The sequence below is a fragment of the Neobacillus terrae genome, from assembly GCF_011393025.1.
Taxonomy (GTDB): Bacteria; Bacillota; Bacilli; order Bacillales; family Cytobacillaceae; genus Neobacillus_A; species Neobacillus_A terrae.
The window spans coordinates 56,890-287,575 of record NZ_JAAOEO010000001.1 but is presented as its reverse complement, the minus strand read 5'-3'; the positions used below and the strand labels follow the sequence as shown (position 1 = coordinate 287,575).

Genomic DNA, 230,686 nt, shown 5'->3' with positions numbered 1-230,686 from the left:
GAAATTAAATGAAATTTTGAAAATATTATTGTGTTTTTAAAGTGTAAAAAGAGTGCCGGTTTCCCGGCACTCAAAAGTCATTAAGCGTTATTTTTTAGTTCGCCAGATTTAAAAAGCTGCTCATAATCAGGCCATCTCATTGCTCTCTTTAAATAGTCTCTAAAGGAATAGCACTTGTGAGGCATTTTCTCTCCGTAGACGGAGGCAATGAACGTTTGCAAACGGACTTGGATCATAAAATAATAAGCGTTATCTTCCTCCAATACAGGAATATCCATGACTTTAACCTTCTGTCCAACTTCATTTTTGAACTCTAGGCTTTTCAATAACAAAATATCAATCCTCTTTTTCACCCGTTTGAATATATTATACATCACCTTTACCCCGAAATGTGTCTGATTATGCGCATATTCATAAATATTTTTAAATATATTTATTGATTGCCTGGCTGTGGTTTTGATTCTGAGTATACTTGTTTGCCAGCAATTCTAATTTCTTTTGCCGCTCATTTCGATCCTCCGCTGGCTGGTGAAATACATGAGTAATATCATGGGAGCATACCGGGCAAATCCACTGGCCTCTCTCCGAACTGCTAAAGGATGGCTGGTGGCAATTTGTGCAGATTTTTTTAAACATAGGGGTCGCTCCTTTTTTAAACGTTTATTTATGTATTAAGCCGGTTAATATGCTATTTATTATTTTTCCTGTTTGGGTTAATCTCAAACCAATGGAAAAAACACTATCTTTATAACAGCTATTTAAATTGAGCGAGCTGCGAAAGAAGGTCCTCCATATCCGTTTTTTGTTTAGATACTGATTTCTCTACCATGTTTAATCTTTTTCTTAGCTCGTCCAATATATCTTCTAAATTATTTATTTCCTCTATTAATTCAGAGCACTGTCTTCCTGTTTGGCCAATGCCAGCTTGGAGGCTTTCGTTAGATTTAAGCTTCATTTTGACCCCTTTTAATAAATTTCTTTTATAATTACAATTTGTTCATTATAATGAACTATACAACTTAATTTTATCGAACGTGCCGTTCTTTTAAAAGAACTTTTTATCGACAACTTTTTTATTTTCAAATTTAATTTTTATATCAAATTAGTTTATGTTATTCTTAATAAAGAACACATTTGAATAATAATAAGAGGATTGCTTATGAAAAGAGAACTCGCACAAAATGAAAAAACTAAACTATCCCGAAGATCCTTCTTAAAAGGACTTTCATCTATATTCCTAGGTGCTGCAGTTTCTGGATCGTCCTATTCCTTTCTAATCGAAAGGTTCTGGATTGAAACAAAGACCATTAACCTTTCCTTCGATAGACTGCCTAGTGTATTTTCCGGCACTAAGATAGTGCAAATCAGTGACCTTCATCTTGGGCATTTTTACAGCAAGAAAAATTTAAGTGACTTGGTGAAGAGAGTAAACCGATTAAAACCGGATATTTTGTGTTTTACAGGGGATTTAGTAGAAGATGGAATAGAAATGCTTGAGGAATGTACTCCCCTTTTACAGAAGTTCCGTGCCCCTCTTGGCAAATTCGCAATAGTAGGCAACCATGACTTTAGGAGCGGGCAAACTAGTAATGTCATTGATACCCTATCTAAAAGTGGATTTAATGTGCTTATTAATAAAAATGCTTATGTAAAAAAGAATGGACATAAAATATACTTTGCTGGTCTCGATGATATGATGTTTGGTGTTCCAGATATAAAAAAGTCCTTATTAGGAATTCCTAAAGAAAATTTCACGATTATGCTGGCTCATGAACCTGACTTTGCTGATGCAGTCGCTAAGTATCCCGTAGATCTGCAATTATCAGGCCATAGCCACGGCGGGCAAATTAAAATCCCATTTTTCGGTCCAATTTTCACACCGGATGGAGCGGTTAACTATTTTGAAGGATTAAAAACAATTCAGGGTTCCAATCTTCGTTTGTATACGAATAGAGGAATTGGAACCACCTTTTTACCATTTCGTTTTAACTGCCGACCGGAAATAACAGTTTTTCAAATTGATTGCGAACAAAAATAAGCGGCATGTCGCCGCTTATTTTTGTTCAGCTTTTCTCATTTTGTTTGAAACCTTTTCCATAAATTTACTTAACGGCAATACCATCTTCTCCATATTTCGGCTGAATCCACGCAGCCCTCGTCATTCCCCCAGCTTCCTTCATGATAATCGCAGTTATCCCTATCGTCGTGGTTTTCGCGATCATCTCGCCCATTCCAAAAACAATCCCACCAATCTTTAATGTGGTTCTCATCGTAGCTATCTCTATTGCTAGTGTCTTTTTGCTGTGTGTATTAGTCTGGTTTGAGAATAATAAGAGGGTTGATATATAGTTGAAAAAATTTTTCAAATTAGCTTGATTGGTTAATGAAAGTTGCTGCAAAGGCTGATGGCGGAACTGTGAATGCATCGATTAATAATAAAATAAAAAGTAACCCTATTTTCTGTTTAAAAATTGTTTATACCCCCTTTCCTGATAAAAGGTACTTTCGTTTTCAAAAAACGTTTCGTTCTTTATTAAGAATAAAAAAAGAAATAAAGTTTGTAAATATTGGATAGACAGATAATTATAAAATAAAATTTAGGAGGAACTTCCTATCGGGGTTGAATGCTCCCTTTTTATAACATTAATCATTTAGTTTTCTCTCTTGCTTCTGTCTTAAACCTGTTAGAAAAAGTGACAGCCAGTTTTTAAACTCAATAATACTGTGGTTTGCTGAGTCAAAGCTAAGAAACTGGTAACCAATAAAATCACTATATTTCATAATAGGATTAGTGGAAATTCTTTTCCTGTATGATATCCCTCTTTTTAGGGGAAGCTGCTTCAGTTCTACAACATTCGGAAATTCCTTGTGAACAATCGATAAAGTCCTAATTATTCTCTTGTACGTTTGATGTAATTTCAATTCCTTTTTTAATCTTTGAAAATCAAGCAATTGACCGCTGCAAGTTAAAATTTGAAGGATATCTAAATAGTACTTTAAGGAACCAAGATTATGCCTCCAGCCATGTAGACAAATCATATAAAATGAATGATAATGAGAAAGTTCTTTGATATGTAAAAAGGTACCTATAGGATGGGCTTCTTCCCAGAAAGAGTTTATGTTAAGACAGGCTGTATCCTCTCTTAATAAATCCCAATGGATCTCAATGGTTAAAGGGATGACAGAACCAGGAATTACTTTACTGAAGCTTTTATGAAAATGACCCTTAATATATCCCTCTTCATTGTCAAATCCTAAAAGTTTAACCGCATTTACTGCCATTTCAAGGTCTTTTTTCCGTATTAATAAATCGATATCAGAAGTAGCCCTTGCTCCTAGATCCCCAAAATACTTTTCCGAAAAATGAGTGCCTTTCAGCGGAATAACATCAATTCCAATCTTTTCAAATGTTCTAAGCACTTTTTCTAATTGGTTTTTAATAAAGAGGTTTTGAAATAAACATTCATTATAACTCTCTCTTAATCTCTCTTGAAAAAACAAAGGTGTTTGCTCCAGCTTTCCTTGTTCTTTTAATAAATAATAAATTTGTGAAGATATCCCATGCTTTTGAATATCTTTAAGCGCTTGTTTGTAAAAGTTCAGCTCTGTCGGCAATGTGGTTTTATCATATATTGTATTGACAAGAGAAAAGCTCATAGAGCAAACCTCCTTTCATAAAGTTAATGAGTAGATACAGCCATACTTAATTCTTGCTTTTTATTCTCTTTATAGGAAGACTCATAAAGATTGCGATAAAGTCCAATAGAATTAATCAATTCATTATGAGTTCCTTTTTGAACTATTTTTCCTTCATCCAGTACCAATATTTGATCGGCACTTTGGATGGTTGAAAGGCGGTGGGCAATAATTATTGTTGTTCTGCCTTTCATTAATTTATCTAATGCTTCCTTAACAAGATGTTCCGTTTCCGTATCCAGGGCAGAGGTAGCTTCGTCAAGCAGTAATATGGGGGCATTTTTTAAGATTGCCCTGGCAATTGCAAGCCGCTGTTTTTGACCGCCTGATAGTTTAATGCCTCTTTCACCAATTTCCGTTTCATAACCGTCAGGAAGCGAGCGAATAAATTCATGTAATTGGGCAGTTTGGGCAGCGAGAATCATTTCTTTATCTGTAATATCAGGGCGGGCTATTGTTAAATTATCTTTAACGGAACCCGCAAATAAAAAGGTTTCTTGAGGTACATGGGCAATTGAACTTCTTAAAGTGGAAGTATCAAAGGTGTCTAATGGCTCTCCATCTAACAAAATTTCTCCTGCCTGAGGCTTGTAAAACCCCTGCAGCAAATGAAATAAAGTACTTTTTCCTGCGCCGCTCGGACCTACAATAGCCGTCACTTTTCCTGCAGGTATTTCTATATTAAAATGTTCAAACACATTTTTATTTTCAGAATAGGAAAAAGATAGATCTTCGAATTTTATATATTTTTCAACTGCCCTTCCAGGTAAAAAAGATGGTAATTCCATTACATCTGCCTGTTTGTTTAACACCTTCATTACTCTTTCTATTGCCGCAACAGATCGCTGAAATCCAGCCCACTGGCTGGCAAGCCCAGTTAATGGGTATACTAAATGGTTCACCAGATTTAAAAATGTAAATAATGCACCTACCGATAGAACACTTTTGGAAACATAAAGGGCTCCCACGGAAAGACTAACAAGAAAGGTCATAGAACTAATTATTTGTCCTCCTGAATAATACCAGCCACGAAGCTTAGAATTTTCCAATTCCAGTTGGAACAATTCTTGGTTTTTATTTTTATATTTTTGATAAAACATTTTTTCTAATGTAAAAGAGCGGATCACGTTAATGCCCTGAAAGCTTTCATTTAAGTGATTTTGTATATTTCCGACTAAATGATGAATTTCCCTTCCGTTTTTCCTTAGAAGCAAGCCAAACAATATACCGGATAAACCTGCAATTGGCGCAATTATAAGGCTAACTAAGCATAAGGTTAGATTGATATTGGCCAAATATATAAAAACCACTATGTAAATAATAGGGAGACGGATGAGACTAATTAAACTGCTTCCAATCATACTATCAATGCCATGAATATCATTTGAAAAGTGGGACATAAGTTCCCCTGTCCGCAAATTAGATGCCTCATCAGCTGGGATCCGTAAAATATGGTGTAATAAATGATTTTTTAAATCCACTTTTACAGCATTAATGGCAATAGTATCAAAATAAATATAGGAAAAATTAGAAACTATGCTAATAAAAAGCAAGGCAACGCCATAATGCAATAATGACAGAATTTCTTTAACACCACCATGCATGGCAGAATCGGTTATTCTCCCATAGAAACTAGCAAAGGCAATTGTTAAATAGATATCAAGAGCTAGAAGCACAAGCAAAATGATATACGCCTTCCATTGTTTCAAAATAAAAGGTCTTATTAAATAAAAAATACTTTTAATATCTTTAAGAGAAAAATATTGCCTCATTAAAATAGAGATTCGCTCTTTTATCATTTCAACATTCTCCATCAATCTAATAAAATTGTAATTTTATTCGGTGGTTTAAATATCTTCTTAGAATTCCGGAAACTTGAGGAAAAGCCATTATTATTCCACCCCACAATACAGGAATAAAGTTATCTGAATGAATTTCAAAAGTTCTTTTATAAATGACCTCTAATTTTCCTAAAACCCTCGACTCTTCAATTGGTCTGTCCCATCCCAGATTGGTGTCACCTTTAAAGTTATATTCTCTAGTTTTGTTCTTTATTTTAGAGCTATAATAACGATGAGCAATTAATTGGCCATTGAGACTGTAAAACAAAAGAATGTCACCTTTTTTTACATTATTTGGACTATGAGGTGTGAACCGGCAGATGGTTCCCTGCTTTATTAAAGGAAACATACTATTTCCAAATGAAGGTAATTCTAGCCAACCATCCTTCATTATTGCTCTCTTTAAGAGTAGAAAAGTTTGTTCATCAATCAACATTTTTAATCAGCCCGCATTCTGAAAGCTGTGAAAGAAAGGTTTCAATATCCTTTTTCATCTGGCTAATAGGAATGGCCGAAGAGAATTTTTCCCCAATTTCCTGAGTTAGCGAATCAACTGTTTGAACTTCCTTAAGCAAAGCCCAGCACTCACCGCCCACCTCGTTGATTTTTGTGACCGTATAGTTATCAGTATTCAAAATAATCCATTCTCCGTCCAATTCAGTTGCATCATATTCACCGCTTTGAATATATTGGGCCATTAAGAAATCAGCTCCCAAAAGGTATTATTTTTTTGAAAAGAAAGATCATATACTGGTACCTGTTTTACAAGCGTGCTAAGCAGCTTCATAATTGTTTTCGTTTCTTCAGGGCTATGTGGCCAGAAAAAAACCTTATCCATTAATTGTATCAATGCATCAGACTTATCTAACTTTACACGGTTGTTTTCTGGGGATTGATGTAATAACTGGATACTATTCAGTTCAACGCTTCCCTGATAATCGCCCGCTTCAAGCTCACTCCGAAAAGGAGAATTGAAAACTGTTATACTATCATTTTCAATTTTTACAAGTGATGCTTCATCTGAAAGAAGGTCTCTTGGAAATGATAATTTTGCAGCAGTAGACTTACCAGCTCCTGATTGACCTGAGAAAAGATGGCCCTTACCATTTTCTATTGCACACGAAGAATGTATTAAAAGCCCCCATTTATTGTGAACAAGAAAAGCACTATATAAATTCATCATTGCGTGCTTAAGTGCTAGTTCGTTATGTACATGTATGGTTGCATGTTTGAAGTCTTTGTCGACTTGAATTAAGTAATCTGCTCTCCGGTATTTGATTTGATTTGAACTAGAAGTAATTTCAACATCATAATTTTTGAAAGGTAACCCATAGTCATCATATATTGTTATTTCCAAATTAGACTGTTTGTTCAAAATCTTTTTAAAGTTTTTTATAAAACTTTTATAAGGAAATTGAACTTTTAATAAAATATGTAAGACATGGTCGCCAATGTTCACATATATACTTTCCATTGGTTACTCTCCTAACCAAAAATCTTTTAAAAAGAAAGCCAATGGTATTAAAGCCATTGACCCTTCTTTTTGGATAGACTAAGGCTTACACTTATCATTACCATTCCCATTTCCTTGGCCTGGGGTACCTGCCCCACATGGCTGAGGATTTGGATTAGTCGGAGGAAAATGGATTCCACCGTTCCCATGGCCTGGATGAGTATGTTTTCCCTTACCAGGATTCCAGCTTTGAGCTGTTTCGAATCTGATAGGTTGGTGAATTAATACTTTTGGAGCGGTGTAAAAATTTGTTTGAATATTTTTTTTGGCTTGCATAAGACCACCTCTAGAGTTCAGTTCATTATAATGAACAATATGGCTGTTCTCACCTCCTTTTTTAAAGAAGGAAACAATTATTTTTATTGTTAATTGTTTCTTCTTTTAAATATTATAATCTACCTTAATTTCTTTATAAAGAACAATATTCCGACAAAAAAAGATGAAGTTAGATATAATAATACCTTAAAGTTTATGTTCCGCCATCTTAGCTACTATATATTTATTTAGAACTATACCAAACGGTAAGGCAATCAGAGTTAAAAGCTTTTGGGGGGAATCCCTTAAAAAACTCTTACTTTCAGCAAATATACTAGAAGATACATAATGGATCGCCTGCTTAAACCTGAAAAACAACGTGGTGTTAGGTAATTTCATCATTTCCATTCTATAAAATCTAAATCCCATTGGACTAACTTTATATTGTTTTAATATGTTTTTTGAAGATCCGTCTGGCAAATATTCGACACAACAAAGCCGTTCATTCATTAGCAGCATTTCACATTCCTGATCTAACATATAGTATTTATATGAAAGAGGAACTAATTTTTCACTTTGATAAACCGGGTAAGGATACTTCTTAGTTAAGCTAGTCCGATAAACTAACTTTTTATCTCCTTTAACTCCATACTTATTATATAAGTTAAATAATGTTGAGGTTTTAATATTCTTAGGTAAATCTGTTCCTAAAATTTCTCCAGTATCCTTGCAATCTAAACCGATAATACCACCAATATCATCACTACCATTTTCTTTCCAAAAGGTAACTATTTTTTCAACAGCATCATCTGGCATATAATCATCGCTGTCAATACAAACATTTAATTCTGTATCTATAAGTCTATAAGCAGTGTTATGAGCTCCATGCATCCCAAGATTATTTTGAAAATGATATCTTATCGAAATCTTATCTTCTTTAATCCAATTATCAACTAGCTCTTTTGTATTATCAGTAGATCCATCGTCAATAATTAGCCAAATAAATTCTTTATTTGATTGTCTTTTAAGGCATTCGTAACATTTGTGAAGTGTATATGCCCTATTATAGGTTGGAGTAAAAATAGTTAATAACGGCAATATTTATCACCTCGAATTTAAAATATAAAAATCTTGAAGCCATTTTGCTGTATTTTTTATATCATATCCTCTATCTCTTAGTATTTTGAGTTTTGAGGTCTGACGTTCTATTTTATTTACCTTAAATTTCTCTAGTTTAGTAACCCATAAATCTTTACTTTTTAGTTGCAAAAACTCCATTAAACCTAAACCTAAGTCAACCTCATTAGTGATCTCATCAGATATTAAACATGGTATCCCTGCTGCTTGTGCCTCAATAAGAGTTACCGGTAAGCCTTCATGTAGAGAAGGAAATAAAAATATATCAAAGGCTTGAAGTAATTGATTAATGTCACTTCTAACTCCTAGGAACTTCACTTTATCTTGTATATTTAATTCAATTACTCTATTTTCGATATCTTTCCGTAAAACACCGTCACCACATAACAATAAAATAGAATCGGGTCTTCTTTTAACAAATTCAGCAAATACTTCAATTAAGAATTTGTGATTTTTTTGTTTTGTAAACCTTCCCACATGCCCAATAACTAGCTGGTCACTAATCCCCAATTCCCTTCTTTTCAACAATCTAATATCTGGAGAGTAAGAGAACTTTTCTAGCTCGATTCCATTATTAAGTAATTTCGCTTCGTTTGATTTGCCGAAAAGCCATTTTGCAGCAGTATGTGAACAAGCAAAGGTATAATCAGTATTGGACGAAATAAACATTCCTGAATACCATTTATAACTCTTAGCTAAAATTCCCCCTTCTCCACTTGTATTATGACTGTGGGAAATACAATAAGGAATCCCATGTTTCTTGGCAGCTCTAACTACGAATCCACTCATCTTATTTAAATGCGAATGTACTATTGTATAGTCATTATTATTAGAGAAAAACATATTAAGGGACCTTATATAACCAAAATGGCCTGCCTCAATATATGGAATCCGATGTATTGTCCCACCGAGTTCTTTAATTTCACTATCAAAGACTCCTTCTCTGCACGTTAGGAAGTCAAATTGAACTTTAGAACGGTCCATATTCCTGTATAAATTCATTATTAGCGTTTCAGCACCACCGCGATTCATGTTTACAACTACATGCAGAATCCTTATAGGCTTACTCAATTGCATCCCTCCTAGTGTCTTGACAGAATAAAATTAACGGAGGTTATAAATATTGAAGTCTTATAAAATAATAGCTGCCTGATTCAAATCTTTTTGATACCATTCTATAGCAGCTTCAATACCTCTCTCAAAACTCCATTCCGGTTCATAACCTAGCAATTCTTTCGCCTTAGATATATCAGCATTACTGTGCTTAATATCACCTTTTCGTTCAGCACCAAAAATAGGTTCAATATCCTTTCCTAAGGCGCTACACAGGTGAGTATAAATATCTATCAAAAACTCTCTTTCGCCATAAGCTATATTATATGACTGCCCAGCTGCAATACTATTTGCTTTACATGCCTTCAAATTAGCTTCAATTACATTTTCAATATACGTAAAATCCCTGCTTTGCTTCCCATCACCATTAATAGTTGGACTTTTATTATCTAGTAATTGTTTAATGAATTTAGGAATAACTGCTGCATATGCTCCATTTGGGTCTTGTCTTTTGCCAAAGACATTGAAATACCGTAACCCATAAGTATCTAGACCATATAACTTGGTATATAGTTTGCCGTATTCCTCATTAACCATTTTGGTAAGTGCATATGGTGATAATACATTTCCCTCTCTACCTTCTTTTTTAGGAAGGTTTGGCTCGTCACCATACACTGAAGAACTTGAAGCATATACAAACTTCTTTACACCATTCTGTCTAGCTGCCTCCATCATGTTTAAAGTGCCTTTTATATTAATTTCTTCGTATAAAAGAGGCATCTCAATACTCCGTGGGACACTTCCCCATGCAGCTTGATGTAGAACAAAATCTACTCCTTCGCATGCCTTGATGCATGTTTCAAGTTCACAAATATCGCCTTTTATAAATTCATAGTTGGGATGATTCATGAACAGTTCAACATTTTCCTCTTTTCCAGTTGAAAAATTATCGAGACCTCTGACCTGATAACCTAAATTTAGTATAGCTTCTACTAGATTTGAACCAATGAACCCAGCTGACCCAGTTACTAAAAACTTAGCCCCTTTTGGAAAACTCAAATTTTTATATCCCACTTTATAACCTCCAATATAAAAAGCCCATATCCTCAGCTTCTTTTCGATTAAATATCCCCTTAATGTCGATTAGCACTTTACCGTTAATATCTGTAATACATTCGGATGTTGCAGCAACTTCATTCATTGCTTCAGAATCGATATGCATTTGCCCCGATGATCTAAACATCTTTCCTAAGTCTTCTAAATGAATCGTAGATTTGAATTCATCATGCGGAACTGCAAAAATGACTGCATCCATCCCTTTTATTTCATCGATTTCACATGAATTAATTCTGTATTCACGCCAAAGATCGTCTATATCAGCTAGAGGGTCTACTACTTTTACTTCAATTCCAAACTCTTCTAGTTCTTTAATGATATCTATTACCTTAGTATTTCGAACATCCGGACAATTTTCTTTAAAGGTGACACCGAAAATAGCCACTCTCGATCCATTTATTTGTTTATTTGCTTTTATCATTTTCTTTACAGTACACTCCGCTACATACTTCCCCATGTCATCATTAATTTTTCTTCCCGAAAGGATAATTTGAGAATGGTAGCCCATTTGTTCCGCTTTGTATGTAAGATAGTACGGGTCAACCCCTATACAATGTCCTCCAACGAGACCAGGAGAAAACTTAAGAAAGTTCCATTTCGTTCCTGCCGTTTCCAGAACTGCTTTTGTATCAATGCCCATCTTATTAAAGATAATAGAAAGTTCATTCATAAAAGCGATATTTATATCTCGTTGAGAATTTTCGATAACCTTTGCAGCTTCAGCCACTTTAATGCTTTTAGCCTTATAAACCCCCACATCAACAACCAATTCATACACTTTTGCAATAATTTCTAATGATTCTTTATCCATTCCAGAAACCACTTTAATGATTGATTCTAGTCTATGCTCTTGATCACCAGGATTAATTCTTTCAGGAGAATATCCAACTTTAAAGTCTGCTCCACACTTTAAACCAGATTCTTTTTCTAAAATAGGAACACAGAAATCCTCTGTTACACCGGGGTAGACAGTGGATTCAAAAACAACAATGGATCCTTTGGTTAAGTTTCTACCAAGAGTACAGGTGGCTGATTCTATAGGAGTTAAGTCTGGAGTTCTGTCTTCTTTAACAGGAGTAGGTACGGCAACAATATGGAATTTGGCTTCTCTTAGTCTTTTTTCATCAGATGTGAAATCGACAGTTGTGTTTTTTATTGTTTCATTCCCAACTTCTTTGGTAGGGTCTATTCCATTTTTATAAAGCTCAATCTTTTCCTTATTTACATCAAAACCAATGACATCCGTTTTCTTTGCAAAGGAAACAGCGATAGGCATGCCAACATAGCCAAGACCGATTAAAGATACTTTTTCTTCTCTGTTAACAATCTTTTCATATAAGTTCATTTCATTTCTCCTTATAAATTGTTAATTTCATCCACGTATGCATTAATCACAATTTTCCGATCATACTCGTTTTCCATCTTTTTGCGTCCAGCCAATCCCATTGCTTTCTTTTGTACGTACGGCAGCCTTATAAATTTAATGATTGCTTCTACTAAACTTTCAACACTCTTAACCTCAAAACCAAAACCGCTTAAATCTTCATCAAACGTTTCTTTACACCCAGGTACTCTAGATGCCAAAACAACACGTCCTGAAGAGGCAGATTCAAGCAGTACATTAGCCGTTCCTTCATGATAGGATGGAAGGATGGTTGCGTGAGATTTCTTTATAAATGAATGGACATCATTCTGCTGGCCATGATAATTTATAATTCCTGATTTATTTAATTCTGCTAAGTGTTGAAAATAATCTTCTTCACAGCCGCCAATTAAATCAAATTGTGTATTTGGGTATTTTTCTTTCACAATTCTTGCTGCCTGCAGCAGTTCTTCTATCCCCTTTGCTTTCATCATGCGTCCTATAAAGAGGAATCTGTTCTTTTCATCGTCATCGGGATATTCTTCAAGCGGATGCTGAACTAAATTAACTCCTGAGCCTGGAATCACTCTAGCCTTGCTTTTCACCAACTTTTTTTCATTAAAGAACTTTAGATTCGTTTCATTTTGGAAAAATAAACAAGATGTTTTTTTTAATCCCGCCTTATAAAGCATCAACGTTATTTTCTGAATGAAACCTCTATTTTCAATTGATGTACCCAACCCTGTAATGTTTGTGATATAGGGGGTTTTCGTGATTCTACATGCAACGCCACCATAAACATTCGGTTTGATCGTATATGTTAAAACAACGTCTGGCTTCATTCGTTTGATTATCTTTAAGTAGTGGAGCAAAAGCTTTATATCCTTAATCGGATTCGTTCCACGCCGTTCAAGAGGTGTTTCTACAAATTGACACCCCAAACTCACTAACTTTGGTACATACTCATCATTTGGCAGCGAAATATAAACTACATTTTTTTGATTTAGTAGTTCTTCTAATAATTCTTTTCTAAAGTTATACAAGCCCATACCGAAGTTAGCTAATACAAGTATTTTCATCTTTAAACTCTCCTTAACCGTAACAAAGCCCATGATCCAATTTCCTATATCAAAATGTCCATTGGACCAACTCTTACATCTTACACCCCATATTTCGTTCATTAAAAAGAACGTTAAATTCAAAAAAAATTAAGAGGACAATTGATTAAACAGTATCTCCTCTACATACAATATTAAGAATTATCCGAGTGCTATTTCGTTCTTCATAAAGAACGAGGTGATAAGCTTATATTATTATCTTCAGAAAATGAAGTCAACACTTTTTTATGTATTTACCAAATTGAATAAAAGTATTACCCTTAAAAAACGTTGCTGTTGAAATATTTTGAGTGTTATAGAAATCACAAAGTCTTATTTTTAGCAAATACTTTTTGAACATAGTTTTACTGTTAATATACTTTTTTAGTTTTTTCCTCAATGGCTCCTCATAATAATGATATATCGATTAATAGATTACTTAGATCTAAATCTTTTTCGCTCTATTCTTCTTCCATCAATAACCTCGTACTCATCATTAAAATTATAAGTATGGGTTCCTTTATTATTTTTATACCAGTCAGGTTCCATTTCAGATAGAAGTTTCTCACTATAAGCTTCCTCAGATAAATCTACAATTTCATTAAATTTAACAGAATAACCATAACTAAATGAACAGTTTTGTGAAGGTCTAATTAATTTTCCACCTTTAACGAATATATTTCCTGCTGGCCGAGCAGAGGAAGCATTAGAAACTACAGGATTCATTTTATGTGGCTTCCATCCGCCAAATAAACTATCAGAGTAGAAAATATAAAGCTCATCTAATGATGAAGAACCATCAATAAAGACATTCGCAAACATCCAAAATTTTTTATTATAATGGATAACTGTTGCATCAACAGCATTAATATCCTCAATTAAAACCTTCTCTAGTTCCCACTCATATGGAAAATTTATAGCCTTATACAATTCAATTGTCCTATTTCCAGATGTTTCAGGAATCATATATATATCATCTTCCCACTCATAAAGGAATGGATATGACAAATGATATGGTTTTTCTAATACAGTAACAGGTGTAGAATAACTATTGGTTTCTGGATCAATTTCTAACACAGAAATATCCCCTTTACCTTTTCTATATATTAATTCCTCAAAGAAAATATATGTTTTATTATCCTTTTTCATAATAAATGGGTCTGCATAAAACCGATCAAGTGGGGGCTTTATTATTGTGTAATCTTCCGTCTTACCATTTATTTTTTTTAATGCAAGAAACCATTGTTCGTTAGAAATTCTTGATTTTATTTTCTCCAACCCTAAATTAAATAAAAGTTTAATAGTTTCAAGATTGTTAGGAAATTTGCTTTCATTTTTCTCTTTAGGTACAACTGAATAATCTTTAACATTTTCCATTTTACCTTCATTCAAATCACGAAGCTTCCTTAAAATAAACTCGGTTGACTTCCAATAAGCTGCATTGCTGTTAAAATACAGTGAATCTCTAGTTACTGAAGATTGTGTTTTATAAATAGCATTACTTTTTTCAGAACCAATTAAAATTGAATTCAAAGAAATTTCTAAAGGGTTATTTTTATTAAACATTGCTCTAAAAAAATTTGGTTCTGCTGTATACCCGTTTCCAAAATTATCATGAGGATAGTACCAAATTCCATTTTTTGATAAACTTATCAATTGTGTTGTGATTTCACTAAAACCAAATTGTATAATTACATCTAATTTTTCTTTCCCTAATGCATCAATATCCTGTAGAGAAATTCCTGCAGAATTTAATCTATAAATATTTAATTTGTTATTCGATTGAGTAACGGACGTTTCAACATTAATTTTTTCAAACGCATTTCCTTTAACTTTTGTACTATAATATTTATAATCTACTTGACAATATCGTTTATATAGACAGTGTTTATAATTTTTACTTTGTTTTTTATTTTGAGTATGTTTTAAATTAACTATAATAACTTTTAATTCTACAAATTCAGCTTGAATAATATCGATAATTATTTTTTCAATCCATTTTGGAACTACAAATGAATCTAAAACAATTCCTACACTCATTAGTTTTTTATCTTTAATAATTACCATAACTATAACCTACTTTTAACCAATTTATTTTAATTGAAGGATTTTCAAATCAATTTGGTATACTTAAAGTTTATATTTGTAGTCATCAAAATTTACTTTAACTGCGAAAGTCGGGTTTGAATTTTCTTATTGACAGTTTTATTAATAACTTTATCATTGATATCCAACCATATTTATTTGCATGGCTATTTAATAAAAAAATAAATTCACCATTAGTTTTACCAAAAAAATTTTTGTAAAAGATTTTTTTTCTGTGCTTCTTCCTTTCTTCTTCAGTGTGCCATGAGGCATTAAAATGATGAATACAATAAGTATTATCAGTTATTTTAATTTTTCCATCAAGGTAATTTTTGGGACAAAAATAATCTTTAGGGTATATTGCAATACCATGCTCTAAAACTTGATAGGTATTATTCAGATTTATTTTATATCTTTTTTTAGTCATGTTTGTAATAATGGTTACATTTGTTGTTAAATCAAAACTTCCATCATTATTTATAAAGTGTTTATTATTATAATAAGATAATAAATATTTTATCCATCTATGATTTTTTATCGAACCCATTATAGCAGTAGGTAGTTTATTATCAATCTCATAACCTGAAAAGACCTCATGACCCAGTAGATTATCTATCTTCTTTAACAGTTCAACATCTGTGTCCATATATATTCCACCATATTCATAAAGAGCATGTAATCGTACATAATCACTTACTAATGCCCATTTTTTTGATTCGTAAGCCTCTTTTACATATTGATTACAATTTATGTCAAAATTACTTTCATCCCACCTTTGGAAAACATATCCTGGACAATATTGCATCCAACTTTCAATACATTTTTCTGCAAGCTTTGATAAAGAATTTCCTCGAAACCAACAGTAATGTATTATTTTAGGTATTTTATCCATTATTAACCTCTCCAAGTGATTTTTTTAACTATCTAAGAACTTTACTAACTTTTAATGTTTTACTACTTTTTTCAAAGGACTATTAGTGTACGGTAAAGTTAGGACTTAGTTCTTCTAGTGTACTAATAACCACTCTAGCTCCATTTCCACATAAGTAATCATGTTCTTCTGAATGAACTGTGTATTTTGACATTTTTTTTATTTTGATCTCATTATTAAAAATCACTTTTTATTATTAAACCATTTAACATAATTAAAATTGTCATAATACTTTTTTCCTAGTATATTTTCATATTTATATAAATGGCCAACACATTCTTGATTTTCGAACCCCTTAATATAAAATGTTGATGGATATTGCTTAAATTCTCTGTTTGTAAAAAGAACTTTGTTTTTATACGGCAGTTTTTCAAACCTTTTAATAGTTTCTTCATTACAGCCATCTCTATAAGTCATCATTATAAAAATATTATCAAAATTAATTCTTTTAGTTCGGTTCTCCCATTGTTCTTTTGCTTCTTCAAAACTTTTATAATGCATAAAGTGAATTTCTATATCCTTTATCCTTCCAACAGGATATTTATATTTATCAGTACTTACAACCTCAAGATTTTCATTTAAGTAAAAATTAAGATTTTCAGCAAATTTAACAAAATCATTTGCAAAGAAAAATAGATTTATTGTTGGTGTTAAAAACTTCAGATTTAAATCGTTCTGTATAAAAGCACCAGTACAATTACTTGAAATTAGTGTAAATTCATTATTTTTTAATATTTTTCTATTTTTTCTGTTAATGAATTTTTTTCTGTTAAAGCTGGCAATTTTAATATAAATTTCCGAAATTTTTTTTCTTAACATTGTATCCCCCTACCCAAAATTTAAAGGCCTTTTTGATATTTAGAGCATGAACCGCTATTGATTAACCTAGGAGGTTACCATGTATTTTTAATTTTTAATTATCTGGCAAATTAATAAGTAAAACAGCAGAAACCTTAAACAAACAATTCATCTAATTCACTCTGTTCAAATACATCCAAATATGTAACCCTCGTAGCATTAAATATTTTCCTGCCTGTATTTTCATATACTTCTTTAGCTTTTTCCATTCCAATATACATTTCTTCTGGAGCCTGACCTGCCTTCTTTTCATCGTCTCTAATATAATCATTACTAAAATAAATCTGTGAATTATCTAGCTCTTTTATATTTGATAAATCTTTTGTTTTTGAAATTGCACCTTTGAAATTGTAATCATGACCAAGTAAATGTACCTCTGAAAATCCCATATAATGAGCTATTTGAAGTAGATGATATGAAACAGATCCTGACGAATATAAAGATTCCATAATATTTTTTGAAAATGTTCCACGCTTGTTTTCATTAAGGTTATTATTAAAGTAAATATCCGCATTAAATAAATGCTTATAACAATTTAAAGTGAATTTTGTTCCTGTTTCAACTAAATTTATATCTTTAACATTTTCTTCTAAAACTATTGAATCTACTACCATATAAAAGGTTGGTCTCCATGTAGTTTTATTAAAAATTTTATAAATCTTATTAGAAGCAAAGGTAATTTCACCTTTCAATCTTTCTAAATCCTCTGGTTTCAAACTTGGACCATTGCCAATTATAAAGCACCGCTTGCCCTTATATTTATCTTTAAATTGTAATATTCTGTAGTTATTTCTGGTAAGTGGAATACTGATCTTTGATGAAATATTTGCGAAATAAATAGATATTAAAAATGTACTATAATAGATTTTTTTTATTGGTTTTTTAAAGAATTTAAAAATCCTAGACTTTTTTTCCCTAAGCACATTAACTGATTTGCTTTTCACTCATTTTACTCCTCCCTAAAAAAGTATTTTAAATTGAAAACTTTTTTGTAATTCTTGAAACTTTTTTTATTTGATATTTTAAAATCCCCATGATCTCTAAGTATTTCAGATACAAATTGTAATGTGAAAATAAATAATCAAAAAGGGCAATATCATATTTAGAAAATCTAATTAAATTTTTATATTCACTCAAACGATAGTTTGATAAGTACCTAGTGTATTCTTTAATAATTCTATTCTTCAACATTTTTCTAAATTTTCTATCGGGGTCAATTTGTTTGCTATCTTGTTGCATCATTTTATAATGGAATAAAATTTGGCGGAATAAATTATATTCAGCTAAGATAAGAATAGTTTGATTTTTAATTCTACTTTTTAGAAATTGGTATCTTTCTTCTTGTACTTCCAATCCATCCAAATTTTTCAATGAATATTTTTTCTGTTTTCCCATAATACTATCTTCTCTTTGGACATAGTTGTATTTATCCAATTCGATAAATACATATTTCTTTAATTTGTAAAATATTTTATATGTAAGAAATCCATCTTCGTATAACTTGTCTGGATATCTTAAATCGGCAAACAGTTCTTTTTTATATAATTTATTACATGCCACATTCCTTATAGGTTTTTCTAATAACCTTTTTAAAGCAAATAAATTATCGCCGCTCTCTACGGTTCCATCTTTTATTTTGTCAGTTTCTAGTGGTTGTAAATTACTGCTCTTAATAATTTTTAAACTACACTCCGCCACGTCTGCATTATATTCAACTAAAAGATTGTATAATATCTCGTACATGTCCGTATCAACAAAATCATCTCCATCAATAAAACCAATAAAATCTCCTGCTGCAATATCAAGACCAGCATTCCTTGCTGAAGAGAGTCCTCCATTTTTTTTGTGAATTACTTTTATTCTATTATCCTTTTTTGCATATTCATCGCAAATTTCCCCACATTTATCAGGTGAACCATCATCTACAAGTATTAGTTCAAAGTTGGTGTATGATTGTGCTAGTATTGATCCCACACATTGCCGAAGGTATGGTTCAACTTTATATATCGGGACAATAATACTAATTTTAGCGCTCATATGAATCCCCTTAACTTCCTAGTTTGCCTATAAAATTAATCTTATTTAAAATATCAGATCTAAAGTTAAAAATTTACTCAAGAATATTAATGGTAAAACCAAATCCTTTAAGTTGTTAAGTTTCTCTAAAATCCTAAAGTCTGAAATATGATTATCCTTTAAATTTAGTTTTTCTAGATTTATAAAATATTGCATGCCGTCCAAATTGTAAATATTTTTTCTACTTAAATCTAATTCCCTTATCATGCTCAATTCTGAAATAGAAATCCATGGATCGTCAGGATTTGAGATGTATTCTCTAACACATATTTCCAAGTTTTTGTCAATAAAAGTTGCGATACCAGCTATTTCCGCAGTTGTATAAAATTCCAAATCTAACTTTTTAGCTTCATCAATGATTTCTTGAATAACTTTGGGTGATATTCTCCATTCTCCTGCTGCAAGCGAATCTTCTCCCCATCCAAAATCCTTCCAGTTAATTTCTTCTGGAATTAATGAATGGCACATAAAAACTAAATTATCGCCTGATTTCTTTGCCAGTTTCATTATTCTTTTAATATACTTTACATCAGTTAGATTCTTACTATCTATAATGATAGATGGAAAAAATCCAGTATAATTAAATGGGATTAAGTTATTTTCGGATAAGTGTCCTCTAACGGCTTTAAAATATTTAGGCACTAACTCCTTAATATTCTCTTCATTAAATTGAGCATAGGGAAATGCGTATGTTACTGGTTTTTTAAACTTTTCTTTCGTTTTTGAATGCGATTGATTTTCGATCCAAGTGAACAGAGGTTTAATGTCATCTTCAATCCAACTAGATATCCCTTTTTCATTTGAATAAGTATTTGCGTTTTGATGCTTATATCCATGATGTGCTATTTCATGACCATTTGCTTGCAAATCTAGAAGCAAGTCTATTTCATCCTGTGAATGCTCCCTTTGGCCTTCAAAATGATGGAATGCATTTATATTAAAAGTTGCTTTGACATCATAAAATCCAAATAAATCTTTTCCATATTTGTACCATTGCTTAACTCTAAAACTATCATCAAAGGAAAAAGAAATACCTGGTTTATTTAAATATGTTGTTTTTTTGTTTGATTTTAGATTGGATGTGTAAATTCTTTTTTCCATTTGATGAATGATATTCTTAAAGTACTTGTACTGGTGGTAATACCGGGACTTTACTTTCCTTAGTGTAATGACTAACTGGCTTTTCACTCTTTAAAACACTCCTTTTTACTATTTAATAATGGATTTATTGTATGCTCCACATCCTTTAATTTGTTAAGTTTCTCTAAAATCCTAAAATCTGAAATATTATTATCCTTTAAATCAAGTCTTTCAAGATTTATGAAATATTGTATACCGTCCAAATTAGAAATATTTTTACCACTTAAGTCTAATTCTCTTATCCTGCTTAATTCTGAAATAGAGATCCACGGATCATCAGGATTTGAGATGTATTCCCTAACACAACTTTCCAAATTTTTGTCTATAAAGGTTGCGACACCAGCTATTTCAGCAGTTGTATAAAATTCCAAATCCAACTTTTTGGCTTCATCAATAATTACCAGAATAACTTCGGGTGATATTCTCCATTCTCCTGCTGCACTCGAGTTTTCACCCCAACCAAAATCCTTCCAGTTAATTTCTTCTGGGATTAATGAATGACACATAAAAATTAAATTTCTTCCAGTTGTTTTTGCTAGTCCCATTATTCTTTTAATATACTTAACATCAGTTAGAAAGTTGCTATCTATTCGTATTGAAGGCGCAAGTCCAGTAAAATTAAACGGAATTGCATTATTTTCGGTTAAATGTCCTCTAACAACTTTAAAATATTTTGGCACTATTTCTTTGATATTTTCTTCATTAAAATGAGAATATGGAAATGAATAAGTAACAGGTTTTTTAAATTTTTCTTTCGTCTTTGAATGTGACTGGCTTTCCATCCAGGTAAACAAAGGTTTAATTTCATCTTCTAACCAACTAGATAAACCATTTTCAGCGGAATAACCCTTTGCATTTTGATGTTTATATCCATGATGTGCAATTTCATGACCGTTTGCTTGTAAATCTAGAAGCATATCTATTTCTTCTTGAGTGTGCTCTCTTTGACCCTCAAAATGATGGAATGCATTAATATTAAAGGTTGCTTTGACATCATAATACCCGAATAATTCTTTTCCATATTTGTACCAATGGTTAACTCTAAAACTATCATCAAAGGAAAACGAAATACCTGGTTTATTTAAATAAGGTGTGTTTTTTTTTGAATTCAATTTGAATATCTCAAGATTTTTTTCCATTTTATAAATAATGCTTCCATAGTACCAGTCATGCCTATACGGGGAATACCGGAACTTTACCTTCATAAATGTATTTATTAACTTACTGCTCACTCTTTCTGTTCCTCCCTTATTACCTTGTTATAAGCCCTACTGCGAATTAAAGGATTTGAGCCAAAATTTCATTTTCATACTCTGGATTATGCAATTTTTCAACTTTTGTTCCATTAGCAACTTCTCCAGTATATTTGTGCTTAACAGGAGTTTTAACTTGAGTCCTTTTTAAAAACCACTCATACTCGATATCTACATTTCCAATATCAACTGCTTGGTAACCTATTCTAGAAAGGTCATATGCTAATACCGTTGCTGTTGGGCCAAGTGCAAGCAGGATTAATTTTGACGTATCGTATTTTTTAACTGCAGTTAAAATTTCCTCATATTTTGCAAAAGCATTTTCAGCTGGGCATAAAATCCTTTTTAAGGATTTAGCATTGCTAAATAAATTATTACCTGCTCCTAATCTACTTTGTTCACCTTCAACGAGAATAATTTCTCTATCATCCCAGATCATTTTAAATTTAGAAAAGCGCTCATCTGACTTACTTTTATCTTTATAGTCCATATATAGACGCGTCACCATTGCATCATAATAAACTTTCTTATTTTTTAGCTTCCGATATATTTTAGTTCTGTTTAAAATTAAATACTTATTCCAGAAATTTTGTGCTCTATCTGTAAACTTATCGATATTCCTAAAAACATCAGGAATACATACAATATGATTTTTACTTTGAGAGCTAATAATTTCAATTAATCGTATACTCAAATCATTATCGTATTCTTGAAAGAATTGCTCTCCCTTAAACATAATATTAAATTCGCCATTTCCATAGCGGCTTACAGAACACCTTTCATTTATTATTTTGCTCAAGGTTTCATCTGTTGTTTTAACAACTGGGGGCTTAATAATAACCGAAATTAATTTATCCCTTAATACCTTAAAATGATTTTTTAAATCAAGAAATATATAATACATTTTTAACAATAGATTCTTCATACCTCTTACTCCTTATCTACTTACGTAATAAACTCATTTAATTCTTTTTAAAATAACTGAGGCGGAAAAAATTTTTATTATCAACTAAACATTTTTTTACTTTTATCGCTTGTTCTAAAAACCAAACTAAATAATAATTATTCGTTTTTAATAACTTCATATATCGAATATCTTCTTTTGACGTATCTGCCAACTTTATACACTCAATAAATTCTCTGGAATTCAAAATTTGGTTATTATAGATTAATTTTTTTATTAATTTATCTTTATTTCGTTCATCAAAAGTATTCTTAAGTACATTCAAAAAATTCAGATAAAAATACGTAGCAAATTCCTCAACTTTTTCCCTATCACCATTATTTTGTTTCAAATAATCTTTCCAGGCGTAATACACCATTACAGAAATATCAAATAAATCTTTACGATAGCCATTCATTAAACTGTATTCATTCGAGTGAACGTAATTATATGTAATTGTTGGGATTGTAACAAAAGTATCCATATGACTCATATAAGTTAGGTTGAATAGTAAATCTTCTCCCCTATTTACATTAGTATCAAAAAATATAGAGTTTTCAGCGATTATTTTTCTGTCATATATTTTGCAACATAAACTTCCGGAAAGACCTTTTTTATATGTTTCAAAATAATTACCTTTATCAAATGAATCTTTTTTTGGAAATGCTTTTATGATTTCTTCTTTTTGTTTTCTGATTTGATATACAAATCTAATTCCACTAACAGGTAAGGTCTTCTCACCTTGCTTAATAGACTCATAAAGTTCACTACACCAATTTATTTCAACGTAGTCATCACTATCACAAAACATCAGGTAATCCCCTTGGGCAAGAGCAATTCCTGTATTTCTTGCGTTAGAAACCCCTCCATTATTTATGTGAATGACTTTAATTCTACTATCCTCTTTTGCATAGTACTCACATATAGTGCCACTTTTATCTGTTGATCCATCATTAACTAATATCAATTCAAAATCAGAAAAAGTTTGTGCCAATATACTACCTATGCAGCGGTTAATATATTTTTCTACATTATAAACAGGTATTATAATTGAAATTATAGGTTTAATTTCCCCCACCTCAATACACAGACTTTAATCTGTAATAATATTTAGATTGTGATAATTTAATAAATCCAACACTAAACAAAACCGTACATCCCAATACAGAAAGAAACAATATTGCTGGGTTTTCTTTGCCAATATAATGTGACAAAATCAGACCATTAATATTAATAAACATGGGATGTACAAAGTAAATTATTGAACTCATCTTTCTTAATAATGGATAAAATGTATTGTATTTTAGTTTAATTTTACTTACCGTATTAAAAATAAAGAAAACATTGACTCCTGTTAATAAAACATAAGAGAATTTAGAAGTATTCCCAGAGGTCTTTAACATCCAAACCTCCACGCCTAGTAATAATAAACAGATACCACTTATAATTACGCTTAGCGGAGTGTTTACTTTTACTCTAAACTTTGAGAAAAAGAGCCCCATCATTATGTATGGGAATGCCCTAAATAGTCCAACACTTATTGAACTAAAGAGGCCGTATAATTTTATAAAAAGATCAATTAAAATGTTCTCACTGATAATCCAAGAATATGAATATACAATTGTCCCTATTAAATAAAAAATAACTGCAATTCCGATTACTAGCTTAACTCGGACGTATTTTAATATTAGAAATGAAAATATCATTCCATATATTAGTGAAACAATATACCACATATGATAATAACTTCCAGTAATAAAAATACTTAATACATAACCTTTAAAATTGGCTAAAGTTAAAAAACCACCGTAATACCAAAAGGGTATCCACCATATTAGATAAAATAATGTCCAAAAAATATATAGATTAATTAAATGCAAGATATATTTCTTTAAACTGCTAATATTCATTTTAACCTTTCCGTTTTTCAGATTAAACTTATTAAAAAAGAAGTAACCTGCACATACAAAAAAGAAAGGTACTGCTATTCTTGCAATAATTTCAACTAATATAAAATTTGCGGTTTCGTTATAGGATAGAAGGGGTGGTGCATGAATAATCACCACCAATATTGCGCATATAAATTTCATTACATCGACAGCATTGTTATTTTTAACACTTGTCATATTTATACCTCACATAACAATCAAATCAATTAATTCTCTAACAGCACCATTACCACCGTTAGATTTACAGACATAATCCACGATATCTAGTACTTCACTAATTGCATCTGCTGGACAAGCTTTTAAATAACATACTTTCATACAATCAATATCGTTTATATCATCACCGATATAGGCAATATTTTCGTATTTTAAATCATACCTATATATAATCTCATCCAAAACTTTTAGTTTATCCTCAATTCCTTGATGAACTTCTTCAATCTTTAGTTCAGCAGCACGTTTCACTAAAATCTCTGATCTCTTTCCTGTAATGATAACTGGTATGATATTATACTTTTCAAGATTAATTAATCGGTAGCCATCTCTTACATTGAATGCTTTAAATACCTCACCATTATCACCGACATAAATTTTCCCATCGGTTAAAGTACCGTCAACATCCATAACTATCATTTTAATTTTTGATAAATCCTTCTCTTTAATCATATAAAAATACCAACTCCAAGAATATCGTTAACCCTTACGGTTCCAATCAATTTATTATCCCTAATGACTGGCAATGCTGATATATTGTGATCATTCATCATCTTTAAAGCATCTACAGCGAGCATATTAGGGTCTATGAAGAGGGGTGTTTTTATCATTACATCCTCTATTGATAAGCTATAAACATTCACTTCTCTTGTAAACGTTCTTCTTAAATCACCATCAGTAAAGACTCCGATTAATTCATTCTTTTCATTTAAAATATTAATAATTCCAATTGCTTTCGTACTCATCTCAATAATGGCGTCATTTAACTTCGTGCCAGCCTTTACAACCGCGTTTTTATTCCCTGTATGCATAATGTCACTTACTTTTACTAGCAATTTCTTTCCTAGGGAACCAGCTGGATGATACAATGCGTAGTTTCTATCTTGAAAACCATAAATTTTTGATAAACAGACTGCTAATGCATCCCCCAAAACCATCTCAACTGTTGTACTTGATGTAGGTGCCAAGTTCATGGAACAGGCTTCCTTAAATTTAGGAAATACAAAAGAGTAATCACTGTATTTCACAAGCGATGAGTTTTGGTTACCTGAGATACCAATTAATGTGGCACCAATCAATTTAATATTAGGCAAAATTCTTGTAATCTCTTCACTTTCGCCACTATAGCTAATAGCTATAACAATATCATTTGCTGAAATCATTCCCAGGTCTCCGTGTAACGCTTCAGCTGGATGCAGGAAAAACGATGATGTCCCAAGACTTGACATGGTAGCGGCAATTTTCCTCGAAACATGCCCAGGTTTACCCATTCCTGTAACAATAACTTTCCCGGTACAATTGGAGATTAGTTCTACAATTCTAACAAAGCTTTCATCCAGAGCATCTTTTACTAGGTTTATGGCATTTACCTCAGTTTCAAAAACAAATTTTGATTCAGAGAGAATATCAATTTGATGTTCCTTTTTAAATTCATTTAGAAAATCTAATTGATTCAACATCGCGCACCGCCTTATATATCTTAATAAGCTTTTTAAGCATCACTTCGATCTCATCAAGTTTCACCATATTAGGACCATCAGACTTAGCATTATCAGGATTTTCATGAACTTCCATAAATAAAGCATCAGCACCAACTGCTAAAGCCGCTTTTGCTAAATGTTCTACATACTCTCGATTTCCACCAGTCGATGTGCCGTTGCCGCCTGGTTTTTGAACACTGTGTGTTGCATCAAAAACTACTGGATAGCCGAACTTTTTCATTTCAATAATGTTGGTCATATCAACAACTAAATTGTTATAACCGAATGTGTTACCTCTTTCGCATAAAAGAATGTTTTCGTTGCCAGATTCTTCAACCTTTGTAATAACATTTTTCATATCCTTTGCTGATAAAAACTGTGCCTTTTTAATGTTAACTGGCAACCCGGTTTCTGCTGCTGCTACCAATAAATCTGTTTGTCTACAAAGAAAAGCAGGAATTTGAAGCATATCGACAACCTCAGCAGCAGTCCTTGCTTGGTAGGGTTCATGAATATCTGTTACTACTGGTATACCTAACTCATCTTTCACTCTCTTAAGAATACGAAGACCCTCATTAATTCCAGGACCTCTGTACGCTGAAACGGACGTTCTATTCGCTTTATCGAACGATGACTTAAAAATAAAAGGAATACCAAGTAATCCTGTAATGTCTTTCATTCTTGATGCCACTTCTATCACTTGTGCTTCTGTTTCAATTACACAAGGACCTGCAATTAATGTAAATATAGTGTTATCTACAGGAATATTACCAACTTTCATCGTTTTCATAACTTATTATCTCCCTTAGACATTTTATTTTTTAATTTATTACTTACCATCAGATTTTAGGAATATTTTTAACTGGATCTCTTTATAACTTCTTCTTTTTCTAGTTCTTCCATTAAGGTCGCAATATACTTTAATGCTGGTCCACAATAGCTTTGGTGACAATCTTGGATATCCTCTTTATTAAAAGTAACAAGCCAGGTAGCAATTAATGTGTAAATAAAAAATAGTTTCTCTACTGGGTCATAATCACACCTATTATGATCAAGAAAATTGTGTAGAATATCATAAAAGGGCTGCTTAGTTACTGCTAAAAAAACGGCGATATCTACCCACCTTGGCCCAAACCTAATACCTCCCCAATCAATTAACTTCAAGTCTTCTGATTGATTGTTAAATAACATGTTGTCTTGAAAAAAATCTCCATGTTGTAAAGAAAAATGCTTTGCTGTGTTTATTCGTTCGTAGTATTTGTGACCAACAGCAATATTGTTTAAATAATCTATAATCTGTAATGATTTTAAGTGATTATTATTCTTCAGGATAAATTGTTTAATTAAAGAGAAAACCTCTATATTCTTTTGATTAACTAAATAAAATGTCTTAAATAACTCATGTATATTCACTGGTTCAATGTTTTGGGTTATCGTCTGTTCATTTAAGGGGTAAAAAAAATCACAATTCCTCACAGAAGTTATAGAACTATTAATTTCATATACTTTCTCAATTAGATCAATATCAATTATTCCAGGCTCTATCCCATCTATTCTTTCCATTGTAACGAAACATAGGTCATCAACTTTTAAAATATTCAATATATTGGGAGTAATACTCTTGAAAGTTTTTAGTTTTTTTTGAAGTTCTTTTACAATAAATTCTCCATTTGCTTGTTTAACAGTTAGTATCTTAGTTAACAAAATTTTGTCTTCTAAAATATGCTCTATTAGTCCGTAATTTTCATGTCCACCTTTAAAAATAAAATTATTCGAGAGAAATATACTTTTATTAGAGATATTCCTTTCTATTTCACTTATTATTTCTTCAAGATCCTTATTATAGTTTACTTTTATTCCTCTTCTTAATGTTTTAATAGCTCTATCATCATTTCTGTTTTTCCAGTAAGCTCTTGCAAGTTTCTGATAATTATATAAATCTAGAGGAGCCATTTTAACTATTTTCTCACCTATTTTGACAGCTTTAAATAAAGTGTCTTTATTATAATAGAATTTTAAAAATTTCTCTTGTCGCCTAACATAAATTATCTTTTTTATCGTTATTATTACTCCATTTTCTAAAAAACTTTCTATTACCTTTCTATACTTGTTCATCTAATTAACCTCTTACTGGGATTTTTTTAGCATAGCCCAGAATGTACTCTTCAACCTTTTCAATATCTTTAGGTGTATCTACTGAAATTGTTTTACAATGTGCGTTTATATAATAAATGTCCTTCCTGTTCTCAATAAATCTAAAAGAATCGTTTTCTTCAATTTTTTCAATAGGCCCTCGAGGTGTTTCATGGTAATATTGAAGAGCTTTTTTCGTAAATGCTCCTACCCCCACAAATTTCTGGTAAGCATAGTTCATCCCACCCTTAGGGAATGGAATTGGGCTGCGAGAAATAAATAGACAAATCCCATCTTTATTGGTTACTATTTTTAAGTTAGATGTATCAACAACTTCAACGGGATCAGTAAAATCTGTCATTAAATTAGATGCATAAAATTCTTCTTTATTAAAATCAACTGGAATGCACTTTACGATATCTTTGGCTTCTATCGCTGGCTCATCTCCATTTATCATTACATAAAGGTCTGCTTCTAATTTCTGCGAAACCTCATACAGCCTTTCAGTTGCGGTATCATGCTCCTTTGAGGTCATGATAACTTTTGCACCAAAATTTTCGCATACGGTTTTAATTTCTTCGCTATCTGTAGCAATGTACACCTCTTCAAAGCATTTAACTTCCATAGAATGTTGATAAACCCACCAAACCATTGGTTTTCCCAGAATACTTGCTAAGGGTTTATTATAAAATCTTGTGGACCCACCTCTTGCAGGTATTACTCCTACTATCTTCATACTTATTACCACGCTTTCTAAAAAATGATGTTGTCAAAATCCACTCTTTCAAAGACTTCTAATTTCCCACCACGAGTTGCGTTGTATATTTTTATATAATGGTCATCTGCATATCTTCTTGCAGCAGTAAATGCTCGTGTTGATATTTCGACATTAGGAATATATAAATCATCTTTGTCAGTATTATACTTTTCACTAAAATAGTCTTTAGCAGTTTCATCAATTACAATTTCACCTTTATCGTTTTCCATTTTACTAAAATGATGGTCAACTCCCAAAAGATAAATTTCTTTAATTCCCATATAAACTGCCATTTGTATTGCGGTATAAGCAACAGTATTTCCCCAGAATATGCCTCTAACAATGTCTTCTGAAAACCTCGGTTCGACTTTACTGTCACCTAATTTAAAGATGTAATAGTTTCCATTTTGAAAGTTAATTGTGTAATCCCATGGAAAGTTAACAGGAAAAAACTTTTTTTCTATTTTTAAATTATTTATTTCCTCTTTACTTTTAAAAATTGTTTTTTCATCTTCTGAGCAGTAATATGTAGGTCGCCAATCAGTTCTTTCGAATAAATAGTAAATTCGATTGAAGGCAAATGTAATTTCATTTTGCAGTTTATCTAGGTCTTCTGTTTTCAAACTGGGTCCATTGCCAATAATAAAACATCTCATGTTTAGATGTTTATTTTTAAGTTTTTTTAAAGTTGCAGCATTTTGTGACAGTGGGAATAGATTAATTTTTATTTGTCGAGTTAATCTAAATAGGTTCGAATTTAATTTATTTTTATATTTCTTTATCATGCTAGACTCCTCGAATTGTATATACTATTCTATCCCCTTCAATTTCATTGCAGCTATTTTCGATTTCCTAATTACTTTGAAAGGAAATCTATAAAAGAAGGTTAAAAGTTTTTTAATATCAAAGACTAAGTATCTTACATCAATTACCTCAAAATCATCACATTTACTATAAGTATGGGTCCCAGTCAACTTTTTATGAAATTTAATGGGGATATCATCAGGTAAAATTGTAGAGATATTTTTTTCATTATAGATGGTATCTGATAATTCGATAACTTCATTGAATTTTATAGCTTTGCCATATCCACCATTTGAACAATCCTGAGATACCCTTATCAATTTACTGTTATACTCTAATAACCTTCCGGCTGGTCTTGAAAATTCGTTATCAGTGATAATCGGATTGTTCTTATGTGGTAGTAAATTGAATTCATTATCAAGAGTATAAAGGAATAACTCGTCACTATATGGACTAGGACACAATAATTTTGATACAAATAAATATAGTTTATCTTGATGGTTTAAAATTGTTGCATCAGACAATTGAATATTATCCATTAATACTTTGCTTAACTTCCACTCGTATGGGAAATTAACGGACTCATATAGTAGTAATTTTTTGACTGATGAGGTCTCAGGTATCATGTATATTTTGTTATTAACATTAAATACAAAAGGGTATGACATGTGAAAGGGTTCATTTAAAATAATCTGTTGATCCACTAATTTATTATCAATAACTATTGCAACACCAATTTCCCCAAGATTTTTTTTCTTGTTGAATGCTTCATAAAACATATAAATTTTATTGTTCAATTTATAAAGGATAGGATCAGCGTACCAATATTTTTTATTATTTTTAAACGCTATAAATTTTTCTTTATCATTCTTTGAAATCCCAATATCCTGTTTAACCAATCTATATGCAATCATATAATCAGTGCGGTAAAATCTTTGAAAAAACTTCAACATAACTATCTCCCTCTTAAGAACAATTATGCGTTTCAACCATTCTTCACTAGAACTTTTTAAATACTAGCTAACCTCTGTTAAATCATATATTTTTTTCATGATCACTTCTGGACTGTAATTTTTTAGAACATCACTTTTATCCTTTTTCAAAAGGTTATAAAGTTTTTCATCCTCTATTAAAGATAAAATCCCTTTATATAAGCCTTTTGGAGTTGGATCTACAAGTAAACCATTTTCTCCGTGACGTATAAACTCCATTGGTCCCATAGACTTTGCAACAATAACGGGTATATTTAAAGCTAGAGCTTCTAATACCGAAATCGATAATGACTCAACAAGTGATGGATGAACATATATATAGGCATTTTTAATATATGGATAAGGATTAGATGTAGCACCTAATAGAAAGAGATGATTTTCTAAGTGATATTCTTCTATACATCTTTCAATTTCTGTACGCTGTGTACCTTCTCCTATGAGATACCATTTCACGTAATATCCATTGTCAACCAACTTCTTACAAGCATGAACACAATTAATCATACCTTTCTCTGGTGATAATCTACCTACACTCAATAAAGTTATATTTTCATTATCATTTATATCATAAATAGTTGTATCATTTGCTTTTAGTTGAATGTCATTAACATTAATAATATTAGGTATCGTTATAGTTTTATTATTGATTCCATGTATATTACTGAGTAACATTTTTTTGCTACTATCCGATACAGCTATAATCTTGTCAAATTTTTTAAATACTTTAATCCAGCGTTTTATTAACTTATAAGGAAAGTCAAACGTACCATCATGCCACCAAGTTATCTTTTTTTTGCTATTAATTATATATCCTACAAAATCGGTGCAGATTCCTACTCGGTATGCAATGGCGCAGTCATAATTTTTAGGTAAATTAAAAAGTGGTTTTGCTAGAAACAAAGCCTTTTCCCCAATAATTTTTTCTAGTAAGAAAATTATCCTGAGACATAAAGCGAACCAATTCCTCTTTTTTATATTATCTAAAATACATTGCTTAATTGGTCCGTAAGATTTAGATAAATCAAAGTAAATAATATTAACCTCTTGAGGAACTTCATTAGCATAATCACCAAGGTATTCAAACAATATCAGGTCCACTTCATAATCATTATAATCTATGCTTTTTAGCACATTTAATAGAGAGTTCTCAACTCCCCCCACATTCAAGTGACCATTTACAAGCAAAATTTTCTTTTTCAAAATCTAACCTCACAGTGACTAATGATTTTTCTTCCTTATTATTGTTGGTTTTCTAGAAATTCATCAGTAAAGTGTAATGTTCTAGTCCTTTGGTTATTATGTATTAGCAAACTGTATATTCTAACCATTTTAAATTTTATAAGTAAAATAATCACTTTCATCTTCCATGAAACTTGAGGTAATTTAAATTCCTCAAATATTCCCTCAACTTTCGGGTTATCCATGATTTTTTCAATCATTACTCTTCTATCTTTACCATCATTCTCTGAATATTTTATTTGTCCTAATGCAGATAATGTAAGATACAACATATTAATTTTAATTTGTCTTGAAAAATCGAATTCACTAGTTTCTCCAAAATAGATTTTTAACCTTTCATTAATTTCAAGAAAAGAATTCCATCTTTTTTCACTATACGTATTGGTAGTAGATTTTGGGTTATTAAAATAATTATAATAGTGGTGATTTTTTAAATAGTAGAAATTAGTTGCATGATACATAATCTTCGACCCGAATATCGAATCTTCATCGTAATATATATCTTCTTCATAGAATAAATTGTTCTTTAAAAGGAACTTTAAATTAATTAAACAAACACAATTTGAAATAGTAGGAGGATATTCGATATTTTCAAACATAATTAAACATGGGAATAGCTCATTCTTTATGTCATCTTTTGAGTAATAACCGGCACGAATAGGTTGTGTTCGTTTATCTTCATAATAGATTGATTTTTTTTTGTAATCACACATAATAAAATCAAGATTTAATTGTTCGGCTTTGTTAATCATCTCCTGATACATCTCAGGTTCAATCCAATCATCTGAGTCAATAAAACTTAAGTACTTTCCTTTTGCAGTTTTAATGCCATCGTTTCTTGCTGCTGAAACTCTAGCATTTTTTTTGTGGATAACTTTTATTCGTTTATCTTTTTGTGCATATTCATCACATATTTGACCAGAGTTATCTTTGGAATCATCGTTAATTAATATAATTTCAAAATCTTGAAATGTTTGATTTAGTATACTATCAACACATCGGTGTAAATAACTTTCAACATTATAGACCGGTATAACCACACTGATTTTTGGAAGCATCTTTTGCCTCCTTTCTAAATTATTTTGTTACTTAAATTGATTGTCTAAGTTTATTATCAGCAGATATTAATTTTCCTTTATCCACTTTAAAAACAATGTCGCAATTTTCAATTGTACTTAATCTATGAGCAATAATAATTAAAGTCTTTTCTCCTTTAAGGCCATCTATTGCTTTCATAATCTCTTTTTCCGTCTCGTTATCTAAAGCAGATGTTGCTTCATCTAAAAAGATAATTTCCGGGTTATGATACAACGCTCTGGCAATTCCAATTCGTTGACGTTGTCCCCCTGAAAGCCTAACTCCTCTTTCTCCTACGACAGTATTTATTCCTTCAGGAAGAGTATCAATAAAATCCTTTAACTGTGCATCATCAATTGCCTTTTGAACAGCAAAATCATCAATGTCCTGATCGTTTATTCCAAAAGCCACATTGTTCCGAATGGTTTCATCTGATAAATATATGGATTGTGGGATATAGCCAATCTTATTTTTCCATATTGGCATTAGTTCATTTAAATCCTTCCCATCAACTACTATGCGGCCCATCTCGGGTTCGAATAGTCCTAATATGATATCAACAATAGTTGTTTTGCCAGCACCTGAAGTTCCAACGAAAGCAACAGAATGCCCATTCGGAATGGTTAAGGATAAATTCCTAATGGAATACTCCTTTTGATTTGGATAACGAAAATAAACGTTTTCTAATTTAATAGAATTACGGAATATTTTCTCTCCAGTATTTAGCTTTTCACTTTTTAGCTCATTGGTTACATCTTCTTGAATTGGATTTTTCCCGTAATTATCTTTAATTAAATCATCATAAACTACCGTCAATGCCGGCTGACTAAATCGAATGGAAGTTATTGTGGCGACTATTCTATTAATTGAGGGCATTAATCGAAATGCTGCCATAGCAAATAGTGACATGGTAGCCACTAATGTAGAGGTCTCTGTTCCTTGAAACACAATAATGACCATCGTAATAAGGACAACAGATACTAATAATGTCTCGATAAAAAGCCTAGGAATTTGATCTAGCGTATTTTTATAAATGGTATTATTCGCCATAACCTGACTTTGGTTCGCGTATGAATTCACAAAGTAACTTTCTTTTCCCGAAACCTTGATTTCTTTACTTGCCCCTAATCCTTGATTTACCCATTTAATCATCTCACGACTTACTTTTTGATTTTCTATTCCTAAATGAGTAATCTTGTCCCGAAAGATCTTAAAGAATAAAAGAACACTCCCACCCAATAAAACACCAGACGTTAGCGTGGCTAATGGCGCAGTAACAATTAGTAACGTAAGTATAAAAGTCATGATTAATATCTCTGTTAGCAATTGAAAACCTGCTAATAAAATACCATCAAATACCTTCCCTACTTCTCCGTTTACATTCCTTAATAATTCAGCGGAATTTCGCTGCAAGTGAAAAATATATGGTTTTGTTAAGTAGAGCTTGAACATCGTTCTGGATAGTTTTACTTTTTGATTCAAAATGACTTTATACTGTACAGAATAGAAAAATAATAAATAGGCATTCTTAACAATATATACTGTGAGTAAGCAGACAACAGCGAACAAAATAAACGTGTTGGTTGATTGAAAATTTAACATTTGGTATACAGTTGATAAAAAAGGTTGCTTTTGAATAATAGTAGCATTTGTTACAATTCCAACAAAAGGAACGATTAATCCAATTCCTGCCGTTTCAAATATTGCTGCAAGGATCATCATGAAAAATAGCAACAATAATTTTTTCTTATCTCTTTTATTTAAAAGAACCCCTAGCTTTTGAATTGTATCCCTCAATTTGTTCACACCTTAAAATATTATTTAAATGCATAAAACTACTTGTAGTTACTTCTTTTTCTCTTTACCGATAGTTTTGTTCGCTATAATGAACAATATAATTAAAAAAATTTTTTTAGTTATTGTTCTTTTATGTTTAAGCTTTATTTACATTATAAATTACAATTAATTCTTTTTAAAGAACATCTCTTCGACATAAATCTACAGTATTCAACGTAATACTTTACTTGTTTTATTAATCTTTTTTACTAACTGATGATTTTGTAAAGCTTATCTAGTTCATAACTATTACTATAGTCTTTATTACTAATGTTTTTCACTAATATATTCTTCATTTCTTGATTTCGATAAAACTCCTCTATCCCTTTTGCTAAGCCTGGAATACTTAGATCACAAATCAAACCTTCAACTCCATTCTCAATTTGACTAGAAGCTGTTGGATATTTTGTAATGAGGATAGGTTTACCAAGTATCTTTGCTTCTGAAACCGTTACGGCTTTACCTTCATATCTAGACGGCTGAACATATAAATCACATTTTTTTATATATGGATAGGGATTCGTTTTTTTTCCTAAAAGGATAAAACTATCTTTTAAATCATGCTTAGTGATTAAATCTTTCATTTCCTTTTCATATCCACCGTAACCGATAATGTACCACTTAATGTTGGTTAACCCTTTGTCATGCAACAATTTAAGAGCTTCTATTGCCAAGTCAAACCCTTTTACATAAGATAACCTTCCTACAGAAACAAGATTAAAGGTATTAGATCTTACTTGATTAAGTGGCACTTCTTCTTCAGCCATTTTCTTTATAAAATTAGGGGAGGTTATATTTTCTACCACCACCACTTTCTCCATCAGTGCTGGATAAGTAGATAAAAAGGCATCCCTGCATGCATCCGATACTGCAGCAATATCATCAAATTGCTTCCAAACTATAAGATCCAGCTCATTATCGATTTCCAACTTACTATAGTCGGTATGGATCCATGCAACTTTTTTCTTTGCTTTTACTTTATTTGCAATAATATCATGCGGCCAAGCATAGCTAATCGCAACATCGTATTCTTTATCAAGCATTGGTACTAAGAAGGAAGAATACTTTTGTGTTAGCTGCATTTGTATATATCCAGCTCCCTCTTCCATATTTCGGGATTTTGATTTTAATTTTGCTATATACTTTGAAACAACCCTAATAAAAGCTAATGAATACTGCTTTTCTTTAAGACACTGCTTTACAGGTTTCCGAAAACCAGAATACCTCTCTACCTGTGGTAAAATATTAACTGACTTAGGTATTAAACTCATAAACTCGCCCACATGATGAAAGATTAACAGATCTACATTGTACTTTTGATAGTCAAAGCTTTCCAACATATTAATTAAACTTCTTTCTATCCCACCAATTTCCATATTATAAACCGAAATTAAAATGTCCTTTTTCATCCTCTATCCACACCTTTAAACACTAAACTGCACTACCTTTTCTTTACTTTTAATTGGTTTAAGTTCTGTTTCTCGCTTATTTAAAAATAATGTATTTGATGGTATGTTACCTTTCACGACACTTCCCGCAGCTATAACGACATTATCACCAATATAGGTATCCCTTAGTATGACGACGTTTGACCCTATCCAGACGTTCTCACCGATAGTTACTTCTCCTCTAACTAAATGATCAGAGGTATTTTTTTTATAATTATGGTCATGATCGTTAATGCATACATTGGGAGCAATTTTAGTGTTTTTTCCTATCGTGATTCGGTTAACACAATTAATAATACAATTATCATTAATAAAGACATTATTTCCTATATCGAGTACCCCATTAAAATCAATGCGAATGCTCGCATTTTTCCGTATGAAAGTAAATTTACCAATAAATATTTTTGCCTGTTTATTAAAAACTTCTATCTTACTATTAGTTTGAAGAGAAAAAATGGAAGATTTAATGTTTCTAAAATATAAGACCTTATAAATCAGCCCCCTTAAAATTCCAACCATGTGGGTAAAATTCATTAGCATAGTAATAAAAACACCACGTTTTCTACTCTCAATAATTAAAGTCATGACTATTTTCTTACCTATAAGGACCATGCTCATTCTCCTTAAAACCTTACTCAACGATATATTCTTCTTAACCTGGCAATATTGTGACCACCTATGAGTTTGGACAGAATAAATTTAACTTTTCCTTTTATTCTTTTTCTTATTGGCAGCCAACTCTTATAAAAATGATGGATAGTATATGTTTTATCAGTAATGAATGTTTGGCAATTAATATAATCATATGGAGAAAAGTAAGTCTGTGGATAAAAGACTCCAAACTCATTAATCTCTTGCAGATGACCATTCTGTCTTAATCCCTTTTCCTCAAGTAATCTTGTAATAGTCACTACATTGGTTAATTGATTAAAGGTTCCATCTTCTTTAATAAATTTTTTTTCCTTATAAGAATCTAAAAATTCCTTTATTAATGCATTTCCCTTTTCCGCTCCAATCGTGCTTGTAGCAATATAGTTTTCTTGTTCAAAACCCCAAAAGGAATTGTGATGTAATAGATCATCGAATGGTTTAAACACTTCAACATCCGTATCTAAATATATCCCACCGTAATTATATAGCGCGTAAACTCGGACGTAATCACTAACAAAGGCATATTTCCCTGCGTTGTAAGCTTCTTTCATGTATGGATTTATATTTATATTAAAATTATTTTCATTCCATTCTAAGATTTCATAATGAGGTAAATGCTGCTGCCAGCTTTCTATACATTTTTTCACAAGCCAAGGTTTTTCCTTTCCGCCAAACCAACAATAATGAATTGTTCTAGGAATCTTATTAATATAGTCCATTTTTTTTACCTCTGTACTTATCAACAGCTGGATTCTGATTCTTCCATTTAATAAATTCAATTAAAGTTTTATAATCCTTAATTTGTTCTTTTTCAATTCCGGTTTGCTTTAATTCTGCTGCAAAATCAATCAAATCTTGATCTATTTTTTGTTGAACATCATTCGTCTTCTCTGAAGTTGAGAATATATCTAATTCCACTTCTAACACTGCAGCAATTCTTTTTACCACTTCAATAGAAGGATTCCGATTTAAATTTCGTTCGATATTACTTAAGTAAGACTTTGATACTCTAGCGCGTTGGGCCAATTCGGACAAAGTTAGTCCCTTTTTCTTCCTAAATTCATATATGTTATTCCCGATCATGACTCATACCCCGTTTATTTAAGATAATTACTTTACACTGAACATATCTACTCTTTCCTTCCTATAAATAACTGCTTTTTTGATATAGTGAATGACAGTATCTATATCTTTTTCTGTCATATTCGACCCTGAGGGTAAGCACAACCCGTTATTAAAGAGAGTTTCCGAAACGCTTTCTTGTGTATTATGAGGGTAGTATTTCTTTTTTTCGAATACAGGCTGAAGGTGAAGAGGTTTCCAAACCGGCCTAGCTTCAATGTTTTCCTCACTTAAAGACCTAAGTATCTCTTTCACAGAAATTCCGGCCTCTTTCTCATTAATTGTTAATGCTGTTAGCCATCGATTTGAAAACGTATCGGTTAACTCAGGCATAAATGTGAAACCCGGTAAACTAGAAAGGTCTTCAAAATATCGTTGAAAAATGGCTCTCCTGGCCGTGATTCTATCCTCCAACACTCCTAACTGAGCTCTTCCAATGCCAGCTAGGATATTGCTCAAGCGGTAATTAAAACCGATTTGACTGTGCTGGTAGTGAGGTGCCGCATCCCTTGCTTGTGTAGCTAAGAATCTAGCCTTTTGTAAAGCTTCACGATCATCGGAAACCAACATTCCTCCTCCGGAAGTAGTAATAATTTTGTTCCCATTAAAGGAGAAAACACCAAATTTCCCAAATGTTCCACTTGCTTTTCCCTTATATACAGAACCGAGTGACTCTGCTGCGTCTTCAATAATGGGAACTCCGTAATGATTGCAGATTGATGTAATTTCATCCATTTTTGCACTTTGACCATACAAATTGACTACAATGACTGCTTTTGGAAGATCTCCATCTGTTATCGCGTCTTCGAAAGCATTTTCTAAAGCCTCTGGGGACATATTCCAAGTCTCAGGTTCCGAATCGATGAAAATGGGCTCCGCTCCTTGATAAATGATAGGATTTGCACTGGCGATAAAGGTTAGAGTGGAGCAAAAAACCTTGTCTCCTTTTACCACTTCTAATAAAGAAAGAGCCAGGTGAATCGCTGCTGTCCCTGAACTAACGGCTACCGCTTCACTGGCTCCTATGTATAGAGCTATTTCTCTTTCAAAGGCATCAACATTGGGTCCAAGAGGGGCAATCCAATTGGTCTCAAAAGCTTCATTAATATATTTTTGTTCATTTCCACTCATATGTGGAGAGGATAGAAAAATCCTTTTTTTATAGTTTGTTTGACCCAATTAATTCACCCCATGTTCACTTTCTTGTTCAATTTCACCCTCGCCGGTGTTCCTATTGCTATACAATTACCTGGGATATTATTGACCACGGTTGCTCCTGCCCCAATCGTTGTCCACTCCCCAATTCTATTATTTGGAATTATGGTGGCACCGCTCCCAACACAAGTACCCTCTCCAATTTCTACAGTGCCTGTTATTGTACTATTTGGACAAAGATGCACAAAATCTTCTAGCACACTATCATGCTCAACCACTGCACATGAATTAATAATACAATGATTTCCAATGACTGCATCTGCGTTGATAACCGAATTCGGCATAACAACTGTACCATGACCAATTTTTGCACTTAAGCTAATACTAGCTAAAGGATGAACAAGAGTTGCATATTGTTCGATAGGAAAGGCAAGTTCCTCTACAATTGTTTTTCTTACCTTGTTATCTCCAATGGCAATCAAAAACTTTACATCTGTATAGTCTTCAATAAATAGCTTTGCTGCACTAACAGGACCACAAAGAAAGTTATTAATTTTTTCGGTTCTTTGATACTTATAATCCAGATAACCATAAATTTGAAATCCCTTATTTGCAAGAATGATGTCAGAAATGACTTTACTGTGTCCTCCATGTCCTATAACTACTATATTCACGAACTCCCTCCTCCCATTGAAGAGTTTGATCCCTTAAAGGTCTCCACTGTAGCGCTTCCTGGTTGATTGATTCCATCTGCAATGAACACTTTATATGCCGTAAGAAGCAATATCTTCAAATCAAGAATGAACGATTGGTTTTTTACATACCAAACATCTAACTTGAATTTCTCGTCCCATGAAATTGCATTTCTGCCATTAACCTGTGCCCATCCAGTAATCCCTGGCCTTACACGGTGTCTTAGAGATTGCTCCTCAGAATATAGCGGAAGGTATTCAATCAGTAACGGTCTCGGTCCAACTAGGCTTAAATCTCCTATTAGGACATTCCATAACTGAGGGTATTCATCCAAACTGTATTTACGGAGGAAGTTTCCAAAGGGAGCTAACCTCATATAATCTGGAAGATATTTTCCATTCTCGTCTTTTCCATCTGTCATAGTTCTTAACTTATACAAGTAAAACGGCTTTCCATTTAATCCAGGTCGCTCCTGTTTAAAGATGATAGGAGAACCCAGCTTCATTTTCACTAACAAAGCAATTATGATATAGATGGGAGATAGACTAACAAAAAGAATTAAAGAAACCATAAAATCAAATAGCCGTTTCATGTTTCAACCTCCCAAGCTATTTGGAATCTGCTAACACTTGTTTTTTTATTTCTTCAATAATGTCTTTGACATTGATGGTATCTGTTTCTATCCCTTTAAAATAGATATTCAATAATATTTCCTGCAATTTCTTTTGCGTTAAATGTTCAGTTGTATTCATCCTACTGTCCTCTCTTAATATTCATTTATTTCCAATTAAAAAGTCCTCACTCGGAATACAGTAAGGACTTTCTCTTTCTTGATTTTTTTCATAACCATTAGGATTTAAACTCTGCCAGCGCCAAGCATCTTTACACATTTCGTCTATCCCTTTTGTAGCAGTCCATCCGAGACTTTTCTCTGCTTTTTCTGGGTCTGCATAACAAACAGCAACATCACCAGGTCTCGATTCAACTATTTTATACGGAATCTTCTTACCTGAAGCTTTTTCGAAGGCAGTAATCATTTCTAAGACACTATAACCCTTTCCTGTACCAAGATTGTATACTTCAACACCTGTCGAAAATGTAATCCTTTCTAATGCTTTCAAATGTCCTACTGCCAAATCAACAACATGGATATAATCCCTAACACCAGTCCCATCATTCGTCGGATATTGGTTACCAAATACATTAAGCTTCTTTAGTTTTCCAATAGCCACTTGTGTAATATAAGGCATAAGATTATTTGGAATCCCATTAGGGTCTTCCCCAAGAAGTCCACTTTGATGAGCACCAATAGGATTGAAATACCTTAAAATACAAATACTCCATTCTTTATCAGATGCATATAGATCTTGTAATATTTCCTCAATCATAAGCTTTGTACGCCCATAAGGGTTTTTTGCTTTCAAAGGGCTATCCTCAGAAATTGGGCATCTTTCAGGAACACCATAAACGGTTGCTGAGGAACTGAAAACTAAATTTTTAACATTATATTTTCTCATCTTCTCACAAAGAATAAGTGTACTTGTAATATTATTATGATAATATTCAAGAGGATTATATGAAGATTCTCCAACAGCTTTCAAAGCTGCAAAATGAATAACTGCTTCAATATCATTTTCTAAAAAGACTTTATCTAGACTATTTTTATCCAATAAATCAATTGTATAAAATTTAAAAGCACTTTGTGTAATTTCTTTTATTGTATTAATTACTTCAGGTTTACTATTTAAAAAGTAATCCAATACCACAATCTCATAACCGGCATTGAGTAATTCAATACATGTGTGACTACCAATATATCCTGCTCCCCCAGTAACTAAGATAGCCATTTATTTCCCCCTATTCATTTGAAATAACCAATTATCTTTATCCCAAGTAATAACTTCCATATTTAATATTTAAACTAATTACACTTTCGTAAAAGTAATAAGCCAAATAACATAAAAGTATTGAATAATATACAAGCTTTTGGTCTTTTTTTCTAAAAACCTTTACAATCCAAGATATTAGGATAATTTGGTAAAGTTCAAAATAAATATTAAATCTGGCAAAAATCCAGTTTCCCATCGAAATAATCATAAATGATAAACCGATAATAGACATATTTACAATATAATCAATCTCTGGGTTTATTTCTCTCAGTTTTTCTCTGCCAAAAAAAGCTATTATCAGTGGAACAGCAAACACAACTACCCTTATAACGTTTGCTCCACCTTCATTAACTTTACTATAAACACCATATTGGCTATCTTGGATTGCAGAAAACAATATATTTGCAAACTGATTAAAACATAAAACGATTAATATCGAAGAAAGTAAAAGGACAAGAGTCGCTTTTGACCATGCTTTATACCTAACTGTAAAATAAATAGGAATTAAAATAAGTGCACTTTGATGAAACAGAGATGCAAATAATACGACTAATATATATTTCAACCAATTACCATTAATTAAAAATTTCGTAGCTGTAAAAAAAATAGCTGTTGCTAGACATTGTCTAATTCCATTCATCGTTATTAAAAATAACCCACCCGTTATATAGACAAAAACACTTAATTCAAATAATCTTGAATATTTATATAAGCCAATAATGATAAGAACATTCGTTATTACTGCAGTTGTAAATATTAATATTTGTGGGTCGGTTGAATAGCTCTTAAGAATCATCTGAAGAATTCCGAATCCAATATCGTCTTGTGATTTAACTAATTCCCAAGTGAAGTTAGTAATATTGAACGTATGGATATAAAAGGGGGTATCTCCGATATTATTACGTAGCCCAGAAACTAAAATAAAGGAGAGTAACGTAATAAAAGCAAATAATTTGTTGGGTTTAATAGAAATCATCGACCCATTTAATAAAAGAGTACTTGAAAAATAACGTGAAAAAAGTGAAAAGAAAAATACCACTATTAGATTGATCCAAAGAACAGTCATTGAATAGGTCCTTTCAGTTTATTAAAGAATAAATTAAGGTCTATTTATCAGTTCTTTTTCTAAAACAGTTGAAAAATAATCCAATAATTGACTTCTTAAATCTTTATGTTTTAAAGCAAATTCAAGAGTCGTTTTAATGAAGCCCATCTTTTCTCCTACATCATATCGGGTCCCTTCAAAATCGTATGCATATACAGCTTCATATTCATTTAGAGTCGCAATTGCATCTGTTAGTTGAATTTCTCCACCAGCCCCTGGCTCTTGTAGACCTAATATTCCAAATATTTTAGGACTTAAAATGTAACGCCCTAATATAGCTAGGTTAGACGGTGCCTCTTCCCGGTTAGGTTTTTCTATTAAACTATTAACAGTATAAAATCGCTCTCCAATTCGTTTTCCCTCAACAATACCATATCTGTAAACATCCTTATCTGGCACAGCTTGAACCCCTAATATAGTCGCATTATATCTTTCGTATTGATTAATTAACTGTTTTAAACATGGAGTATCAGCACTTACAATGTCATCTCCTAAAAGGACCGCAAAAGGTTCATCCCCAATAAATTTGCGGGCACACCATATAGCGTGCCCAAGTCCTCTTGGTTCCTTTTGTCGGATATAATGGATATCGACCAATTTAGAAGATTTCTGCACTTCATTTAGCAATTCATATTTTCCTTTTTCCATTAGATTTTGTTCTAGTTCGAATGAATTATCAAAATGATCTTCGATTGCTCTTTTCCCTTTACCTGTTACAATAATAATATCTTCAATTCCTGATTCAACTGCTTCCTCAACTATGTACTGAATAGTTGGTTTATCCACTATTGGTAGCATTTCCTTAGGCATGGCTTTAGTTGCAGGAAGGAAACGGGTTCCTAACCCTGGGGCTGGTATAATAGCTTTTTTAACCTTCATTTAACATACTCCTTAAACTGAAATAGATATTTTGGGTGTTTTCATTATTTTATAGTTGGCTAGAAAGAGGAGCCGTTCCCTTATTTCTTCCTTGCTTAGTACAGCATAAGTGGAAATAATCTCTTCAATCTCTTTAATTAAAAGCTCCGAAGTTTTGCCTATATAAATTTTTGGATAGATCTGTTCATTATTAACTTCATCTTCTTGTAGTAATTCTTCAAACAACTTTTCACCTGGTCTAATCCCTGTGTACTTAATTCCAATTTCTTCAATTGAATTTCCTGAAAGTCTAATTAGGTTTTTGGCTAAATCAACTATTTTAACAGGCTCCCCCATATCTAAAACAAAAATCTCTCCACCTTTTGCAAGCGATCCCGCTTGAAGGACAAGCCTTGATGCTTCTGGTATAGTCATAAAATAACGAATCATATCAGGGTGAGTAACTGTAACCGGTCCCCCCTTTTCAATCTGCTTTTTAAAAAGTGGGATTACACTCCCCCTGCTTCCTAATACATTCCCAAACCGAACAGCTACAAACTTTGTCTCGCTTTTCTGGTCCATATTTTGCACAATCATCTCTGCTAAACGCTTTGATGCTCCCATAACACTTGTAGGGTTGACCGCTTTGTCCGTTGAAATCATGACAAATGTTTTGACTCCATTCCAGCTTGCTGCATTTGCAAGGTTCATAGTACCTAGAATATTGTTTTTAATTGCTTCTTCAGGGTTTAATTCCATAAGTGGTACATGCTTGTGAGCTGCAGCGTGGTAAACCATATCGGGCTGACAGATCCTCATTACTGACATTAACTTCTTAGCATCCTGGATATCTGCTATGACTGGAGTAAACTGAATATCTGTATTCCTAAAAACTTCTTTAAGTTCCAATTCAATAGAGTAAATACTATTTTCACCATGTCCTAATAAAACAAGCTGCCTTGGATGAAATTGTGCAACCTGCCTGCATATTTCTGAACCAATTGATCCACCTGCCCCTGTAACCATCACCACTTTGCCTGTAATATTTTCCGAAATGCTTTCTATATTCAAATCGACAGGTTCTCTCCCAAGGAGGTCCTCTACCTGAACATCCCGAAATTGATTTACTGAAATTTTTCCTGTCATTAAATCTTCGAGCATAGGGAGAATTTGGGTTTTCGCTGATGTTTTTGCACACTCGTGAAAAATTGTATTTAATTCTTTTTTACCTAGAGAAGGAATGGCAATTACAATGTGATCTATATCAAACTTCCAAACCGTTTCTTCTATTTTAGAAATCCCACCTACTACCGGAATCTCTAAGATCTCTAGTTTATGCTTTTTATTATCATCATCAATAAATGCAACCGGGAGTAGATCGGATTGAGTATTATTTAACAATTGTCTAGCTACCATTGTTCCTGCTGAACCTGCACCAATAATTAATAATCTTTTTTTATTAGCTAATAGATTAAGTTTATTGTCTCTTACTATTCTCCAATAAAAACGGGATCCGCCGATTAATGACATGTTTAAAAGCCAAGTAATAGCTAGTAAGCGAAAACTTATTTCATGGAAAAAGATTATCTGTGCACTTCCTACAACGGATATAGATAAGGTAACGGTCTTTAAGATACTGAGGAGTTCTCCAACACTGGCATATATCCAGGCCCGCTGATATAAATGAAATTTAAAAGATAAAAAATGATGGCTAATTAAAATAACAATAGAGGTGAAAATCATATGTAATGTAATTATATGAAGAGTTCCATACACAAAAAATCTACTGACGTATATTGCGGTAAGTACTATACAAGAGTCAATAAAAATAAAAAATGATAATCTCTGACGATATGTCATACTTCATCCCCTTTCCTTGTTATTTTTTTCAATTTAAAATATCTTTTAGTGGATCTCTAATTAAGATGTTACAAAATCTTTTTGAATTTTAGTTTTTAATAAAATATTATGAATCATTTCTCCAACTCCTTAAAGATGTTAAATATAAGTTCTAAATAAAAAGAACTTATATTTAACATTTTTAATAAAAGAGGGCATCAAACCCCTCCTCACATCATACTCTCGACGACAGGCGTCTAAGGTATCATACCCACAGCATGATCGAGTGCCTCCATTGATAAGGGAAAGGAGACATTTCCAGAATATTTATTTATATTTAAAACCAGTCGTTCTGAATTAAGAACGATTAATTAAAAAAATAAAACCTTATCTAAGTTATTGATTTAAAATTACACCTACTAAATTAGCTTTCGAAAATTTAATTACTTTTTTAGCTTCAAAAGCATTCTGAAGTTTTGTTCCACCATTTTTAACCACTAAAAGTACACCATCGCATTGATTTGCTAGCAATTTTGTTTCCGGAAAATTAAGGATAGCAGCGGAATCTAGCATAATAATATCATAGGAATCTTTTACTTTTTCTAATAAATCCCCTATCATTTTCGGATCAAAAAATTCTAATGGATTACTAGGAATTGGACCGGTATTTAGCAAATCTAATCTCCAGATTGTTGTATGGTGAATTGCTTCTGTATAAGACATCCTCCCTGTTAAAACATCTATTAATCCACATGAGTTAGAAATTTGAAATAACTCGCTCAAGTTTGGTTTTCTAAAGTTTGTATCAATTAAAAGGACTTTTTTCTTCTGCTGTGCCATACATACGGCTAAATTGGCCGCCACTATTGATTTTCCTTCACTCTCTCCGGAAGAAGTTACAAGAATGATTTTACCTCTTTCCTCATTTATAAGAAAATTTAAGTTTGTTAGTATCATTCTAACTTGGTCTGATACGACAGATTCTGGATAAGAGTGTGTAACTAATATTTGATTGGCTTTTGCTGTTTTACCTTTGCTTCTAACCAATAGTCTCACCCCTTACATCAGCATCTAATTTAATTTTATTTACTTTACGTTTTATATTTCTTTTATTTATTTTTGGGATTCTTCCTAAAACAGGAACATCCAACAATTCTTCAAGCTCTTTTTTAGATCTAACTCTATCGTCAATTGTTTCTAAAAAGAAAGCCGCTCCAATTCCACCCACGATACCACCGATAATTCCATATATAGTCTTTTTATTTGTTTTAGGATTAATGGAAATCGGATTTATTTTTGCCTTTGATAATATTCTAATGTAATCTTGACCAACAATCTTCGGAACTTCTTCTTTAAAAACCGCTGCTATCATATCAGCGATTTGAGATGCCCTAACTGCATTAGTGTCAATAACACTAATGCTTACAACCTGTGATCCATCTACACTATCTACCGATACCTTATTTGCTAATTGCTCTGATGTTTCACTTAAGTCCAATTTCTTTATCACTATATCTAGGATTGATGAATCTCGAACAATTACTTGAAGAGTCTTTATAGATGCAGCATCAGCGCCAATAATTACCCTAGTAGAAGACTGATACAACGGGGCCTCTGGAAGCTGATTTAATAAATATCCCGCTAAGCTTAGTATGGCAGTTACCATTGCTATAACTAAAAACCGTCTTTTCAAAACTAGGAAAAGTTCTTTAAGATTAATATCTCTCGATTTATTTTTTTGTTTAGAGTTATCCATGGAACCACCTTTTTTGTGATGTTTTATAGAACACACTTTTAATAATATAGATCAATAGTTGAATTACATTATTATTTATCCAGTTATTCTTTATATTATATATGATAGTTCTATATAAAGAACAAGTCAATATAAAATTAGTCTATACACTAACTTCAAACTGTTTTTTTAGCAATTGACTAAACATTCCCCGTTTTTCATTAGCAAGCTGGTTAAACTGCCCTTGTTGGATAATCTCTCCCTGATCTAATACCACTACCTGATCTGCATTACGTATGGTTGAAAGGCGGTGTGCAATAACAATAATTGTCATCGTTCCTTTGAGTCTTTCAATTGCTTCTTGAATCTTAGACTCGTTTTCTGTATCTAATGCACTTGTTGCTTCATCTAAAACAAGAATAGATGGTTTGCGTAAAATAGCTCTAGCTAGAACAAGTCTTTGCCTTTCCCCTCCAGAAAGCTTTATTCCCCTCTCGCCAATGATGGTATCCAGCCCGTTAGGTAACTTTCTAACGAAACCAGCTGCTTCTGCAAATTCAAGTGCTTCCCATATTTGTACTTCACTGGCATTTTGATCAATAATCAATAAATTTTCTCGTATAGTTGCATTAAACAGAAATGGATCCTGCGGTACATAACTGATTGAACGTCTCAAGGATAAAAGATTTTCACTTGATAGGGCTTTTCCGTCGATTAAAACCTCACCTCTTTCGGGCTTGTTAAGACCCATTAAGAGATCAATTAATGTACTCTTTCCAGCGCCAGAACGGCCAACGATAGCCGTCAATCGGTTTGCAGGAAATTGCAAATTAATTTTATGTAATGCATATGTTTGCTGTTCTCTATTGTATCTAAAATATACATCTTTGCATTCCATACCTTGTTTGATTAACCTGGGCTTAACATTATGAATATCTCTTTCGAGCAGCTCTTGATTCTCTAAACATTTCTTTTGAAGCGAAAGCAGATGCTTAAATGAAGGTAATACCGAACCCAACTGTTCTAGAGATGATTGTATTCCAGTTATTCTTGGCCATAATCTTGAGAATATAATAAGAATTAAGAACAAAGGTGCCGCCTGTCCTTTGAACATTTTTATAGACATAAAAACAAAAATAACTATTAAAATTGCTGAAACTACTTTATAAATGAAATTTGATTTTGTTTTCAATTCCACTGTTTTTATCACATTTTTTTCCATTCTCGTGTTTAGTTGGTTAAACCAATTAATGTGGTATTCTTCTAAATTATTACTTTTAATCTCTTTTATACCACTAAAATGATCATTTATTCCTGCCATATATGTTTGTGATATTTCTATATTATCTTGACCTAAGAGTTTAGACTTTTTTATGAATTTCCGCGAGCAAAAGACGAGTAAAATTCCAAATGCAATAACAAATAAAGTCATTTTTGCAGAAAGTAAACTTGCAATTCCGATTTGAATTAATGTAAATATAATAGAAGAGATAAAATTTAGTAGGAGACTTACACCTCCGCTAACACTACCAGTTTCCTTTATCATTGAATTTATAAGATCAGACTTCCGATTTTTAATAAAGAATTCCCAATCAGCTAGTAGTATTAATTTATATGTTTCTTCCCTTAAATAGCGAGCAAAACTTTGTTGAATTTTTGTATTAAGGATTGTTTGATTCCGTTGAAAATAACTTTGCCCAATCATAAGTATAACAAATAGACTTAAGAGTGCTGTCAAACTAAATGTTTGAGGAAGTTCTTTAATAAAACCAAAAAACTCATTAGCATAATTAATATTATTCATTTTTAAATCAACAATACCTGTTAGGTTAATTAAAGGAAGCAGCAAAAAAATGCCTACACCTTCAAATAGGCTAATTAATATCATTGCAGTTAGATTAATATACAATATTTTACCTGAATAAGAATGGATAAGTTTTATAAAATGCATTACTTCTTTCATTTTTGTTCCTCCAAGGAGAGATCTTGCTTCCTGACCTTCCTCCAAAAGCATAAAAAAGGTCTTAATATAAAATATAGGAAATGAAGTTTTTTGGGCAATGGTAATGTTACTGTATCGATATGGTATGGATACAAATGACTCAGTAAAAATAATATCTTTTGGCGATAAGACATTAACGAATATAAATGGCGACCATGATATAAAGAAACATCTTTAGGTACTGGGTAAGTATGCAGATTAACCATGTTTTCCAAATAAAATATTGCTTTCTGAGCTAGTGATTTTGATCGATTATCCGTAATAAACCGCTGCATTTCTTTCGTTACTTTGGCATTTAACAGTTGTGAAGATAAGATTATGCTTTGCCCAACAATATGAAAATTGTAGTATTTTTTCACAAGTGAATCTATTTCTTTCCAGTCTATTTCCTGTCCGATCATTCTGTGAATATCCATTAACCAACGGAGACGTGACCAACCGTGTCTTGCACCATGGGAGACAAGAAATAGAAATAAATCCTCTCTACCTAAGAAATAGATTGGACTCTTTGACGATAAGCTTTCTCTTTTACGTTCCCATAATTCGTTGAAGTTTGGTTCTTTTCCGGGTCCTGGATTTAGCCTCCAATGTATTTCAACCTTAATATTTTTTAATGAATTATAATAGGTAAAATGATGATGTCTCCATTTCCAATCTTCTAATACACTTTGTATATATGGATCTTTTTCATATCCATTTTCCTCCAATAGTTTATCCATAATATCAAGATCTTCAATTGGTATAAGTAAATCTAAATCTCCACATGTCCTTAGTGAAACATCGCCATAAATTTCAATACCAAGTATAGGGCCTTTTAGAAAGATAGTTTTTATACAATTAGTCTTAAACAATTGGGCTAATTGCTCCATTTCACCACTCAGTTGGAGCATTTTAAAAACATTCTTCCTATATAATCCACTAACTGTTTGGACAACAAATTGAGGAATAAATCTATTATCAAAACTTTGGAGTTTAGAAGCTAATAATGGATAAAACCGATGGTGTATGGTTAATTCCAAGAATAGTTTCCAATCTATATTATTGTATTCTTCTTTTAAATATTTTTGGGCATATCCCTCATCATCATTTTTTAACAAGTTAAGTATTAAAATTAATTCTTTAGGAACTTCCCGCATGTCGAGAATGAAATTATTCAATATGATTACTCCTTATTTAATAAATACCTCGACTTTTCTTGCAAATGTATTAACAGTTACAAATTTCTTCATCTCTTCAGCACCCGTCAAATAAAGTGGACCACTTCTTAACCAGGCATGAGCAATCATTTCTCCATTCTCATCTTTAGCAGTCCCTAGATAAAGGGTACTATCTAGTTGGCGCCGTTCCAGCATTTTCATTGCAGCAATAGCCTTTACCAAACATTTACTTTCCCAAAAAGTGTATTTGCTCATAATATGGATTGCATGTGATATTTGTTTTACTATCCTTATATTTTCTGCTTCTATTACAAATGATGTTTCATTCATTTGAGCGCCAAGAAAATGTGAAACTCTACTGAAAGGTAAGGCTTTTAACACACGTGCCCATGCTAAAAGAAAATACGCTTCTATCAGCAACTTTTTCATATGCCAATTTGAAGTGAAGAATAACCATATCTTTCTCACTATTCACGAATCCTTCCATACTTTTTAAACAATGATAATTCTATAGAACTTTTTCAATCATTAAAATATTTTCATTTAATAACTGCTCTAGAAAAGGAATGACTTCTTGCTGGCATTCACTATTTTCCACATCAAACTCGCTAGTTAATTTTGAGATTAATTTATTAATAGTAATAGGTGTCTTTATACTTTTCCAAATATGTCCACCGATTGTGCCTAAATTGTAGTATTTTCCGTTATCAATACTCATCATTACAGTTTCTCCATCCATATCACTAGTAATATTACCTGGAACTTGAACAATAATCGTTTCCATAGAGAGTTTATCTTCACTTAACATTTTCATTTTTCATTCTCCTTGTTTATACAGCTTAGTATGATTGATACCAATTCATTTGCGGTAAAAGTATTTTTAGGTCTACGTAAATGGTACATATTTATCTGGTTAACTATCTTTGTTGAATTTGTAAAATGCCAATTGGTAAGGCCTAAATTTTTTATAAGAAAATTCCTGTAGGTATGAATTAACAGTGTATGTAAACGAGTTAGGCCTTTAATTTGTTTAAGCTCTACTTCATCCTTTTCGGTTAATACTAATTCAAATAAACCAGCTAGTTGCAGTGGTTTAGATGAGAATTGGTTTTTAATCGGAATTGCAAACTTAGTTTCTCTTTGATAAATAGCTCTAAAGTCACTACTTTTGATGCCGAATTCATCTAGGCTTTCTTGCCAGAGCTTCTGTTGGGGATAGGATGGAATCACCATAGAAACATTTTCATTAGTAAAATAAACACCAATTACATCATCTGTCAGCAATTGATAACCCTTATGTAGAAATGCGGATGCTAGAGTAGATTTTCCGGCACCGGAATCACCAATTATTGCGTATGCCTTCCCATTAATCGCAACTGCGCTCCCATGTAAAGGAAAGATTCCTCTTTGCATCAAGATAGCCCCCATGCAACTTCCCAATATATAGAGTCGTATCTCATCTTCTTTAAATTCATTTAGAGGTGAAACAGTGATTTTTCTTCCCTCTTCGATTAGAAATATAGCAGTATCATAAACTTTAAACATAACTAAACTTTCATTCATTATTAAAGTTCTTTGCGAACCAGACAATTCAAAATATAAATTTGATAAATCCTTAAAATCGATTTCTATATCTATCGAGTCCCTATCGTTATCGATTACTAATAATTCAGGGAAAGGGATTTTACTTCTCACCGTAAATCCAAAGGCCTTATAGATAACCTCATTTGCAACTTTCTCCATCGTATTCACACTCCAATTTATCCCTGATTATCTAAAATGCCCTTATATCCTCTACTATATAAGGGCATTTTTTAGTCAAACAATACTGTTGGATGGACTCTAAATGATAGAATTTCAAATAGACCTATAACGCTACTTGCATACAAAAAGACTTGTATTAATCTTCTTATTAACTTTTAGCGTCCATATGTTGACCAGTAACAGGGTCTACAGGAATTGTCTCTCCATCGGCATAATGCGAATCATAAAAATTCCCAGCCGTATTATGCATTGTCATCTTCACATCAAGCATTTCTAATACTGGTTTTTGCCATTCTCTTTTCATCTAATCACCCCCTTTCAAAGTATTTTTTTAGTAAGCGATACACTATTACAGCTCTCATTAGAATTCTATAGTCTGGGTCAGACATACTTTCTGTCCTTAGACCCTTTTCACTTTTAATCAGTGCCGTCATTATTACCTCTTTATCAAAAAATTCTATCACCCTAGATTCTTTGATAAGTTCCTTAACTTCTTCAATAAGCATATTCCAATGTGAAACCATACGATGGAGCCAATCTGCAGCTTGAATACCTCTAACATGTTGATTTAACCTAATTTGATCGGGAAGCACATTTTCTGTTGATCTTCGAATGAGGGCTCGGTCTAACCCATTTTGAACAAATTGATTATCTGGTAATGAAAAACAAAAACGGGTCACCCTTAAATCATTTGTAGGATCACGTTTCCACAACTTATATCGCAACGATAGTTTAGCATCAAGGGTACTACCCGAATTCCAAGTAGATATTTTTTCAAATATACTTTTTCTTTGCTCGTAAATATTTGGGGAGGCTAACCAGCCAGAGTCATCAATTCCATATTCTTTTAACTTTGAGAATATACCAGTTCTTTCGGCAAGTGCTGGGTTAATAATAGGCGGAAGGTCAAACCTATTCCCCTTAACTACCCTTTGATTAATTAAAGGATATCCTTTTCTAATAATGTAAGGGAGTAATCGAAATCTGGCTCCCCCAGTTTTCACGCTATAATTCTGTAATTCTTGAATAAGACTTAGCCACTTAAACTTCTTTAATAGAATCGCATAATAATCTATTGCAGACCCCCATGATATCGTCGAATTACCTTTATCGCCATTTAGTAGAATCCCTACACCTTGTTCGTTTGCTTTCTCAAATATACCTCTTAACCAGAAGGAATTTTCTGTGAATTTGTAAGGCATTTCCATCACCTCAAGATAGTCATCGATTTCGGTATAGGAACTTCTCCCATCAAAATCATAATAATGATCAGTAATTCCTCCTACATATTCAACCGTTTTCTTTATAAATGGCCGCTCGTCCGGCATTAATCGCTTGTGTGTGAAATCGACAAAATCTTTTGGTGGAAAATAACTGAATGTGTGTAAAGTCTTATTTCCTTTTTGTAGTTCTTTTGCTGCAAACCCTACGATTGCACCTGAATCTAACCCCCCACTTAATTGAGAACCTACTTCTCGAAACGTTCGTAACCTACAGTTTACTGCCTTTTGAAAAACATCTTGAAATGCTTCTACATATTCTTCGTTTGACTTTAATTTTAATTTTTCCTTTGGAGTAAATGTACCGTATCGTTTTAGGTCAATTCTTTCTCCTACAATTGAAATGGAATGGAATGGAGGCACTTGTTCTATATTTTTAAATGGAGTCATACGAGCATCTACCGTATCAATCATTCCAGTAATGGCTAAAAATTCAGCAATATAATTTACGTTTAATTGCTTCTCAACATATGGCAAAGACAATAACGGCTCAATAGTTGTACAGAAGGTGAAGCGTGAATTATTCCTAAAGTAATACAGCGTCCTATATCCAGATGGGTCTCTTGCACCAAAAAGTATTTGTTTCTTCTCATCCCAAATCATGTAGGCGAAATCCCCAACAAGGTGTTTGGGCGAATCTTCTCCCCATTTATAGTAAGCTAGCAAGATTACTTGACTGTCCGGCATTTCTTTTCTTTTTGATCTATCTACTTGCAGCTTTTCAAACAGTTCTTCACGGTTATCAATAATCGCATCTGCTGTTATAACACATTGCCTTTCAAAGTCATAAAAAGGCAGAGGCTCACTAATTGATTCAGGTGTGATCCATTGGGCGTGGCAGCCAAAGAAAACATTTTCTTTATGAAAAATTTTTATGTCGTCTGCCGGAAACTTTTCCAGACACTTCATCATTCCTGCTGCATGCTCGATAGGAACAGGTTCTCTATTTAAATTTATTATCCCGGCAATCGCGCTCATAATTTCCCCCTGGAAAGCTAGTTTCACGAGTATTGACTTTAAAACTATGTATTCTATATAATGGAAATGAGTATTCTTAATAATGAACAACCGTTCCAAAAAAATTTGTTAATTATACGGATTACCACTTGTTCTCTATAGAGAACATTTTCTATATAAATAAAATTATCATCTCCTCGTCTTAGAGTCAATATATTTTTCAAAATAATTTTTCAAAATAAAAAGGCTAATCAACATATTTGTTGGTTAGCCCTCTTCCTTAACATATCCTCGGAAACATAGTCCCTGATAATCTTGTTAATAGCCGCTTAGACCCAAGCGGGATTTCCAACAACATCTGCCCTTTTTCCTTAGCAAGAATAGAACCAACCACAACTGCATCTTTGCCCTCTGTAAAACTTCGCAATATATCCATTACTTTTTCTTTCTCTTTATCAGCAACTATGACAATCGCTTTTCCTTCATTTGCAAGGTAGAGGGGATCGAACCCAAGCAGGTCACTTACACCTTGAACCTGTTCCTTAACAGGCAAATCTAGTTCATTAAGTTTTATAGTTAAAGAGAAATCTTCGGCAATTTCCACAAGTGTTGTGGCAAGTCCACCGCGTGTAGGATCCCTCATTATCCGAACAGCAACTGTATTTTCAAGTACTTCCCACTACATCTTATTTAATGAAGCACAGTCGCTGTTGAGAGGAACGGATATGCCAAGGTCTCCACGTGCAGCCAGGACAGCAATGCCATGGTCTCCAATACTTCCGGAAACAATGATGGCATCCCCTTCTTCAAATTCCAAGCTGCAGCCAATGCCCTCCTTATAGACGCCAATACCAGTTGTATTAATGTAAACCCCGTCTGCACTGCCACGTTCTACTACTTTTGTATCACCGGCCACAATCGTGACACCTGTTTTCCGAGCTTCAGCTGCCATATCTTCTACGATCCTCTTTAAGTCGGAGATTGGAAATCCTTCTTCAATCACAAACCCGCAGGTTAGATATAGAGTCTTTGCTCCGCTGACTGCCAGGTCGTTTATTGTTCCGGCAACGGCCAGCTTGCCGATGGTGCCGCCTGGAAAGAAGATTGGTTTAATAACAAATGAATCTGTTGTAACAGCGATCCTGCTTCCCTCAATTCCCAAAGAGGCTGCATCAAATAAAGCAGAGCCACCGGAACCAAAAGCTTCTATAAATATATCTCGGATAAGGCGGTGGCTTAGTTCACCACCGTCTCCGTGTGCGAGGCTGATATACTTTTCCATTAGAAGGTCTCCCTCATGTATTGATAATAAGCTGAACAGCTGCCTTCTGCTGAAACCATGCATGGACCGACCTGGTTCATTGGATGACAGGCTTTACCGAACAAAGGGCATTCATTAGGTGTAATCAATTCCCCTGATCACCTCACCACAGCGGCATTTCGTTTTTCTTGGTTCAGCTACATTAACTGTGAACCTCTTTTTGGCATTGTATTAGTCATACTCTGGTTTTAAATCAAGGCCGCTTTCAGGGTTGACACCAATACCGCGCCAGACCTCATCACATTCAATCAAATATTACCCCTCCAGCCATGGATAACCTGATTTCCAGTCTTGGTAACCGCCATTGGGTGATTAAAATGGCCTTTTCTTTTTTTAATACAAGGTCTATTAATTTATAAATTCCGGAAAGGAGTTCGGCTGTTTCAAAGCCTGTAATCACACCCGATATATTGTATTCATCCACTAAATATTGATAGGAATCCTCCCCAAGAACGATTGAAACGTGACCGGGCAGTAAGAATCCATCCAACTTTACTTCTCCAGCATCTAATAACTATCGAAGAACAGACTCTACTAGTTTCGTGGTCATCCAGATTGAGAAGTTTTGGATGCGTTTGGTCCATTTGTGAAGGTGTTTTTTTGCTGTCCTCCAAGTGCAATAATTCCCGAAACATCACCATCTGTTACAAGTGGGTTCGGAACATAGCCGCGTGATCTGCGAAAGAAGTCGGTTTTCCATTATTTATTTGAACAACTGAATCGTCAACCGGATGCAGAATTTCTCGATTATGTGTGAGAAAATAATCGGCAAATCCCTTCAAGTAATATAAAGCCTCGTAATCTATATACAAAATTGGCTGACCGGATGGCGTTAAGAATTTATGCATATAAATCCTTATTAGCAAAAAAAACCTCCAGTTCACTCTGAAGGTTTTTGAGAAAAGTCTTCTATTGTACTACTCCGGTTTCCTCTTCATTGTCCTCTGTCTCTGCCCATTCTGCTTCTTTTTTCAGTTTCTTTCTATACACAATTTTTGATAAATTAATGCTTACTTCATAAAGGAACAACAATGGCAGGGTTACAACGAAATCAGACATAAAGTCCGGAGGCGTAATGACAACTGCAATAATAATTAAAACGAAATAAGCGTATTTGCGGATTTTGGATAAAACAAAAGGATTAATAATCCCTAATGAAGTCAGGAACATGACGACGATAGGCAATTCAAACAGAACCCCAAATGGCAGGGTCATATTTAAGATAAATTGGAAATACCTTTCGGCGGTAAAATTGGTAACAAACATATCTCCGCCCATGTGGACGAGAAATTTTAAAACCATCGGAAAAATAACAAAATATCCAAATACTAGCCCGAGTAAAAACAGGAAAAACAACGCCGGGATATAGGTAAGAGTAATTTTCCTTTCTTTCGGCATCAGGGCAGGCTTAACGAAAGCCCATATTTGGATTGCCAGCACAGGAATGGTACAAGCTATTGCAACCACAGTCGCAAGAGTAAAATAAATCCACATTATATCACTGGGGCCAAGTACCATTAATTTTACATTCAGGTCCCGAACGAACCACTTGTAAATATCCTCTACATATATAAAGGCGACAATGAAGAAAACCATAAAGGCAACAACGGTTATAATCAGCCTTTTTCTAAGCTCTTCCAAGTGATCGGTTAAATGAAGTTCTTTATCTTCCATACTTTTCCCCTGCCAATTCAATTGTTGCTTTTTTAGAAAAACTTAAATTGGGATAGTGCCACTTTTTCTAAGTCATACCATTTGCTAAAGAAAAAGGTGCAAGACGAGTCTTACACCTTATTTGCTCAATTTTTTCTTATCTTCATCGATATCGCTCATTACATCATCAGTAAGTTCACGAGTGGACTTTTTAAATTCCTTTAGTGTCTGCCCAAAAGCACGGCCGATTTCAGGAAGTTTTTTAGGTCCGAAAATGATAAGGGCTAAGACCAGAATTAATATTAAGCCTGGTACTCCGATATTTGAAAACATGGATGAACATCCCCTTTAGGTTATCAATAATAAATCTACTATGATTATAGTATTTTATAGGCTGGTTAGGCCAATTAAAATAAAAAATTCATAGGAAGTTCACAAAAATGAATCTAAATGATGAAAAAGTGACTTTTAGCATTTAAAAGAAAAGCTACCCTATGCTTTAACTCTATTCACAATTTAACAATAACTATAAACGAAGTCAATGCACAATACTGGAATTAGCCATTTTCTAATTTTTCTTTCATTTTAAAAATATTACTCCCAAAACTGCATATACTATGTCAAAAGAAATGAAATTCTAAAAAGGAAGTGATTAAAGTGGAATTTTCCCTGGATAGCTTTGATGGTGCCCTGCCGGTAGAAATAACGATTGATGATGACAATGGGCGATATATGATTAGGAAAAGCGACACAAGCGGAGAGTTTTTTAACAGCCCAAAAGAACTGATTCAATGGGTGAAAGCACACTTCCGTGAAGAAGAGTTCTGCCAGCCGAACGAATTTAGGGGAATGCTTTCAAGGTTCGCAGAATATGAAATCAGCGAACAAGGCTACTTATAAATCCTAGAAAAAATCAACCCTATCACAACTGTGATAGGGTCTTTGTTTTTATTGTCTTACATAAATGCAAAACTCATAATCATATGGATTTTTTTCATCTTTAATGCCTTTTTCGTTCGAAACTAGTTTCCATTCTGACAAATTAAATTCAGGGAAGAAGGTATGGCCGCCAAATCGATAGTCAATCATTGTTAAATAAAGCTTATCCGCATATTCAAATGTCTCTTTAAATATTTCAGCTCCGCCAATTACGAAAATTTCATCCTCTATTTGGCGGCTGTATGCCACAAAGTCTTCAACTGAATAAAATACCGTACAGCCTTCGCTCTTATAACCCTTATTTCTGGTAATAATAATATTTTCTCTCCCCGGAAGCGCGCGGCCTATCGATTCATGAGTTTTTCGGCCCATTGCAATCGGGTGTCCCATAGTAACTCTTTTAAAAAACTTTAAATCCTCCGGCAAATACCACGGCAGCTGATTATTTTTACCAATCGCCCTCTCCTCGTCCATAGCCCATATAAAAGAAATCAAACACTGACAACTCCTTTATATCAAGTGTAACCTCTGTTCTTTTTGTCATAATTATGAATTGATCTTTATATATTCGCCAAAAAGAAGTCACTAATCTTCTAATTATCTCCTCAAACTTCAGTAGACGAGTACTTAAATAATATTAACACACTTTTCCTAGAACGGAGAAATGCTGTAGCGGCATTACTTTGCACAAGAAAAATCCGAATCCATAAAGGGACCCGGATTATTCTTGCGTTTTTTTTCGTATATGAATCGTTTTTTCGATGGCTGCATGTATTTCCCCCTTCTCGTCTAAAAGTTCAACTTGATAAATCCGGTCAAGCTTGGGCTTTACCTTCAATTCTTCTTTTATAAACTGTACCTCTTGTTTCGAAAGCTTAAAAATAGCATACAGGGTCGTACGACCTGGTTTAATAAATTGGATGTTCGCCGCTTTATCCCAAACAATATATTCAGGGCCGAGCACTTTAAGCAGCATAAACATGTACGCAGGATCAACTGCTCCATACAAACTGCCGCCAAACAGCGTTCCAACATAATTACGTGTTCTATAATTTAAGGGAAGCTTAATATGGATTTCCATGAAATCATGGGAGATATATGTCACCCTTCCACCAGTTCCTCTATACGCAGGAAACAAGTTAAAACCTATACGGAACAAAGCGGTTTTTATTGATTCTGCCATTTCTGCGTCCTCACTCCTGAAGTAATAGGCCAAGTTCATTTACCTTTGAACTCGGCCTTTCGTTTCGTAAAAAAGGCAGTCACTCCTTCAATGGCATCCTGGCTTGCAGATACAGTTGCCATATTTTCGATTTCAATGCCTATACCCTGATTAATAGGCAAATCAATCCCCCTATTTACTGAATCCAGGATTCCGGATAGTGCAAGAGGAGGACCATCTGCAATTTGCCTGGCCCATTCCAAGGTTTCTTCTATTAATTTTTCCTGTGGTGCTACTTTATTGATAAGACCATATTCCAATGCCTTTTGCGCAGAAATTCTCTCTCCGCTAATCATCAACTCCAGAGCCCTGCGCTTCCCGATCAGCATTGGAAGACGCTGTGTACCGCCATAACCAGGCATGATGCCAAGACGAACTTCGGGGAGAGCAAATTCTGCTGAATCGGCAGCAATTGCTAAATGACAAGCCATTTGCAGCTCATTCCCCCCGCCAAAAGCTTTGCCATTGACGCAAGCAATAACCGGTTTTGGGAATAGTTCAATACGGTTAAAAAATTCGTGAATACGCTGGATATTAATTTTGGCCCGTTCTCGGTCAGCCATTTCCCCAAATTCAGAAATATCCGCTCCTGCAGAAAACATTTTTTCTCCGGTGCCAGTCAGGACAAGGACACGGATGTTTTCATTTTTTTCAGCATCCTTTAATATTGACTCCAATTCAAGTAGAGTTTCTCTGTTTAAAGCATTCATTGGAGGACGATTAATTGAAATAGTGGCCACTTTATCCTGAATTTTAAATATACAATTGTTTGCCATTATCCTTCCTCCCGTTCAATTACAACAGCAATTGCCATACCAAAACCAATGCACATTGTTGCTAAACCATATCGGCCACCCTGTCGTTCCAATTCATTCACAAGGGTGGAAATAATGCGCGCTCCACTGGCTCCAAGCGGATGTCCAAGTGCGATTGCCCCTCCATTAGGGTTAACCTTATTCATATCAGGATTAAGTTCTTTTTGCCAGGCAAGAACCACGGATGCAAAGGCCTCGTTCACTTCAAATACACTGATATCTTCAATTGTTAGATAGGCTTTTGCAAGAACCTTCCTAGTTGCAGGGATAATGGCAGTAAGCATGATTTCAGGATCGACCCCTGCCAGTGCCGTTGAAACTACTTTAGCACGTGGCTTTAACCCCAACTCTTCAGCCTTTTTTCGGGAGGCCAGCAGGACGGCTGCTGCTCCATCACTAATCTGGCTGGAGTTGCCAGCGGTTATTTTACCATCGGGACGGAAAGAAGGATTCAGGTTTGCCAGAGAATCAAGGCTGGTATTTTCCCTGTGGGTTTCATCTTCTGATAGCAAGAACTCCTCCCCATTCTGATTTTTCGCGAGAATAGGAAGGATCTCGCGTTTAAACCTTCCTTCTTTTTGGGCAGACAGTGCCTTCTTATGGCTGTGATAAGAATAAAAATCAAGCTCTTCCCGTGAAAGATTCCATCTATCAGCTATTAATTCAGCCGAAAAACCTTGAGGGATAATCGTATGCTGTTCAAGCAATAGAGAACTAAAATCTCCTCCGTCACTCCCCATAGGAATACGATTCATACTTTCAACACCGGCCGCAATCACACAATCTGACATACCGGCCATAATGGCATGGGCCCCCTGTGCAAGGGTCTCAAGACTTGACCCGCACATTCGGTTTACACTGACCCCGCATACTTCAACAGGCAGGCCTGCAATCAACCCGGCCATCCTTCCGATATTGAATCCCTGCTCGCCAATTTGGGTCACACAGCCCATTTTAATATCTTCGACCTCTATCGGATCGAGATGATTGCGTCCTATTATCTCTTTTAAAACGTGAGCTGCCATCTCATCAGGGCGATTTCCGGCGAGTGATCCTTTCTTGCGGCCAGTTGGGGTACGGATTGCATCTAAAATGACAGCGTCCTGGTTTCTCAATTCATTCACCTCTCTTTTCATCAAAATGTAAACAAGTCAATCCCGCCTGCTACCGGTAGTCCGACTCCTGTGATATAACCTGCCTGTTCAGATGCTAAAAAGGCAATGGCATTTGCAATATCAGACGGTTCGCCCGGCCGCTTAAATGCGGTTCTGGCAATCATCCTTTCGCGCATCCCAGGATTGGTAATTTCGAATGCTTCCGTTTTGATAATCCCAGGAATAATCGCATTCACCGTAATATTGTATTTAGCCCCCTCCAGGGCAAGAGATTTCGTTAAACCTAAGATTCCTGCCTTGGTTGTCGAGTAGCTTGCCTGCCCATAGCCCCCCAGCGTCCCAGCAACAGAAGCCATATTCACGATCCGTCCCCACTGCTGCTCTTTCATATACGGCCAGGCGACTTTTGAGCAGTTATATGCCCCGGTTAGGTTAACTCTCAGGTCACGCTCCCAGTATTCATCGTTCTGATCTTCGAGTCTCGCAGTATGGTCCAGCGTTCCAGCATTATTGATTAATATATCTATTCTGCCGAATTGTTCCTTTACTTCCCTAAACACACTCTCCACTTCTGTTCGATTTGTGACATCCATGCGGAAGGCAGCCGAATTCCGGCCCAGGGATCGTATTTGATCGGTGGTTGATTTTGTAAAAATTTGCTTCGTTTGTGTCATGATTTGTGCAACTGGCCCGAGGCGTTCGGATGTAGTTTCCAGATTTTCGTCGTCTTCAATCAAAATATCCGTAACGATAACATCGGCACCTGCTTCAGCGAGCTTTAAAGCATCCGCTCTTCCCAATCCCCGTGAAGCACCAGTAACCAATGCTACTTTCCCTGATAATGGCAAATTCATTTTTTCCTTCTCCCTTCGGAATTACTTAAAGTCAGCCCGGCGGCAATCTCGTTGGCTGCAGGCATTAATGCTGAGCCATTTCCTTCTGAATAAGCCCGTTCAATGACATCCCTATACCTTTTTTCAATTTCTGGAATACGAACCTTTAAGGATGGAGTCAATTCTCCGCCTTCAACCGTCCATTCCCTGTCGGCAATTAAAATTTTTTTAGGCTGCTCGTGCTTTGCAAAATGTTGTGTAAACCTCTCTACTTCTTTTGATAGAAAACGATGGACTTCCTTGCTTTTGATGATTTCACTTGGTTCACCAGTGAGCCCCTTTCTTTTTGCCCATGGAATAAGGGTTTCAATGCTTGGCGTTATTAAAGCGATTACATATTTTTTGTTCTGTCCTACCAATAAAGAATTTCCAATATATATACTTTGGTTAATGGCATTTTCGACAGGCTGGGGAGCCACATTCTTGCCGGTTGTGAGTACAATGATCCGTTTTTTTCGGTCAATGATCTTAAGGAAACCATCCTCGTCAAGAGCTCCAATGTCGCCTGTTAAAAACCAGCCATCTTTAAATTGGGCCGCAGTTGCCTCTTCATCCTGGTAATATCCTTTCATTACACTAGGACCTTTTATTAGGACTTCACCATCCTTGGCAATATGGATATCAAGATTGGGCAGAGGTTTTCCTACCGTGCCGACTTTTGACCGGGACATCGGATTCACACATATCACCGGTGAAGTTTCAGTTAAGCCATATCCCTCCAGAACGGGAATATCAACTGCCCAAAAGAACTTTGCAATTTCAGGATTGAGTGCTCCTCCTCCTGATATTAATCCCCTAATTCTTCCACCAAGGTTTTTCCTTACTTTGCTGTATACCAGTTTATTGGCCAATTTCCAGCTGGTTTTAATTTCTTTGGGAATTACTCCTTTCCGCAGCATTTCATCAAAGGTGTGATTAAGATAATATTCGTATCGCTTTAAACCGATTTGAACCGCCCAGTTGAAGATCTTTCTTCTTAACGGTGTGCCTGATTCGATAATTTTTAGAGCCTGGGTGTATACTTTTTCAAACAATAAAGGGACACTGATTAAAACCGTTGGGCGAATTTCGAGGAGATTTTGCTGAACCTTATCAATCCCTTCCGCGTACGCGATTGTGGATCCCACGGAAAGTGGCATAAACTGGCCCGCCATTCGTTCAAAAACATGAGAAAGCGGCAGATGCGAAAGCAAAATATCTGTCGGCCTGGCTTCAAGAACCCAGAATTGCACACCTTCAACATTGGATAATAAGTTCCCGTGAGTTAACATTGCGCCTTTAGGAGCACCAGTTGTTCCGGAGGTATGAATGATAGTGGCCAAATCATCCCTTGTTATATCATTAAACGTACCTTCCCAATTAGGAAAGGGATTTTTAGAGCCTTGAAGCATTAAGTAATCGAGTGATAAAACAATGTCTGTTTCGGAAAGTGTTTGCAGCGAATCATATACAGCCATAGAAATTCGCATTGATCTGTTTTCTTTAAGTTTGCTTAGATGTTCTTCGTCTTGTACAAATATAAATTTACAATCCGCATTATTTAGGATGTATGATATTTGATCTGGAGGCAGGGTTGAGTGGATAGGTACAGAAACAGCTCCCAGACTCATAATCGCCAGGTCGCTGATGGGCCAGTTGGGGTTGTTTTCTGATAGAATGGCAACTTTATCATTTTTTGTAATACCAAAATGAGCGAGACCTGCTGCCACTAACCTTACTTTCTCCCAAAATGCCGCATAAGTAATTCCCTGATAGGAACCTTGATTTTTCCACAAGAATGCATCCTTATCAGGGAAACGTTCAACGGTACGTGAAACCATTTCAACAAGATTTTTTGCTTTCATTCGACACCTCCTATTATTCTATCAACAGTATTTTCCAATGAGTTTTACGAAAAGTAAGCTGGATACATATAACGAAAAGCAACCAGTCGGGCCGCACCCTTCCCACCTTAACCTAATCAAGGATTCCAGGTGGGAAAGTCTGTCCCGCATATGTTTGGTAAACCAGAACTGGATTAAACTTGTGGATTTTTATAAATACTCTTTCACGTTATACTGGCGGAGAATTCCTTCCATTTTGATCGCTTTTCCAATATCACCCTTTATTTTTAATTTTCCGGACATAAAAGCAACCGTTCCATTCAATTTTCCTAAAAGCAGTTTCCGGAAGTCCTCGAGGGAAAGTCTAAGCGTGCAATCTGCCTGTTCGTTCGCTCCTTTTGAAACAGAAGCTTTTCCTTCGTTAAATTTCATTTGGTAAACAGTTTCATCTTCATCTGTGATGTCATATTGATAAATTGCGTTTAAACCTTCTATTGGACCTGGATTCTGGTTTAATGCTACTTCAATCTTTTGCATTACTTCTTCCAATGCATACTCTTCAATTGCAGCCATTATTTTATTCCTCCCTATTATTTAAAAATTCCGAATTATACAGACAAACTTTCACTTCTGTAATGAATTGTCTCACCTCCTTAATATTTAAAAGGTGAAAATAGTATTAAACCCTTATGCCAAATGGTTCAAATAAATGGCGGGCAACGATCAGCTGCTGAATTTGGTTTGTTCCCTCAAAAATATCAAAGATTTTTGCATCCCTGTACATTTTCTCGACAATATGATTTTCCAATCCCACAGGACCAAGAAGCTCCAGGCATTTTGAGGAAACTTCGAGCGATATTTTACCTGCGTATGCCTTACACATCGCCGCTTCTTTTGCATTCGGAAGACCAATATCTGCCTTCCATGCTGATCCCCAGGTAAGCAGGCGGGCTGCATCGATGGATTGTTGCATTTCTGCAAGTGAACAGGCAGCATGCTGAAATTCTCTGCCGTGCCGTGGATATTCCTTTTTAACGAAATCAAGTGTATATTCGTATGCTGCCCGGGCAATGCCTGTAGCCATCGCAGCAATTATTGGACGGGTATTATCAAAAGTTTGCATCGCGACCCGAAATCCGGAAGGGCCTGAACCTTTGTTTTCGTAATAATCTTCACCGCCTAGAAGATTTTCATCGGGCACAAAGCAGTCCTCGAAGACTAACTCTGCAGTTTCAGATGCTCGCAGGCCCATTTTTTCTGCTAACCGGGAACAGGTAAAGCCTGGAGTTCCTTTTTCAACAACAAAGGCCCGATGCCCAGCTCTGCCGAGTTCCCGATTAACAGTGGCAAAGACAACCACCCATGAGGCCCTATTGCCATTGGTAATGAAGATTTTTTGCCCGTTAAGAATGTAGCCTCCATTTGTCTTCAAAGCGGTTGTCTGCAAACCTGAAACATCGGATCCTGCTTCAGGCTCAGTCAATGCGTACGCTCCCCAACGAGGCTCTTCATCTCGTGAAAAAATGGATAGAAACCGTTGTTTTTGCTCTGGTGTGCCGCTATGCTGAACCGGCGGACCGCCTAAGCCAGGACCGGGCAGAGTTAATGCTATAGCTGGATCACCCCAGCCCAGCTCTTCGGAAGCGATCACTCCCAACCGGTTACCCTGCCGCTCCCCTTTTCGCTTCGTCGCTTCTTGTTTTTGGCCGGAGGATTCACCAAAAGAGGAAGTGCTTAACGAGATTCCTATTTTATTAATTTTTTCCAGCCAATCGTCTGGCACCTTCTCCATTTGATCGGACTCAATGGAGATAGGACGCATTTCATTTTCTGCAAACCAGTGTACAATCTCTCTAACTTGACTTTGATGTGGTGACAGCTCGTAAGATATCATCATGGTCCCTCCTTTCATTGCCTAAGAGAATATGCTCGCCGCTTAAGTACAATAAATCACCCTCTGTTTCATACAAATTGACTTGTGCCTGGGCATCTCTCATCCATTTCTCCACAGGGTGGTCCTGGACATAGCCATGGCCGCCAAGCAGCTGTACGGCTGAATCAGTAACAAAGCGAATCGCTTGGTGGGAAAAGTTCAGGGCATTTAATGATGAAGGAATTGCATCCGATTCAAGGTTATCGATTTTGATTGCTGCCCGCCAAACCAAATTTCGTGCTGCCTGCGTTTTTATTGCCATTTGAGCCACCGTAAAAGAAACTCCCTGAAACTTGGCAATTTCAACTCCGAATGCTTTCCGCTGGGAGGTATATTCCGCTGCATAAGCCACTGCAGCAGCCATGACTCCTACCTCTTTTGCCGCTTCAAGCACTCGAATTCTTGACAGCGACCCATTAATTAGCATTTTAGCCTGACCGCCCTTTGCAATTATGTTCTCATCGGAAACTATCATATTATCAAAACGGAAGCGGGCACAGCCAGACGCTAATAAACCAAGCCGGTAATCCCCTGTTTCGATCGACCATACCTGTTTTGGACACCAAAGAACGATATCATCCCCTTTTTCATCCTCACCGGCAATGATTATGCACTCCGCCCTTTCAGCCATCTTTACAGGAACTGACAGCCCGTTTACAAGGTATCCATTTTCTTCAGCTTTGATCGTAAGATTTTTTTTGGACCTGCTGTTACGGTTTAATAACAATGATACTGTTGGCCAGGTCTCCGTTGCCTGAGAATTCTTAAATTCTTTTAAAATTGGATTATCAGGAATTGATCGAATAAAGGAAGCTCCCTCGTTTAAACCAGGCAGCCCTTGTATGGTCGCCAAGTCACCGTTGCTAAGATCCTCTAGGATTTGCACTTGAGAAATTAACGGAAGTTCTAATCCTCTATAGCTGGTTGGCAATTCCATATTCATAAAGCCCAGATCTTGGAGTTTATTTATCATTACAGGACTCACATATCGATCTTTCTCCGTTTGCCTAGATGCTGTGCGAATATGCTCAAAGGCAAAATCACGGGCAAGCTCACTAAAAGCCAATTCATCATCCGTGGGCTTAAAGGAAATCATATAATTCCTCCTTTTATTTTTTGTACCAATACGTACTCGTATTCAATGCTGTCAACTAAATGAAACATTACGTTTTTTAAAAATTATAATGATAGATTGATAAATGCTCCCAGAACAATTCGATTTAATAGGCGGGCAACTCGATCAAAGTTTAACTGATTCCCTGATTCATTGTAGTTCTGCACAATCACCTCGTTAATAGCTCCAACCATGGCTTGCGACACAATTAACATTTCCTCCTGGGGAACGTTTGTAGGAAGAAGACCCTGAACCGTTTGAAATATAAGGTCAGCAAATTGGCGATGTGCTTTCGTTCGTACCTTTTCAACATCCTGAGATATGCCCACTGACTCGACTAATAACAGGTTCGCAACCTTAAGATCTGTAAAGCAAATTTCTGTATAACGGCGAATTCCCGCATAAGCTTTATATGCAATGCTTTGTTCCTCGGCTATTGAGGTTTTTACTTCTTTAAAAATTTCAGTTGCTAATGTATCAACAAGATTTGCCATTAAATCCTCTTTACTTGAGAATTGCTGATAAAATGTAGTTTTGGAAACTCTCGCTAATTCAACCACATCCAGTACGGATGAATTTTTAAAACCCTTAGATGTATAAAGTGTTAAGCCTGCAAATAGAATCTTTTCCTTCGACTCATTTGGCATCTCGGTGATAAATAACATATTTCATCATTCCATTCCTTCAGTACGAATACGTATTCAAAAACATCATAAACGATTTTTTTTGTTTTGCCAAGATTTAAGTTAGAATTTTCTAAAATCTTTTTATAAAAAACAAAGAAAGGAAGAGGAATATATTATTTCCACTCCTTTCTTTAACAGAAAGCAACTTTTCTCCATTAGAAAAAGTACTATTGGACATTTCTTTAACTCTTATATAAAATTTGTTCATTAAAAAGAAGCTTTTGACCATTTCTTTAACTCTTATATAAAGCTTTGTCCAATAGACAGGAGCTATTGGACATTTCATATAAGAAGAAGTTTGTTATTTAATAAATGAATCTAGTTAAACCGCAACTGGTGCCTTTATTGAAGAGTGAGGTTCGTAACCAATCAACTCAATATCTTCTAACTCAAATTCAAAAATACTTTTTATTTCAGAATTTAATTTTAAAACAGGTAATTTCCTAGGCTCACGAGTCAATTGTAATTTGATTTGCTCAATATGGTTGGAATAGATATGTACATCTGCACCGGTGTATATCAGTTCCCCTACTTGGAGACCACATTCATGAGCAATTAAATGGGTTAATAGTGCGTACGAAGCAATATTAAAAGGTAATCCTAAAAACACGTCATTGGAACGCATATTAAACATGCAGCTTAATTTTCCGTTTATTACATAAAATTGAAAAGAATAATGACAAGGCGGCAGCTGTTGATTTTTCAATTCTGAAGCGCTCCATGCATTACATAACAAGCGTCTGGAATCTGGGTTACGTTTGATTTCATCAATTATATATTTAATTTGGTCGTATGTTTGGCCATCTGCACCTTCCCAGCTCCGCCACTGTTTTCCGTAAACATTTCCCAGGTCACCATATTTTATAGCAAAATCATCATCATTTAAAACTTTTTCTTGATAGATTTTCATTTGTTTTTGATAGTAAACATTGAATTCTTCATCAATTTGGCTTCGGATACCGAAGTTGGTCATATCAGGTCCAAAATAATCTTCGGAGCTAACCCATTTTTGAAAGCCCCACTCATCCCAAATATGGTTATTATTTTTTAATAAATAACGTAAATTAGTATCGCCCTTTAAAAACCATAATAATTCACTGATAATTAAACGAAAAGGAATTCGTTTTGTTGTTAATAAAGGGAAACCCTCCTGGAGGTTAAACCGCATTTGATAGCCGAAAACACTTAAAGTTCCTGTTCCAGTTCTATCTTCTTTTTTCGTACCATTTTCCAATATGTATTGGCATAAATCAAAATAAGCCGTATCTGCCTGATTCATGTAAACTCTCCTTTTCTACCTAACTTAATATTATCTTATCAAAAAAGTACTTATTTTATAGCCAAAATGACTGCATGTGACATTCGATTTGATATCTTCCTCCACATTGCTTTTTCCTAAAATTATGCTTATAAAACTGAAAAAATCTATCAAAATGTTCTTCTCATATTTTAACATAGCAAGTCATGTGATGATATTTTTAGAAAAAAAGATAACTTGCAGCAAAAGTTATCTTAATGACTTAATATATTTAAAAGTTTGAGGTGCTTTATCTTTTAATATGGTTTTTGTATGAGGTCCAAGATAGTACATAGCAAAGCATTCAGCGAAGTATTCCTCCGGGTAATCAAGGAAATACGCGTTTCCAGGAAATAGTGCAGTTTTTTCTTTATTCCATATCGCTAGAAAATCTGGATTGCTGCGAATTCCATTATAGACATAACGGTCGATTGAGTGAGCCAGTTCATGAAGCTCCAGGTTAACCGAGTTGTGGCCCTTTCCTTTTTCACTGCTGCCGATTTTTACTAAAACCAGCTTTGATCCTCCCATTCCAGGGACATTGTTCCAGGTGGTTTTATTGTTAGGATAGCCCCGGGGAACTACACCATTTAAATATTTAGCAGTAGGATTATCGGTCAGATGACCATTAAATAATTTAACATATATACCATCTCTATTAATTTTTTGAAGCATAGATACCGGCAAAGATCCAATCCGGCCGATCATTCCTTCAGCCTGGATATGATTAAAAGCAGCTTCCGGCAGGATAATGATATTATTTAAGTATTGGCGTGCACTTTTCTCGTTTACATTTTGATATAATACTGAGTTTCTTGGGAACTCTGATAGCAGCCTTCCATCATAAGAAGCATGGGAAGTAGTAATCATGGAGAGAAGAAACACAGCCAGCACTAATGAAGTCATCCATTTTTTCATTTTCATTTCCCCAATTTTCTCTTTTTACTAGAATTATAGCACGGGGAAACAGATTAGCAGGCTGTAAAATTCAATCCTTATCTGTTATATTATGGTACGACCTCTGTCTCACAAAAAAAGAAGATGCCCCTCGGCATCTCCAATTATCTTCTTATACAGTTAATCCAAAATTCCGGCACAATGCCGCAAGTCCACCGGAGAATCCGCTGCCGACAGCGTTGAACTTCCACTCGCCGTTATGGCGATAAAGCTCGCAAATAACTACTGCAGTTTCGACGGAGAAATCCTCACCAAGGTCGAAACGAAGAATTTCCCGGCCGCTTTCTTCATCTACCACGCGGGCAAAGGCATTTGATACCTGGCCGAAGTTCTGGTTTCTTTGAGTGGCATCATGGATAGTAACAGTAATTGCAATTTTATGGACATGGGATGGAACCTTGCTAAAGTCAATTTTAACTTGCTCGTCATCGCCATCGCCCTCACCTGTGCGGTTATCGCCAGTGTGCTCCACTGAGCCGCTTGGATGTACCAGGTTATTGTAGAAAATGAAGTCTTCATCATTAACTACCTTTCCATTTAGATCAGCTAGAAACGCTGAAGCATCGAGGTCAAAGTCCTGTCCGCCATCATAGTGGTTTGTATCCCAGCCGAGTCCGATGATAACTTTTGTCAGGCCCGGATTTGTTTTTGTTAAATCGATTCTTTGTCCTTTTGATAAATTAATGCTCATCTTATCACCCCACAAAAGAATGAATTTTAGCTATAAGATTTTACTACTTCGCCAAGGCTGGCTGCGTTTGTTCCTGTACCTACAGCAGCAAATTTCCAGTCAGTGCCGTGGCGGTAGATTTCACCTACAACCAATGATGTTTTTCCACTGTAATCATCAGTTAAATTATAGTGAAGCAATGTTTGCCCGTTTGATGGATTAACTACACGGATAAAGGCATTTTGAATCATGCCGAAATGCTGCTTTCTTTTTACAGCATCATAAATATTAACAATGAATACAAGCTTCTGGATGTTTGATGGGACTCTTGATAGATCTACTTGTACCTGCTCGTCGTCTCCATCTCCGTCACCAGTAAGGTTATCGCCAGAGTGCTGAATGCTTCCATCAGCGCTTCTTAAGTTGCCAAAATAAATGACATCTTTATTGCTGGTAAGTTTGTCATTATCACCAAGCATAATAACTGATGCGTCACAGTCCACGTTTGGTGCACTGCTACCACCGCCGAACAGTGAGCCGAATAAACCTCCGCCTCCACCGCTGCTCTTAACTGGGTCCCAGCCCAAGCCTACCAATATTTTTGATAATCCTGGATTTGTTTTCGTTAAATCTACTCTTTGCCCTTTTTGTAAATTGATTGCCATAGATTTCACCCCATAATAGATTTTAAAAGCCTATATGAATTAACCTTGCTGTCTCATATTTTTAAAATTTTCCTGAAGCTGTTCAAGTCTTCTGGTCCCTTCTGTGCGAAGACGCTTGTTTTCTTCTTCAATTGCTTTTGTTTCCTGCATTCCTTTAATAATAATGTTCCAGCTTTCTTCAATTGTTTCAATTTTAATGCTCGGACTGCCTGCAAGCCGTGCAATATCAACACTTTGCCGAGATATGTTCTGAGCATTTCGCAAAAGCATTTCATTTGTTCTGCGGTCAAGCTCACTCATCGAATCAGCTACAAGCTTTTGACGCTTTGCTGCAACCGCCTGGATCAATCCATTTTTAAAAATAGGAATGGTTGTAACAAAGGCCGAATTAATTTTTCCAATCAGCTTGGTATTACCACGCTGCAGCAGCCTTATCTGCGGTGCCGTTTGCAGTGCTACCATTTTAGCCATTTCAAGGTCATAAACACGCTGTTCAAGCGCTTCAATACCATTGCGGAGAGTATCAAGCTGCATCGATGCAAGCTGATCTCCGGAGGCTGCCCGGGACTCAAGCTGCGGAAGCTGATGGTTCTTCATTTCCTCTACCTTCATTTCACCGGCGACAACGTATTTCTCCAAAGTTAAATAATATTGATAGTTTTGTTCATACATTTGCTCAAGCATATGGGTGGCGTCTGTCATTTCATGCTGATACTTGGAAATCTCAACGTATACCTTATCAATTTCGCTTCCCATAGTCTGATATTTACCAAAGAGCTTTTCAACCACTTTTTCGCCTTTTTTGAAAAGCTTTGAAAATACGCCGCCTGATGTTTTCTCAAAATCCTTCTTATCAAACTTGTCCATGATTCGGCCCAGCTGTTTAAGCAATTCTCCGGAATCTTCAACCTTTGTTGATCTCATGTTATGAAGAATCTGGTCAGAGAAGCGGGAGATTTGAACTGCAGGCTCTTTCCCGAATTCAAGAATCTGAATTTGGTCACGCTCATCAATTGAGTTGGCCAGGTTCTGGACCTCAGGTTCTTTTCTGAGGGCAAGCTTGATATCTGAAACTTTGGTTTCTGTCAGCAGCTCATCCGGTTTTGATTCCATCAGGTTTGCGGATGTGTTTGGTAATTGATTCATTTCCTCAATCTCCCCTTAAATTTTTTAAAAAGCTTTGGAAAATACCTTTTTTTATAATAGAAGGTTCTTTGAATTCTTGATCAAAAACAACCTCCTCGAGCCAATGGGTATCAAATAGAGACTCTGAAAGAAAATTTTCAATGTCATTATGACCAGCTGGATTATAAATGGCAATATCGATCCCAAACTGATTAAGTAACAAGAGGAGGGCAGCATCTTCTCTTGTCATAATTCCATATTGTTCATTGTTGTATAAAATAAGCTTCGGAACCTGCTGAGAATAATCAAATCGTTCTAACAGCTGTATCATATTTTTAGGAATCTGCATCGAATGGCTGAAAAGGTATATCTTCAATTCCTCTTCACTTTCCTGTGTCATCCGCTTTAATCCCGGCTTTTCACATATCCTTCTAATCGCGCTCGCTATTCCTTTTTGAAGGCCGGAAGGAAGCTGCGAGTATTTCCAATAATGGGCCTCCATCATTTTTTCCGGACTAAGTGACCCATCTTTGCCAAGGGCATTCCGGTAATGGAAGCGGAAATCATTCGAAGTGGAGCCAGTAAACGGAAAATATCTGATTAGCAGACTATTTTCCATCTGAGTAAGTGAATGGAGCCTGTCCCAGTATTCCTTCCTGTTCTTACTAATACCCTGAAATTTAGCAAATAAAGAAGGTATTTGGACCAATCCATTTGCAACCTCAAAATCTGGCCGAATCATCGCTGTTTCCTTTGCCAAAATAAAAAACTCATCATAGGTCGTTTTAAGAGTTATAGAGGATGGCGTGTAATCCCTCAGCTGCCATGGTTTATATAAGCCTGAACCTTCCTGATTGAGTATGGATTCAATCTCCCTTGAAGCCCGGTATGCAACCGTAGTTTTACGTGCTCTTTTCTCTTTTGGAAAAGGCTCAGCAGGCTTGGTCTGCTGAAACTCATGCACAAAAACCTGCTCAGAGATAAAACCCTCCAATATATTGCTTCCTTCAGGCTGAAAAATAACTACATCACAGCCCATATGTATCAGCAGATAAATGAAGTATTGATGGCTCCTTTTAAAGTTTCCGTACCACAGGAACCGGGGCATTTCTTTTTCTGGATCTGCCTTTTCAAGCAAAGGAGCAAGATGGTTTTTAGACCATTTAAATAGGTCCACCACTATACGCCGCAAATTTGTGTTTTTTAAACCTTCATTTTCAAGACGTGAAAACAGTTCCAGTGTTAAAATCCATGCCTCCCTGACCTTTCTGTGAAGCGCCGGGACCTCAGACTTTAAAATAAGCTGTTCTCCATCCAAAAAAGCAACCAGGCGGTTTATGGAAAGCTTTTGCTCATGATGGATATTCAGCACCTTTTGAATGGACTGAAAATGCTGATTGTCAATCGTCTTATCGAGTGAATCTTCACTTAACAAATGAAGTTTAAGCTCGTTGCTATGTACATAATCAAATAACTGATTATAATACTCATCTTCATCAAGCGGTATGCCGAGAAAATTCCCCACTACCTGCCCAATATGGATCATTCCATTTTCCATTGAAAATGCCGGCCGCTCTGATATTGTTTTTTTCAATACCCCTGTCCAGTTTTCAAACGATAGGGATATCGGCTGAACTAGTAATTGATTATATGATGGATACATTTATAATCCCTTCCCCTAAAGAGCAAAAGATTTTATCTAATCATGTTAGAAAAACTTGACATTCACCAAGTCCTTTTTGGCGGATGCCCTAGTTTTTCTTATACGTTCAGAATTTATGGATATAAATTCTGATTAGCCTAGAAAATAATGTAAGGTTTCTTTACCATCATATCACAGTTAATTATAAGGTTCATTTCTTTATACGAATGTCGAAAAAAAATGTTTCATTTTCTCTTTACGGGAGGCGTTTTCACCTTTTCCTCCTATTTTGCATATAGTTGAGTACTCATGTAAAAGAAGGTGGATCAGATGCGGCTATTTTTTAAGCGGCCCAAAATCAAGGACATTTCTTCTGAACTGGATTCCATATTTGAAGTCATGCAGTCTGACTTTTTTGTCTATATTGACTTGATTGTTTTTAGCCTTTTATTTTCACTCATGCTTTCGCCTGTTCTTCATTCCTTAAAGATGGACTTAATCTTTTTTGCCAGCACCTATCTTGTTTTTGCAGGAAGTTACTTCTTTTTCTTTTCCAACAGGGGAAAACCTTTTAAACTATTTGATGAGTAAGAGCCAAAAAACTTCTAAGGATTTCTTCTCCTGCCAAAACTCCATGTTCTTTAGTAGCAGAGTATTGTGTGATAGAGCGATTCGCTGCCAGTTCTCCGTGTGAAGGAACAAAGCGGCATTTGCAATGCTGGAGGAAATCCCAGTCCAAAATAGAATCCCCGGCTCCTCCAGCTGCTTTCATATCTTCTCTCTGACAGATAAAGTCGATTGCAGCACCCTTACTGATGGCCTTAGGAATAAAATAAAGCTTTCTGCCCTGCAGGGAAACTCTCCATCCAAAATGGTCTAAAAATCCTGATATCTCTTTCTTTTCTTCCAGATCAAGTGGCTTATCGAGAATATAATAGAAAAATAGATCCTCTGCCTGCTTTATTTTCCCGTTGAAAATAAAGCTTTCTTTTTTTAAAAAAGACAATAGTTCAGCCTGAAGGCAGGATTCTGTTTTCATTTGATTTCTGACGATTTCAGCCCAGTCCGCGAGAAGGCTGCCATTATACAAAATGTTGGCTCCGTTAGCAGTAACCGCGTATCGTATTTCGAGGTCATTTTGAAAAATAAAAATTCTATTAAATTGATCAGTGGTTCTTGTTGTAACAGGAACAAACGTAGCTGTGCGGCAAAGTATCTGTAAAAGCGAAAAGGCTTCTTTTGTCATAAAAGCGGTGGAAACTCCGTTTCTCATTTCCACTGGCATAAGGGATGCTGGGTCAGGACATCCGAGATCCGAAAGGGCTCTTTCCGAATATATTAGCGTACGGTCAAGGTCTGAAGCAAAAATCATTCCTCTTTCCCCTTTACCTTTTTAATCAGGCCGCAGCAGGAATAATGCATGTTAGGATAATGGATGACTTCCACTCCTCTTTCTTTGGCGAGCATTAAAATATGCTTAACATAGGGGCTTGAAGGATCCCTCATTAGAATTTTCCACGGCACTCTCCTGAGAAGCACACGTGTGGTTTCGCCCACCCCTGGCTTAACTAGATGGGAATTCTCAATTTCAAATTCCTGTTGAATCTTAAGAACCTCTTCCATCCCCTGAAAGCTTGCTTCTTTTTCTTCAGCCATTATTTCCTCGGCCAACTTTGAGGCTTCTTCAAAGATTAAGCAAAACTCATCAGAAATTTGATTGATGTAGTCATTGGATACATCCTGACTTTCCAATTCCTTATAGTATTTCGCGCCATGAAAGTCTTCATTTCCGATATACATATGGTTTAAAACGGTCCTGCTGACCAGGCCGGATACTGTTGAATTAAGGCAGGCACTAGGGATAAGGAAATCCTCTCTTGTCCCATACATGGTTGTGCAATATCCAGGGTCGGCAATTACCGCAAGGCTATCATCCAGCTCTATATCATATTTTTCCTTAAATAATCGGCAGGCTTGGGTGAGTTCTTTTGAAATAGCTCCCTTGCCTGTCCACCCATCAACAAACTGAATTTTAAACCCCGGGTGCTTAGCCAATATATACTGCAATGCATTCTCATCAATTCCTCTGTCACGGATGATACTTATGCTGTAGTGTGGCAGTGAAACATTGTATTTCTCCTGCAAATACCGTTTCAGCAGAATTCCCACTGGTGTCCCCGCCCTTGCAAGAGAAACCAGGACTGTGTCTTTCCCTTTTAATAAATATATTTGCTCGGATACAGCGCCAGTGCATAGAGCCATTTTTCGTTTGTACTCGTTTAAAGTATGCCAAAACAAATCAACATAGTGTTCAGGAGGCTGGTATTCAATTGGGAGCGTCTCACTGTAATGCTGTCCGGCCTGGACATTCTTTTCCCTGTTTTCTGTTGTATCCTCAAGCTTGATCCCGCTTAAATCCTTTAGTAAAAACACAACATCATTTTCACTATAGGATCCAATACTATCTGGTTTAGCAAAAACCTTATTCATGCATTTCACCCCGCTGTGCTGAAAAGAACACTATTTTAACAGAAGGAATAAGCGTTTTTTCAAGTTCCTTTAGAAAAGCAGCCAGCTGTTCATGCAGAACCTCTCTTTCCAAAAACACAAATACTTCATCGTATAAACCTGGAGGAATGTTGTATACAAATTGATTAACCGTTTTATCTTCAGGATTCGGAAACGCCAGACCATACCTTGCTCCGTAGCCAGGTACATCTTTTACATATATAGGACTTCTACTGGTAGATTGATAGCTGACACCTATCCCCATAAAAGAAGCTATTTTCATTGGAAGGTACATAAACTCCCCAGTTCCAAGGCAAAGGGTCCTGCTGCCATTTCTTTTAGACAAAAGGAATTCAGCCGCATTCCGGGCCTCTGACCATAAATCTCTGTTTTCTTCAGCTTTTAGACTGAAACGGCCGGTTTCTTTTAAATAATAAGAGTGGTTAACCTTTCCATCTCCAGAGACAGAAGGATTATGAATGCCTGAAAAATAGTTTGGAAGATGAATATATTCCACTTCCGCATGTATTCTTTCTTCAGGACCCGATACTATAGCTTCTTCTTCAATTTCTTTTTCGTTGTTAACCTTAGCAAATCCGGAAACAAGACTAACCATATGTATAGTAATTCCTATTTCATCTTCAGCCTTTTTAAAGTCAGCTCTTGCTTCCTCAGAGCGCCAATCTAAAATAGAAACAACCGTATATTCCTTCCTTGGAAACTGAGACTGAATGGAGCGAATAATATTTAAAGCTGTTTTTCCAGTAGTCAGTTCATCGTCAACTAGGATAATCTCTCTGCCATCCTGAAGAAGTTCAAGAGGAATATAACAGCGGTGCGAGGTCGCATGAGAATGCTCCTCTTCAAATCTGATTACAGGATCAGTGTTCAACAGCCGTTCCCTTGTGGTATGGAAAAAATCTGCCGTCTCGAAGCAATCAATAAAAGCATGTCCAAGAGCCGTAGCAGTTTCAGCAAAACCAATGATTAGCGGACGATTGGTACTATCAATAAATGGTTCAAGTATATAAGAAAAATCATTCGTTTTAAAAGCTGCCAGGAGAGCGTCTTTGCTCTTAGCCTTCTTGCCTTTAACTTTTTCAAGATAACCTGCGGCTAACAGCGCAGAGGTTAGAAGCGCTTTTTGCGGCTGTACAGGGATATGCTTGCCTAGTACCTTGCTGACAAAAAGAAAAGATCTTTTCTTATTGATTCTTGCAGCCATATCAAATAGTTCTTCTACCTTCAAGTCAAATGGATTTTCGGTGAGTTCTATTTCAGCCTTAATCGAATTTAAAATATTATACGTATACTTTTTTTCTGAGCAGATCAAGGTTTGTGTATTCTTCATGAAGCACCCCATATAGTTGAGATTTCAAAAGTATTTTGGCAGCCCAATAGGTATGGGGCTTAATTTCATTCATTTTATTGGCAAATTGGCTCTTTACAGCACCAAATTCTCCCGATTCGGATTCAAGTATGTTTTTGGCATCCATAAATTCCTCATAGGAAACCACATTCATAGCCTGGACTGCTTTAATATGGGATGGATGAATAACTGTTTTTCCCGTTATTCCATTTGCAATATCCATCATGACCTCTTTTAAAAGGCCATCCATATTTCTGTCGATGAGTTCAGCCCTCCATTTAATTCCTTCTTCGCCATAACGTTCACGAAAAGGCGTTTGTCTTAACTGAGGCTTTAGCATTCTTTCCTTGGGAGAGAAATACTCCCAAACAGGACCAGATACAACATAAGGTGAGTCAGCTCTTAAAAAAACGTTAATAATATCAGCAATACAATCTCTTAAAACGGCAATATCATAAACCGTCATATCAGTGCTTCTCCTGATACCATATAATCCGCTGAAATCCGTAGCACCGATCCTGACATTTAAAACAAACTCCCGGTATTCGTCAAGAAGGTTTTTAATCCCGATCAATTCTTCCATTCTGCTTTCTTTTTGCATTACCTTAGGCGTTTCAAGAATCGGCATTGCAAAAAAAGGGCCGAAGTCGGTATTTATGCTGCGCACCTCTTCAAGGAGCAGCCGCCCGCTTACCGATTCGAATTTTGGGAGCACTACACCGGCCAAAACTTGAATGCCTTCTCCCAATTGTTCTCTTATTCTCTTGAACTGACCCAGGTCCCGGACTCTTATAAAGATCAGAGGCAGATCCTCAAATGGCAAATATCCATTTTTCACAGCAGTTATTAAATGGGCCATTTCTTCCACAAGATTATTTTCGGCAAACAAAACTTCATTGTCGCCGACAGCATCCTCAAGATCTAAGACAAGCGAAGTAAGGCCGTCATGTTTCTTTGAAATAATACTTTGATGAATATCTCCTCTGGTTGCAGGCATATAAAGAGTAGCTCCAAGGGCATATGAAAGGATCTCTCTATCGGTGAATTTATTAAATGACCCGGGTTCCTTAAAAAACAAGTCTGACATTTCTTTATCATAAAAATCAGAGAAAAATCTCATTGAAAGATTACACACCCTATCATTGATAATTCCAGAATTCTATTAAGCACCCTGTATTTTCCACATTCTAACAGTGCTTTTGATTAAAAAGAAAGGGAGCGGACATATGTCTGATCCCTTTTGGCTTTATTCATTTATTGTTCCTGATTTCCGGTTTCCTTCTTCTTATTCACATAGTGGATGATAAATGTTAATCCAAAAGTGATAACTAAAAGAATGAAGAAGTAAGTTGATGCAATTTCAATATGGAATACTCCAAGGAACATTTTAACGGCAATAATCGCGATTAATACATAAGCAGTTGTTTCCAGCTCCGGTACACGGTCAATTAGTTTAAGGAAAACTCCTGCAACTCCCCGCATCATAAGAACGCCAAGAATACCACCTACAAACAGTACCCATACCTTCTGGCTTACACCAAAGGCAGCGAGCACACTGTCCACAGAGAAAGCAATATCCATTATTTCAACAGCCACAACCGTTCCCCAGAAAACACCTAAAGTACGGATGAGCAGTCCACCCTGTTTCATGCCTTCAGCTTCATCTTCACCCTCGGATTCGCCTTTGCTTTTGTCAATAAAATATTTAATGGACAGCCATGCAAGGTAGGCGGCACCAATAACCTTAATCCACCACAGTTTAATTAAGAATACTCCTAAGCCAATAGCTACAAAACGGAAGGCATAGGCACCAAGCAGACCATAAAAAAGTGCTTTTCTCCGTTTCTCCACTGGCAGGTGGCGAACCATAACAGCAAGTACAAGTGCGTTATCCGCAGAAAGCAGACCCTCAAGAATAATTAATGTACCAATCAAACCCCAGCTGACAGGGTCAGTTAAAACTTGTCCCCACATGCCCCAATCAAAGAATTCTGAATAGGTGTGTAAAATTCCTTCTAACATTTAAAAAGTTCCTCCCAAATTTGCTTGTGACCAAGCTAAAGCTGTTTTTGAAAAACTGTCCAGTTTCAGCGCCAAGCCACTAGTTGTTAAATGGTCTTACGGTGCTAAACAGGCGCTTCCGCTTTCCTTATAAAAAGACTCGGCAGAACGCCGAGTCCGTTCAATTTTAATTAACCTACCTGAAGGCCAAAGTCAGTTGCCAAAGCCGCAAGGCCGCCCTGGTATCCGCTTCCGATGGCGCTGAATTTCCACTCACCATTATGGCGATAAAGCTCTCCTACAACTAGTGCAGTTTCAATAGAGAAGTCTTCGCCAAGATCGTAGCGAATTAGCTCTTCGCCGGTTTCCTCATTAAAAATACGGGCATAGGCATTAGAAACTTGTCCAAAGTTCTGGTTTCTTGTTTCTGCATCATGAATGGTGATAGTGAAGGCAATACGCTGAATGTTCGCGGGAACAGTTCCAAGGGAGACTTTAACCTGTTCGTCATCTCCATCACCAGCGCCTGTCCGATTATCTCCTGTATGTTCTACTGAAGCGTTGCCGCCTTTTGGGTTGTTATAAAAAACAAAATCGCTCTCAGTTGTTACCTTTCCATTCTCGCCAAGCAAAAAGACAGATGAGTCAAGGTCGAAATCATTGCCTCCGTCATATTTATTCGTATCCCAGCCCAAACCAACAACTACATTTTTCAAACCAGGATTATTTTTTGTTAAATCTACTTTTTGTCCTTTTGATAAACTTACTGCCATTTTTTCATACCTCCGTTTTAGGTTATAGTCTATTTACGAGCTTGTCCTAAAAAAGTTTCACAATTTCATAATAATTTTTTTGGGTACCTATATGCAAATATTAGGCGATTTTTAACTCATCCATTTGGGCGGGGTATTTTTATTCCAGTAAATGGATCCCAGAGGATGGTGCTGAACGAACTCATCGGAGGCTGTATGGTAATGAAAGTTAAACCAGTAGCCAGCCTGAGGAGGATTGTCCCGCCTAACATGAAACCTGATAACATCTTTGCCAGTAAGGGAGTTTTTTATGTGGAAGATTTTTTCGGAATATCCGCCGCCTGGTTCTTCTGAAATAGTTAAAAAAGCTAAATCCTCTTCCGGTATATTTGCAGCTGTCTCTTCAATTGCCTTATGAATATTAGGCAAAATAATCTCCTTAAACTCATTTTCTATTACAGGCTTTATCCGTGAACCGAATTTTTGGTAGGACTGTGACTCTGCCTGTTTGACCATTTCAACGACTAATCCTTCCCTGTCCGGCAGGTTATCACTGAAATACGAAGAATTATTTGTTGCTGCTTCAATCGTATCCCTATCTGAATGATTCTTCGTATAGAAGGTATCCATTAGCTGTGAAGGCGTTATAAGGCCAAAGGTTAGTACAGATATCAACACAACGAAAGACTTGCGTATCCATTTACTCATATGTAAGTTCCCCACAATCCGGAAGATATCCCGTTTTTTCTAAACTTATAAAATATTATACTTCTTTTTTTAAAAAAATGGAAAAATAGGTTTTAAAATTATAAGTGAGGTTAATAACCTAATAATAAAGTATGGAACGGGGAGTGGGGATATCCATGAATATTGTAGTTTTATTAGGCTGTTTGTTAATGTTGGTGTATTTTATTTATTTATCTGCAGTTGATTAATTATAAAAGCCAGGCAGCAGCCTGGCTTTATGTTATTTTTCTATATACCCAAAGTGGAATTTGGCTGATTTCCTTACTAGGACCTTAAATCCAAATCTTTTAAAACGTTTGCTTTTAAAATGGTCCTTAAGAATAACCCTGTTTTTGGCTATCCTTAATGCTTCTTCAATTGCTGCGCTTGTAATTTCCTCTCTTAAAGCAAAATGTCCCAGAGACTTAATACCGTCAGATTCAAGAATACTTTCCTCAAACATAGGATCAAGGTATACACAGTTATAGGATTCGTCTTGTAATTCCTTAAGATAGGTAAAAGCTTCTGCATTCCTGACCGAAATTCTTCGCATGGCAGCATCCATCTTATCAATGCCGGACCCCCAAGTTTTTAGACCGTTTTCGATAATGTAGGATAGATACCTTTGTCCCTCTATTCCAGTAACTTTTCCTTTTTCACCTACAACGTAACTTGCCGTAATTGCATCAGATGCTAACCCGAGTGTGCAATCAAGTAGGCTCATACCTTCCTTCAATGATGCAGCATCAATGAAAGGATCCCGTTCCCCCCTTTGCAGCCTTTTTACACGGAACATCGCTGAGTTAGGATGAAAAAAGAACGGTTGGGGTTCATTTTTTTTATATAACTCAATCCTGTCTTTTCCAATCACAAAACAATCACTGTCTTGTTCACTTGTTATGGCAGCTACGGACCGCTTTTCCCTCGGAACATAAGGCACCTGCAGGTCTAATGCCGTCTTTTTAGCTATCTCTATCATCGTCTGAGTTGTTCGGCCGGCGGTGGTTATAAACATAAAGATCACATACCAGTACGATTTTATTTTTAAAAATTAAGCTCTGTAGTTATTTTAGGTAGTGCCAAAAATGAAAAAGAAAGGACGCCTATACGGCATCCCTTAGTTTTAACAGTTGGATTCAAATGCAGCCTTTAAGTTTTCCATTACGTTTTCCATGGAATTTCCTTCAATTTCATGGCGTGGAATGAAGTGGACAACTTCCTTACCCTTCATTAATGCCATGGATGGTGAAGATGGTTCATAGCCTTCAAAATACTCGCGCATTTTAGCGGTTGCTTCTTTATCCTGTCCAGCGAATACTGTTACAAGATTTTCAGGCTTTTTATCGCTCTGAAGTACAGCCTGTGTTACAGCAGGACGAGCAAGCCCTGCAGCACATCCGCATACTGAATTAACAACAATTAGTGTAGTACCGGAAGTATTTTCCATATAGCTTTCTACATCTTCTGGTGTTCCAAGCTCCTGAAATCCTGCTCTTGTAAGCTCTTCTCTCATTGGCTTAACCATTTGTCTCATATATTCTTCATATGCCATTGACATAAATAATCCCTCCAAAAGGTTGTATTTACTGTTAGCATACTATATTTGATGGCCGCACTGCAATGAATCGGTTTATTCCTTGCCTTTACGGGACTCCGTCATTTGCTTCCACACAGAACCCATTGCTTCTTCCCCGCCTTCAATGCGTTCTATTGCCATTTTAACCTGAAGGCTGACCTCAAATTCTGGATCACTTTCGGCTTCTTTTAAAGTTGAAAGGGCTTTTCCGCTGCCAACTTCATATAAAAACATTGCCGCTCTCCAGCGAACGAGCTTGCTGTCATCCTTTAAGGCAAGGATCATTTCATCCTCTGCCTCTTCAAAACCTAAATCAGACAGGCAGTCTCCCGCGGTTCGTCTTACGGTTACTGTTTTATCCTTTAAAGCCTTATAAAGAAGCGGAAGAACAGTCTTGTCTTTGATCATCCCTATATAAACAGTAGCAAGTCTTCTTACTGAGGCTTTTTCATCGGTAAGAGCTTTTTCAAGCAGTGGGAGATCTTCAATTGTAGGATCATCCATTTGTTCCAGCAGCTGATAGCGGATGTGCCAGTCAGGGTTGTCCAAATCGCCAACTTTTACTTTTTTACGCTGACGTTTTACAGGAACTGCACTTTCCCCTTCCTTCGACACACCCAGGGATACTAGCTCATCAAGGCGTGCTGGTGGATAGGCGGCGATAAGTTCCTCAACAACTTCATTTCCTACTTGATCAAAATCTCCGTATCGGATGCCATAATCCTTCCAGCCACGAAGCAAAATATAATTCTCATCTTCCAGCTGGGCCTTCTCTCTAGCTTGTAAAAAGTATTCAGGCATACCAAAGCGTCTCTCAGTTGTTCCGTCTGAAAGCTTTACCTGCAGAGGAATTTCTTTAAACATTTGAACCTGAACCTTTATTTCACCGAAATGTTCATTTACTTGTGCGGATTGCTGTGTACTTTCTGCCGTTTCTTCTCCAAACGATTCTCTCACTTTTGGAAGCAATTCCTTCCAATCGTATTTGGCGTTCCTTTCTACAGCCAAAAAGTCTGCAACATGGTAAACTCCCTTTATTCCCTCAATTGAAAGAATCGTTTTTACTACCTCCGGAGCCCCTTCAGAAGCATCTTTTTTATAATTATGGCTTTTGCCCATGGGTAATTCAGTGTCCAATATAATTTTCATTGTATTGGGGCTTGGAGTTGGTTCTATTGATAAAATCTTCAATCCAATCACCTTTTTCTAGTTCTGTATTTTATATCTCTTAACCGGCGCCTCCGCTGTTCTTATTGACTAGCTTCAGGGCTTGCGCTTTTCTTATTGTTCTGCCAGTTCTGACAAATAGCTCCATCTTTCAATCAGGTATTCAAGCTTTTCGTTCAATTCGGCTTCCTTTTTCATTAACTCTTGCCCTTTTGAAAAATCACTTCCGATTCTCTCCATCTCGGAAGCAACCTCTTTCAGGAGGTTTTCTGTTTTTTCAATTTCCCCGTCAATTGAGTCCCATTCACGCGTTTCATTATAATTCATTCTTTTCTTTTTTTCCCGTTCAGGAGACTTGGCTTGTACGGGTGCTGCCGACTGCGCTTTAACCGATGCAGCTTCGGTTACTTTTTCCAGGTACTCAGAATAATTACCATAGAAGGTATTGATCAATCCATGTCCTTCTAAAATGAGAAGCTGTTCAGCTACTTTATCAAGAAAATAGCGGTCATGGGAAACAGTGATAACTACACCCGGAAAATCCTCCAGATAGTCTTCAAGGACCGTAAGGGTTTGTGTATCAAGATCATTTGTCGGCTCGTCCAGTAAAAGAACATTTGGAGCCGTCATCAATATTTTCAGCAGGTACAAACGGCGTTTTTCTCCGCCGGAAAGCTTACGAATAGGTGTCCCATGAGAAAATGAAGGAAATAGAAAACGTTCAAGCATCTGAGCGGCTGATATTGTTTTACCATCAGAGGTTTCAACCACCTCTGCAGTTTCCTTGATATATTCAATCATCCGCTTATTTCCATCCATATCTTCGCTCTCTTGGGTATAGTAAGCGATTTTTACTGTCTGCCCCATTTGATATTCCCCTTTATCCAGGGAAATCTTTTTAGCCAGAATATTTAGCAGCGTGGATTTCCCCGTACCATTACGGCCAATGATGCCAAATCTGTCGCCAGGTTTTACGAGGAAATTAAAATGGCTGAGAATGGTTTTTTCACCGTAGGTTTTAGAGGCATCTTTTAGTTCGAATACCTGTTTCCCTAGTCTGCTTCCATTTAGGGAAATATCCAGCTTTTCAGAGGACCTGCCACCTGCCACCTGTTCTTCAAGACTTTCAAAACGCTGTATACGGGCCTTTTGTTTCGTGGACCGTGCTTTTGCGCCTCTGCGGATCCATTCCAATTCTCTTCTGAATAAATTTTTTCTTTTATCCAGGGTAGCTGCCTCATTTTCTTCACGGACAGCCTTTGCTTCCAAAAACGCTGCGTAATTCCCTTTATAGGTGTACAAATTTCCTCCATCAAGTTCAAATATCCTGTTCGTAACCCTATCGAGGAAATAACGGTCGTGGGTAACCAAAAGGAGCGCACCATTATAGCGACCCAAATACTCCTCAAGCCATTTTACAGTGTCAAAATCAAGATGGTTTGTTGGTTCATCCAAAATGAGTAAATCCGGAGACTCAATCAGAACCTGGGCCAGGGCGACACGCTTTTTCTGCCCCCCTGAAAGCTCTCCCACTCTTTGGCCAAAGTTTTCAATACCAAGTTTCATTAAAACGGTTTTGGCATTTGTACTTGCATCCCATGCATTAAGAGCATCCATTTGCTTTTGATATTCAAATAAGGATTCCTGCAGTCTATTATCTTCTGGTGACTGGTTTAAATTGATTAAGGCCTTTTCGTATTCCCTCATCAATTTTAGAATCGGAGAATTTCCTCTGAAAACCTGTTCAAGAACCGTCTCGTCTGTCTCAAAATCAGGATTTTGTTCCAAATACGCAATCGTATAATCCTTAGCTGTAATAATCTCGCCATCATCTGGCACATCGATACCGGCGACAATTTTAAGCAAGGAAGATTTCCCTGTACCATTGACGCCAATCAGGCCCACCCGTTCTTTTTCTCCAATAGTGAAGGAAATGTTCCTAAACAGCTCCTTTTCACCATAGGTTTTTAATAAATTTTCTGCAGTGAGCATTTTCATTGTTGACCATTCCATTCCTTATAAAATTGACTCAAAAAGGTTTCCATCACATTTTGGCGTTCATCGGCCATGTTCCTGGCTGTTTCTGTATTCATTAAATCTTTCAATTTTAACAGCTTTTCATAGAAATGGTTGATGGAGGTTGATTTGCCTTTTCGATATTCCTGCTCCGTCATTTTATCTCTTGTTAAAATTTCTGGGTTGTATATTTGCTGCCCTTTTTTCCCGCCATAGGCAAAAGCTCTGGCAATTCCAATAGCTCCAATGGCATCAAGACGATCCGCATCCTGGACAATCTTGGCTTCCATGGATGGAAGCTCCATCTTCCGGCCCCCTTTAAAAGAGATTGAATCTATAATTTCTTTTATCCGATCTCGTGAATCAGCCGGCAATTCTAACTTATTCAAAAAAGCGTTTAATTTTTGTGTGCCCTTTTCAGCACTTTCATTTAGTTTTTCATCCGGTATATCATGTAGCAGGGCTGCCAATTCAATAATAAATGGATCCCCCGTTCCTTCTTTTTCACATATATAAAGCGCATTACAGCGCACACGTTCAATATGAAACCAATCATGTCCGGTCGGGTCTTCCCCGAGCTCACTACGGACAAAGTCTTCTGTATGTTTGATCATTTCTTTATTCATTCTAATTCCCCGCTTTCCATCCATGCTATTTTACCAAAAAAGGAAGTATTATTCTAAGGAAACCTCAGCCATTGCCAAGCCATTTAAGTTATCGTTGTAACAGCTTTGGCCCGGTACTGCTCTATTCCATGAAAAAGCCAAAAGAAAAAAGTGCTCAAAGGCACTTTATTTCAGTTGGTTATACCAGCTAATTCCTAGCGTATTCTCTCCGGCATGGACTCCTATTGTTGCACCAAGTGGGCAGCAGTAAAAATGGAGATCCGGAAATTCCTCCTGAAGCTCGTTTTTCCATTCTTCAGCAGATTCTAAATGAAGGCCATATAATATATAAGCCTCTTTGAAATGATTCTTTTCGTAAGAGGAGCGAAGATATTCTATCATTTTTTCCTTTGCCTTCTTGTCTCCTCTTGCCTTTTCCTTTACCTCGAGGACTCCGTCTGCAATCGATATTATTGGTTTCACTTTTAACATGCTTCCTAGATAAAACTGGACACCAGACATCCTACCGCTGCGGTGCAGCTGTTCCAGACTTCCTACCACAACATACGTTTCATTGGAGTCTCTTATATTTTCCACGTCTGCCCTTACTTCTTCAATGGTTTTACCAGAAGACGCTGTCTCGATGGCTCTTTTAAGAAGAACAGATAAGGGATATGCGAGAATTTTGGAATCAATTGAAGTTATTGGGATATCCACAAGCTGTGCAGCCTGTTCACTTGATGAAAATGTTCCGCTCAGTTTGGAAGAAAGAAGAACGGATACAATCTCTTCATATTCTTTCGAGAGTTTCTCATACAATTCCTGAAAGGCTCCAATAGACGGCTGTGATGTTTTGGGAGGGGAATTTAATTGTTTAAGCCTTTCAAAAAGCTGTTCCGAGGTGAGGTCAATACCATCTAAGAATTCTTCTCCATCTAATAAAACAGTTAAAGGAATGCTATATAAATCACGATTGTTTTTTAACTCATCATCTAAAAAAGCAGTGCTGTCGGTTACCCATGCAATCTTTTTCATCTGATCTCCCCTTTTATAAGTTATAGATCTGTTAAATATTTGCTTTTTCATTTCTGCGCTAGGCGCTCGCTTTCGGCGGGGGATTCGTGAGCTTCACGCCGCCATTGCGCCTGCGGGGTCTCCTTTACACCATTTTTCCCGCTGCACGTTGAACTTGCATTTACGAACACTGCACGAAGGAGAAGATAAAGCACAAGGAAAACATCCTGGAATTTAAATCGCAAGAAATTATCCGAACGCAATATTAAGGATAATAGAGGATTTTCGAGGAGTCTCGCACCTTCCGTTCCAATTACATAGTGTCAAATTCATCTTCACCTTAAACATGCTAAGTTTTATTAACTTTCCTGAAGATTCAGTCTTTAATTCCAACTCTAACGGGTTTTTAACAAAAAGTAAATTATAAAATATTCGATTTAGTCTGCACATAAATAATACACTTGGAATATCACCCAAGTGTATTATTATGGTTTAGACATACTGGAGCACTACAAAGAATTTTAGTTAGTTACCCCTTTAATTTACTTTTACAAAATTAAGTTATTTCAACAAAGCCTCAATATCCGGAATAATATCTTTCGGTTTTGTAGCGGGGGCAAACCGTTTTATGACATTTCCATTTGAATCGACTAAGAATTTAGTAAAATTCCATTTAACTGCCTTAATTCCAAGAAGGCCCGGAGCATTCTCAGTCAAATAAACAAATAAAGGGTGAGCATCCTTGCCGTTTACATCCACTTTTTCAAACATTGGAAATGTAACACCATAGTTAACTTGGCAGAAAGATTCTATTTCTTCCTCGGTACCCGGCTCCTGATTCATAAATTGGTTGCACGGGAAACCTAAAACAGAAAAACCCCGGTCTTTATATTTTTCATACAGTTCCTGCAGTTCCTGATACTGTGGTGTAAATCCGCATTTGCTTGCAGTGTTTACAATCAAAAGCACTCTGCCATTGTACTCCTCCATGGAAACTTCTTTCCCTGAGATGGTTTTGGCCCTAAAAGAATAAACCGACATATCAACCCTCCATTTCTGCTACCTTATGATTAGCTCCCTTGCTTCTCTGAGCGTAACCATCATGTAATCAATCATATCCACTAGATCATCCATTTGATCCTCTGTAATGATTCTATCAAATTGGACTGTTATTGTATTGGATATAGTATCGTTTTTTTCAAAAGGGCTGCTGGTAACGGTTTGACTGATTTTCCTATCTTTTCCCCATATTCGCTTGAACAACTCAGCCATAGTTGAATAATAATCAGGATCGTTCTTATGAATAAAGGTAAATTCCAGCTTCACTGTGCAGCCTTCTTCACCACTTGAAAAGTGGCCAGGAAGAAGCTCAGATGCCAAATTTCGAAGCCTGGCATCCAGCACAATCCGAGCATGGGATTCTTCTGCATCAGTGAGCCGAAACATTACATCAAAAGATCTGGATAGCTTTGCAAGATTTACAATATCATTTCGATCAGTGATTACTATTTGTTTATCCAAATCCTTATCATATAAAGCACCTTCCAAAACCACTTTCATATTATCGAAAGCCGTTGGGTCGAACATTCACTTCACCTCTTAGAAAAGCTTCAGCGCCCATTAGTGGCGCTGAAGCTGAACATTTTAAAATAGGCCTATGGCATTTCCTTCTTCATCTACATCCATATTTAATGCGGCTGGTTTCTTTGGCAGGCCTGGCATTGTCATCACTTCTCCTGTCAAGGCTACCAAAAACCCTGCACCAATTGAAGGCTTGAATTCCCTTATTGTTACAGTAAAATCAACTGGACGCCCAAGCTTAGAAGGATCATCAGACAAGGAGTACTGTGATTTTGCCATACAAATCGGAAGATCTGACCAGCCAAACTTTTCAAAATCAATAAGCTGTTTCTTGGCTTTTGGAGAAAACTCTACTCCTTCTCCTCCGTAAACCTTTTGAACAATTGTTTTTACTTTTTCTTCAATTGAGTCAGACAATTCATATAGTGGATGGAAGTTGTTTTCACTTTCATCAATAACCTTTAAAAGAAGTTCGGCAAGCGCTACTCCACCAGCGCCGCCTTTTTCCCAAACTTCTGTGAGAGCGACAGGGATATTTTCCTTTGAACATAATTCTAGAAGATTCTGAACCTCAAGGTCAGTGTCTGCTGTAAAACGGTTGATTGCAACTACCGTTGGAAGTCCGAAACTCTGAATCGTTTCAATATGTTTTTTCAGATTGGCAAAGCCTTTAATCAGAGCTTCTACATTCTCATTTCCTAGCTCAGTTTTTGCTACTCCGCCATGCATTTTCAATGCACGGATTGTAGCTACAATAACCACAGCCTCCGGTTTGATTCCGGCACTTCTAGATTTAATATGAAGAAATTTTTCGGCCCCAAGGTCTGCGCCAAAGCCGCCTTCTGTAATAACATAATCCGCGAGTTTTGAAGCGGCTTGTGTAGCTATCACACTATTACAGCCATGGGCAATGTTTGCAAACGGACCGCCATGAATTAAAGCAGGTGTATGCTCAATAGTTTGAACAAGGTTTGGTTTAACAGCGTCCTTTAACAGAAGTGCAAGAGCGCCCTCAACTCCGAGGTCACTCACTGTAACAGGCTCTTTTTGATAATTATAAGCAACAACCATTCTTGAAAGCCTCAGTTTCAAATCCCTAAGATCATTTGCAAGGCATAGTACGGCCATGATTTCAGAGGCTACTGTAATATCAAAGCCATCTTCCCGGGGCACGCCTTGAAGCGGGCCGCCCAAACCGATAATCACTTTTCTTAATGCCCTGTCATTTAAATCAACAGCCCTTTTCCAAACGATTCGGCGCTGGTCGATTTGCAGCTCATTTCCCTGCTGCATATGGTTATCAAGGAGTGCAGCAAGAGCATTATTTGCTGTGGTAATGGCATGGAGATCGCCTGTAAAATGAAGATTGATATCCTCCATTGGCAGGACCTGTGAGAAGCCTCCTCCAGTAGCTCCGCCTTTAATGCCCATTGTTGGCCCTAGGGAAGGTTCACGCATGGCAATCATGGCATTTTTACCGATACGGTTAAAAGCATCTGCAAGGCCAACTGTGACGGTTGATTTGCCTTCACCTGCAGGAGTGGGATTGATGGATGTTACTAGAATAATTTTTCCGCTCACTTTTGTTTTTAGTTTAGCTAATGCTTCATTTGATATTTTTGCTTTATATTTACCATATAATTCAAGGTCATCTTCAGTTAATCCTATTTTTGCCGCTATTTCCTTAATTGGCTTCATTGTTGCCTGCTGTGCAATTTCAATATCAGATTTAAATTCTGTTTTCATTGTCATAACAATCCCCCAATTCCCCTCTGAAAAGAATATTATTCATTTTCATTGTACCAAATCACTGGTCCATAGAGAGGAAGATAAATATGAAATTTTTGTTCAAATTTTATTGTTCCAAAAGAAAAAACCGTTATAATTGTGTTGAACGTTTTTTAAGAAAATTTAGTACAATGCAGGATTAAAGCTGCCAAATAGAAGTTGCCAGCTGAATGTTATGGTCCCTACCTGCTAAAGAAAACTAGGAGACTGCCGAGCTTTTAGGTGAAAGCAGAACCATAGTTTCACTTTGGCGTTCGGAATGATTGGATATAAATTCTTATTAAATAAAAAGGGGGAACGAAAATGCCTATTAACATACCAAAACTTCTCCCTGCCAGGGAGACATTGGAGAAGGAAAATATCTTTGTGATGGATGATGAAAGAGCCTTTACACAGGATATCAGGCCTCTTAACATCCTTATTTTAAATCTAATGCCCATTAAGGAAACAACTGAGACACAGCTATTGCGTGTTCTTGGTAACACTCCTCTACAGGTGAATGTTACCTTTTTAAAAACAGATACATATCAATCAAGGAATACGAGCAGGGATCATCTCGATTTATTTTACAAAAGCTTTTCGGACATAAAAGGCCAAAAATTTGATGGTCTTATTATTACAGGCGCTCCTGTCGAGCTGATGGAGTTCGAAGATGTTGGCTATTGGCCAGAATTGACTGAAATAATGGAATGGTCAAAAACCAATGTTACATCTACACTGCACATTTGCTGGGGTGCCCAGGCAGCACTCCATTATCATTATGGAATTGGAAAAATGACTCTTCCAAGTAAATGCTCAGGAGTATATTCCCACAATGTCCATGAACCAAATGAAAGGTTGATGATGGGGTTTGATGATTTCTTTTTTGCTCCCCATTCACGCAACACAGATGTTTCTTCTGAGGAGATAGTAAGCCATCCGGCTCTCAAACTGCTTGCCTCCTCTACTGAGGCTGGTGCTCTTATTATTGCCTCAAAAGATGGAAGACATATCATGATAACCGGCCATCTTGAGTATGAGGCAGGAACGCTGGCCTGGGAATATGAGCGGGATTTACAAAAGGGACTGGATATAAAAATTCCGGAGCATTATTTTCCACAGGATGACCCCGCCCAGTCACCGGTTAACAGTTGGCGTTCTCACGGATTTCTCCTTTTCTCTAACTGGTTAAATTATTATGTATACCAACAAACACCATATACTTGGAAATAAAAGAAGCTGTGCCCCTCGATGAGTGGTACAGCTTTTTGCTTTATTCGTTTTTCTGAAGCATAAAAACCCACATGAAAGACAAGGATTGCTTTAAATTGAGCGGTAAAGAATCAACTGGAAAATGATCTGTTCCTTTTTTATAGACCCCTATTTCATCAATCTTTGTAAATCCATTTTCGCTTGCCAGCCTGTCTAACTCCCATGGCATCATAGTATTGCAAATAACTTTTTCTCCGTAAAGGCGTGAATAGCTGTTGTTTCTTGGCATAGCTGTTGGACCCAATAGACCGATGCATGCATATCCGCGTTTTTTCAGAATTCTATGAATCTCTTTTAAAACCAGCAGTGGATTTTCGGTCCACTCCAGAGAATTTATTGCCAGCAGCCCGTCAAATGAATTGTTATCAAAAGGAAGATTGGAAATATCACTTTGAACCCATTCGACAAGTTTGCCGGAGCGTGTTTTTGCTTTTTGAAGCATTTCCTCTGAAACATCTGCACCTGTCACGTTATAGCCCAAACTTGCAAGCTTTACAGACGCAAAACCATCACCACAGCCAAGGTCCGCAACTTTTGAACCCACAGATATCTGGCTTTGAAAAAATGGCAGGATATCCTTTCGGCTCCCTGTTTCCCACATTTCTCTGCTTTTAGAGTGCCAGCTCTGAGCCATTTCATTCCATTGTTTTTCCGCTTCTTCTTTCCAATTAAAGTTTCCCAAAAACAACCACCCTTTTCAATTTATTGAATATGATAAGCTATAGATTTATTAACTACTTCTTCAGAACTTATGAAAAAACCTTTGTTTACAAATATAAAGAACGTGCAAAACTAAAAAACAGGAGGTGTTGCTATATGGAAAAAATTATTGCCCTTCACCGAAATTACTTCGGTGATATTATAAGCTTTGCAACCTCGGAAGGCCGAATTATTTCATACCGGAAAGCAATGGAGGACGCAAAAAATGGTGTTTTCGAAGGAGTAGAAAGTACTGTTGATTCAATGGGAAATCTTTCTCTTGTACCATCGGCAGATAATTCTTTTGATCAGCTGCCGGAAATATATTAAAAGGGTGCCTCTTTTATTGAGACACCCTTTTCTATGCTATAATTACTGTTCTTCGTTTTGTTTTGAAATTATTTTTAATGCCTCAGCCCTTGCTGGATCTTCCTCAAAAAACTGAACCAAATCACCGATTCTGTCAATAGAATCCCAGCTTAGATGGTGCTCGATACCTTCAACATCTTTATAAATATTTTCATCTTTTACACCGATAATTTTAAGAAGCTGTTCGAGCAGTTCATGACGGTAAACAAGACGCTTTCCTATCTTTTTTCCTTTTGGAGTAAGTACCAGACCCCTGTACTTTTCATATACAAGATATTCATCTTTATCAAGCTTTTGAACCATCTTAGTTACTGAGGACGGATGCACCGACAGTGCTTCAGCTATATCCGAGACTCGGGCATAGCCCTTATCTTCGATTAATATATATATTTGTTCAATGTAATCTTCCATGCTAGGCGTCGGCATCCCGTACCCTCCCGTTTCTTTTAGAAAAACTTGGTATTCGCAAGTCCTATTTGCGAATGCCCTAGTTTTTCTTATGCGTTCAGAATTTATGGATAGAAATTCTGATTAGCTAAAAATAAACCATTAAAAGTTTACTATATAAACCTCACAGAGACAAGGTGCTATTCTATCCTATGATGCCATTGCTTACTAATAGCCATATTGTACCTAACTTTTAGCTCCTGCCTTTAAATTGCTTTTTCCCTCGAATACAAAATTCACCTTACCGGCCTGTTCATCCCACGCAAGTTTAGCATTAAAAGTTTTATCTTTATTTTTAAAGCCTTCAATCAAGTCTGTCTGACCCTCAGATAGCAATTTTTTTATATTACTCTGGGTGATGGCTTTTCCAAGAATTCTTTTTGATAGAGTAAAATTACAGTTATTTTTCTTATAATTGCTGCAGCCATAAAAACTCCCTTTATCCACAACCTGTCCATCACATTTTTTGCACGGCCCAAGCTTTGTGAAGGACTTTCTTCCCTTCTGTTTTCCAGGTGTAAAGGTGCTGCGATCTTCCTCGGAAAACTCCCACTCTGTAGAATGAGTGCTGCTTGAGGTTATCAAATGGATGACCATTTTATTAGTCTGCTCCATGAAGTTCTTTGGAGATGCAGCTCCTTCGGAAATTTCCTTAAGCTTTTTCTCCCACTTCGCGGTCATCTCAGGCGAAGCGAGAATTTGCCCGCCAATGGCATCAATTAGGATTTTCGCTTTTGCTGTAGCGTACACGAGATTTTTATTGACTTCAATATAAAGGCGGTCTTTGAGCATTGTGATGATGCCTGCTCTTGTTGCCTCGGTACCAAGGCCCTCAGTGTGACTGAGTACCTTTTCCAATTCCTTGTCCTCAATATGCTTTCCAGCTGTTTTCATTAGAGTTATTAGCTGGCCCTCAGTATACCGTTTAGGCGGCTGTGTATGACTTTCTTTAACTTCCGCTTTTTCTGTTATCCCTTCCTCACCCTCTAAAAGAGAAGGCAGCGCAGGATCTTCATCCTTTTCCTTTAGTGAAAGGACCTTTCTCCAGCCCTCTTCGATTTGGACTTTGCCTTTTGAGATAAAGGAGGCACGGCCATCCACCATTGTGATAACTGTTGTATATTGAGCTATCGCCTTGTTGTAATGTGCCGCAATTAGGCTTGTTGCGATTAAATCATATAATTTCCGTTCATCTGGCGGCAGCTTTTCTACATTAGGAATCTGCTCTGTAGGGATGATGGCATAATGGTCAGTTACCTTTTTATCATTAACATACCTTTTGTTCCCGGCAATTGACGGAACGGGTAAAGGGAAGAATCCTTCATAATCCTTAATAGCCCCCAGCTTTCTAAGAATATCAGGAAATGTTTCAGCCTCACCTTTTGTCACAAACCTCGAATCCGAACGTGGATAAGAAACATTCCCCTTCTGGTAAAGCTTCTGAAGAACATCAAGCGTCTTTTTAGGCGGAAATTTGAATCGTTTATTCGCTTCTGCCTGCAGTGCGGACAAGTTATAAAGAAGTGGCGGCAAAAATTCCTTCGTTTCTGCCTGAACCTTCGCTACAGCAGCAGGCTTGTCCACGCAAAAGGCTGCAATCTTTTCAGCCATTTCCTTTGACTTGATCCGGGTTTCTCCATCCTTTTCCCATTTCCCTATATACTTTTTCCCGTTTATTTTAAATTTGGCCTGGACCTCCCAAAATGGCTCAGACTTGAAATTCTCTATTTCTCTCTCCCTTTTTACAATTAATGCAAGGGTAGGAGTTTGCACCCTTCCGACAGAAAAAACATCGGCAAATCCTTGTTTCTGCAATAGAAGGCTGTACAATCTGGAGGCATTCATACCAACAATCCAATCTGAACAGGCACGTGTATATGCCTCATAATATAAATTTCGGGTATCCTGGTCAGTTAAAAGATTTTTAAAACCGTCACGAATGGAATTAGGAGTAAGTGAGGAAATCCAAAGCCTCTTCATTGGCTTATTACACTTGGCTAGACGTAAGACATTCCGGATAATAAGTTCGCCTTCCCGCCCTGCATCGCCGGCATGGATAATTTCAGTTACTCTCGGGTCGCCAGCAAGTTTCTTGATCGTCGAAAATTGCTTTGCTTTGTCTCTGGTTACCTCGTATTCAAATTGTTCGGGGATCATTGGCAGATTGTCGAGTGTCCACTTTTTCCACTCAGGCTTGTATTTCTCTGGAGAAACAAGCTGGCATAAGTGTCCGATTGCCCAAGTTACAAAGGCTCCATCGTTGAAAATATCATTAGGCAATATCTCAATAAAATCTGGATGTTTTTTCGTTTTGAAAACAGAAGCAAGAGTCTTGCCCTGATCAGGCTTCTCAGCAATAATCAGCTTCATGTATTTGCTCCAATCTATGGTAACCTGGCAGAAATGCACCAAATAACCTTTTATTATTTAAATGCTTTTAAAGAGTCCATGTTCATTGTAGACCTGTATTCTAAAAATAGTAAAGGCAAAAATTAAATGTAAGTAACACCGTCTGAAAGTACCTAAGAAAATAAAAAAAAACGGGGCAGCTGCTGACTGCTCCCGGTCACATCCATTCATTATTTGTACCAGTTTTCTTTAGGAATAATGTTTGAAACGGTAAGGATTAAGGAAGGTATTCTTTCTACCCCGAAAATAATCGCTCCAGTTTTTTCGTTAAACATAATAAAAGCCTTACCATGGGAAAAAGAAGCAAGCTGATCTCCTATATGAAGCAGCGACATAATAATTGCCTGTTTTTCCTCTGATTCTATTATAATATTTGGTGAAAATCTTAAGATCCAATCCTCTCCCTCAACAGAAAAACGGTACATTTCCTCACCCTTCACTCTTTCAAATGATTATTAAAAGATATGAGCAGAGTGGATTTTTATGTTTGTTCTTGCATAGATAAACATATTTTTTATATTCGCAATCTTTTAATAATATAGATGAATTTTCGCAAAAAAACGCTTACATTTCTTGACTGCCCAAATTATTTTGGTGTATATTATAACCATCATAAAATGCACAAAAAACGTTTTATGATAATATTCACCTAGGGCACAAATAGTGTCTTGAAAGGCATAGGAGGAAAAAGTTAAATGCAAAACGGTAAAGTAAAATGGTTCAACAATGAAAAAGGTTTCGGTTTTATCGAAGTTGAAGGCGGCGACGATGTATTCGTACACTTCTCTGCTATCCAAGGAGATGGCTTCAAGTCTTTAGAAGAAGGCCAAGAAGTTTCTTTTGAAATCGTTGAAGGAAACCGTGGACCTCAGGCTGCTAACGTTGTGAAACTTTAATTCAGACAGCGAATATAGGAAGGCTGGCAAAATGCCAGCCTTTTATTGTTTTTGCTGGCCTTTTATTAATTCTTGTTTCCGACCAGCTTTTTGATTATCTTTGACGGGATGTCCGTCTGCTTTCATTCCACTACGATAGTTTTCCACCATATTCTTTCAATTTCTCCCCAACTGTACATTGACTGATGCAAAAACGATGCGCCTGCCTGCGCCCCTTTTCCTGCTTAATCTGCCTATGCAAAAAGCAGCCGTCACAATAAATCCCAATGATCGATTCAACGTTTTCCAAAACTACTTTTCTTTCCGCTTCCTTCACAGTCTTCCCTCCAACTTTCTATAGCAGCTGTGTTCTGCCGAAGATTTCTTTACCCTCTAATGCCTGGCTTGCCAGCTTATCAGCTTCCTTGTTTTCATTCCTATTGATGGGGCTGTATTTCGGTTCCAAACCAAGCTGCCTTAACTTTGCTTCAATCCTGTCCAGCCAGCGATTTAATACCTCCTCATAGCAAGGCCATTCCCCTTCAAGCTGTTTCAGTACAACCGCTGAGTCCCCTCTAAATTCACATGGGAGATTACGTACATCCATTTCCTCAAGAATGCTAAGCGCAAAATACAATGCTGCATATTCAGCTTCATTATTTGTATCCATTTCACCAATAAGCTGGTTTGCCCGGACACGGTATTTTTTCTTTCCTTGGCGAAAGAAGATCACAGCACCAAGACCTGCCTTATTGGTTTCTTTTTGAAAACCTCCGTCGAAATAAACAAGAAGGTCGTGGGGATCATCCTCAATTTCTGTCAGGAGTTTTTTCATTTCTTTAAGGTTCCAGGATGTTCCAATTTCATCGTAAAAAGTTATATCAATCGCTTTACCCGATTTTTCTAGTTCCTCGCCAGCCTGAATCGCTGTTTCACCCTCAAGAAAATCAGATGAGAATAAAATTTTTTGATTACCTTTTAATTTATAATTCCATTCCATTTTATATTTCAATGAACTTCAGCCTTTCGAAATTTTTTTGCCAAAAGGGCTTACCCTTTATAGTACCCAACTTCTGGTGGAAATGCGATTAATACTGCCTGCAGAATCAATGGGAATATGGTAAAATTTTAAAAGACATTGGAGGAATGACAAATTGATCGAAGTATATATTGACGGAGCAAGTGCAGGCAATCCCGGTCCAAGTGGAGCTGGGATTTTTATAAAAGGCCACGGTTCAGCAGAAAATTATTCTATTCCGCTCGGAACTATGTCAAATCATGAAGCGGAGTACCATGCCTTTATTAAAGCGCTGGAAATTTGCCTTGAAAAGGGCTATGCCACTGTTTCATTTAGAACCGATTCGGAGCTTGTTAACAGGGCGGTTGAAAAGGAATTTGCCAAAAATAAAAGCTTTGCTCCTTTACTAGAAAAAGCACTTGGCTTAACACGCCAGTTTGATTTATTTTTTATGAAATGGATTCCCAGCCGGGAAAATAAAACAGCCGATGAATTGGCAAGGCTAGCTATAAGAAAAAATCATCCGGAGGAAAAAACACAAAAATGAAAAAGTCTTTGTTTGCTGATTCCAGCCTGCTGCTTGTTACTTTAATTTGGGGAATGACCTTTGTCCTGGTCCAAAATGCAATAGATAAACTGGAGCCCTTCTCCTTTAATGGTGTTCGCTTCTTAATCGCGGCACTTTTACTTGGACTTTGGCTGATCCTTTTTGAAAGGAAACAGCTGGCTTTTTTTAATAAAAAAATGCTTTTCTCAGGAATACTGATGGGATTTTGGCTTTTTCTCGGTTATGCAACACAAACAATTGGCCTGCTTTATACCACTTCTTCAAAAGCAGGCTTTATTACTGGGTTATCGGTATTACTTGTACCTCTTTTCTCGTTTTTATTAATGAAGCAATCCCCGAGCCGTAATGCTGTCTTGGGAGTTATAATCGCAACGGTAGGACTTTTCCTTCTTACTATGACAGATATAACCGGGCTTAACTTTGGCGATTCCATGGTGTTTATATGTGCAATCGCATTTGCTATGCATATTATCATAACTGGAAAGTTCAGCGAGAAATATCCTTCACTTCTTTTAACTATCATCCAAATTTCTACTGTTGCCCTTTTCTCTATCATTTCTTCTTTTTTATTTGAGGATTGGAAAAGAGCATTTGAACCAGCCATTATGGAATCGGGTGATGTTTTGACTGCTCTTGTTGTAACCTCTGTGTTCGCAACAGCTATCGCTTTTTTTGCACAAACTAATTTTCAGAGATATACGACTCCAACACGAGTTGCGTTGATTTTTGCAATGGAGCCGGTGTTTGCAGCAATCACCGGATATGTATGGGCGCATGAGCATCTTTCCAATAGCGCCCTTATCGGATGTATCCTGATTTTTGCCGGGATGGTTTTTGCTGAGCTGCCTGCTGGCAAAATTCCTTTCCTTACCAAAAAAGGAGCAATCGAAGGAAAAATTTAAAAAAACAAGGGCATGCGTTGTGCATGCCCCTTTTAAATAGCCAGCAATTCTTTCTCTTTTACATACTTTATTGCTGCTGTTCTTGTCCTAATTTTATTTTGTATAAACGTCTCTAGCAATGACATATAAAAACTTCCGTCAAAGCTCTTTTGAGCTTTCAGTGTCAGCTCAATCGCCGCGTTGATCAGTTCATCAGGTGCGTTGGTATAATGCTTGCCAAAATATATAAAACCAATCGCATCCTCTTGCAGCTGAAAACCTTTCCCTTGAAGCGCATTCAGATATTGATCTACCGTCCGCAATCTTTTACCCTTCCTCTCGTCCACCTTAAATGTCTCTCTCTATTTCAATTTTAAACCATTTTTCGACAATTTTCTATCTTTTTTTGTCAATAAATGTCCAGCTACCCCGATAAGTATTCCAAGAAGGGCGCCCCCAATTACTTCTTCTGGCTGGTGTCCAAGCATTTCCTTGAGCTTTTTTGGAGAGTTTTCCTTAAAGGCAACAGGATCATCCTTGTGGATTTTTTCCATGAGGTCATCAAGTGAGTTAACTTTTAATGTTAATTCTCCTGTTTGGCGGCGAATTCCTTGGGCATCATACATTACGATCAATCCATATACAAGAGAAAGAGCAAAATCAAAGGTCGGCAGCCCGCGCTTAAGCGCAATAAAAGTGGTTAGGGATGCAACACCAGCTGAATGGGAGCTGGGCATGCCCCCTGTCTGGAAAAACAAATCAGGCCGAAGTTCTTTCTTTTTAAAATAATGAATGGGAATTTTTAAGCCCTGTGCTAGTCCAATACTGAATAATGCTAAATAGACTCCTTTGTTAACCAAAACCTTCACCTCTTTTAACGATTTTAAAAATATCTGTTTTTTATTATTCCCGAAGGAGACACTAAGAAAACGGAGGTGAGGGAATTGAGTAAAAAGAATAATGGAAATCGTGGAGTAAAGGCTCCGGGTGTAAATCCGCAAGGGTACGGTCAGGATGCAGCAATGACCGAAGATCCAAAAAGTGAATTGGAAAATCGGGCTAAAAAAAGCAATACAAAGCACTAGAAAACGGCGTGCAAAAACGGCTGTTCCAATAGGAACAAGCCGTTATCTTTTATTACGCAATTACTTCCTCTTCTTCTTCAAGTGGAAGCATTCTGTGAAGCCCTCTCAATTCCATTTGAGTGAACATATCAAGTACTTTTTCTCTTACAAAACGCCATTCTGCTTCTTCGAGCGTTACTGAAACAGGAACATCACACTTAATCTCTGCTAATTTTCTAGAAAGATAAAGCATTTCGAGATCCTGTTCTATTTTTGTTTTGTGGGATTTTGAAAGGTTTTCAAGGTTGGCAATGATGCCTTCAACATGTTCGAATTCCTTTAACAGTTTCAGGGCTGTTTTTTCCCCTATCCCCTTCACTCCGGGATAATTATCAGACGGGTCGCCCATTAACGCTTTTAAATCAATCATTTGCCTTGGGGTGATCCCCTTTTCCTCAAAAAAGCTTTCAGGTGTGTGAACCAGGTAGTTTCCGTATCCCTTTTTCAGCAGAATAACCGATACATCCTCATCTAATAACTGAAGTATATCCTGATCACCGGTTAGAATAGATACTTTCGCGAAGCCCTTTGCCTGCTGTGCAATTGTTCCGATGCAGTCATCAGCCTCAAAACCAGTCAGTCCGATATTAGGTATATCAAAAGATGAAACAACCTCTTTTACCAAATCAAATTGCGGCAGAAGCTCAATTGGGGCTTCTGAACGATTGGATTTGTAATCCTGGAACATCTCAGTTCGGAAAGTCTTACTTCCCATATCCCAGCAAACAGCCAGGTGTGTTGGCCGAAAGGAGGACACAGCAGTTAATAAATGCTTTGTAAAACCGTGAATCGCATTAGTGGGAATACCCTTTGAATTTATCATAAACTGGCCTGTCATTGCTGTTGCATAAAATGCCCTAAACAATAAAGCCATGCCATCTACAAGCAAAAGAGAAGGTTTTTGTATTTGCAATTTTACAGCCTCCAAAAATAAAAGTATTTATCTATTATACCATATTTCTGGGCTCTTTCAGCAGTATATTGATACCACATCCTACTCTTCTCCAGCAGCAACTGGATTATCATCATAGGAAATCCAATCGCTATAGGAACCAGGATAAAGCTTTACCTTTTCAAATCCAGCTTCCTTTAATAAAAGATAATTTGGGGCGGCCGTTACTCCTGATCCGCAGTAAACAATTATTTCTTTTTTCAGATCCAAATCAGAAAACCTTTCCCGCTGTTTTACTGCAGTTTTCACATTACCGTTCTCATAACCTTCAAACCATGGTTTGTTCAAAGCACCTGGAATTCGACCTGCCTTTTTATCAATAGGTTCTTCAATACCCAGATAACGATTCTTCTCTCTTGAATCAATTAAAATTTTGGAGCCTTTGTTTTCTTCATTTACAAGCTTCTTAACTTCCTCATATTCAGCCTTTATATCGTTTTTAAAATTAGGGATGAAAGATGCCTTTTCAAAGTGAGGTAACGATTCAGCTACGGGGAATCCTGCTTTTAACCAGCTTTGAAATCCTCCATCTAAAACATAAACCTTTTCATGGCCGAGATATCTCAGCATCCACCAGAACCGTGCAGCAAAGGCCCCATCACCATTGTCATATGCAATCAGGATTGTATCTTTCCCGATTCCCGCCTGCTCTAATTTTCCGATGAATTGATCCCAATTCGGAAGCGGATGGCGGCCCCCATGGACTCCAGGAGGGGCAGACAAATCCTTTTCAAGATCAAAATATATAGCATCCGGCAGGTGATTCATACTATAGTCACGTGCTCCTTGTTCCGGGTCTTTCAATGAAAAACGGCAATCTGCAATTCTCAATTGAGGATTCTGTAAATTTTCAAAAAGCCATTCTTTATCAATTATATATTTCATTTTCTCCCTCCTTAAATTGGTTTTGTAAGGTGCAAGATTTTTGACAGCCATTTATCTAGTATATGTATACTAGGCTGCTCCTTTTTAAGCAGATCAGCTTTAACTTCTATACTGCCGCTCTTGCTCTCCATCAGAGAAATGATATCCTGTACTTCAGAATCAGCAATAAGGCTCCCTTTCCTTTTGGCATCCGTCACCTTTATATAGGCTTCATTCATGGCAGGAAGAAATTCAGCACTCTCTTCTATTAAAAGAAAAGGCGATAAAACTTTTTTGTTTCTAATAATCCCCTGGCTGACCAGCTCTGCTCTTATAGCATGAATAAGCTGTTTTTGAGCCGAAGTAGTAAATGTTTTTATTCTTGATATTTCTTTAAGGTTGCGTGTTTTCAAAGACTGATAGTGCTTTAAGAGGGAGAAAGGAGAATACTCCTCCTCTATGATAGCGGTCAAATCCTTTAAAAAGCTGCCCCCATTCTTATAGATTTCTGGAGAATACACCCATTCATAAATCCCGGGGTTGGACTTCCGTATCAATTCAATTGCTTTATAAATATCATAGCCAACTGAATCATAGGGGGATGATAGGTCCAATACAGCCGGCTTTTTCCGGATAGATAAATAAGACCTGATATCTTTGCAGCGGTAAATAAATCGGATATCATGATCAGACTTTTCTGTTGCCGTCCCCCATGCTCTGCTGCCAGCTTCACAGGCGAATAAGATTTCAATTTTATATTCATTTTCCAATTCCGAAAGCCAGCTGTCTATCATCTAATCACCTATTCTTCAAGCTGTTTGAGAATTCCCTCCAGCTTATCAAGCGGCACATCGCCTCCATGTGCGGAAAGGATACTTAAGAAATATTCTTCTGCCTGTTCCTTCATTTGATTCTGAAGTTTTATAAATTCCTTATTCAAAGAGTTTTCAAAAGAAACCTTCAATCGCCCGTTTTCCATTGAAAGATATTCATCTGCAGGTATTTGCAGGACATTGTATATTTCCTCACCCGTTAACTTTTTGTCATTCTTCTCAAAAAATGATTTTGGGTTCTTAAAATAGGAAAGTGCTTTTGAGAAAACTTGTCTGTCCCTATTTTCAAAGGCGTTTGAAAAGTCCAATTCAATCCCAAGTGATAAGTCCGGTTCAGCCAAAGATAGGCCTGGATCAATATCACCCAATTTCTCCTGCATAGATGAATTAAATTCTTTTAAAAGCTTTGTTGAATAATTTTCAAGTCGCAGAAGTGTAGCCCTCATTTCCTGGGCAAAATCAAAGCCTATACTCTTAAGCAGATCTTCCAGACAGTTTTGAATTTCCTTTTTCAAATTCCGCCCATCATCCTTTAAAACAGCAGGATTAAATGACTCCTTAAAAAAGTCCGAAAAGCGCAGAAATACTCTCTGCTTAATATAATAGGTAAGTTCATCCGATTCCTGAGTCATTCGCTGGAACAAATATTGAGGCGTCTGTTTCTCTATCCATGTAAGAGCCTGATCCTGTTTTGCTTCAATTTCTGAACGTTTCTTTTCCCTGTCGGATTTATCCTCTAAAGCAGCCTGGATAAGATTCTGTATTCTCTCCTTCAGTCGATCTAATTCATTGCGAGCAGATGAAATTGCTATATCAGTAAGATCATGGTTGATAAAATGATAAAAATTATTTTCAAAAACTGGCATCCCAGAATTTGACTCAGTGGATCCGGTTTTCTTCTCTTCTAAAGCCTGCAAACTCGATAAAGGATAAAGATGAGGCCTTTTAATCCCATATTTAACAAGCTGTTCACCTACATATTCGACCACAGAGTTTTTTTCTTCCTCACCCTCAGCCAAATCGGCAGCATTAATAATAAAAAACATTTTATCAAGCTGGAAGGATTCTTTTACCCTTCCCAGCTGAATGAGAAATTCCCTGTCCGCTCTTGAAAAAGCATGATTATAATACGTAACAAATAAAATGGCATCTGAATTTCTAATATATTCAAAGGCAACCCCAGTATGGCGGGCATTAATTGAATCTGCCCCAGGAGTATCCACCAGGGTAATTCCTTTTCTGGTCAGTTCGCAATCATAATATAATTCTATCCATTCGACAAAACAGGATTTTTCTTCTTTAGCTACATAATCAGAAAAATCTTCAAGGTTTTTTTCGATAATATTGCCAAAAAGGCTCTCGAAGGAGGAAAAGCCATCTCTAAATGCCTTTAAAAAGGAAAAGTGTGTCTTCTCCAGTGCATTTTCTTGTTTTTCGTTTTTTAAGACCTCCATTATCCTTGATTGAGCTTCAGGAAAACTAACTGCACTAAGTCCAAACACCTCAAGAGACTTGTTTACATCCTCTAGTAAAGTATTTGAATCCTTGACTTTAACTAATACAGTTCCATGAGGAATACTTGCAGTTACCGGTTTAATCTTATTAATAGCGGCTGTTGTCGGATTTGGTGAAACAGGCAGAATTTTTTCACCGATTAATGCATTGGCAAATGAGGATTTCCCAGCGCTAAATGCTCCAAACAAAGCAACAGTAAAGCTGCGGTTCTCCAGTCTTCCCGCTTTCTCTCTAAGCCCATTTGCGAGCCTGCTGAAACCTGAAATTCCTTCTACAAGAGCTGAAGCATTTCTAAGGCGGCTTGCATATTTCGGAACCCGGCTTTCTTCTGGCTCAGCATCACTCTCATTAACAGGAAGAGTATTGTTTTGAGAAGTTCCGTTTGGAACTATTTTTTGTTTTTCTTCCTTAAGTAAACTGTTTCGAATGATTTCCACTTCTTCTTCATCACTGAAAAAGTGAGCCTGAGCCATATCTTTATAGCTGATGTCCTCGGTTAAGATAGTATAAATAGATGATTCAGAATTCCTTATTTCATCCTCTTTACCTTTAATTTCATTCATGGCATGTGCGAGTCGTGAAATTTCGCTTAATTCACTTTCCAGCTTCTTTTTCCCGCTATCATTCTTCAGTTTAATGGACTCCGAGAATGCTTCCTTAAATCCGGTTAACTGAACTCTGGCTAGTTTGTTTATTTCTTTTACCACATCATCCGTATAATTCAGAACATAATCTCCTGAAAGCCGTGCACCTGTCTTGACAGTATTTTCAAGAAGTTCTTTTGTAAATTGAATTGAAAAAGACTGTGCCATCGCAAGCAGATTCTGCTCTTCCAGTCTATATTCTTTTGTAGCGCTAATTAAATATTCCCTAAGATGCCACTCAAGCTGGGATTTTGTTTTTTCAAACAGGTCATTATAAAAGTGATCAAGCCGTGCTTCTCGTTCATCTTGAGTTTTCTGCCTAGAGAATAAAAAACCCACTTTAAATTCAGGCTGGCAGGATTCCAAATAGCGTTCAGCCAGCTCCCTCGTTTGGAAAGGCATTAAATAAGCGTTTTTTATAATCTTTTCTGACTCATTCTCAAACGCGTCAATAACCTTATCTTTTTTGCCATCTAAAGCCTTCAATTCCTCTCCAAATTTGAAAAGGTTTTCTGGAATTTCTCTCTGTTCCTCTGCTGATAATTCTGTTAAAAGTTCACGAAATGGCGCAAGATAATCTTCCTTTTCCACCTGTTTCTCTCTTAAGTGGTCCATGGCCAATTTTTTCATGGAGGAGAATAGAGAAGGAACTAAAAGCTCGTCTTTTAAGTCAAGCCGAGAAAGAATAAAATGCTTTAAAGAGGTAAACTGATTTAAAGGATGGTCGTTATCCTTTAATGAAGTATAAAAAATCCCAGCGGGCATTACACCCCATGAGGCAAATGACTCCTCGACACTGTTGCGAAACTCCTCAAAGCTTAGCTCTTCTTCCCTATGCTTATCTATTTGGTTAATAACAAGGTAAGTTTCTTTACCGGCCTGAGCAAGTTCTTTCGTAAACATAAAATTAAGCTCTGACTGCACATGGTTGTAATCCATAACATAAAAAACCAAATCAGCGAGATGAATAGCAGATTCTGTTGCCACCCGGTGGGCATCATCTGCAGAATCAATCCCAGGAGTATCCAGAATTACTGCGTTTTCAGGAAGGCTTGAGGTTTTATGGCTGATCTCTAATTCCTCTATCGCATCGCCGTCCTTGCAAAAATTCTTAACCATTTCGTAATCATAAGGAGCCAAATATAGTCTTGGTTTTTCTTTTTTAAAGATTACTTTGGCATATTCATCGCCTGATTTTACTTTCACCAGGTTGGCACTGGTTGGAATAGGACTTGATGGAAGGAGTTTTTCACCAATTACAGTATTTATCATGGTGGATTTCCCTGCAGAAAAGTGTCCGCAAAAGGCTATGGCAAATTCCCTGTTCTCAAGCTTTTTTCCAAGTTGCCAAACCTTTTCGGCATTAACTCTGTCTTTATTTTCAATAAAATATTCATATAGTGAAACCAATTTGGTTTGTAGTGTTTTGTATTCTTGCTGCTGATTAATGGACTGAATCATGAGTCTTCCCCTTAAATAACGTATTTTCCCTCTTATTTTATACGATAATTCTTACTTTTCCCACTTTATCATCTTGTAAAATAAAATAAAAACCAGAGGAATTTTTCCCCTGGTTTGGAATTGGTTATTTTTCAAGTAGCACTTGAGATATTTTTTAGTACATGTTTCATTACAAATGCATAAACAACAATTGTTCCGCCAACAAAAGCCATGGCCATTCGTAACACCTTCCCCGCTGAAAATTAATTGAGAATGATTTTCAATGTTAGTTAGAGTTTAACATGAATGATAATGATTTTCAAGTGACGCTGGCTAACTGTCATATTTCTTTAACAATTCCGGTACAAATCGGTTACAGTTTTTAAAGGTTGTATCATATTCTGTTAATTGCTTAAGAGCTTTTTCTTCAGCCGGAATTCGAATGTAAAGCATGGCAGCATTTAATAATGTAAATATGCCAGCTGTAATATAGGCCTGAAATAAAAGAGGAATCACTATTAGTTCAATCGTAACAATTACATAGTTGGGATGCTTAATAAAACGATAGGGTCCTTTTCGAACAATATTTGCATTGGGAAGAACAATAATTTTAGTATTCCAGAACCTTCCGAGCGAACTGAGCGCCCAGACTCTAACCCCCTGGGTAATAAGAAACAGGACCAAAAGGACAGGCCAATAGGGCGATAATTCTCTTTTCAGAAAAATAACTTCGGCTAAAAGCGAAACAAAAAATAGTGAATGCATCATGACCATCAGCTTGTAATGCTTCTGGCCAAATTCAAAAGCACCCCTACTTTTCATCCATAATTCATTACTTCTTGCGATTCTAAGCTCCGCAAGTCTTTGGATAATTATAATGACAAGGACCAGATAAAAAATCAGCACCCTTCCCACCTCATTAATAGAAGTTCCGAACTGAATCCCGGCCCAAGTGCAGCCCCAAGGCCAATTTCCCCATTACTGATTTCTTTCTCCATATACCTTTTTAAAACATAAAGAATGGTAGCCGAAGACATATTTCCATATTCCTTTAGTACATCAAGTGATATTGCATTCATGGCAGCTGGAATTCCTAGCGACGTTTCATAAGCCTCCAAAACCTTTTTGCCTCCCGGATGAGCTATGAAATGGCTTAATTCATGTATTTCCAGATTATTTTTTCCCAAAAAGCTGGTTACGTTAGGCTTCAGCCAGCTTTCTACAATAGTTGGGATATCTCTTGAAAAAATAACATAAAGGCCCTGGTTTTTAATATCCCAGCCCATCACATCAAGAGAATCAGGCATTAAGGTTGATTGGACATCGTATATTTTAGGCAATGTTCTCTTTAAACTAATCGATTTATCAATTGCCTCGTCTCCACATACAAGTGCACAGGCAGCACCATCAGCAAATAGAGAGGTTCCGATGAGATTACTTTTAGAACGGTCATTCCGCTGAAATGTAAGACTGCATAGCTCTACAGATAAGACAAGAACCTTCGCTGACGGGTAGGCGAGACAGTATTCAAATGCTCTTGATAAACCAGAAGCGCCGCCCGCACAGCCAAGACCCCATATAGGTATCCTTTTAGTATGTGGTGAAAACGGAAGATGATTCATAATCCTTGCATCGATGCTTGGTGTGGCAAGACCTGTCGTTGAGATAAAAAAAAGCGCATCAATTTCCTGATAAGGAACCTCATGCTGTAGAAACGTATCGCTGGCCAGGCATTTTTCAATCGCTTCTTTACCAAGGGAAATAGCTGATTCAATATAAGCCTGGTTCTTTTCTTCAAAAGTCCATTCATGTTTGAACCAATCAAGATCCCTGGCAAAATGACGCTTTTCTATTAATCCATTTTGAAAAACCTTTAAAAGCCTTTCTATATCCTTATATGATTCTGAAAAAAGGTCATGGGCAAAATCCATTACCTGTTCTTGTTTAATTTGATATTCAGGAATAGCTTCTGCAATTGAGAGGATTGTAGGCATGTTTTTTTCTCCTTTAAAGGGGTGTTGATATTTTTTCCCACATTTAGATGATTATTCATTTAACATCTCTCTGCCTATTCCCCAATTAAATAATATGTATTCCCTTAATGTTTTTTAAGGCATAAAAAAAGCTTCCCACACCTGGGGGAAGCAATACGTTTTGAAGGTGTTGTTGTGCTATTTCAGTATATCCTGCTTTTCAGCTATTTACATTAATAAAACATTTCCAGATTATTTATCAACTTTTTCAAATTCAATTGATTCTTTATGATAAAATTTACCTACTAATCCCCGGAGGAAGCAGGAATGACCTTAACTAAAAGTGTTACCAACATATTAAATGCCATAATTCTGTCGGTAAAAGCTATTTTACCTTTTGATATAAAGATTGATTCTCCTTCTCTATTTAATCAGCCATTTACCCAGCATTCCATGGGCGTACTGATAGTTCTTACAGGTGAAGTCCCGGACGACTTATTATTGATGGGAATGTCGAAAGCTTTGGGAGAATTGCTGAGAAAATGTTCGGAATGTATCTCGAGGCTTAAATGCTCGATTCTTTTGCAGGGGAGCTTGGTAATATGATTGCCGGCAGCTTATCTTCACATGCATTTAACCAGGGATATAATATGGATATTACCCCTCCCACTGTTCTCGTTGGAGAGGCAAAAGTGTATGGATTCTCCAAGGCTTTCAGACTGCCAGTTCATTTAGGAAATGCAGGCACACTAAACCTGATCCTTGCGGTTGATCTTCAATAAATTTTTAATAAAAGCGGAAAAGGCATGTCTCAGTGGGACATGCCTTTTGGCTATTTCTTATCAAAATCCGTGGATGGTCATACCGCCATCGACAAAGAGTGTCTGACCATGAACATAGTTTCCTGCATCGGAGGCAAGAAAAACAACAGGACCAACCAATTCTTCCAGTTCTCCCACTCTTTTTAGAGGGGTAACAGCAAGGATTTCGCTGACATATTCTTTATCTGCAAGAAGCTTTTCAGTGAGAGGAGTTTTAAAATACCATGGCCCGATAGCATTTACATTAATATTGTACTGTCCCCACTCCAGCGCCAGAACCTTTGTCATTTGGATTAACGCTGCTTTTGTCGCTGCATAGACTACTCCCGTTCTTAATGCAACATGGCCTCCTACTGAGGTAATAGAGATAATTCTTCCGCCTTTTCCATTTTCCTTCATAACGCGCCCAACTTCCTGGGACATCATAAAAGCAGATTTAAGGTTTGTATCCATGATGGTTTTCCATTCATCATCTGTAACATCCAATGCCTTTGAGCGAATGTTCATTCCTGCATTATTAACGAGAATGTCTGGAGTTCCCCACTCATCGGATATTTTATTTACCGACTGCTGAACCTCTTCTCTCTTTGTCACATCTGTAGGAAGAATTAGTGCTTTCCTTCCTGTTTTATGTATTAAAGATGCTGTTTCATCCAAATCAGCCGCAGTTCTGGACAATAATGCTACATCAGCACCCGCTTCCGCCATGCCAACTGCAAGAGCTCGTCCAATCCCCCTGCCCGCACCTGTAACAATCGCTTTTTTTCCATCCAATTTAAAAGAAGGCAAGTACAAAATTCATCATCCTTTGCTAATTGATTTCATTATTTTATCATATTTTTTTATTATTCTAAATAAGATGGGAATTGGCCATTTTAGGGATGTTGTATCGGTCTCCACTTTGGTTTTATTTACCATCCCCCGTTCAATAAAAGGGGGCTTTATACGGTTTCCCCTCCGTTACAGATTCGGATATTAAACTGGTTCTTTCATTGCCGTTTTCCCCACTACAATGCCAAATTACCGGATATTTACCAATGCCTCTAATCAACTTCGGAAAGGTAAAGGAGGCACTAAAGGAACTGCTTATTAAACGAAAACAATAATGGATTATCCCTCTATAAATGAAATGAAGGGAAGCTCCTCAGCCTCCCCTAATTTTTGGAATCCTTTTGATTTTGAACTTCTATCCAAATCTTATTTTTGGCAGTTTCCCCGCAAACCTTACATGCCTGCTCTTTCTCATAAAGAAGCCGGCATGAATCACAATAATACTTTTCCACAAAATTCCTCTCGCTTCCAAAAAACCATTATATTCTTTATTTTATTTTCAGATAACAAAATGGTTACTCTTGTAAACTTACTTGGTTAAATTAATCAATCTAGTACTCAACAACTTTCATCACACCCCCAATTTTATTTTTCACATAAAGTTCACAAGTGGATCTAGCTAAAAGTGACGTATATCACAGTTTCGAGGGGTTTTTAACTTTATCATAGTAATTACCTAGTATTGAACAATATGTGAATTTTAGGAAACTCATCTTTTACTTTCACAATAGTTTTGTATTATGAAAGAGAACTTATCTTAGCTATATTTCTATTAATAGAGGGGAGTGCGAAGAGAAATGGCAAAGGCTCAACTTAAGAACGGACCAAAATCCAATCCAAAAGTACAACATAAAGAGGAAAGTGAATCACTTAAAGGAACAATGGCTTCCGTTATGTTTTTAGGCTTTTTCATTATTGTCACCTGGCTGGGTGTTTACTTTTTATTCGTAGATCGTTTCTAATCTGGAAAGGGGAAAAAAACATGCATATGCATAAATTAGAAAAAATTTGGCTTATCTTTGGTTTGGCAGCACTAATTGTGTTTCTGTCCACAATTGGAGTAAGCGCATTCTATCTTGGAAATAAACCTCCTAGCTGTTTAACTACTGTTGATCCGGAAAAGGTGGACCAAACTGCTCCATTTAATAAACCTGGTCTTCATAAGGTAGAGGGCAAGGATTGGGATTATGAACTCGTTTTTGTGGCTCAGGCCTTTGCTTATACTCCAACACAGGTAACAGTTCCTCTTGGTGCCAAGGTGAAAGTTATTGCAACAACAAAAGATGTAGTACATGGCTTAGAAGTAGCTGGCACAAATATCAACATGATGCTTGAGCCTGGTTATGTAAGTGAATATACAACAACATTTGATAAAGAAGGCGAGTACCTGATTGTATGTAACGAATATTGCGGTACAGGTCATCATTTAATGAGTTCTAAGATTGAGGTGAAAAAATAATGCCTAGCATAAATTCAACTATTAAAGTAGATTCGCGTGATGCAAAGCTATCAATGGCACATTTTTACGTAGCATTTGCCGCCCTTGCAATTGGCGGACTGATGGGGCTTTTGCAAACTCTTGTACGCTCCGGCAAGTTTGAACTCCCCGGTGGGATTGGCTATTATCAAGTTCTTACGGTTCATGGGGTTTTATTAGGTCTTGTATTAACAACATTTTTCATCATGGGCTTCCAGCATGCTGCAGTTAGCCGTACTGCAGGAACTCACTCCGATAAAGCAAGACTGACAGGCTGGATTGGATTCTGGGTGATGACGCTCGGAACTGTAATGGCCGCAGCAATGGTATTAATGAATAAAGCAACTGTTTTATATACCTTCTATGCACCGCTTCAAGCTCACTGGATTTTCTATCTTGGCTTAACATTTGTAGTAGTGGGCAGCTGGATTGACGGAATTGCACAGATTATGACTTATGCAAAATGGAAAAAAAATAATCCTGGCAAGCCAGGTCCGCTTTTAAGTTTTATGGCTGTAATTAACACTGTTCTTTGGATTATTTGTACGATTGGCGTAGCAGCTGAAGTATTATTCCAACTTCTTCCTTGGTCACTTGGTTTAATTGATCGTGTCGATGTTCTTGTTAGCCGTACTCTATTCTGGTATTTCGGACATCCACTTGTTTACTTCTGGCTGCTGCCTGCATATATGGCTTGGTACGTTGTTATTCCAAAGGTAATCGGGGGAAAAATCTTCTCTGATTCTCTTGCCAGATTGTCATTTATTTTGTTCCTATTATTCTCTATCCCTGTAGGATTCCACCATCAGTTAACTGAGCCGGGAATTGATCCTGCATGGAAATTTATCCAGGTTATTTTAACCTTCCTGGTTATTATTCCTTCCCTAATGACAGCTTTTGCAATGTTTGCAACCTTCGAATCAGCGGGAAGAGCTAAAGGTGCAAAAGGAATGTTCGGCTGGGTTAAAAAGCTTCCTTGGAATGATGCCCGTTTTACTGTTCCGTTTATTGGAATGGCAGCCTTCATTCCTGCAGGTGCTGGAGGTATTATTAATGCTTCTAACCAAATGGACCAGGTTGTTCATAATACCATCTGGATTACAGGTCACTTCCATTTAACACTGGCAACCTCTGTTGTTCTTACTTTCTTTGGTATTTCTTACTGGCTGATTCCGCATTTAACCGGTCGCAAATTAACTAAGAAAATGAATAAACTTGCACTAATCCAAGCATGGGTTTGGTTTATAGGTATGGCTTTCATGTCAGGTTCCATGCATGCTGAAGGATTGCTTGGGGCACCAAGGCGTTCTGCTTTCTCTACGTATATGGGTGCTAAACAGGCTGCTGAGTGGATTCCTTATCAAATTGCACAGGCTGTTGGCGGAACAATCTTATTTATCGGTATTATCCTGATTCTCATTATCTTTATTAACCTGGCTTTCTTCGCTCCTAAAGGAGAAGAGGAATTCCCGGTCGGAGAACAAGCTGAAAATGCTGAAGCAACTCCAATGGTATTGGAAAACTGGAAATTATGGATTGGTATTTCTATTGTTTTAATCCTATTTGCTTACACTATTCCATTTATTGATATGATTCAAAACGCTCCTATAGGTTCTAAAGGCTTTAAAACGTGGTAAAAAGAAAAGCAAAAGCACTCCTAAAGCGACGGAAATTCCATATTATGGTGTTGCAGCTAGAATGAAAAGCAAACATTAAAAAGGTGTTCAATCGCTTAGATCGAACACCTTTTTTGGTTGATATTATTTAGTTCAATTGATAGACCTTGCCGTACTTTTCATACAGATAGTCAATCAGATACTGGGCGTTTAAGCCTTCTCCTGTAACATCCTTAAGAATTTTCAGTGGTTTTTTCAGCTTGCCATATTGGTGAATATTTTTTGTAAGCCACTCGCGGACAGGCTTAAGGTCTCCCTCTTCCAAAAGCTGATCGAAGTTCGGGATATCCTCGAGCATCTTGTGCTTAAACTGGGCAGCATACATGTATCCCAGCGCATAGGATGGAAAATATCCAAAGCTTCCACCTGACCAATGAACATCCTGAAGAACACCCTCAGCATCCCTTTGAGGACGGATTCCAAGATATTTTTCGTACATATCATTCCAGGTTTTCGGCAGATCTTTAACCTCTATCTCGTCATTAAATAAGCCCTTCTCTATTTCATATCTGATAATCACGTGAAGCGGATAGGTGAGTTCATCTGCTTCAATCCTTATTAATGAAGGCTTGGATTCATTAATGGCTCTGCAGAAATCCTCCAGACTTACTCCATTAAACTGATCCCCGGTATAATCTTTTAACAGACCATAATTTCCTTTCCAGAAGGAAAAGCTGCGACCTACAAAGTTTTCATAAAATAAAGATTGTGATTCATGAATTCCCATCGAAGTGCCGCTGCAAAGCGGTGTACCGATTAGGTCAGTGGAAATATTCTGTTCATACAGGGCATGGCCCCCTTCATGAATCGTTCCGAAAACAGCTGTACGGAAGTCATTTTCATCGTATCTTGTAGTTACACGTACATCTCCCGGATTCAATCCTGTAGCAAATGGATGGACAGTTTCATCGAGCCTGCCAGCCTGAAAGTCGTAGCCCATTTGGTTTAAGATTTCTTCGCTAAACTCCCTTTGCTTGTCTTTAGGAAAGTTCTCAAAAAGAAAATCTGTCTGTGGCTTGTTTGCGGATTCAGAAATTTGCTTAACTAAAGGAACAATTTTCTCCCTAAGCTGCCCAAATACCTGATCCAGAACTTCTACAGTTACCCCAGGTTCATACATATCCAAAAGGGTATTATATTTATTTCCTTCATATCCCCAATATCGGATGAATCGCTTGTTTATCTCCACTAATTTTTCCAGGTAAGGACGGAACATTTCAAAATCTGATTTAGCTCTAGCTTCCTCCCAGACGCTCTCAGCTTTAGACTGAAGAACAACATATTGGCGGAACTCATCAGCAGGTATTTTCCTGTTTCTATCATATTCTTTCTTACATTCTTCTAAAATCTTTTTTGTATTCCCTGTTAGTTCTCCGCTCGATAAATTCGCTATGTAAGCTGCCATTTCTTCCGAAGTAGACATTTTAAATACTTCAGAGGAAAGCATGCCAATTACTTCAGATCTTTGATCTACGCCTTTTTTGGGTGCACCTGTTCGCAAATCCCAATATATCAGCCCTAGTGCTTCTTTATAGGCGCTCATCTTTTTTACAAAATCAAGAAACTCTTTTTCCAGTTCCTTCAGCTTCTCATTCATTCCTTTCCCCCCTCTATTTATTTACCAACCCATTTTATCATACTTTTCTGAAAAGGATATTAAAAAGGTTCAGACCTTTAAGTAATTAATTCGCATAAGCTAAAAAAACAACAGATGCTTTCATCTGTTGTTAAGAATAAGGGGGATTTGAGGTTAAAACAGAAAACTGGAAAAAGTAATTCGTCAAAGTCTACTTTTTGTCAATGGCTACCATCCAGACCTCAGGTCCTTCTTCTAGGTACTCCCAAGTGAACTTGTCAGGCCGCTCCATCATAAACTGGTATAAAAGAGGTCTTGGATTATGGTCATTAATGATTTTCATGCTTTCTCCGCTTTTTAAATCATCGATTATACTAAAAATAGTTGGGGGTTTTTCACGTGGTGGATAATCTGGTACATTGACAACAGTGGTAAAAGTTTTCATCGTTTTAACTCCCTAAATGGTTTTTTTAACTTTTTCTTTATTATAAAATGGATTTAGAAATGGTTTAGTGAGACCCATCACACTGTTAAAATGATATTTTTATAGTTTATTTGCAGGAGGGATCACATGCGGGAATTAGTAGGATCATGCAGTAAATGCGGGAAGGATCTTTTTTGCCTGGATGGTTTTTTTGCTGGAGTTCAGACAGAGGATAAAAAGATTATTTGTTTTGATTGTAATGAAAACAAGGAAAATACCACAGCAGATGAATAACTATTTCAAAGAGGCTGCCCGGTTGGGCAGCCTCTTACTTTTATTCTTCATTCAATGCGATATCTTTTTTGGGCAGTGTTCATTTTCTTTATGAGTTACACTTAAGTGTTTTTTAGCAGAACAGCAGCAAGAGCTTGCACCCCGATAAGGAAGATTGTATCAGGACCAGCACGCCAGGTTAAAAGAGTCTGAACAATATCCTTTTGCAGGAATGCTGATGAACGGGATGCACCATTACCAAGATATAAGGATACATCTTGTTTGGAAGTTAGATATCCTGAAAAATTGACCCCTGATGCTTTGAAACTATTATGGAGGATAAAAAAAGGAAAAAGCGTTCTATCCGCCGATTTAGTGTCTTTTTCCGCGGATTCTCTGGTTTTATCCGCCGGTTTAGAGTCTTTTTCCGCGGATTATCTGGTTTTATCCGCCGACCCACGGATATTCGAACCTCCGGGACCGCTTTTGTGTTGTGTTTTTGATATGTTTTTATATTTAAATCAACGGTTCTACTGGAAGAACTGACTTTACTTTTTCCAATACATCCTTATCCAATCCCTCGTTCAGCAAAATGTGGACATAGCCTCTGTCTTCATGGCTTCTGATCAACCGTCCAACTCCCTGGCGCAAACGAAGCAGCATGTAAGGAAGATCAACTTGAAGATAGGGGTTTTCCGCGCCTTCCCTTTTCGCCCTAAAAACAGGATCATTTGGAGGGAACGGAAGCGAGAATACAATCACATTTTCCAATGATCTGCCCGGGATATCAAGTCCCTCCCATAAATGCAGGGCACAAAGAACTGACTGTTCCTCATTTTGAAATTTAGAGACCAATGTGCTGATTTCTGCATCTCCCTCAAAATATACAGGAAAATCAATGTTCGAAAGACTACTTTTCAAAAATTTTATTTCCTCTATGTCATTGGCGAGTATCAAAGCCCTGCCTGCAGTCTGTTTGATTTGTTTGATAACATACTCTGCTTTACTGATTAATTCATCTTTTTTAAAGGAAGGAAGATGCATTTCCATCTTCTCCTCATATTCAAATGGCGATGCTACCGTAAAGGACAGGTAGTCTTCTATACCCAGGCTTTTCGCCATATATTCAAATGACTGCTGTTCTGAGAGCGTCGCAGATGAAAAAATAAAAGGCATATTCCTAGAAAAGACCTCTTCTTTCATAATTTCCTGTACCATCTTAGGCATTATGACAAGTGTTCTTTCACCTGAATGATCTTCAAACCAGGTAATCCCATTCATAGGCTGTAAGAAAAGTGAGAGAGAATAAGTTATTTGTTCTAAATATTCCTCAACTATTTTCAATTCATAGTCATTGATTACATACATTTCACTGTCAAAAACCAATTCCTCTTCCACTTTTTGAAGGGCATTATAAAGCCTTTTTCCCTGGCTAAGCAGATCTCCGTCTTTTTCGATGATCTTCTTTTCGGACCCGGAAGCAGTCTTTGCTGATGCAGACAAATGCATAAAAAAGCTCTCGTTTTCATGGATTGCATCTTCAATTGCATACAAGGTTTTTTCACGTACATCATTTTCCATTAGTCTTGTTAAAAGAGCTTCAAGAGTTTGTTCCGTAAACCGATAGCTTAATGCTTTCTGGGCAGCAAACTCAAGAAGATGTCCTTCATCAAATACCACACAGGAGTGTTCAGGCAGGAGCGGCAGCTGTCCTTCCCTCTTTCTTGATTCCTTTGTCCAGACATGTTCCATATAAAAGTCGTGGGAACAAATGATCAAATCTGATGCTCCGCGGTAGTATTCACGATGGAGAGTTTGTCCGCAGCGATGTCTTTTTTCACAGGCAAAACAATCCTGTACAGCATCCCATCCTACTTGTTTCCATTGCTCATCTGTAAGATGGGCATAATCCCGTCTGTCTCCATAACGGGTAAAAGTTTTTAAGGTACCGTTTTTTAATACAAAATCGGGTAGTTCATCATAAATATCACCGTATCCATCAAAATCACTTGATTCAACGGCAGTATCAAGCTTTTTTAGGCAAAGATACTGATCCCGGGACTTTGCAAGTCTTACATCGATATTAAGATTGAGGGCTTTCTCAAGCTTTGCGATATCTCCTTCTTTTTTTACCAGCTGCTCAATAAGCGTTTCGTCTGCACATGTGATGATGGCAGGCTTATTGGTATATCGTGCATAGCAAATGGCATAAAGAAGGTAAACAAGCGTCTTTCCTGTTCCTACGCCCGCTTCTGCAAAGATCGTCTTTTTTTCTTTAAACGCCTTTTCAAGTTGAAAGGCCATATATATTTGTTCGTCCCTAATTTCGAAACCTTCCTCGGGCAAAAGATCATAAAATACATCGCCAATCCATTCGCCTAGACGGTCGTAGAATGATTCTGTTTTATCTATAGTAAAAGGCATTCTATTCTGCATGTAAATCCTCCAAATAAATAGTGGCTCAGCAAGTTCTGAGCCTTTATAAAAAGTGAAAAAAAGCGACCAGCAAGGCGCTTTTTTTCTAAAGATAAGAAATATAAAATTTTCTTACCGTCAATTATCTAATTTTAACTCAAGCAAGAAAACTGTCAAGAAATTAAGTCCCTTTATACTGTTTATTTATAAAGGGATGAAGAAAATGACAATGCCTGCTGCCATTCCTTTTTTGCATTTAACACTTTTTCCATTGCTGACTCTTTAGCAGATTTCTCGCTATTTAATGTATGGAGAGTAACATGGAGTGCTTTTGAAATTTTATAAAAATCAATTTTGGATTGATACATTGCCACCCCTCCTGTTTTTAATAAAGCTATTATATTCAAGAGGAATGGAATTTATGCCATCTAATTACTCCAATTTCGAATGCATTTCCAAGGACGCCTTCAAAACTCCACATAGCAATCCTTAGCTTTATTTACTCGTTATTCTCTCTGCGGGGAGGGCGCTTGCCCCAGTATTGGTAATAATCTGTCTTAATGAAACCATTAAATAGTTTTCTTTTCTTTGTGGCAGGTTTTCCATATAATTTCTCAAAGTCTTCATTTGATGTAAGAATGTAAATGGACCAGGTGTCGAGCTTGGCAAATGCCTGTCCCATTTCCCTATACATTTGCTCTACGGCACTTTTTTCACCAAGGCGTTCACCGTATGGCGGATTTCCCACAATGACACCGTACTCCTTCGGTGTTGTTATATCTCTAACCTGCATCTGCTTGAACTTAATAAGATCCGCAAAGCCTGCTTCGAATGCATTTTCAGTCGCCATTTTTACCATACGATGATCAATATCTGTACCTGTAATATCAAGCAGCTGGTCATATTTTGCTAAATCCTCTACTTCATTTCGCGCTTCGTCCCATACCGTTGTTGGTATCCAGTCCCAGTTTTCAGAAACAAAATCGCGGTTGAAGCCTGGAGCAATATTTTGCCCAATTAAAGCAGCTTCAATCGGAATGGTGCCTGAGCCACAGAAGGGATCAATAAATGGCTTGTCTGGATTCCAGTTGGTAAGCATGACAAGAGCTGCGGCAAGTGTCTCCTTTAGTGGAGCTTCGCCCTGGTCAACCCTGTAGCCCCGTTTATGAAGTGCCTGCTGTCCTGTAGCATCGATTGTAATGGTAGCAACATCCTTTAAAAGCGAAACCTCAATCCGGTAAAGTGCCCCAGATTCTTCAAGCCATCCGCTCCGTTTATAATGGTGCTGTAAACGGTCAACAACCGCTTTTTTTACAATTGCCTGACAATCAGATACGCTAAAGAGCTTTGATTTTACTGACTTTCCGGAAACCGGGAACTCAGCGTTCTCCGGAAGGTATTTTTCCCATGGCAATGCTTTTGTTTTCTCAAAAAGCTCGTCAAATGAGTATGCCTTAAACTCACCAACTTTTATGCGAATACGGTCCGCAGTACGGAGCCAGAGGTTTGAACGTGCAATTGCACTTTCATCACCTTCATAGACTACTTTCCCATTTTCAACCTGACATTCATATCCTAGATCCCGGACTTCTTTTGCAACCAATGCTTCAAGACCCATGGCAGCTGTTGCTATTAATTGATATTTACCCATTATTTCACCCTTACTTTTGTTGTTCTTATGTACATAGGATAACACATAACTATATAAAAAATAAAAAAGCCCTCCGATTCAGGAGAGCCTTAAATCATTTCATTTTAAATGCATTAATCACGTTCTGTAAGCCATGTTCTGTACCTTGTACTGCAAACGGCTTAAAGCCTCGTACAAAGGCGGTAATCATCTATCTACAGGTATTAAGACCTGTCCTTTCCCTTGTTTGATTCCTCAGGAAAGATTCCCCTACCAAAATTTGGGTTTCTCGCTCGTGGGGTTTACCTCGTTCCACCTTTTCCATTTCTGGAAAAGCTCCGTCACTGTGGCACTTTATAGGTATTCATACCATATCCATAAAGGACTTAGGTATTTTCCCTGCCGTCAGCCGTATTCCGGCTGCCCTGGCTTATGACTTCGCCAGGCACGAACACTACAGGCATCTCAGCCCGTGCGAGCATGGACTTTCCTCAACAAGGCCGCATCAAGCTCCTTGCAGCGATTACCCGAACGCAATTAATGAACACATGACTTATTATATGTATTTTCCACTGCATATGCAATGGCATAAAAAAGGAAATGTGGGAACAGACTGTCAATCGTACAACTTATTTCCAAATACATGCTTTTCAAGGTTTGATAATCTCTTTAGAATATCAAAATTAGTTGTCCCTGCGGCCTGGGCTGCAGGCTGTCTTCTTGAAGCATCCTCAGCAAGCTTGCGCAGGCGCATATTCTCCTGCTGCAGTTCTTCAATTTCCTGATGGAAGGTTTCGTAGTCTTTAATAATCAAATCAAGAAACTTATCTACATCTTCCTGCTTGTATCCGCGCACGCCAGTTTTAAATTCTTTTTCTAAAATATCCTTTGCAGTCAATTTCACTTTATCCGACAGCATTCCAATCACCTCAGTATTTCGCCAATCATTACCTATTATTTTTTCAAAAATATTGCTGTTTGTCAATTTTCTTTAGGAGATACTATTTTTTTCGAAATATTCAAACAAGATAAGTTCACTAATAATCAAACCTGCTCGCGTTTTCTTCTTCGACTATGTTCTGCAAATCATAGAATGTTATAAGATGGACAGGATAGGGATGGCTGCTTTGATAGCTCACAGCCATTTCATAAATATATTTTGGGCTTCCTTCCTTCTCCTGGTCGTAAAAAAGAAGAAGGGCATCACTTTTTTCAATGAAAAATTGATTTTTAACCCTAAATTGGAGTGGCTTTTCATAAGCTTTCTTTGAAACAGCATCTACAAAATCAGCCTGCATTAAAACCGATTCATACCACTCCTTATTTTCTTCCTTCCAGTTTGACTCCTGATCCAGAAAAGGCGTTATTACAGCAAGCTTAAGATCCGGATATTCCAATTGAAGGTCAAAAACGGTTTCTGCGGCCCACAGCTCAATCCCTAATTGGCCGCTAATCAAAACCCATTCCAGCCCCTCTTCAATCAAAGGTAGCAGTTCTTTTTTTAATGCCTTTTTTATGTAGTCGACAGAGGGATGGTCCTTTTTAAAAATACCCAGTTCAAATGGTTTATAACCAGAGATTGCAAGAACTTTATACAAGGACAAACACCTCTTTTTCAAAGTGGTATAAAAAAGACAAACTTTTTTCATTTATAAATCATAACATATTGTAAAAAGAAAAATAGCCAGAGAGCTGGAAATTGACTTAAAGGCTCCATAAAAATACTTTCCATTTATTTATGGATAAAACAGAAAAAACAAGGGCGGTTTGCCCTTGTCAGTAATTACCTTCCCCTAAAAGGTCCAGGCCCCATCATTGGTCCAGGCCCCATCATTGGTCCAGGTCCCATCATTGGTCCAGGTCCAAATCCTGGTCCCATCATTGGTCCAGGTCCAAATCCCGGTCCTACTGGAGGTACAGGAGCTACAGGAGGAACTGGGGCAGGATTCATAGGTCCTACGCAATTAAATTGCTGGTTGGAAACCTCATTTACAGCTGAAAAGGTTTGAGGAAAGTAATGCTTATGCTCAAACAAATGGTGATTTACAGTTGTTGTATGTGTTGGATGGATATGAGGAACCACCGTTGTTGAAAATGTGTGGTTCACACAGCATTTTGTAGGATGGATAACCGCAGGCATAATATTTGTTCCACAGTACATATACATTTCTCCTTTCGATATTTGGTTGTTAGATATTACATTAACAGCCTATGTTGAAAGGGAGAATCTTGTACTAATGAAAACACCTATTTTACAGCATTGTATAGAAACTGTCCTTTAGACTTGTAAAAAGAACTGCAGTTAAACAAACCACAATGAAGAAAAGAAATAAAATTGCTTTGTACATAATACCAGCTCCACTGTGTTGTTATTAATAGTTTTTAACACTACAATTTAACATTTTACTCTCTGTTTACCCCATTCACAACACAAATTTATAGGAATTTCGGCATAAAAAATTAAAAATTTGTTACAAATTTATGAATTTTATGGTTTTATAAAATCGACAGGTCATTTCCTGTCCTTTTGTCAGCTTCCTCAGGGAATTTTCTGCATTTATTTTCGAGTCTCTTTATTCTTTTTAGAGCATCCGCTAAAAACAATGGAGGAATTTCAGCGGGCTTTTCGTCCATTTTAAGAGCCTTGTGAACAAACTCTAATGCTATTTGTGGATTTTTCAGTTTGTGCTCAAGAATCTTTGACCCTTCGATGCAAGCCTCTCTTCCAATATCAGAAATACCAGAATCGGCCACAGCCTGAAAAAGAATTAGTGCTTTTTCCCAATCCCTTACTTTTTTCCTCTCGTATGCAAGAGCAAGCTGGGCATGGGCAGAAACATGATCATCTCCCTCGGCGATTGAATCAAACCTTTTTACTGCTTCCCCTTTTTCTCCTAATGAGGAAAACCATCTTCCTACTTCATATGTCTCCTGGCTTGTTTGCCCTTCATCAAGCCCGCAGATTTGGAATGTCAAATGAGTATATAACGTGACAAGTGAAAGAATGTCTATCTCATTATGTTTTAACACCCCCAGCATTCCTTCTGGCTGTTTCCTCTCAATAAAATCAAAATAAATCATGGGTGCTAAATGGCCTGGAATATCATCTTCACGCAGAACTCCTAATATTTCCTTTTCTACCATAGAAAGCTTTAGCCGATCAAGCTTATGTTTCCAAAGGCGTCTTGAAGCATGGTACAAATCAAAATGCCCGAAAGACGGGAGTTTGGGAACATGCTCGCGTACAAGGGTGTGCCTTGTTTTAACTTGGGGCCAATCAAATGATTTCCCATTGTAAGTGACAAGCGTTTTGTAATTTACGCTTTCCAAAAAGCTTTGATAGAGCGGGACTTCAGCCCCTGGATTAGGAAGTACATGCTGCCTCAATACCAGCTCTTCCCCTTTTATGCTTGCATACCCAAGCAGAAAGATTGTATTGCCTGTACCTCCTCCTAGTCCTGTAGTTTCTGTATCAAAGAAAAATAGTTCTTCAGGATGATGCCCTAAGGCTGAGAGAGGATGAGAAATCCCTATTTCGTTCCAGACTTTAACTGCCTGCAGAAAATCACGAAACCGAAAATGTCCATGTTTCTGGTCCAGTGGGAAACGTACTTCCCTTACTAAGCAATAATTATTATCGAAAAAATATGGTAATGCCCCTTCCGCTTTCCATTGGTCCAAATAAGGTATGACTATTTCCGGCTCTTTTTCTGAAGGTATCACGCTGCCTCCAGAGTGTTCCTCTTTTATCAGGTGAGAGGACTTGCTTAGATCCTCTTGCTTACCGCTTCCTAAATGCGGTTTTAAACGGTTTAATTTATTTTTTAAAGACAAAGCTCTCACCTCTCCTTTGAAGCCGATGCATCTAAAAAGAAATCAATAATTTTAAGAGTATCTCTTTTGGCTGTCTCACTAACAGCCTCCGTTCCGACACAGGAAGGACAGCCGCTTTCACATTGGCATCCGGTTACCATCTTTCTTGTTTCACGAAATACCGGAACCATACCAGTATAAATTTTTTCGCTTAGCCCAACTCCACCTGGATAGCGGTCATAAAAGAAAATAGTTGGCTTTTCATTATGATCCGCCTTAACCTGCGGAACCACATGGATATCCTGAGGGTCCGCCATAACAAATAGAGGAGCTATGTGGTTTAGTGCATGCGCTGTCCCCACAAGGCCCTGTTCAAGCCTTTCATGTCCCATATCTGCAAGAGGTTTGTCTAAGGAAATCCAGGCAGAACTCGTATGCAGTTCTTCTTCGGGAAGGAATATGGGTCCTGAACCTATGTTTTCATGTGTCTCAAATTTAATTTTTTTAAAAATAGTTGCCATCGCCCTTACACTAACATCGCCATATCCAATTTCCATGTCGGGATGTTCCAGAAGTTTATCCACTTCTAATACCTTTAATTGGACTGCTAGATTGGCATCTGTAAAGTAATCTACGTCTACCTCCCGGACAAACGCTTTTTTCTCTTCCCAATCAAGCTTTTCAACTTGAAACTGGGTACCTTGATGTAAATAAATAGCTTCTTCGTGGAGAAGTGTCATGGCCGAGAACCGGTCCATTTCACCTATAACCTTCACATTGGCTACATTTGTTTGATCAACAATAATAATATTCTCCTGCGATGCAGATCGAAGGCTTATATTGTGGGCAGGGAAGGAATCATTCATCCAGTACCATTTGTCTCCATTCTGATAAAGAACACGTTCCTCCGTCAGGTATTCGAGAAGCTCTTCTGTCTCAACATTGCCAAACTTTTCTCCAGCCTTAAATGGAAGCTCATAGGCCGCACATTTCATATGGTCAATAAGGATAATCAAATTATCCGGATTGATTCTGGCCGTCTCGGGACTCTGGGTAAAAAAATACTCGGGATTCTGGATGACATATTGATCAAGCGGGCTGGAGCTAGCAACCATTATGACAAGTGATTCGCCGTGCCTTCTGCCAGCTCTGCCAGCCTGCTGCCACGCACTAGAAATGGTACCAGGATATCCAGTCATAATGCAGACCTGAAGCTGGCCGATATCGACGCCTAGTTCCAATGCATTTGTACTGACAACACCGTATATTTCCCCTGATCGAAGCCCTTTTTCAATCTTTCTTCTTTCTGTGGGCAGGTAACCTCCCCGATAACCCATAATTGATTTGGGGCCAAGCTGATTTTTAACCAGCTCCTGCAAATAAGTCAAAATAATTTCAACACGAACTCTGCTTCTGGCAAAAACAATGGTTTGAATTTTATTTTTCAAGAGCTCTCCTGCAAGCTTTCTAACTTCCAGTGTTGCACTTCTTCTGATATTTAGCGGCTTGTTTACAATAGGTGGATTGTAAAATAGAAAATGTTTTCTTCCAGTTGGTGCACCGTTATTGTCAATGAGTGTCATTTCGCTTTCAGTCAAATTTTCTGCTAGTTCAAGTGGATTGGCAATAGTTGCTGATGTACATATAAACACTGGGTCGCTGCCATAGTACCTGCAAATACGTTTTAGTCTCCTTATCACATTGGCTACATGGCTTCCAAACACACCTCTGTATGTATGAAGTTCATCAATCACTACAAACTTTAAGTTTTCAAACAGCGAAACCCATTTCGTATGATGAGGTAAAATTGCTGAGTGAAGCATATCAGGATTTGTAATTACCACATGCCCAGCCTGTCTTACCTTTTGGCGGATATTAGCGGGTGTATCTCCGTCATAAGTATAACTATTAATATTCATCCCTGTTTCCTGAATAATTTCATTAATTTCACTTTTCTGATCCTGGGCTAGTGCCTTAGTGGGAAACATATAAAGAGCTCTGGCATTTGGATTTGATAAAACGGTTTGCAGAACAGGAAGATTGTAGCAAAGCGTTTTCCCCGATGCCGTAGGTGTTACAGCAACAATACTTTTGCCTGACATAACTGTTTCATAGGAGGTTTTTTGATGGGTATAAAGCTGCCCAATCCCTCTATTTTCTAATGCTTCCTTAAGCTGAACGTGAAGGTCCCCGGGCAGCGGAACGTTTTTAGCCGGACGTTCCTCAATGGTCCTCCAGGTGACAATATTTTCTTTAAATTGTTCATGTATTTTTAAATCTTCAAGAATTTCCTGAAGGTTTTTTCGAAGTTTCATAATCATTCACCCCATTACTATTATTGTAGCGAATGAACGTTCGTGAAAAAAGATATTTATCATGAAATTCGCATAATATTTTAAGGGAATTTTTAACAGGCAGTGAACCGGTCGAATACCAGGCCATCCGCAGATGAAGGACAAGGACTATTATTTTTTGGTCTTCATCCTCTATATGAAAGAACTTTTTCTAAGAGTCCCATCAAGATTTATCTTCATAACCTTTATGTTTTAAGAGCACGGCCATGTTTGGTCTTTCATTGTCTTTATGAAAGACCTTTTTCTAAGAGTAAGGCCAATGTTTTGTTCTTCAAAACATTTACTGGCTTGTCAGTTAAAATAAAAAACCCGTCACAGACGGGGTCTAAATTGTATGCAACCTAATAAATTCTTGCAATGATTCAGCAAGTTTCTTTGGTTCTTCGTACATGCTCATATGTCCGGAATGCTCTAAAAGTATTTGGGTTATATGTCCGCCAGACACAGAAAAGGTTTTATCTGGGGTAATAACTTTATCCCCCTTTCCCGCTGATAATAACACCGGAGTAGTTTCCATTTTAAGAATATAATTACGGTCGGTACGGTTTCTCATTGCCTTTAAAGTTTCTATTGCTCCCTGAGGGCTTGTTCCTGCTCCAATTTCTTTAGCCACTCTGACAGAATCCTCTATGCCTGTCTGGGAGGGATCAGCAAAAAGCTTTGGCACCAGCTGGTCCACAAATGGCTCAATCCCTTCCTCCTCGATTTTCTTTATACTGTTGAGTCTTCCTTCCTTTGCTTCATGGCTGTCAGGGAATGCAGTTGAATGTATCAAACCGTATCCAGCAAGATTTTCTCTATATTTTTCCGCAAATGCCAGTGTTACATAACCGCCTAATGAGTGTCCGAACAAGAATATCTTTCCGGTTCCCCGTTTTTCAATTATCCTATGCACGTCTTCAGCCATATCTTCGATAGAGAAGCCTCCTTCAGGAGAAGGTGATTCTCCGTGGCCTCTTAAATCCGGAACAATAACATGCATATCCTTGCTTAATAGGGGGATAACATTTTCCCAATACTTTGAACTTCCGCAAAAACCATGAAGCAGCAGAACAGTTTGCCCCTCCGTATTTCCATGTTCTTTTAAATAGAGTTCTTTAGTCATTTCTCCCACCCTACCATTATAATTTTAAATTTAAAATTCCCTCACCACACCTTTTTAAACTATAATTGAAAAGGGATGAAAAGGTATATTGCTCGAACCTATACTTAGAGGTGAGAATATTGAAACATGAAGATATAAAAAGAGTCCTAAACGCATTTTCAATTTTTAGGGAGTTAAATAGCCAGGAAATGGACAAAATCGTTGATATATCTATTACTCGTGATTGGAAAAAAGGGAGCCATGTATTTTTGCAGGGTGACCCGTTGGAAAATGTGTATTTTATCTATTCAGGCCGGATTAAAGTCTATAAGAGTGATTTGAGTGGTAAAGAGCAAATTGTAGCTATTATGAAACAGGGAGAAATGTTCCCGCATGTTGGCTTTTTTCGCCAGGGTGAATATCCCGCATTTGCGGAGGTAATGGAGCAAACAACTCTCATAGCTGTTCCTATTAAGCAATTTGAAAAAATTCTTATTGAAAATCCCGAACTTTGCATTAAGGTTTTCCGAGTTCTTGGAGAAAAAATTGTGGATCTGCAGAACAGGCTGGAAGAACAGATTCTTAATAATACCTATGAACAAATTATTAAATTGCTTGTAAGACTCGCAAAGAAATATGGCAAGGAACTCGCAAATGATAAGTTTTGGCTAAAGGGTGAATTTACTAACCGCGATCTTGCCAACATGATTGGTACAACACGGGAGACCATTAGCCGGACACTAACAAAAATGAAAAGGGACGAATTAATCGAAGTCGATGATGAAGGAAATATGATTATCGATCCTGAAAGACTATTAGAAGAGATTTTGCAATAATTATAATATCAAAGGCTGCCCCTGTATTGAGGGCAGCCTTTTTAGTTCTTATTTTTGAGAAGAAAGGTTAAGCATTTCATTCATATCTTCCTGGGCTGTTCCTATTAATTTCAGGTTAAAGGTATCCTGAAGAACATTTAAAACCCCTTCCGAAATAAATTCTGGCGCTTTAGGCCCAATCCGAATATCTTTAATCCCAAGGCTGAAAAGACCTAAAAGAATAGCAACCGCTTTTTGTTCAAACCAGGAAAGAACAATACTTACTGGGAGCTCGTTAATCTCACATTCAAAAGCGTCAGCAAGCGCTTTTGCAATTTTCACTGTTGAGCCTGAATTATTACATTGGCCAAGGTCAATATAGCGAGGAATTTCTGTCCCCGGTACTACCCCATAATCAACATCATTGAAGCGGAATTTTCCACATGATGTAGTCAGAATAACTGTTTCAGGAGGAAGCGAGGTTGCTAACTCGCGGTAGTATTCTCCGCCTTTTCCTGGTGCATCACATCCAGCGATGACGAAAAATCTTTTAATCTTTCCTGATTTCACAGCTTCAATCACTTCAGGTGCAAGGCCAAGAACTGTTTCATGGTGGAACCCGGTTAATAATGTTTCATCGGATTCAATGTTTGCTTCCGGCAGCTCAAGTGCTCTTTCAATAAGTGGACTGAAGTCTTCATTTACAATCTTTTGAACATTTTCAAGGCCAGCAACTTCATAGGAGAACATTCTATCCGCATAGGTTCCCTTAATAGGCATTACACAGTTAGTTGTTGCCAGGATAGCACCAGGAAATTTTTCAAATAAGCGGCGCTGGTCGTACCAGGCTTTACCGATATTACCCTTTAAATGGGAATACTTCTTTAATGCCGGGTAACCGTGAGCAGGCAGCATTTCGGAATGGGTGTAAATATTAATGCCTTTTCCTTCTGTCTGTTTTAAAAGTTCTTCTAAGGCAAAAAGATTATGTCCTGAAACAACAATACTTTTTCCTTCAATTTTGTTCTGGCTTACCCGAATAGGCTGTGGAATGCCAAGCCGTTTAGTATGGGCCTCATCCAGTACTTCCATCATCCTAACAGCTGACTGGCCCACTTTCATTGCCATATCAATATGCTCCTGAACATTAAAATTGGAGTTAGTGAGTGTCATATATAATGCTTCATGCGTAGTAGCGTCAACAAAAGGATCTGTATATCCAAGCTGATTGGCATGAGTTCGGTACGCTGCGATTCCCTTTAATCCAAATATGATTGTATCCTGCAGACTTGCAATCGTTTCATCTTTCCCGCATACCCCTACTACTTTACAGCCGCCTGAAGGCGTTTGTTCACATTGATAACAAAACATTTAAATTCCCCGCTTTCACATCTTTATCTTCTGTAACAGAATACAGGGGAAGAAGCACGATGCCTGTGATTTAAATCACAGGAAAGGGATTGTTCAAAAATCGTTCAAAATTATTTATCGATATAGTGTCACTCACCTGATGAAGGCCAACATCATATACTAGAAAGAAAATTTTCGGAAAGTGAGGAGAGACACTATGTCTTCACAGCAGCAAGGAGATTCTCAAAAGGGGAAAAAAAATAAATCCGAACCCTTTGGAGAGCTAATGAAAACAATGAATGATTTTTTACAGGAAAAGCCTGTTAAGGGATTTTTGCAAACTATTGACGACTTTTTTAAAAATCCTTTCCCTGTTGCGCCATTCCATGTTGAAACGCGGGAAACTGATAAGGAAATGATTATTACAGCCGAGCTTCCTGGAATAAAAAAGGATCAAATCCATATTGATTTAAAGGGGAATTATTTAAATATTTCCGTTCAGCAAAACGAGCTATTAAAAGAAGAAGACGACCATAACCAGATCTACAGGAAGAGACAGTTTCTCCAGCATGCTTCCAGGACCATAGCCCTTCCCCGCCCAGTTAATGAAAAATTTGTTAAAGCTGCCTATCGCGATGGACTTCTTGAAATAAAGATACCCCATGAAAAAGGAAAAATAATTGAAATTGAATAGAAAAGCTGAAATGCCCAAGTAAACCAGTTAGGATTTCTCCTGGGACCGCACCTGAGATTCGTCTCTGAAAGCCCTGCTCGAGGACAAATCTTTGGCACCACACTTGAGATTAGTCCCAGAAAGCCCGGTTGGGCAAATTACTTGAACTAGTGGCAGCTAGCATAAGATGAGCCAGTGAGAAAGGCTGTTCTTTAACCTTCCGATGGATTGGGTTAGACCGCCTGCCCCTAGACATGGATGCATGACAAGAATAGAACTACGGAGGTGCCCCCTAAGTAACTTCAACTTACTCAATGCATAATAAAAAGCTGCCTAATTGGTCCATTGATTTAGACCCTACATGGCAGCTTTTTTGTTTTTATTAAATTTTTTCTACATTCAGCCAGTCGCTGAAATACCCAGTTGGAATATAAAAATAATTTGTAGTGAATTTTAAAAATTGAGCTGTGTCAACCTGCTTGTATTTAAAATGGTTGTAGTAGTCAGATAGGTATTGCATACTGACAGTTTCCGGATCCTTTCCTTTTATGATGAAGTGATCCTGAACCATTTCATAAAGTTTAAGAGCAGGCTGTCCATATACAAATGCAGTGCTTTTAATTTCATTCACTGGCAGATTGGAATACTGTCTTTCTAAATTCAGTTCTTCTGCCCTTTTCATTCTGCCCTGAGAGAAAAGCTGAGCCTGGAATATAGATTCCTTAGCACCTATATGAAAATACATATTAGTGGCGAACTCGGTAATTCCCTCGTCCAGCCAAGCATCGTTGTATTGATCGTTAATAACGACTCCATAAAAATACTGGTGGGCAATTTCATGTACAATGGCGATCTTAAAAAATCTATCATTTTCCGTATAAGGGTCAACTGTTACAACACCAGGATATTCCATATTTTGTCCTTTATCCATAACAATATCCAACTGCTTATGAGGATACTCTCCTATCTTTTCCTGATAAAAAGAAAGGGCATTTTTAGCCAGTTTTAAAGCCTCTTTTGGATCTTTATTGTGATCGCCCTCAGAAAATAGGCGGATCTTCACCCCATTTGAATCAGTATCATAATGTTTCATATCCTTAAAGGCGGCAATAAATACTTCCCTAACATTTTCAGCTTTAATCTCTCCTTTATTTTTCTTAAGAGCTGGATCTTCATCTGCGGAAGAAGCTATAGAATATCCTTTCGGAAAATCATATTTTATTTTAAAATCCGAAAAACCGGTTAAAAACGTCTCCAAGCCATCCTGATAATCCTTTTTATTCCATTTTCCCTTTTCAAAGGTTGCCAGCATTGGATACCATTGGGCAAGGTAATAACGATCCTCTACTTTAGAGAACCTGTTTCCTTCCTCAGGAACTGTAAAAGTATAATCCACAGCAACTGTTCTGGATTCATTTTTTTTCATTTTTCCAGCAAGCTTAACTTTTAAGGTATCCTTATTCAGAATGAATGCTGCTTTTTCACCCTCTACCTTTATGCTGTTGATTTTCACATTAGAAAAACCTTTAACACTTTTATACTGATGGCCCTTTTGGAAAGCATTTGGAATAAAATAAAAAACCAATTCGTTCCAATTCTTTCCCGAAAGATTCTTAGCTTTGATGTTTGCCTTGGCATGAAAAACACCGTTATGATGCATTTTTAATTGAATGTCATAGCCTGCCTGGCTATAATTCTTCACCCCAACATTGGCATCCTTCTCGGCGTATACATAGCTGCCGGCTGCAACGAAGGCAACTGCTATTATTCCGAGAGAAACTCGTTCTGGTGTAAGTCGCCATACTCTTTTACCCTGACCAAATTCTTTCCGTTTTGGCATTAATTTTGGTTCAAAGCCTGTTTTAATCCAAGGAGTCCGCTGATAATTTGATTGGAACCTGTTTTTTAATCCGTTAGCAAGCAGGCTTAATGAAATGGTAATAAAAAGTAAGACTGCAAGAGGAATTAACAATACATGAAAGGTTCCATATACATTTCCTCTTGCCTGACCAACAAGACCAGCAAGCTCTTTAGTAATTGAGTTATAAATAATAGGATCAAAAGTTTGACGGGTCCCGCCCACAAAAAGATTCATCAGTGCAAGCTGACCCATAATTGTAATAACATAAACAATTTCCAGGATAAACATCACTAGAAGAGATTCCTTCATCTGTGGGAAAATATGAAACCAGACCATCCTGTTTCTGCCGGCACCAAGTGTCTTGGAAGCTTCAATATAGACTGATTTATTAATCTCCGCAGATTTTAACCGTACAGATGAAATGATACTCGGAATGCTAATGGCTGAAGTTACAATAATAAAATAAAGAATCAGCTGCATAGGTGTAAGGAAACTGTTTATATTAATTGGGCGTAAGAAAAAATAAAGAATAATAAACAGCGGAACGTAGCTCCAGGCGTTTTCAAAAGCTTCGATCCAGCCCGGAACCTTTTTCCATGTTCCAACATAAAGACCTATCAGGGTTCCCATAGCCATTTTAATAATAGTAACTGCCAGGGAGATAAACACCGTATAGCGAATCCCATTTAAAATCATCGATAGAATATCATATCCCCATCGATCCGTTCCCAGAGGATATTCCTTGAACTTGAACGGTTCAACTGGAGGAGCTAATATCTTGCCGTTTTTATAATGAGTTTCCATTGTCTCAATAAGAGTATGAGGGGCCATATATGGGCCAAATATCGCAAAAAACAGCAGAATGGAAACCAATAAAGCGCCTATATACAATGAGTAATTAAGCCGCAATAATCTATTCATAAATAAAACCTCGTTTAAACAAATAGAGTAATAGCCTTGCAGAAATATAAACAAGCAGAGAAATGACAAGTAGTGAGAACAATCCAACAGCAAGCGGCTGGGCTGCGTTGCTTAGAAAAATAAACTTCGTTATTCCAGATACATTCATGAGATATTCAACTATGAATAGATTTCCGATTGCAAGGGAGATTACTTTAACCAGTTCAGCAACAATAAAAGGCTCAATATTTTTAAAAACGTGCTGAAAGTTAATATAATTAAGCTTCATTCCTTTTGCGACTGCGGTTTTTATATAATCATCACCGCTTATCTGGTAATATTTCACCGCAATATTTTTAAATAAATATAAGGTCGGTGCTATCCCAACCAGTATCATAGGAAACCATAGATTGATAGGGCCAGCATCCGGACGAAGGGAAACTACCCTAAAACCGGTTTCTTTATAGATTTTTACCGCCAGAATCAAAGATAGGATTATGAGGATAAAATCTGGGATGGCAGCAAGCAGATTAAGCATAATGTTAAAAACTCTTGTGAATCTGAAGCGGCTTACAAATACCCCGAAAAAAAGACTGAAAATAATCCCAATATTAACTCCTACTGCTATTAATAGAAAACTAATAACAAAGTTATCACCTATCTCGTCTGAAATCTGTCTTGATTCAGCTCCAATTTGGTATGTACCCAGACTTCCCTGGCTAAGGTTTGAAATGAAATCTGTATAAATCTGCGGCAATCTTTCAAAATGCCATTCAGGCTTCTGTGTTTCCATGTTGACTCCAAGGATATTAGGCAGTGCAGCAAGGAGTAGAATCAGTGTAAAAATGATCACTGATTGCTGGATGATGCGAACCATCTTAAATTCCCCCTTTTTTCTTTCTATTTCTCTGTTTAGTATGAGTGGCTTACCGCTGGTTTTTCAGTAAAATTACCGGTAATTACCAAAATAACATATAGATTACAAAATTTAAAGAATTTTTACTATATTATATCGTGCGATGTAAATTCAAGGAACCTTTCCTTGTGCTTACGCAAAAATCTGTGCGTTGTAAATTCCTGGATGCTTCCCTTGTGACACCGCATTTTTCCTTCGTGCGCTGTTGATTAAAAGAGCTTATTCAATGTCCTGCGGGATTAGCTGTCAGACGAGACCCCACAGGCGTGTCCACCGAGGAGAAAGAACGGAAGAGACCTGTTCAGCGCCGCCAAGCGCTGGAGTGCCTGAGGATGAAGCTGAACTTTTACTTCAACATCCGGACCGAAACGACCTCGTGAGGCTAGTCCTGAAACTTGACAGGCTCACCACACGCCTAGCAGAAAGCGAGTGCCTATGAAGGGAAATCAACAGGCCCCCTCTAGTAAATAAAAAGACTGTAGGCAAACTCGTTCCATGGAGTTTGACTACAGTCTGAGGCGGCCAGTGGCGGCCTTTTTTCATTATTAATTTTATATAAATTAAAATTACCCACTAAAGGTTCAACAATGATAAAGGCAAAGGAATTCCTATACCTTAAACATTCCGCCGAACCCTTTCACTAATGAAGATACCTGGTTAACAGCATTCATCATTTGACCTGCTGTATTCATCATTTTATTAAAATCCACTGATCCATCCTGTGACTTAAAGGAATTCATAAAGCTTTGAAATCCTCCTGGCTGCTTAGGCATCATACCCGGTTTAGGATACGGGTTAGCATTCATATAAGGATTATATTGCTGATATTCGTTTTGCTGGGCATATGGGTTTCCGTAATAATCCTCCTGCGGCTGCAGTGGATTGTGAAACAAAAACTGTTGATCTTTCTGTGAATTAAAATAGTGATTGTTTTGGTAACCCTGCATATTTTGCTGCGGCTGATATGGCTGAATGGCTCCATTATAATAGTTAGGGGACTGATAATACTGATAATTTTCCTGTGGCTGATAAGGATACGGGGTGTTTCGAAAGAAACCGTTTGTATGGTACGGATTCCCTTGCTGCATTTGCCCCGGGTAATATTGATTGAAGTCATATGGTTTATTCGGAATTCCAAACATGGGCAAACATCTCCTCCGCTTTTTCATCAATACAATTTATGAAAGATAGAACCCATGTGTGACTATTTTTTAGATGAAGTTGATCGTTAGCAGCGATCGACAGTCAGCGATAATGCATTTGCATTTTGGTTATGATACGATCTGTTAACATCTACAGCAATTTTTTTAAAAGGGTTTTGCCCTGAAAGGCGCGAGACTCCAGCGAAAAGCGAGCGGCGTGAGCGAAAATACCAGGCAAGATTAACAAAATTGGTGAAAATTGTCGGAAGTTTAAATTTTTTAAAAACTAGAAAAAAAGCTATTTTATGATACAGTAAAAAAAAGATGAAGGAGGAGACAAAGATGGATATTCATGAACTTCAAGCTAAATTTACAGAAAATCGGGATTACCAGACTAAAGATCCGAATGACTTAATGGCTTTTGCCAAGAAGGCTTACATTCATAATGAAATAACATTCAAGGAATACCGTCAGCTTGTCCGCGAACTAGAAAACCAGGGAGCAGTGCAGCTGGACCACGCAGAAGATAACTCCCTCATCGAAAGTAAAAATTAAAAAGAATTGGTTTAAGCTGCTTAAACACTGATTCTTATCAAGTGAAGATTTTTCAATAAGTAAAAAACTAGGGTGCCCTCATTTAAGGGCACCCTTTTACTGTTGTTTTACGGATTCCAACAAAACACTTAGATTATAATCAATTGATTTGGATGCATGTAAAAATTTAGCTTTGCTTGTTTGTGGGTAAAAGGCCTGAATAGAAATATTTCCAATATGGTCATGAACCGATTCTATTTGGCTGGAGTGAAAATTCTTGGGCCGATGTGTCAAGTACCATTTTAAAGCCTGCTCTTTCCAATCGTCACTTGCTGCCTTAACTCTATCTGCAAAGGGTTTTACTTCATTGTAGAAATCTCCCTCCTGGCCACTTTTTTTCGTTTCCTCAAATGTTTTAAGAATTTGATCGTTTAACTTTAATAAAGTATCAGTCAATACACCCAGACGATCTTCCATATATATTTCCCCTTTTAAAGCCAAAATAAAAGCAGCATTCAAATCGAAAGCTACTTTTCCTTCTTTATATTTTATCTTTTTAAAAACTAAGTTCAAGCCCTAAGCTGTTTACAGTGTGAACTAGAGTTTCACTATGTCGGTCTTGAGCTTCTTTATCAAATGAATCTATTTGCTCCTTAACCACTTCTATTTTCTTAGCTTCAGTTAAATATAACTGATTACGCAATCCAGAAAATGAGGAGTCCAGGAGGTTCTCCAATTCTTCAAGCTGACTGGAGATTTGAGAAATCATAAGTAACACCTGTTCCTTTTGCGATACAGTTTCGTTCATTAATAAAACCTCCTTCATATTCTACCACGAATATTCGCCTTTTATTTTTCCTATCCTTCTACCCTGACAAAACTAGAAGCTATTCGGCAAAGAAAATGGAATTCGATGGCTTTTTCTTTGCCATTCGACACAGACAGATTAAGAATGAAAGGCACGAACCTGGGCAAAATAACTCCGGGAGGTGTTTAAACCATGAAACAGAAGGGTAAGGAAAACAAAACCCAGGCAAGCCGCCAAGATAGCAAAAAAACGGGATATGGTGATAAAAAATTAATTGGGGAAAATCGTCCAGCAGAGTAATTAATGGGCTTAGGACAAAAAGTTTTACATTCAAAAAGCAAGGGATCCCTTGCTTTTTTTTAGCTAATATTTATTTTTTGTCTAATATCTTCTATTGACTCTTCCTTTTTTAATCCCCTTTTTTGTAATCCCATACTTTTTGCAGTGACTTAAGGAGCTGAAGCTGATCTCTTTTATGAATATACCAATCAGTCAAATGAATAGGGTGTCTGTGCTGGACAGGATGTATCCAACTGAAATGAATGCGCCTGTCCAAACTCCAATCTCTATATTCATGTCTATGATGTTCTATAATAGGAAAAGTTGCTCGAAGAAAAGGTGTCTCTCTTCTTACTTTTGTCTTAAAATATTGCTCGAAGTCATGCCGTGATCCTGTATGGGGTGTTTTTTCAGCAAATTCAAGAAAATATGGAAAAAGTCTTTGATGGAATAGGATTCTTACCAGCCTCTTCCCTAAATTAATGCGCTCGGAAAGATTTCTAAAACCATTTACACTGGCTCCATATAACTCTCCGCTGCAGGTTGGAAATAATACACTGCTGAAATGGAGCCAGTCCTGAAAGGAAAAAATTAGGGACCGAAACACTTTATTTTTATACACAGGATGTTCGATAACTGGTTTTTGGATGACATTTTGTTCATTAATAATAAGTGATGTTGTTAACCGGTAAATATCATTCTTATCCCAAAACAGCTTCCACTCCCGCTGGATAAATGCCGAAACGTCAAAATAGTTCAAAAGATGAAACAACGGGCGATTAAATTTCGTCGAATATTCATAGATAAGCAATTGGGGGTATACATCATGAAAAATAAGCCAATTTGCCCTTTCATAGGTAAGGAAAAGCTGTTTTCTTACAGGGGATTCCAGCATCTGAGGAAAAATAGCGCCTTCAAGATCACACATATTCCATCCGCCATTCCTTGATACCATACTTGCAAGGAATGACCAGATTATTTCTCTATTTTTATAAAAAAACTTAAAGTAAGCATCCGTTCTGGTAATGTTATCAACATTGGATCGGGCGGTTTCATCTTCTATTTGACGAATTAGCAATTGTTCCTGTATTGTAAGATGATTCATATTGATAATCCCTTTTCCGGCATAATATTTCAAAGCCTTTAGAGTTACTTCCATTATTCTTGTGCCTGCATAGGATGACCACTTATTCTTTTTTTATTCAACCTATCAAAGTGTTAATTTGATATGATAAGTAATAGTTTGAAAGGAGCTTATCAATGAAATTTCACTACCCTAATGGAAGAAAATACACTCCAAAGGACTCGGAAAAAAAGCCAAGTATAAAAATTGAAAAGAAGTTTAGCTATAGTAATAGAGGAATGACACTGGAAGAAGATTTAAATGAAACAAATGAGTATTACCTTCAACGGGAAATTGCAGTTATTCATAAAAAGCCTACCCCTGTTCAAATTGTACAGGTGGATTATCCAAAAAGAAGTGCAGCTGTTATTAAAGAAGCGTATTTCAAACAAGCCTCTACTACTGATTACAATGGAATATATAAAGGGAAATATATCGATTTCGAAGCAAAGGAAACACAAAATTCTTCCTCATTTCCCTTAAAAAACTTTCACGAACACCAAATCCGCCATATGAGGGCAGTGTTGTCACAAGGCGGGATTTGCTTTGTTATCCTGCGGTTCACATCAGAAAATGAACTGTATTGGCTGGAAGCGAAACATTTAATGGTGTTCTGGGAAAGAATGAATAGCGGCGGAAGAAAATCAATTACCAAGGAAGAAATCCAAACGGCTGGTCACAGCATTCCGCTTGGTTTTCATCCTCGGATTGACTATATTAAAGTAATAGATAAGCTTTATGACCTTTAAAAAAGGATTCAGGTAAAGGTTAGAAAGGAAGGAAAGAGCAAATGGCTGAAAAGTATCAATCAAGAGAAGAACGCCGAAAGAGGCTTAATTCTCAGGGAAGCCAAAAAAGCAAAAAGAAAAAAGGCAGCCTTGTGAAAAAGATTTTTCTTTTCCTGGTAGCGCTTGGAATCTTAGGCATGCTTGCCGGAGCAGCAACCTTTGCTTATTTAGTAAAAGATACTCCAAAACTGGATAAGAAATTGTTAAAAGATCCAATCGCATCCAAAATATATGATAAAGATGGCAACTTTGTAACTGAAGTTGGAGCAATGGACAGCAGGGATTATGTCACTTATGATCAGATTCCAAAAGTCGTTGAGAATGCCTTTATCGCTACAGAGGATGCTCGCTTTTATAAGCATCACGGAATAGATGTTGTGCGTCTTGGCGGGGCTGTTATGGCAAATATTACCCACGGCTTTGGCAGTGAGGGCGGAAGTACAATTACCCAGCAGGTTGTAAAAAACTCCATCCTTACACCGGAAAAAACAATAAAAAGGAAGGTTCAGGAAGCCTACCTGGCCTATCAGCTGGAGCAGCATTATACAAAACATCAAATTCTTGAAATGTATGTAAATAAAATATTCATGTCTGAAAATGCACACGGAGCAGGAACGGCAGCTAAGATTTATTTTGGCAAGGAGCTTAAGGATGTAACCCTTCCGCAAGCTGCAATGCTGGCAGGAATGCCGCAAAGCCCTAATAATTATAATCCGTTTTTGCATCCAGAGGCAGCTGAAAAAAGACGTAATATTGTACTCTCATTAATGCATAAACATGGGTATATTACAAAAACAGAAATGGAAAATGCGATTAAAACGCCAATAACTACAGGACTCGTTCCTCAGGAACAGCGTAAAAAAGACACTCATCCATACGATGCTTTTGTCGATGCAGTCATAGAAGAAGTTGAAGGCAATGGAAATTTTGATATTTATTCAGATGGATTGAGCATTTATACCACACTTGATCAAAAAGCACAGAAGCATGTGGAGGATGTATTAAACACTAATGACTATGTCCAATATCCGGACGATAAATTCCAGGCAGGAGTAACCCTCTTAGATACTAAAACGGGTGAAGTCAGAGCTATCGGCGGAGGGCGGAATCAGCAAAATGTTAAACGTGCCTTTAACTATGCTACGGATATAAAACGTCAGCCTGGTTCTACAGTTAAGCCAATTCTTGATTATGGCCCTGCTATTGAGTACCTTCAATGGGGAACATATCATATGATTGAAGATAAGAAAATAACGTATACAGGCGGCAAGGAATTTGGAAACTGGGATAATAAATATATGGGCCCAATGACCATCAGAAAGGCACTTGCGTTATCACGTAATACTCCTGCGGTACAGACGCTGCAGCAGGTTGGATTGGACAGGGCTAAGAATTTCGCCATTAATCTTGGCATTCCTCTTAAAGAAATTTATGAGTCATACGCTATTGGTGGATTTGGCGGCAAAACAGGTGGTATTGCTCCAATTCAAGTTGCGGGTGCTTATGCAGCCTTTGGAAATAACGGATATTATACAAAGCCTTATTTTGTTAAAAAAATAGCGCTTCGCGATGGCACCGAAATAAATTTAAAACATGAAACAAAACCAGTTATGAAAGACTATACGGCTTTCATGATCAGCGATATGCTAAAAAGTGTTCTTGAGTACGGTACAGGTACAAAGGCGAGAATCCCAGGCCTTCCAGTAGCCGGAAAATCTGGAACAACAAATTATACCGATGATCAAATGAGACAATTTGGCATTACAAATAGCAAAGACGTCCCTGATGCATGGTTTACGGGATATACCACCAACTACACGGCTTCTGTGTGGACTGGATACGCAGACCTTAAGAACCCTATCCATGAAGGCAGCGACCAAAAGATTGCCCAGGGCATATTTAAAAGTGTAATGGCCTATGCATCAGAAGATGTAAAAACAGCGGACTTTACTATGCCGAAGAGCGTAACAAGAGTCCGGGTCGAAAAGGATACCATGCCTGCAAAGCTTGCTGGCCCTTATACACCGGAAGATAGAGTAAGCTATGAATATGCTGTCAGAGGCCACGCACCAAAACAGGTTTCTGAAAAGTATACCAAAATGGATGCCCCTACTAATGTTAATGCAAAATACGATCAGGGTGCCATCACTTTAAGCTGGGATTATCCTCAAAATGGAAAAGATGTTAAATTCCAAGTTGATGCCTCTAGTGATAATGGCTGGCAGCAAAGCTTTACCGTTTCTGGAAAGAGCCTGCAAATTCCTAATGCTGTTCCGGGAAGCTCTTATAAATTCTCTGTGACAGCCCTTTCCGGCTCTGAAAAGAGCGACACTGTGTCTGCATCAGTAAGTGTTCCTGCCGCGCCTGATACTGGTGGCAATAATGGAAACAATGGTGACGGTAACAACGGTAACGGCACTGATAATGGTAACAATGGAAATGGTAACAATGGCAACGGAAATGGTAACAACGGTGGAACCAACCCACCAGCTACCCCTCCGACAGGCGGAACCGGCGGCACTGGTGGAACTACCGGTGGCACTGGAGGAACTACAGGCGGCACTGGCGGAACTACAGGCGGCACTGGCGGAACTACAGGCGGCACTGGTGGTACTACAGGCGGCACTGGCGGAACTACCGGCACTGGCGGAACTACCGGCACTGGCGGAACTACCGGCACTGGCGGAACTACCGGCACTGGCGGAACTACCGGCGGCACTGGCGGAACTACAGGCGGAACTGGTGGTACTACAGGCGGCACCGGCGGAACTACAGGCGGCACTGGTGGTACTACAGGCGGCACTGGCCATTAAAATAAAGATCTTAATAAAGTAAAAGCGTCCAGCTCTTAAAGCTTGGACGCTTTTTTCTTTATAGCTCTTATTGCATTTTGCTTTTTCTGCTCTTCCATTAATTCTCCCAGCTGAATAAAGGAGTGGAATAACCCGGGTCTTGAAATGATAAATCCCAACCTTTCCTCAACATTCACGGGTTTATAAACAAGAGAGTCAAAAGGAATTGGAGACTTTAGAATAACAGGTTTCTCATTACTCCAGAAAAGAAATTGTAAAAAGACTCCTATTCCCTTTTTCATTGCGGGCAGGGTATTCGATTTGTCTCTCCTGGTATGCAACTCCTCAAGGGTAATTTTAATTTTCTCCCACTCTTTCCGAAGAATTGGGAGTGCTTCATTCAGATGCTCCCACGGCCTATGTCTTTCCTCCCCCAGAAAAAATAAGATATCATAAATAAAATTCTCATTAAGATCAAACCCACTTGGTGATACCTTAATCACTATTTCCTTTTCTGGAAAGAAAAATGGATTGGTTAATTTATCAGGAATTTTTATTTTTATACATTCTCTATCCATGGCTCTTTTCCTTTCATTCTCTTTTTCCCTTCACGGCAAAGCTCCAAAAGAGGACATGTCTGGCATTGAGGGTTTTGAGCTTTACAATGATAACGTCCAAAGAAAATAAGCCGATGATGAGTCAGAGACCATTCATCCCGCGGCACTTTTTTCATAAGTGTTTCTTCTACCTGAAGTACACTATCTTTCCAGCGGCAAATGCCAAGCCTTTTACTAACTCTCTCAACATGTGTATCTACTGCGATAGCTGGTATGTCAAAAGCTACGGAAACAACCACATTGGCAGTTTTTCTTCCCACGCCAGGAAATTTGGTTAGCTCGTCCCTATCACGGGGAAGCTTGCCATTATAATCATTTAGCAGCATCTGGCAGAGTTTCTGTATGTTTTTTGCTTTATTTCTATATAGTCCGATCGAACGGATGTCCTGCTGAAGCTCTTCCAGAGGAACCGCCAAGTAATCCTCAGGTTTTTTATACTTTTGAAAAAGTGTGCGTGTTACTTTATTTACTAGGGCATCTGTACATTGTGCTGACAGAGCTACGGCAATAACTAATTCAAAAGGATTTGAATGGACAAGCTCACAATGGGCCTCGGGAAACATTTCCCTCATTTTATCGAGGCAATATCTTACTTGTTTTTGATTTAACAATCGATTCACCTGCTTTTTGATTCATTAGAATAATAGTGCTTGAATATGAGATGTATATAAACTAAAATCCTGAAGGGTATTAAAGGAAAATAACTTTCTATATACAAAAACGAGAGATTGTCTCTCTCGTTTTTGCGGCTACTGCTCGAGCCAATTATATAGGGGAATTGGAGAAGATTTTTGATATTCGTCCTGGTTATTCCTGCCCTGCAGCTGTTTTTGCCTGAATTTACGGCCCTGGTTTCGTGCCTGTTCTATTGTTTTAATTCCATTCTTCTTCCATTCAAATAAAATACGGTCAATATATCTGAAATTTAGTTTTCCAGACATTACAGCTTCGCGTAATGCTGCTTTGATGATAACTGGTTCATGGAGGTCATCATCCATCCACATTGCTAGTGATTCACATTCAAATGGTGAAAGAGGCCGGCCAAATTCCTTTTCGAAACATGTATATAGGTCCATCTCATCTGTGCGTTTATCTGTAGCCTGCTCACTCTTTTGATTAGCTAAAAAATGATCAGCCAATCTTTCCCAGAGAGGTTTTAGTGAGTATTTCTCATATCTGATTCCTTCTGGTGTAAATTCATCACGGATAATTATGTATCCCTTTTGAATAAGCCTTCTAAGCATATCAGTACAATCAGTCTCGGTAATGGTCATACGGGAGGAAAGCTCTTCCGGAGTAGGGAATTCGTTACCCTTTTCGATAAAAGCAATCATATTTAATAATAGAACCAGTTCTATTTCATTAAGTTTCATATTTTTATATTGCGATAATAAAACAGAAGGAATCGTAATATTCCCTTCCTCAATCCACGAAAATAAGCTTGTTTTCATCATTATGGCACCTCCTTTTCAGTATACCATGGAACTTGGTAACTAAATAGATGTGAAGTTTAGCCATCTGTGGTACTTGAAAGCAGGAAGCCCGCAATAGCGGACTTCCCGGTATCATAAAACTAAAAAGGAAATTATTTCTGAACGGAGCTTTTAGATTTTTCTTCTACAAATAGGTGAATCCTTTTAATTGCTTCTTCCAACTGCTCAAGCGATGTTGCATATGACAATCGAATATTATCAGGGGAACCGAAACCAGATCCAGGTATAACTGCTACTTTCGATTCAACGAGCAATGCTTCCGCAAATGCATCTCCATCACTATATCCAGTTAAGCGGGCAGCTTCTTTTACATTCGGAAACAAATAGAAAGCTCCCTGCGGTTTAACACAGGTGAATCCCGGGATAGATATAAGCTTTTTAAAGATAGTCTCCAATCTGCTCTCAAAAGCCTGCCGCATTTCCTCCACTGCTTCCTGAGAGCCATTATAGGCAGCAATAGTTGCATATTGAGAGGTTGTGGTTGGATTAGATGTACTATGACTTGCAAGATTGGTCATTGCCTCAATAATATTCTTATTTCCAGCTGCATATCCAATCCGCCAGCCAGTCATGGAGTGGGATTTTGAAACTCCGTTAATAACAATAGTTTGTTCTTTTAATTCAGGAGAAAGCTGTGCAATAGAAAAATGTTTAGAATCTCCATAGGTTAATTTCTCATAGATTTCATCAGAGACAATTAAAATGCCTTTATTTAAGCATACCTTTCCAAGTGCAAGAAGTTCTTCTTCTGTATAAAGGATACCTGTCGGGTTGCTAGGGGAATTAATAATAACTGCCTTTGTACGGTCAGTAACCACTTTTTCCAGCTGTTCTGGAGTAATTTTAAAATCATTTTCTTCAAAGCCTTCCAAATAAACTGGAACACCACCTGCCAGCTTAACTTGTTCAGGATAACTTACCCAATATGGAATAGGGATAATTACTTCATCCCCTTCGTCAAGAATAACCTGGAATAATGTATAAAGGACATGTTTTGCCCCATTACCGACAATGATTTCTTTTGGCTGATACTGAAGTCCCTGGTCACGTTGAAATTTCCCCGCAATTGCCTTTTTCAGCGCGGGCAGTCCTGCGGAAGGGGTATATTTGGTATGTCCTTCATGCATCGATTTAACAGCAGCCTCTATAATATGCTGAGGTGTATTAAAATCAGGCTCCCCTGCTCCAAGACCAATTACATTTTCACCCTGTTCTTTTAATTCTTTTGCTTTAGCTGTAATAGCAAGTGTAGAGGATGGAGTTAGTGACTTCACCCTTTGTGCAAGCTTTAATTCCATACTTTAGTTCCCCCTCTTATTAAAGGTTTTCAATGCGTTTTACCATTTCACCTGTTTTAAAATCTACACAATAATAGTTTATTAAGTCGCCATCAGAAAGGTAATAGATTTCCCAAAAAGGAATTCCGTTTTCCATTCCCAGCTTGGCAGAAACAATTTTTTCTGGTGTTCTCTTTTCTAGGAGCTTCTTTATAGCTTCTTGTCTAGTCAGGCCGTTTTTAGCCTTCCTTACAACTACATCATGGCTTTTCTCTGGGACCCAGACAATAACCTTCTGGCCCTTTTTATCTGTGCCCTCAAGTACATAAACCGTTTCGACACCATGATATAAATGGAAATGATCCACTTTATCAAGCTTTATTTTTTTCTCTGCAATTGAAATGGCTTTTTCTTCAGCCGATTTCACAGGCTTCATTGCAGTTGAATAAATTGTCCCCATAATTCCGACCAATACAACAAAAACTATGATAAATATTGTAATCCACTTTTTCAATTCAATCACTCACTATGTACGATAAATGGTAAAGATGGCTTTTGTTTTGTCTTCCTGATCAAGCGCAAGGCCGAACATGAGATCTTTTTCTTTAAGCGTCCGGTTGAGCGAGTCAACAATCTTATATAAGTCAGCACTGTATTGTATTTTAACAGTAGACAGTACCTCTATCTTACTTTCCATTTCCAATTTCCTCCTCTGACTTGTGAAAAGGGAGGGCTTTTTATAAAGCCCAAATAAAATATTATCTTCCCATTATAACAGGATCATAACCAGGAATGAATCCTTTCAATCAATTCATCAATATTTCCTTTTTTTACTTTTATAGGCGGAATGGACTTTAAAAAGTCTCTTCCATACCGGGCCGTAACGATTCTTTTATCAAAAACAACTATAACTCCACGATCCTGTTCAGTTCTGATTAACCTTCCAAAGCCTTGTTTGAAACGCAATATAGCTTCAGGAAGTGAATACTCGGAAAACGGATTGCCGCCTTTCTGCTTAATTACATCACATTTTGCCTCCGTAAGAGGATCATCTGGAGAACTAAAAGGAAGTCTTACAATTACAAGGCAGGTTAAATCCTCGCCAGGTATATCAACCCCTTCCCAAAAGCTGCTAGTCCCAAGCAGTATAGCTTTATCGAATTTCTTGAAATTCCGTGTAAGCCTCGATCGGCTTCCGCTAGTAATTCCCTGTGCAATAATGGCGAATTCGTCCAAAAAGCCGCTTTCCTTAATCAATTCGTACGTTTTTTTCAGCATATCCTGTGATGTAAACAGAATTAACATACGCCCCCGTGTGGCTTCTGCAATTGAAATTATGTGTTCAGTAATTGCTGCAACATATTCATCTGCGGGTACAGAATTAATTTCCGGCAGGTCATCGGTAATTAAAAGCTGAACTTGGCTTTCATATTTAAATGGAGATGGAATTTGGACTGAACTGCTTGGAATTCCTTTAAGTCCTAATAGGTCGATTATGTAATCGAAAGCCTGGTTAACCGTTAAGGTAGCAGATGTTACCACTACAGCCTTCTTCACAGCAAAAAAGCTTCTTTCCAGTGAGTCTGCAACAGATACAGGCTGTGCGGAAATCGCTGTGGTATTTTGCGGTGAACGGATATCTGTTTCGATCCATTTTACAAGGCCCGAATTATTAAGTATAAGCTCTTGTATATTGGCCTTTAATTTTTCAAGATCCAGCATTAGAGAATGCAGCTGTTCCATATAACCCTGCTGTTCAATTGTTAGGTCGGGCCGGTTCTCTAAAATCCAGTCAACTCTTGCCTGTATTGAAGAAATTAAATCCTTTACGAGAAAGACAAAGCGTTCTCCGGAACTCACTAACGCTAACCATTCTTTCCCTTTATTACTGAATTCGAAACGAACCTTAATTCGATTTGAACTTCCTCTTTTTCCTTTTTTGGCTGCAAGTGCCGCAATTTTAAAAAACTCATCCATCTCATAAATACTGTCTGCTATAAGCTGATTAACTTCAAAAGTATGGAGTATTTCTCCACTTAGGAAAGTTTCTCCATTTAATAGTTTCTCCATTCGATAAAAGAGCTGACGCTGTTCATACAGCCCTAAATGGCTGAGTAAAAGACGGGTGTTTAAATAATCAAGAGTACAGCCCATAAATTTGGCTGCTGCCTTCTCAAATTGATGGCCTTCATCAATAACGACATATTCATATTCTGGCAATACCGAGTTCCGAGCAGACAGATCTGCTAGCAGCATAGCATGATTGGTAATGATAATATCTGCACCAATAGCAGCTTCCTTTGCCCGCAAATAAAAATCCATTTCCATCCATTTGCGGCTGTTTAAAAATACGGTTTCGTCTCCCTTAATCCTGCTCCAGTAAATCATACCGCCGCTCGATAGATTAAGTTCATCTTTGTCACCTGTTCCTGTTTCAGTAAGCCAAACAAGAATCTGCATTTTAGAAAGCGTTGTATCATAATTATCGTTTTCTTCTCTTAGAGACTGTGCAAATTTTTCCAGACTGATATAATGGCTTCGTCCCTTAAGCAATACAGCCTTAATCCTAAATGGAAGAATTTTTTGCAGCTGAGGTATCTCTTTTGCTAATAATTGCTCCTGAAGCTGAATGGTATGAGTGCTTACAACCACACGGTTATTTGTCAGCCTGCTAAAATATGCAGCTGGCAATAGATATCCGAGTGATTTCCCAACACCCGTACCGGCCTCGATTAGTGTATGTGTATTTCCATTGAACGCCTCGTAAACCTTGTCCATCATGCTGTATTGGCCCAATTTCAACTCAAAATCCGGAATGCTTTTTTCCAAAATAACGGTTTTTTCCTCATTAGTTTCAGGAAAGAAGAAAAGTCCTTCTAATGGTTTTTCTGTTATAACTTGTTTCCTTATTGCAATCCCATTAAATATTTCAATATTACCAGGGAGAATATTACTCTGTCTGTTTTTTTCATCAAGCATCTCCTCCATAAGCTGCTCAAGGTCACTTTTAAGCCCGCCTGCGAGCATAGAAAGCTGATAAAGTGTATGTACGGGAAGCTGATTAAGCTTTTCCATTAAAATAAGGAAGAGCTCTGCAGTAACTAGAGCATCACTATCAGCCTGATGGGGTCTGTCGTGCATTAGGTCATGCTGATCAGCGAGATCAGTAAGTTTGTAACCATCAGCCGTAGGATATAATATCCTTGCCAATTCTACTGTATCAAGAATAGGGCCGTAAAAGCCTTCGTGACCTGCGCTGACCAATTCCTCCTGGAGAAAAGAAAGATCAAACAGTACGTTGTGGGCCACAAAATATGCATCCTCAAGTAGCTCCATAACCTTGGGAGCTATTTCGGAAAAAGAAGGTGCGTCTTTGACCATGTCACTATTTATTCCAGTTAATTCCTCTATAAATGCAGGTATATCAACATTCGGATTTACAAAAGAAGAAAACTGATTTGTAATGGTACCATTTTCAATGACAACTGCTGCAAATTGAATGATCCTGTCGCCTTTTTTTGGGGCATTTCCTGTTGTCTCCAGATCAATTACAACAAATTTGTTCAACATCTTTCTAACACCTCAATCATTCATCATTCAAACGGTACCATAAAAAGAATAAAAAAGAAAAGATTATTGGTTAAATGTTATTTTCTACAACAGTATAAATTATAATTATACTAAAAGAAAAAACCCCCTAAAATAGGGGATTACATAATCGTGTGAGCCGGCTCAGCATGAAGAAGCTGTATAATTTCATTATTTTCGCCCATTATTGCAACCTTTGGTTTATGACTTCCCACTTTTTCCTCGGCAACCATAATATAAGAAATGATAATAACGGTATCTCCAGGCTGTACAAGCCGAGCGGCAGCCCCATTTAAGCAGACTACGCCGCTCCCTCTCTCACCGGGTATAATATAGGTTTCAAGGCGAGCACCATTATTGTTATTAACAATTTGTACCTTCTCATTGGGAATCATCCCAACTGCATCAAGAATGTTTTCATCTATTGTAATGCTGCCAACGTAATTTAAATTAGCTTCCGTTACAGTAGCACGATGTATTTTTCCGTTCATCATGGTGCGGAACATACCTATTAATTCCTCCTTCTGCATTCCTATTTTACGGACATAATTATATTATCAATGAGCCGTACCTTTGAGAATTTTACAGCAATGGCCATTATAATAGAACCTGAAGCTTTATCAATCGGCTTTAATTCAGGATAGCTGTAGATTTCAATGTAATCTATATTTCCTTGTGATTCATTTAAAATAGTGGTTTCTATGATTTTCTTCAGCTCGGGAATATCCCTTTCGCCTTCCTCGATTGCTGATCGGGCTTTCTGCAGACTCCTATAAAGGGCAGCGGCCTGTTCTCTTTCATAGGGTTCAAGATTAACATTACGGGAGCTTTTAGCCAGTCCATTCTCTTCCCGGACAATATCCACTGGAATTAATTTAATAGGAAAATTAAAATCCTTTATTAAGGAATCAATTACTGCAACCTGCTGGGCGTCTTTTTTCCCAAAATAGGCTCTTGTTGGCATCATAATGTTAAAAAGCTTAGTCAGAACAGTAGCTACACCATCGAAATGCCCAGGCCTCGATTTTCCGCATAGGACATCAGTACGGTCCTTTACAATTACAGATATTGATGCTTCACTAGGATACATTTCCGCAACAGAAGGATAAAATAGGAAATCAATATTTTCCTTTTCAGCAAGGCTCCGATCCCGTTCAAAGTCCCGTGGATACGTTGCAAAATCTTCATTAGGCCCAAATTGAAGCGGGTTAACAAAGATACTCATTGCCACAATATCATTTTCCTTACGGGCATTCCTGAGAAGTGTTAAATGTCCTTCATGCAAAAAACCCATAGTTGGAACAAAACCAACTGATTTTTTTTCTGCCTTAACCTGTTGAATGATTTCCTGCATCTCTTGAACTGTAGTAATTACCCTCATTTTACTCCTCCGTATAAACCTTTTAGCTCTTCTTCCTTCATTGTAAAGGAATGCTGGTCTTCAGGGAATCTGATATTTTTAACATCCGAAACATAGGATTGGATTGCTTCAAGTATTTGAGGTTCCAGCGCAGCGTATTGTTTTACAAACTTTGGCACCCTGGTAACTCCATACGTGAGAATATCATGGTAAACAAGCACCTGGCCATCGACTTCCATTCCTGCCCCTATTCCGATTATCGGAATGGAAAGGATGGAAGAAATTTCGGCGGCAAGCTGCTTAGGAACACATTCAAGAACGAGTGCAAAGGCTCCTGCCTCCTCGCATTTTCTTGCATCATCTATCAGCTTTCTTGCAGCAGCTGCTTCCTTCCCCTGGACCTTATAGCCTCCAAGTACACCGACCGATTGTGGTGTCAGCCCCAAATGGGCACAAACAGGAATTCCGGCTTTTGTAAGTGAAGAGATTTTTTCAATAACCTCGTCTGCTCCTTCAAGTTTAACCGCATTTGCGCCAGTCTGCTGGATAATGCGGCCTGCGTTTGCTAAAGTGTCTGAAATGGAGAGGTGGTAGCTTAAAAATGGCATATCAACAACGATAAAGGTATCCTTAGCACCGCGTTTAACAGCTTTTCCATGATGAATCATATCTTCAACTGTTACAGGTATAGTTGAGTCATATCCAAGGACTACCATTCCCAGGGAATCACCAACAAGTATGCAATCGACCCCGCCATGCTCTGCTTGCTTAGCTGAAGGATAATCATAAGCAGTTAACATGACAATTTTTTCGTTTTTTTCTTTCATTTTTATAAAATCGGTTGTTTGCTTCATAATCTACTCCTCCTTTTTTAGAAGAGGCAATAAAACAATCATTGAGTAATTTGTTTTAGTCTCTGTTAAGGGAACATGCTCCCTTTCTTTTAGAGTAGGCTTTGTTCTTGCCTGTTGATTTCGGCTCCCAGCGCTTGCTTTCCGCGGGCGAGCCGGAAGCCTGTCAAACTTCAGCACCTAGCCCCTCGAGGTCGCTTCAGGCCTGACGTTGAAGTAAAGAACGACTTCATCGTCAGGCCCTCCAGCGCTTGTCGGGGCTGACCAAGGCGCTGACGTTCTTCTTTCTCCTCGGCGCTGTGGGCCTGCGGGGTCTCCCTAGGCACGCTTTTCCCGCTGGAGTCTTGCGCCTTTTGCTCCGAATCAACTTAGCTAAGAATCTACAAAGACTTTAACATAGCCTTACAAAAAAACAGTAATACTTAACAGAGTTAGCTCTAAAAACAAATAAAGGGATCCTTCTGAAGGCAGAGGATCCCTAATACTCATGTAAATGTTTCATCCCTCTGTCCTGGTCCGGCAACGGATCTAGGCAGAAACTATATTTAATTATGTTTAAAGTAATTTAGGTGCAGCTCCCCAGGATACCGCCCAATCGAATTATAGCAAAAATAGGTGAAAGTTGGCTAGCAGGAATAATAGAAAAATTAAAGTTCTATATCTGCAGAATAGACTTGATGAATAACGCCATCCTTATCCTCAATCTTTAAGACTCCGTCATCTGTAATCCCTAAAGCACGTCCTTCTATAACGGAAGTGAGCGTCCGGGCTTTTAATGTTTTCCCAATACTCACTGCATAGCTTTCCCATAAAAGTTTGATGGGTAAAAATCCATTTTCCAGGTATATGGAATAAAGCTTTTCAAGATGAGCAAATACACTTTTGATTAATTCTGTCCTCGAGACTGCTTCCCCCTTTTCAATTAGTAGCGAGGTAGCCGTTTGCTCAATCTCCTCGGGGAAAGACTCTTGATTTACGTTAATTCCAATCCCAATAATTACGGAATTAATCCTGTCTGCTTCAGCCTGCAGTTCAGTAAGAATACCCGTAACCTTCCTGCCATTGATGAGGATATCATTTGGCCATTTAATTTCCGGAACGAGCCCTGTGACTTCTTCCATCGCCTGAACCACAGCTACAGCAGCAAGCAGTGTCAATTGAGGCGCACGGGCTGGCAGGATATTAGGCCGCAGAATAATGCTCATCCATATTCCCGTATATTTTGGTGAATGCCACTTCCGGTCCATTCTCCCCCTTCCGCTTACCTGCTCTTCAGCCACAACTACTGTGCCTTCCGGAGCATCATCATTGGAAAGCTGATGGGCTATTTTTTGAGTTGAACCGGTACTTTCCTGGTAATCGATATTTCTGCCGATGAAACTAGTTTTCAAACCAAGCCTGATTTCGTCTTCTGTCATCCTGTCAGGTGTATGTAAAATCCTATATCCTTTTCTTCTTACTGCTTCCAATTGAAAGCCCTCTTTCCTTAATTCCTCTATGTGCTTCCATACAGCAGTCCGGGAGCAGCCTAGAAGTTCTGCAACAGCCTGCCCCGATAAATAGGAGTCTCCTGCATTTGTAAAAGCATCGAGAAGTTTTTTTCTTAGCTCTGATTGCACTTTTTCAGCCAACCCCTTATCTCTTCCGTATTGTTCTTCAAATGTCCTTTTAAAACAGCCCACTCGGCCATCTCAATCATTTCCTTAACCCATGGACCCCCAGGTTTTTGAAACCATTCCATTAGAAGGTTTCCGCTAATCCTAAGTTCAGAGCGGTTTTTGATTGGCAATGCTTCATATGCTTCTTGAAGCATATTCACTGCATCCTGGTCCCTGATGCCGGAGACCGTTTCAAAAAGCCGATAAGCAGAAATAATTTGCTCCTTGCCTGCCGTATAGAGGTCCATCAAATCAAATTCCCTATCCAGTCTTTTGGTAAAAAAGAATAGCAGGGATTGAATCTCTTTTATTTGCCTGGTCGGCAGCTTCCATTCTTTCAAAAAGGAGCTGGCTTCTTCTTTAATACAAAATAAAAGCAGAGCCCACATCTCATTAAGTGTTAAATCTCCGCAGGCAAACTCTGAGAGTTTGTTAAGGTCATCCTCTTTACCTGCCAAACCTGGCAGGAAGGAATAAATCTCTGAATCCACAAGGAGTGCAAGGGCATTTTGCCGATTCCTGCCTTTAAGCAGCTTTTCAAATTCTGCAGACTTTCGCTCCACAGCTATTTTTAGCAGCAGCTTTCCATTTTTCTTTAAGGCATCAAAAGTTCCCTTATCAATTACAAAAGAAAGCTGACTCACAAAACGGACTGCTCTCATCATACGGAGGGCATCCTCACCGAAACGTTCTTCTGCTATTCCGACTGTCCGGATCATTTTCCCTTTAATAGATTTCTGGCCTTCGAAGGGATCGATTAACTTTCCTTCTGCCGTCATAGCAATTGCATTCATGGTAAAATCTCGGCGCTGCAAGTCTTCCTTTAAGGAACGTATAAAGGAAACCTCTTTTGGCCTGCGAAAGTCTTCATACTCAGCCTCAGATCTAAAGGTAGTGATTTCGTAGGTTTTTTTGTTATGAAAAACCAGAACCGTTCCATGTTCAATCCCAACATCTGCTGTTTTATGAAAAACTCTCTTTACTTCTGCCGGGGTGGCTGAGGTAGCAATATCCACATCACTAATAGGTCGCTGCAAAAGATAATCCCTGACAGACCCGCCAACAAAATAGGCCTCGTATCCTGCCTCAATCAGCTTTTTCAAAACAGGAGCAGCTTCTTGAAAAGGTTTAATCATAAACTTCCCCTCTGCCTAACAGCTTAAAATATAAATCTTCATATTGGCCTACAATAACATCCGCTCTGAACTTTGTCCGGACCGTTTCTAATGCATTGGAAGAAAGGCGCTGATGAAGCTCAGGATTTTTTAACAGCATAATCGCTTTATTGGCTACATCATCAATATCACCAAGATTACAAAGATAGCCCGTATCTTCATGGTCAATTACTTCTGGTATGCCCCCAATTTTAGTACCTATACACGGGACACCACATGCCATAGCTTCAAGTGCGACAAGTCCAAAGCTTTCCTTTTCCGATAACAGGAGCATTAAATCACTGATTGAATATAATTCTTCTAGATTTTCCTGCTTGCCAAGCAATAAAACCCTATCCTTTAAACCAAAATCACCAACAAGTTTACAGACACTCTTCATTTCCGGGCCATCACCCACCAGCAAGAGCTTTGAAGGAACTTTTTCTGCTATTTTTGCAAAAGACCTTACTACGTCCTTAACACGTTTTACAGGACGGAAGTTTGAAACATGTATAACAACCTTTTCCTCTTCCTTTATTCCAAACTCTTCCTTTAAATGCAGAAAATCGCCTTTTTGATAAACTCTTTCATCAATAAAATTATAGACAGTCTCAATTTGTTTGTCTGGATTAATCAAATCATAGGTTTGACTTACTAGTGAATTGGAGACTGCGGTTACGGCATCAGATTTCTCGATTCCAAATTTAATGGCATCTGATAGTGATGGATCGTATCCCAATACTGTAATATCAGTTCCATGTAAAGTGGTTACTATTTTCATATCCCGGCCGCTCATCTGCTTTCCTAATATAGCACAAACGGCATGGGGTATAGCGTAATGCGCGTGGAGTATATCCAGCTTTTCTCTGTTTATAACTTCAGCCATTTTACTGGCAAGAGCGATATCATAAGGCGGATATTGAAAAACAGAGTATTGGTTGACTTCCACCTGGTGGTAGTGAATATTATGGTAAACTCGTTTTAGGCGAAAAGGGAGGCTCGAAGAAATAAAGTGTATTTCATGTCCCTTTTCGGCTAGCAATTTTCCCAGTTCAGTAGCAACTACCCCAGAACCTCCCACAGTAGGGTAACAGGTAATGCCTATCTTTAACTTCCTCATTTTTATTCTCCTAATAAATCACGATTTAACAGGGGAGGATTTTTGGTTTTAAATCCTTCCGCATATTGAACTCCAGCCTGTTTGCCAAATAGCCGCTCTCTCGATTCTACCGTCTCAACATACCCGTTCGTCAGCGGGGTATCCACACCCTCATCATTTTTTACAAACTGGCTTTCATATGCATTTAACGAAGCTATCTTTTTATCCATATATTCCGATATATCAATGAGAAAATCGGGGTGATGGAACCCATTAATCATATAAAAGTGAACGTTTTTCGCACGGTGAGGTTCATTGTTACCAGTGGTTTGAAATTTTTTTATTCCCGCGGAGAACACAGCCTCTTCAACAATCCGTGCACAATTCCCATGATCTGGATGCCGATCCTGGAAATAAGGCGCAAAAACCAACTTTGGTTTATACTTCCTTATAACCTCCGCAACCTTCATTATGTATTCTTCTAATAAAAACAGCCCCCTGTCGGGAAGCCCTAGTGAAGTTCGCTCGCTAACACCAAGAATCTCTGCTGCCTTTGCAGCCTCTTCTTTTCTTAATTCTACTGTTCCGTTTGATGATAGATTTGCGTATGTTAAATCGCAAATAGCAATCTTTTTTCCTTCTGCAGAAAATTTGGCTATGGTACCTGCCATGCCGATTTCAACATCGTCGGCATGGGCACCAAAGCATAATATGTCATAATCGTAGCTTATCATTGATTCTCACCTTTATTTTCATTTCGAAGCTCGCGCCATTCCAGCATACCTTCCTCAACGCCTTTAATTAGAATTTCAGCTGTCCCCATATTGGTAGCAAGCGGAATGGAGTAAACATCACATAACCTCATTAATGCCGAAACATCAGGTTCATGGGGCTGGGCAGTAAGCGGATCTCTAAAAAAGAAAACGGCATCCATTTTATTTTTCGCAATCATTGCCCCAATTTCCTGGTCTCCCCCTAGAGGGCCGGATTGAAATCGATGAATCGATAATCCAGTAGCTTCCTGAATTCTTGTACCGGTTGTTCCCGTAGCGTATAGGGTATGCTCAGAAAATATCGCCTTGTAGGCAGTGGTGAATTGAACCAGGTTATCTTTTTTCTTGTCATGAGCGATTAGCGCAATATTCATTTACATAACCCCTATTCTAGAATATTTTCAAGTCCATATACGAAGGTATCCAGTTTCATTGCTGTTTCAACAGCAATTTTCACACCCGACATAAAGGAACCTCTGTGATAGGAATCATGACGGATAGTGATCGTTTGACCTTCAGATCCAAATATTACCTGCTGATGCGCAATTAAACCAGGCAGTCTAACAGAATGTATTCGCATTCCATCATAATCTGCTCCCCTTGCGCCTTGAATAGTTTCTTTTTCCTTTGGATGGCCCTGCTTTTTTGCTTCACGAACCTGAGAGATCATTTCAGCTGTTTTAACTGCGGTGCCGGATGGGGCATCCAATTTTTGATCATGATGCATTTCAATAATTTCTACATCACCAAAATATTTAGCAGCCATGCGGGAAAATTTCATCATAAGAACAGCACCGATTGCAAAGTTCGGAGCAATGATGCATCCGAGGCTTTTTTCATTGCAGATGGCTTCAAGCTCATCTAGATCCGATTTAGAAAAACCTGTTGTCCCTACAACAGGGCGCACGCCATATTCAAGTGCTGTTTTCGCATGGTACATTCCGGTTTCGGGAGTTGTCAGGTCAATCAGTACATCTGCTTGGGTTTCCTGAAAACATAGCTCTATATCCGTATAAATGGGAACATCTATATTTTGAAACCCATCAAGGTCGCTAAGTTTCATACCATTGTTCTTTCTGTCCAAGACAGCTGTCAGCTCAAATTGGTCTGTATTTTGAACCAGATATACAGCCTCTTTTCCCATTCGGCCACGAGGGCCTGCAATAACTATTTTGATTTTTTTCATGTTTATTCACTCCATATTGTCAGGATTAATTCTAGTCCAGCGGTCTTTATCTCTTGTATTAAATTTTTTCATTACATAGTCATGAGCCTCTTCAAGGTTGATATTCTGTGAGTTTGCAAAACAAATTATAACAAATAGCAAATCACCTAGTTCTTCCTCGACTGTTTTTTCGGCTTCATTAGATTTCTTTGGTTTCTCACCATAATAATGGTTTACTTCCCTGGCCAATTCTCCCAGTTCTTCTGTCATCCTTGCCATCATGGCAAGCGGGCTGAAATAGCCTTCTTTAAATTGGCTGATATATGTATCTACTTCCTTCTGCAGCTCCTGCAGCGATTTCCCTTTACCCATTCTGCAACACCCCAAATTCTGTATACACTGCATTTCAAAATATATATACCTTATCTGAAGACTAAGGTACTCGGCTTTTCTTTCATGTTAGCTAAATTAAGAACTATTTACAAATATTTTCGTTCGGTTTTCTAAGTGTTGCTTTTTATCAATTGATATAAGACAATCTATCCTTTATAATAAAAACCGCTTGCTTTGAGAAAATAACGGAAAGAAGGAGGAAGGACAATGATTTTTGGCCTGAGACTGAAAAATACTTTCTTTATCCTGATTGGGGCTGCGATTCTTTCCTTTGGTCTGGTAAATTTCAATATGCAAAACCATCTTGCTGAAGGAGGATTTACCGGGATAACTCTTTTATTGTTCTTTATGTTCAAATGGAACCCTTCCTATATAAACCTGATCTTAAACATTCCTCTTTTCTTTATTGGCTGGAAACTCCTAGGAAGGAAGTCATTCCTTTATACTTTAATCGGCACCGTCGGTGTTTCAGTATTTTTATGGATTTTTCAGCGCTACCCCGTTCATATGCCTCTCTATAATGACATGACGCTCGCAGCATTGTTTGCAGGAGTAGCAGTTGGGGTTGGACTTGGAATTATATTTCGCTATGGCGGAACAACAGGCGGTGTAGATATTATAGCAAGGCTTGCCCATAAATATGCCGGATGGAGTATGGGCAGAACAATGTTCTTATTCGATGCAGCTGTAATTGCTCTTTCGCTTTTAACCTATTTGAATTACCGGCAGGCAATGTATACTTTAGTCGCGGTGTTTGTTGGGGCTAGAGTAGTTGACTTTATGCAGGAAGGGGCATATGCTGCAAGGGGTGCCATGATTATATCAGACAATAATGAAGAGATTGCCAAAAAGATAATGAGTGAAATGGACAGGGGAGTTACCGCGCTCAGAGCATATGGATCCTATACCAAAAGCGAACGAGATGTATTATATTGCGTAGTTGGCCGCAATGAGATAGTGCGGCTTAAAAATATTATTAACTCCGTTGATCCGCATGCTTTTGTATCCGTAAACGCAGTACATGATGTAGCTGGAGAAGGATTCACACTTGACTCGGATAAAAAGCCGATAGAAAACTAATGAGAATATGGATAAGGAATGAGTATGATTTCCAAGATATGGTCCTCGTGGAAAAACTCCATCATCCAGGCATTAAGGGACTAAACTTTGTTAGAAACCGTCACTATTGCCTTTCGTACTATGGCTTTAAGGACAAGTTCCTCTTTGACATTTATTATAGAAACAAACAAAACCCGGCAATGCCGGGTTTTGTTTATTCTATGATAATAATAAACACACTGTTTTCAGCGCGTTTAATCATCGTTTCTGCTCATACCTGTATAAATTAGTACTAGTCTGAGCAACTCAAGGACTGCCACAGCTGCTGCTGCAACGTATGTTAATGCTGCTGCATTAAGAACTTTTCTTGTTTGCCTTTCTTCTCCCCCGGAAACGAGGCCAAGCGATACCACCTGCTGCATCGCCCTATTTGAAGCATTAAATTCCACAGGCAGAGTGATAATCTGAAATAATACAGCTGCTGCCATAAAGAATATTCCTAATAAAATCATTCCTGATAAATGTGCAAAAATACCAATCAAAATCAGTATCCATGAAAAGTTAGAACCTAAGTTGGCAACGGGTACGAGCGCATGTCTAAACCGTAAAAAGGCATAACCCTTTGCGTCCTGTATGGCATGGCCAACCTCATGGGCTGCTATAGCAGCTGCTGCAAGTGAACGGCCATGGTAGATATCCGGTGACAGACGTACTATTTTAGCCCTCGGATCATAGTGGTCGCTGAGGAACCCGCTGCCCTGTTCCACACCTACATTATAAATCCCATTTGAATTTAAAATTGTCTGTGCAACTTCGGCTCCTGTTCTATAGGAGGAAGATTGTACCTTAGAGTATTTGGCAAATGCACCTTTCACTCTCATTTGGGCCCAAAGCGGGACCAGAATAATTATCGCAAAATAAATTAAGTACATTTTGGACCCCCATTCAGCTCTGGTTGTAATTCATTTTAATGACGGCCGTTTATTGAGTCAATTTTTATGCTCTCTTGAACGGTTTTTCCGCTCTTCTTTATCTCCTTTATATTTCCTCCAGCCTACATATGATAACGTCATGGTGATAATACTTCCAGTTGAAATAATAACCCACCATATCGAAGGATCAGCTTGGTCTTCATCCATTTTGGAAAAAATATTTTCAAGATCCATTTGGGCTGTCTCCAATTCCTGCTTCCCTTTAGAATCAAAGATATCCTTTGGAAGAGAATGATCAATGGCATCAATTCTAGCATCCAGCCTTTGAATATCTTCTGCAGGAATATCAATTTTCATACTAGGGTACACAACATCATAGAGGGACAAGAAGCGGTTAAAGTGATCATGAAAGGAGACAGCATCTTTTTGAAAGGCTGCGGATTTAGCCTGCTGGAAAGCACCCATCACCTGCTTTTCCATTTCAACCCAGAGAGGATGACGGCCGCTGGCAAGCGCATCAACCGCAAGGCGGAATTTCGTTACCTTATTCATACGATCTTCATACTTCATACTCGGGCTCGCTGCAGCTTCAAGGGCTTCATCATGTGAGATGGTAATAATTCTTAATTCATCCATTGTCAGAGGCCTGTCTTTTTGCGAGACTTGCGGAAACTCATTTGAAAAATAGTTTAATATTGTTTTTGCATCATCATATCTTTGAGACTTCACCATTTGAAGGGCTTCGTCTGAAATTTCATCTAGTCTTTCTAAAGGTGACAGCTGTTCTGCAGCTGTTGCAATTGGCATTATAAAAAAAGCAAAAACGATGGTCAGCATCCATTTTACCTTCATCCCTGTCCCCCCTTGCATACTACTAGTAATGTATGCAGGGATGGACAAGTAAAGACCTCTTTTTAAATCAATGAATGTCTAATTTAAAGTGTTTAGGGCGCAAGCAGAAATAATAGGCTATGCCTAAAGATATTATTGACAGCCAAAAAGTAAAATAGCCAATTTCAGGGATATATTTATCAAGATCTTGATAGCGCGGGAGCATAAAGAAAACATAATCAATTATATCATTATGTAATGTCCAGATGGCCGCAACAAAGAAATGCCACCATTTAATTTTGTAAAAAGGTGCATACAGGACTCCCTGTATGGCCATGGCACCGTGAGATATCATCAGCATCAAGCCTATTGGGTCTAGATATCCATTAACAAAATATACGAGGAGGTTCATGACAACCGCCCATATGCCATATTTAAAAAGAGTAACAATCGCCAAACTCTCTAATAATGGCCAGTTTCTCCCCAATAAGAAGGCTAATAGGACAAATACAAAAAACAAGCTTGCAGTTGGGCTGTCAGGAACAAACGGAAGAAAAATTGCCGGCGTATCTGCAAGCTGCCAGCCATACCAGTAATAGCCGTAGGCTGTTCCCGCTATGTTAACAATCAGCAAAAGCCATAAAAATCCCCTGTTTGCCAATATAGGATAAATCCACTTCAATGTTAATCCCCTTTTCTTTTGGCTCTTTTCATAAACTTTGTTGTTTAAAAGCAGTTTCTTCCATTTTCAACAATCTTTTAGAAAAAAGCCTTTCTATTTCAAATCATTCCATTAACTTTTTTGATCAGCAAATATGTACACGTTTTAAAAAAAGCTGACGAGTCTCGTCAGCTTTTTAATGGTTTTATTTTGACTTAAGTCCAGCAATGAATTCGGTAAGTGTTTTAAGCTGAGCATCTGTCCCTTTAAAAACACCTGGAGGCATTTTGCCTCTACCATGTCTTGCTATTTGAGCAATTTGTTCAGGTTTTAGGCCTGTATCAAACAATTTAGGACCCATGCCGCCGCCTAGTTCATTACCATGACAGCCAAGACAGCCATTTGTAGAAGCAATTTTGTAACCTTCTGCATTCTTATCAATTTTAGGACCAAAGGTGATTTTACCCTGGCGCTCCGCTTGAGCCCAGTCATGAGTTGCAACTGACTGCCAAGTTAGGAAAACAACAGCGGCCAGTGCTAACAGCATCATACCGGTTGCAACAGGACGTCGGATAGGGCGTCTTTCAGTTGAACGGTCAATAAACGGTGCAAGCAATAATCCGCCAAAAGCAAGGCCTGGAATAATAAATGCTCCGATAACTGTATAAGGACCTGATGCATAAGAATACTTTAACAATTGGTATAAAAATAAGAAATACCAGTCTGGCAATGGAATATAACCAGTATCCGTAGGATCCGCAATCCTTTCAAGCGGAGCCGGATGTGCGATAGTTAAACATAAATATCCAACTAGAAAAACTGCACCTACCATCCATTCTTTCAAAAGGAAGTTAGGCCAGAATGCTTCAGTTTTACCAGGGTATTCCGAATAATCTTTCGGAATGTTCGGTTTACGTTCTGATGGTGCCAATACACGAGAGTCACCTACGAACTTCATACCTTTACCGCGATGCATCGAGCAATCTCCCTCCTTTTTATGTATAGATAAACATCCGTCTATCTATATCGCCATATTTTATAGTGGTCCTGAAATACCCTGTTTGCGAATCATCAAGAAGTGTGCTCCCATCAGGCCAAGCAATACTCCTGGGAGGAAGAATACATGGATTGCAAAGAAACGGGTTAATGTTTGCGCTCCGACAATATGTTCATGGCCGGCAAGCAGGACTTTCACATATGAGCCGATAAACGGAGTAGCTTCAGCAATTTGAAGACCTACTTTTGTCGCAAATAACGCTTTCATATCCCAAGGTAATAAGTAACCAGTGAAACCAAGACCCATCATGACGAAGAAAATAAGTACTCCGACAATCCAGTTCAGCTCACGAGGTTTTTTATATGCTCCCTGGAAAAATACGCGTAATGTATGTAAAAACATCATTACCAAAACTAAACTTGCACCCCAGTGGTGCATGCCGCGAACGATCTGTCCGAATGCTACCTGATTTTGCAGGTAATAGACAGACTGCCAGGCGTTTTTAATATCCGGTACATAATACATAGTGAGGAACATGCCGGAAAGAATTTGAATTACAGTTACAAAGAACGTCAAACCGCCGAAGCAGTATACAAACGCAGAAAAATGGTGTGCCGGGTTAACATGCTCCGGTACCTCATGGTCTGCGATGTCGCGCCACAAAGGCGTAATATCCAAACGTTCATCTACCCAGTCGTAAATTTTGTTTAACAACGATTACGCCTCCTTCCGTGGTTTAGCCTGACCTAAATACAGGTAGCCGCCTTTTTCCTTGTACGGATACTCATCAAGTGGTGCTAATGGTGGTGTACCAGGAATGTTGGTACCGTCCTTTTCATAACGGCCATAATGGCAAGGGCAGAAAAATTGGTTCGGGTGCTCCTTGCTCGTATTCCAGCCAACAGTACATCCAAGGTGTTTACAAACAGGCGATAGGGCCATAATTTTCCCATTGTCATCCTTGTAAACCCATGCAGTGCTTGTTACTTCCGACTCATACCATGCATCTTTTTGCTTGAAGGTAAAGTCGACGCGTACAGGTTTTGATGTCAATTCATCTACTTTTTGCTTTGTCGGTGTGAAACTTCCGGATTCTTCAGCCCGTAAAACTGGATCAACAGCGAATCGAACCATAGGCATTAACATACCTGCAGCCATGAAACCGCCTACACCAGTCAGAGTATAACTCAAAAATTGGCGTCTAGAAACTCGATGCTTGCTCATGCTTTATCCCCCCTCTATTGACGAAGTGAAGTCCATCGGACATAAATTATACACATATAAAACTAGGACATACTCATGATATATCAATCTTTAAGCAAGGTCAATATAATAGTATAGCATTGTCCCTTCAAAATATAGTTTACTGATTTTCTCTCCATTTCTGGGTGAATAAATTCTGCAGCTGCTTTACCTGGCTTCCAATCAATGAGACCTTTTGTGATTCATCCATGCTTTCAAGAGGGAGCAGCGGCATCCATAATAAAGCCCCTGTAAGAGATGATTCTTGCATCCTCCAATCACTGTCAGAGGTTATATAAAATATATGTTTAAACTCGTTTTCTTTTAAACTTCTCTCCCATTCAAGCAGTTCTTCAAGCGGCTTGTCCATTCTTCCTTTTTTAAGATATGAATAAGCAGGAAAAAGAACCATTCTGCCTGTAAATTGCCTCTCTAATTGATTTGTCAGCAAGGTGATAAAATCGTGCATAGATGCAGATTGCTTCATCTCATCTCCGAATGAGACCGGATGCAGAGCGACCACTGCAGTATCAACAAACTCCTTTGCATTTATGTACATTTCAATATCATTGGGAATCCATTTCATTTTCCTCACTCCAGCATTTTAAACTTTCTTTTATCTTACCATGAAAGAAAAAAACCACAAAAAATTACTATATTAGATGAGATAACTTCTCTCTCAATTTGGCTTTGCTTCCTTTCCCTATTAATATTTCACAAAAAAGACAGGGAATCAGCACCCTTTCCAAGGACGAACCCGTCGAGCCTCCTCACTCGTGCATCTGACTGAGTTTGGCAACTCGAAAGTCATAGAGGTAAATCCTTATAGTGGTGTAGGATGTTTTGTCCCTGTTCAAGGACAAATCTTTTTAGGGGAGCATGAGTTTGTCTGTTAAGGACAGGAACTTTTTTTCCAAAACAAAAAGCCTGCCCTAAAGCAAGCTCCCATTACTGACGTGGCCTCTGATGCTATTTAATTGTTCCGTTAACAAACGGAACATCTCTTTATCCTGCTTGTCGAGAGCTTCATCAATTAAATGAAGAAGTTTTTCCCGCTGAAACCTTTCGATGCTGCTGTTTAAAAATTGTTCGGCAAACTCGCCGTCCTTCTCGTTTTCCTGCAAATGGGCAGGGATGAATGGGTTTTCCTCTAGAACTGCGGCATACTGGTGAATCTTATTTGAAGCATGAAAATTAAGTTGGATGTAAATTTCTTCCTCCCGATTAAGGCGAATATCATGAAAAGATTTTTCCGCGTCGGTGGTCATCACGTTTTCTTTATAAAAACGAAATGGAACTTTGTCAACGCAATGGGTGGACATGATCAGCCCTTTGGGACAATACTGCGCGTGTTCTACAAAATGGACTCTCTCCATTAATTGATCGTGGCTCATTAAATAGTTTAATATCCACACACATTCTCTTCTCTTTAGCTGATAATGGTTTAAAAACCAACGTATAAAATCCTTTTTCTCGTTGACAGAAACAGGGGTTGCCATTATAGATTCCCTCCTCTGCGTTTCTTTTTTCTTACATCCCGTTTACATTTCAGTCAGGCGTTCAAGTATTTCGAGGTACTCCCCGTTAGTTGGATCAATTTTTAGCAGCTGTTTAAAAATTTCGGCGGCTTTGGTGTTTTTTCCTTCCTCTAATAAAAAATATCCGTAATCTTGAAGAAAAGTTTCATTATTCTTTAGAAAAGTATATGCAGACTCATATTTGTTTAATGCATGTGAAAATTCTTCAATTCGGTGATAAGCTACTGCCGCATCCCATATCATCTGCGGCTCTTCCGCTTCCTCGACCTCTGTTTCCTTAATCAGGTCCAGTACATCTTCAAATCTTTCTTCATGAAGAAATAGTTTATTAAGTGTTAGAATGGCTTCTGTATAGCCGGGGTCAAGAGCAATTGCTTCTCTTAATAAATTTTCTGCTTCCTCTTCTCTGGCAAGCTTAAGCAATATTTTACCGCCATAAAAATATAATTCCTTACTAAACTCGTCCTGTTTAATGCCTTCTTTGATTGTATCAAGGCTTTTTTCCAGCTCTTCTTCATTCTCATAAGCCTTAGCCAGGTGAAGGTACAGAGAATGGTATTCCGGATCCAGCTCCTTCAACTCATTGAATTTCTCGATTGCAATCCTATAATAGCCTGCCTGCAGAGCAGTAAAAGCAAACCCGAAAAGTGTGTTTATTTCAAGCTTATCTTCTAAGGCTTTTTCATAATAGGGGAGAGCTTCTTCAAAAGCTCCAGATAAGCTTAGGATATCTGCTATTCTTTGGTTAACATCTACCCCTGCTACTTCATTTTGCTCCAACAGAACCTTTTTATAAGCCTCTATTGCCTTTGCTACTTCTCCCTGTTCCTTGAATAACTCTCCAAGAGCAAAATCGATTATAACTTCACCTGGAAGAATTTCCTTTGCGTTTAAAAGTTTCCGTTCACTAACCTCATAAAGTCCCTGCAGCTGATATAGGTCAGCCATTAGGAGAAGTGCCTGGGGGTAGGATGGGTCACTTTGGGAAATACGCTCCAGTACGAGAAGTGCCTCTTCTTCATTGCCTGCTTCAATCTGAATATCAGCCAGCAAAACTAGAAGTTCGCCTTCCTCGGGAAAACCTTTCAAAAGATCTTCAATTAGCGCTTTTGCTTCATTTAGAAACCCGTATTGAAAAAATTCCTCTGCCAAATCATATTTTTCTTCAGCAGTACCGTTTTTTAATAGCTTTTTATATTCTTTCATGGCAGTTTCATGATCGCCTTGTTCTAGAAGCTGGATGATTCTTTCTACTTTATCCATTTTATAAATCCTCTCAATCAACTATATTAATATGAAAAATAGGAAGGCGTAGTAACATTAATATGTTCGCCATAACCGGGTTTATATAAAACATCCTTGCCCGCCATGACAACCTTGCCTTTATGAACCGTTACAAGCAGCCTTTCTTTATGATAAAGAAATAAATCTTTTGTATCAACATTCAGGATTATTTCATTCTTATCATACAAATTATAGCTTAATTCGCCGCCGTGCAGGAGCCCTGCCCTTTCAGGCAATAAACCAATTTTATTTAAAACGGAAAGGGATAGCGGAATTTTATCACAGATTTCTTCAGCGAGGGATGGAATTCTTTCTATTTTCATCTTATCTTGCCATTCTGAAAGGATGGAGGATCGTTTTTTAGGTGAAACCTTATCTAGTACAGGAATGAGTGGGCAATTATATGGAAACAAAGCCTCTCTTATCCATCCCCATGGAACCTTGTCCAGTTCCTCCTTTTCTCCTATTTCAATAAAAATGGCTGGGAGCTTATCCTTCTTACACTTTCTTATTATTGCAGCCGTTAGCTGTTTAATGGGTATTCGGATACCAATCACATAATCTATCGGGGAGTTTATCAAAAGGCTCTTTTGAAGTTTAAGTTTTACGTCTATCTCTTTTTCGGAGGTAACTTTAACATATGTTAGAAGAATCGTACAGCCTTTTGATATGAAATGATCGATGAAATAATTCTTAAATGCCATATAAGATTCAGTTTCAGCAAAGCCTGTGTCAAGCACAGCAAACGTTGGAGTCATTACATATGGCCGCGCGTCCATTTTCATTAAGGCAGATTTTTGTCCAGATTGAAAAAGAGATACAATACGGCTTCCATTTACCATCAGCGTATTTTCAACCATCCGATTTTCTTTACGAATAATTGCATTTTCAATAATATAAGGCACAATGAACCCTCCTTTAACCCTCATAAGACAGGCTATTTTAGAACTTGTTCAATTATGCCAACTGAAAGTTATCTAAAAAAATAAACCAACCCCCATCGGTCAGTTCTTTTCATTTTATGAATTAGGGCCTCGGTGCTCTTCGAGATGCATGAACGTTGAATTTAGTCCAATTGCCAATTGGAGCGTGCATTTAGGAACTTAAGCAGGCAATTCTTTTTCGTAAACGTGCATTACTTCCTTGAAATCGTGCATTACCCAAAAGAAATCGTGCATTCATTACTAAGATTCGTGCATTTCTTTTAGAGAATCGTGCATTTCTTTAACAGCATTCTTCAATTCTTTTAAAAAGTGCTTCATTTCTTTCAAGATTTCTTTGTTTCTATTAAAAAATCTTCATTTTCTTCGAAAATTATTTCTTACCGAAAAGTTCTTTTTTTTCACAGAGCCCTTCTCAAGCAGGGTTCCTATTGTAAAAAAGAAGGCTATCCCCAGCCTTCTTTCCTATAGTCTAAACTTCCCTACTAGTCCCTAGAGTTCTGCTGCCATATTGGTTAGGGATATCGCAGAGGCTGTGATTTCCTCCATACTCGGTAGCGGTTCTGCGCACAGCTGGACACCATGTAGCTCGCAGAGGCAGATTCATCAGCAATACTGGAGATGGCGTCCATACTTCCTGCTATTTATTCGGCCACGGCAGCCCTTTGCAGAGTGGCGGAATAAACCAATACGATGTACGTGGCAACTTGCTCTTCAGTCTGCTGAATCTTGAATTGTCAACAGCCCTAGTAAGTTATTTTATTTTTTTTAGGTTATCAAGGTCTTCAAAAAATTTCGGGTAGGATACCGAGATAGCCTCCGGGTTCTCCAATATTGTTTCTCCCTCAGAAATTAAAGAAGCAACAGCAAGCATCATGCCAATTCTATGGTCTCCATGGCTGGATACACATGCTCCCTGTAAGGCTGTTGGCCCCTGAATGATCATTCCATCGTCTGTTGCTTCAATGTTTGCACCCATCTTCTTTAATTCCCCAACCACAGTATCTATCCTGTTAGTTTCTTTTACTTTAAGTTCACCCGCATCTTTAATAACCGTTACACCATCTGCCTGGGTTGCTAGAAGGGCAATGATGGGGATTTCGTCAATTAGCCGGGGAATCATTTCTCCGCCTACAGTGGTTCCTTTCAGCCTGGAAGAACGTATTAACAGAGTTCCTGCTGGTTCAGCCGCATCAAGGTCCTGTGAAAGGATTTGCAAATCCGCACCCATTTCATTTAGGACATCAACAATTCCAGATCGCGTAGGATTCAAGCCCACGTTTTCGAGAGTAATGGAACTTCCTTCTGATATTGCTCCTGCTACTAGAAAGAAAGCAGCAGAGGAAATATCGCCTGGAACCCGAACTGAGGTACCTTGTAGGTTTTGGCCACCCCTAACTTTAATATTGTTCCCTTCTTTTTCAACCGTTCCGCCAAATTGCCGAATCATGCGTTCAGTATGATCTCTTGTTGCCTCAGGTTCTGTAATAACGGTTTCTCCCTTGGCTTGGAGACCCGCAAATAATAATGCTGATTTTACCTGAGCGCTGGCAACAGGGAGTTTATATTCAAAAGAATTTAAAGCTCCACCCCTAACGCTGATGGGAGCGAAACCTCCGTTCCTGAAGTCAATCTTTGCTCCCATCTTGCTTAAAGGAGTCGCCACTCTTGTCATTGGCCTTCGGGCAATGGATTCATCTCCTTCAAGTACAGAAAAAAAGTCTCTCCCAGCCAGTATTCCCATCATAAGCCTTATGGTCGTTCCGGAATTGCCTACATTTAAAACTTCTTTTGGTTCATTGAGTCCTTGAAATCCGCTGCCATAAATCCTTAGTTCACCTGATGCGTGCTCTTCGATTTTTACTCCCAATTTACGAAAACACGAGATGGTGCTTAAGCAATCATCCCCGAGCAAAAAGTTAGTTACTTTTGTGATGCCTTGGGAGATACTCCCAAACATCACAGAACGGTGAGAAATAGATTTATCTCCTGGAATAGCAACAGTACCCACAAGACTCCCAGAATGTGATGTTAAAAGCCTAGTCTTCATTAAAATCTCCTTTATTTTCAGATTACCTTAAGAGCCATAGGAAGTGGCATAATTACTGTAATGAGCTATGCAGCTTGCTGCTTTTTGTCTGTCCTCATCAGTCTGAAAGCTGATTACCAATACACCGTAAATTTCTTCTCTGGTTTCGATAATACGAATATTAGTTATACTGATATTCTCCTTTGCAAGAAACCCGGTTATTTCAGAAATGACCCCTGGATAGTCAGGTACATCCACATAAAGATCATAAAAGGCCGGGATTGCTCCTTTTTCTCGTGCAGGCAAACCATCGCGAAATTTCTTTGCACCATTAAAGTAGCCAAATATGCCTTCCCCATTTTCTTCCGCAATCATTTGTTTTACTATTTCCATTTCTTTCTCCCAGTCATTTAAAAGATCCAGCAGCTGGTCGCGGTTGTGGAGTAAAATATCCCTCCACATTTCAGGACTGCTCGAAGCAATGCGTGTAATATCCCTAAAACCACCTGCCGCAAGGCGTGGAATAAGACTTTGGGTTACAGAAAGTTTTTCTGCCTGATGTACCAGTGAAGCAGCAATCAGGTGGGGGAAATGGCTTACCATACCTGTTATATAATCATGCTGGATAGGGCTTATTTCTATAAACTTAGCATTTGTTCCTCTTAGCCACTCTTTTAGCAGCACAACTTTTTCCGACGAAATCTGCTGGTCCGGCGTAAGTAAATAAAACGCATTTTCAAACAGAATTTCTTTTGCTGCTGTTATCCCGCTTTTATGGGAACCCGCCATCGGGTGGCCTCCGATAAACGTTATACCCTTCTGCAACAATTCTGCTGCACTTAACGTTATCTTCCCCTTTGTACTTCCTGTATCCGTTACGATTGCTCCTTGTTTTAACGGCAGTGAAGCGAGAGTTTTGATAATTTTTTCGGATTCCATAACAGGAGTAGCTATAATGATTAAATCTGCTTGCTGTGCTTCTTCCTCATATTGAATGCAAAAATCATCAATTATTCCAAGAGTCCTGGCCAATCTGGCGTCTTCTATTCTTAAATCGAACCCAATGATCCTACTGCCTTCGTGTGCTTTTTTAATACACATTGCAAGCGAACCGCCAATAAGGCCTAATCCGATGATTAATATCCTGCCTTCCATTTAATCCCCGCCCTATTACGAAAAGTATCTCTCTTCTATTGGATTTTAATAGATTATTTCAATACTCCAGACTGTAAATAATCGAGTATCAGGCTTTGAAGGCCTTCGTTTTGTTCCTTAGATCCAACAGTTACTCTTACACATGTAGGGAAACCAAGGGCTTTTCCGGATCTTACTATATAACCTCTTGACAGAAGATATTTAAAAACTTCATCCCCGTCACGTTTGAAATTGATTAAAATAAAGTTAGCCTGAGATGGGTAATATTCAAGACAATGCTCATCACAGAAACGGTAAAAAGAATTAAGCCCTTCCCTGTTCTGTTTCTTGCACTCGTTTAAAAATTCTTTGTCATCCACAGCTGTTTTAGCCGCGAGCTGAGCAAATGAACTGGTATTAAACGGTTCCCTTGCCGGCTCAAGGTTGCTGATAATCGATGGATGGGCTACCCCATAACCAATTCTCAAGCTCGCCAGCCCGTATATTTTTGAAAAGGTTCTTAATAAAATTAGATTTCCGTAGCGATTTGCTAAGTCCACTGTATCATGGTAATCTTCAGCCACCACATACTCTGCATACGCCTCATCAATTACAACAAGGGTATCCTTTGGCACTTTTTCCAGGAATGCTTCCAATTCATTATTTTTTATGTACGTTCCAGTAGGGTTATTTGGAGTGCAAAGCCATACAACATTGGTTCTTTCATCTATAGCATCCAGCATGCCTTCCAGATCGTGCTCTCCATTCACTAAAGGGATTTCCCTTATCTCTGCCCCTTCCAGAACAGCATTATGCCTATATTGAGGGAATGTTGGGGCTGCCATTACAGTATTAGCGCCGGGGTGCAGAAGCGCTCTTGAAATAATTTGAATCAATTCATCCGAACCGTTTCCAAAAATGAGCTGGCCTGGCTGCACATTCATCGCAGAGGAAAGAGTCTCTCTTAAGACAGTTGCATAGCCATCAGGATAAAGTTCAGGCTTTGGGGGATTTTCTCTCAGTGCAGATAGAACTTTTTTTGAACAGCCATAAGGATTTTCATTAGAGGCCAGTTTAACGATCTTTTCAAGGCCAAATTCTCTTTTTGTTTCTTCGATTGACTTCCCTGGCTGGTAAGGGGTTAAATCTAGCAGTTGTTCTTTCCATCTCATTTTCTTCACCTCATTAATTTACTTTCATCTATTAACGTACTAAAGTGACGCTATTTTTAGTCTACCATATTTTGTTCATTTATTCTTCTTCATTTAAATCCGGACGAAGTACTTTGGCACCTTCAAGATATATATGTTTAAGCTGCTTTTGTCCTTTTTCAGTATTGATATGCATCATCACTCGCACACACATTTTTAGCGATTCAGTAACAGCCATCTCCTGCATACACATAACCGGAACGTATTTCCACCCGTTTAATTCCCTTAGAGCCCTTGCAGGGAATCCTGCAGTCAAATCATGTGTTGCAGAAATAAAAACGGATGCAACCAGGTCTGGAGAAATGCGATTACTTTCAATCATTTTTCTTAGTAGCCTTTCAGTTGCAGCTTGAATTTCTGCTTCCTCATTTCTCCCGACAGTAATAGCGCCTCTCAAACCCCTAATCATAAATTACCTCCTATTGTTTAAATCCTACAAGCTGCTCACGCAATTCTTCCTCTGATAAAGGAACAATTACTGGTTTGCCAACGTCCTCCAACAGAATAAAATTAACTGTGCCTTCAACTGACTTTTTATCATGGAGCATTTTTTCTAAAAGGCCTTCTACAGTTAACTGTGCAGGGACTTCTAATTGATACCCTAACTTTTCTGCCCAGGCTCGGAATTCTGCCAGATTAAAATCCGTTTTGAAATGCTTCATACTTAATTCAAGAGCAAAGGCCATACCGATCATTACGGCCTCCCCATGAGTTATTTTCCCATATCCAAGTTCGGACTCAATGGCATGGCCAAGAGTATGGCCAAAATTGAGCACTGCCCTTAGCCCGTTCTCCCTTTCATCCTGTGCAACGATTCTGCCTTTAATTTTAATTCCCTTTTTAAGGCAATTAGCAAGTTCCTCTTCTTTTAAACTGCTAAGATCCTTAACGTTGGATAGGAGCCATTGATAGAATTCCTTATCCTGAATAAGAGCATGCTTGATTATCTCTGCAAACCCAGAACGTATTTCTTTTGGAGAAAGTGTTTTAAGGAAATCCAGGTCATAGAAAACGGCTTCGGGCTGATAAAAAGCCCCAATCATATTTTTTCCAAGAGGATGGTTAACAGCTACTTTGCCTCCTACTGAACTGTCATGGGCGAGAATCGTCGTTGGTATCTGTATAAAAGCTATTCCTCTCATATAGGTAGCTGCAACAAATCCAGCAAGGTCCCCAACAGCTCCTCCCCCAAAGGCAAGAATAACTGACTTGCGGTCCAGGTTATTTTTCAAGGCTTCGCTTATAGCTGAATAGTAGACTTCGAACGTTTTGCAGGCTTCACCCGAAGGTGCCTGAAAAATAATAGGAGTCAGGGGATTTAACTTATTTAATAAAAATGAAAGAAGGATTTCTCCTACCGTTTCATCTGTAATAATCATAACCTTGCTAAAGCCCTTCAGTTCTTTCTGCAAAAAGGGGGCTATTTCATTTGCGCTCCCGCTTCCTAGGAAGACATGATAGCTTTTTGACTGGGTTTCAATAGATATGCTTTCCATTAAAATTCCCTCGCAAATTCCCGCTGTCTGCGAATTTCCTCAGCAAGCGTTTCAAGCCTGTCACTGTAAAACTGGTCTGTAAGAGCACTTGCCAATTCCCAGGCAACCACATTTTCCATAACCACAGCTGCTGCAGGGACCGCACAGCTGTCAGAGCGTTCAATACTTGCAGCAAACGGTTCTTTTGTTTCAATATCCACACTTTGGAGTGGCTTATAAAGTGTTGGAATAGGCTTCATTACTCCTCTTACAATGATTGGCATGCCATTAGTCATTCCGCCCTCAAACCCACCCAGACGGTTTGTTTTTCTTGTATAGCCGTGATCCTTATTCCAGATAATTTCATCATGTACTTCACTTCCTGGCTTTCTGGCTGCCTCAAAGCCAATTCCAAATTCTACTCCTTTGAAAGCATTAATGCTTACAACAGCACCAGCAAGCCTTGAATCAAGTTTTTTGTCATAGTGTACATAGCTTCCAACCCCAATAGGCATTCCTTCGGCCATCACTTCAACTATCCCGCCGATGGAATCACCATTGTTTTTCGCTTCATCTATTTTATTCATCATTTCATTTCCAGCTTCAGAATCAAGACATCTTACTGGTGAGACTTCAGTTATTTCCTTCATTTCTCCGAGCGTATGATCTGCAAGATTGTACTTAGACTGAATTCCGCCAATATCGGTTACATGGGAGGCTAGTTCAACGCCGAGTAGTGATAAAAGCTTTTTAGCCACTGCTCCAGCTGCTACTCTTACGGTTGTTTCTCTGGCTGAAGAACGTTCAAGAACATTTCTCATATCCCTGTGCCCATATTTAATGGCACCATTTAAATCAGCATGCCCCGGCCGCGGCCTTGATATTTTTCTCTTGATATCGTCCTCCATGCCCTCTTCTAATGGCTCTGCTCCCATGATATTGACCCAGTGTTTCCAATCGTTGTTTTTTACAACTAGGGTCACGGGAGAGCCTAACGTATAACCATGACGGACACCTGAAAGTATCTCTGCCTGGTCTTTCTCGATCTGCATTCTTCTGCCGCGTCCATAGCCTTTTTGCCTTCTGGCCAATTCTGTATTGATATCCTCTGCTGTAAGCGGCATTCCTGCCGGAAGTCCCTCAATAATTACGGTAAGCTGTGGCCCATGTGACTCTCCAGCTGTTAAATACCTCATTCTCTTTCCCCCTTCAACGCGCTAAATTATTTTATTCAATATACCATACGAAAACAGATAATTATAGTAAAAAGTAAAAATTTTTAGGTGCCTTTTTATTTTATACTTTCATACCCTATTAATCCAAAAAGGGAGCCGCTGTCTGCTGGCTCCCTCAATATTTTTATTTTTTTTTGTAAAAAAATGTGTCTTCGGTTTCGAAATTATAAATATTGGGGTTAAATATCTGTTCTGTACTTCCAACAAAAAAAATACCGTCTTTCTTTAATGCTGCGCTGAATTTATGGTAAAGCCCGTCTTTTGCTTCTTCAGTAAAATAAATGAGTACATTGCGGCAAACAATCAAATCAAATGGACCACCAAATGGGTCAGCTAATAAATTTTGTTTTTTAAAAGTTACAGTTCGTTTTATTTCATCCTTCACATAGAAATATTCCTTTTCCTTTGTGAAATATAAATTTTTAATCTGATCAGGCGCTTCATTTAAAGATCTCTCAGGGTAGATGCCAAGCTTTGCCCTAGCGATAGCATTAGTATCCAAATCAGTTGCTATAATTTGAATATCTCTTAACGGAAGGAATTTATTCATAATCATCGCAAGTGTATATGGTTCTTCTCCAGTCGAACAGGCAGCACTCCATATTTTTGGCTGTTTGTTCCTTTCGAGGATCTTAGGAAGGATTTTTCTTTCAAGGACTTCCCATCGCTTATAATTACGGTAAAATTCTGAGACATTGATAGTCATTCTGTCCAGAAATTCATTTAAGACTTCATTATTTCTATTTAATTCGGAAAAAAATTCACGAAAATTCGAAAAGCCTTTTTTCTCATACAGAGAGGTTAATCTTCTTTTCATTTGTGCTTCTTTATAAAGTGAAAGGTCAATCCCTGTTTTTCTTTTAATATTTCCAACAAATTGCAGATAATCCTGACTCATGATTGAAACTCCTTGTGCAGTCTTCCGGTATAACGGATTATATAATAAGTAAAGCCCGTCAAAAGAAAAAAGGCACCCGTATAGAATACAAGTACCTTTTTTCAGCTAAATTAGTATACCCACTCGTTTACTAATTTTGTATACTCAACAAGCTCTTCTTCTTTAAAGAATAAGCCAATTTCACGTTCAGCACTTGAAGGTGCATCAGATCCATGGATTACGTTTTTTCCGACTGTAAGGCCGAAATCTCCACGAATTGTTCCAGATGCAGCATCCTTTGGATTTGTGGATCCCATCATCTGGCGAGCAGTTGCAATTACATTTTCACCCTGCCAAACCATTGCGAAAACTGGTCCTGAAGTAATAAAGTCAACTAGTTCACCAAAGAATGGACGTTCTTTATGCTCACCGTAATGCTCCTCTGCCAATTCTCTTGGAATGCTCATTAATTTGCCGCCGGCTAATTGAAAGCCCTTTCTTTCAAAACGGGAAACGATTTCACCAATCAGGTTTCTTTGAACACCGTCTGGTTTAACCATTAAAAATGTTTTTTCCATGTACTCCACTCCTAAACCATATGTATAATAACGGTTATCCCTTTAATGGACAATCCACAAAAATATTAACATTGTTTTGAAAATTAAGCAACTTTCTTAAAACTTTCGTCTGCCAATAAACTTCGCAATATCCTTAAGCGTTTTCTTTACTTTGTTTGGAGGGAGTTCATCCAGGATAGCTAATGCTTTATCGAGATATCGGTCACTTATTTCAAGTGATTCCTCAATTGCACCTGATTGCTTGATCAACGAGATTATACTCTCCATCTGGGCTGGTTCTGTCTGTTCGTTTACCTTTTCAATTTCAGCGCGGTACTTAGGATTTCGCATAGCAAAAAGTGCCGGAAGCGTTATATTTCCTTGTAACAGATCACTTCCTGCAGGTTTGCCCAATTCCTTTTCGGTTCCAGTAAAGTCAAGAACATCGTCTGTAATTTGAAATGACATGCCCACATAATAGCCAAAACGGTAGAGCTTCTTATGAATTGATTCCTCCACACCCGCAGCTATTGCGCCCAATTGACAGCTTACTGCAATCAAAAGCGCCGTTTTTCTTTTAATTCTCCGCAAATAATCACGAAGGTTTTGATCATATTGATACTTATCCCTAATTTGCTGAATTTCCCCAATACATACCTCTACAATGGTATTTGCAAGAATACGATGGGCCAGGGGGTTCGTGATTTCAGTCATTAATTCAAGGGACAGGGCAAAAATATAATCACCTGTATACATGGCAGTGCGATTATCCCATTTTGATTTAACAGTAGGCTTGCCCCTTCTCAGGTCAGCATCGTCTATTACATCATCATGAACTAATGATGCCATATGGATTAATTCAAGGGCTACAGCCACGTATTTCATTCTATTAATGTCATAATCGCCAAACTTTCCTGACAGCAATACAAATACAGGCCGTATCCTTTTTCCGCCGGCCTGAAGAGTATGTAAGGAGGCCTGTTTTAGCAATAACGAATCTGGCTGAATCGTTTCCTCCAAAGTCTTCTCTATAATGTTAATATCCGAATTCAAAAATGAATACATCATTTTTAATTTCATTTGTATTCACCCAGCTTTTTATCCTTCTAACCGCTCTATATTCAGTTCTTCTTACCAATATGAACGGCTGCTACTCCCCCGCTATAGGGCTTAAACATTACATTCTTAAAACCGGCTTTTTCGAACATTCCAGCAAGCTCTTTCATCCCGGGGAAATCCCTTGCAGACTCCTGAAGCCATGAATATTCATTATAGCTTTTAGCAAAAAGCTTTCCAAATACCGGCATGATAAATCTGAAATAAAAATAGTAAAGCTGCCTGAAGCCAATCATCGTTGGCTGAGAGGTTTCAAGGCATACTGCCAGCCCCCCCGGTTTTATAACACGGTGCATCTCCTTCAGGACCTGCATATAATCCGGTACATTTCTCAGACCAAAACCAATTGTGGCATAATCAAACGTATTGTCAGCAAAAGGCAGCTCCATTGCATTGCCGTGAACAAGATTAACCTGTTTCAGATGAAGCTGTTCTACCTTTTCCTGCCCAATTTTCAGCATATTCTGGCTGAAATCAAGGCCGGTGACTTCACCGGAAGGTCCTACAGCATCAGCAAGAGCAATGGTCCAATCAGCTGTGCCGCAGCACACATCAAGTGCTTTTGAGCCTGGCTGAACGTTCATCTTTTTCATTGTATCCTTACGCCATCTTATGTGCTGCTTAAAGCTGATAACGGAGTTCATTTTATCGTAGTTATCATAGATTTTCTCAAAAACATGATGAACCCGTTCTTCTTTACTTTGCTGCATCTGGATTAACCTTCTTCCACGAATGTTTTTGCATGGGGCTGATGCTGACTAAGAATGTCAGCAATTCTTTGTTCCAGTACCTCATTCAGGTAAGGAATCTGTTTCATCCCTTTTTCAATTAAGCCTTTTGTATATTCTATATATTTATCACAAACCAAAAGAAGATAACACTGCTGCTCTTTTGAAATGTCCTTGGATTTGAGTTCATTTTTGGGAAATGCCGCTTTCTTTAAAGCATCAAATAAAATAGATGTACCGGCTTGAAGATATTGTGCTTTTTCATTTAAAAGCCGTTTTACAAAGAGAAGGTCGGCAGCCAGTTCTCCCCAGCCTCCTGCATGAAAATAATCTGAAAGTCGGCAAATAAGGGAACCTTCAATTGTTTTAATGCTGGCCATTAATTTTTCAATACCTTCGAAGTCCTTGTGATAAACCGACATCTTATGCTCATTAATTTCCTTAATCCCTTTTGATAGAGCCCTGATCATAAGTATGTCATCTATTTCAGCAAGAAGCGCGTAATAAAGTCCGCTGTAATAATCTCCTGCTAGAACCGTAAGCTGCCGAGACTGTAATTGTGTATCGTCCTGTTCGGAAGCATCCTGGTTCGAAACATTTTCATGAGTATCAAGAGCAATTTGGACAAGCATCGTTGGCAATGCATAATTTTTCATTTCTTTTCCGGACAACTCAAGCTGGTCCAATATAGAAATTAAGAGTAAAAGTTTATCTTCATCCACCATGGGAGTTTGTATGTAATTGAGCAAGTATGGGTGAAACACCTTATGCTCAAGCTGCTCTTTAAAAGCTATCAGTTTTGTCCGTATATCTCGCAATTTGATCACCCTTACTCCCAAATAGTATGGATGTATATTCCATATCATTATATATTACCCGTATAGCCGAAAAACATCGGTTCTTTTTAACATTTTTTAATCATTAATATAGATAAACAAGCAGAGACAATTATATCATATAAGAGTTTTAATGGATAGCTTTCACAAATTAATCAGAAATGAGCTCTTCAGAAGTGAGGATTTCCATATATTTGTCTAAACCGATAAACCGAAACGAAGGAACTTTCACAATAATAATAGCCAGCTTTATATAAAGTTAACTATTAATAGTTCATTAGCTCTTTGGCAGCCGATTTCTTTTAATATTATTCTCTAAAATAAACAGAACGGCTAGCTTACCGTTCTGAATTAGCTATTTCTTCAATTCACTTTCAATTTCACCAAGGGAAGTTAATATCTGTGCATGGCCTCTGATTTTAATAGCGGAGGTATGATCCGTAAATTGCGCTATCATAACTTCCCCTTTATCAAGCTTCTCAGAGTGATGGAATTTCGTATCTGTTCCTCTTGTAAGGCCAATAACGTTGACTCCATCTTCAATAGCCTTAATAACGATATAATCGGAATTCTGGGCATCCGCTTTTGCCATTTTTAATCCCTCACAATAACTTTTGTTATTTTAATTATTCTGATGCAGTTAAACTTGGTTGTGATTCTTCGCTCCAAGTGGCGGTTCGGGCCCCTGTTATATTACAGCGCCAAGACCCTTGAGGTTGCTTCGGTTCTGACATTTAAATAAAAGAACCACTTCGCCGTCTGGCCCTCCAGCGCTTGTCGGTGCTGAACAAGGTGCTTCCATTCTTCTCCTCACCCCACTTCGCTCCCACGTGTTCCCCTGACCCGCTTTTCCCGCAGGAGATTGAATTAAGTTTCGTTGAATTAATACCGCACGAAATGATGTGAGAACATATGGTAAGCATCCTTAATTTTCATTGCACAAAATTATGGTGGGAGCACAATTTACGATAATGGAGGATATTTGAGTTTCACAGGGAACTATTGGCCCTCCGCTACAATCAACTTAGGTAAAAATCAACAAGGATATTCACACATCCATTATTTTATTAAAGATAAAACTTCCGAACGGGCAATAGCGTTATCAACAAAAGTTCCTCGGACAGCGGAAGTGACTGTCATTGATCCTGGTTTTTTTACTCCCCGCATCGTCATGCACATATGCTCTGCTTCAACCACTATCATTACACCGTGAGGTTCAAGCTTCTCCATTATACTGTTTGCTATTGTGCTAGTGATTCTTTCTTGAAGCTGAGGTCTTTTTGCAACAGCCTCAACCGCCCTTGCAAGTTTACTTAATCCAGTTACTCTGCCATTTCTCGGTATGTAAGCAACATGTGCTTTACCAAAGAACGGTACAAGGTGATGTTCACACATAGAATAGAAAGGTATATCTTTAACAAGGACTAGTTCCTCATGGTCTTCCCCAAAGATTGTTTCAAAGTGTGTCTTAGGATCTTCGTTTAAGCCACTGAATACTTCCTCATACATTTTCGCCACACGCTTTGGCGTATCAAGCAAACCTTCACGGTTTGGGTCTTCTCCGATTGCCTCTAGAATTAAACGGACCGCTTCTTCTATTTGGGCACGATTGACGTCTGTCATGGTGCTTCCTCCTAATGTATGTATAACGTTTTATCTATTAAGTTCAAATCCATATTAGCATATCCCTGAAGCCATGCAAAATTATAGATATTTTAACCATATTCCCGTTTAAAAGCAAAAAGGCCGCAGAACAGATCCGCGGTCTTTTTACTTAAGCATTCGCTCAAAGCATATATGTTTATGTAATTATTTTACAGCATCTTTAAGCGCTTTACCTGGTTTGAAAGCAGGAACTTTGCTTGCAGCGATTTCGATTTCATCGCCAGTTTGTGGGTTGCGGCCCTTACGAGCGGAGCGCTCACGAACTTCAAAGTTACCAAATCCGATTAGGGAAACTTTATCACCATTTTTAAGTGCATTTAAGATTGAATCGAAAACAGCATCAACTGCTTTAGTAGCATCCTTTTTAGAAAGTTCACCAGCTTCAGCAACTGCGTTAATTAGTTCTGTCTTGTTCATGCTATTCACCTCCTCCCAAAATGTATAAAAAATTGTAAATAAGTTTACTTATCTACATTTCTAAACAAATTTCGCCAATTCTATACGTTAATACGCATATTTTGTTGACAGTGCTAATATTAAAGCAACATCTTAAAGAATTCAATCAATTTTTTGCAAAAAACCCAATAAAATAAAGGCTTTTTGCTGCTATTGCTAATTCTGTTAAAAGATTATCACATAAAAATCCTCATATCAAGAATAATTCATAAAATAATGGGAATCTTTTCTTCCAGAAGGGATTTTTACAGTGTTTTACGCTTTTCTCGACTGCTAAAAGCCTTTTCCACGGCTATTGTTCCCATTTCCAATGCTGGATACCTTTCTAGTTTTTTATCCCCCAGGATACAATAAATTTGTCGAAATTTGAAGTGACTAGTTTAGAGTTAATAAAAAAAACCTCTGTCAAGCCCGCTTGTTAATTTTCTCTAACAAGGCTGATTTCCTGTGGGCGAAACCGGAACCTTTCATACTTCAGCTCCGAGCCCCTAAGGGTGGCCTCAGTCCTTCTTCTCCTCTGCGCTTTGCGCCTGCATGGTCTCCCACTGGCACGCTTTTCCACTAGACCCTTACTAGATATCATTAAAGCCGCCCACGCACGAAGGAAATGCGAATGCATGGTCGAGGAGTATCGCACCTTTCGCTCGCTCCATCAACATAGCGGAAATTAACAATTTGCTTTAACGCTGACTAAAACAAAAAGCCCCCCAGAGGGAGCCCAATGATTATAGAATGATGGCAATTAATCCGCCTGATCCTTCATTAATGATTCTTTCAAGTGTCTCTTTTAATTTATATCTTGCATTCTCTGGCATTAAACTTAGCTTTGCTTGAATGCCCTCTCTTACAATCGAACTTAAGCTGCGTCCAAAAATATCTGAATTCCAAATTGACAGCGGGTCATCTTCAAAGTCCTGCATTAGGTATCGTACTAGTTCCTCACTTTGTTTCTCAGTTCCAATAATAGGGGCAAATTCCGATTCCACATCTACCTTAATCATATGAATGGAAGGAGCTACAGCTCTTAACCGTACGCCAAATCTGGCTCCCTGGCGGATAATTTCAGGCTCTTCAAGGCTCATGTCCGTTAAGGTCGGAGAAGCAATACCATATCCAGTTTGTTTAACCATTTTCAGAGCATCAGAGATATGATCGTATTCAGCTTTAGCGTGAGCGAAATCCTGCATCAGTTCCAGCAAGTGATCCTTACCTCTAATTTCAACCCCGACAATCTCTTTGAGTATATCATCGTAAAGCTCATCAGGAGCGTACAGGTCAATTTCTGCAACTCCCTGGCCCATTTCCATCCCAGCCAGCCCCGCCCTTTCGATGTATTCAAAGTCACTGAAATGCTGAACAACTCTGTCTACATCTCGCAGTCTCTTAATATCCTTTACTGTCTCTTTAACCGCTTCCTGATAGCTGGAACGCAGCCAGTGGTTTTCTTTGAGGACCATTACCCAGCTTGGAAGGTTAACATTAACTTCAAGCACTGGGAATTCATAGAGAGCTTCCCTCATCACACTTAGGACATCAGATTCTTTCATACTTTCCACACTCATTGCCAATACTGGGATATCGTACTTCTCTGCCAGGCTTGCTCTTAAAGATTCCGTATTAGGATGGTATGGCTGAGCGCTATTCACTACCATAATAAATGGCTTTCCAACTTCTTTCAGTTCTTCGATGACTCTTTCTTCTGCTTCAAGGTAGCTGCCCCTAGGAATTTCACCAATGCTTCCATCAGTAGTAATAACTACACCAATAGTTGAATGCTCCTGGATAACCTTCCTTGTGCCTATCTCAGCTGCTTCATGGAAAGGGATAGGCTCCTCATACCATGGTGTCGTAATCATTCTAGGCCCATTTTCATCTTCATATCCCTTTGCCCCGGGAACAGTATAGCCGACACAATCAACGAGCCTGATATTTACGTCTAGGCCATCTCCAACATGTACACTTGCAGCCTGATTGGGAACGAATTTTGGCTCTGTGGTCATGATTGTTTTTCCTGCCGCACTCTGAGGAAGCTCATCCAGCGCACGGGATCTGTCTGATTCGTTGGCTATATTCGGTAAAACAACCAGCTCCATGAACTTTTTAATAAATGTGGACTTTCCTGTTCGGACCGCCCCTACAACCCCTAAATAAATATCACCGCCTGTTCTCTCGGCAATATCTTTAAAAATATCTACCTTTTCCAAGTGATCCCCTCCCGATCATAGAGTTAGTGGGATAAAATTATCCTTTTTAGGTATTTTTGGACAGTATATGTTTATGATGTTGTCCTATGTGGTTATGCCTGATTTTTTAAATTTTTTACCCCCTTAACGAAAAATTGCCGGAACTTCTGAAAATATATTTATGTCTGTACTTTTATCAAATAAGGGTTATAAGAAAACAGCAGGTAATCTATGATATTAGCTCTGCAATGCAGGAGCCACTGATTTTCCCATAAAAAAAACCCTTCTCCTACAATATATTTCATAGGAAAAGGGTTATGACTAAATCCACATGGGCTGACTCTATTTATTCTTTTTCTCCAAAAAAACAGGCTCTTTTGTATCAGCATCAAATGTATAAGGCACCGAATATGCAGGCACAAACATAGAGTTATTCACAAGAAGCGGCCGGATATCATCTCCAGGTTTATATCCCGATAAACCAACGTTTTTTATGGCTGCCTTTAAATCATTTCTATAATCGATATAAATTTCCCCTTCACCGGAAATAACCAGCGGCAGCCTCTTTTGGGTAAAGGGGCTTAAAGCCATAGGAGGCTGCTTATAGCCAAGCTTTTTATAATCAAGAGAATAGACATTAGCTGCAATTACTTTTTTAAATGGCGGGTACCCGTCCATCTTAATTTTAAGTCTAAGCTCCCGTATTGTATCCGCGACTCTCAGGTCGAATAATTTAACCTCAGGCTTAGTCTCTTCGTTTACGAGAACATATTGAAAAACACCGCCGTTTTCAAAAGCATTTCCCGGAGGATCTGCTATATACCTTGGTGAAATCTTTTTAAAATCCACTGGATAGCGCTGGTAAAGGGGTGTGTTCACGCCCTTTGTTACAATTGGCAGCATCCCCCCATTGTCTTTACGGTAGGAATCTACAGCTGTTTGGACCGCTTTCAGCTGGTCCTGATAGGGTGTTTGGTTTTTGGCAAGTTCTTCCTGAGGATAAGCACAGCCCGACAATAGCATCAGAATTAAGGCAAAAGCAATGCCAAGATAACTCTTTTTCATAAGATCATCCTTTAACAGTATGTATGCCTAAATCAGGCAAAAATGGTTACGAACATGATGATACCCGATAAGATCATAAAAACATAGGCAACGAAGGCAGTAAGGATACGAACAGTTCCTTTTAATTTATGTCTGCTGAACAGTATTAAGATAATAGCAAGAAACATGAATGCCATACCGGCAAAGGATACCCACATTTTTAACATGGCTGGTGACAATAGAAACTCCCCCTTTTTTCCGAAAATTATTATATCACAGGAATCAATGACAGGAAAAAGAAAAAAAGGAGCATTCTGCCGAAAACTGTTTTTTAAGCTCTTATAGCATTTTTTCTTTTCTAAGACGAAATATTATCTCAAAAGAGCACTTTCAAGTAAAAATAAAAAAGCCTGCAAGAGGGAGGGGCGAGTTCCCTTTGCAGGCCGGAGACTAGTTTACCCATTCACACGTTTCATTTTACCAGTTTGCTTCGTTGCATTGTATGCAGGTCGAATGAAAAACGCATCCTCAAATGCCTAATTGACATCTTTTAAACTTGCAAAATTTTTTAGTCTTCGTTCAGGCGTTCACCAATAATATCGGTGAGATCTTCCATTTCTTTGGTTCTAGTCCGTCCCATTAAAACGTCTACCCCATCCTTCGGGTTTTTCCCTTCGAACAAAACTCCATAAAGTGCATTGGTAATTGGCATGTCCACTCTATACTTCTGTGCAAGCTGATAAGCAGCCTTGGTAGTTCTAACTCCTTCAACTACCATTCCCATATTATCCAGTACCTCTTGAAGCGATTGGCCTTTACCAAGTAGGTTTCCTGCCCTCCAGTTACGGGAGTGAACGCTTGTACAAGTTACAATTAAATCGCCAATACCAGTCAATCCCGAAAAAGTAAGCGGATTGGCGCCCATTTTTGTCCCGAGCCGGGCAATTTCAGCTAATCCCCTGGTAATAAGCGCTGCTTTTGCATTATCACCATATCCCAGCCCGTCCGTAATTCCTGCGGCCAGCGCAATAATATTTTTTAGTGCGCCGCCAATTTCTACGCCAATAATATCAGGATTGGTATAAACCCTAAAATTATTGTTAATAAACAAATCCTGTACCATTTCAGCAGCTTCCATGTTTTCTGATGAAGCAGTAACCGTAGTTGGGTGGCGCAGGCTGACCTCCTCAGCATGGCTCGGACCGGACAGTACTACAATATCCTTTAATAATGGAGAAGGCATTACTTGAGCTATCATTTCCGATATCCGCATAAGGGAATCCGGTTCGATTCCCTTTGATACATGAACAATGGTTAAAGGCAGTTCCGCAACAGCGCTTATTTTTTCTAGAACCTCCCGGATTGCTTTTGTAGGAACCGCAAGAATCACGGTATCTATCTGTTCCATTGCATCCTTTAATGAAGCATACCCGATAATCGAATCGGGCAATGTTATTTCTGGCAAGTATCTATGATTGGTGTGGCCGCGGTTAATTTCTTCAACCTGGCTTTCATTATGGCTCCAAAGCCTCACCATATGGCCATTGTCGGCCAGCACCATTGCCAGCGCAGTTCCCCAGCTGCCTGCTCCGATAACTGCGATTGATTGGGTTTTTTGCTGCATTTAGATTTACAACCCCTTTTAAATTTTATTTTCTCTCTCTAGCATATAACTTGATCGGCGTTCCTTCAAATCCAAATGCATCTCTAATCCGATTTTCAAGGAATCGTTCATAGGAGAAATGCATTAGTTCAGGTTCATTTACAAATACAACAAAGGTTGGCGGCTTTATCGCTACCTGAGTAACATAATAGATTTTAAGCCTTCTGCCTTTGTCTGTTGGCGTTGGATTCATTGCAACTGCATCCATAATTACATCATTCAGGATATTGGTCTGAACGCGCATAGCATGATTTTCACTTGCCATATTTATCATTGGGAGAAGGGTATGAATGCGTTTTTTTGTTTTTGCAGACAGAAATACAATAGGAGCATAAGAAAGAAACTGAAAATGTTCCCTGATATTTTGCTCAAATTCTTTCATGGTCTTCTCGTCTTTTTCAACCGCATCCCATTTATTTACCACAATAACAATTGCACGCCCAGCTTCATGAGCATAGCCAGCAATCTTCTTATCCTGTTCAAGGATGCCTTCCTCACCGTCAATAACAACAAGGACAACATCAGAACGTTCAATTGCTCTTAATGCCCGCAATACACTATACTTTTCCGTACTTTCATATACCTTTCCCTTTTTCCTCATTCCGGCTGTATCAATTATCACGTATTCCTGGCCGTCATAAGTATAAGGAGTATCAATTGCATCTCTTGTTGTTCCGGCAATATTGCTTACAATTACCCTTTCTTCACCTAACAGAGCATTAACTAAGGAAGATTTTCCTACATTTGGACGTCCAATTAAACTAAATTTGATTACATCATCATCATAATCTGCCTGATTGCTTTTTGGAAAGTGCTTAGAAGCTTCATCCAGAAGGTCACCCAATCCTATTCCGTGTGAACCGGAAATTGGAAACGGCTCTCCAAAACCAAGTGAGTAAAAGTCATAAATCTGGTCCTTCATTTCAGGATTATCAATTTTATTTACAGCAAGAACTACAGGCTTTTTGGATTTATACAAGATTTTTGCAACCTCTTCGTCTGCAGATGTAACACCTTCTCGTCCATTCGTAAGGAAAATAATAACATCCGCCTCATCGATTGCAATTTCAGCCTGCTGGCGGATTTGATCTAAAAATGGTTCGTCACCAATATCTATTCCGCCTGTATCAATGATATTAAAATCATGTGTAAGCCATTCTCCTGAGCTATAGATCCTGTCCCGGGTAACCCCAGGAATATCTTCCACGATTGAAATTCTTTCTCCAACTATCCTGTTAAATATTGTTGATTTTCCCACATTTGGCCTACCTACAATAGCTATGACAGGTTTTACCATAACATTCACCCTTTCAAGTATTGCTATTTTCATTTATTAAAGGTTGGGTTATTTTTAACAAATAAAAGCAATCAAATCATTAATGAAAAAGAAACCCTTCTTATTCTTTAGAAGGGCCAACTTTAATTATCTTATCAAATGTTAAATAGCAGTAGCAATGAAAACATATAAAAGCTCCTTTGTTTTCGCTTAGGATGTCTTTTGTTTATCCTTCTCATTGTACGCAAAGTAGGTATCAAAATACAAACGGGCATTTTCAAGACAGCTCCAGCCAATTAATAGAGCAGCAGTCAAAGCACAAACATCAAGGTAGGCGAATGAACCTGCCTGATATGGAAAGGGGTACCTTTTTACTATTAAGGCGTAAAGAATTTCTCCCTGCATCGTTCCGCTTATAAGGAGAATGATTCTTCCCTTTAATGTGCCCTGCAGCAACAGAATTAAATAAGTACTAAGTACAGCAATCATCCAGGTTTCCTTAACAATTAGCAAAACAGGATCAAATACTTCTACTATATGAAAAGTAGCGTAACCAAGGGTTAAGATATAGGAGCAAATTAAAAAATAAAAAATGCTTCGTTTCTTTTCACCCATTAAAAAGCTGTATGAGAAAATAAGAGAAAAAAGTGCTCCTGCTTGTATGTCAATACCTCCTATAGGCACGTGAAAACCCGCTAAAATTATGGTCAAGAGTATACCTGCTGCCAGTTTTAAACGATAGGAATTTTCTTTTCTCATAATAAAAGTAATATAAATCCATAACGACCAGGATGTAAAATAAAACATCAACCCATCCAACTTTCCACACCTCCCATTATTTCCATTATGGGATGGAAATATGTTCTTCATACTCCCCGCATAATCTTTTAGCGATAAACCATCTTAAAAAGAGGAGGTGTGTTCATTTGGGTAAAGATCGTCAGGAAAAAAAGTTAAGAGCTAGCAAAAGAGTAGAGTCAGACCGTGACCAGGCTTTGCATTATCCCGGTTCAAGCAAACTGCAAAGTCCCGAAGAAGCACGTTCTCTGAACGACTCCAAATATGATTTATAAACACAAAATCGAAGTAGCGAGTGAAAGGACTGGGGAATCAAGCTTTACACCCAGCTAAGAATAAAGGCAGCCCCATCCGGGACTGCCTCTTTTTTATTTTATAATCTTTCGCTGGCTAAATTCTTTTGTGTTAAAGCCTCTTTGGTCTAGCCAGTGATGAGTATGCCCTAAAACGATCAATGGCACCTGTTGGAGTTCTTTAATGGTATGAGCCCCTAATGCAGTCATCATAAGTGTTAGATCCTCATGTAATGAATCAATATACTCCTGAAGTACTTCCAAACCATGGTTAAGGAGAACTTTTAGGAAAGGACCTGCCATTCCTACCGCATCAGCTCCGATTGAAATCCCTTTTGCAATATCCAGGCTGGTCCGAATTCCTCCAGAACCGATAATTGAGAGGTTTTTGGATGTTTTCGATGCCTCAATAATAGATACTGCAGTCGGATTACCCCAATGATTAAAAAAGGGAAGTTGTTTTTCCCTCCTTTTATTTTCAATCCTGGCAAAGTTTGTTCCTCCGTACCCGCCAATATCAATAGCAGAAACTCCTGCTTCTTCAATAAGCCTTACCGATTCAAGGCTCATTCCAAAACCTGTTTCTTTAATGATTACAGGAACGTTTACCTCTTTTACTATTCTCTCTATTCTGCCTAGTGCACCTGTAAAATCCCTGTCTCCTTCCGGCATGGTCAGCTCCTGGATGACATTTAAGTGGATTTGAATAGCATTGGCACCAATCATATCAATGGCTGCTTTTGCGTGCTCAGGGGATGCCTCGCTGCCTAGATTGGCGAAGATTATTCCGTTAGGGTTTTGTTCACGGACTACTTCATACGTCTTCCTTTCCGTTTTATCTCGGAGTGCTGCCATTTGGGAGCCTACAGCCATTGCAAGGCCTTTTGCAGCTGCCGCAGCAGCAAGGTCTCGATTAATCGTATACGTCTTCTCACCGCCGCCGCCAGTCATTGCATTGATAAAAATTGGCGAACTTAAATAAAGTCCGCCAATTGAGTGGTCCAATCGTACACTGTCTACACTGGAATCAGGTAAACTATTATGGATATATTGTATGTCCTCTAAGACCGAGGATTTTTCTTCTCCCTCTTCAAGGGCGAAGCGGATATGATCCCATTTACGTTTTGATCTGGACAAAGATGATCACCATTATTTTTTCAGATTCTTAAGTTTGTCTCCAATCATTTCACCAAGCTGGAAACCTTTTGTTTCTTCCGGAAGCTCATAGTCAAAGTTTTCATCAGACTCTTTTTCAAGAAGTTCCTTGATGCTTAATGATAGACGCTGTTCTTTCTCATTTACATCCAAAACCTTTACTTTGACTTGCTGTCCTTCTTCTAATACTTCATGTGGTGTTCCTATATGCTTATGTGCAATTTGTGAAATATGGACTAGACCTTCCACACCAGGGAAAACTTCAACAAATGCGCCATAAGATACAAGCCTTTTAACAGTACCGTCTAGTACACTGCCCTTTGGTGCTTTATCAGAAATACTGTCCCACGGCCCAGGAAGGGTTTCTTTAATAGATAAAGAAATTCTTTCATTATCCCTGTCTACATTTAAAACCTTTACTTGAACATTTTGGCCTTCTGCCACAACATCAGATGGCTTTTCTACATGCTCATATGATAATTGAGAAATGTGTACAAGGCCGTCAATCCCGCCGATATCCACAAAAGCACCAAAGTCTGTAATTCGTTGGACTGTTCCTTCCAACACCTGTCCCGTCTGAAGTGAATCAAGCAGGCTTTGTTTCTGTTTTCCTTTCTCCTCTTCCACAACCGCACGGTGGGAAAGAATCAGGCGATTTTTTTCTTTTTCAAGTTCAACAATCTTAAAAGAAAGCTGCTTTCCTTTATAATCAGCAAAGTCTTCAACAAAGAAAGATTCAACAAGGGAAGCAGGAACAAAACCACGGACGCCGAGATCTACTACAAGGCCGCCTTTTACTACATCTTTAACCTCTGCTTCAAATACTTCTCCGGTCCGGAATTTATCCTCCAGGTTCTCCCAGGCTTTCTCAGCATCTACTTTTCTTTTGGAAAGAATAAGTGCTTCTTCTTCAACCTTTAATACCTCTAGCTCCAGTTCATCACCCTCAGCAACCGCATCGGAAGCCTTCTCAACATGAAGGCTGGAAAGCTCACTAATAGGGATAATTCCATCAAGCTTACTTGCTGGAACAGCGACCAAAACTTGTTTTTCTTCCACTTTAGTAACTTGTCCAGTTACTCTGTCGCCTACTTCAAAATTGTTCACTTCGAATTGATTCATATCCTCTGTCATATGTACTCCTCCTTAATCCATTGACTGCTCCTAAATTATATATATCATGTGGCGAATGCCTGACATTCACCGCATATTAACCTGAGAATGATAGAAACTAAGAATATTCAAAAAACAGTTCTTTTTAATAACTTCTTACAAATAGCTAATTTTGTCAAGCGGAAACCTGTCTGTGTTCATCAATAAGCTTTTTGATTTCCAGCATAATTATATCAGTTACTTCTTCGGCAGAAGCTTTTCTATCCCGCAATTCATCCATGTTGATTGGATTCCCGTAAACTACTCTGAGCCTGCCAAAGGTTTTATAAGGACCAATTACAGCACAAGGCAAAACAGCGGCTTTGGATCTCAGGGCAAAAAAGCCTGCACCTGCCAATCCTTTTCCAAGCTCTCCTGTCTTGCTTCTTGTTCCCTCTGGAAACAATCCTAAAACATTTCCATCCTTTAAAACAGCCAAACCTTTTCTTAATGCTTCCCTGTCACTCATACCCCTTTTTACTGGAAAAGCGTTACATTTTCGTACAATATTGCCCAAAACAGGCACATTAAACAATTCCTCTTTAGCCATAAAACTTACTGGCCTTGGCGCGGTAACCCCTACAACCAAAGGATCAAAGTTATCAATATGATTGCTGCAAAGCAGCACTCCGCCACTCTGAGGCATGCGTTCTTTACCAATAATTTCTATACGGTACATTGGCTTTAAAATCGACTTTACCACTGACCTGGCAAATGTGTAAAATGTCATGCTTAACCGATCCTTTCACCCACAAGATCCATTATTTTTTGTACAACATCCATAATTCCCATTGAAGTTGTATCAATAACGATTGCGTCTTCTGCTTTTCGTAAAGGTGCAACCTCACGCTCGGAATCAAGCTTATCCCGGTAGGCAATTTCCTCCTTTAACTGCTCAAGATTGGAGGGAATACCTTTTTGTATATTCTCGGTATGCCTGCGTTCTGCTCGTTCTTCCACACTTGCCAGCATAAATATCTTTACTTCAGCATTTGGGAGAACATGGGTGCCGATATCACGTCCGTCCATTACTACACCGCCATCCACTGCAAATAGCTGCTGCCGGCGAACCATTTCTGCTCTCACATCTTTATGCATAGAAACAATTGAAACAGAGTTTGTAACTTCCGGAGAACGAATTTCTAATGTAACATCTTTTCCGTCCAAATAAACCAGCTGGCCTTTATCCGATGGAATAAGCCGAATTTCTGAATTTAAAAGGGTATGGTTAAGTGCCTCGCGATCTTGCAAATCCAAATTATGCTGGATAGCTTTATAGGTTAATGCACGGTACATGGCACCAGTGTCAATGTATACATATGATAATTTTTCTGCTACTATTTTAGCTACCGTACTTTTTCCCGCAGCAGCTGGTCCATCAATTGCTATAGATATTTTCTTTTCCATAAATCCTCCTGAAACCTTCACTTGTTGTCTTCTTTTTATTTTACCATAATTCACTTAATTGCTCTTTTATTTTAGTATTTTAAATTATAAGCATCTTTTAATAAGATTAATTTTTATTTTTCCGGTTAAGGAGCTTTCCGCTGGCTGTTCGATAGACTCAGCGTCCAACGGCTGTGGGGTTTTGGGGTCTTTCTTAACAACGCTTTTCAGTCAGGAGATATGAATCTGACGTGCCTTCCTTGTCGCCCAGCCTCCGCTCTCATGCTTCCTTGTGGAGGTCCTGCCAGCCTTTTTTCTTATCAACAACCTTAAAACTGAACCTTTTGCATTAGAAAATCTTGGCATTCGCCAAGGCCTTTTTGGCGGATGCCTTAGTTTTGCTTATGCGTTCAGAATTTATGGATATAAATTCTGATTAGCAAAAAAAAGAAGCAGGCACATGCCTGCAGGCTACTTTTCTGAATTTTTTTGGCTTATTACTTCTAAAATCTTCGTATATGTAGTTCCACTGACCCCTTCGTATCTTGTTAATGGATTTATTTCCGGAAATATCCCGAAACGGTGAAAAACAAGCTGAAAAAAAAGGAGAAAAAACAGTTGAATAACTACAAGCTTAATCAGGATTCTCTCAACCCTTTTCAAGCTCTCACCTTCCCTTATTTACGTTTTATATTTAGTATTGGAAGGTAAAGTTGAAATTATTCTGTTTTTATGTCGTAAGCCCTTTTTTCTTCATTCCAAGCTGTTTTTCAAAACAGAGACGTAAAAGAATTTGTCTATCATGGCTGGATATCTCAGAAAACTGAATTGATAGTTTTTTCCTTGTTTCATTATGGGGAATTACCCTGATAATTCTGCTTGGCAGTTTCATATAATGATATTCTCCATTTTGAAACGGAATGACAAGCCAGACCATCAGGTTCAGCCCCTGCTTAACTTCCAAAGATTCGGGAACAAGAACAGCCGCTCCTCCTGCACTAATATCATCTGTAAGTGCAGTCAAGGGGATAAATTCATCGTTTAAAGGGTGTAATGCAGCATCAATAGCAGTCTCAACCCTGACAAACTGTCTTCTCTGAATTTTTATTAAATGGTCTGTACCTGGATAGGGAAGGATAAGCATAGGAATATTTTGTTTTAATTTTCCTTTTACTTCTGTTTCAAATAAAAATACTGAGGATCCGTCTGGACCTACAAACGTTGCCTTTAGCTGTGAGCCATCAAGCAGAAAAACGCTCCGGTTGCTTTTTAGACTAATCGGGTAGTCGATCAAAATATTATTTCCCCTTATATCTACAACCTTGCATTTATATCTTTCGATCTTTTCATTATCCCGCGGCTCGAGTGTCAATACATCTCCAATTTGTATCACTTAGAAAACCTTCCTTTTTCTATATAAGGAAAACCTTGTAATTTTATTATACCTATTAAAAGAAAAAGGAAAAGCAAATCTTGCTTTTCCTAAAGAACTGATTCCGCATTTTTCAATTTTTCTACTTGTTCTTCAACACCTGTTTTTGCATTAATAAATATCCGGTAACTGTCATTCCCCAGTGTCCCTAGCAGTTCATAGCAAAGAACTTCCTCATTTAGATCGTTCACAATGACCGCAAGTCTTTCTTCCATCACTTTAAGCTTAGGATTAACCTTTTTCCTTGCCTCTTCCTTCGAAAGAACAGGAGAAGAAAATTTTCGGTCCTGATGGGTTTTCAAGTAATCCTCTGCGGATAACCCAATGATGCTTCCATCATCTAAAGCTATTTTAAGCTTTATTGATTCTGGATAAATTCTAATATTATTTTGGGAAGTGACAAAATCAAAAACCCCCACGTTGTCATATTGGCTGCTTTCAAAAACCTCCATATTTTTAAAGCCATTATTCTTTAAAAAAGCAGCTGCCTTGTTTCCAGCATCGTTTAGGCTTAATTTTTGATTTTTCACAGCTCGTGAGTTAATAAACCAGATGGGATATCCGCCTTTCTTAGTGATATCCATACTGGCTTCCTGCCCCGACCTTTTGTTCTTTAGTGATACACTGTAAAAACCATAATCAGAGCCATTTCCGTTATCCGTTACCTTCAGTCTTGCATTCTCATCAAAATTCATATATTTTTTGGCAATGGCGGCCGCCTCACGGGAGGAGATTTTCCTGCCTTCTAGCTTATTGAAATTCTCATCTTTTTTTTGCAAATTTGTAAAGGTGGGGCCGAAATCGGTTTCATCGTATCCTGAAACAGTTTTTTCAACCGTTTTAAAACCATCTATTATTGTATTATCAGTTTTTTCTCTTCCGGATGCCAGGGCAAGCTCAACATCCATCCATCTGAGGTTGTTTTTTAGAACCAAATTCTGAGTTTTTCTAAGTTCCCCCTGAATATCACCAGATTGCTTATAAAGTACTTTAAGTGTCTCATACTCCTTTTGTGAGAGAGGTTTTTTATCCAAGTCGCGGACTGCAGTCTTATAGCTGAAGTTTCCGGTATTGGATAAAAACTCTTCTGTTTTATTAAATGGCAATAGCGAAAGGGGAAGCTGTCCAACATCACTATGTGCCTGTGAGGTAATTCTCCAGACCTCCGCCAGGGCTGGCGAAAGAGAACTCCGCGAATTCATAGCGAGTGTAGTTCCAATTTTGTCATGGAGCAAATCCACCTGATATGAGAGATCATGAAAAGCCCTCTGATAGCTATTTTCCGCGTTAATCAGGACAGCATTCTTCTCCCTGTGCTCCTGATAACCCCAAAATCCCAGTCCTACTGCACCTAAAGTTAAAAATGCAATCAATATTCCTCTAAACAAATCCGTTCACCCCGTTATTTACAGAATATGTGTTTTCCAATTTTCTTAATTTGTGGTCTTCCCCAAATCCATGAACTTGTAGCAGTTGCAGGATTAAAATAATAAAGGGCACTCCCTGTCGGATCCCAGCCATTGATAGCATCCAGCACTGCTTTTTTGGAAGTTGCATTAGGGGTAAGCCATATTTGTCCATCCGCAACAGCAGTAAATGCCCCAGGTTCAAAAATAACCCCGGATACTGTATTAGGAAAATTGGAACTTTCTACCCTATTGAGGATAACGGCTGCCACAGCTACCTGTCCTATGTATGGCTCCCCCCTCGATTCACCATGTACTGCATTGGCCATAAGCTGAATCTCATTTTGGGAGAAACCATTGGGTGTAATGGCTGCTGTTGTTTTTTTAGGCCTGGATGCCTTTTTTGCCGTCGTCCCCCCCCCTGTATAATCATATTTCGAAGCTTTAACTAACTTCGCCTTGGTTGTTGCTCCTCCCAACCCATCAACCGGAAGCCCAAACTGATCTTGAAAATTTCTAAGGGCCCAATAGGTGCTCCAGCCAAAGACACCATCAATTTTTCCACGGAAAAAACCAAGGTACCCCAAACGGGATTGCAGCTCAATAACATCATCACCAACAGCTCCCCGCTGAATCACCTGGCCGGTGAAAGCAAAGGTTTCTGTTGCCGAGAGCGGCATTAATGTTAAAAAGCAAAGTAGGATGATTAAAAGTCGGTTCATCTGGTTTTTTTTCTTTTTCATGGATTTCAAACCCCCGGATGTAAATCTTTTATTATTAAACCTATTTTTTGTAAACATAGGGATTTTATTCGCATGAAAAAACTCTCCATCAGGAATGGAGAGTTCTTTTTTGTAATCTGTATTGTTTTTTAAAATGCTTTGCGCTTAATACTTTAGCCATTTTTACTTTTTTCAGGCCAAGCCACCAAAGGAATACCATAAAAGGGAAAATAGCCATTAACCAGTTTTCCTGAGATATCAGGATATAATCATAAAAGCCATGAAGTAGTATTGGCAAACCTAGAGAGAGAATAATCCACTTTGCTTTCGAGCCTTCCGTGAATTTTCCTTTGCCTAAATAAAATCCCATAATGACACCAAATAATGCATGGCTGGAAACGGGAAGCAGAGCTCTGCCTATAGCATGTTCTACTCCGTTTGCAACAAGATAGAAAATATTCTCTGATGTCGCAAACCCAAGAGAAACAGCTGCACCATATACAATCCCATCAAAAGGTTCATCAAAGGCAACATGCTGATACACTGCATAAAATAAAATAAACCATTTAAAAAATTCTTCCAAAAATCCAGAATTAAGAAAGGCATGAATCCATTGTGACTGAATAATATTTTCCGTATCAAGGACATGCTGAATAAACATTATTGGAAAGACGAGCAATGCACCATAAAGAAAGGTTCTGAAAACAACAGAAATCGGCTCGGCGTCATATTCATCTTTTAAATAAAAATAACTTAACAAGGCCAAACCCGGTGCAATACCGGCAGAAAATATCCCCAGCATGTATCGTCCTCTTTTCTAGCTTTATTAATAGAAAAGAAGGTATAACCTTCTAGTCCTTCGCTCTTCTGCTTCATAAAAGCCCATTTTGCTTTTCTTAAATCTTATCATGAAAAGTTAGTAATTAATATCGAAAGTTTAACCACTTGCCTTGACATTGTCTTTAAAAAACAATTTTATCCAGACCACTCGCCAACGCAACAGCAAGTTTTATTCGGGCTTTTTTCGAGTCATTGTCGCTTCCCAGAATGGCACCTTTGTTATATAAATCATACGCACTGCCTTTGTAATCATAGGTAGGATAAACTGCGCCTTCCTCTGCACTAGTGGTGATAACTATTTTAATTCCTTCTTTGATGGCATGCTCAATCTCATCCATCATCTCCGGGGCTACCTGTCCGCGCCCTACACCTTCAAGAACAATTCCTTTTGCACCGCTTTCCCTGGCCGCTTTGATAAATTTGCCGTCAGCATTAATGTAACATTTTATAATATCCACAACTGGAAGCGGACTTTTCACTTCAAATTGCTCTCTTTTTAAGGGCTTCTGAAATATCTGGACTTGATCATTGTCGATAATACCCAGATAGCCAAATCCGAATGCATTAAATCCCTGGATATTGGAGGCATGTTCTTTTTTTACATAACGCGCTGCAAAAATCCGTTCATTAAATACCACAACTGTACCAGCACCTCTTAAATCATCTGAACAAGCTGAATAGATGGCATGACGAAGATTAATAAATACATCGCTTCCAAGCTCTTCTGGAGATCTTTGCGATCCTGTAACAACAACTGGTCTGTCATCTTTTATTGTTAAATCAAGAAAATATGCTGATTCTTCCAAAGTATCGGTTCCATGTGTTACCACTACTCCTGAAACAGTTTCATCTTGAAAATAACCATCAATTTTATTTTTCAATACTACCAGGTCATCAAATGTAATGTGAATACTCGCTTTTTGAAGGGCAGATTCTACAATTACCTCAATATCTTCGGGCAGCTGACAAAGAGAGACCAATTCTTCCCCTGTTAAAGCACCTGATGCCAGCTTTCCGGAATCTTTATTCGGCCTGCTGGCAATGGTTCCTCCAGTTGTTAACAAAACTACCTTCTTCATCATATTCCTCCGGCTATTTAATCTACATCTAAGACAGCTTTATTATATCAAATCAGTTTAAGGTGCAATGGCAAAAATGAATGTCCAATTCTATTTAGCATCCTCGCTGGCCTTTATGGCAATTGCTATTTGCCCCCCGTGAAATCTTCCGTTTTCAATAAAGATTTCATTTGCATTATTACCTGCCGCTATAACCCCTGCAATAAAAATTCCCTTCACATTTGTTTCCATCGTTTCCGGGTTATGAACAGGCCTTCCAGTTTCCTCGTCTATGCCTATACCCATTGCCTTCAGGAAAGTGTGATCAGGATGATAACCCGTCATGGCAAATACAAAATCATTTTTGATCTCTTTTGTTTCGCCCTGCTTTATATAAATGACCTTATTCTCCAAAATCTCTTTTACATGGGAATCAAACTCCATTAAGACCTTTCCATTCTTAACCAGGGAAATAAACTCCGGCAATATCCACGGTTTGATGCTAGAGGAATACTCACTTCCCCGATAAAGCACTGTTACTCTCGCTCCGGCTTTATCAAGTTCAATTGCAGCATCAATACTGGAGTTTTTTCCGCCAATCACGCAAACATCTTTATCAAAGTATGGATGGGCTTCTTTAAAATAATGGGAAACCTTTGATAGGTTTTCACCAGGAATCCCCATAAAATTCGGATGATCATAATAGCCAGTTGCAATAATGACATAGGCGGAATAATAGGTTGTCTTGTCCGTTTCAACTTTAAAATGTTTTTCTTCCTTTTCTATTGACAGGACCTTTTCAAAAGCATTAATACGTAAGTTTTTCCGCTTAGCTACTTCCCGATAGTAAACCAGTGCCTGATTACGTTTTGGTTTATAAGTTTCAGTAACAAAAGGAACATCACCAATCTCCAATTTTTCACTGGTGCTAAAAAAAGTTTGATGAGTGGGATAGTGGTAGATTGCATTTACTATATTTCCCTTTTCAATAATCAACGGATTTTTCCCTGCTTCTTTTAAAGAAATTGCAGCTGCCATCCCGCATGGACCGCCACCAATTATAATAACATCTTCCTGTTGCATTTTTACGGTCACACTCCATACTATTTTTTATTAATAATTTTAAATGTAAGGCTATTATAACTTTAACTTTTTATTTTTTTGGCTTTGTTAAACTTGGTTGTTGGTTTTCGCTCCACAAAGGAATGCTTCTAAGAAGAATCATCGCAGAGACAGGACGCCTTTTGTCTGTCTCGAAGCCACTCGTTTCAATCAACATAGATAAAAAATCAACACTATTCTTTAACACAGCCATTTTTTTAAAAGGGTTAAAATTAAGTTTGAATTTTAACAGCGCCTTATAAAAAAGCACAAGTGACTGTTAATAGATAAAAGGCTAAAGTCCCAGATTCCCTTTCCATCAACAAAATGTTCTTCATAGCTATTGTGACCGAATTTTTTGATGAGGGAGCTGTTTACTTTTTGTTTAACTGAGCCAAATGTAAAAATCCCCTATCGTCTAATGATAGGAGATTTTCTAAGATGTTTCAATGTTAATGGCTTTTACAAAAGTTATATTGAAGACGATGTCTGCAAAAAGACTATTATATATTCATAGTAAGCTTTAGATCCAGCCTCTGAAACGGCTGGCTTCAGCCATTTTTCTGACACCCACCATATAGGCAGCAAGTCTCATATCAACTCTTCTTGTCTGGGCTGTATCGTAAATACTGTTAAAGGATTTAACCATAACCTTCTCCAGCTTTTCTTCTACTTCTTCTTCAGTCCAGTAGTAGCCCTGGTTATTCTGTACCCATTCAAAATAAGAAACAGTTACTCCTCCCGCAGAAGCCAAAACATCAGGTACAAGAAGGATTCCGCGTTCTGTTAGGATTTCTGTAGCTTCGAGAGTAGTAGGGCCATTCGCTGCTTCAACTACGATACCCGCGCGAATATTATGTGCGTTTTCCTCGGTAATTTGATTTTCAATAGCGGCAGGAACAAGAATATCGCAATCAAGCTCCAATAGCTCTTTATTGGTAATTGTATTATTGAACAATTTTGTTACAGTTCCAAAGCTGTCACGGCGATCAAGCAAATATTCAATATCCAGACCATTAGCATCATATAAAGCACCATAGGCATCAGAAATACCCACAACTTTAGCTCCGGCATCATGCATGAATTTTGCTAGGTAGCTTCCTGCATTACCGAAGCCCTGGACAACCACTCTTGCCCCTTCTAATTCCATTCCTTTTTTCTTTGCTGCTTCACGGATACAAATGGTAACGCCTTTTGCGGTAGCTGATTCTCGGCCATGAGAACCGCCTAAAACAAGTGGTTTTCCAGTAATAAAGCCAGGAGAATTGAATTCATCTATTCTGCTGTATTCATCCATCATCCATGCCATAATTTGAGAGTTGGTAAACACGTCAGGTGCAGGAATATCCTTAGTTGGTCCAACAATCTGGCTAATGGCACGTACATATCCCCGGCTAAGTCTTTCAAGCTCACGAAATGACATATTACGAGGGTCGCAAACAATTCCGCCCTTTCCTCCGCCATAGGGAAGGTCAACGATACCACACTTTAAGCTCATCCATATAGAAAGTGCTTTGACTTCTCTTTCTGTAACATTTGGGTGGAAACGGATTCCGCCTTTTGTTGGTCCTACTGCATCGTTATGCTGGGCTCGGTAGCCAGTAAATATTTTTATAGATCCGTCATCCATTCTGACAGGAATTTTAACAGTCATTAGCCTTAGCGGCTCTTTTAATAATTCATAAACTTCTTCTGGATAACCCAATTTATCCAAAGCTTTATGGATAACAGTTTGAGTTGATTTCAATACATCATGTTTTTCTTCTTGGCTGGTATGTTCATTACCTTTCTCGGCTACCATTTGTAAACCTCCTAAAGATCTTCACTTTTACGAATGTTGTCCGCTTTCATGACATAGTATACACCTTTAAGTGATTTATGCAAGAACAAAAGTAGGCAAAAATGCGATATCAGTCAACTAATTGTAAACGCTGTCATAGTTATAAAAACTGAATACTTCTTACTATAAAAAGAGACTTGTAAACCGGGGATTAATGTATGCAAGAATGCATAAAGAGGCGGCAGACCCCTTTTCAGTATTTTAATAGACGATGCTACTTAAAATACTGAAGAATAGTTTCTACCGCAGTGTTTTTAACTATTAGTTTCCCGTATTCCTCCAGCCAATGAGGACTTACAATGGAAGCATCTCCATATTCGGCTAGTATGGCAGCTGCTTTTTCCAGATCTTCACCCTCTTTTTTCTGGAGATGATAAAAATACTGATTATTAATTGAATATAAATTGCCACCCTTGATTCCAGCAATATCTAAACTTTTGCACAGGCAAATAACATCCTCAAAGGCTTGAAAGATGAAAAGGAGATCGTCACAGCCTTCCAGCCTTACCTGCATTTCAATAAAACCATCATATAGGATTTCTTCATCAGAGGCATCATCAACGGTAATGATCATAATCATTCCCTGAGCCTGAAGCGAAAAAATTTCAACACCGACGGAACCTTCAAAATCTACATCAAACTCTTCGCTTGCTTCTTCGAGCATATCATGAAAAAGCTGGTGCCATTTAATCGAATCTTTCCATATATCTTCTTTGGACAGTCCCCTCTCAAACAAATCATCAGAGGATAATGAAATTTTTATTTTATTGGCTGTTAAGCGCTCCAAACGCATGATTTTGCCTCCTGCCATGACATTACTCTTGTTTTAGTCTATGTCAATGCAGGTCGATGGTGAATTGTCTACACTCCACCTATTTTTTCCACCAGCCATTCTTCCCATTCTTCACTTGTCCGGCCAACAAGAAAAGGCTCTACTTGGTTTCTCTGGGGCTGTTTAAGCGAATCAATTGCACTTCCGCCCAGCCCAATAGTTAAGAAGGGATATTTAGATGAAAGATGTTCTGCCAATTGTACAGCTGCTTTAATGTTTTCCCTTAATGTACAGGACATGAATAAAAATTTAGGGTTTGCTGTCTCCAAAACAGCATCTATATCATTTTCAGCCACTGTGGGGCCAAGGTAAATTACATCAAATCCCCTTCGTCTCAGAAAGAGCGTAAAAATCAATAAACCCATTTCATGCCATTCCCCTGGAGTGCAAACAGCAACCACCTTTGGAAGCATTGAATTTACAGGAAAACTGTGCAAAATCATACCAATTCTAGACCTTATGATTGCTGAAGCATAATGTTCATGTGCACTATTTATTTTTCCCTCTTCCCATAAATCACCCAATTTAACAAGAATGTGTCCAAGAATATCTATGACAACTTTGTCAGTAGTAAAAAGTGATAAATATTGATTAATAATATCTTGGGCTCTCATTTCATCAAAATGAATAAGAGCATCAAGCAATTCATCAAAACGGGATGAAAATTGGTCTTCTATTGGCTTGGTCAGTTCCGCTTTCATTTGATTTTTCTCTAATAATGCAACAGCCTGGCTGATCGTGAATCCCTGATTAACCTTATCAACAAGCCATTTTAAGATTTCAAGATGTTTTTCGGTATATAATCTATGGCCTGCCTCGTTGCGGATTGGTGCTATCATCTGATAACGTCTTTCCCATGCACGCAGAGTGCCCGGCTGTATTCCCAGTTTAACGGAAACTGCCTTAATATTATATTTTCCTTCCTCACTTGCCATTTGTTCTCCTCCGTATTAGAAAAACTTGACCTTCGCCAGGTCCTTTTGGCGGATGGCTTAGTTTTGCTTATCACGCTCAAAACGGGACATCCTCGAAAAAGCCTTTCCTTTTTTTTAGTGCGAGGCCAAGCAGCCGATGCTTTACTTGTCCTGTGCTTTAGCATGACTAGGACATCCAAGGAAATAGCTATCGCTTTTCCTTTGTTTGAAGCTGATAATGCTTTACTTATCCTGTCAGTCGTGTGTTCAGAAACTATTGATATAAATCTTGATCAGCTAAAGAAAATCCGGCGATGACTGAGCCTTAAGGTAATGGAGGATCAAGTGCTGCTCTTATCCGTTCAGAACTTATAAACATAAATCAAGATTAGCTTACAGCGCTAAGTTAGACGTATTTTAGTAAAACACTTTTTATAAGTTAAGAAAACTCATTGAATCCTTTAAAAATTTATATTCATATTATAACGGACTTGTTTGTTGTACGTAAGACTTTGATGTGCAGCAAAACAGATCGGCTTATTTCCCTGTAATAGTAATGAGGTGGCATTGAGCAGGTGCACCAAGTCTTAAGGGAAGGGAAGTGGTTCCATAGCCATTGCTGATCAGAATTGTGCTATTTCCAACCTTTTTTATTCCGCCTCTTTTGTAAGGACTGTAGCCCAGTATATGGATTTGGCCTCCATGAGTATGTCCGCTTAAGATTAAACTTATGTTATGCTCTGGCATTATTCTCCCTATTATCTGAGGATTATGGCTGACAAGAATTTTGAAACTTTCTGGATCTGCATCATTTAGGGCAAGGTCCAGCCGGTCCCTCTCCTTGGCGATATCATCAATTCCAAGAAGGGACAATTTTTCTCCTTCATTTGATTCAAAAGTTACTGCCGTATTATCCAAAATTTTAACATTGTTCTCCAGAAGGCTGGCATCCAGCAAATGATAATCTACTTCGTAATCGTTATTTCCCCAAACAAAATAGACAGGTCCGGCCTTCCTTAGTTTCCGAATATTGTTATTTACTCTCTCAAAAGGGACTCCTTTTTCAGTTAGGTCTCCTCCAATTATCACGATATCTGCCTTCCCGACTGTTGAAATCACACTATCAGAAATGGTACGTCTATGAATATCAGATATAAAGAAAATCGAAATTTCACCAAGAGTTTTCGGAAATTCAGAAAATGCCAAGTTATGAACCTCTACATTATTGGAGAAAGCTTCTTTAAGCATATATAGCAAAAGTCCTGCCATTCCTATTGCGACTATTAAAAAAGCCGTTAATATAATCATTCAAAAGTATCCCCTTATATATTTTTTTCTAAAAATATATGGAAATCATAACATAAATCACAATAAAACAGAAAAGGACCAAAGCCTGAACCGGCCCAATATAATATAGAAAGGTAAGGCTAAAAATAATAAACAGCAGTATAAGATCCCCGGCTTTAAAGGATGCCTGCCGCTTAATGACTAAAATGCATCTCTGGATTGCTTCCTTGATTAAGTTCCCATTAATGACAAATCCAGCAGTAAATGCTAGTGCAGCCGTAAAAAACCTTACCGGATCCACGACCAAGGTCAAAAAGAAATCTGCTGCTATAAAGGGATTTGGTATGGGAACCCATTTTATATAAAGATAACCAAACAGCATACCTGCTAAAATTCTAACTAAGTTTCTCAACATAAAAATCCCTCCCATAAAAGTGTATGAGAGGGAAGATTTTTATTTCATAAGATTAGTCTTCGTGAATGTCCAAAATGCGAAATCCATGCTCTTCAAGTTTTTTAACAAACTTCTCCACATTTTCCTTTTTCTCTACCTTTAAGACAATCCTGCGAACAAGTTTATCCGTTTCATCAAAAGTTACAAGTGAAATAATATGTTCATGGAATTGATGGGCAATTTCTGCAAGCCTTGCAATTCGTCCTTCTGTTTCAACAGAGGTAAAAGCAATTCTTATCCCAGGACGATTAACGCCAAATGCACTCTCAAACTGCGCCATAACGTCAAATCGGGTTACAATCCCCAGAAATTTCTTTTGATTATCAGCAACTGCTAATAGCGGGAAACTTTTTAACTCCAAAAGAGTGGTTTCAAACAGTTCATTTCCTTCGAGGTATTTATCCTGATTGGTGGCAATGTTCCTTACCAGAGTTTTTTCAAGAAATTCTTCACGCTCCATACCTGATTCGAAGAAATTCAAATATATTCTGTAGCGAGTTAAGACTCCGAAATAAAGATCTCCATCGAGAACCGGAATTCCGTCTATTTGATGCTCTTCAAGTTTTTCCAGAGCAGACTTTAAATTTTCATCCTGCTGGACCGTTACACAGTTAAATTTCGGAATCATAATGCTTTTTACGAACATATCCATCACCTCAAATTTTGAAATCATAACTTCCTATTTATATTTCAACATATCTTTAAAAATCCCTTTTCAGTTTCATAAATTTCAGTTATAAAAAAAATTAAATCTCATAAAATGAAACGATATATTGACAAAAAGGAGGTCCATCAATGAATCCACATCACAAAGCATACAATCCTTATATCAGCCCTTTTGATCCTTGCCCCCCCATTCAAACTAAAACTTATTCAACCCCACCTCATTTGTATATGGGATTTCAGCCATTAAACCTTGAACAATTTACTCCTGCAGAAGCCTTAAGGGCAGGAACACTATGGAAACCATTTTTTGATCCCTACTTCAGTCCACATGAACTGGCTAAAGGAGGCGGACAGTCGTGACTCAGGTTCCTGCAGAATATTATCAATTAATGGAACAGCTGCAAGCTGTTGATTTTGTTTTAGTTGAGCTAACCCTGTATTTGGATACCCATCCTGGAGATCAGCAAAGCATTCAGCAGTTCAATCAATTTGCAAAAGAGAGAAAACGTCTTAAAAAGTTATTTGAAAGCCAATTTGGCCCGCTTTTGCAATATGGCAACAGTTATTCTGCCTATCCATGGAACTGGTCTGAATCTCCATGGCCATGGGAAGTGTAGGAACAGGGAGGGATTATACCATATGTGGGTTTACGAAAAGAAACTTCAATATCCAGTAAGAGTCAGCGGCTGCAACCCCATGCTGGCCAAGTTTTTAATTGAACAATATGGCGGAGCCGACGGGGAATTGGCAGCCGCTTTAAGATACTTAAACCAAAGATATACAATACCAGGCAAGGTGATAGGCCTTCTAAATGATATTGGTACAGAAGAACTTGCCCACCTAGAAATGATTGCAACAATGGTTTATAAATTAACTAAAGATGCAACCCCTGATCAAATGAAGGCTGCTGGCCTTGGGGAGCATTATGCTGATCATGATAAGGCATTATTTTATCATAATGCTGCAGGTGAACCATGGTCTGCCAAGTATATACAGGCAAAAGGCGACCCTATCGCTGACTTGTATGAGGATATCGCGGCAGAGGAAAAAGCCAGAGCAACTTACCAATGGATTATTAATATGAGTGACGATCCTGATTTAAATGACGGGCTTCGTTTTCTTAGAGAAAGGGAAATCATCCACTCACAAAGATTTAGAGAGGCCGTTGAGATTCTCAAAGATGAAAGAGACCGCAAAGTGATTTTCTAATATATTTCCAATAATAAAAAGCAGCCGCAGCTGCTTTTTATTTATTCTCATGGAATAGATTAATGTCATATTCTTTTTTCATCATATCAAATACCAGATGCCGGTTCGCCCATTCATCTTCTTTTTTCCATAAATCCTTGCTTCGATCAACAATCTCACATCTTAGGGCATGATATTCTTTCTCAAACTTTTCCCGTTTTTCCCTTAATAGATTCATTAAACCATACAATCCAACACATACCGTAAGGAAAAATAAGTTATTTGAATCATTTACGAAGGCAGAAAACATAGCAGCAAACGAATAGGAATAGTTAACTCCTACCGTATAATACAAATAACCAAAATAAAAAGTAGCCATTCCTATGGTTGCCCAAACTGAAATAAGATGACGAAATTTAAAACGTTCGAATTTCTCTTTTCTTTTCACAACATTTTCCAGCATCTGTTTTGTCGCCATATCTGTTCTGTTATCCAGCTGAAGAATTGAAGATCTCATCTTAACCCCCTCCATTCCTCCTACATATGTATGAACTTGTCCTTTAATATATACATGGAATGGAAAATGCACTAAAAAATGAGACGACTAATTAAAATAATAAAACACAAAAAGCTGACATAAGTAAGTCAGCTTTAATTATTTAATGGAATTTTAAGAACTTGTCCAGTTTCGATTTCATTATTTTGAATATGATTTGCCTCTTTAATGGTATTGATACCAGCCTGAGAATTATAGTATTTCATGGCTATCCGGAAAATGGTCTCTTTAGGCTGAACCGTATGATAGACTACTTTTCCGATCGGTTGTGGCGTTTGCGGTGTCTCCTGTTTTTTCTCGGCTGGTGGTACGGCAGCAATTTTCTGAACTGGCTGTTTTTTACCTGGAGCCTCTACAGGAGTACTGTTTTTATCCGTATCTTTCGTACCTGATAAATCAGGAGGTGAATTAGGGATAGTCAATATTTTATTGTTTTCAGCAACATTAACCTTGGGTTCATCTGCCTTTTGGCTTTCAGCAGGTTTTTCTTTATTGCTGCTGCTCTTTTCTGCCTTATATTTTTCAATGCTTACCGTATCATATCCACCTTCTCCACCGGAAACTTTACGATGAACAGAAAAGTCTTTTCCGTTTATATAGGAATACGCACTAAAAATCGTTACAGGCAGAAGTATAAAAAACAGGACAAGCAATCTAATTACCGGATATTTTATCTTCCATTTCGTTTTCTTCTTCTTACTGCGATGGAGCTCTTCTCTGGGAGGAAGCGTTTCTTTTGCTGCCGGCTTTACATTTATCTTTTCAATTCTCTGCCTTAGGCGCTCAGCCTGGTCACGATATGGATCTTCTTTACTCATTTTGCAACCCTTCCTGTTCAGTATTACGGGAGTAATTCTTAAATTTTATGTGCAGTCCGAGCAGAAAGTCAATTGTAAAATGCATCACAATTGTTACTGCCAGATTGCCGGTCCATTCGTAAATAAAACCAATAAAAAAGCTCAAAGTTACAATATTTATGAATAAAAACCAATTGAATAAATACCGGTAATGAATAAGAGCAAAAATAAAACTTGCGATAATAAGACCTGTTTTAGTTTGGATAACTCCCCTAAATAGAATTTCCTCGCTTATGGCCACTATAGCTGCAATGAAGGCTGTATGAAAGACATTCCTATTGCGGAATATCTTTTCATTAAGGCCCCCATCATCATACAGGGAATTAGGCAAGAGCCTCATTAGTAAGATATCCAATAAAACAACAGCCATTCCGCATCCAGCGCCGACCCAGAGAATTTTCGTGTCTTGCCAGTTCATATTTTTCAAAAAAGAAAAATCATCATACATAATAATACCTAAAACAATTGTTATCGTTAATAGTACTATTTGAGTAAGGTAAAGGTGAAATAACAGTTCTTTGTCACTCAGTTGAGAAACTAGTTCATTTTGCCTATTTTTCATTTTGGAGCACTCTCATTAATCAATAATTTCCTCAAAAAACCTTTCCACATAAGATACTCCTCTTTTTCCCCCTCTTGCGGTACCCGGGATTCATAGTTTTGCAAATTCACACCGCAAATATCACAGCATTGGGATGGAGTGATTTGAGTGTCACCATTTTCATTAAAATACTGAAGGATGTTCAGCCTTCGGCATTCAGCAGAGTCAATCCAAGTTTTCATTTTAAAAATATTGGTATGTTTTGAAGCCAGCCGCTCTTCAACAAATCTTTTCATTTTATCTCGAATTAACTCCAGTGGGATACCTTCTATTAAATGTACAGAAAGAAAGTCTTCCACTAAACGCCATTGTACCTCTGTAAAGCCTCCCATCTTTCTTAAGTCCGGTGAAATCGTGCTATTTTCCTTCAAGAAATCGGGGTTTGATTTTAGGGAAGAAAAAAACCAATCAAGCTGGGCGGATGAAGGTAATTCGCCCTCCGCAAGCTGGAAAGGAAGCTGTTCGTCTCCCGGAACATATAAAAGGATGGCCACACTGGGACCTTTATCCCTGCCTGCTCTTCCTACCTCCTGAAGATAGGATTCCAATTGAAGCGGCATATGAAAATGGACAACATACCTTATATTATCCTTATTTACTCCCATGCCAAAAGCACTTGTCGCACAGATAATATCAAGCTGCCCATTCAAAAATTGCTGCTGAACTAAAATACGCTGTTCCTGTTCCATGCCGCCATGATAGGCCATAACTCTTCCAACACCTTTTCCCCTTAAAAAGGAAGCCGTTTGATCGGCAACTTTCTTACTGGAGAAATAAATAATTCCTGGAGGCTGGAGCTCTTGGACCAATTGAAAAAGCCTATCAAATTTTTCATTATAGCGGTTCCACTTCTCCACTACTAATGCGATATTAGGCCGGTCTACTGTTGTAACTACTCGATTTGCATTACTCAGCCCAAGGGAGTTAAGAATATCCTCACGCACCTTTTCCGTAGCAGTTGCCGTTAAGGCAAGAGTAATCGGGTTTCCTAATTTTTTTCTAAGCTCCCCAAGCTTTAAATAATCAGGCCGAAAATCATAACCCCATTGGGAAATACAGTGGGCTTCATCTACAGCAAATAGTGAAACCTTTATATCCTGCAGTCTGTTAACAACCCAATCTGAATTAACCATTTCAGGGGAAATAAAAATAAACTTATACTGATCCAGATGATTCATGGCATATCTTTTTTCTTCCTGAGATAAAAAGGAATTAAGAGCAATAACCCGTTTCTCTCCCATTTTCATCATTTGGTCAACCTGGTCCTGCATTAAAGAAAGCAGCGGAGAAATTATCAAAACTGCTCCCTCAAGCAGATATCCTGGAAACTGATAGCAAAGTGACTTTCCAGTTCCTGTAGGAAGCATTGCAAGAGTGTGTTTTTTCTCCAATATGGAGGTAATAACTTCTTTCTGGCCAGGTTTAAAATAAGAATAGCCAAAGTATTGATATAAAATTTTCTCTAATTCCATTACTATTCACCTAGTTTCGCAAGGACAAGCCGAATTTCAAAATAATTGGCCTGCGGAACACTTTCCCTAATCGTTTTAAGCTGCCGCGTAGGCGATGACTTCGCAGCACCTATTATTTCACCCTGGACTTCCTTCTTTACAAAAGAATGAATCGAAAAATCTTTTACATTTAACGCGATTTCTACAATATGGTCTTCAATGGTACTTTTTTTCAGCCTTCTAATTGAAGGTAATTTTTCAAAAGGGATTCCCCTTTGCAAAAGCTCATAAGTTTTACGTGAAGACAATGTCAGCACAAGAGATGGATCCGTTTCCATTAAGAGATCTGTAAGGATGGAATAACTTTCTGGATTTTTCTCCAGGTCCTGTATTAAAAAATGAAGCAGGTTTAAAAACTCTATATGATAGGCTGTTCTTTCCATTTTCAATTCATCCGCAGCCTGCATGGAGGTTAGCCCGATGATCTGGTGGCCGGTTAGTCTTAAGCTAAGTACTAATGGATTCAGTCCTTCTCCTCTTTCAAGACAGGAAGTAAGTTCATTAAAAAGCTTTTTTCCGATTTCTGCTCTGTCCATACTATGCTTTCTTAGAACATTTTTTAGCCACTGATGGATCTCTTTTCCCTTCTGTATAGGAATGTATTTGTTTTCCTGATACACAAGATTGGAGACAACCTGGACAAGTATGGATATTCTCTCCCATACCAGTTGTGTTAAAGGGTGATACTTTAAACCATCTAGATAGACAGGCAGGGGCCGTTCTTTAAGCAGCAATTCAAGAAAGGCATTCCCTTTTTCAGTCATTGTATAATGCTGAGGCTCTAATTCTGATTGCAGAATATAACCTTGTTTAGACATGGAGTGTACTGCCTCTTCTAATGAACTTCTTGTTAAAGTCATAAAGACGCCAAAAAATTTTGTTAGGGAGAAAAGGTGGGCATCCTGTATGGTTTGAGCTGACTTCTTTCCTTTTAGAAGGTGATAGACTGAATATATTGTCCGTTCGCCGTTTAACTGCTTTAAACAGTATAGAATGATCAAATCAAAATAAGCCATATTGCCAGCCCCCCTTAATCTTCCGAAGATAAATTACATGCCTGCGAGAGTGTTTTTACGTGCTTTTTCTTTCCCTCTATTTTAACATGAAACATAATGAACTGCTGTTGTTTATTGTTGAAAATTGAAGAAATCTGAAGGTGAAACCCTTGCGTGATAAGCATTCTCATTACATTTACTATTGAAAAGTTAGACATTCAGTTTTACAATAGAACTTGAGGAATACGTTTCCATGTAACCATGGAAATAGGGTTTGAATATCTGCTTAATTTACTGGGAGGTTTTTTTACATGGCAAAGTATACAATTGTTGACAAAGAAACTTGCATCGCATGTGGTGCCTGTGGAGCAGCTGCTCCAGACATCTATGATTATGATGATGAAGGCATTGCATATGTAACTCTTGATGACAACGAAGGTATCGTTGAAATTCCGGATGTATTAGAAGACGACATGATGGATGCATTCGAAGGCTGCCCAACTGATTCTATTAAAGTTGCTGATGAGCCATTTGACGGCAACCCTACTAAGTTCGAATAATTTCAATTTTTAAAAATATACTTAGAGCTGCCCTTCACTCAGTTGAAGGGCTTTTCTTGTTCACAAATACACAAAAGCGGCAGGAGACTCCTGCCGCTTAAATTATTATTTTTGTTAGAATCCGCAAAACCTGCTGCTCTTTTAAATCAAGCGTGGGGCTCAAAAGTAAAAGCTAACTGCCCTTTTATATACTTAGGCATTCTGTTTAGCAATCCAAGGCTGCATTTTAAAGAATAGCAGCAAGAAGATGGCTGACATGATAATCCCTTTCACAAAATTAAAAGGCAGAATGGCTGTTGTCACCATTTTATAAGTTGCATCGGCTGACATCGCTGGTGAATGAAGGAAAAACGTGTATGAAGGCAATATAACAAAGTAATTAAGGACACTCATCATTATTGCCATGATAATAGTGCCAATCACCAATGAAATAGTCATTCCTTTTTTTGATTTCAGTTTTATATACATAAAGTATACTGGCAATACAAACAGGACTCCGGCTACAAAGTTAGCCATATGTCCAACTGGTACGCCCGTGGCACTTCCTGTCGCAAAGTAATTTAAAATGTTTTTGAATAACTCCACTAACACACCAGCAAGCGGTCCAAAAATTAAAGCAGCGATCAATGCAGGGATGTCGCTAAAATCAATCATTAAAAAATTAGGAAATGGCGGCAGCGGAAAATTTAAAAGCATTAGGATATACGCTAAACCGCTTAACATTCCAATCGATACAGTTGCTTTAACACTTAGTTTTTTCATTTTTCCTCTCTCCTTTGTGATCCATCCACTTCAGAAGAAAGGTTCAGCATAAGCAATCTTGCCTTTTAAAAATAAAATCCCCCAAGTTTACAACTTGAGGGAGAATAAAAGGCACGCTTAATAAATGTTCAAAACCTGCTTTTTTGAACATTTGCAGAACCTCCATCTTCTCCCATCCAGACTTTACTGTCGGCTTTGGAATCTCACCAAATCCTGCCCAAAAGGCTCGCGGGCTTAGAGATAATTATCTCATCACCGCCGGTCGGGAATTTCACCCAGCCCCGAAGATAGACCTATATTATGTTATACGAACTCATTATACTAAAAGAAAGAAGATGTGTGAAGAAAAAAACATTTAAAAGAGGCTGGATTTTCCTCCAACCTGCATCCCTTTGCAAAAAAAACAATTGTTTAACCCATTTATTTTTGGATGGAACCTAAAACGAGAACCTGATTAGGAAAAATAACATCTGAGGAGAGCCTGTTCAGTTCCTTTATTTTTTCAATCGCCAGGTGTGTTTCTTTAGAAATGGAAATAAGGGTGTCACCCTTTCTCACAATGTATTGATTGCCTGATTCTTGCTGAATCTTCAGCACCTGACCCGGAAGAATTTTGTCTTCAGTCATGTTATTCATTTTTTTAATCAAATCAGCATCGGAATGGTTTTTTTTAGCAATTGACCAGAGTGTATCACCATTTAAAACGGTATATGAGCTCACGGTCTGAATATTTTTCTGATCCCCGTTTGCCTTTTGCTCCACTTCGTTTTCTTCATATCTGGATAGTGCCTCCATAGCGCCTTCGGAATTCTTAATGCTGCCTGCATGAACAGTTTCACCTACATGAGCTAACCCAAGAACCATTTCAGGATTTAAAGCATGTTTTTTATCAAATGTCCATTCCGTTTCATGTACTTCAAAGTGCAAATGGACACCTGTGGATTCACCTGTAGAACCCATAAGCCCAATCAGGGCTCCTCGCTTTAACTGCTGTCCTTCCATGACGAGACGTTTGCTTAAATGGGCATAAACTGTCACAAAATTGCTGGGATGCTTTACAAAAATAACATTTCCATATGTATCCGATAAATATGACTTCTCCACGACTCCATCGTCTACTGAATATATTTTAGTACCCGCAGTTCCGGCTATATCAATTCCTTTATGTTCGCCATGCCTTGTCCCAAATTTATCAGTAATGACCCCGTCAGCGGGCCATTTCCATTCGAGGCTGGTATTATTATCATCAAGCATGCTTGCCTGAGGGTGCCTGACTCCTAGAAACAACAGACTGACAAGGAGCATCATAATTCCTGCAATCAAAAACCGTACTATGTATTCCCGCATTCTTTTCCTCCTTATATTGCAATCCTCTGTACTCACCTTATGTCATCGTTTTTACGAATAGAACCAGAAGTCATGCAGGCACTTAAAAAGGACACTGTTATATTTTGGAGTTTTTTGTTAAATTTATTCTAAAATTATAAAAAAAAGATCAGTCATGAAGACTGATCCGGCAATCTATTTATGAAGCGGCCTATAATTTGGGCCAACTGGAACCTTATTTTCCACAGTTAAATCAAAAGGTCCTAATTTATCTATAGGAGGATTGAGTATTTTAACCTTTTCTAGTCCAAAGTCTTTTGCCGTTAATAAAAGTGCTTCATACGACTGTATAACGGATGGCTCATCTGACATTGTCGCTCCTGGAGCAAATTTCACCAAAAGAGTTTTACCCTTAATTGAAACCTTTTCAGAAATTAATTTGGCAGGCAAAGATGCTTTCAAGTTGGAAGTTGGCAAATCCTTTTCCATCGCCAGGATTGCTTCCCTTATTGTCTTATAGGAATCTGCAGTAGGAACGAGGAAAATAGTCCCTTTTCCTTCAGGTTCATGTTTCAGGAACGCCCTGTTTTTTCCTGGTACTATTTCATCCTCTTGCTTGTCTCCGTAGTTCCCTAGCATAATACCTGAATTCGGCTGACCATCCGTTGTATATTTAATTTTCTTCACGTTACTATTTGATTCTGCAAGGCGCAAAAGGACATTCACAAAGGAAGTTTCATTCTCTGATCCTTCCGCATAAGGGTGATTTGCAGGTACATCCACATTTAAGGTATTTTCCTTTTCATTAAATGACAATTTTGCTTTTAAAGGATAATAATCAGTTAATCCCCACTCATCTTCATCAAGAGCAGACATATTTTCGTTTATCAGATCGATCCAATTTTTACTTGTATCTGGAGGTACAACAGTTGTGACAGGAACAAGACTCATCGCCTGTTTATCAGGAATCCAATAGGTTAACACCCTACCTTCAGCAGCTTTATCATCGTACAGTGCAGTAACCTCAGACAGTGCATTTAGCACAGAAACTTTTTTCCCTGTATCCATCTTTCCATGGGTAACATCTGAACCAGCTGCATCTTTTGAAGCAGCTTCATAATTCGAATCCTTTTTAGGCTCTGTTTTCAGAGCCGTGGCCCTGTCGCCGCTATTAGCGGTCTTCATGCTTCCAGCTGAAGACATATCTTCCATTTCCGTTTTATCGGAACTGCCTCCAAACTGAAATAACCCTGGTGAAAGAATTAATATTAAAATGGCTGCTGCCGCCGCTGCAAATCCTGGCATGATCCATGTTCTAGTTCTTCTATTATGTTTTTCTTTTTTTACGGAAAGGCTTTGAAAAATCTCGTGGGGGTGGCGATGATCTTTTATTTTAGGCATTTGCCTGAGGAGGTCTTCTAGCTGTTTATCGCTCCACTCTAACTTTCTCACTTTTATCACCCTCCCTTTCCAGCAATAGTTCCATTTGTTTCTTTAAAACATTTAGTGCTCTGTGCTGGGTGGTCTTTACCTTACTTTCGGTCCAGCCCAGGGCTTCAGCTGTTTCCACAATAGAAAGCTCTTGCAAATACCTCAGGATAACTACTGTACGCTGATCTACCGTACATGCATCCATTGCCTCATACATCCAGCGGATTTCATCCTTTTGGATTGCAATTTGCTCAGGAATTGGATGCTCATCTTTAACCTGCTGAGTATCCCAGTCAAATTTTTCAAGTAATCTTTGTTTCCATCCCTTTTGCTTTCGAAAAGAATCAATCGCCACATTTCTTGCTATTGAAAACAGCCATGTCTTTTCACTGCTTTTTCCTTCAAATTTCCCATAAGACTTTAATACCCTTATATAAACCTCTTGAACTAGGTCTTCTGCTTGTTCTCTATTTTTTACAAGGTAAAAAAGAAATTGGAAAACGTCCTGATGGTATTTCTCATACAGCTTATCAAAAACGGAGTCCATTGGTTTTCCTCCCCGTTCAATTTAATAGTCGTCTTTTCTATCTAAAAAGTTACATCTTTAAATATAATCTGTTTCACATAAAATTTAAAGGTATATTTTGCCAAAAGGACCAAAGCTCCTATAAAATAATATCTCATCTAACCATTTCTATCTGGAAATCTCCAAAATAAGGACTTGTTCATTGAAAGAAGTGAACTAACATAGATGTAGAAAGTGATATAAGGAATATGACAGGAGAGCCATATCTTTGAAGTTCTATTTCTAACAGCTATTTTCTTGTCCACACTCTTAATAGGCGGATGTCAAACTGCTGAAAAGCGAAAAGAAAGCATTACGAAAATACGCAAACACCAAAAGATGTACGGGAAATTGGCTGAGATTCACTTACACTAAAGAGCGGGAAGATATTATTGGGATTGAAAAGTCGCAACAGTAAGCAAGGTGATTTTGGACACAAAGAGATTTGGTTTAATCAAACGTTCTTTCCAAGGAAAAGAAGTAAAAATGGTTACGTTTCATTCTAAAAAAAAGTGCGATATTGGGTGACATTAGTAAGCGGGATGACGAAAACTCACAAAAGGTTGTCGGAGGAGGTTATCGGGATTGAATATATTATTATAGGGTCATTCTTTTAAAACCCTATTTTTTACTTACTTGAGTCTTACAAAAAAAATTGTCGTAAATACTGTCTAGCTTTGTCGTGTTTGAAAATCTCAAAAAAATAAGAATGACATCCCTTTATTCGTGGAAAAGAGTACTTGAAATCTTGAACATCACTGCTTAAAAAAATGGAATTTTCCGAAGACACTACCCGTATGCTTGTTTTTGGGTGTTATTAGAAAAAATGCAAAAGTTTAGTTGATTAAATTTCTTTTCTAAAAAAAGCCGGATAATTTGTTTATTAGGTTTCGTTTTCGGGGTGCAAAGAAATAAATAACAGAAAAAATGGCATTAAAATTGGAAACAGTTTTGGCATGACTATTTCTTGTATACATTTAGTTCCAAATTTTATTTTTAAAATGAATTTTCTTTTTATACGGCGCTCGCATTTCCCGCTAGACGTTAATTTTTCGTCCATGAGTAATCACGTCACGAAAAAAATGTTGTCGCATTTTCGTGGAGCTCTCAGCTCACGCTCCAATAACATAGTGGAAAATCAACAATAGGCCTAAACACAACCTAAAAGAAAAATGGCACAGTCAATTCCTGTGCCATTAAGTTTGATATTTAATCAATACCACAAAAGATTCGTTTTTCAGCTTTTCACTTATTTAAATTCTATTTATTCCACACGATTTAAATATTGGTTTCTCACGATTTCTGATAAACCAGCTCGATCAAGATATTCAACAGGAGCGAGGAATGTAACAGTTACTACTCCTGGATGACGCCCTATTTCGATGGAACCAGTAATAGTAGCACGGTTCATGACCTCCGGCACAGTAATCCCTAATACGTCAGCAGCCCGCTGCAGTCCGTTTTCCGTTGCTTCGTTTAGGTTTGCTCCTGTACCAACAAAGGAAACTGGCAAGGACTCTTCTAATTTTTGTACATTCCATTTATTTGCGACAGTCAGTGCTGCTTCCTTCTCTTTTGATGTAATTGGCTTTGCCAGGTAAGGAAGATCTTCCTGAACAGGAAGCAGAATGGGCCCGTCAATGTTAAGTCCCTTAATGACTTTCACTTCTAAAGTAACAATACCGGAAACATCCGCTGTATGGCCAGCGATTTCCCCATTTCCCTGCATCGCATGCATATCTCCAAGGTAAACTCCGCCGCCTTGAACTTTAACCGGGCAAATAAGTACAGCACCTTCGCGGACACGATTAATGTCCATGTGGCCGTCTGTTTTATCCTTTAATTCTTCTTTTGTTACTCCGTATTCATGCGGGGCATCAAGCAGGAACTGACCAAAGTCACCAGCATTATGAGAATCTGGAAGTGGTCTTGATGGAGTCGTTCCAAGCTGTCCCAAAAAAGGACGCATTCTTGCCACTGTACCGACCAGGTCATGTGGTGCAAAAGTGACAACTGGGTTCTGAACAGAATTATCAGGAGTAGCCATATAGGAATGTCCATCCCTCGCAATCTGTTCAGCTGCTTCTTTTGGAAGAGTGACGCCCACCTGGCTGTTCTCATCAAAAGCAATCGTATATCCGTTCGTAAAAACAAATGGAGTGACATCGGCACCACAGTTCGCACAGCGGATCGATTCAGGTCCTACTCCTTCAATTCTAGTTTCAGGATAGAGCGTCCCGCATTCCGGGCACTTAACAGCAACAAATGGATCTCCAACAAATCTTCCTTCTACAGGACTGTCATTGCCTGAAGCAGTTGCAGCTGAGGTGACACGGATGGATTTAATAGAAATCACAATCGCATCTCCTACCTCTGCGCCTTCTACATAAACAGGTTTTGTCACTTCGTGTCCTCCGCGGATACAAGGTGTGATCATCGGACCCCAGCAGCCAGGTGCCGTATTGGCAATAATAAAACCGCCATCCTTTACCGGACCCATCATTTCCTTTTCAGGATCCAAAATTCCGTTCGTAAACTCATTTACCAATACCGTTTGTTTAGCATTCATCTCTTTGTCTCCCCCTATCCTTCAACTTTCGAATATGCTTGCAAGATTAGTATAAAACTAGAAGTAACCGTTTACAAAAATATAGACTTGAAGATTAATATAAAAATATTTGTATGTAAATCCTGATTTAAAACAATTAGTTACCCCTTTTCTTGTTATTTTTCCATTTGGGGTCACTATGTCCTCGTTTACTTACACTCTTTCCAAAATTCCAAAACAATCTATTCATTTCGTGCAAATCTTATTCAGTAATCGGAAATTTTTCAATTATTTCCTCGGCAAGCGCAAGAAAGAACAAAATAATCCACTGAGTGAAAAATTGTCAAATTACGGTGATTTAAGAATGAAGTAAAAATAAAATGGCGTCAGCATATTGCTGGCGCCATAAGCAGATAATAAATATCAGGGATTCCCTGAACCTGATTCTTTTTGAACAATATCCTGAATGATATCTTGAATTGTCACATTTCCTAATTCCTTTTCCATCGATAATTGGGCTGCTGACAATACAGGAGAGATCGAATCGTGTATATTCCTGCCTACAATGCATTCATAAAGAGTATTTTCATGTAAACTAAACAGTTCATTTTCATGTACTACATCGACGGCCTTATAGACGTCAAGTAGTGATATATCGGATGGGCTCTTTGCCAGTTTTGCCCCTGCGATCCCTGGCTGCACCTCAATTAATCCGGCTTTTTTCAGCATGCCCATGATTTTTCTTATTAAAGTTGGGTTTGTGTTTACGCTGCCCGCCAAAAATTCTGAGGAGGTCTTCTCCTCTTTATTTAATTCAATAAGGGCTAGTATATGAACACCAACCGTAAATCTGCTGCTGATGGCCATATCATTCACCTTCCTTACAGTCGTTTATGAAATTTACGATCATGTATTTAATTTGATTACAAGTCATTATACCCCAAAATACATAAAAAATAAAAAAGTTTTTAAACGTTGACAAAGCAAAAAGAAGTATCTATGATGAATACAGGTAACCAAAACAAATACACGTTAGGAGGAACTGACAAATGAAAATATTAGTAACTGGAGCAACAGGAAAATTAGGAACCAAAGTTGTAGAAACATTGTTGAAAACTGTACCAGCAAGCGAGCTGGCAGTAAGTGTCCGCAATCCAGAGAAAGCAGAAGGATTTAAGGCTCGCGGAGTGGAAGTCCGCCAGGGAGATTTTGACCGTCCAGAAACATTGGATTCCGCTTTTGCAGGAATTGACAGACTTTTAATCATCTCTGCTGATGGAGACAATGAAACAAGAATTCGCCAGCATTTGAATGCAGTGGCTGCGGGAGAGCGTGCAGGAGTAAAATTCATTGCTTACACCAGTATCGTGAATGCAACGGAAAGTACAAACTTATTCGCGCCAACACACAAGGCCACAGAAGAGGCCATTTTGAAAACAGGTATTGCATATTCCTTCCTGCGCAACAACTGGTATTTAGAAAATGAAATTCCTGGCATTCAAGGTGTCCTAGCAGGAGCTCCTTGGGTGACATCAGCCGGAAATGGTAAGGTAGGCTGGGCCCTTCAACAGGACTATGCAGAGGCTGCTGCCGCTGTTCTATCAGGTGAAGGACATGAAAATACAGTCTACGAGCTTTCTGGTTCTCTATTAACTCAAGAAGAATTAGTTGCTGTTCTTGCTAAGGTGCTAGGAAAAGAGGTGTCCGTGCAGCAGGTTGATGACACAGCTTATGCTGAAATAATGAAGGGTGCAGGTCTGCCTGATTTCCTTATTCCACTTCTTGTAGACATTCAAAGAAGCATTCGGGAAGGATCATTGGCAGTCGAAAGCAACGATTTCGAAAAACTAATTGGCCACCCTGCCACACCTATTAGTGAGGCATTGCCACCATTGGTCAAGGGAATTTCCAAAGCTGAATAATACACATATTTAAAACCGGCCCTCTCATAAGATAGGCCGGTTTTTAAATCCATCCTTTAAACAGCGCTTTACAATCTCCTGCTAAATTTTTGAATGGAATCACTAGAAAAGTGAACAATATATAAATGCGAATTATTTATTTTAAGGAGTGGATATTTTTGGCTGAAATGAAAATAAGTGTGAACGCTGTTTGGGATGGTGGGGTAACAGGAAAAGGAAGACTTAAAGCGGAGTATCTTGATACAAATATCGCTATTCCTGCATCCTTAGGAGGCAGTGGTAACGGAGCAAATCCTAAAGAAATTCTCGTTGCTTCTGTAACGACGTGTTATACAGCAACTCTTACTTTTGTTCTCGAAAGCAGAAAACTGCCTGTAGCGGAACTTACAGTGAACTCTGAGGCAAATATATCTGATAATGAGTTTAAAATTACTCATTATGCTAACATCGTTTTATCTGCGGATGCAACGGAAGAACAGATTCAATCTGCACAAAGAGCGACAGAAGCAGCAGATAAAGGCTGTGATGTCGGAAATTTATTGAAAAAAGCAGATGTTATCATTGAAGTTCAAGGCAAAGTTACTTCCAAATGATATTCGTTATCCAAAGATGTAATTTCTTAGACCAACAAATTAATTTAAAACTCTAGTTTCTTTTTAAGGCGAAGGTGGCGAAATTGCTGCCTTTTTTTAGTGCGGAAATAACTGTCCTCAAAAAAGCCCCTGTACCGCTGCCCTGCTACGTATTTTAATTACTTGAGCCTTGCAAAATTTTTTTGTAAGTATTGTCTAGTTTTGTCAAATACTGAAAACTTCATAAAAACAAGAATGACATCCCTTTAATCGTGGAATTGGAAGGTTACCACACACAACCAATACGACAAAAAAAAGGAGATGTCATATGGTTATGGTAACTTTCCACTCTGCTATCGTCAAGTTCCTTGTCACTTTAAGCCTCTGCTTATTTAAGCCCCAGTTCAGCCATCTGGTTTCTATCATGCATTGCATCATGCCCATCATCCTGGCTGAGGGCAGGAAGACAATGACGCAGATTCGAATCCATTCCGGGAAGGACCGTGACCTAAGCTGTATGACCCGTTTTCTAAAGGAATCCCCCTGGTGTGCCAAATGTGTTCAGCGCGGGCGGATGGAACATCTTGTGAAAATCCATTCGGTATGCTCGCCATAAACAAGGCGATGATCGACCCATTGTTTTCCTGATCGTGGATGACACCGGATGCCACAAGGACCGCTCGACGAGAAAAATGGAAGCACTGGACTTCGACTTCTCCCATTCTAAAGGGAAAAGTGTATAGTCCCATTGCCTCGTAACTACCCATGTAGTCGCTGAAAGGTTATTCCTTCGCATGGGATTTTCGTCCTTATTTTAGGCAGGAATACTGCGAAGAACATCATCTATCCTTCAAAAGTAAGAAACACCTGGCTATGGAAAAGATCCAGGCATTTCCAGCCAATGATGAGGAACAGGTCTATGTCCTGATGGACAGCTGGTATACAAGCAAGAAACTGGTTGATACCTGTAATTCCAAAGGTTTTCATGTGATTGGCGCCGTCAAATCGAACCGGAAGATCCGTCCGAATGGAATCGAGGTATCCATGGCCAAATTCGCAGGCCCATACATCCGGAACTCCGACCTTCGCTCTGTGACCGTGAAGGGTAAAGGAAAGTTCCGGATATACGAATACGAAGGTCCCATTTCGGATATGGAAAACGCGAAGGTCCTGATGTCGTGGGAAAGAAAATTCAATCAGAACCAGACCCCGTTTTGTCTCCTGTGCACCGACCTCACTCTGGATGTCGTGACCATCCTGGAGTATTACAATGTCCGCTGGGAAATAGAAACGGGATCCCGTTATTTCAAGGAGCTCCTTGGTTTCGATCAGTATCAGCTGCTTTCGTTCAAGGCCATCGAACGATATTGGACCATTCAATATCTGGTGCAGAACTTCCTGGAATTTCAAAGGTATGAATGGTCGAAAGTCTCGACGGTGACATTGGGTGACACGGTCAGAGAATTCGGAGCGAAATGATTGGGCAGCTAGTGGTCTATGCTTATCAGGAAGGAATGGGAAGCACACCGCTGAAAAAAGTATTGAAAACCTTAAAGCTGATTGCTTAAAAAAACGATTTTTCTGACTGCACTACCCGTATGCCCTTTTTTAGGGTTTGTATTAAAAAATGCATGAGTCAAGTTACTTAGTTAATAAATCAAAAAACCCGCTTATAGGATGCGGGTTTTTTGATTAACTTATTATTGAGCGAAGTGCACCTATTTCTACTTTACGGCTGCTGCTCTTTTACTTAAAAATGTTTCCCGTGAATCAAGATCAGTCGGCAAGAAAAGTGTTTTTCTCCCTATTTTCGGGGAAGAAAGAAGGAAAATGTCGTTCCCTGCATCTCTTTGCTTTGAACTGAAATATGGCCACGATGGGCCTCAATGATATTTTTTGCAATGGCAAGCCCAAGACCTGTTCCCGCCCTTCCCCGAGTCCTTGCTTTGTCCGCTTTGTAGAACCTTTCAAAAACGAACGGTAAATCCTCAAAAGGAATTCCGGAACCTGAATCTTTTACTTCAAAGTTAATGCCTTTTTCTTCTGTATGAACCAGTACTTTTACTTCGCCATCTTTTGGAGTATGCCTCATTGCATTGTCAATAAGGTTGGTAAGTACCTGTTCAATACGGTCAGGGTCAAAAGAAAACTGGAGATCATCTGGAATAAAAACAGCACCTAGATTAACCTTATTTTCTTTAGCTAATCCCTGAAACTTCCGGATAATTCGGCTGATATAGGAAGAAACATTTACTTCGTCATATGTCAGCTGTATACGACCTGCTTCCATTCGGGCGAGATCTAGAAGTTCATTAACCAGACGGCCCATTCTCAAGGATTCGTCATAGATAACTCTGGCCATTTCCTTCTTCTCTTCCTCAGTTTCAGCAATATCATCTATAATTGCTTCACTATAACCCTGCAGCATCGATATTGGTGTACGGAGTTCATGCGAAACATTTGCAATAAAATCTTTTCGTAATTTATCAAGCTGACGCTCTTCAGTCATATCTCTAATAACAGCAACGGCACCACGGATGAATTTATTGCTGTATAGAGGGCTGACAATTACTACCCAAAAGCGTCCCTGAATGGAAATTTCTCCAAGCTGCTCTTTTTCAGTATCCACAGCCTGCTGAAACAACTCCATTACCCTAGAGGGAACCTCTTCATTATTTAAGCTGCTGCTTCCTTTTTCATAATACCAATGCTGAAGAAAACGATCAGCAGGCGGATTTGTAATTAGGATGGTTCCATCACGATTAAACGTTATAACCCCATCGGCCATGCTGCTTAGAATACTTGCCAGCTGTTCTTTTTCCTGGCTTAGCGCATTCATATTAAATTTTAATTGCCGGCCCATTTGATTAAAAGCAGTTGCCAGCTCTCCAATTTCGTCATGGCTCAAAATAGGAACCTTCGTATCAAATTTTCCTCTGGCCACCTCAAAGGCTGCTTCTCTCATTTTTCTTAATGGTGCTGTAATTCTTGTTGAAAGAAAAAAAGCAAAGATAGTCGTTAAAATAATGGCTACGCCGGCTACCAAAAGGATAAATTTAGTTGTAGAATTCGTTGTTTCCTTTATGACATCAAGAGATTGATAAATAAAGACTGCACCTGTTTTACCGCTTTCCAAATGAAGCGGTACACCTATGATAGAATAACTAGCAGTGCTGCCGGAAGATAGGGTTGTTACTTTTTCAACCGATTTTCTGCCATTAAAAACCTTCGCAAGTTCCTGGTCCTTTTTAATATCTGCAAGAGTTAGTTTTTTCGATTTTTCTGTGTTCGGAGAATAATAGATTTCATTTGGATTTTTTATAATAACCACTTTTGTGGAATCATCGATAATTTCCCATGAAATCTCCAGGCCAATCGGATCATTTTGATGCTGCTCCAGAACGTTGGCTATTTTCACGGCAGTTCTGGCCAGGTCTTTTTTTGTTTCATCAACGTTATGATTTTGAAAATACTCAAGCAGCATAACAGTAAGAATAAAAAGGACAAACGAAACGAGCAGAAGAATGGTAAACCAAAGTTTACCTACAACGCTACGCCAAAAAATCATTCATTAACAACCTCAAATTTATAACCGACACCCCAGACAGTCACGATTATTCTGGCAGCTTCCTCGGAAACCTTGTTAAGCTTTTCCCTAAGGCGCTTAACATGAGTGTCTACTGTACGCAAATCACCAAAGAATTCATAGTGCCAGACTTCTTTAAGGAGCTGTTCACGATCGAATACTTTATCCGGTGCTTTTGCAAGGAAATAAAGGAGTTCATATTCTTTAGGTGTCAGGCTTACCTCTTTCCCATCAGCTGTTACTCTGTGGGCGTCATTGTCAATTGTCAGGTGCGGGAAGACAATTACATCTTTAGTAGTTGTATCTGTCTGCAAGTAGCTTGTTTGAGAGCTTCTGCGCAGCAGTGCTTTAACACGCAGTACAACTTCACGGGGACTAAATGGCTTCACGATATAATCATCTGTACCTACCTCGAAGCCCTGAACCCGGTTCACTTCTTCGCCTTTTGCTGTAAGCATAATAACTGGAGTTGCTTTTTTCTCCCTTAAGTCACGGCATACTTCAAGTCCATCTTTACCAGGCATCATCAAATCCAGAAGAATAACATCATAGTCATTAGCCAATGCTTTTGCCAATGCCTCGTTTCCATCTTCTGCTTCATCTATTAAAAATTCTTCGCGTTCAAGATACATTTTCAATAAGCGGCGAATTCTTTCCTCATCGTCAACTACTAAAATCTTAACGTCTTTTTCCATTAATAAATCCCCCCATGCAGATATTTTACAAAAAGCCCTTTCAATTTACCATGCTTTTCATGTGATAAACCTTGCTAATTATAATAAGATTCACAATTTTGATACATTTTATTCGTGAGCAGGGTATTGACTTTAAAAAAAAAAGCCTCACTAAGGAAAAGTGAAGGCTATAAAAATCAAATAAATGGATTAGGAACCAGCGTACGAATGAAGTCCTGCAATTACTAGGTTAACAGCTACGAGATTAAACATAATGATAACAAAACCTATTACTGCAAGCCATGCTGACTTTTCACCGTGCCATCCTTTTGAAAGACGAAGATGAAGGAATGCAGCATAAAATAGCCAAGTGATAAGGGCCCAAACCTCTTTTGGATCCCATCCCCAGAATCTTGTCCATGCTACCTGTGCCCAGATCATCGCAAATATTAATGCACCCAAAGTAAAGACTGGGAATCCAATAAGGACAGAACGGTAACTAATTTCATCTACGAGATCAGTATTAATATTTTTTACAAAAGGTTTTAATGAAGCGGCTACTCTCTTCCTCAAAATCAATCGGAGCAGGCCATATAGTACTACACCCCCGCCAAAGGACCAGATAACAGTATTTAATTTTTTTGCGTTAATAAGGGCAGGAACCTCAAGAATAGGTTCAAAAGCACCTTTCGTCAAAAGCTCTCCTTTATGAGGACCAGTAAGGGCAGGCATAGTGTATTCGACTTCTGCAGGATTATTGTTTTTATCGACCCAATTGAACTTTTCGTGGTAGTCGGCAAGTGAAAAGGCACTTGAAACGAATACAAATCCCAGGGTTGTTATTAAACCAAACATTACAACTTCCAGCCAAAAGGTTCTCTTGCTTGCACGGTTCTGATCAATCATCTTAACTAGGTAAATTAAGCCTGCAGCAAAGCTGACGGCAAGAATCCCTTCCCCAATTGCAGCAGTAGTAACATGGATATAAAGCCAGTAGCTCTTTAATGCAGGTATCAGTGGTGTAATATCCCTAGGGAACATACTTGCATAAGCAATTACAAGAACCGCAACCGGCATAGTAAACAATCCAAGAAGAGCTGTTCGATATATCGCAAAAATAATCAGGAACGCACCAACTAATGCCATTCCAAAGAAAGTTGTGAATTCAAACATATTACTGACAGGCGCATGGCCGGAGGCAATCCACCTGAGGATAAAGAATCCTAATTGTGAAATAAAACCGGCAACTGTAAGAATAACAGCGATTCCGCCCCATTTGTTAATATTCGTTTTTTCTACCTGACCTTTTTTTGAATTAATGGCTCCCCCAAAAAATAGCGTTGCACATAAATAAAGAATAAAGGCAATTAACAATAGATTACTGCTGAGTGATACCAATCAGGCTTCCTCCTTCTCTATTTCATTTTGTTGTCTTTGAAGCTGATCGTAAGGCATCTGCAAACCAGTATCCGCCAAAACAGCCTCTATCTCACGTTTTATTCCATACCAGTTTTTATTTGTATGGGCTGCTACCCATACTTCCCCACTTTTGTTCTGTATCCAAATTCTTCGGTGGTTCCAGTACATCCCCTGGATTACACCAATCATAAAGATTATTCCGCCAAGAATGATAGCCCAAAGAGTATTGTCTTTTCGAACGGTTAGACCGGAAACATTATTTGTTGCGATCCCTCTGAATTTCAGTTTATATTTGTTGTTTCCAAAAGGCTCAATAGTCTGTTTTATTGCAACAAAGCTTGTTTCACCTTTCGGTTTGTCAGGCGTTCTCATTTTAAAGACAAAAGCTGGATTGTTAGGTATTCGGGATTTAGTTGTCGGCTCCCCATCTTTTCCAAACTCAAAGTCAGGGAAGTAACTGAGAAGTTCAACTGAATATCCCTTCCCTAGATTATATTTTGTATCAGGATTATTAAGATTTACGGTTAGGTCCCCGAATGATTTACCTGTAGCCTTATCAGTTAGAGCAAAGGACATTTTGTTCAGCTCGTTTAATTTATAGTCCACCTGATACAGAGAAAACCCTTCAAAGGTTAACGGCTCATTTACACGGATGCCAAAATCCTTAAGTTTTTTCAGCTTTGGCTTTTCTCCTGCCACTGTATTTCCCTCTGCTTTATAAAGAGTGACATTTGACTGATAATTTTTCGGTATATTGCCTGCCCGTTCAATCGCTTCACCGAAAACCTGATCATCCTTATTTTTATCATAGATTTGTAGAATAAATTTATTGTTGGTTATATAATACTTCCCATTTGTTTCAGGAACAACTTTTGTTTCCCCTTCACGTACCCATAGAACCTTATCCACGTACATACCTGGGATAAAACGAAGCATCGCACCAATTAAAAAGATAATAAGTCCAATATGATTTATATATGGGCCCCAGCGAGAAAAACGGTTCTTTTCTGCGAGGAGATCGCCATTTTCTTCTCTGACATGATAACGTTTTGCTTCAAGCTTTTGTTTTAAAAGAGGAAGAGTCGCAGCTGTCTGAGCATTTTTAGTAATTCCGAAAACCCTCTGTCTTTTCAGAAACCCTTCATGCCTGGTTACTCGCTGAGCCTTCAGGGCTTTGTATAACGGTATTACCCTGTCAAGACTGCAAATGACAAGTGATACACCAATGGATGCAATAAGGACCAGATACCACCATGAGCTAAATAAATTATGAAAGCCCAGCTGGTAATAAAGCTTTCCAAACCAGCCATATTGATCCTGATAATATTGCTCTGCCGGCATTACGGGAGGAATATACATTTCCTGAGGTAGAATGGTCCCTATGGCTGATGCAATCAGGGTAACTATTATCAGCCAGACTCCTACTTTAACAGATGAAAAGAAGTTCCATATTTTATCAATGATTGTTTTGTTGTAAGTTATTGACCGCCGCGCACTTCCTTCATACCGCATATCCAGGAGATTTTTATCTTTTTCCTGCTCATCCAGCACCTTCCCGCATGCTTCGCATAATACGGTACCATGAGGATTAACATGGCCGCATTCGCATTTTACATCTTTCATGATTAAAACTCCTCATAATTACGGTTTGATTTGCTCCATAAAATCTTTAGCCTCTTTTTCTGTAAGCTGGCCCGTATGATATTTCACTACAACCCCATTTTTATCTATTAAAAATGTTGCAGGCAAAGGGTCGATTCCGTATTCAGTCATTACCTGTTCATCTCTGTCAATCATGATAGGAAAATCAAGAGAATGCCTCTCAGCAAACTTAGTTACAGCCACATTCGATTCCTTAATATCAACAGCGAGAACTTCGATACCTTTTTCCTTGTATTGATGATATTGGTTGTTTATATATGGCATTTCAGTTTCGCATGGCTTGCACCAGGTTCCCCAAAAGTTCAGGAATACGCCCTGGCCTTTATAATCAGACAAACGGTGTTTTTGACCATTCATATCCGTCAATACAAAATCAGGTGCCTTTTCCCCAACGGCCACTTTCATTGTATTGTCCTTTGTAAAGTTCGCATAAAGCGTATAAGCCACGGCCGCCAGCAAAACGAACAAGATGATGCTTCTGACATATAAACGCCGTTTTTTCACAAAAAAACCCCCAGCTCCCTATATTCAGTTGAATTATACCATTTTTCATTATACCTATAGTGTAAATATTAATTGTGAATATTTTATGAATTTTTATTAACTGATTCCTGTGCAGCCGCACGTAATTGTTTTACCTCATGGTGAGTTAATTCACGTGCCTCTCCTGTTTTAAGACCACCAAGAGTTAAAAAAGCATAACGTTCCCTCTTTAGTTTCAAAACTCTATGACCGATTTTTTCGAACATCCTTCTTACCTGCCGGTTTCGGCCTTCATGTATAGTGATTTCAATTATTGAGGTTTGCTTCTTTTTATCCATAGACAAAAGCTTCACCGTAGCCGGTGCCGTTTTTCCATCCTCAAGCTGAACACCTTTTTCAAGCTTTCTCAAATTTTCCTTTGATGGGATACCTTCTAATTTCGCCACGTATACCTTATCAATTTGATTCCTAGGGTGCATAAGAAGGTTAGCAAATTCCCCATCATTTGTTAGAAGCAATAATCCAGAAGTATCGTAATCCAGCCTTCCGACAGGATAGATTCGTTCTTTAATTTCATGAAAAAAGTCAGTAACTACTTTACGGCCTTTTTCATCCTTAACACTGGAAATTACGCCTCGCGGCTTGTACATGAGGAAATAAACAGGTTCCTCTTTTTCAATTGGAATTTCGTTTACTTCAACTTTATCTGATGGCCCAACCTTTGTGCCCAGTTCTTTTACTACTTTGCCATTAACCTTTACCCGTCCATCCAGAATCAGTTCTTCAGCTTTTCTTCTTGAGGCTATTCCAGCCCCTGCGATTACTTTCTGCAATCTATCCATTTATCTTCACTCCAAACATTATACTGCTAAAAGATATGTTCATCATTTCTATCCTCTAGAATTATGACATAAGTTTGTCTAATTTCAAAGTAACGGTTATTTTATCCAGTAAAAATACAACTGCCTGTTTGTACCGCCGTGCAGGCTATCATTTGCAATTAAATTAAAATTTCCTTAAAATTTTCGCAATAGAATTTTTGAGAATAAGATTGGAGGGGAACAGAGTGGTTTATAATGTTGAAAGATTCGCCTTCCATAATGAATCTGGTGCGTTTGTGTTGGACGTTTGGAGAAAAGAAGGAAAGTACTATGTTCATGCAGTACAGGCAGATATTAAGCAAAGTGCAAAAGGTTTTGCTGTTCATGAATTGCAGCGGACAGCAATAGAACTTGCAATTAAATATGTAGTTGAACAGAATAAGAATTTTTTATATTAATTGATTATAGTACCTCTACTGATTAAGCTTGGCTGTTGATTTCCGCTCCCGGCGCTCGCTTTACGCGGGTGGGCAAGCTTCTGCATGAAGGTAACTTCAGGAGATACATCTGTGGCCAGGTGCATGCTGATTTTCGACGAGCTGAAGGTAGGTTTCTTTGAATATTCTATGAGGCAGGAACTTATAGGAGTTTTCCGGAATCACCGCACTGCCAAATAAGAAAAGCGCAAGCGCCCGTTCAGCGACGTATGGCCATTTGAAGAAAGGCTAAGGTCGCCACGTCCTTTGGCAACGCCTTTCTGACCCGCGTCCTGCGGGCCTCCACTTCGACTGAGATAAAGGATACACGAAATGCAAAGCATTTCGATGTTGACTTATCGTAGGGAGAAGCGGGATGGACACTAGCTGCACCAAGTATCACCTAAAGGTCATACTTGATGCAAGATACTCAAGGAAGCTTTACAGAGATGAAAACTCGCTGGGCGCTGGAGCTAGACAATTTAAAAGGTAAAACTATATACTTTCTTATCAAAATATAAAAACCGGATTATGTGTACTTAGGATCCACATAAACCGGTTTCTTTATTGTTGAAATTTTTCTTAGTACCAAATATACACGACAACTAAAATTGCTGCAGCAATTCCAGCAACATCTGCCAACAGTCCAACTTTTAATGCATCGCCCATTTTCCGTATTCCAACTGCTCCAAAATAAACAGTTAGTACATAAAATGTTGTATCGGTGCTTCCCTGCAAAACAGAGGCCAATCTGCCAATAAAGGAATCTGGACCATGAGCTGCTATCAAATCGGCTGTCATCCCAAGTGCAGCAGTACCAGAAATTGGTCGAATAATAGCCAGTGGTACAATTTCAGCTGGCACACCAATACTTTTTAAAGCAGGCCGTATAAACTCCATTAAATAATCTAGTGCTCCGGAAGCACGGAATACAGAAATGGCAACGAGCATACCAACAAGAAAGGGAATAATAGATATGGCAATCTTAATTCCTTCCTTGCCGCCTTCAACGAAGCTTTCATAGGTCGGAACACCTTTAAAGGTTCCATATAATAGAATAAACCCAATTAAAATGGGAATAAACCATAGAGAAATAAGCGAAAGTATACCCATGCTATTCACCCTTTACGGCTTCTGCGGTAATAAAAATAACGGTCTATTAATATTCCGCATATGGCGGAAATGATGGTGGCAATAAGGGTTGGTACTACAATTTCTGTAGGAGAAGCCGAATGGTAATTCATCCTTATGGCGATGACCGTGGTCGGAATAAGGGTGATACTTGAGGTGTTTATTGCAAGAAAGGTAACCATTGACCGGCTGGCATAATCCTTTCCTCCATTAAGCTCTTTAAGCTGCTCCATTGCCTTGATACCTAAAGGTGTTGCTGCATTTCCCAATCCAAACATATTAGCAATAATATTGGATAGTATATATCCCATTGCCGGGTGCCTAACCGGTACTTCCGGAAAAAGCCATTTAACAACAGGTCTGAAAAAACTAGAAAGTTTCTCAAGCAATCCTGACTCCTCGGCTATTTTCATCATCCCCAGCCAAAAAACCAGTATGCTGATCAGCCCGATACAAAGTGTTACGGCATCCGCCGCGCCTTTAAAAATTGCTTTGTTTACTTCATCCATTGTTCCATTGGCAATGCCAAATATGATTCCTATAATCGTCATGCCAACCCATATGTAGTTAACCATTGGCATTCACACCCGTAAAGGAAAAAAGTATTTCTTTTAAGGAACTTATAAAACTAGTCTTTTTTGCCTTTGGTTTTTTCCCAAGATAAATAGGGACCTGATTTACCTCTTTTCCATCAAAAAATACAATTGCTTTTCCAGCTATTTTAGGCTGTTTGCTTTTTCCAAGCTTAATTTTTTCAATTTTGTATTTTACCTCAAATAAATTCATCTCATTTTCTTTTGCAGGATAAACTACTGACTTTTTTAGAAATAAACGTTCCTTCTTATATGGATTCCCCTCAGGTTCAATTGTTCCTTTGGATAATACCTCTACCATATCATAATTTCCGAACCCTGTTTCAAACATCGATATATGATCGTTCCAATCATCTGGTGCATTTAGTGTTACTGCAATCAGCTGCATATCACCTTTTTGGGCAGTTGTTACTAATGTTCTTTTTGCCCTTTTTGTATAACCAGTCTTTCCTCCTGTACAGTATTCATATTTGGAAAGGAGGCGATTTTTATTTTTCCAGACACGATCCCATTGCTCACCAGGATTTGGTGCCCGATGTGACTTGGCTGAGGATATTTTTTGATATTCAGGGTTTTGCATAGCATACCTGGTCAAAAGAGCCATATCATAGGCAGTTGAGTAATGGTTCTCATGGTCATCGAGACCATGCGGGTTAGAGAAATGAGTATTCTCCATGCCTATTTCTCTTGCTTTTTGGTTCATTAGAAATGCAAAGCCATCAAGGCTGCCCCCAACATATTCAGCGATGGCAGCTGCAGCATCATTTCCCGATCTTAGCATAAGGCCATATACAAGATCCCTCAGCTTTATCTTTTCGCCTGGTTTTAAATATATGGATGAACCCTCCGTTCCTGCTGCTGATTCACTTACCTTTACATAACGATCCATCTTTCCTGATTCAATGGCCAGGATTGCTGTCATAATTTTTGTAATGCTCGCAATCCTGCTTATTTTATGTGCGTTTTTTTCATATAACACCCTTCCGGTTTTTTGTTCCATTAAGATGGCACTTTTTGCGCTCATCGTTTC

General features: G+C 37.9%; 239 protein-coding genes, 1 other RNA gene, 2 pseudogenes and 1 riboswitch (1 of these 243 cut by a window edge). Of the genes and pseudogenes, 30 read left to right on the top strand and 212 right to left on the bottom strand.

The window, feature by feature from the left end; all coding sequences use genetic code 11:
* Positions 1-80: 80 nt before the first annotated feature.
* From G8761_RS01520 to G8761_RS01510, 3 genes are all read right to left on the bottom strand, one after another.
* On the bottom strand, positions 81-332 hold the full coding sequence (locus G8761_RS01520; RefSeq protein ID WP_166023311.1) for a DUF2535 family protein: 252 nt from the start codon (positions 330-332) through the stop codon (positions 81-83).
* A gap of 91 nt (positions 333-423) precedes the next feature.
* Positions 424-636 (bottom strand): FYVE zinc finger domain-containing protein, encoded by a 213-nt coding sequence (locus G8761_RS01515; protein WP_166022951.1) that lies wholly within the window; start codon positions 634-636, stop codon positions 424-426.
* Between the two features lie 118 nt (positions 637-754).
* Positions 755-955, bottom strand: a complete 201-nt coding sequence (locus G8761_RS01510; RefSeq protein WP_166022949.1) for a conjugal transfer protein TraF — start codon at positions 953-955, stop codon at positions 755-757.
* Positions 956-1,159: 204 nt separating this feature from the next.
* Here G8761_RS01510 and G8761_RS01505 point away from each other — a divergent pair, with 204 nt between their 5' ends.
* Positions 1,160-2,038 carry a metallophosphoesterase gene (locus G8761_RS01505; protein ID WP_166022947.1) on the top strand — a complete coding sequence of 293 codons (879 nt, stop codon included), beginning with the start codon at positions 1,160-1,162 and terminating at the stop codon, positions 2,036-2,038.
* Between the two features lie 64 nt (positions 2,039-2,102).
* On the opposite strand, the gene G8761_RS01500 is transcribed toward G8761_RS01505, so the two are convergent.
* From G8761_RS01500 to G8761_RS01220, 58 genes and pseudogenes are all read right to left on the bottom strand, one after another.
* Positions 2,103-2,270: a hypothetical protein gene (locus G8761_RS01500; RefSeq protein ID WP_166022945.1), complete on the bottom strand. Its 168-nt coding sequence runs from the start codon at positions 2,268-2,270 to the stop codon at positions 2,103-2,105.
* 373 nt (positions 2,271-2,643) lie between these two features.
* Positions 2,644-3,657 (bottom strand): nucleotidyltransferase family protein, encoded by a 1,014-nt coding sequence (locus tag G8761_RS01495; protein ID WP_166022943.1) that lies wholly within the window; start codon positions 3,655-3,657, stop codon positions 2,644-2,646.
* 23 nt (positions 3,658-3,680) lie between these two features.
* Positions 3,681-5,495, bottom strand: a complete 1,815-nt coding sequence (locus tag G8761_RS01490; RefSeq protein WP_166022941.1) for an ABC transporter ATP-binding protein — start codon at positions 5,493-5,495, stop codon at positions 3,681-3,683.
* A 19-nt stretch (positions 5,496-5,514) separates the two neighbouring features.
* Positions 5,515-5,973, bottom strand: a complete 459-nt coding sequence (locus G8761_RS01485) for a S24/S26 family peptidase (RefSeq protein ID WP_166022939.1) — start codon at positions 5,971-5,973, stop codon at positions 5,515-5,517.
* The gene (locus G8761_RS01480) at positions 5,963-6,235 is read right to left on the bottom strand and encodes a PqqD family protein (RefSeq protein WP_166022937.1); all 273 of its coding nucleotides are present in this window, start codon (positions 6,233-6,235) and stop codon (positions 5,963-5,965) included. Before G8761_RS01480 ends, G8761_RS01485 begins: the two co-directional genes overlap by 11 nt.
* Positions 6,235-7,011: a hypothetical protein gene (locus tag G8761_RS01475; protein ID WP_166022935.1), complete on the bottom strand. Its 777-nt coding sequence runs from the start codon at positions 7,009-7,011 to the stop codon at positions 6,235-6,237. Before G8761_RS01475 ends, G8761_RS01480 begins: the two co-directional genes overlap by 1 nt.
* Positions 7,012-7,512: 501 nt before the next feature.
* Positions 7,513-8,403 carry a glycosyltransferase family 2 protein gene (locus G8761_RS01470; protein ID WP_166022933.1) on the bottom strand — a complete coding sequence of 297 codons (891 nt, stop codon included), beginning with the start codon at positions 8,401-8,403 and terminating at the stop codon, positions 7,513-7,515.
* A gap of 6 nt (positions 8,404-8,409) precedes the next feature.
* A complete protein-coding gene (locus G8761_RS01465) occupies positions 8,410-9,513 on the bottom strand; it encodes a glycosyltransferase family 1 protein (protein ID WP_166022931.1) in 1,104 nt (367 codons plus the stop codon).
* A 60-nt stretch (positions 9,514-9,573) separates the two neighbouring features.
* Positions 9,574-10,569, bottom strand: a complete 996-nt coding sequence (locus G8761_RS01460; RefSeq protein WP_166022929.1) for an NAD-dependent epimerase/dehydratase family protein — start codon at positions 10,567-10,569, stop codon at positions 9,574-9,576.
* 1 nt (position 10,570) lies between these two features.
* Positions 10,571-11,956 (bottom strand): nucleotide sugar dehydrogenase, encoded by a 1,386-nt coding sequence (locus G8761_RS01455; RefSeq protein WP_166022927.1) that lies wholly within the window; start codon positions 11,954-11,956, stop codon positions 10,571-10,573.
* 11 nt (positions 11,957-11,967) lie between these two features.
* Entirely contained in the window at positions 11,968-13,053 is a 1,086-nt protein-coding gene (locus G8761_RS01450; protein WP_166022925.1) for a glycosyltransferase family 4 protein, read from the bottom strand.
* A gap of 453 nt (positions 13,054-13,506) precedes the next feature.
* Complete coding sequence (locus tag G8761_RS01445; protein WP_166022923.1) at positions 13,507-15,138, bottom strand: glycoside hydrolase family 68 protein; 1,632 nt, start codon at positions 15,136-15,138, stop codon at positions 13,507-13,509.
* Positions 15,139-15,235: 97 nt separating this feature from the next.
* Positions 15,236-16,048: a glycosyltransferase gene (locus G8761_RS01440; RefSeq protein ID WP_166022921.1), complete on the bottom strand. Its 813-nt coding sequence runs from the start codon at positions 16,046-16,048 to the stop codon at positions 15,236-15,238.
* Positions 16,049-16,270: 222 nt separating this feature from the next.
* Positions 16,271-16,906 (bottom strand): DUF1919 domain-containing protein, encoded by a 636-nt coding sequence (locus tag G8761_RS01435; protein WP_166022918.1) that lies wholly within the window; start codon positions 16,904-16,906, stop codon positions 16,271-16,273.
* Positions 16,907-17,040: 134 nt separating this feature from the next.
* A complete protein-coding gene (locus G8761_RS01430) occupies positions 17,041-17,889 on the bottom strand; it encodes a 6-hydroxymethylpterin diphosphokinase MptE-like protein (protein WP_166022916.1) in 849 nt (282 codons plus the stop codon).
* 28 nt (positions 17,890-17,917) lie between these two features.
* Entirely contained in the window at positions 17,918-18,982 is a 1,065-nt protein-coding gene (locus G8761_RS01425; protein WP_166022914.1) for a glycosyltransferase family 2 protein, read from the bottom strand.
* 45 nt (positions 18,983-19,027) lie between these two features.
* Positions 19,028-20,209, bottom strand: coding sequence for a polysaccharide deacetylase family protein (locus G8761_RS01420; RefSeq protein ID WP_166022912.1), 1,182 nt, complete (start codon positions 20,207-20,209; stop codon positions 19,028-19,030).
* The gene (locus G8761_RS01415) at positions 20,206-21,393 is read right to left on the bottom strand and encodes a polysaccharide deacetylase family protein (RefSeq protein ID WP_338000897.1); all 1,188 of its coding nucleotides are present in this window, start codon (positions 21,391-21,393) and stop codon (positions 20,206-20,208) included. The genes G8761_RS01420 and G8761_RS01415 overlap by 4 nt, the downstream gene beginning before the upstream one ends.
* Before the next feature lie 46 nt (positions 21,394-21,439).
* Positions 21,440-22,339: an SP_1767 family glycosyltransferase gene (locus G8761_RS01410; RefSeq protein WP_166022910.1), complete on the bottom strand. Its 900-nt coding sequence runs from the start codon at positions 22,337-22,339 to the stop codon at positions 21,440-21,442.
* Between the two features lie 37 nt (positions 22,340-22,376).
* Complete coding sequence (locus G8761_RS01405) at positions 22,377-23,435, bottom strand: glycosyltransferase (RefSeq protein ID WP_166022908.1); 1,059 nt, start codon at positions 23,433-23,435, stop codon at positions 22,377-22,379.
* Between the two features lies 1 nt (position 23,436).
* On the bottom strand, positions 23,437-24,483 hold the full coding sequence (locus tag G8761_RS01400; RefSeq protein WP_166022906.1) for an acyltransferase family protein: 1,047 nt from the start codon (positions 24,481-24,483) through the stop codon (positions 23,437-23,439).
* 9 nt (positions 24,484-24,492) lie between these two features.
* Positions 24,493-24,972, bottom strand: coding sequence for a KdsC family phosphatase (locus tag G8761_RS01395; RefSeq protein WP_166022904.1), 480 nt, complete (start codon positions 24,970-24,972; stop codon positions 24,493-24,495).
* On the bottom strand, positions 24,969-25,979 hold the full coding sequence (locus G8761_RS01390) for a KpsF/GutQ family sugar-phosphate isomerase (protein ID WP_166022902.1): 1,011 nt from the start codon (positions 25,977-25,979) through the stop codon (positions 24,969-24,971). Before G8761_RS01390 ends, G8761_RS01395 begins: the two co-directional genes overlap by 4 nt.
* Entirely contained in the window at positions 25,951-26,790 is an 840-nt protein-coding gene (gene kdsA, locus G8761_RS01385; RefSeq protein ID WP_166022900.1) for a 3-deoxy-8-phosphooctulonate synthase, read from the bottom strand. Before kdsA ends, G8761_RS01390 begins: the two co-directional genes overlap by 29 nt.
* A gap of 68 nt (positions 26,791-26,858) precedes the next feature.
* Entirely contained in the window at positions 26,859-28,115 is a 1,257-nt protein-coding gene (locus G8761_RS01380) for a phosphotransferase (RefSeq protein ID WP_166022898.1), read from the bottom strand.
* 4 nt (positions 28,116-28,119) lie between these two features.
* On the bottom strand, positions 28,120-28,869 hold the full coding sequence (locus G8761_RS01375; protein ID WP_166022896.1) for a 3-deoxy-manno-octulosonate cytidylyltransferase: 750 nt from the start codon (positions 28,867-28,869) through the stop codon (positions 28,120-28,122).
* A 17-nt stretch (positions 28,870-28,886) separates the two neighbouring features.
* Complete coding sequence (locus G8761_RS01370) at positions 28,887-29,675, bottom strand: 6-hydroxymethylpterin diphosphokinase MptE-like protein (protein ID WP_166022894.1); 789 nt, start codon at positions 29,673-29,675, stop codon at positions 28,887-28,889.
* A 24-nt stretch (positions 29,676-29,699) separates the two neighbouring features.
* Positions 29,700-30,647 carry a glucosamine inositolphosphorylceramide transferase family protein gene (locus tag G8761_RS01365; RefSeq protein WP_166022892.1) on the bottom strand — a complete coding sequence of 316 codons (948 nt, stop codon included), beginning with the start codon at positions 30,645-30,647 and terminating at the stop codon, positions 29,700-29,702.
* 63 nt (positions 30,648-30,710) lie between these two features.
* Positions 30,711-31,886, bottom strand: coding sequence for a glycosyltransferase (locus G8761_RS01360; protein WP_166022890.1), 1,176 nt, complete (start codon positions 31,884-31,886; stop codon positions 30,711-30,713).
* Between the two features lie 38 nt (positions 31,887-31,924).
* Positions 31,925-32,983: a glycosyltransferase family 2 protein gene (locus G8761_RS01355; protein ID WP_166022888.1), complete on the bottom strand. Its 1,059-nt coding sequence runs from the start codon at positions 32,981-32,983 to the stop codon at positions 31,925-31,927.
* A gap of 31 nt (positions 32,984-33,014) precedes the next feature.
* Positions 33,015-34,808 carry an ABC transporter ATP-binding protein gene (locus G8761_RS01350; protein ID WP_338000896.1) on the bottom strand — a complete coding sequence of 598 codons (1,794 nt, stop codon included), beginning with the start codon at positions 34,806-34,808 and terminating at the stop codon, positions 33,015-33,017.
* A 239-nt stretch (positions 34,809-35,047) separates the two neighbouring features.
* On the bottom strand, positions 35,048-36,247 hold the full coding sequence (locus tag G8761_RS01345; protein ID WP_166022884.1) for a glycosyltransferase: 1,200 nt from the start codon (positions 36,245-36,247) through the stop codon (positions 35,048-35,050).
* 15 nt (positions 36,248-36,262) lie between these two features.
* Positions 36,263-36,898, bottom strand: coding sequence for an acyltransferase (locus G8761_RS01340; protein WP_166022882.1), 636 nt, complete (start codon positions 36,896-36,898; stop codon positions 36,263-36,265).
* A gap of 23 nt (positions 36,899-36,921) precedes the next feature.
* Entirely contained in the window at positions 36,922-37,656 is a 735-nt protein-coding gene (locus tag G8761_RS01335) for a glycosyltransferase family 32 protein (protein ID WP_166022880.1), read from the bottom strand.
* Positions 37,643-38,020, bottom strand: coding sequence for a helix-turn-helix domain-containing protein (locus G8761_RS01330; protein WP_166022878.1), 378 nt, complete (start codon positions 38,018-38,020; stop codon positions 37,643-37,645). Before G8761_RS01330 ends, G8761_RS01335 begins: the two co-directional genes overlap by 14 nt.
* A gap of 27 nt (positions 38,021-38,047) precedes the next feature.
* Positions 38,048-39,190 carry a DegT/DnrJ/EryC1/StrS family aminotransferase gene (locus G8761_RS01325; protein WP_166023308.1) on the bottom strand — a complete coding sequence of 381 codons (1,143 nt, stop codon included), beginning with the start codon at positions 39,188-39,190 and terminating at the stop codon, positions 38,048-38,050.
* Positions 39,191-39,243: 53 nt separating this feature from the next.
* A complete protein-coding gene (locus G8761_RS01320) occupies positions 39,244-39,888 on the bottom strand; it encodes a NeuD/PglB/VioB family sugar acetyltransferase (RefSeq protein ID WP_166022875.1) in 645 nt (214 codons plus the stop codon).
* Positions 39,885-40,499 (bottom strand): sugar transferase, encoded by a 615-nt coding sequence (locus G8761_RS01315; protein WP_166022874.1) that lies wholly within the window; start codon positions 40,497-40,499, stop codon positions 39,885-39,887. The genes G8761_RS01320 and G8761_RS01315 overlap by 4 nt, the downstream gene beginning before the upstream one ends.
* Before the next feature lie 16 nt (positions 40,500-40,515).
* On the bottom strand, positions 40,516-40,659 hold the full coding sequence (locus G8761_RS01310; RefSeq protein WP_166022872.1) for a YwzD family small protein: 144 nt from the start codon (positions 40,657-40,659) through the stop codon (positions 40,516-40,518).
* Positions 40,660-40,680: 21 nt separating this feature from the next.
* Complete coding sequence (gene galE, locus G8761_RS01305; protein ID WP_166022870.1) at positions 40,681-41,754, bottom strand: UDP-glucose 4-epimerase GalE; 1,074 nt, start codon at positions 41,752-41,754, stop codon at positions 40,681-40,683.
* Between the two features lie 37 nt (positions 41,755-41,791).
* Positions 41,792-42,862, bottom strand: a complete 1,071-nt coding sequence (locus G8761_RS01300) for an EpsG family protein (RefSeq protein WP_166022868.1) — start codon at positions 42,860-42,862, stop codon at positions 41,792-41,794.
* A 33-nt stretch (positions 42,863-42,895) separates the two neighbouring features.
* A complete protein-coding gene (galU, locus tag G8761_RS01295; protein WP_166022866.1) occupies positions 42,896-43,780 on the bottom strand; it encodes a UTP--glucose-1-phosphate uridylyltransferase GalU in 885 nt (294 codons plus the stop codon).
* Between the two features lie 12 nt (positions 43,781-43,792).
* Positions 43,793-45,619, bottom strand: a complete 1,827-nt coding sequence (locus G8761_RS01290) for a polysaccharide biosynthesis protein (RefSeq protein WP_166022863.1) — start codon at positions 45,617-45,619, stop codon at positions 43,793-43,795.
* Positions 45,620-45,994: 375 nt separating this feature from the next.
* Positions 45,995-46,645, bottom strand: coding sequence for a CpsD/CapB family tyrosine-protein kinase (locus G8761_RS01285; protein WP_166022862.1), 651 nt, complete (start codon positions 46,643-46,645; stop codon positions 45,995-45,997).
* On the bottom strand, positions 46,638-47,354 hold the full coding sequence (locus G8761_RS01280) for a YveK family protein (protein WP_166022860.1): 717 nt from the start codon (positions 47,352-47,354) through the stop codon (positions 46,638-46,640). Before G8761_RS01280 ends, G8761_RS01285 begins: the two co-directional genes overlap by 8 nt.
* A 142-nt stretch (positions 47,355-47,496) precedes the next feature.
* The gene (locus G8761_RS01275; RefSeq protein ID WP_166022858.1) at positions 47,497-49,296 is read right to left on the bottom strand and encodes an ABC transporter ATP-binding protein; all 1,800 of its coding nucleotides are present in this window, start codon (positions 49,294-49,296) and stop codon (positions 47,497-47,499) included.
* Positions 49,293-50,495: a nucleotidyltransferase family protein gene (locus tag G8761_RS01270; RefSeq protein ID WP_166023306.1), complete on the bottom strand. Its 1,203-nt coding sequence runs from the start codon at positions 50,493-50,495 to the stop codon at positions 49,293-49,295. The genes G8761_RS01275 and G8761_RS01270 overlap by 4 nt, the downstream gene beginning before the upstream one ends.
* A gap of 9 nt (positions 50,496-50,504) precedes the next feature.
* Complete coding sequence (locus tag G8761_RS01265; RefSeq protein WP_166023304.1) at positions 50,505-50,921, bottom strand: lasso peptide biosynthesis B2 protein; 417 nt, start codon at positions 50,919-50,921, stop codon at positions 50,505-50,507.
* A gap of 79 nt (positions 50,922-51,000) precedes the next feature.
* Positions 51,001-51,306, bottom strand: a complete 306-nt coding sequence (locus G8761_RS01260; RefSeq protein ID WP_243449859.1) for a lasso peptide biosynthesis PqqD family chaperone — start codon at positions 51,304-51,306, stop codon at positions 51,001-51,003.
* Positions 51,303-52,235 carry a phosphoenolpyruvate carboxykinase (ATP) gene (locus G8761_RS01255; RefSeq protein ID WP_166022856.1) on the bottom strand — a complete coding sequence of 311 codons (933 nt, stop codon included), beginning with the start codon at positions 52,233-52,235 and terminating at the stop codon, positions 51,303-51,305. The genes G8761_RS01260 and G8761_RS01255 overlap by 4 nt, the downstream gene beginning before the upstream one ends.
* A gap of 169 nt (positions 52,236-52,404) precedes the next feature.
* On the bottom strand, positions 52,405-52,560 hold the full coding sequence (locus G8761_RS01250; RefSeq protein ID WP_166022854.1) for a paeninodin family lasso peptide: 156 nt from the start codon (positions 52,558-52,560) through the stop codon (positions 52,405-52,407).
* A 4-nt stretch (positions 52,561-52,564) separates the two neighbouring features.
* The gene (locus tag G8761_RS01245; protein ID WP_166022852.1) at positions 52,565-54,514 is read right to left on the bottom strand and encodes a lasso peptide isopeptide bond-forming cyclase; all 1,950 of its coding nucleotides are present in this window, start codon (positions 54,512-54,514) and stop codon (positions 52,565-52,567) included.
* 259 nt (positions 54,515-54,773) lie between these two features.
* Positions 54,774-55,775, bottom strand: a pseudogene (hypE, locus tag G8761_RS01240) (hydrogenase expression/formation protein HypE).
* Positions 55,775-55,855 (bottom strand): hypothetical protein, encoded by an 81-nt coding sequence (locus tag G8761_RS26920; protein WP_243449870.1) that lies wholly within the window; start codon positions 55,853-55,855, stop codon positions 55,775-55,777. Before G8761_RS26920 ends, hypE begins: the two are co-directional and overlap by 1 nt.
* A 203-nt stretch (positions 55,856-56,058) precedes the next feature.
* The gene (locus tag G8761_RS26915; protein ID WP_243449858.1) at positions 56,059-56,304 is read right to left on the bottom strand and encodes a hypothetical protein; all 246 of its coding nucleotides are present in this window, start codon (positions 56,302-56,304) and stop codon (positions 56,059-56,061) included.
* A gap of 83 nt (positions 56,305-56,387) precedes the next feature.
* Positions 56,388-56,641, bottom strand: a pseudogene (locus tag G8761_RS01230) (carbamoyltransferase HypF); the annotation flags it as partial.
* An 82-nt stretch (positions 56,642-56,723) separates the two neighbouring features.
* The gene (gene tatC / locus G8761_RS01225; protein WP_166022850.1) at positions 56,724-57,488 is read right to left on the bottom strand and encodes a twin-arginine translocase subunit TatC; all 765 of its coding nucleotides are present in this window, start codon (positions 57,486-57,488) and stop codon (positions 56,724-56,726) included.
* Positions 57,489-57,605: 117 nt separating this feature from the next.
* On the bottom strand, positions 57,606-57,800 hold the full coding sequence (locus tag G8761_RS01220; RefSeq protein ID WP_027322035.1) for a twin-arginine translocase TatA/TatE family subunit: 195 nt from the start codon (positions 57,798-57,800) through the stop codon (positions 57,606-57,608).
* Between the two features lie 324 nt (positions 57,801-58,124).
* Here G8761_RS01220 and G8761_RS01215 point away from each other — a divergent pair, with 324 nt between their 5' ends.
* On the top strand, positions 58,125-58,367 hold the full coding sequence (locus tag G8761_RS01215; protein ID WP_166022848.1) for a hypothetical protein: 243 nt from the start codon (positions 58,125-58,127) through the stop codon (positions 58,365-58,367).
* Between the two features lie 48 nt (positions 58,368-58,415).
* Here G8761_RS01215 and G8761_RS01210 read toward each other — a convergent pair whose 3' ends face one another.
* The 16 genes from G8761_RS01210 to G8761_RS01135 form a co-directional block, all read right to left on the bottom strand.
* On the bottom strand, positions 58,416-58,880 hold the full coding sequence (locus G8761_RS01210) for a dihydrofolate reductase (protein ID WP_420800221.1): 465 nt from the start codon (positions 58,878-58,880) through the stop codon (positions 58,416-58,418).
* Between the two features lie 247 nt (positions 58,881-59,127).
* Positions 59,128-59,589 carry a DUF4442 domain-containing protein gene (locus G8761_RS01205; RefSeq protein ID WP_166022844.1) on the bottom strand — a complete coding sequence of 154 codons (462 nt, stop codon included), beginning with the start codon at positions 59,587-59,589 and terminating at the stop codon, positions 59,128-59,130.
* 35 nt (positions 59,590-59,624) lie between these two features.
* Entirely contained in the window at positions 59,625-60,404 is a 780-nt protein-coding gene (locus G8761_RS01200; RefSeq protein ID WP_166022842.1) for an enoyl-CoA hydratase/isomerase family protein, read from the bottom strand.
* Complete coding sequence (locus G8761_RS01195) at positions 60,404-61,558, bottom strand: thiolase family protein (protein WP_420800219.1); 1,155 nt, start codon at positions 61,556-61,558, stop codon at positions 60,404-60,406. The genes G8761_RS01200 and G8761_RS01195 overlap by 1 nt, the downstream gene beginning before the upstream one ends.
* A 20-nt stretch (positions 61,559-61,578) precedes the next feature.
* Positions 61,579-62,412 (bottom strand): SDR family NAD(P)-dependent oxidoreductase, encoded by an 834-nt coding sequence (locus tag G8761_RS01190; protein ID WP_166022840.1) that lies wholly within the window; start codon positions 62,410-62,412, stop codon positions 61,579-61,581.
* Positions 62,409-64,295 (bottom strand): AMP-dependent synthetase/ligase, encoded by a 1,887-nt coding sequence (locus G8761_RS01185; protein WP_166022838.1) that lies wholly within the window; start codon positions 64,293-64,295, stop codon positions 62,409-62,411. Before G8761_RS01185 ends, G8761_RS01190 begins: the two co-directional genes overlap by 4 nt.
* Positions 64,296-64,484: 189 nt before the next feature.
* On the bottom strand, positions 64,485-64,847 hold the full coding sequence (locus tag G8761_RS01180; RefSeq protein WP_207789040.1) for an SCP2 sterol-binding domain-containing protein: 363 nt from the start codon (positions 64,845-64,847) through the stop codon (positions 64,485-64,487).
* 106 nt (positions 64,848-64,953) lie between these two features.
* A complete protein-coding gene (locus G8761_RS01175) occupies positions 64,954-66,168 on the bottom strand; it encodes an acyl-CoA dehydrogenase family protein (protein ID WP_166023295.1) in 1,215 nt (404 codons plus the stop codon).
* A complete protein-coding gene (locus G8761_RS01170) occupies positions 66,128-67,303 on the bottom strand; it encodes an acyl-CoA dehydrogenase family protein (RefSeq protein ID WP_166022836.1) in 1,176 nt (391 codons plus the stop codon). The genes G8761_RS01175 and G8761_RS01170 overlap by 41 nt, the downstream gene beginning before the upstream one ends.
* An 83-nt stretch (positions 67,304-67,386) precedes the next feature.
* Positions 67,387-67,986: a TetR/AcrR family transcriptional regulator gene (locus G8761_RS01165; protein WP_166022834.1), complete on the bottom strand. Its 600-nt coding sequence runs from the start codon at positions 67,984-67,986 to the stop codon at positions 67,387-67,389.
* A gap of 343 nt (positions 67,987-68,329) precedes the next feature.
* Positions 68,330-69,286 carry a thymidylate synthase gene (locus tag G8761_RS01160; RefSeq protein ID WP_166022832.1) on the bottom strand — a complete coding sequence of 319 codons (957 nt, stop codon included), beginning with the start codon at positions 69,284-69,286 and terminating at the stop codon, positions 68,330-68,332.
* 228 nt (positions 69,287-69,514) lie between these two features.
* The gene (locus G8761_RS01155) at positions 69,515-70,222 is read right to left on the bottom strand and encodes an anthrax toxin lethal factor-related metalloendopeptidase (protein WP_166022830.1); all 708 of its coding nucleotides are present in this window, start codon (positions 70,220-70,222) and stop codon (positions 69,515-69,517) included.
* Positions 70,223-70,373: 151 nt separating this feature from the next.
* On the bottom strand, positions 70,374-70,952 hold the full coding sequence (locus tag G8761_RS01150; RefSeq protein WP_166022828.1) for a TerD family protein: 579 nt from the start codon (positions 70,950-70,952) through the stop codon (positions 70,374-70,376).
* Positions 70,953-70,978: 26 nt separating this feature from the next.
* Positions 70,979-71,596 carry a TerD family protein gene (locus G8761_RS01145; protein ID WP_166022825.1) on the bottom strand — a complete coding sequence of 206 codons (618 nt, stop codon included), beginning with the start codon at positions 71,594-71,596 and terminating at the stop codon, positions 70,979-70,981.
* 39 nt (positions 71,597-71,635) lie between these two features.
* Entirely contained in the window at positions 71,636-72,742 is a 1,107-nt protein-coding gene (locus tag G8761_RS01140; protein ID WP_166022822.1) for a toxic anion resistance protein, read from the bottom strand.
* 4 nt (positions 72,743-72,746) lie between these two features.
* Positions 72,747-74,384 (bottom strand): YceG family protein, encoded by a 1,638-nt coding sequence (locus G8761_RS01135; protein ID WP_166022820.1) that lies wholly within the window; start codon positions 74,382-74,384, stop codon positions 72,747-72,749.
* 309 nt (positions 74,385-74,693) lie between these two features.
* On the opposite strand from G8761_RS01135, the gene G8761_RS01130 reads away from it, so the two are divergent.
* Positions 74,694-74,954: a hypothetical protein gene (locus G8761_RS01130; RefSeq protein ID WP_166022818.1), complete on the top strand. Its 261-nt coding sequence runs from the start codon at positions 74,694-74,696 to the stop codon at positions 74,952-74,954.
* Here G8761_RS01130 and G8761_RS01125 read toward each other — a convergent pair.
* From G8761_RS01125 to G8761_RS01050, 16 genes are all read right to left on the bottom strand, one after another.
* Positions 74,935-75,735, bottom strand: coding sequence for an HAD family hydrolase (locus G8761_RS01125; RefSeq protein WP_166022816.1), 801 nt, complete (start codon positions 75,733-75,735; stop codon positions 74,935-74,937). The genes G8761_RS01130 and G8761_RS01125 overlap by 20 nt on opposite strands.
* Positions 75,732-76,853 (bottom strand): cysteine protease StiP family protein, encoded by a 1,122-nt coding sequence (locus G8761_RS01120; RefSeq protein WP_166022814.1) that lies wholly within the window; start codon positions 76,851-76,853, stop codon positions 75,732-75,734. Before G8761_RS01120 ends, G8761_RS01125 begins: the two co-directional genes overlap by 4 nt.
* Positions 76,846-78,222, bottom strand: coding sequence for a phosphoribosyltransferase family protein (locus G8761_RS01115; protein WP_207789039.1), 1,377 nt, complete (start codon positions 78,220-78,222; stop codon positions 76,846-76,848). The genes G8761_RS01120 and G8761_RS01115 overlap by 8 nt, the downstream gene beginning before the upstream one ends.
* Positions 78,173-79,360 (bottom strand): HpcH/HpaI aldolase/citrate lyase family protein, encoded by a 1,188-nt coding sequence (locus G8761_RS01110; RefSeq protein WP_166022812.1) that lies wholly within the window; start codon positions 79,358-79,360, stop codon positions 78,173-78,175. Before G8761_RS01110 ends, G8761_RS01115 begins: the two co-directional genes overlap by 50 nt.
* A gap of 134 nt (positions 79,361-79,494) precedes the next feature.
* A complete protein-coding gene (locus G8761_RS01105) occupies positions 79,495-80,262 on the bottom strand; it encodes a TerC family protein (protein WP_166022810.1) in 768 nt (255 codons plus the stop codon).
* 170 nt (positions 80,263-80,432) lie between these two features.
* On the bottom strand, positions 80,433-81,014 hold the full coding sequence (locus G8761_RS01100; protein ID WP_166022808.1) for a TerD family protein: 582 nt from the start codon (positions 81,012-81,014) through the stop codon (positions 80,433-80,435).
* Positions 81,015-81,125: 111 nt separating this feature from the next.
* A complete protein-coding gene (locus tag G8761_RS01095) occupies positions 81,126-81,701 on the bottom strand; it encodes a YpjP family protein (protein ID WP_166022806.1) in 576 nt (191 codons plus the stop codon).
* A gap of 259 nt (positions 81,702-81,960) precedes the next feature.
* The gene (locus G8761_RS01090) at positions 81,961-82,734 is read right to left on the bottom strand and encodes a class I SAM-dependent methyltransferase (RefSeq protein WP_166022804.1); all 774 of its coding nucleotides are present in this window, start codon (positions 82,732-82,734) and stop codon (positions 81,961-81,963) included.
* 108 nt (positions 82,735-82,842) lie between these two features.
* The gene (locus G8761_RS01085) at positions 82,843-83,277 is read right to left on the bottom strand and encodes a BrxA/BrxB family bacilliredoxin (protein WP_166022802.1); all 435 of its coding nucleotides are present in this window, start codon (positions 83,275-83,277) and stop codon (positions 82,843-82,845) included.
* Between the two features lie 72 nt (positions 83,278-83,349).
* Positions 83,350-84,486: a conserved virulence factor C family protein gene (locus G8761_RS01080; RefSeq protein WP_166022800.1), complete on the bottom strand. Its 1,137-nt coding sequence runs from the start codon at positions 84,484-84,486 to the stop codon at positions 83,350-83,352.
* Positions 84,487-84,576: 90 nt separating this feature from the next.
* The gene (locus G8761_RS01075; protein WP_166022798.1) at positions 84,577-86,460 is read right to left on the bottom strand and encodes an ABC-F family ATP-binding cassette domain-containing protein; all 1,884 of its coding nucleotides are present in this window, start codon (positions 86,458-86,460) and stop codon (positions 84,577-84,579) included.
* A complete protein-coding gene (locus tag G8761_RS01070) occupies positions 86,457-87,104 on the bottom strand; it encodes an HD domain-containing protein (RefSeq protein WP_166022796.1) in 648 nt (215 codons plus the stop codon). The genes G8761_RS01075 and G8761_RS01070 overlap by 4 nt, the downstream gene beginning before the upstream one ends.
* Positions 87,105-87,269: 165 nt before the next feature.
* The gene (locus G8761_RS01065; RefSeq protein WP_166022794.1) at positions 87,270-88,118 is read right to left on the bottom strand and encodes a DegV family protein; all 849 of its coding nucleotides are present in this window, start codon (positions 88,116-88,118) and stop codon (positions 87,270-87,272) included.
* 540 nt (positions 88,119-88,658) lie between these two features.
* On the bottom strand, positions 88,659-89,138 hold the full coding sequence (locus G8761_RS01060) for a glutathione peroxidase (protein ID WP_166022792.1): 480 nt from the start codon (positions 89,136-89,138) through the stop codon (positions 88,659-88,661).
* 18 nt (positions 89,139-89,156) lie between these two features.
* Positions 89,157-89,684, bottom strand: coding sequence for a hypothetical protein (locus G8761_RS01055; protein ID WP_166022790.1), 528 nt, complete (start codon positions 89,682-89,684; stop codon positions 89,157-89,159).
* A 57-nt stretch (positions 89,685-89,741) separates the two neighbouring features.
* Positions 89,742-91,430 carry a formate--tetrahydrofolate ligase gene (locus G8761_RS01050; protein WP_166022788.1) on the bottom strand — a complete coding sequence of 563 codons (1,689 nt, stop codon included), beginning with the start codon at positions 91,428-91,430 and terminating at the stop codon, positions 89,742-89,744.
* A 339-nt stretch (positions 91,431-91,769) separates the two neighbouring features.
* Between G8761_RS01050 and metA the strand changes: the two genes are divergently transcribed.
* A complete protein-coding gene (metA, locus tag G8761_RS01045; RefSeq protein WP_166022787.1) occupies positions 91,770-92,678 on the top strand; it encodes a homoserine O-acetyltransferase MetA in 909 nt (302 codons plus the stop codon).
* Between the two features lie 40 nt (positions 92,679-92,718).
* Here metA and G8761_RS01040 read toward each other — a convergent pair whose 3' ends face one another.
* Entirely contained in the window at positions 92,719-93,399 is a 681-nt protein-coding gene (locus tag G8761_RS01040; RefSeq protein WP_166022786.1) for a class I SAM-dependent methyltransferase, read from the bottom strand.
* 134 nt (positions 93,400-93,533) lie between these two features.
* Here G8761_RS01040 and G8761_RS01035 point away from each other — a divergent pair, with 134 nt between their 5' ends.
* Complete coding sequence (locus tag G8761_RS01035) at positions 93,534-93,746, top strand: DUF3892 domain-containing protein (RefSeq protein ID WP_166022782.1); 213 nt, start codon at positions 93,534-93,536, stop codon at positions 93,744-93,746.
* A 42-nt stretch (positions 93,747-93,788) separates the two neighbouring features.
* Here the strand turns inward: G8761_RS01035 and mntR are convergent, their stop codons facing one another.
* From mntR to G8761_RS01020, 3 genes are all read right to left on the bottom strand, one after another.
* A complete protein-coding gene (mntR, locus tag G8761_RS01030) occupies positions 93,789-94,211 on the bottom strand; it encodes a transcriptional regulator MntR (RefSeq protein ID WP_166022781.1) in 423 nt (140 codons plus the stop codon).
* A 207-nt stretch (positions 94,212-94,418) separates the two neighbouring features.
* Positions 94,419-96,602, bottom strand: a complete 2,184-nt coding sequence (locus G8761_RS01025; RefSeq protein ID WP_166022780.1) for a DNA topoisomerase III — start codon at positions 96,600-96,602, stop codon at positions 94,419-94,421.
* A gap of 209 nt (positions 96,603-96,811) precedes the next feature.
* Entirely contained in the window at positions 96,812-97,066 is a 255-nt protein-coding gene (locus G8761_RS01020) for a hypothetical protein (RefSeq protein WP_166022778.1), read from the bottom strand.
* 270 nt (positions 97,067-97,336) lie between these two features.
* Here G8761_RS01020 and cspD point away from each other — a divergent pair, with 270 nt between their 5' ends.
* Entirely contained in the window at positions 97,337-97,537 is a 201-nt protein-coding gene (gene cspD / locus G8761_RS01015; protein ID WP_071459908.1) for a cold-shock protein CspD, read from the top strand.
* Between the two features lie 130 nt (positions 97,538-97,667).
* Here the strand turns inward: cspD and G8761_RS01010 are convergent, their stop codons facing one another.
* Positions 97,668-97,853: a zinc-finger domain-containing protein gene (locus G8761_RS01010; protein WP_166022776.1), complete on the bottom strand. Its 186-nt coding sequence runs from the start codon at positions 97,851-97,853 to the stop codon at positions 97,668-97,670.
* A gap of 18 nt (positions 97,854-97,871) precedes the next feature.
* Positions 97,872-98,528, bottom strand: coding sequence for a reverse transcriptase-like protein (locus G8761_RS01005; RefSeq protein ID WP_166022774.1), 657 nt, complete (start codon positions 98,526-98,528; stop codon positions 97,872-97,874).
* A gap of 142 nt (positions 98,529-98,670) precedes the next feature.
* Here G8761_RS01005 and G8761_RS01000 point away from each other — a divergent pair, with 142 nt between their 5' ends.
* The gene (locus G8761_RS01000) at positions 98,671-99,081 is read left to right on the top strand and encodes a reverse transcriptase-like protein (RefSeq protein ID WP_166022772.1); all 411 of its coding nucleotides are present in this window, start codon (positions 98,671-98,673) and stop codon (positions 99,079-99,081) included.
* Positions 99,078-100,004 carry a DMT family transporter gene (locus G8761_RS00995; RefSeq protein WP_166022770.1) on the top strand — a complete coding sequence of 309 codons (927 nt, stop codon included), beginning with the start codon at positions 99,078-99,080 and terminating at the stop codon, positions 100,002-100,004. Before G8761_RS01000 ends, G8761_RS00995 begins: the two co-directional genes overlap by 4 nt.
* A gap of 32 nt (positions 100,005-100,036) precedes the next feature.
* Here G8761_RS00995 and G8761_RS00990 read toward each other — a convergent pair whose 3' ends face one another.
* Both G8761_RS00990 and G8761_RS00985 read right to left on the bottom strand, forming a co-directional pair.
* A complete protein-coding gene (locus tag G8761_RS00990) occupies positions 100,037-100,306 on the bottom strand; it encodes a DUF6123 family protein (protein ID WP_166022768.1) in 270 nt (89 codons plus the stop codon).
* Between the two features lie 39 nt (positions 100,307-100,345).
* On the bottom strand, positions 100,346-100,843 hold the full coding sequence (locus tag G8761_RS00985; protein ID WP_166022767.1) for a divergent PAP2 family protein: 498 nt from the start codon (positions 100,841-100,843) through the stop codon (positions 100,346-100,348).
* Between the two features lie 84 nt (positions 100,844-100,927).
* Here G8761_RS00985 and sspL point away from each other — a divergent pair, with 84 nt between their 5' ends.
* Positions 100,928-101,068: a small, acid-soluble spore protein L gene (gene sspL, locus G8761_RS00980; RefSeq protein ID WP_166022765.1), complete on the top strand. Its 141-nt coding sequence runs from the start codon at positions 100,928-100,930 to the stop codon at positions 101,066-101,068.
* A 52-nt stretch (positions 101,069-101,120) separates the two neighbouring features.
* Here the strand turns inward: sspL and G8761_RS00975 are convergent, their stop codons facing one another.
* The 6 genes from G8761_RS00975 to G8761_RS00950 all read right to left on the bottom strand — a co-directional run bounded on the left by G8761_RS00975 (position 101,121) and on the right by G8761_RS00950 (position 109,349).
* Positions 101,121-101,981, bottom strand: a complete 861-nt coding sequence (locus tag G8761_RS00975; RefSeq protein WP_243449869.1) for a 5'-3' exonuclease — start codon at positions 101,979-101,981, stop codon at positions 101,121-101,123.
* 120 nt (positions 101,982-102,101) lie between these two features.
* Positions 102,102-102,944 (bottom strand): sulfurtransferase, encoded by an 843-nt coding sequence (locus G8761_RS00970; RefSeq protein ID WP_166022761.1) that lies wholly within the window; start codon positions 102,942-102,944, stop codon positions 102,102-102,104.
* Positions 102,945-102,955: 11 nt separating this feature from the next.
* Positions 102,956-103,717: a nucleotidyltransferase domain-containing protein gene (locus tag G8761_RS00965; protein ID WP_166022759.1), complete on the bottom strand. Its 762-nt coding sequence runs from the start codon at positions 103,715-103,717 to the stop codon at positions 102,956-102,958.
* A gap of 8 nt (positions 103,718-103,725) precedes the next feature.
* Positions 103,726-107,376, bottom strand: coding sequence for a dynamin family protein (locus G8761_RS00960; protein ID WP_166022757.1), 3,651 nt, complete (start codon positions 107,374-107,376; stop codon positions 103,726-103,728).
* A gap of 312 nt (positions 107,377-107,688) precedes the next feature.
* Positions 107,689-108,258, bottom strand: coding sequence for an isoprenylcysteine carboxyl methyltransferase family protein (locus G8761_RS00955; protein ID WP_166023291.1), 570 nt, complete (start codon positions 108,256-108,258; stop codon positions 107,689-107,691).
* Positions 108,255-109,349 (bottom strand): type III polyketide synthase, encoded by a 1,095-nt coding sequence (locus G8761_RS00950; protein WP_166022755.1) that lies wholly within the window; start codon positions 109,347-109,349, stop codon positions 108,255-108,257. Before G8761_RS00950 ends, G8761_RS00955 begins: the two co-directional genes overlap by 4 nt.
* A gap of 306 nt (positions 109,350-109,655) precedes the next feature.
* Between G8761_RS00950 and G8761_RS27785 the strand changes: the two genes are divergently transcribed.
* Together G8761_RS27785 and G8761_RS27780 are read left to right on the top strand one after the other, a co-directional pair.
* Complete coding sequence (locus tag G8761_RS27785; RefSeq protein ID WP_338000895.1) at positions 109,656-109,934, top strand: hypothetical protein; 279 nt, start codon at positions 109,656-109,658, stop codon at positions 109,932-109,934.
* A complete protein-coding gene (locus tag G8761_RS27780; protein WP_338000894.1) occupies positions 109,931-110,110 on the top strand; it encodes a hypothetical protein in 180 nt (59 codons plus the stop codon). Before G8761_RS27785 ends, G8761_RS27780 begins: the two co-directional genes overlap by 4 nt.
* Before the next feature lie 60 nt (positions 110,111-110,170).
* Here the strand turns inward: G8761_RS27780 and G8761_RS00940 are convergent, their stop codons facing one another.
* Positions 110,171-110,944 (bottom strand): SDR family NAD(P)-dependent oxidoreductase, encoded by a 774-nt coding sequence (locus G8761_RS00940; protein ID WP_166022753.1) that lies wholly within the window; start codon positions 110,942-110,944, stop codon positions 110,171-110,173.
* An 833-nt stretch (positions 110,945-111,777) separates the two neighbouring features.
* Here G8761_RS00940 and G8761_RS00935 point away from each other — a divergent pair.
* From G8761_RS00935 to G8761_RS00925, 3 genes are read left to right on the top strand one after another with little or no spacing between them, the layout of a single operon-like run.
* Positions 111,778-111,942: a cytochrome c oxidase subunit 2A gene (locus tag G8761_RS00935; RefSeq protein ID WP_166022751.1), complete on the top strand. Its 165-nt coding sequence runs from the start codon at positions 111,778-111,780 to the stop codon at positions 111,940-111,942.
* Positions 111,943-111,962: 20 nt separating this feature from the next.
* The gene (locus G8761_RS00930; protein WP_166022749.1) at positions 111,963-112,439 is read left to right on the top strand and encodes a cytochrome c oxidase subunit II; all 477 of its coding nucleotides are present in this window, start codon (positions 111,963-111,965) and stop codon (positions 112,437-112,439) included.
* Positions 112,439-114,094 carry a b(o/a)3-type cytochrome-c oxidase subunit 1 gene (locus tag G8761_RS00925; protein WP_166022747.1) on the top strand — a complete coding sequence of 552 codons (1,656 nt, stop codon included), beginning with the start codon at positions 112,439-112,441 and terminating at the stop codon, positions 114,092-114,094. The genes G8761_RS00930 and G8761_RS00925 overlap by 1 nt, the downstream gene beginning before the upstream one ends.
* A gap of 127 nt (positions 114,095-114,221) precedes the next feature.
* Here G8761_RS00925 and G8761_RS00920 read toward each other — a convergent pair whose 3' ends face one another.
* Together G8761_RS00920 and G8761_RS00915 are read right to left on the bottom strand one after the other, a co-directional pair.
* Positions 114,222-115,730 (bottom strand): carboxypeptidase M32, encoded by a 1,509-nt coding sequence (locus tag G8761_RS00920; protein WP_166022745.1) that lies wholly within the window; start codon positions 115,728-115,730, stop codon positions 114,222-114,224.
* 190 nt (positions 115,731-115,920) lie between these two features.
* Positions 115,921-116,154, bottom strand: a complete 234-nt coding sequence (locus G8761_RS00915) for a DUF2249 domain-containing protein (RefSeq protein WP_166022743.1) — start codon at positions 116,152-116,154, stop codon at positions 115,921-115,923.
* Positions 116,155-116,280: 126 nt separating this feature from the next.
* Between G8761_RS00915 and G8761_RS00910 the strand changes: the two genes are divergently transcribed.
* Positions 116,281-116,427, top strand: coding sequence for a hypothetical protein (locus tag G8761_RS00910; RefSeq protein ID WP_166022741.1), 147 nt, complete (start codon positions 116,281-116,283; stop codon positions 116,425-116,427).
* A 495-nt stretch (positions 116,428-116,922) separates the two neighbouring features.
* Here G8761_RS00910 and G8761_RS00905 read toward each other — a convergent pair whose 3' ends face one another.
* The 10 genes from G8761_RS00905 to G8761_RS00860 form a co-directional block, all read right to left on the bottom strand.
* Entirely contained in the window at positions 116,923-118,842 is a 1,920-nt protein-coding gene (locus G8761_RS00905) for an ATP-dependent DNA helicase (RefSeq protein WP_166022739.1), read from the bottom strand.
* 179 nt (positions 118,843-119,021) lie between these two features.
* Positions 119,022-119,189: a hypothetical protein gene (locus G8761_RS00900; RefSeq protein WP_166022737.1), complete on the bottom strand. Its 168-nt coding sequence runs from the start codon at positions 119,187-119,189 to the stop codon at positions 119,022-119,024.
* A 131-nt stretch (positions 119,190-119,320) separates the two neighbouring features.
* The gene (locus tag G8761_RS00895; protein ID WP_166022735.1) at positions 119,321-120,472 is read right to left on the bottom strand and encodes a THUMP domain-containing class I SAM-dependent RNA methyltransferase; all 1,152 of its coding nucleotides are present in this window, start codon (positions 120,470-120,472) and stop codon (positions 119,321-119,323) included.
* Between the two features lie 122 nt (positions 120,473-120,594).
* An RNA gene (rnpB, locus tag G8761_RS00890) (RNase P RNA component class B) lies at positions 120,595-120,986 on the bottom strand.
* Positions 120,987-121,067: 81 nt separating this feature from the next.
* Entirely contained in the window at positions 121,068-121,370 is a 303-nt protein-coding gene (gpsB, locus tag G8761_RS00885; RefSeq protein ID WP_027321973.1) for a cell division regulator GpsB, read from the bottom strand.
* Positions 121,371-121,488: 118 nt separating this feature from the next.
* Positions 121,489-122,100 (bottom strand): SLOG family protein, encoded by a 612-nt coding sequence (locus G8761_RS00880; RefSeq protein ID WP_166022733.1) that lies wholly within the window; start codon positions 122,098-122,100, stop codon positions 121,489-121,491.
* A 134-nt stretch (positions 122,101-122,234) separates the two neighbouring features.
* Positions 122,235-122,612, bottom strand: a complete 378-nt coding sequence (locus G8761_RS00875; RefSeq protein WP_166022731.1) for a spore coat protein — start codon at positions 122,610-122,612, stop codon at positions 122,235-122,237.
* Between the two features lie 335 nt (positions 122,613-122,947).
* Positions 122,948-124,285, bottom strand: coding sequence for a ribonuclease H-like domain-containing protein (locus G8761_RS00870; protein ID WP_166022729.1), 1,338 nt, complete (start codon positions 124,283-124,285; stop codon positions 122,948-122,950).
* 5 nt (positions 124,286-124,290) lie between these two features.
* The gene (locus G8761_RS00865; RefSeq protein ID WP_166022727.1) at positions 124,291-126,579 is read right to left on the bottom strand and encodes a DEAD/DEAH box helicase; all 2,289 of its coding nucleotides are present in this window, start codon (positions 126,577-126,579) and stop codon (positions 124,291-124,293) included.
* A 364-nt stretch (positions 126,580-126,943) separates the two neighbouring features.
* Positions 126,944-127,723 carry an alpha/beta fold hydrolase gene (locus G8761_RS00860; protein WP_166022725.1) on the bottom strand — a complete coding sequence of 260 codons (780 nt, stop codon included), beginning with the start codon at positions 127,721-127,723 and terminating at the stop codon, positions 126,944-126,946.
* 119 nt (positions 127,724-127,842) lie between these two features.
* Here G8761_RS00860 and G8761_RS00855 point away from each other — a divergent pair, with 119 nt between their 5' ends.
* A complete protein-coding gene (locus G8761_RS00855) occupies positions 127,843-128,538 on the top strand; it encodes a Crp/Fnr family transcriptional regulator (protein WP_166022723.1) in 696 nt (231 codons plus the stop codon).
* Positions 128,539-128,586: 48 nt separating this feature from the next.
* Here the strand turns inward: G8761_RS00855 and hcp are convergent, their stop codons facing one another.
* On the bottom strand, positions 128,587-129,888 hold the full coding sequence (hcp, locus tag G8761_RS00850) for a hydroxylamine reductase (protein ID WP_166022721.1): 1,302 nt from the start codon (positions 129,886-129,888) through the stop codon (positions 128,587-128,589).
* Between the two features lie 196 nt (positions 129,889-130,084).
* On the opposite strand from hcp, the gene G8761_RS00845 reads away from it, so the two are divergent.
* On the top strand, positions 130,085-130,561 hold the full coding sequence (locus tag G8761_RS00845) for an Hsp20/alpha crystallin family protein (RefSeq protein ID WP_166022719.1): 477 nt from the start codon (positions 130,085-130,087) through the stop codon (positions 130,559-130,561).
* A 361-nt stretch (positions 130,562-130,922) separates the two neighbouring features.
* Here G8761_RS00845 and G8761_RS00840 read toward each other — a convergent pair whose 3' ends face one another.
* The 3 genes from G8761_RS00840 to G8761_RS00830 form a co-directional block, all read right to left on the bottom strand.
* The gene (locus tag G8761_RS00840; RefSeq protein ID WP_166022717.1) at positions 130,923-133,322 is read right to left on the bottom strand and encodes an ABC transporter permease subunit; all 2,400 of its coding nucleotides are present in this window, start codon (positions 133,320-133,322) and stop codon (positions 130,923-130,925) included.
* On the bottom strand, positions 133,315-134,178 hold the full coding sequence (locus tag G8761_RS00835; RefSeq protein WP_166022715.1) for an ABC transporter permease subunit: 864 nt from the start codon (positions 134,176-134,178) through the stop codon (positions 133,315-133,317). The genes G8761_RS00840 and G8761_RS00835 overlap by 8 nt, the downstream gene beginning before the upstream one ends.
* Positions 134,179-134,825: 647 nt before the next feature.
* Entirely contained in the window at positions 134,826-135,359 is a 534-nt protein-coding gene (locus G8761_RS00830) for a YppG family protein (protein ID WP_207789038.1), read from the bottom strand.
* 342 nt (positions 135,360-135,701) lie between these two features.
* Between G8761_RS00830 and yppF the strand changes: the two genes are divergently transcribed.
* On the top strand, positions 135,702-135,914 hold the full coding sequence (gene yppF / locus G8761_RS00825) for a YppF family protein (RefSeq protein WP_166022713.1): 213 nt from the start codon (positions 135,702-135,704) through the stop codon (positions 135,912-135,914).
* Positions 135,915-136,010: 96 nt separating this feature from the next.
* Here yppF and G8761_RS00820 read toward each other — a convergent pair whose 3' ends face one another.
* From G8761_RS00820 to G8761_RS00810, 3 genes are all read right to left on the bottom strand, one after another.
* The gene (locus G8761_RS00820; RefSeq protein WP_166022711.1) at positions 136,011-136,370 is read right to left on the bottom strand and encodes a YppE family protein; all 360 of its coding nucleotides are present in this window, start codon (positions 136,368-136,370) and stop codon (positions 136,011-136,013) included.
* Positions 136,371-136,449: 79 nt separating this feature from the next.
* Entirely contained in the window at positions 136,450-136,701 is a 252-nt protein-coding gene (locus G8761_RS00815; RefSeq protein WP_166022709.1) for a hypothetical protein, read from the bottom strand.
* A 409-nt stretch (positions 136,702-137,110) separates the two neighbouring features.
* Entirely contained in the window at positions 137,111-138,139 is a 1,029-nt protein-coding gene (locus tag G8761_RS00810; RefSeq protein WP_338000893.1) for a DUF2515 family protein, read from the bottom strand.
* Between the two features lie 101 nt (positions 138,140-138,240).
* Between G8761_RS00810 and recU the strand changes: the two genes are divergently transcribed.
* Together recU and G8761_RS00800 are read left to right on the top strand one after the other, a co-directional pair.
* On the top strand, positions 138,241-138,852 hold the full coding sequence (gene recU / locus G8761_RS00805; RefSeq protein WP_166022707.1) for a Holliday junction resolvase RecU: 612 nt from the start codon (positions 138,241-138,243) through the stop codon (positions 138,850-138,852).
* Between the two features lie 41 nt (positions 138,853-138,893).
* Positions 138,894-141,704, top strand: a complete 2,811-nt coding sequence (locus G8761_RS00800; RefSeq protein ID WP_166022705.1) for a PBP1A family penicillin-binding protein — start codon at positions 138,894-138,896, stop codon at positions 141,702-141,704.
* Positions 141,705-141,739: 35 nt separating this feature from the next.
* On the opposite strand, the gene G8761_RS00795 is transcribed toward G8761_RS00800, so the two are convergent.
* The 17 genes from G8761_RS00795 to G8761_RS00715 all read right to left on the bottom strand — a co-directional run bounded on the left by G8761_RS00795 (position 141,740) and on the right by G8761_RS00715 (position 157,090).
* On the bottom strand, positions 141,740-142,261 hold the full coding sequence (locus G8761_RS00795; protein WP_166022703.1) for a YpoC family protein: 522 nt from the start codon (positions 142,259-142,261) through the stop codon (positions 141,740-141,742).
* Positions 142,243-142,911, bottom strand: coding sequence for an endonuclease III (gene nth / locus G8761_RS00790; RefSeq protein WP_166022701.1), 669 nt, complete (start codon positions 142,909-142,911; stop codon positions 142,243-142,245). The genes G8761_RS00795 and nth overlap by 19 nt, the downstream gene beginning before the upstream one ends.
* Before the next feature lie 138 nt (positions 142,912-143,049).
* On the bottom strand, positions 143,050-143,754 hold the full coding sequence (locus tag G8761_RS00785) for a DnaD domain-containing protein (protein ID WP_166022699.1): 705 nt from the start codon (positions 143,752-143,754) through the stop codon (positions 143,050-143,052).
* 131 nt (positions 143,755-143,885) lie between these two features.
* Positions 143,886-145,091 (bottom strand): pyridoxal phosphate-dependent aminotransferase, encoded by a 1,206-nt coding sequence (locus G8761_RS00780; RefSeq protein ID WP_166022697.1) that lies wholly within the window; start codon positions 145,089-145,091, stop codon positions 143,886-143,888.
* 19 nt (positions 145,092-145,110) lie between these two features.
* Positions 145,111-145,593: a cell wall elongation regulator TseB-like domain-containing protein gene (locus G8761_RS00775; RefSeq protein WP_338000892.1), complete on the bottom strand. Its 483-nt coding sequence runs from the start codon at positions 145,591-145,593 to the stop codon at positions 145,111-145,113.
* A 3-nt stretch (positions 145,594-145,596) separates the two neighbouring features.
* Complete coding sequence (locus G8761_RS00770) at positions 145,597-145,767, bottom strand: YpmA family protein (RefSeq protein ID WP_081680201.1); 171 nt, start codon at positions 145,765-145,767, stop codon at positions 145,597-145,599.
* A gap of 83 nt (positions 145,768-145,850) precedes the next feature.
* The gene (dinG, locus tag G8761_RS00765; RefSeq protein ID WP_166022693.1) at positions 145,851-148,640 is read right to left on the bottom strand and encodes an ATP-dependent DNA helicase DinG; all 2,790 of its coding nucleotides are present in this window, start codon (positions 148,638-148,640) and stop codon (positions 145,851-145,853) included.
* A 140-nt stretch (positions 148,641-148,780) separates the two neighbouring features.
* On the bottom strand, positions 148,781-149,164 hold the full coding sequence (gene panD / locus G8761_RS00760) for an aspartate 1-decarboxylase (protein WP_166022691.1): 384 nt from the start codon (positions 149,162-149,164) through the stop codon (positions 148,781-148,783).
* A 26-nt stretch (positions 149,165-149,190) separates the two neighbouring features.
* The gene (gene panC, locus G8761_RS00755) at positions 149,191-150,039 is read right to left on the bottom strand and encodes a pantoate--beta-alanine ligase (RefSeq protein WP_166022689.1); all 849 of its coding nucleotides are present in this window, start codon (positions 150,037-150,039) and stop codon (positions 149,191-149,193) included.
* Positions 150,036-150,872, bottom strand: a complete 837-nt coding sequence (gene panB, locus G8761_RS00750; RefSeq protein ID WP_166022687.1) for a 3-methyl-2-oxobutanoate hydroxymethyltransferase — start codon at positions 150,870-150,872, stop codon at positions 150,036-150,038. The genes panC and panB overlap by 4 nt, the downstream gene beginning before the upstream one ends.
* A gap of 644 nt (positions 150,873-151,516) precedes the next feature.
* The gene (locus tag G8761_RS00745; protein ID WP_166023285.1) at positions 151,517-152,488 is read right to left on the bottom strand and encodes a biotin--[acetyl-CoA-carboxylase] ligase; all 972 of its coding nucleotides are present in this window, start codon (positions 152,486-152,488) and stop codon (positions 151,517-151,519) included.
* Positions 152,473-153,663, bottom strand: coding sequence for a CCA tRNA nucleotidyltransferase (locus tag G8761_RS00740; RefSeq protein WP_166022685.1), 1,191 nt, complete (start codon positions 153,661-153,663; stop codon positions 152,473-152,475). Before G8761_RS00740 ends, G8761_RS00745 begins: the two co-directional genes overlap by 16 nt.
* Positions 153,656-154,801, bottom strand: a complete 1,146-nt coding sequence (gene bshA / locus G8761_RS00735; RefSeq protein WP_166022683.1) for an N-acetyl-alpha-D-glucosaminyl L-malate synthase BshA — start codon at positions 154,799-154,801, stop codon at positions 153,656-153,658. Before bshA ends, G8761_RS00740 begins: the two co-directional genes overlap by 8 nt.
* 2 nt (positions 154,802-154,803) lie before the next feature.
* On the bottom strand, positions 154,804-155,514 hold the full coding sequence (gene bshB1, locus G8761_RS00730; protein ID WP_166022681.1) for a bacillithiol biosynthesis deacetylase BshB1: 711 nt from the start codon (positions 155,512-155,514) through the stop codon (positions 154,804-154,806).
* Complete coding sequence (mgsA, locus tag G8761_RS00725; RefSeq protein ID WP_166022679.1) at positions 155,511-155,927, bottom strand: methylglyoxal synthase; 417 nt, start codon at positions 155,925-155,927, stop codon at positions 155,511-155,513. The genes bshB1 and mgsA overlap by 4 nt, the downstream gene beginning before the upstream one ends.
* Positions 155,928-155,938: 11 nt before the next feature.
* The gene (gene dapB, locus G8761_RS00720) at positions 155,939-156,739 is read right to left on the bottom strand and encodes a 4-hydroxy-tetrahydrodipicolinate reductase (RefSeq protein ID WP_166022677.1); all 801 of its coding nucleotides are present in this window, start codon (positions 156,737-156,739) and stop codon (positions 155,939-155,941) included.
* Positions 156,740-156,745: 6 nt separating this feature from the next.
* Complete coding sequence (locus G8761_RS00715; protein WP_166022675.1) at positions 156,746-157,090, bottom strand: nucleotide pyrophosphohydrolase; 345 nt, start codon at positions 157,088-157,090, stop codon at positions 156,746-156,748.
* Between the two features lie 228 nt (positions 157,091-157,318).
* On the opposite strand from G8761_RS00715, the gene G8761_RS00710 reads away from it, so the two are divergent.
* On the top strand, positions 157,319-158,191 hold the full coding sequence (locus G8761_RS00710) for a YitT family protein (protein ID WP_166022673.1): 873 nt from the start codon (positions 157,319-157,321) through the stop codon (positions 158,189-158,191).
* Positions 158,192-158,424: 233 nt separating this feature from the next.
* Here G8761_RS00710 and G8761_RS00705 read toward each other — a convergent pair whose 3' ends face one another.
* The 31 genes from G8761_RS00705 to G8761_RS00560 all read right to left on the bottom strand — a co-directional run bounded on the left by G8761_RS00705 (position 158,425) and on the right by G8761_RS00560 (position 186,900).
* Entirely contained in the window at positions 158,425-159,102 is a 678-nt protein-coding gene (locus G8761_RS00705; protein ID WP_166022671.1) for a zinc metallopeptidase, read from the bottom strand.
* A 57-nt stretch (positions 159,103-159,159) separates the two neighbouring features.
* On the bottom strand, positions 159,160-159,954 hold the full coding sequence (gene ypjB / locus G8761_RS00700) for a sporulation protein YpjB (protein WP_166022669.1): 795 nt from the start codon (positions 159,952-159,954) through the stop codon (positions 159,160-159,162).
* 67 nt (positions 159,955-160,021) lie between these two features.
* Positions 160,022-160,615, bottom strand: coding sequence for a lipoprotein heptaprenylglyceryl N-acetyltransferase LhaT (lhaT, locus tag G8761_RS00695; protein ID WP_166022667.1), 594 nt, complete (start codon positions 160,613-160,615; stop codon positions 160,022-160,024).
* A 184-nt stretch (positions 160,616-160,799) separates the two neighbouring features.
* The gene (locus G8761_RS00690) at positions 160,800-161,570 is read right to left on the bottom strand and encodes a menaquinol-cytochrome c reductase cytochrome b/c subunit (RefSeq protein WP_166022665.1); all 771 of its coding nucleotides are present in this window, start codon (positions 161,568-161,570) and stop codon (positions 160,800-160,802) included.
* A 60-nt stretch (positions 161,571-161,630) separates the two neighbouring features.
* Positions 161,631-162,305, bottom strand: coding sequence for a menaquinol-cytochrome c reductase cytochrome b subunit (gene qcrB, locus G8761_RS00685; RefSeq protein WP_166022663.1), 675 nt, complete (start codon positions 162,303-162,305; stop codon positions 161,631-161,633).
* A 3-nt stretch (positions 162,306-162,308) separates the two neighbouring features.
* Complete coding sequence (locus G8761_RS00680; protein WP_166022661.1) at positions 162,309-162,815, bottom strand: Rieske (2Fe-2S) protein; 507 nt, start codon at positions 162,813-162,815, stop codon at positions 162,309-162,311.
* Between the two features lie 139 nt (positions 162,816-162,954).
* On the bottom strand, positions 162,955-163,419 hold the full coding sequence (locus G8761_RS00675) for a YpiF family protein (RefSeq protein ID WP_166022658.1): 465 nt from the start codon (positions 163,417-163,419) through the stop codon (positions 162,955-162,957).
* A gap of 346 nt (positions 163,420-163,765) precedes the next feature.
* Entirely contained in the window at positions 163,766-164,332 is a 567-nt protein-coding gene (locus tag G8761_RS00670; RefSeq protein WP_166022656.1) for a ReoY family proteolytic degradation factor, read from the bottom strand.
* A gap of 42 nt (positions 164,333-164,374) precedes the next feature.
* Entirely contained in the window at positions 164,375-165,634 is a 1,260-nt protein-coding gene (locus G8761_RS00665) for a tetratricopeptide repeat protein (protein ID WP_166022654.1), read from the bottom strand.
* 26 nt (positions 165,635-165,660) lie between these two features.
* Positions 165,661-166,560, bottom strand: a complete 900-nt coding sequence (locus G8761_RS00660; RefSeq protein WP_166022652.1) for a hypothetical protein — start codon at positions 166,558-166,560, stop codon at positions 165,661-165,663.
* Between the two features lie 790 nt (positions 166,561-167,350).
* Positions 167,351-168,646: a 3-phosphoshikimate 1-carboxyvinyltransferase gene (aroA, locus tag G8761_RS00655; protein WP_166022650.1), complete on the bottom strand. Its 1,296-nt coding sequence runs from the start codon at positions 168,644-168,646 to the stop codon at positions 167,351-167,353.
* A 27-nt stretch (positions 168,647-168,673) separates the two neighbouring features.
* On the bottom strand, positions 168,674-169,780 hold the full coding sequence (locus tag G8761_RS00650; RefSeq protein WP_166022648.1) for a prephenate dehydrogenase: 1,107 nt from the start codon (positions 169,778-169,780) through the stop codon (positions 168,674-168,676).
* 53 nt (positions 169,781-169,833) lie between these two features.
* On the bottom strand, positions 169,834-170,931 hold the full coding sequence (hisC, locus tag G8761_RS00645; protein ID WP_166022647.1) for a histidinol-phosphate transaminase: 1,098 nt from the start codon (positions 170,929-170,931) through the stop codon (positions 169,834-169,836).
* Between the two features lie 79 nt (positions 170,932-171,010).
* Positions 171,011-171,379: a chorismate mutase gene (gene aroH / locus G8761_RS00640; RefSeq protein WP_166022645.1), complete on the bottom strand. Its 369-nt coding sequence runs from the start codon at positions 171,377-171,379 to the stop codon at positions 171,011-171,013.
* A 10-nt stretch (positions 171,380-171,389) separates the two neighbouring features.
* Positions 171,390-172,466 carry a 3-dehydroquinate synthase gene (aroB, locus tag G8761_RS00635; RefSeq protein ID WP_166022643.1) on the bottom strand — a complete coding sequence of 359 codons (1,077 nt, stop codon included), beginning with the start codon at positions 172,464-172,466 and terminating at the stop codon, positions 171,390-171,392.
* Positions 172,466-173,641, bottom strand: coding sequence for a chorismate synthase (gene aroC, locus G8761_RS00630; protein WP_166022640.1), 1,176 nt, complete (start codon positions 173,639-173,641; stop codon positions 172,466-172,468). Before aroC ends, aroB begins: the two co-directional genes overlap by 1 nt.
* Before the next feature lie 163 nt (positions 173,642-173,804).
* Entirely contained in the window at positions 173,805-174,578 is a 774-nt protein-coding gene (locus tag G8761_RS00625; RefSeq protein WP_166022639.1) for a CheR family methyltransferase, read from the bottom strand.
* Between the two features lie 110 nt (positions 174,579-174,688).
* A complete protein-coding gene (gene ndk, locus G8761_RS00620) occupies positions 174,689-175,135 on the bottom strand; it encodes a nucleoside-diphosphate kinase (RefSeq protein ID WP_166022637.1) in 447 nt (148 codons plus the stop codon).
* A gap of 96 nt (positions 175,136-175,231) precedes the next feature.
* Positions 175,232-176,194: a heptaprenyl diphosphate synthase component II gene (gene hepT / locus G8761_RS00615; RefSeq protein ID WP_166022635.1), complete on the bottom strand. Its 963-nt coding sequence runs from the start codon at positions 176,192-176,194 to the stop codon at positions 175,232-175,234.
* 41 nt (positions 176,195-176,235) lie between these two features.
* Entirely contained in the window at positions 176,236-176,940 is a 705-nt protein-coding gene (locus tag G8761_RS00610; protein ID WP_166022633.1) for a demethylmenaquinone methyltransferase, read from the bottom strand.
* A gap of 5 nt (positions 176,941-176,945) precedes the next feature.
* Positions 176,946-177,824: a heptaprenyl diphosphate synthase component 1 gene (locus G8761_RS00605; protein WP_243449854.1), complete on the bottom strand. Its 879-nt coding sequence runs from the start codon at positions 177,822-177,824 to the stop codon at positions 176,946-176,948.
* Positions 177,825-178,149: 325 nt separating this feature from the next.
* Entirely contained in the window at positions 178,150-178,386 is a 237-nt protein-coding gene (mtrB, locus tag G8761_RS00600; RefSeq protein ID WP_027323817.1) for a trp RNA-binding attenuation protein MtrB, read from the bottom strand.
* Positions 178,387-178,482: 96 nt separating this feature from the next.
* Positions 178,483-178,608 (bottom strand): hypothetical protein, encoded by a 126-nt coding sequence (locus tag G8761_RS27575; protein WP_275940673.1) that lies wholly within the window; start codon positions 178,606-178,608, stop codon positions 178,483-178,485.
* 245 nt (positions 178,609-178,853) lie between these two features.
* Positions 178,854-179,417, bottom strand: a complete 564-nt coding sequence (folE, locus tag G8761_RS00595; protein ID WP_166022631.1) for a GTP cyclohydrolase I FolE — start codon at positions 179,415-179,417, stop codon at positions 178,854-178,856.
* A 186-nt stretch (positions 179,418-179,603) separates the two neighbouring features.
* Positions 179,604-179,876 (bottom strand): HU family DNA-binding protein, encoded by a 273-nt coding sequence (locus G8761_RS00590; RefSeq protein ID WP_166022629.1) that lies wholly within the window; start codon positions 179,874-179,876, stop codon positions 179,604-179,606.
* 764 nt (positions 179,877-180,640) lie between these two features.
* Positions 180,641-182,119 (bottom strand): stage IV sporulation protein A, encoded by a 1,479-nt coding sequence (gene spoIVA / locus G8761_RS00585; protein ID WP_166022627.1) that lies wholly within the window; start codon positions 182,117-182,119, stop codon positions 180,641-180,643.
* Positions 182,120-182,440: 321 nt separating this feature from the next.
* Complete coding sequence (locus G8761_RS00580; RefSeq protein ID WP_166022626.1) at positions 182,441-183,163, bottom strand: hypothetical protein; 723 nt, start codon at positions 183,161-183,163, stop codon at positions 182,441-182,443.
* Positions 183,164-183,195: 32 nt separating this feature from the next.
* A complete protein-coding gene (locus tag G8761_RS00575; RefSeq protein ID WP_166022624.1) occupies positions 183,196-183,381 on the bottom strand; it encodes a DUF2768 domain-containing protein in 186 nt (61 codons plus the stop codon).
* A 329-nt stretch (positions 183,382-183,710) separates the two neighbouring features.
* Positions 183,711-184,766, bottom strand: a complete 1,056-nt coding sequence (locus tag G8761_RS00570; protein ID WP_166022622.1) for an NAD(P)H-dependent glycerol-3-phosphate dehydrogenase — start codon at positions 184,764-184,766, stop codon at positions 183,711-183,713.
* Positions 184,767-184,791: 25 nt separating this feature from the next.
* Positions 184,792-186,102 (bottom strand): ribosome biogenesis GTPase Der, encoded by a 1,311-nt coding sequence (gene der / locus G8761_RS00565; protein WP_166022620.1) that lies wholly within the window; start codon positions 186,100-186,102, stop codon positions 184,792-184,794.
* A gap of 189 nt (positions 186,103-186,291) precedes the next feature.
* Positions 186,292-186,900 carry a YphA family membrane protein gene (locus tag G8761_RS00560; protein WP_166022618.1) on the bottom strand — a complete coding sequence of 203 codons (609 nt, stop codon included), beginning with the start codon at positions 186,898-186,900 and terminating at the stop codon, positions 186,292-186,294.
* Between the two features lie 107 nt (positions 186,901-187,007).
* Between G8761_RS00560 and G8761_RS00555 the strand changes: the two genes are divergently transcribed.
* Positions 187,008-187,154 (top strand): YpzI family protein, encoded by a 147-nt coding sequence (locus G8761_RS00555; RefSeq protein ID WP_166022616.1) that lies wholly within the window; start codon positions 187,008-187,010, stop codon positions 187,152-187,154.
* A 93-nt stretch (positions 187,155-187,247) separates the two neighbouring features.
* Here the strand turns inward: G8761_RS00555 and fni are convergent, their stop codons facing one another.
* The 17 genes from fni to G8761_RS00470 all read right to left on the bottom strand — a co-directional run bounded on the left by fni (position 187,248) and on the right by G8761_RS00470 (position 203,397).
* Positions 187,248-188,309 carry a type 2 isopentenyl-diphosphate Delta-isomerase gene (gene fni / locus G8761_RS00550; protein WP_166022614.1) on the bottom strand — a complete coding sequence of 354 codons (1,062 nt, stop codon included), beginning with the start codon at positions 188,307-188,309 and terminating at the stop codon, positions 187,248-187,250.
* Positions 188,310-188,321: 12 nt separating this feature from the next.
* Complete coding sequence (rpsA, locus tag G8761_RS00545; protein ID WP_166022612.1) at positions 188,322-189,461, bottom strand: 30S ribosomal protein S1; 1,140 nt, start codon at positions 189,459-189,461, stop codon at positions 188,322-188,324.
* A 154-nt stretch (positions 189,462-189,615) separates the two neighbouring features.
* Positions 189,616-190,209 carry a lysophospholipid acyltransferase family protein gene (locus tag G8761_RS00540; RefSeq protein WP_166022610.1) on the bottom strand — a complete coding sequence of 198 codons (594 nt, stop codon included), beginning with the start codon at positions 190,207-190,209 and terminating at the stop codon, positions 189,616-189,618.
* A gap of 2 nt (positions 190,210-190,211) precedes the next feature.
* Positions 190,212-190,886, bottom strand: coding sequence for a (d)CMP kinase (gene cmk / locus G8761_RS00535; RefSeq protein ID WP_166022608.1), 675 nt, complete (start codon positions 190,884-190,886; stop codon positions 190,212-190,214).
* A 450-nt stretch (positions 190,887-191,336) separates the two neighbouring features.
* On the bottom strand, positions 191,337-191,528 hold the full coding sequence (locus G8761_RS00530; protein ID WP_166022606.1) for a DUF5359 family protein: 192 nt from the start codon (positions 191,526-191,528) through the stop codon (positions 191,337-191,339).
* A 67-nt stretch (positions 191,529-191,595) separates the two neighbouring features.
* The gene (locus G8761_RS00525; RefSeq protein WP_166022604.1) at positions 191,596-192,258 is read right to left on the bottom strand and encodes a flagellar brake domain-containing protein; all 663 of its coding nucleotides are present in this window, start codon (positions 192,256-192,258) and stop codon (positions 191,596-191,598) included.
* An 89-nt stretch (positions 192,259-192,347) separates the two neighbouring features.
* Positions 192,348-193,685, bottom strand: a complete 1,338-nt coding sequence (gene ypeB / locus G8761_RS00520) for a germination protein YpeB (RefSeq protein WP_166022602.1) — start codon at positions 193,683-193,685, stop codon at positions 192,348-192,350.
* 14 nt (positions 193,686-193,699) lie between these two features.
* Complete coding sequence (gene sleB, locus G8761_RS00515) at positions 193,700-194,383, bottom strand: spore cortex-lytic enzyme (protein WP_243449868.1); 684 nt, start codon at positions 194,381-194,383, stop codon at positions 193,700-193,702.
* A gap of 151 nt (positions 194,384-194,534) precedes the next feature.
* Entirely contained in the window at positions 194,535-195,227 is a 693-nt protein-coding gene (gene prsW / locus G8761_RS00510; RefSeq protein ID WP_166022598.1) for a glutamic-type intramembrane protease PrsW, read from the bottom strand.
* Between the two features lie 160 nt (positions 195,228-195,387).
* Positions 195,388-196,344: an asparaginase gene (locus tag G8761_RS00505; protein WP_166022596.1), complete on the bottom strand. Its 957-nt coding sequence runs from the start codon at positions 196,342-196,344 to the stop codon at positions 195,388-195,390.
* 90 nt (positions 196,345-196,434) lie between these two features.
* Complete coding sequence (locus G8761_RS00500; protein WP_166022594.1) at positions 196,435-197,406, bottom strand: YpdA family putative bacillithiol disulfide reductase; 972 nt, start codon at positions 197,404-197,406, stop codon at positions 196,435-196,437.
* 541 nt (positions 197,407-197,947) lie between these two features.
* Entirely contained in the window at positions 197,948-199,225 is a 1,278-nt protein-coding gene (locus tag G8761_RS00495; protein WP_166022593.1) for a Glu/Leu/Phe/Val family dehydrogenase, read from the bottom strand.
* Positions 199,226-199,478: 253 nt separating this feature from the next.
* Complete coding sequence (locus G8761_RS00490) at positions 199,479-200,057, bottom strand: adaptor protein MecA (protein WP_166022590.1); 579 nt, start codon at positions 200,055-200,057, stop codon at positions 199,479-199,481.
* Positions 200,058-200,125: 68 nt separating this feature from the next.
* Complete coding sequence (locus G8761_RS00485) at positions 200,126-201,031, bottom strand: MerR family transcriptional regulator (RefSeq protein WP_166022588.1); 906 nt, start codon at positions 201,029-201,031, stop codon at positions 200,126-200,128.
* A gap of 516 nt (positions 201,032-201,547) precedes the next feature.
* Positions 201,548-202,318 (bottom strand): metallophosphoesterase, encoded by a 771-nt coding sequence (locus G8761_RS00480; protein WP_166022586.1) that lies wholly within the window; start codon positions 202,316-202,318, stop codon positions 201,548-201,550.
* Positions 202,319-202,346: 28 nt separating this feature from the next.
* Positions 202,347-202,712 (bottom strand): hypothetical protein, encoded by a 366-nt coding sequence (locus tag G8761_RS00475; RefSeq protein ID WP_166022584.1) that lies wholly within the window; start codon positions 202,710-202,712, stop codon positions 202,347-202,349.
* A 52-nt stretch (positions 202,713-202,764) separates the two neighbouring features.
* Positions 202,765-203,397: a CBS domain-containing protein gene (locus G8761_RS00470; RefSeq protein WP_166023281.1), complete on the bottom strand. Its 633-nt coding sequence runs from the start codon at positions 203,395-203,397 to the stop codon at positions 202,765-202,767.
* Positions 203,398-203,546: 149 nt separating this feature from the next.
* Between G8761_RS00470 and G8761_RS00465 the strand changes: the two genes are divergently transcribed.
* Genes G8761_RS00465 through G8761_RS00455 form a run of 3 tightly spaced genes read left to right on the top strand, consistent with a single transcriptional unit; the run spans position 203,547 to position 204,626 of the window.
* On the top strand, positions 203,547-203,777 hold the full coding sequence (locus tag G8761_RS00465) for a spore coat associated protein CotJA (RefSeq protein ID WP_027323791.1): 231 nt from the start codon (positions 203,547-203,549) through the stop codon (positions 203,775-203,777).
* Complete coding sequence (locus G8761_RS00460) at positions 203,774-204,034, top strand: spore coat protein CotJB (RefSeq protein ID WP_166022582.1); 261 nt, start codon at positions 203,774-203,776, stop codon at positions 204,032-204,034. The genes G8761_RS00465 and G8761_RS00460 overlap by 4 nt, the downstream gene beginning before the upstream one ends.
* 22 nt (positions 204,035-204,056) lie before the next feature.
* Positions 204,057-204,626: a manganese catalase family protein gene (locus G8761_RS00455; RefSeq protein ID WP_166022580.1), complete on the top strand. Its 570-nt coding sequence runs from the start codon at positions 204,057-204,059 to the stop codon at positions 204,624-204,626.
* Positions 204,627-204,663: 37 nt separating this feature from the next.
* Here the strand turns inward: G8761_RS00455 and G8761_RS00450 are convergent, their stop codons facing one another.
* From G8761_RS00450 to G8761_RS00430, 5 genes are all read right to left on the bottom strand, one after another.
* Entirely contained in the window at positions 204,664-205,122 is a 459-nt protein-coding gene (locus G8761_RS00450; RefSeq protein ID WP_166022578.1) for a YpbF family protein, read from the bottom strand.
* 134 nt (positions 205,123-205,256) lie between these two features.
* Positions 205,257-205,979: a LysM peptidoglycan-binding domain-containing protein gene (locus G8761_RS00445; protein ID WP_166022576.1), complete on the bottom strand. Its 723-nt coding sequence runs from the start codon at positions 205,977-205,979 to the stop codon at positions 205,257-205,259.
* The gene (locus tag G8761_RS00440; protein ID WP_166022574.1) at positions 205,972-206,580 is read right to left on the bottom strand and encodes a CPBP family intramembrane glutamic endopeptidase; all 609 of its coding nucleotides are present in this window, start codon (positions 206,578-206,580) and stop codon (positions 205,972-205,974) included. Before G8761_RS00440 ends, G8761_RS00445 begins: the two co-directional genes overlap by 8 nt.
* Complete coding sequence (locus G8761_RS00435; protein ID WP_166022572.1) at positions 206,577-208,091, bottom strand: RecQ family ATP-dependent DNA helicase; 1,515 nt, start codon at positions 208,089-208,091, stop codon at positions 206,577-206,579. The genes G8761_RS00440 and G8761_RS00435 overlap by 4 nt, the downstream gene beginning before the upstream one ends.
* Before the next feature lie 2 nt (positions 208,092-208,093).
* A complete protein-coding gene (locus G8761_RS00430) occupies positions 208,094-209,146 on the bottom strand; it encodes a YpbB family protein (protein ID WP_166022570.1) in 1,053 nt (350 codons plus the stop codon).
* Positions 209,147-209,436: 290 nt separating this feature from the next.
* On the opposite strand from G8761_RS00430, the gene G8761_RS00425 reads away from it, so the two are divergent.
* On the top strand, positions 209,437-209,685 hold the full coding sequence (locus tag G8761_RS00425; RefSeq protein ID WP_166022568.1) for a ferredoxin: 249 nt from the start codon (positions 209,437-209,439) through the stop codon (positions 209,683-209,685).
* Between the two features lie 192 nt (positions 209,686-209,877).
* Here G8761_RS00425 and G8761_RS00420 read toward each other — a convergent pair whose 3' ends face one another.
* From G8761_RS00420 to G8761_RS00395, 6 genes are all read right to left on the bottom strand, one after another.
* Positions 209,878-210,447, bottom strand: a complete 570-nt coding sequence (locus G8761_RS00420; protein ID WP_166022566.1) for an ECF transporter S component — start codon at positions 210,445-210,447, stop codon at positions 209,878-209,880.
* A gap of 160 nt (positions 210,448-210,607) precedes the next feature.
* Positions 210,608-210,740, bottom strand: a riboswitch (FMN riboswitch).
* Positions 210,741-210,867: 127 nt separating this feature from the next.
* Positions 210,868-211,794 (bottom strand): M23 family metallopeptidase, encoded by a 927-nt coding sequence (locus tag G8761_RS00415; protein WP_166022564.1) that lies wholly within the window; start codon positions 211,792-211,794, stop codon positions 210,868-210,870.
* A 174-nt stretch (positions 211,795-211,968) separates the two neighbouring features.
* Entirely contained in the window at positions 211,969-213,225 is a 1,257-nt protein-coding gene (locus G8761_RS00410; RefSeq protein ID WP_166022562.1) for a hypothetical protein, read from the bottom strand.
* Positions 213,200-213,751: an RNA polymerase sigma factor SigX gene (gene sigX / locus G8761_RS00405; RefSeq protein ID WP_166022560.1), complete on the bottom strand. Its 552-nt coding sequence runs from the start codon at positions 213,749-213,751 to the stop codon at positions 213,200-213,202. The genes G8761_RS00410 and sigX overlap by 26 nt, the downstream gene beginning before the upstream one ends.
* Positions 213,752-215,033: 1,282 nt before the next feature.
* A complete protein-coding gene (locus tag G8761_RS00400) occupies positions 215,034-216,338 on the bottom strand; it encodes an acetamidase/formamidase family protein (RefSeq protein WP_166022558.1) in 1,305 nt (434 codons plus the stop codon).
* 402 nt (positions 216,339-216,740) lie between these two features.
* Positions 216,741-217,184 carry an Rrf2 family transcriptional regulator gene (locus tag G8761_RS00395; RefSeq protein ID WP_166022556.1) on the bottom strand — a complete coding sequence of 148 codons (444 nt, stop codon included), beginning with the start codon at positions 217,182-217,184 and terminating at the stop codon, positions 216,741-216,743.
* A 182-nt stretch (positions 217,185-217,366) separates the two neighbouring features.
* Here G8761_RS00395 and G8761_RS00390 point away from each other — a divergent pair, with 182 nt between their 5' ends.
* The 3 genes from G8761_RS00390 to G8761_RS28000 all read left to right on the top strand — a co-directional run bounded on the left by G8761_RS00390 (position 217,367) and on the right by G8761_RS28000 (position 220,290).
* Entirely contained in the window at positions 217,367-218,239 is an 873-nt protein-coding gene (locus G8761_RS00390; protein ID WP_166022554.1) for an SDR family oxidoreductase, read from the top strand.
* 167 nt (positions 218,240-218,406) lie between these two features.
* Positions 218,407-218,832: an OsmC family protein gene (locus G8761_RS00385; protein WP_243449867.1), complete on the top strand. Its 426-nt coding sequence runs from the start codon at positions 218,407-218,409 to the stop codon at positions 218,830-218,832.
* A gap of 852 nt (positions 218,833-219,684) precedes the next feature.
* A complete protein-coding gene (locus G8761_RS28000; RefSeq protein WP_166022550.1) occupies positions 219,685-220,290 on the top strand; it encodes a transposase in 606 nt (201 codons plus the stop codon).
* Positions 220,291-220,615: 325 nt separating this feature from the next.
* Here the strand turns inward: G8761_RS28000 and G8761_RS00375 are convergent, their stop codons facing one another.
* The 6 genes from G8761_RS00375 to rluB all read right to left on the bottom strand — a co-directional run bounded on the left by G8761_RS00375 (position 220,616) and on the right by rluB (position 227,477).
* Complete coding sequence (locus tag G8761_RS00375) at positions 220,616-222,379, bottom strand: ATP-binding protein (protein WP_166022548.1); 1,764 nt, start codon at positions 222,377-222,379, stop codon at positions 220,616-220,618.
* Positions 222,376-223,092 carry a response regulator transcription factor gene (locus tag G8761_RS00370; protein ID WP_166022546.1) on the bottom strand — a complete coding sequence of 239 codons (717 nt, stop codon included), beginning with the start codon at positions 223,090-223,092 and terminating at the stop codon, positions 222,376-222,378. The genes G8761_RS00375 and G8761_RS00370 overlap by 4 nt, the downstream gene beginning before the upstream one ends.
* Positions 223,093-223,281: 189 nt before the next feature.
* Positions 223,282-224,469 (bottom strand): c-type cytochrome biogenesis protein CcsB, encoded by a 1,188-nt coding sequence (gene ccsB / locus G8761_RS00365; RefSeq protein ID WP_166022544.1) that lies wholly within the window; start codon positions 224,467-224,469, stop codon positions 223,282-223,284.
* Positions 224,470-226,113 carry a cytochrome c biogenesis protein ResB gene (gene resB / locus G8761_RS00360; RefSeq protein WP_166022542.1) on the bottom strand — a complete coding sequence of 548 codons (1,644 nt, stop codon included), beginning with the start codon at positions 226,111-226,113 and terminating at the stop codon, positions 224,470-224,472. It abuts the gene before it with no gap.
* Between the two features lie 18 nt (positions 226,114-226,131).
* Complete coding sequence (gene resA / locus G8761_RS00355) at positions 226,132-226,656, bottom strand: thiol-disulfide oxidoreductase ResA (RefSeq protein WP_166022540.1); 525 nt, start codon at positions 226,654-226,656, stop codon at positions 226,132-226,134.
* Between the two features lie 83 nt (positions 226,657-226,739).
* Positions 226,740-227,477 carry a 23S rRNA pseudouridine(2605) synthase RluB gene (gene rluB, locus G8761_RS00350; RefSeq protein ID WP_166022538.1) on the bottom strand — a complete coding sequence of 246 codons (738 nt, stop codon included), beginning with the start codon at positions 227,475-227,477 and terminating at the stop codon, positions 226,740-226,742.
* Between the two features lie 224 nt (positions 227,478-227,701).
* On the opposite strand from rluB, the gene G8761_RS00345 reads away from it, so the two are divergent.
* Complete coding sequence (locus tag G8761_RS00345; protein ID WP_166022536.1) at positions 227,702-227,914, top strand: hypothetical protein; 213 nt, start codon at positions 227,702-227,704, stop codon at positions 227,912-227,914.
* Positions 227,915-228,514: 600 nt separating this feature from the next.
* Here the strand turns inward: G8761_RS00345 and G8761_RS00340 are convergent.
* The 3 genes in view from G8761_RS00340 to G8761_RS00330 are tightly spaced (at most 5 nt apart) and all read right to left on the bottom strand, a layout consistent with a single transcriptional unit that may run on beyond the window.
* Positions 228,515-229,045, bottom strand: coding sequence for a spore maturation protein (locus tag G8761_RS00340; RefSeq protein WP_166022534.1), 531 nt, complete (start codon positions 229,043-229,045; stop codon positions 228,515-228,517).
* Positions 229,046-229,050: 5 nt separating this feature from the next.
* Positions 229,051-229,638, bottom strand: a complete 588-nt coding sequence (locus G8761_RS00335; protein ID WP_166022532.1) for a nucleoside recognition domain-containing protein — start codon at positions 229,636-229,638, stop codon at positions 229,051-229,053.
* A protein-coding gene (locus G8761_RS00330; protein WP_166022530.1) for a D-alanyl-D-alanine carboxypeptidase family protein crosses the window boundary here: on the bottom strand, positions 229,631-230,686 show its 3' portion. 84 nt of this gene lie beyond the right edge of the window; 1,056 of the gene's 1,140 nt are visible here — the last part of the coding sequence; the start codon falls outside the window, past its right edge — the gene reads right to left on this strand; the stop codon is at positions 229,631-229,633. Before G8761_RS00330 ends, G8761_RS00335 begins: the two co-directional genes overlap by 8 nt.

Bases quoted from the DNA above. Each gene is read 5' to 3' on its own strand.
- G8761_RS01515 (WP_166022951.1), bottom strand. From the start codon at position 636: ATGTTTAAAAAAATCTGCACAAATTGCCACCAGCCATCCTTTAGCAGT.
- G8761_RS01510 (WP_166022949.1), bottom strand. From the start codon at position 955: ATGAAGCTTAAATCTAACGAAAGCCTCCAAGCTGGCATTGGCCAAACA.
- G8761_RS01505 (WP_166022947.1), top strand. From the start codon at position 1,160: ATGAAAAGAGAACTCGCACAAAATGAAAAAACTAAACTATCCCGAAGA.
- G8761_RS01500 (WP_166022945.1), bottom strand. From the start codon at position 2,270: ATGAGAACCACATTAAAGATTGGTGGGATTGTTTTTGGAATGGGCGAG.
- G8761_RS01495 (WP_166022943.1), bottom strand. From the start codon at position 3,657: ATGAGCTTTTCTCTTGTCAATACAATATATGATAAAACCACATTGCCG.
- G8761_RS01490 (WP_166022941.1), bottom strand. From the start codon at position 5,495: ATGATAAAAGAGCGAATCTCTATTTTAATGAGGCAATATTTTTCTCTT.
- G8761_RS01485 (WP_166022939.1), bottom strand. From the start codon at position 5,973: ATGTTGATTGATGAACAAACTTTTCTACTCTTAAAGAGAGCAATAATG.
- G8761_RS01480 (WP_166022937.1), bottom strand. From the start codon at position 6,235: ATGGCCCAATATATTCAAAGCGGTGAATATGATGCAACTGAATTGGAC.
- G8761_RS01475 (WP_166022935.1), bottom strand. From the start codon at position 7,011: ATGGAAAGTATATATGTGAACATTGGCGACCATGTCTTACATATTTTA.
- G8761_RS01455 (WP_166022927.1), bottom strand. From the start codon at position 11,956: ATGAACTTATATGAAAAGATTGTTAACAGAGAAGAAAAAGTATCTTTA.
- G8761_RS01450 (WP_166022925.1), bottom strand. From the start codon at position 13,053: ATGAAAATACTTGTATTAGCTAACTTCGGTATGGGCTTGTATAACTTT.
- G8761_RS01445 (WP_166022923.1), bottom strand. From the start codon at position 15,138: ATGGTAATTATTAAAGATAAAAAACTAATGAGTGTAGGAATTGTTTTA.
- G8761_RS01440 (WP_166022921.1), bottom strand. From the start codon at position 16,048: ATGGATAAAATACCTAAAATAATACATTACTGTTGGTTTCGAGGAAAT.
- G8761_RS01435 (WP_166022918.1), bottom strand. From the start codon at position 16,906: ATGTTAAGAAAAAAAATTTCGGAAATTTATATTAAAATTGCCAGCTTT.
- G8761_RS01425 (WP_166022914.1), bottom strand. From the start codon at position 18,982: ATGAGCGCTAAAATTAGTATTATTGTCCCGATATATAAAGTTGAACCA.
- G8761_RS01410 (WP_166022910.1), bottom strand. From the start codon at position 22,339: ATGAAGAATCTATTGTTAAAAATGTATTATATATTTCTTGATTTAAAA.
- G8761_RS01400 (WP_166022906.1), bottom strand. From the start codon at position 24,483: ATGACAAGTGTTAAAAATAACAATGCTGTCGATGTAATGAAATTTATA.
- G8761_RS01395 (WP_166022904.1), bottom strand. From the start codon at position 24,972: ATGATTAAAGAGAAGGATTTATCAAAAATTAAAATGATAGTTATGGAT.
- G8761_RS01390 (WP_166022902.1), bottom strand. From the start codon at position 25,979: ATGTTGAATCAATTAGATTTTCTAAATGAATTTAAAAAGGAACATCAA.
- kdsA (WP_166022900.1), bottom strand. From the start codon at position 26,790: ATGAAAACGATGAAAGTTGGTAATATTCCTGTAGATAACACTATATTT.
- G8761_RS01380 (WP_166022898.1), bottom strand. From the start codon at position 28,115: ATGAACAAGTATAGAAAGGTAATAGAAAGTTTTTTAGAAAATGGAGTA.
- G8761_RS01375 (WP_166022896.1), bottom strand. From the start codon at position 28,869: ATGAAGATAGTAGGAGTAATACCTGCAAGAGGTGGGTCCACAAGATTT.
- G8761_RS01370 (WP_166022894.1), bottom strand. From the start codon at position 29,675: ATGATAAAGAAATATAAAAATAAATTAAATTCGAACCTATTTAGATTA.
- G8761_RS01365 (WP_166022892.1), bottom strand. From the start codon at position 30,647: ATGTTGAAGTTTTTTCAAAGATTTTACCGCACTGATTATATGATTGCA.
- G8761_RS01355 (WP_166022888.1), bottom strand. From the start codon at position 32,983: ATGCTTCCAAAAATCAGTGTGGTTATACCGGTCTATAATGTTGAAAGT.
- G8761_RS01345 (WP_166022884.1), bottom strand. From the start codon at position 36,247: ATGAAAAAGGACATTTTAATTTCGGTTTATAATATGGAAATTGGTGGG.
- G8761_RS01340 (WP_166022882.1), bottom strand. From the start codon at position 36,898: ATGGTCCTTATAGGTAAGAAAATAGTCATGACTTTAATTATTGAGAGT.
- G8761_RS01335 (WP_166022880.1), bottom strand. From the start codon at position 37,656: ATGGACTATATTAATAAGATTCCTAGAACAATTCATTATTGTTGGTTT.
- G8761_RS01330 (WP_166022878.1), bottom strand. From the start codon at position 38,020: ATGATCGGGAATAACATATATGAATTTAGGAAGAAAAAGGGACTAACT.
- G8761_RS01325 (WP_166023308.1), bottom strand. From the start codon at position 39,190: ATGAGTGGAAATGAACAAAAATATATTAATGAAGCTTTTGAGACCAAT.
- G8761_RS01315 (WP_166022874.1), bottom strand. From the start codon at position 40,499: ATGAAACGGCTATTTGATTTTATGGTTTCTTTAATTCTTTTTGTTAGT.
- G8761_RS01310 (WP_166022872.1), bottom strand. From the start codon at position 40,659: ATGAATACAACTGAACATTTAACGCAAAAGAAATTGCAGGAAATATTA.
- galE (WP_166022870.1), bottom strand. From the start codon at position 41,754: ATGGCTATCTTAGTTACTGGGGGAGCAGGATATATTGGTAGTCACACA.
- G8761_RS01300 (WP_166022868.1), bottom strand. From the start codon at position 42,862: ATGACTGTTCTTTGGATCAATCTAATAGTGGTATTTTTCTTTTCACTT.
- galU (WP_166022866.1), bottom strand. From the start codon at position 43,780: ATGAAGGTTAAAAAAGCTATTATACCAGCCCCAGGGTTAGGAACCCGT.
- G8761_RS01290 (WP_166022863.1), bottom strand. From the start codon at position 45,619: ATGACATATCGTCAGAGATTATCATTTTTTATTTTTATTGACTCTTGT.
- G8761_RS01280 (WP_166022860.1), bottom strand. From the start codon at position 47,354: ATGGATAACTCTAAACAAAAAAATAAATCGAGAGATATTAATCTTAAA.
- G8761_RS01275 (WP_166022858.1), bottom strand. From the start codon at position 49,296: ATGAAAGAAGTAATGCATTTTATAAAACTTATCCATTCTTATTCAGGT.
- G8761_RS01265 (WP_166023304.1), bottom strand. From the start codon at position 50,921: ATGAAAAAGTTGCTGATAGAAGCGTATTTTCTTTTAGCATGGGCACGT.
- G8761_RS01260 (WP_243449859.1), bottom strand. From the start codon at position 51,306: ATGAAAATGTTAAGTGAAGATAAACTCTCTATGGAAACGATTATTGTT.
- G8761_RS01255 (WP_166022856.1), bottom strand. From the start codon at position 52,235: ATGGAGAAAGTTGCAAATGAGGTTATCTATAAGGCCTTTGGATTTACG.
- G8761_RS01250 (WP_166022854.1), bottom strand. From the start codon at position 52,560: ATGAAAAGAGAATGGCAAAAACCAGTATTAGAAATGCTTGATGTGAAG.
- G8761_RS01245 (WP_166022852.1), bottom strand. From the start codon at position 54,514: ATGAGCGCGATTGCCGGGATAATAAATTTAAATAGAGAACCTGTTCCT.
- G8761_RS26920 (WP_243449870.1), bottom strand. From the start codon at position 55,855: ATGAACCAGGTCGGTCCATGCATGGTTTCAGCAGAAGGCAGCTGTTCA.
- tatC (WP_166022850.1), bottom strand. From the start codon at position 57,488: ATGGAAGATAAAGAACTTCATTTAACCGATCACTTGGAAGAGCTTAGA.
- G8761_RS01220 (WP_027322035.1), bottom strand. From the start codon at position 57,800: ATGTTTTCAAATATCGGAGTACCAGGCTTAATATTAATTCTGGTCTTA.
- G8761_RS01210 (WP_420800221.1), bottom strand. From the start codon at position 58,880: ATGGACGAGGAGAGGGCGATTGGTAAAAATAATCAGCTGCCGTGGTAT.
- G8761_RS01205 (WP_166022844.1), bottom strand. From the start codon at position 59,589: ATGGCAGAATCAATAAAAACCGCTTTGTTCCGTATAGGTTTTAACTTG.
- G8761_RS01200 (WP_166022842.1), bottom strand. From the start codon at position 60,404: ATGGCAAACAATTGTATATTTAAAATTCAGGATAAAGTGGCCACTATT.
- G8761_RS01190 (WP_166022840.1), bottom strand. From the start codon at position 62,412: ATGAATTTGCCATTATCAGGGAAAGTAGCATTGGTTACTGGTGCTTCA.
- G8761_RS01185 (WP_166022838.1), bottom strand. From the start codon at position 64,295: ATGAAAGCAAAAAATCTTGTTGAAATGGTTTCACGTACCGTTGAACGT.
- G8761_RS01180 (WP_207789040.1), bottom strand. From the start codon at position 64,847: ATGGCTGCAATTGAAGAGTATGCATTGGAAGAAGTAATGCAAAAGATT.
- G8761_RS01175 (WP_166023295.1), bottom strand. From the start codon at position 66,168: ATGATATCTTACGAGCTGTCACCACATCAAAGTCAAGTTAGAGAGATT.
- G8761_RS01170 (WP_166022836.1), bottom strand. From the start codon at position 67,303: ATGATTTCCTTTAAGCCCACGGATGATGAATTGGCTTTTAGTGAGCTT.
- G8761_RS01165 (WP_166022834.1), bottom strand. From the start codon at position 67,986: ATGTTATTTATCACCGAGATGCCAAATGAGTCGAAGGAAAAGATTCTA.
- G8761_RS01160 (WP_166022832.1), bottom strand. From the start codon at position 69,286: ATGAATCAGGCAGATACGGCTTATTTTGATTTATGCCAATACATATTG.
- G8761_RS01155 (WP_166022830.1), bottom strand. From the start codon at position 70,222: ATGAAAAAATGGATGACTTCATTAGTGCTGGCTGTGTTTCTTCTCTCC.
- G8761_RS01150 (WP_166022828.1), bottom strand. From the start codon at position 70,952: ATGAGCATTAATTTATCAAAAGGACAAAGAATCGATTTAACAAAAACA.
- G8761_RS01145 (WP_166022825.1), bottom strand. From the start codon at position 71,596: ATGGCAATCAATTTACAAAAAGGGCAAAGAGTAGATTTAACGAAAACA.
- G8761_RS01140 (WP_166022822.1), bottom strand. From the start codon at position 72,742: ATGAATCAATTACCAAACACATCCGCAAACCTGATGGAATCAAAACCG.
- G8761_RS01135 (WP_166022820.1), bottom strand. From the start codon at position 74,384: ATGTATCCATCATATAATCAATTACTAGTTCAGCCGATATCCCTATCG.
- G8761_RS01130 (WP_166022818.1), top strand. From the start codon at position 74,694: ATGCGGCTATTTTTTAAGCGGCCCAAAATCAAGGACATTTCTTCTGAA.
- G8761_RS01125 (WP_166022816.1), bottom strand. From the start codon at position 75,735: ATGATTTTTGCTTCAGACCTTGACCGTACGCTAATATATTCGGAAAGA.
- G8761_RS01120 (WP_166022814.1), bottom strand. From the start codon at position 76,853: ATGAATAAGGTTTTTGCTAAACCAGATAGTATTGGATCCTATAGTGAA.
- G8761_RS01115 (WP_207789039.1), bottom strand. From the start codon at position 78,222: ATGAAGAATACACAAACCTTGATCTGCTCAGAAAAAAAGTATACGTAT.
- G8761_RS01110 (WP_166022812.1), bottom strand. From the start codon at position 79,360: ATGAGATTTTTCTCTGATTTTTATGATAAAGAAATGTCAGACTTGTTT.
- G8761_RS01105 (WP_166022810.1), bottom strand. From the start codon at position 80,262: ATGTTAGAAGGAATTTTACACACCTATTCAGAATTCTTTGATTGGGGC.
- G8761_RS01100 (WP_166022808.1), bottom strand. From the start codon at position 81,014: ATGGCAGTAAGTTTATCAAAAGGACAAAAAGTAGATTTAACAAAAAAT.
- G8761_RS01095 (WP_166022806.1), bottom strand. From the start codon at position 81,701: ATGAGTAAATGGATACGCAAGTCTTTCGTTGTGTTGATATCTGTACTA.
- G8761_RS01090 (WP_166022804.1), bottom strand. From the start codon at position 82,734: ATGTTTATAACCACCGCCGGCCGAACAACTCAGACGATGATAGAGATA.
- G8761_RS01085 (WP_166022802.1), bottom strand. From the start codon at position 83,277: ATGTCAATGGCATATGAAGAATATATGAGACAAATGGTTAAGCCAATG.
- G8761_RS01075 (WP_166022798.1), bottom strand. From the start codon at position 86,460: ATGAAAATGCTCACTGCAGAAAATTTATTAAAAACCTATGGTGAAAAG.
- G8761_RS01070 (WP_166022796.1), bottom strand. From the start codon at position 87,104: ATGAATAAAGAAATGATCAAACATACAGAAGACTTTGTCCGTAGTGAG.
- G8761_RS01065 (WP_166022794.1), bottom strand. From the start codon at position 88,118: ATGAAAAAGATTGCATGGGTAACCGACAGCACTGCTTTTTTAGATGAT.
- G8761_RS01060 (WP_166022792.1), bottom strand. From the start codon at position 89,138: ATGTCGGTTTATTCTTTTAGGGCCAAAACCATCTCAGGGAAAGAAGTT.
- G8761_RS01055 (WP_166022790.1), bottom strand. From the start codon at position 89,684: ATGTTCGACCCAACGGCTTTCGATAATATGAAAGTGGTTTTGGAAGGT.
- G8761_RS01050 (WP_166022788.1), bottom strand. From the start codon at position 91,430: ATGACAATGAAAACAGAATTTAAATCTGATATTGAAATTGCACAGCAG.
- metA (WP_166022787.1), top strand. From the start codon at position 91,770: ATGCCTATTAACATACCAAAACTTCTCCCTGCCAGGGAGACATTGGAG.
- G8761_RS01035 (WP_166022782.1), top strand. From the start codon at position 93,534: ATGGAAAAAATTATTGCCCTTCACCGAAATTACTTCGGTGATATTATA.
- mntR (WP_166022781.1), bottom strand. From the start codon at position 94,211: ATGCCGACGCCTAGCATGGAAGATTACATTGAACAAATATATATATTA.
- G8761_RS01025 (WP_166022780.1), bottom strand. From the start codon at position 96,602: ATGAAGCTGATTATTGCTGAGAAGCCTGATCAGGGCAAGACTCTTGCT.
- G8761_RS01020 (WP_166022778.1), bottom strand. From the start codon at position 97,066: ATGTACCGTTTTTCTGTTGAGGGAGAGGATTGGATCTTAAGATTTTCA.
- cspD (WP_071459908.1), top strand. From the start codon at position 97,337: ATGCAAAACGGTAAAGTAAAATGGTTCAACAATGAAAAAGGTTTCGGT.
- G8761_RS00995 (WP_166022770.1), top strand. From the start codon at position 99,078: ATGAAAAAGTCTTTGTTTGCTGATTCCAGCCTGCTGCTTGTTACTTTA.
- G8761_RS00975 (WP_243449869.1), bottom strand. From the start codon at position 101,981: ATGGCTTTATTGTTTAGGGCATTTTATGCAACAGCAATGACAGGCCAG.
- G8761_RS00970 (WP_166022761.1), bottom strand. From the start codon at position 102,944: ATGAAATATATAATTGATAAAGAATGGCTTTTTGAAAATTTACAGAAT.
- G8761_RS00965 (WP_166022759.1), bottom strand. From the start codon at position 103,717: ATGATAGACAGCTGGCTTTCGGAATTGGAAAATGAATATAAAATTGAA.
- G8761_RS00960 (WP_166022757.1), bottom strand. From the start codon at position 107,376: ATGATTCAGTCCATTAATCAGCAGCAAGAATACAAAACACTACAAACC.
- G8761_RS00950 (WP_166022755.1), bottom strand. From the start codon at position 109,349: ATGCCTACAATCCTCTCAATTGCAGAAGCTATTCCTGAATATCAAATT.
- G8761_RS27785 (WP_338000895.1), top strand. From the start codon at position 109,656: ATGACCTTAACTAAAAGTGTTACCAACATATTAAATGCCATAATTCTG.
- G8761_RS27780 (WP_338000894.1), top strand. From the start codon at position 109,931: ATGATTGCCGGCAGCTTATCTTCACATGCATTTAACCAGGGATATAAT.
- G8761_RS00935 (WP_166022751.1), top strand. From the start codon at position 111,778: ATGGCAAAGGCTCAACTTAAGAACGGACCAAAATCCAATCCAAAAGTA.
- G8761_RS00930 (WP_166022749.1), top strand. From the start codon at position 111,963: ATGCATATGCATAAATTAGAAAAAATTTGGCTTATCTTTGGTTTGGCA.
- G8761_RS00925 (WP_166022747.1), top strand. From the start codon at position 112,439: ATGCCTAGCATAAATTCAACTATTAAAGTAGATTCGCGTGATGCAAAG.
- G8761_RS00920 (WP_166022745.1), bottom strand. From the start codon at position 115,730: ATGAATGAGAAGCTGAAGGAACTGGAAAAAGAGTTTCTTGATTTTGTA.
- G8761_RS00915 (WP_166022743.1), bottom strand. From the start codon at position 116,154: ATGAAAACTTTTACCACTGTTGTCAATGTACCAGATTATCCACCACGT.
- G8761_RS00910 (WP_166022741.1), top strand. From the start codon at position 116,281: ATGCGGGAATTAGTAGGATCATGCAGTAAATGCGGGAAGGATCTTTTT.
- G8761_RS00905 (WP_166022739.1), bottom strand. From the start codon at position 118,842: ATGCAGAATAGAATGCCTTTTACTATAGATAAAACAGAATCATTCTAC.
- G8761_RS00900 (WP_166022737.1), bottom strand. From the start codon at position 119,189: ATGTATCAATCCAAAATTGATTTTTATAAAATTTCAAAAGCACTCCAT.
- G8761_RS00895 (WP_166022735.1), bottom strand. From the start codon at position 120,472: ATGGGTAAATATCAATTAATAGCAACAGCTGCCATGGGTCTTGAAGCA.
- gpsB (WP_027321973.1), bottom strand. From the start codon at position 121,370: ATGCTGTCGGATAAAGTGAAATTGACTGCAAAGGATATTTTAGAAAAA.
- G8761_RS00880 (WP_166022733.1), bottom strand. From the start codon at position 122,100: ATGAAAAAAGTTTGTCTTTTTTATACCACTTTGAAAAAGAGGTGTTTG.
- G8761_RS00875 (WP_166022731.1), bottom strand. From the start codon at position 122,612: ATGTACTGTGGAACAAATATTATGCCTGCGGTTATCCATCCTACAAAA.
- G8761_RS00865 (WP_166022727.1), bottom strand. From the start codon at position 126,579: ATGAAACTTCGAAAAAACCTTCAGGAAATTCTTGAAGATTTAAAAATA.
- G8761_RS00860 (WP_166022725.1), bottom strand. From the start codon at position 127,723: ATGACTAAAGAACTCTATTTAAAAGAACATGGAAATACGGAGGGGCAA.
- hcp (WP_166022721.1), bottom strand. From the start codon at position 129,888: ATGTTTTGTTATCAATGTGAACAAACGCCTTCAGGCGGCTGTAAAGTA.
- G8761_RS00845 (WP_166022719.1), top strand. From the start codon at position 130,085: ATGTCTTCACAGCAGCAAGGAGATTCTCAAAAGGGGAAAAAAAATAAA.
- G8761_RS00840 (WP_166022717.1), bottom strand. From the start codon at position 133,322: ATGAATAGATTATTGCGGCTTAATTACTCATTGTATATAGGCGCTTTA.
- G8761_RS00835 (WP_166022715.1), bottom strand. From the start codon at position 134,178: ATGGTTCGCATCATCCAGCAATCAGTGATCATTTTTACACTGATTCTA.
- G8761_RS00830 (WP_207789038.1), bottom strand. From the start codon at position 135,359: ATGTTTGGAATTCCGAATAAACCATATGACTTCAATCAATATTACCCG.
- yppF (WP_166022713.1), top strand. From the start codon at position 135,702: ATGGATATTCATGAACTTCAAGCTAAATTTACAGAAAATCGGGATTAC.
- G8761_RS00820 (WP_166022711.1), bottom strand. From the start codon at position 136,370: ATGGAAGATCGTCTGGGTGTATTGACTGATACTTTATTAAAGTTAAAC.
- G8761_RS00815 (WP_166022709.1), bottom strand. From the start codon at position 136,701: ATGAACGAAACTGTATCGCAAAAGGAACAGGTGTTACTTATGATTTCT.
- G8761_RS00810 (WP_338000893.1), bottom strand. From the start codon at position 138,139: ATGGAAGTAACTCTAAAGGCTTTGAAATATTATGCCGGAAAAGGGATT.
- recU (WP_166022707.1), top strand. From the start codon at position 138,241: ATGAAATTTCACTACCCTAATGGAAGAAAATACACTCCAAAGGACTCG.
- G8761_RS00800 (WP_166022705.1), top strand. From the start codon at position 138,894: ATGGCTGAAAAGTATCAATCAAGAGAAGAACGCCGAAAGAGGCTTAAT.
- G8761_RS00795 (WP_166022703.1), bottom strand. From the start codon at position 142,261: ATGGATAGAGAATGTATAAAAATAAAAATTCCTGATAAATTAACCAAT.
- G8761_RS00785 (WP_166022699.1), bottom strand. From the start codon at position 143,754: ATGATGAAAACAAGCTTATTTTCGTGGATTGAGGAAGGGAATATTACG.
- G8761_RS00780 (WP_166022697.1), bottom strand. From the start codon at position 145,091: ATGGAATTAAAGCTTGCACAAAGGGTGAAGTCACTAACTCCATCCTCT.
- G8761_RS00770 (WP_081680201.1), bottom strand. From the start codon at position 145,767: ATGGAAAGTAAGATAGAGGTACTGTCTACTGTTAAAATACAATACAGT.
- dinG (WP_166022693.1), bottom strand. From the start codon at position 148,640: ATGTTGAACAAATTTGTTGTAATTGATCTGGAGACAACAGGAAATGCC.
- panD (WP_166022691.1), bottom strand. From the start codon at position 149,164: ATGTTCCGCACCATGATGAACGGAAAAATACATCGTGCTACTGTAACG.
- panC (WP_166022689.1), bottom strand. From the start codon at position 150,039: ATGAGGGTAATTACTACAGTTCAAGAGATGCAGGAAATCATTCAACAG.
- panB (WP_166022687.1), bottom strand. From the start codon at position 150,872: ATGAAGCAAACAACCGATTTTATAAAAATGAAAGAAAAAAACGAAAAA.
- G8761_RS00740 (WP_166022685.1), bottom strand. From the start codon at position 153,663: ATGATTAAACCTTTTCAAGAAGCTGCTCCTGTTTTGAAAAAGCTGATT.
- bshA (WP_166022683.1), bottom strand. From the start codon at position 154,801: ATGAGGAAGTTAAAGATAGGCATTACCTGTTACCCTACTGTGGGAGGT.
- bshB1 (WP_166022681.1), bottom strand. From the start codon at position 155,514: ATGATAAGCTACGATTATGACATATTATGCTTTGGTGCCCATGCCGAC.
- mgsA (WP_166022679.1), bottom strand. From the start codon at position 155,927: ATGAATATTGCGCTAATCGCTCATGACAAGAAAAAAGATAACCTGGTT.
- dapB (WP_166022677.1), bottom strand. From the start codon at position 156,739: ATGAAAAAAATCAAAATAGTTATTGCAGGCCCTCGTGGCCGAATGGGA.
- G8761_RS00715 (WP_166022675.1), bottom strand. From the start codon at position 157,090: ATGGGTAAAGGGAAATCGCTGCAGGAGCTGCAGAAGGAAGTAGATACA.
- G8761_RS00710 (WP_166022673.1), top strand. From the start codon at position 157,319: ATGATTTTTGGCCTGAGACTGAAAAATACTTTCTTTATCCTGATTGGG.
- G8761_RS00705 (WP_166022671.1), bottom strand. From the start codon at position 159,102: ATGTACTTAATTTATTTTGCGATAATTATTCTGGTCCCGCTTTGGGCC.
- ypjB (WP_166022669.1), bottom strand. From the start codon at position 159,954: ATGAAGGTAAAATGGATGCTGACCATCGTTTTTGCTTTTTTTATAATG.
- G8761_RS00690 (WP_166022665.1), bottom strand. From the start codon at position 161,570: ATGCATCGCGGTAAAGGTATGAAGTTCGTAGGTGACTCTCGTGTATTG.
- G8761_RS00680 (WP_166022661.1), bottom strand. From the start codon at position 162,815: ATGAGCAAGCATCGAGTTTCTAGACGCCAATTTTTGAGTTATACTCTG.
- G8761_RS00675 (WP_166022658.1), bottom strand. From the start codon at position 163,419: ATGAAATGGATTCCCAATGATATTGAAATGTACATAAATGCAAAGGAG.
- G8761_RS00670 (WP_166022656.1), bottom strand. From the start codon at position 164,332: ATGGCAACCCCTGTTTCTGTCAACGAGAAAAAGGATTTTATACGTTGG.
- G8761_RS00665 (WP_166022654.1), bottom strand. From the start codon at position 165,634: ATGGATAAAGTAGAAAGAATCATCCAGCTTCTAGAACAAGGCGATCAT.
- aroA (WP_166022650.1), bottom strand. From the start codon at position 168,646: ATGAAGACTAGGCTTTTAACATCACATTCTGGGAGTCTTGTGGGTACT.
- G8761_RS00650 (WP_166022648.1), bottom strand. From the start codon at position 169,780: ATGGAAGGCAGGATATTAATCATCGGATTAGGCCTTATTGGCGGTTCG.
- hisC (WP_166022647.1), bottom strand. From the start codon at position 170,931: ATGAGATGGAAAGAACAACTGCTAGATTTAACCCCTTACCAGCCAGGG.
- aroH (WP_166022645.1), bottom strand. From the start codon at position 171,379: ATGATTAGGGGTTTGAGAGGCGCTATTACTGTCGGGAGAAATGAGGAA.
- aroB (WP_166022643.1), bottom strand. From the start codon at position 172,466: ATGGAAAGCATATCTATTGAAACCCAGTCAAAAAGCTATCATGTCTTC.
- aroC (WP_166022640.1), bottom strand. From the start codon at position 173,641: ATGAGGTATTTAACAGCTGGAGAGTCACATGGGCCACAGCTTACCGTA.
- G8761_RS00625 (WP_166022639.1), bottom strand. From the start codon at position 174,578: ATGAGTCAGGATTATCTGCAATTTGTTGGAAATATTAAAAGAAAAACA.
- ndk (WP_166022637.1), bottom strand. From the start codon at position 175,135: ATGGAAAAAACATTTTTAATGGTTAAACCAGACGGTGTTCAAAGAAAC.
- hepT (WP_166022635.1), bottom strand. From the start codon at position 176,194: ATGAAATTAAAAATGATGTATTCATTTTTGAATTCGGATATTAACATT.
- G8761_RS00610 (WP_166022633.1), bottom strand. From the start codon at position 176,940: ATGCAGCAAAGTAAAGAAGAACGGGTTCATCATGTTTTTGAGAAAATC.
- G8761_RS00605 (WP_243449854.1), bottom strand. From the start codon at position 177,824: ATGATATGGAATATACATCCATACTATTTGGGAGTAAGGGTGATCAAA.
- mtrB (WP_027323817.1), bottom strand. From the start codon at position 178,386: ATGGCAAAAGCGGATGCCCAGAATTCCGATTATATCGTTATTAAGGCT.
- folE (WP_166022631.1), bottom strand. From the start codon at position 179,417: ATGACAGACGTCAATCGTGCCCAAATAGAAGAAGCGGTCCGTTTAATT.
- G8761_RS00590 (WP_166022629.1), bottom strand. From the start codon at position 179,876: ATGAACAAGACAGAACTAATTAACGCAGTTGCTGAAGCTGGTGAACTT.
- G8761_RS00580 (WP_166022626.1), bottom strand. From the start codon at position 183,163: ATGAAAAAGAGTTATCTTGGCATTGCTTTTGCCTTAATTCTGATGCTA.
- G8761_RS00570 (WP_166022622.1), bottom strand. From the start codon at position 184,766: ATGCAGCAAAAAACCCAATCAATCGCAGTTATCGGAGCAGGCAGCTGG.
- der (WP_166022620.1), bottom strand. From the start codon at position 186,102: ATGGTAAAACCTGTCATAGCTATTGTAGGTAGGCCAAATGTGGGAAAA.
- rpsA (WP_166022612.1), bottom strand. From the start codon at position 189,461: ATGACAGAGGATATGAATCAATTCGAAGTGAACAATTTTGAAGTAGGC.
- G8761_RS00540 (WP_166022610.1), bottom strand. From the start codon at position 190,209: ATGACATTTTACACATTTGCCAGGTCAGTGGTAAAGTCGATTTTAAAG.
- cmk (WP_166022608.1), bottom strand. From the start codon at position 190,886: ATGGAAAAGAAAATATCTATAGCAATTGATGGACCAGCTGCTGCGGGA.
- sleB (WP_243449868.1), bottom strand. From the start codon at position 194,383: ATGCCGCTCTCGGCAACAGAAACCTTTGCTTTCACCGGCCAGGTGATT.
- prsW (WP_166022598.1), bottom strand. From the start codon at position 195,227: ATGCTGGGGATATTTTCTGCCGGTATTGCACCGGGTTTGGCCTTGTTA.
- G8761_RS00505 (WP_166022596.1), bottom strand. From the start codon at position 196,344: ATGAAGAAGGTAGTTTTGTTAACAACTGGAGGAACCATTGCCAGCAGG.
- G8761_RS00500 (WP_166022594.1), bottom strand. From the start codon at position 197,406: ATGCAACAGGAAGATGTTATTATAATTGGTGGCGGTCCATGCGGGATG.
- G8761_RS00495 (WP_166022593.1), bottom strand. From the start codon at position 199,225: ATGGTAGCCGAGAAAGGTAATGAACATACCAGCCAAGAAGAAAAACAT.
- G8761_RS00490 (WP_166022590.1), bottom strand. From the start codon at position 200,057: ATGCGTTTGGAGCGCTTAACAGCCAATAAAATAAAAATTTCATTATCC.
- G8761_RS00485 (WP_166022588.1), bottom strand. From the start codon at position 201,031: ATGGCAAGTGAGGAAGGAAAATATAATATTAAGGCAGTTTCCGTTAAA.
- G8761_RS00480 (WP_166022586.1), bottom strand. From the start codon at position 202,318: ATGATTATATTAACGGCTTTTTTAATAGTCGCAATAGGAATGGCAGGA.
- G8761_RS00475 (WP_166022584.1), bottom strand. From the start codon at position 202,712: ATGTTGAGAAACTTAGTTAGAATTTTAGCAGGTATGCTGTTTGGTTAT.
- G8761_RS00470 (WP_166023281.1), bottom strand. From the start codon at position 203,397: ATGTTCGTAAAAAGCATTATGATTCCGAAATTTAACTGTGTAACGGTC.
- G8761_RS00465 (WP_027323791.1), top strand. From the start codon at position 203,547: ATGAATCCACATCACAAAGCATACAATCCTTATATCAGCCCTTTTGAT.
- G8761_RS00455 (WP_166022580.1), top strand. From the start codon at position 204,057: ATGTGGGTTTACGAAAAGAAACTTCAATATCCAGTAAGAGTCAGCGGC.
- G8761_RS00450 (WP_166022578.1), bottom strand. From the start codon at position 205,122: ATGAGATCTTCAATTCTTCAGCTGGATAACAGAACAGATATGGCGACA.
- G8761_RS00445 (WP_166022576.1), bottom strand. From the start codon at position 205,979: ATGAGTAAAGAAGATCCATATCGTGACCAGGCTGAGCGCCTAAGGCAG.
- G8761_RS00440 (WP_166022574.1), bottom strand. From the start codon at position 206,580: ATGAAAAATAGGCAAAATGAACTAGTTTCTCAACTGAGTGACAAAGAA.
- G8761_RS00435 (WP_166022572.1), bottom strand. From the start codon at position 208,091: ATGGAATTAGAGAAAATTTTATATCAATACTTTGGCTATTCTTATTTT.
- G8761_RS00430 (WP_166022570.1), bottom strand. From the start codon at position 209,146: ATGGCTTATTTTGATTTGATCATTCTATACTGTTTAAAGCAGTTAAAC.
- G8761_RS00425 (WP_166022568.1), top strand. From the start codon at position 209,437: ATGGCAAAGTATACAATTGTTGACAAAGAAACTTGCATCGCATGTGGT.
- G8761_RS00420 (WP_166022566.1), bottom strand. From the start codon at position 210,447: ATGAAAAAACTAAGTGTTAAAGCAACTGTATCGATTGGAATGTTAAGC.
- G8761_RS00415 (WP_166022564.1), bottom strand. From the start codon at position 211,794: ATGCGGGAATACATAGTACGGTTTTTGATTGCAGGAATTATGATGCTC.
- sigX (WP_166022560.1), bottom strand. From the start codon at position 213,751: ATGGACTCCGTTTTTGATAAGCTGTATGAGAAATACCATCAGGACGTT.
- G8761_RS00400 (WP_166022558.1), bottom strand. From the start codon at position 216,338: ATGAATGCTAAACAAACGGTATTGGTAAATGAGTTTACGAACGGAATT.
- G8761_RS00395 (WP_166022556.1), bottom strand. From the start codon at position 217,184: ATGGCCATCAGCAGCAGATTTACGGTTGGTGTTCATATACTAGCCCTT.
- G8761_RS00390 (WP_166022554.1), top strand. From the start codon at position 217,367: ATGAAAATATTAGTAACTGGAGCAACAGGAAAATTAGGAACCAAAGTT.
- G8761_RS00385 (WP_243449867.1), top strand. From the start codon at position 218,407: ATGAAAATAAGTGTGAACGCTGTTTGGGATGGTGGGGTAACAGGAAAA.
- G8761_RS28000 (WP_166022550.1), top strand. From the start codon at position 219,685: ATGGAAAAGATCCAGGCATTTCCAGCCAATGATGAGGAACAGGTCTAT.
- G8761_RS00375 (WP_166022548.1), bottom strand. From the start codon at position 222,379: ATGATTTTTTGGCGTAGCGTTGTAGGTAAACTTTGGTTTACCATTCTT.
- G8761_RS00370 (WP_166022546.1), bottom strand. From the start codon at position 223,092: ATGGAAAAAGACGTTAAGATTTTAGTAGTTGACGATGAGGAAAGAATT.
- resB (WP_166022542.1), bottom strand. From the start codon at position 226,113: ATGAAAGATGTAAAATGCGAATGCGGCCATGTTAATCCTCATGGTACC.
- rluB (WP_166022538.1), bottom strand. From the start codon at position 227,477: ATGGATAGATTGCAGAAAGTAATCGCAGGGGCTGGAATAGCCTCAAGA.
- G8761_RS00340 (WP_166022534.1), bottom strand. From the start codon at position 229,045: ATGGGTATACTTTCGCTTATTTCTCTATGGTTTATTCCCATTTTAATT.
- G8761_RS00335 (WP_166022532.1), bottom strand. From the start codon at position 229,638: ATGGTTAACTACATATGGGTTGGCATGACGATTATAGGAATCATATTT.